The organism is Faecalibacterium sp. PGM34 (assembly GCF_054456555.1).
In genome coordinates this window covers 2,510,802-2,733,360 of the sequence record NZ_CM136898.1, presented here as the reverse complement: position 1 = coordinate 2,733,360, position 222,559 = coordinate 2,510,802, and the positions used below count along the sequence as shown (strand labels likewise).

The 222,559-nt window shown below is 54.1% G+C and carries 238 protein-coding genes, 2 tRNA genes, 13 pseudogenes and 1 riboswitch (2 of these 254 only partly in view); of the genes and pseudogenes, 194 read left to right on the top strand and 59 right to left on the bottom strand.

The window, feature by feature from the left end:
• Nucleotides 1-816: the 5' portion of an RluA family pseudouridine synthase gene (locus ACXPUX_RS13385; protein WP_458828710.1), read on the bottom strand. Its footprint begins 135 nt before the window's first position; the window shows 816 of its 951 coding nt (coding positions 1-816); it begins with the start codon at nt 814-816; the stop codon falls past the left edge of the window.
• A 182-nt stretch (nt 817-998) separates the two neighbouring features.
• Here ACXPUX_RS13385 and ACXPUX_RS13380 point away from each other — a divergent pair, with 182 nt between their 5' ends.
• From ACXPUX_RS13380 to ACXPUX_RS13350, 7 genes are all read left to right on the top strand, one after another.
• Entirely contained in the window at nt 999-1,715 is a 717-nt protein-coding gene (locus tag ACXPUX_RS13380; protein ID WP_458828709.1) for a hypothetical protein, read from the top strand.
• A gap of 447 nt (nt 1,716-2,162) precedes the next feature.
• On the top strand, nt 2,163-4,823 hold the full coding sequence (gene alaS / locus ACXPUX_RS13375) for an alanine--tRNA ligase (RefSeq protein ID WP_458828708.1): 2,661 nt from the start codon (nt 2,163-2,165) through the stop codon (nt 4,821-4,823).
• 82 nt (nt 4,824-4,905) lie between these two features.
• On the top strand, nt 4,906-5,238 hold the full coding sequence (locus tag ACXPUX_RS13370; protein ID WP_458828707.1) for a histidine triad nucleotide-binding protein: 333 nt from the start codon (nt 4,906-4,908) through the stop codon (nt 5,236-5,238).
• A 28-nt stretch (nt 5,239-5,266) separates the two neighbouring features.
• Nucleotides 5,267-5,806 (top strand): phosphoribosyltransferase family protein, encoded by a 540-nt coding sequence (locus ACXPUX_RS13365; protein ID WP_005921321.1) that lies wholly within the window; start codon nt 5,267-5,269, stop codon nt 5,804-5,806.
• Between the two features lie 90 nt (nt 5,807-5,896).
• The gene (locus tag ACXPUX_RS13360; RefSeq protein WP_458828706.1) at nt 5,897-7,936 is read left to right on the top strand and encodes a ComEC/Rec2 family competence protein; all 2,040 of its coding nucleotides are present in this window, start codon (nt 5,897-5,899) and stop codon (nt 7,934-7,936) included.
• Nucleotides 7,937-8,004: 68 nt separating this feature from the next.
• Nucleotides 8,005-9,033 (top strand): DNA polymerase III subunit delta, encoded by a 1,029-nt coding sequence (gene holA / locus ACXPUX_RS13355; RefSeq protein ID WP_458828705.1) that lies wholly within the window; start codon nt 8,005-8,007, stop codon nt 9,031-9,033.
• On the top strand, nt 9,030-9,644 hold the full coding sequence (locus ACXPUX_RS13350) for a toprim domain-containing protein (RefSeq protein WP_458828704.1): 615 nt from the start codon (nt 9,030-9,032) through the stop codon (nt 9,642-9,644). The genes holA and ACXPUX_RS13350 overlap by 4 nt, the downstream gene beginning before the upstream one ends.
• 4 nt (nt 9,645-9,648) lie before the next feature.
• Here the strand turns inward: ACXPUX_RS13350 and ACXPUX_RS13345 are convergent, their stop codons facing one another.
• Nucleotides 9,649-10,332, bottom strand: a complete 684-nt coding sequence (locus ACXPUX_RS13345) for a sigma-70 family RNA polymerase sigma factor (RefSeq protein WP_458828703.1) — start codon at nt 10,330-10,332, stop codon at nt 9,649-9,651.
• Between the two features lie 146 nt (nt 10,333-10,478).
• Between ACXPUX_RS13345 and ACXPUX_RS13340 the strand changes: the two genes are divergently transcribed.
• Nucleotides 10,479-10,784, top strand: coding sequence for an alpha/beta fold hydrolase (locus tag ACXPUX_RS13340; RefSeq protein WP_458828702.1), 306 nt, complete (start codon nt 10,479-10,481; stop codon nt 10,782-10,784).
• A 240-nt stretch (nt 10,785-11,024) separates the two neighbouring features.
• On the opposite strand, the gene tnpC is transcribed toward ACXPUX_RS13340, so the two are convergent.
• The 3 genes from tnpC to tnpA all read right to left on the bottom strand — a co-directional run bounded on the left by tnpC (nt 11,025) and on the right by tnpA (nt 13,468).
• Complete coding sequence (gene tnpC, locus ACXPUX_RS13335; RefSeq protein ID WP_458828701.1) at nt 11,025-12,608, bottom strand: IS66 family transposase; 1,584 nt, start codon at nt 12,606-12,608, stop codon at nt 11,025-11,027.
• 162 nt (nt 12,609-12,770) lie between these two features.
• Nucleotides 12,771-13,127, bottom strand: a complete 357-nt coding sequence (gene tnpB, locus ACXPUX_RS13330; RefSeq protein WP_441915331.1) for an IS66 family insertion sequence element accessory protein TnpB — start codon at nt 13,125-13,127, stop codon at nt 12,771-12,773.
• Nucleotides 13,127-13,468, bottom strand: a complete 342-nt coding sequence (gene tnpA, locus ACXPUX_RS13325) for an IS66 family insertion sequence element accessory protein TnpA (protein ID WP_441915329.1) — start codon at nt 13,466-13,468, stop codon at nt 13,127-13,129. Before tnpA ends, tnpB begins: the two co-directional genes overlap by 1 nt.
• Before the next feature lie 183 nt (nt 13,469-13,651).
• Between tnpA and ACXPUX_RS13320 the strand changes: the two genes are divergently transcribed.
• From ACXPUX_RS13320 to ACXPUX_RS13230, 19 genes and pseudogenes are all read left to right on the top strand, one after another.
• Entirely contained in the window at nt 13,652-14,110 is a 459-nt protein-coding gene (locus tag ACXPUX_RS13320) for an alpha/beta fold hydrolase (protein ID WP_458828700.1), read from the top strand.
• A 223-nt stretch (nt 14,111-14,333) separates the two neighbouring features.
• Nucleotides 14,334-14,828: pseudogene (locus ACXPUX_RS13315) on the top strand (replication initiator protein A); the annotation flags it as partial.
• A pseudogene (locus ACXPUX_RS13310) lies at nt 14,816-15,373 on the top strand (ParB/RepB/Spo0J family partition protein); the annotation flags it as partial. The pseudogenes ACXPUX_RS13315 and ACXPUX_RS13310, both read left to right, overlap by 13 nt.
• A 707-nt stretch (nt 15,374-16,080) precedes the next feature.
• Nucleotides 16,081-18,000: a tetracycline resistance ribosomal protection protein Tet(W) gene (tet(W), locus tag ACXPUX_RS13305; protein WP_458828699.1), complete on the top strand. Its 1,920-nt coding sequence runs from the start codon at nt 16,081-16,083 to the stop codon at nt 17,998-18,000.
• A gap of 114 nt (nt 18,001-18,114) precedes the next feature.
• Nucleotides 18,115-18,819, top strand: coding sequence for a class I SAM-dependent methyltransferase (locus ACXPUX_RS13300; RefSeq protein WP_034551643.1), 705 nt, complete (start codon nt 18,115-18,117; stop codon nt 18,817-18,819).
• A gap of 171 nt (nt 18,820-18,990) precedes the next feature.
• Nucleotides 18,991-19,413 carry a sigma-70 RNA polymerase sigma factor region 4 domain-containing protein gene (locus ACXPUX_RS13295; RefSeq protein ID WP_002586616.1) on the top strand — a complete coding sequence of 141 codons (423 nt, stop codon included), beginning with the start codon at nt 18,991-18,993 and terminating at the stop codon, nt 19,411-19,413.
• Complete coding sequence (locus tag ACXPUX_RS13290) at nt 19,406-19,618, top strand: helix-turn-helix domain-containing protein (protein WP_002586615.1); 213 nt, start codon at nt 19,406-19,408, stop codon at nt 19,616-19,618. The genes ACXPUX_RS13295 and ACXPUX_RS13290 overlap by 8 nt, the downstream gene beginning before the upstream one ends.
• A 498-nt stretch (nt 19,619-20,116) precedes the next feature.
• A complete protein-coding gene (locus tag ACXPUX_RS13285) occupies nt 20,117-20,515 on the top strand; it encodes a plasmid mobilization protein (RefSeq protein ID WP_002596229.1) in 399 nt (132 codons plus the stop codon).
• Complete coding sequence (locus ACXPUX_RS13280) at nt 20,487-22,112, top strand: relaxase/mobilization nuclease domain-containing protein (RefSeq protein ID WP_002596230.1); 1,626 nt, start codon at nt 20,487-20,489, stop codon at nt 22,110-22,112. The genes ACXPUX_RS13285 and ACXPUX_RS13280 overlap by 29 nt, the downstream gene beginning before the upstream one ends.
• The gene (locus tag ACXPUX_RS13275) at nt 22,102-22,488 is read left to right on the top strand and encodes a cysteine-rich VLP domain-containing protein (protein ID WP_002596231.1); all 387 of its coding nucleotides are present in this window, start codon (nt 22,102-22,104) and stop codon (nt 22,486-22,488) included. The genes ACXPUX_RS13280 and ACXPUX_RS13275 overlap by 11 nt, the downstream gene beginning before the upstream one ends.
• A 72-nt stretch (nt 22,489-22,560) precedes the next feature.
• Complete coding sequence (locus ACXPUX_RS13270) at nt 22,561-23,355, top strand: replication initiator protein A (RefSeq protein WP_458828698.1); 795 nt, start codon at nt 22,561-22,563, stop codon at nt 23,353-23,355.
• On the top strand, nt 23,352-24,191 hold the full coding sequence (locus tag ACXPUX_RS13265) for an ATP-binding protein (RefSeq protein WP_000200031.1): 840 nt from the start codon (nt 23,352-23,354) through the stop codon (nt 24,189-24,191). The genes ACXPUX_RS13270 and ACXPUX_RS13265 overlap by 4 nt, the downstream gene beginning before the upstream one ends.
• 14 nt (nt 24,192-24,205) lie before the next feature.
• Nucleotides 24,206-24,394: a transposon-encoded TnpW family protein gene (locus ACXPUX_RS13260; protein ID WP_000427739.1), complete on the top strand. Its 189-nt coding sequence runs from the start codon at nt 24,206-24,208 to the stop codon at nt 24,392-24,394.
• Nucleotides 24,395-24,505: 111 nt separating this feature from the next.
• Nucleotides 24,506-26,122, top strand: a complete 1,617-nt coding sequence (locus tag ACXPUX_RS13255) for a recombinase family protein (protein ID WP_002596236.1) — start codon at nt 24,506-24,508, stop codon at nt 26,120-26,122.
• A 261-nt stretch (nt 26,123-26,383) separates the two neighbouring features.
• Nucleotides 26,384-26,653 (top strand): helix-turn-helix domain-containing protein, encoded by a 270-nt coding sequence (locus tag ACXPUX_RS13250; protein ID WP_458828697.1) that lies wholly within the window; start codon nt 26,384-26,386, stop codon nt 26,651-26,653.
• A pseudogene (locus tag ACXPUX_RS13245) lies at nt 26,613-26,990 on the top strand (TnpV protein). The gene ACXPUX_RS13250 and the pseudogene ACXPUX_RS13245 overlap by 41 nt, the downstream one beginning before the upstream one ends.
• A 54-nt stretch (nt 26,991-27,044) precedes the next feature.
• Nucleotides 27,045-27,464: a nuclear transport factor 2 family protein gene (locus tag ACXPUX_RS13240; RefSeq protein ID WP_458828696.1), complete on the top strand. Its 420-nt coding sequence runs from the start codon at nt 27,045-27,047 to the stop codon at nt 27,462-27,464.
• Nucleotides 27,465-27,500: 36 nt separating this feature from the next.
• A complete protein-coding gene (locus ACXPUX_RS13235) occupies nt 27,501-27,956 on the top strand; it encodes a GyrI-like domain-containing protein (protein ID WP_002595209.1) in 456 nt (151 codons plus the stop codon).
• A gap of 23 nt (nt 27,957-27,979) precedes the next feature.
• A pseudogene (locus ACXPUX_RS13230) lies at nt 27,980-28,117 on the top strand (TfoX/Sxy family protein); the annotation flags it as partial.
• A gap of 353 nt (nt 28,118-28,470) precedes the next feature.
• On the opposite strand, the gene ACXPUX_RS13225 reads toward ACXPUX_RS13230, so the two are convergent.
• The 3 genes from ACXPUX_RS13225 to ACXPUX_RS13215 all read right to left on the bottom strand — a co-directional run bounded on the left by ACXPUX_RS13225 (nt 28,471) and on the right by ACXPUX_RS13215 (nt 32,196).
• Complete coding sequence (locus tag ACXPUX_RS13225; RefSeq protein ID WP_458828267.1) at nt 28,471-29,709, bottom strand: IS256 family transposase; 1,239 nt, start codon at nt 29,707-29,709, stop codon at nt 28,471-28,473.
• Between the two features lie 398 nt (nt 29,710-30,107).
• Nucleotides 30,108-31,454, bottom strand: coding sequence for a carboxylesterase family protein (locus tag ACXPUX_RS13220; protein ID WP_458828695.1), 1,347 nt, complete (start codon nt 31,452-31,454; stop codon nt 30,108-30,110).
• A 244-nt stretch (nt 31,455-31,698) separates the two neighbouring features.
• Nucleotides 31,699-32,196 (bottom strand): Fic family protein, encoded by a 498-nt coding sequence (locus tag ACXPUX_RS13215; RefSeq protein WP_458828694.1) that lies wholly within the window; start codon nt 32,194-32,196, stop codon nt 31,699-31,701.
• Nucleotides 32,197-32,474: 278 nt separating this feature from the next.
• Between ACXPUX_RS13215 and ACXPUX_RS13210 the strand changes: the two genes are divergently transcribed.
• From ACXPUX_RS13210 to ACXPUX_RS13190, 5 genes and pseudogenes are all read left to right on the top strand, one after another.
• Entirely contained in the window at nt 32,475-33,341 is an 867-nt protein-coding gene (locus tag ACXPUX_RS13210) for a VirB6/TrbL-like conjugal transfer protein, CD1112 family (protein WP_458828693.1), read from the top strand.
• 12 nt (nt 33,342-33,353) lie between these two features.
• Nucleotides 33,354-33,566, top strand: a pseudogene (locus ACXPUX_RS13205) (PrgI family protein); the annotation flags it as partial.
• Nucleotides 33,565-34,047, top strand: coding sequence for a DNA topoisomerase (locus ACXPUX_RS13200; RefSeq protein ID WP_458831249.1), 483 nt, complete (start codon nt 33,565-33,567; stop codon nt 34,045-34,047). The pseudogene ACXPUX_RS13205 and the gene ACXPUX_RS13200, both read left to right, overlap by 2 nt.
• Nucleotides 33,962-34,378, top strand: coding sequence for a YodL domain-containing protein (locus ACXPUX_RS13195; protein WP_458831247.1), 417 nt, complete (start codon nt 33,962-33,964; stop codon nt 34,376-34,378). Before ACXPUX_RS13200 ends, ACXPUX_RS13195 begins: the two co-directional genes overlap by 86 nt.
• Complete coding sequence (locus ACXPUX_RS13190; RefSeq protein ID WP_458828692.1) at nt 34,368-34,571, top strand: transposon-transfer assisting family protein; 204 nt, start codon at nt 34,368-34,370, stop codon at nt 34,569-34,571. Before ACXPUX_RS13195 ends, ACXPUX_RS13190 begins: the two co-directional genes overlap by 11 nt.
• A gap of 202 nt (nt 34,572-34,773) precedes the next feature.
• On the opposite strand, the pseudogene ACXPUX_RS13185 reads toward ACXPUX_RS13190, so the two are convergent.
• Nucleotides 34,774-35,950 (bottom strand): annotated as a pseudogene (locus ACXPUX_RS13185) (IS110 family RNA-guided transposase).
• A gap of 657 nt (nt 35,951-36,607) precedes the next feature.
• Between ACXPUX_RS13185 and mobQ the strand changes: the two are divergent.
• The 10 genes and pseudogenes from mobQ to ACXPUX_RS13135 all read left to right on the top strand — a co-directional run.
• Nucleotides 36,608-38,314 (top strand): MobQ family relaxase, encoded by a 1,707-nt coding sequence (mobQ, locus tag ACXPUX_RS13180; protein ID WP_458828691.1) that lies wholly within the window; start codon nt 36,608-36,610, stop codon nt 38,312-38,314.
• Nucleotides 38,315-38,365: 51 nt separating this feature from the next.
• Nucleotides 38,366-38,983 (top strand): recombinase family protein, encoded by a 618-nt coding sequence (locus ACXPUX_RS13175; RefSeq protein ID WP_458828690.1) that lies wholly within the window; start codon nt 38,366-38,368, stop codon nt 38,981-38,983.
• A 302-nt stretch (nt 38,984-39,285) separates the two neighbouring features.
• A complete protein-coding gene (locus ACXPUX_RS13170) occupies nt 39,286-40,098 on the top strand; it encodes a glycoside hydrolase family 16 protein (protein ID WP_458828689.1) in 813 nt (270 codons plus the stop codon).
• A gap of 15 nt (nt 40,099-40,113) precedes the next feature.
• Nucleotides 40,114-40,803: a polyphosphate polymerase domain-containing protein gene (locus tag ACXPUX_RS13165; RefSeq protein ID WP_458828688.1), complete on the top strand. Its 690-nt coding sequence runs from the start codon at nt 40,114-40,116 to the stop codon at nt 40,801-40,803.
• 13 nt (nt 40,804-40,816) lie between these two features.
• A complete protein-coding gene (locus tag ACXPUX_RS13160) occupies nt 40,817-41,479 on the top strand; it encodes a DUF4956 domain-containing protein (protein WP_458828687.1) in 663 nt (220 codons plus the stop codon).
• Between the two features lie 15 nt (nt 41,480-41,494).
• On the top strand, nt 41,495-42,865 hold the full coding sequence (locus ACXPUX_RS13155) for a CotH kinase family protein (RefSeq protein ID WP_458828686.1): 1,371 nt from the start codon (nt 41,495-41,497) through the stop codon (nt 42,863-42,865).
• Nucleotides 42,866-42,871: 6 nt separating this feature from the next.
• The gene (locus tag ACXPUX_RS13150) at nt 42,872-45,034 is read left to right on the top strand and encodes a hypothetical protein (RefSeq protein WP_458828685.1); all 2,163 of its coding nucleotides are present in this window, start codon (nt 42,872-42,874) and stop codon (nt 45,032-45,034) included.
• A complete protein-coding gene (locus ACXPUX_RS13145) occupies nt 45,021-45,545 on the top strand; it encodes a hypothetical protein (RefSeq protein ID WP_458828684.1) in 525 nt (174 codons plus the stop codon). The genes ACXPUX_RS13150 and ACXPUX_RS13145 overlap by 14 nt, the downstream gene beginning before the upstream one ends.
• A 4-nt stretch (nt 45,546-45,549) precedes the next feature.
• Nucleotides 45,550-46,938, top strand: a complete 1,389-nt coding sequence (locus ACXPUX_RS13140) for a glycosyltransferase family 2 protein (RefSeq protein ID WP_458828683.1) — start codon at nt 45,550-45,552, stop codon at nt 46,936-46,938.
• A 194-nt stretch (nt 46,939-47,132) separates the two neighbouring features.
• Nucleotides 47,133-47,375 (top strand): annotated as a pseudogene (locus tag ACXPUX_RS13135) (recombinase family protein); the annotation flags it as partial.
• 160 nt (nt 47,376-47,535) lie between these two features.
• Here ACXPUX_RS13135 and ACXPUX_RS13130 read toward each other — a convergent pair.
• The 5 genes and pseudogenes from ACXPUX_RS13130 to ACXPUX_RS13110 all read right to left on the bottom strand — a co-directional run bounded on the left by ACXPUX_RS13130 (nt 47,536) and on the right by ACXPUX_RS13110 (nt 49,914).
• Nucleotides 47,536-47,742: a hypothetical protein gene (locus ACXPUX_RS13130; protein ID WP_458827912.1), complete on the bottom strand. Its 207-nt coding sequence runs from the start codon at nt 47,740-47,742 to the stop codon at nt 47,536-47,538.
• Nucleotides 47,735-48,508, bottom strand: coding sequence for an IS21-like element helper ATPase IstB (gene istB / locus ACXPUX_RS13125; RefSeq protein ID WP_458828682.1), 774 nt, complete (start codon nt 48,506-48,508; stop codon nt 47,735-47,737). Before istB ends, ACXPUX_RS13130 begins: the two co-directional genes overlap by 8 nt.
• Complete coding sequence (locus ACXPUX_RS13120) at nt 48,505-49,044, bottom strand: Mu transposase domain-containing protein (protein WP_458831204.1); 540 nt, start codon at nt 49,042-49,044, stop codon at nt 48,505-48,507. Before ACXPUX_RS13120 ends, istB begins: the two co-directional genes overlap by 4 nt.
• Nucleotides 49,018-49,668 (bottom strand): annotated as a pseudogene (istA, locus tag ACXPUX_RS13115) (IS21 family transposase); the annotation flags it as partial. The pseudogene istA and the gene ACXPUX_RS13120, both read right to left, overlap by 27 nt.
• A 12-nt stretch (nt 49,669-49,680) precedes the next feature.
• The gene (locus ACXPUX_RS13110; protein WP_458827910.1) at nt 49,681-49,914 is read right to left on the bottom strand and encodes an NUMOD1 domain-containing DNA-binding protein; all 234 of its coding nucleotides are present in this window, start codon (nt 49,912-49,914) and stop codon (nt 49,681-49,683) included.
• A gap of 179 nt (nt 49,915-50,093) precedes the next feature.
• Between ACXPUX_RS13110 and ACXPUX_RS13105 the strand changes: the two genes are divergently transcribed.
• From ACXPUX_RS13105 to ACXPUX_RS13080, 6 genes and pseudogenes are all read left to right on the top strand, one after another.
• Nucleotides 50,094-50,495: a transposase gene (locus ACXPUX_RS13105; protein WP_458831206.1), complete on the top strand. Its 402-nt coding sequence runs from the start codon at nt 50,094-50,096 to the stop codon at nt 50,493-50,495.
• A 5-nt stretch (nt 50,496-50,500) separates the two neighbouring features.
• Nucleotides 50,501-52,002, top strand: a pseudogene (locus tag ACXPUX_RS13100) (helicase-related protein); the annotation flags it as partial.
• Nucleotides 51,999-52,331 (top strand): plasmid mobilization protein, encoded by a 333-nt coding sequence (locus ACXPUX_RS13095; protein WP_458828681.1) that lies wholly within the window; start codon nt 51,999-52,001, stop codon nt 52,329-52,331. The pseudogene ACXPUX_RS13100 and the gene ACXPUX_RS13095, both read left to right, overlap by 4 nt.
• A 101-nt stretch (nt 52,332-52,432) precedes the next feature.
• The gene (locus ACXPUX_RS13090) at nt 52,433-52,708 is read left to right on the top strand and encodes a hypothetical protein (RefSeq protein WP_458828680.1); all 276 of its coding nucleotides are present in this window, start codon (nt 52,433-52,435) and stop codon (nt 52,706-52,708) included.
• Nucleotides 52,709-52,719: 11 nt separating this feature from the next.
• Nucleotides 52,720-52,983 (top strand): hypothetical protein, encoded by a 264-nt coding sequence (locus ACXPUX_RS13085; RefSeq protein ID WP_458828679.1) that lies wholly within the window; start codon nt 52,720-52,722, stop codon nt 52,981-52,983.
• Nucleotides 52,984-53,039: 56 nt separating this feature from the next.
• Nucleotides 53,040-54,421 (top strand): annotated as a pseudogene (locus ACXPUX_RS13080) (relaxase/mobilization nuclease domain-containing protein).
• A gap of 61 nt (nt 54,422-54,482) precedes the next feature.
• Here ACXPUX_RS13080 and ACXPUX_RS13075 read toward each other — a convergent pair.
• Nucleotides 54,483-54,677 (bottom strand): DUF3873 family protein, encoded by a 195-nt coding sequence (locus ACXPUX_RS13075; protein ID WP_097778304.1) that lies wholly within the window; start codon nt 54,675-54,677, stop codon nt 54,483-54,485.
• A gap of 229 nt (nt 54,678-54,906) precedes the next feature.
• Between ACXPUX_RS13075 and ACXPUX_RS13070 the strand changes: the two genes are divergently transcribed.
• From ACXPUX_RS13070 to ACXPUX_RS13000, 15 genes and pseudogenes are all read left to right on the top strand, one after another.
• Nucleotides 54,907-55,242 (top strand): helix-turn-helix domain-containing protein, encoded by a 336-nt coding sequence (locus ACXPUX_RS13070; RefSeq protein ID WP_097778303.1) that lies wholly within the window; start codon nt 54,907-54,909, stop codon nt 55,240-55,242.
• A gap of 493 nt (nt 55,243-55,735) precedes the next feature.
• The gene (locus ACXPUX_RS13065) at nt 55,736-57,991 is read left to right on the top strand and encodes a DEAD/DEAH box helicase (RefSeq protein WP_458828678.1); all 2,256 of its coding nucleotides are present in this window, start codon (nt 55,736-55,738) and stop codon (nt 57,989-57,991) included.
• A gap of 138 nt (nt 57,992-58,129) precedes the next feature.
• The gene (locus tag ACXPUX_RS13060; protein ID WP_458828677.1) at nt 58,130-60,091 is read left to right on the top strand and encodes a phospholipase D family protein; all 1,962 of its coding nucleotides are present in this window, start codon (nt 58,130-58,132) and stop codon (nt 60,089-60,091) included.
• An 89-nt stretch (nt 60,092-60,180) separates the two neighbouring features.
• Complete coding sequence (locus ACXPUX_RS13055) at nt 60,181-60,399, top strand: HFLK protein (RefSeq protein WP_458828676.1); 219 nt, start codon at nt 60,181-60,183, stop codon at nt 60,397-60,399.
• A 114-nt stretch (nt 60,400-60,513) separates the two neighbouring features.
• A complete protein-coding gene (locus tag ACXPUX_RS13050; RefSeq protein WP_458828675.1) occupies nt 60,514-61,041 on the top strand; it encodes a cysteine hydrolase family protein in 528 nt (175 codons plus the stop codon).
• Between the two features lie 10 nt (nt 61,042-61,051).
• Nucleotides 61,052-61,570: an O-acetyl-ADP-ribose deacetylase gene (locus ACXPUX_RS13045; protein ID WP_458828674.1), complete on the top strand. Its 519-nt coding sequence runs from the start codon at nt 61,052-61,054 to the stop codon at nt 61,568-61,570.
• A gap of 137 nt (nt 61,571-61,707) precedes the next feature.
• Entirely contained in the window at nt 61,708-62,373 is a 666-nt protein-coding gene (gene sfsA / locus ACXPUX_RS13040; protein WP_458828673.1) for a DNA/RNA nuclease SfsA, read from the top strand.
• A 78-nt stretch (nt 62,374-62,451) separates the two neighbouring features.
• A complete protein-coding gene (locus tag ACXPUX_RS13035) occupies nt 62,452-63,177 on the top strand; it encodes a MerR family transcriptional regulator (protein ID WP_015536930.1) in 726 nt (241 codons plus the stop codon).
• A 105-nt stretch (nt 63,178-63,282) separates the two neighbouring features.
• Nucleotides 63,283-63,660: a desulfoferrodoxin family protein gene (locus ACXPUX_RS13030; protein WP_149793754.1), complete on the top strand. Its 378-nt coding sequence runs from the start codon at nt 63,283-63,285 to the stop codon at nt 63,658-63,660.
• Between the two features lie 216 nt (nt 63,661-63,876).
• Nucleotides 63,877-64,104 (top strand): annotated as a pseudogene (locus ACXPUX_RS13025) (helix-turn-helix domain-containing protein); the annotation flags it as partial.
• Between the two features lie 86 nt (nt 64,105-64,190).
• Nucleotides 64,191-64,652: a 2-thiouracil desulfurase family protein gene (locus ACXPUX_RS13020; RefSeq protein ID WP_117535089.1), complete on the top strand. Its 462-nt coding sequence runs from the start codon at nt 64,191-64,193 to the stop codon at nt 64,650-64,652.
• Nucleotides 64,637-65,413 carry an HAD-IIB family hydrolase gene (locus ACXPUX_RS13015; protein WP_458828672.1) on the top strand — a complete coding sequence of 259 codons (777 nt, stop codon included), beginning with the start codon at nt 64,637-64,639 and terminating at the stop codon, nt 65,411-65,413. Before ACXPUX_RS13020 ends, ACXPUX_RS13015 begins: the two co-directional genes overlap by 16 nt.
• Nucleotides 65,414-65,470: 57 nt before the next feature.
• Nucleotides 65,471-65,920 (top strand): low molecular weight protein-tyrosine-phosphatase, encoded by a 450-nt coding sequence (locus ACXPUX_RS13010; RefSeq protein ID WP_149793751.1) that lies wholly within the window; start codon nt 65,471-65,473, stop codon nt 65,918-65,920.
• 12 nt (nt 65,921-65,932) lie between these two features.
• Nucleotides 65,933-66,520, top strand: a complete 588-nt coding sequence (locus tag ACXPUX_RS13005) for a pentapeptide repeat-containing protein (RefSeq protein ID WP_458828671.1) — start codon at nt 65,933-65,935, stop codon at nt 66,518-66,520.
• A gap of 12 nt (nt 66,521-66,532) precedes the next feature.
• Nucleotides 66,533-66,985, top strand: a complete 453-nt coding sequence (locus ACXPUX_RS13000; protein WP_458828670.1) for a peptidyl-tRNA hydrolase — start codon at nt 66,533-66,535, stop codon at nt 66,983-66,985.
• Nucleotides 66,986-67,236: 251 nt separating this feature from the next.
• Here ACXPUX_RS13000 and ACXPUX_RS12995 read toward each other — a convergent pair whose 3' ends face one another.
• The 3 genes from ACXPUX_RS12995 to ACXPUX_RS12985 all read right to left on the bottom strand — a co-directional run bounded on the left by ACXPUX_RS12995 (nt 67,237) and on the right by ACXPUX_RS12985 (nt 70,199).
• Nucleotides 67,237-68,475 (bottom strand): IS256 family transposase, encoded by a 1,239-nt coding sequence (locus ACXPUX_RS12995; RefSeq protein ID WP_458828669.1) that lies wholly within the window; start codon nt 68,473-68,475, stop codon nt 67,237-67,239.
• 86 nt (nt 68,476-68,561) lie between these two features.
• The gene (locus tag ACXPUX_RS12990; protein WP_458828668.1) at nt 68,562-69,245 is read right to left on the bottom strand and encodes an alpha/beta fold hydrolase; all 684 of its coding nucleotides are present in this window, start codon (nt 69,243-69,245) and stop codon (nt 68,562-68,564) included.
• Nucleotides 69,246-69,317: 72 nt separating this feature from the next.
• Nucleotides 69,318-70,199 carry a DUF5131 family protein gene (locus ACXPUX_RS12985; protein ID WP_458828667.1) on the bottom strand — a complete coding sequence of 294 codons (882 nt, stop codon included), beginning with the start codon at nt 70,197-70,199 and terminating at the stop codon, nt 69,318-69,320.
• Between the two features lie 115 nt (nt 70,200-70,314).
• Here ACXPUX_RS12985 and ACXPUX_RS12980 point away from each other — a divergent pair, with 115 nt between their 5' ends.
• The 13 genes from ACXPUX_RS12980 to ACXPUX_RS12920 all read left to right on the top strand — a co-directional run bounded on the left by ACXPUX_RS12980 (nt 70,315) and on the right by ACXPUX_RS12920 (nt 80,909).
• Entirely contained in the window at nt 70,315-71,346 is a 1,032-nt protein-coding gene (locus tag ACXPUX_RS12980; protein WP_458828666.1) for a macro domain-containing protein, read from the top strand.
• Nucleotides 71,347-71,436: 90 nt separating this feature from the next.
• Nucleotides 71,437-72,096 (top strand): vWA domain-containing protein, encoded by a 660-nt coding sequence (locus tag ACXPUX_RS12975; protein ID WP_458828665.1) that lies wholly within the window; start codon nt 71,437-71,439, stop codon nt 72,094-72,096.
• A gap of 14 nt (nt 72,097-72,110) precedes the next feature.
• The gene (locus tag ACXPUX_RS12970; protein WP_458828664.1) at nt 72,111-72,914 is read left to right on the top strand and encodes an ADP-ribosylglycohydrolase family protein; all 804 of its coding nucleotides are present in this window, start codon (nt 72,111-72,113) and stop codon (nt 72,912-72,914) included.
• Nucleotides 72,915-73,147: 233 nt separating this feature from the next.
• Nucleotides 73,148-73,612 (top strand): Hsp20/alpha crystallin family protein, encoded by a 465-nt coding sequence (locus ACXPUX_RS12965; RefSeq protein WP_458828663.1) that lies wholly within the window; start codon nt 73,148-73,150, stop codon nt 73,610-73,612.
• A gap of 230 nt (nt 73,613-73,842) precedes the next feature.
• The gene (ade, locus tag ACXPUX_RS12960) at nt 73,843-75,531 is read left to right on the top strand and encodes an adenine deaminase (protein ID WP_458828662.1); all 1,689 of its coding nucleotides are present in this window, start codon (nt 73,843-73,845) and stop codon (nt 75,529-75,531) included.
• Between the two features lie 154 nt (nt 75,532-75,685).
• Entirely contained in the window at nt 75,686-76,210 is a 525-nt protein-coding gene (locus tag ACXPUX_RS12955) for a GNAT family N-acetyltransferase (protein ID WP_458828661.1), read from the top strand.
• Nucleotides 76,211-76,306: 96 nt separating this feature from the next.
• Nucleotides 76,307-76,798: an HD domain-containing protein gene (locus tag ACXPUX_RS12950; protein ID WP_005922554.1), complete on the top strand. Its 492-nt coding sequence runs from the start codon at nt 76,307-76,309 to the stop codon at nt 76,796-76,798.
• 38 nt (nt 76,799-76,836) lie between these two features.
• Nucleotides 76,837-77,250 (top strand): NUDIX domain-containing protein, encoded by a 414-nt coding sequence (locus ACXPUX_RS12945; RefSeq protein WP_458828660.1) that lies wholly within the window; start codon nt 76,837-76,839, stop codon nt 77,248-77,250.
• Nucleotides 77,193-77,855 (top strand): Fic family protein, encoded by a 663-nt coding sequence (locus ACXPUX_RS12940; RefSeq protein WP_458828659.1) that lies wholly within the window; start codon nt 77,193-77,195, stop codon nt 77,853-77,855. The genes ACXPUX_RS12945 and ACXPUX_RS12940 overlap by 58 nt, the downstream gene beginning before the upstream one ends.
• A 21-nt stretch (nt 77,856-77,876) precedes the next feature.
• Nucleotides 77,877-78,332 carry a (deoxy)nucleoside triphosphate pyrophosphohydrolase gene (locus ACXPUX_RS12935; protein ID WP_458828658.1) on the top strand — a complete coding sequence of 152 codons (456 nt, stop codon included), beginning with the start codon at nt 77,877-77,879 and terminating at the stop codon, nt 78,330-78,332.
• A 381-nt stretch (nt 78,333-78,713) separates the two neighbouring features.
• On the top strand, nt 78,714-78,950 hold the full coding sequence (locus ACXPUX_RS12930; protein ID WP_005922522.1) for a hypothetical protein: 237 nt from the start codon (nt 78,714-78,716) through the stop codon (nt 78,948-78,950).
• Nucleotides 78,951-79,127: 177 nt separating this feature from the next.
• Entirely contained in the window at nt 79,128-79,661 is a 534-nt protein-coding gene (locus ACXPUX_RS12925; RefSeq protein ID WP_412620877.1) for an AbrB/MazE/SpoVT family DNA-binding domain-containing protein, read from the top strand.
• Nucleotides 79,662-79,823: 162 nt separating this feature from the next.
• Nucleotides 79,824-80,909, top strand: coding sequence for a hypothetical protein (locus ACXPUX_RS12920; protein ID WP_458828657.1), 1,086 nt, complete (start codon nt 79,824-79,826; stop codon nt 80,907-80,909).
• A gap of 122 nt (nt 80,910-81,031) precedes the next feature.
• On the opposite strand, the gene ACXPUX_RS12915 is transcribed toward ACXPUX_RS12920, so the two are convergent.
• Together ACXPUX_RS12915 and ACXPUX_RS12910 are read right to left on the bottom strand one after the other, a co-directional pair.
• Nucleotides 81,032-81,511: a helix-turn-helix domain-containing protein gene (locus ACXPUX_RS12915; RefSeq protein ID WP_458828656.1), complete on the bottom strand. Its 480-nt coding sequence runs from the start codon at nt 81,509-81,511 to the stop codon at nt 81,032-81,034.
• A 26-nt stretch (nt 81,512-81,537) separates the two neighbouring features.
• Nucleotides 81,538-82,017 carry a sigma-70 family RNA polymerase sigma factor gene (locus ACXPUX_RS12910; RefSeq protein WP_458828655.1) on the bottom strand — a complete coding sequence of 160 codons (480 nt, stop codon included), beginning with the start codon at nt 82,015-82,017 and terminating at the stop codon, nt 81,538-81,540.
• 156 nt (nt 82,018-82,173) lie between these two features.
• Here ACXPUX_RS12910 and ACXPUX_RS12905 point away from each other — a divergent pair, with 156 nt between their 5' ends.
• The gene (locus ACXPUX_RS12905) at nt 82,174-82,638 is read left to right on the top strand and encodes a GNAT family N-acetyltransferase (protein ID WP_458828654.1); all 465 of its coding nucleotides are present in this window, start codon (nt 82,174-82,176) and stop codon (nt 82,636-82,638) included.
• Between the two features lie 143 nt (nt 82,639-82,781).
• Here ACXPUX_RS12905 and ACXPUX_RS12900 read toward each other — a convergent pair whose 3' ends face one another.
• On the bottom strand, nt 82,782-83,447 hold the full coding sequence (locus tag ACXPUX_RS12900) for a Crp/Fnr family transcriptional regulator (RefSeq protein ID WP_458828653.1): 666 nt from the start codon (nt 83,445-83,447) through the stop codon (nt 82,782-82,784).
• A 99-nt stretch (nt 83,448-83,546) separates the two neighbouring features.
• On the opposite strand from ACXPUX_RS12900, the gene ACXPUX_RS12895 reads away from it, so the two are divergent.
• The 11 genes from ACXPUX_RS12895 to ACXPUX_RS12845 all read left to right on the top strand — a co-directional run bounded on the left by ACXPUX_RS12895 (nt 83,547) and on the right by ACXPUX_RS12845 (nt 93,954).
• Nucleotides 83,547-84,269: an ATP-binding protein gene (locus ACXPUX_RS12895; RefSeq protein WP_458828652.1), complete on the top strand. Its 723-nt coding sequence runs from the start codon at nt 83,547-83,549 to the stop codon at nt 84,267-84,269.
• Nucleotides 84,270-84,289: 20 nt separating this feature from the next.
• Nucleotides 84,290-85,885: a hydroxylamine reductase gene (gene hcp / locus ACXPUX_RS12890; protein WP_458828651.1), complete on the top strand. Its 1,596-nt coding sequence runs from the start codon at nt 84,290-84,292 to the stop codon at nt 85,883-85,885.
• Nucleotides 85,882-86,379 carry an HD domain-containing protein gene (locus ACXPUX_RS12885; protein ID WP_458828650.1) on the top strand — a complete coding sequence of 166 codons (498 nt, stop codon included), beginning with the start codon at nt 85,882-85,884 and terminating at the stop codon, nt 86,377-86,379. Before hcp ends, ACXPUX_RS12885 begins: the two co-directional genes overlap by 4 nt.
• Before the next feature lie 138 nt (nt 86,380-86,517).
• Nucleotides 86,518-86,739, top strand: a complete 222-nt coding sequence (locus ACXPUX_RS12880; RefSeq protein ID WP_458828649.1) for an IS3 family transposase — start codon at nt 86,518-86,520, stop codon at nt 86,737-86,739.
• A gap of 194 nt (nt 86,740-86,933) precedes the next feature.
• Nucleotides 86,934-87,821: a LysR family transcriptional regulator gene (locus ACXPUX_RS12875; protein ID WP_458828648.1), complete on the top strand. Its 888-nt coding sequence runs from the start codon at nt 86,934-86,936 to the stop codon at nt 87,819-87,821.
• 76 nt (nt 87,822-87,897) lie between these two features.
• Nucleotides 87,898-88,212, top strand: a complete 315-nt coding sequence (locus tag ACXPUX_RS12870) for a hypothetical protein (protein WP_458828647.1) — start codon at nt 87,898-87,900, stop codon at nt 88,210-88,212.
• A gap of 18 nt (nt 88,213-88,230) precedes the next feature.
• The gene (locus tag ACXPUX_RS12865) at nt 88,231-89,286 is read left to right on the top strand and encodes a hypothetical protein (RefSeq protein ID WP_458828646.1); all 1,056 of its coding nucleotides are present in this window, start codon (nt 88,231-88,233) and stop codon (nt 89,284-89,286) included.
• A gap of 151 nt (nt 89,287-89,437) precedes the next feature.
• Nucleotides 89,438-91,492 carry a TIM-barrel domain-containing protein gene (locus ACXPUX_RS12860; protein WP_458828645.1) on the top strand — a complete coding sequence of 685 codons (2,055 nt, stop codon included), beginning with the start codon at nt 89,438-89,440 and terminating at the stop codon, nt 91,490-91,492.
• Between the two features lie 171 nt (nt 91,493-91,663).
• Nucleotides 91,664-91,951: a hypothetical protein gene (locus ACXPUX_RS12855; protein ID WP_458828644.1), complete on the top strand. Its 288-nt coding sequence runs from the start codon at nt 91,664-91,666 to the stop codon at nt 91,949-91,951.
• Between the two features lie 19 nt (nt 91,952-91,970).
• Nucleotides 91,971-93,476 carry a Y-family DNA polymerase gene (locus tag ACXPUX_RS12850; RefSeq protein WP_458828643.1) on the top strand — a complete coding sequence of 502 codons (1,506 nt, stop codon included), beginning with the start codon at nt 91,971-91,973 and terminating at the stop codon, nt 93,474-93,476.
• Complete coding sequence (locus tag ACXPUX_RS12845; protein ID WP_458828642.1) at nt 93,457-93,954, top strand: YolD-like family protein; 498 nt, start codon at nt 93,457-93,459, stop codon at nt 93,952-93,954. The genes ACXPUX_RS12850 and ACXPUX_RS12845 overlap by 20 nt, the downstream gene beginning before the upstream one ends.
• 371 nt (nt 93,955-94,325) lie before the next feature.
• Here ACXPUX_RS12845 and ACXPUX_RS12840 read toward each other — a convergent pair whose 3' ends face one another.
• From ACXPUX_RS12840 to ACXPUX_RS12830, 3 genes are all read right to left on the bottom strand, one after another.
• Complete coding sequence (locus ACXPUX_RS12840; protein WP_458828641.1) at nt 94,326-94,700, bottom strand: desulfoferrodoxin family protein; 375 nt, start codon at nt 94,698-94,700, stop codon at nt 94,326-94,328.
• 21 nt (nt 94,701-94,721) lie between these two features.
• Complete coding sequence (rbr, locus tag ACXPUX_RS12835; protein ID WP_227145925.1) at nt 94,722-95,264, bottom strand: rubrerythrin; 543 nt, start codon at nt 95,262-95,264, stop codon at nt 94,722-94,724.
• 468 nt (nt 95,265-95,732) lie between these two features.
• Nucleotides 95,733-96,110, bottom strand: coding sequence for a helix-turn-helix domain-containing protein (locus ACXPUX_RS12830; RefSeq protein ID WP_458828640.1), 378 nt, complete (start codon nt 96,108-96,110; stop codon nt 95,733-95,735).
• Here ACXPUX_RS12830 and ACXPUX_RS12825 point away from each other — a divergent pair.
• The 9 genes from ACXPUX_RS12825 to ACXPUX_RS12785 all read left to right on the top strand — a co-directional run bounded on the left by ACXPUX_RS12825 (nt 95,993) and on the right by ACXPUX_RS12785 (nt 102,715).
• Nucleotides 95,993-96,703 carry a macro domain-containing protein gene (locus ACXPUX_RS12825; protein ID WP_458828639.1) on the top strand — a complete coding sequence of 237 codons (711 nt, stop codon included), beginning with the start codon at nt 95,993-95,995 and terminating at the stop codon, nt 96,701-96,703. The genes ACXPUX_RS12830 and ACXPUX_RS12825 overlap by 118 nt on opposite strands.
• A gap of 257 nt (nt 96,704-96,960) precedes the next feature.
• Complete coding sequence (locus ACXPUX_RS12820) at nt 96,961-97,521, top strand: ADP-ribosylglycohydrolase family protein (protein ID WP_458828638.1); 561 nt, start codon at nt 96,961-96,963, stop codon at nt 97,519-97,521.
• A 127-nt stretch (nt 97,522-97,648) separates the two neighbouring features.
• A complete protein-coding gene (locus tag ACXPUX_RS12815; protein WP_458828637.1) occupies nt 97,649-97,840 on the top strand; it encodes a hypothetical protein in 192 nt (63 codons plus the stop codon).
• A gap of 164 nt (nt 97,841-98,004) precedes the next feature.
• Nucleotides 98,005-98,772 carry an EFR1 family ferrodoxin gene (locus ACXPUX_RS12810; protein WP_458828636.1) on the top strand — a complete coding sequence of 256 codons (768 nt, stop codon included), beginning with the start codon at nt 98,005-98,007 and terminating at the stop codon, nt 98,770-98,772.
• Between the two features lie 69 nt (nt 98,773-98,841).
• Nucleotides 98,842-98,920: riboswitch (Fluoride riboswitch) on the top strand.
• Nucleotides 98,921-98,974: 54 nt separating this feature from the next.
• The gene (locus ACXPUX_RS12805) at nt 98,975-100,153 is read left to right on the top strand and encodes a cation:proton antiporter (protein ID WP_458828635.1); all 1,179 of its coding nucleotides are present in this window, start codon (nt 98,975-98,977) and stop codon (nt 100,151-100,153) included.
• Between the two features lie 18 nt (nt 100,154-100,171).
• The gene (locus ACXPUX_RS12800; protein WP_458828634.1) at nt 100,172-100,492 is read left to right on the top strand and encodes a cyclase family protein; all 321 of its coding nucleotides are present in this window, start codon (nt 100,172-100,174) and stop codon (nt 100,490-100,492) included.
• A gap of 18 nt (nt 100,493-100,510) precedes the next feature.
• Entirely contained in the window at nt 100,511-100,987 is a 477-nt protein-coding gene (locus ACXPUX_RS12795) for a YbaK/EbsC family protein (protein WP_458828633.1), read from the top strand.
• Between the two features lie 302 nt (nt 100,988-101,289).
• Nucleotides 101,290-102,072: a ZIP family metal transporter gene (locus ACXPUX_RS12790; protein WP_458828632.1), complete on the top strand. Its 783-nt coding sequence runs from the start codon at nt 101,290-101,292 to the stop codon at nt 102,070-102,072.
• 208 nt (nt 102,073-102,280) lie between these two features.
• Nucleotides 102,281-102,715 carry a class I SAM-dependent methyltransferase gene (locus ACXPUX_RS12785; protein ID WP_458828631.1) on the top strand — a complete coding sequence of 145 codons (435 nt, stop codon included), beginning with the start codon at nt 102,281-102,283 and terminating at the stop codon, nt 102,713-102,715.
• A 135-nt stretch (nt 102,716-102,850) separates the two neighbouring features.
• On the opposite strand, the gene ACXPUX_RS12780 is transcribed toward ACXPUX_RS12785, so the two are convergent.
• On the bottom strand, nt 102,851-103,981 hold the full coding sequence (locus ACXPUX_RS12780; RefSeq protein WP_458828630.1) for an SLC13 family permease: 1,131 nt from the start codon (nt 103,979-103,981) through the stop codon (nt 102,851-102,853).
• Between the two features lie 846 nt (nt 103,982-104,827).
• Here ACXPUX_RS12780 and ltrA point away from each other — a divergent pair.
• Nucleotides 104,828-106,519 (top strand): group II intron reverse transcriptase/maturase, encoded by a 1,692-nt coding sequence (gene ltrA / locus ACXPUX_RS12775; RefSeq protein WP_195638412.1) that lies wholly within the window; start codon nt 104,828-104,830, stop codon nt 106,517-106,519.
• Between the two features lie 181 nt (nt 106,520-106,700).
• On the opposite strand, the gene ACXPUX_RS12770 is transcribed toward ltrA, so the two are convergent.
• Nucleotides 106,701-108,092, bottom strand: a complete 1,392-nt coding sequence (locus ACXPUX_RS12770) for a sodium-dependent transporter (protein ID WP_458828629.1) — start codon at nt 108,090-108,092, stop codon at nt 106,701-106,703.
• Between the two features lie 208 nt (nt 108,093-108,300).
• Between ACXPUX_RS12770 and ACXPUX_RS12765 the strand changes: the two genes are divergently transcribed.
• Both ACXPUX_RS12765 and ACXPUX_RS12760 read left to right on the top strand, forming a co-directional pair.
• Nucleotides 108,301-109,197 carry a LysR family transcriptional regulator gene (locus ACXPUX_RS12765; protein WP_458828628.1) on the top strand — a complete coding sequence of 299 codons (897 nt, stop codon included), beginning with the start codon at nt 108,301-108,303 and terminating at the stop codon, nt 109,195-109,197.
• Complete coding sequence (locus ACXPUX_RS12760; protein WP_458831246.1) at nt 109,149-109,310, top strand: DUF6061 family protein; 162 nt, start codon at nt 109,149-109,151, stop codon at nt 109,308-109,310. Before ACXPUX_RS12765 ends, ACXPUX_RS12760 begins: the two co-directional genes overlap by 49 nt.
• Before the next feature lie 235 nt (nt 109,311-109,545).
• On the opposite strand, the gene ACXPUX_RS12755 is transcribed toward ACXPUX_RS12760, so the two are convergent.
• Nucleotides 109,546-109,689 (bottom strand): hypothetical protein, encoded by a 144-nt coding sequence (locus ACXPUX_RS12755; RefSeq protein WP_458828627.1) that lies wholly within the window; start codon nt 109,687-109,689, stop codon nt 109,546-109,548.
• Nucleotides 109,690-110,046: 357 nt separating this feature from the next.
• On the opposite strand from ACXPUX_RS12755, the gene ACXPUX_RS12750 reads away from it, so the two are divergent.
• The gene (locus ACXPUX_RS12750) at nt 110,047-110,205 is read left to right on the top strand and encodes a hypothetical protein (protein WP_320866050.1); all 159 of its coding nucleotides are present in this window, start codon (nt 110,047-110,049) and stop codon (nt 110,203-110,205) included.
• Between the two features lie 141 nt (nt 110,206-110,346).
• A complete protein-coding gene (locus ACXPUX_RS12745) occupies nt 110,347-111,162 on the top strand; it encodes an alpha/beta fold hydrolase (RefSeq protein WP_458828626.1) in 816 nt (271 codons plus the stop codon).
• 109 nt (nt 111,163-111,271) lie between these two features.
• Here the strand turns inward: ACXPUX_RS12745 and ACXPUX_RS12740 are convergent, their stop codons facing one another.
• The 9 genes from ACXPUX_RS12740 to ACXPUX_RS12700 form a co-directional block, all read right to left on the bottom strand.
• Nucleotides 111,272-111,445: a hypothetical protein gene (locus tag ACXPUX_RS12740; protein ID WP_458828625.1), complete on the bottom strand. Its 174-nt coding sequence runs from the start codon at nt 111,443-111,445 to the stop codon at nt 111,272-111,274.
• Between the two features lie 200 nt (nt 111,446-111,645).
• Nucleotides 111,646-112,446 carry an SDR family oxidoreductase gene (locus ACXPUX_RS12735; RefSeq protein WP_458828624.1) on the bottom strand — a complete coding sequence of 267 codons (801 nt, stop codon included), beginning with the start codon at nt 112,444-112,446 and terminating at the stop codon, nt 111,646-111,648.
• Nucleotides 112,447-112,551: 105 nt separating this feature from the next.
• Nucleotides 112,552-114,153, bottom strand: coding sequence for a glycoside hydrolase family 36 protein (locus tag ACXPUX_RS12730; protein ID WP_458828623.1), 1,602 nt, complete (start codon nt 114,151-114,153; stop codon nt 112,552-112,554).
• A complete protein-coding gene (locus tag ACXPUX_RS12725) occupies nt 114,146-115,531 on the bottom strand; it encodes a glycoside-pentoside-hexuronide (GPH):cation symporter (protein ID WP_458828622.1) in 1,386 nt (461 codons plus the stop codon). The genes ACXPUX_RS12730 and ACXPUX_RS12725 overlap by 8 nt, the downstream gene beginning before the upstream one ends.
• Nucleotides 115,522-115,680 (bottom strand): hypothetical protein, encoded by a 159-nt coding sequence (locus tag ACXPUX_RS12720; RefSeq protein ID WP_458828621.1) that lies wholly within the window; start codon nt 115,678-115,680, stop codon nt 115,522-115,524. Before ACXPUX_RS12720 ends, ACXPUX_RS12725 begins: the two co-directional genes overlap by 10 nt.
• Complete coding sequence (locus ACXPUX_RS12715) at nt 115,644-117,902, bottom strand: glycoside hydrolase family 2 protein (RefSeq protein WP_458828620.1); 2,259 nt, start codon at nt 117,900-117,902, stop codon at nt 115,644-115,646. Before ACXPUX_RS12715 ends, ACXPUX_RS12720 begins: the two co-directional genes overlap by 37 nt.
• Nucleotides 117,899-118,462 (bottom strand): TetR/AcrR family transcriptional regulator, encoded by a 564-nt coding sequence (locus ACXPUX_RS12710; RefSeq protein ID WP_249241656.1) that lies wholly within the window; start codon nt 118,460-118,462, stop codon nt 117,899-117,901. Before ACXPUX_RS12710 ends, ACXPUX_RS12715 begins: the two co-directional genes overlap by 4 nt.
• A gap of 250 nt (nt 118,463-118,712) precedes the next feature.
• Complete coding sequence (gene dctP, locus ACXPUX_RS12705; protein WP_458828619.1) at nt 118,713-119,387, bottom strand: TRAP transporter substrate-binding protein DctP; 675 nt, start codon at nt 119,385-119,387, stop codon at nt 118,713-118,715.
• A gap of 138 nt (nt 119,388-119,525) precedes the next feature.
• Nucleotides 119,526-120,788 (bottom strand): TRAP transporter large permease, encoded by a 1,263-nt coding sequence (locus ACXPUX_RS12700; RefSeq protein ID WP_458828618.1) that lies wholly within the window; start codon nt 120,786-120,788, stop codon nt 119,526-119,528.
• Here ACXPUX_RS12700 and ACXPUX_RS12695 point away from each other — a divergent pair.
• From ACXPUX_RS12695 to ACXPUX_RS12600, 20 genes and pseudogenes are all read left to right on the top strand, one after another.
• Complete coding sequence (locus ACXPUX_RS12695) at nt 120,723-123,494, top strand: response regulator (RefSeq protein ID WP_458828617.1); 2,772 nt, start codon at nt 120,723-120,725, stop codon at nt 123,492-123,494. The two genes, ACXPUX_RS12700 and ACXPUX_RS12695, sit on opposite strands and share 66 nt — an antisense overlap.
• 185 nt (nt 123,495-123,679) lie before the next feature.
• Nucleotides 123,680-124,309: a TetR/AcrR family transcriptional regulator gene (locus ACXPUX_RS12690; RefSeq protein WP_458828616.1), complete on the top strand. Its 630-nt coding sequence runs from the start codon at nt 123,680-123,682 to the stop codon at nt 124,307-124,309.
• 180 nt (nt 124,310-124,489) lie between these two features.
• Nucleotides 124,490-124,915 carry an RNHCP domain-containing protein gene (locus ACXPUX_RS12685; RefSeq protein ID WP_128117731.1) on the top strand — a complete coding sequence of 142 codons (426 nt, stop codon included), beginning with the start codon at nt 124,490-124,492 and terminating at the stop codon, nt 124,913-124,915.
• A 157-nt stretch (nt 124,916-125,072) separates the two neighbouring features.
• Complete coding sequence (locus tag ACXPUX_RS12680) at nt 125,073-125,510, top strand: LytTR family DNA-binding domain-containing protein (RefSeq protein ID WP_458828615.1); 438 nt, start codon at nt 125,073-125,075, stop codon at nt 125,508-125,510.
• Nucleotides 125,511-125,520: 10 nt separating this feature from the next.
• Nucleotides 125,521-125,970 carry a hypothetical protein gene (locus tag ACXPUX_RS12675; protein WP_458828614.1) on the top strand — a complete coding sequence of 150 codons (450 nt, stop codon included), beginning with the start codon at nt 125,521-125,523 and terminating at the stop codon, nt 125,968-125,970.
• The gene (locus ACXPUX_RS12670) at nt 125,963-126,136 is read left to right on the top strand and encodes a cysteine-rich KTR domain-containing protein (RefSeq protein ID WP_458828613.1); all 174 of its coding nucleotides are present in this window, start codon (nt 125,963-125,965) and stop codon (nt 126,134-126,136) included. Before ACXPUX_RS12675 ends, ACXPUX_RS12670 begins: the two co-directional genes overlap by 8 nt.
• Before the next feature lie 17 nt (nt 126,137-126,153).
• Nucleotides 126,154-126,900: a GNAT family N-acetyltransferase gene (locus ACXPUX_RS12665; protein ID WP_458828612.1), complete on the top strand. Its 747-nt coding sequence runs from the start codon at nt 126,154-126,156 to the stop codon at nt 126,898-126,900.
• Between the two features lie 15 nt (nt 126,901-126,915).
• Nucleotides 126,916-127,461 carry an N-acetyltransferase family protein gene (locus tag ACXPUX_RS12660; RefSeq protein ID WP_458828611.1) on the top strand — a complete coding sequence of 182 codons (546 nt, stop codon included), beginning with the start codon at nt 126,916-126,918 and terminating at the stop codon, nt 127,459-127,461.
• Nucleotides 127,462-127,551: 90 nt separating this feature from the next.
• Nucleotides 127,552-128,250: an alpha/beta hydrolase gene (locus ACXPUX_RS12655; RefSeq protein ID WP_458828610.1), complete on the top strand. Its 699-nt coding sequence runs from the start codon at nt 127,552-127,554 to the stop codon at nt 128,248-128,250.
• Nucleotides 128,216-128,548 (top strand): hypothetical protein, encoded by a 333-nt coding sequence (locus ACXPUX_RS12650; RefSeq protein WP_458828609.1) that lies wholly within the window; start codon nt 128,216-128,218, stop codon nt 128,546-128,548. Before ACXPUX_RS12655 ends, ACXPUX_RS12650 begins: the two co-directional genes overlap by 35 nt.
• Before the next feature lie 84 nt (nt 128,549-128,632).
• Entirely contained in the window at nt 128,633-129,346 is a 714-nt protein-coding gene (locus ACXPUX_RS12645; RefSeq protein ID WP_458828608.1) for an ABC transporter ATP-binding protein, read from the top strand.
• Nucleotides 129,340-130,941 carry a hypothetical protein gene (locus tag ACXPUX_RS12640; RefSeq protein WP_458828607.1) on the top strand — a complete coding sequence of 534 codons (1,602 nt, stop codon included), beginning with the start codon at nt 129,340-129,342 and terminating at the stop codon, nt 130,939-130,941. Before ACXPUX_RS12645 ends, ACXPUX_RS12640 begins: the two co-directional genes overlap by 7 nt.
• Before the next feature lie 176 nt (nt 130,942-131,117).
• Nucleotides 131,118-131,381 carry a hypothetical protein gene (locus tag ACXPUX_RS12635; protein ID WP_458828606.1) on the top strand — a complete coding sequence of 88 codons (264 nt, stop codon included), beginning with the start codon at nt 131,118-131,120 and terminating at the stop codon, nt 131,379-131,381.
• Nucleotide 131,382: 1 nt separating this feature from the next.
• On the top strand, nt 131,383-131,556 hold the full coding sequence (locus ACXPUX_RS12630; RefSeq protein ID WP_458828605.1) for a hypothetical protein: 174 nt from the start codon (nt 131,383-131,385) through the stop codon (nt 131,554-131,556).
• Nucleotides 131,557-131,660: 104 nt separating this feature from the next.
• On the top strand, nt 131,661-132,092 hold the full coding sequence (locus tag ACXPUX_RS12625) for a winged helix-turn-helix domain-containing protein (RefSeq protein ID WP_458828604.1): 432 nt from the start codon (nt 131,661-131,663) through the stop codon (nt 132,090-132,092).
• Nucleotides 132,093-132,133: 41 nt separating this feature from the next.
• Nucleotides 132,134-132,667, top strand: a pseudogene (locus tag ACXPUX_RS12620) (group II intron maturase-specific domain-containing protein); the annotation flags it as partial.
• A gap of 121 nt (nt 132,668-132,788) precedes the next feature.
• A complete protein-coding gene (locus ACXPUX_RS12615; protein WP_458828603.1) occupies nt 132,789-133,652 on the top strand; it encodes a hypothetical protein in 864 nt (287 codons plus the stop codon).
• Nucleotides 133,649-133,981, top strand: coding sequence for a plasmid mobilization protein (locus ACXPUX_RS12610; protein WP_458828602.1), 333 nt, complete (start codon nt 133,649-133,651; stop codon nt 133,979-133,981). The genes ACXPUX_RS12615 and ACXPUX_RS12610 overlap by 4 nt, the downstream gene beginning before the upstream one ends.
• Nucleotides 133,982-134,090: 109 nt before the next feature.
• Nucleotides 134,091-134,366, top strand: coding sequence for a hypothetical protein (locus ACXPUX_RS12605; protein ID WP_458828601.1), 276 nt, complete (start codon nt 134,091-134,093; stop codon nt 134,364-134,366).
• 83 nt (nt 134,367-134,449) lie between these two features.
• Complete coding sequence (locus ACXPUX_RS12600) at nt 134,450-135,808, top strand: relaxase/mobilization nuclease domain-containing protein (protein WP_458828600.1); 1,359 nt, start codon at nt 134,450-134,452, stop codon at nt 135,806-135,808.
• A 53-nt stretch (nt 135,809-135,861) separates the two neighbouring features.
• Here ACXPUX_RS12600 and ACXPUX_RS12595 read toward each other — a convergent pair whose 3' ends face one another.
• The 3 genes from ACXPUX_RS12595 to ACXPUX_RS12585 form a co-directional block, all read right to left on the bottom strand.
• The gene (locus ACXPUX_RS12595) at nt 135,862-136,056 is read right to left on the bottom strand and encodes a DUF3873 family protein (RefSeq protein ID WP_421794316.1); all 195 of its coding nucleotides are present in this window, start codon (nt 136,054-136,056) and stop codon (nt 135,862-135,864) included.
• 276 nt (nt 136,057-136,332) lie between these two features.
• A complete protein-coding gene (locus ACXPUX_RS12590) occupies nt 136,333-137,877 on the bottom strand; it encodes a helix-turn-helix transcriptional regulator (protein ID WP_458828599.1) in 1,545 nt (514 codons plus the stop codon).
• A gap of 32 nt (nt 137,878-137,909) precedes the next feature.
• Nucleotides 137,910-139,241 carry an ABC transporter substrate-binding protein gene (locus tag ACXPUX_RS12585; RefSeq protein WP_458828598.1) on the bottom strand — a complete coding sequence of 444 codons (1,332 nt, stop codon included), beginning with the start codon at nt 139,239-139,241 and terminating at the stop codon, nt 137,910-137,912.
• 406 nt (nt 139,242-139,647) lie between these two features.
• Here ACXPUX_RS12585 and ACXPUX_RS12580 point away from each other — a divergent pair, with 406 nt between their 5' ends.
• The 24 genes and pseudogenes from ACXPUX_RS12580 to ACXPUX_RS12465 all read left to right on the top strand — a co-directional run bounded on the left by ACXPUX_RS12580 (nt 139,648) and on the right by ACXPUX_RS12465 (nt 159,478).
• Nucleotides 139,648-140,223 carry a twin-arginine translocation signal domain-containing protein gene (locus ACXPUX_RS12580; protein WP_458828597.1) on the top strand — a complete coding sequence of 192 codons (576 nt, stop codon included), beginning with the start codon at nt 139,648-139,650 and terminating at the stop codon, nt 140,221-140,223.
• Between the two features lie 88 nt (nt 140,224-140,311).
• A complete protein-coding gene (locus tag ACXPUX_RS12575; protein WP_458828596.1) occupies nt 140,312-140,500 on the top strand; it encodes a twin-arginine translocation signal domain-containing protein in 189 nt (62 codons plus the stop codon).
• On the top strand, nt 140,437-140,844 hold the full coding sequence (locus ACXPUX_RS12570; RefSeq protein ID WP_458828595.1) for a spore germination YkwD domain-containing protein: 408 nt from the start codon (nt 140,437-140,439) through the stop codon (nt 140,842-140,844). The genes ACXPUX_RS12575 and ACXPUX_RS12570 overlap by 64 nt, the downstream gene beginning before the upstream one ends.
• A gap of 101 nt (nt 140,845-140,945) precedes the next feature.
• A complete protein-coding gene (locus ACXPUX_RS12565; protein WP_458828594.1) occupies nt 140,946-141,614 on the top strand; it encodes a twin-arginine translocation signal domain-containing protein in 669 nt (222 codons plus the stop codon).
• Nucleotides 141,615-141,640: 26 nt separating this feature from the next.
• Nucleotides 141,641-143,167: an acid-shock protein gene (locus ACXPUX_RS12560; RefSeq protein ID WP_458828593.1), complete on the top strand. Its 1,527-nt coding sequence runs from the start codon at nt 141,641-141,643 to the stop codon at nt 143,165-143,167.
• Between the two features lie 18 nt (nt 143,168-143,185).
• Nucleotides 143,186-144,736, top strand: a complete 1,551-nt coding sequence (locus ACXPUX_RS12555; RefSeq protein WP_458828592.1) for an acid-shock protein — start codon at nt 143,186-143,188, stop codon at nt 144,734-144,736.
• Between the two features lie 21 nt (nt 144,737-144,757).
• Complete coding sequence (locus ACXPUX_RS12550) at nt 144,758-145,270, top strand: hypothetical protein (protein WP_458828591.1); 513 nt, start codon at nt 144,758-144,760, stop codon at nt 145,268-145,270.
• Nucleotides 145,271-145,279: 9 nt separating this feature from the next.
• Nucleotides 145,280-145,714: a hypothetical protein gene (locus ACXPUX_RS12545; RefSeq protein ID WP_458828590.1), complete on the top strand. Its 435-nt coding sequence runs from the start codon at nt 145,280-145,282 to the stop codon at nt 145,712-145,714.
• 107 nt (nt 145,715-145,821) lie between these two features.
• Nucleotides 145,822-147,084, top strand: coding sequence for an SPFH domain-containing protein (locus tag ACXPUX_RS12540; RefSeq protein ID WP_458828589.1), 1,263 nt, complete (start codon nt 145,822-145,824; stop codon nt 147,082-147,084).
• Between the two features lie 28 nt (nt 147,085-147,112).
• Complete coding sequence (locus ACXPUX_RS12535; RefSeq protein WP_458828588.1) at nt 147,113-147,979, top strand: DUF4428 domain-containing protein; 867 nt, start codon at nt 147,113-147,115, stop codon at nt 147,977-147,979.
• 20 nt (nt 147,980-147,999) lie between these two features.
• A complete protein-coding gene (locus ACXPUX_RS12530; RefSeq protein ID WP_458828587.1) occupies nt 148,000-148,200 on the top strand; it encodes a twin-arginine translocation signal domain-containing protein in 201 nt (66 codons plus the stop codon).
• A complete protein-coding gene (locus tag ACXPUX_RS12525; RefSeq protein WP_458828586.1) occupies nt 148,197-149,090 on the top strand; it encodes a twin-arginine translocation signal domain-containing protein in 894 nt (297 codons plus the stop codon). The genes ACXPUX_RS12530 and ACXPUX_RS12525 overlap by 4 nt, the downstream gene beginning before the upstream one ends.
• Nucleotides 149,091-149,178: 88 nt before the next feature.
• A complete protein-coding gene (locus tag ACXPUX_RS12520; RefSeq protein WP_458828585.1) occupies nt 149,179-150,270 on the top strand; it encodes a TFIIB-type zinc ribbon-containing protein in 1,092 nt (363 codons plus the stop codon).
• Nucleotides 150,271-150,284: 14 nt separating this feature from the next.
• Nucleotides 150,285-151,133 (top strand): TPM domain-containing protein, encoded by an 849-nt coding sequence (locus ACXPUX_RS12515; protein ID WP_458828584.1) that lies wholly within the window; start codon nt 150,285-150,287, stop codon nt 151,131-151,133.
• A 13-nt stretch (nt 151,134-151,146) separates the two neighbouring features.
• Nucleotides 151,147-151,578 carry a hypothetical protein gene (locus ACXPUX_RS12510; protein ID WP_458828583.1) on the top strand — a complete coding sequence of 144 codons (432 nt, stop codon included), beginning with the start codon at nt 151,147-151,149 and terminating at the stop codon, nt 151,576-151,578.
• Between the two features lie 33 nt (nt 151,579-151,611).
• Nucleotides 151,612-152,156 (top strand): annotated as a pseudogene (locus ACXPUX_RS12505) (DUF6935 domain-containing protein).
• A gap of 24 nt (nt 152,157-152,180) precedes the next feature.
• Nucleotides 152,181-152,810: a gamma-glutamyltranspeptidase gene (locus ACXPUX_RS12500; RefSeq protein WP_458828582.1), complete on the top strand. Its 630-nt coding sequence runs from the start codon at nt 152,181-152,183 to the stop codon at nt 152,808-152,810.
• 35 nt (nt 152,811-152,845) lie between these two features.
• A complete protein-coding gene (locus ACXPUX_RS12495; protein ID WP_458828581.1) occupies nt 152,846-153,910 on the top strand; it encodes a hypothetical protein in 1,065 nt (354 codons plus the stop codon).
• Nucleotides 153,911-153,942: 32 nt separating this feature from the next.
• Complete coding sequence (locus tag ACXPUX_RS12490; protein ID WP_458828580.1) at nt 153,943-155,019, top strand: bifunctional metallophosphatase/5'-nucleotidase; 1,077 nt, start codon at nt 153,943-153,945, stop codon at nt 155,017-155,019.
• Nucleotides 154,928-155,437 (top strand): 5'-nucleotidase C-terminal domain-containing protein, encoded by a 510-nt coding sequence (locus ACXPUX_RS12485; protein ID WP_458828579.1) that lies wholly within the window; start codon nt 154,928-154,930, stop codon nt 155,435-155,437. The genes ACXPUX_RS12490 and ACXPUX_RS12485 overlap by 92 nt, the downstream gene beginning before the upstream one ends.
• A 30-nt stretch (nt 155,438-155,467) precedes the next feature.
• The gene (locus ACXPUX_RS12480) at nt 155,468-155,947 is read left to right on the top strand and encodes a hypothetical protein (RefSeq protein WP_458828578.1); all 480 of its coding nucleotides are present in this window, start codon (nt 155,468-155,470) and stop codon (nt 155,945-155,947) included.
• A 16-nt stretch (nt 155,948-155,963) separates the two neighbouring features.
• Complete coding sequence (locus tag ACXPUX_RS12475; protein ID WP_458828577.1) at nt 155,964-158,561, top strand: leucine-rich repeat domain-containing protein; 2,598 nt, start codon at nt 155,964-155,966, stop codon at nt 158,559-158,561.
• A 127-nt stretch (nt 158,562-158,688) separates the two neighbouring features.
• On the top strand, nt 158,689-159,114 hold the full coding sequence (locus ACXPUX_RS12470; protein WP_457999767.1) for a winged helix-turn-helix domain-containing protein: 426 nt from the start codon (nt 158,689-158,691) through the stop codon (nt 159,112-159,114).
• 142 nt (nt 159,115-159,256) lie between these two features.
• Complete coding sequence (locus tag ACXPUX_RS12465) at nt 159,257-159,478, top strand: hypothetical protein (RefSeq protein ID WP_005939505.1); 222 nt, start codon at nt 159,257-159,259, stop codon at nt 159,476-159,478.
• 123 nt (nt 159,479-159,601) lie between these two features.
• On the opposite strand, the gene ACXPUX_RS12460 is transcribed toward ACXPUX_RS12465, so the two are convergent.
• Nucleotides 159,602-159,958, bottom strand: coding sequence for a helix-turn-helix domain-containing protein (locus ACXPUX_RS12460; protein WP_458828576.1), 357 nt, complete (start codon nt 159,956-159,958; stop codon nt 159,602-159,604).
• A 426-nt stretch (nt 159,959-160,384) separates the two neighbouring features.
• Between ACXPUX_RS12460 and ACXPUX_RS12455 the strand changes: the two genes are divergently transcribed.
• From ACXPUX_RS12455 to ACXPUX_RS12420, 8 genes are all read left to right on the top strand, one after another.
• Nucleotides 160,385-160,609 (top strand): hypothetical protein, encoded by a 225-nt coding sequence (locus tag ACXPUX_RS12455; protein ID WP_005939514.1) that lies wholly within the window; start codon nt 160,385-160,387, stop codon nt 160,607-160,609.
• Nucleotides 160,599-160,925: a helix-turn-helix domain-containing protein gene (locus ACXPUX_RS12450; protein ID WP_049935196.1), complete on the top strand. Its 327-nt coding sequence runs from the start codon at nt 160,599-160,601 to the stop codon at nt 160,923-160,925. The genes ACXPUX_RS12455 and ACXPUX_RS12450 overlap by 11 nt, the downstream gene beginning before the upstream one ends.
• A 415-nt stretch (nt 160,926-161,340) precedes the next feature.
• Entirely contained in the window at nt 161,341-161,586 is a 246-nt protein-coding gene (locus tag ACXPUX_RS12445; protein ID WP_097783479.1) for a hypothetical protein, read from the top strand.
• Nucleotides 161,564-162,553, top strand: coding sequence for a ParB N-terminal domain-containing protein (locus tag ACXPUX_RS12440; RefSeq protein WP_458828575.1), 990 nt, complete (start codon nt 161,564-161,566; stop codon nt 162,551-162,553). The genes ACXPUX_RS12445 and ACXPUX_RS12440 overlap by 23 nt, the downstream gene beginning before the upstream one ends.
• Complete coding sequence (locus ACXPUX_RS12435) at nt 162,550-163,347, top strand: DUF6551 family protein (RefSeq protein ID WP_458828574.1); 798 nt, start codon at nt 162,550-162,552, stop codon at nt 163,345-163,347. The genes ACXPUX_RS12440 and ACXPUX_RS12435 overlap by 4 nt, the downstream gene beginning before the upstream one ends.
• Nucleotides 163,348-163,352: 5 nt before the next feature.
• Nucleotides 163,353-163,763, top strand: coding sequence for a type II toxin-antitoxin system PemK/MazF family toxin (locus ACXPUX_RS12430; protein ID WP_458828573.1), 411 nt, complete (start codon nt 163,353-163,355; stop codon nt 163,761-163,763).
• On the top strand, nt 163,735-163,896 hold the full coding sequence (locus tag ACXPUX_RS12425) for a hypothetical protein (RefSeq protein WP_236132200.1): 162 nt from the start codon (nt 163,735-163,737) through the stop codon (nt 163,894-163,896). Before ACXPUX_RS12430 ends, ACXPUX_RS12425 begins: the two co-directional genes overlap by 29 nt.
• Before the next feature lie 117 nt (nt 163,897-164,013).
• Nucleotides 164,014-165,627: a recombinase family protein gene (locus ACXPUX_RS12420; RefSeq protein ID WP_458828572.1), complete on the top strand. Its 1,614-nt coding sequence runs from the start codon at nt 164,014-164,016 to the stop codon at nt 165,625-165,627.
• A 188-nt stretch (nt 165,628-165,815) separates the two neighbouring features.
• Here the strand turns inward: ACXPUX_RS12420 and ACXPUX_RS12415 are convergent.
• The 3 genes from ACXPUX_RS12415 to ACXPUX_RS12405 all read right to left on the bottom strand — a co-directional run bounded on the left by ACXPUX_RS12415 (nt 165,816) and on the right by ACXPUX_RS12405 (nt 170,109).
• A tRNA-Ala gene (locus ACXPUX_RS12415) sits at nt 165,816-165,891 on the bottom strand.
• Between the two features lie 74 nt (nt 165,892-165,965).
• Entirely contained in the window at nt 165,966-166,793 is an 828-nt protein-coding gene (locus tag ACXPUX_RS12410) for a TrmH family RNA methyltransferase (RefSeq protein ID WP_249241727.1), read from the bottom strand.
• Between the two features lie 109 nt (nt 166,794-166,902).
• Nucleotides 166,903-170,109: an ABC transporter ATP-binding protein/permease gene (locus ACXPUX_RS12405; RefSeq protein WP_458828571.1), complete on the bottom strand. Its 3,207-nt coding sequence runs from the start codon at nt 170,107-170,109 to the stop codon at nt 166,903-166,905.
• Nucleotides 170,110-170,529: 420 nt separating this feature from the next.
• Here ACXPUX_RS12405 and ACXPUX_RS12400 point away from each other — a divergent pair, with 420 nt between their 5' ends.
• From ACXPUX_RS12400 to ACXPUX_RS12340, 13 genes are all read left to right on the top strand, one after another.
• Nucleotides 170,530-170,835 carry a hypothetical protein gene (locus ACXPUX_RS12400; protein WP_458828570.1) on the top strand — a complete coding sequence of 102 codons (306 nt, stop codon included), beginning with the start codon at nt 170,530-170,532 and terminating at the stop codon, nt 170,833-170,835.
• Nucleotides 170,825-171,553: a sporulation initiation factor Spo0A C-terminal domain-containing protein gene (locus ACXPUX_RS12395; protein ID WP_458828569.1), complete on the top strand. Its 729-nt coding sequence runs from the start codon at nt 170,825-170,827 to the stop codon at nt 171,551-171,553. Before ACXPUX_RS12400 ends, ACXPUX_RS12395 begins: the two co-directional genes overlap by 11 nt.
• A gap of 77 nt (nt 171,554-171,630) precedes the next feature.
• Nucleotides 171,631-172,470 carry a sensor histidine kinase gene (locus ACXPUX_RS12390; protein WP_458828568.1) on the top strand — a complete coding sequence of 280 codons (840 nt, stop codon included), beginning with the start codon at nt 171,631-171,633 and terminating at the stop codon, nt 172,468-172,470.
• Nucleotides 172,471-172,595: 125 nt separating this feature from the next.
• Nucleotides 172,596-173,453 (top strand): YitT family protein, encoded by an 858-nt coding sequence (locus tag ACXPUX_RS12385; RefSeq protein WP_458828567.1) that lies wholly within the window; start codon nt 172,596-172,598, stop codon nt 173,451-173,453.
• 94 nt (nt 173,454-173,547) lie between these two features.
• Nucleotides 173,548-174,327, top strand: a complete 780-nt coding sequence (locus ACXPUX_RS12380; RefSeq protein ID WP_458828566.1) for an HAD hydrolase family protein — start codon at nt 173,548-173,550, stop codon at nt 174,325-174,327.
• 13 nt (nt 174,328-174,340) lie between these two features.
• Entirely contained in the window at nt 174,341-174,718 is a 378-nt protein-coding gene (locus tag ACXPUX_RS12375; RefSeq protein ID WP_458828565.1) for an MmcQ/YjbR family DNA-binding protein, read from the top strand.
• A gap of 90 nt (nt 174,719-174,808) precedes the next feature.
• Entirely contained in the window at nt 174,809-175,156 is a 348-nt protein-coding gene (locus ACXPUX_RS12370) for a DUF6054 family protein (RefSeq protein ID WP_458828564.1), read from the top strand.
• Nucleotide 175,157: 1 nt separating this feature from the next.
• Nucleotides 175,158-175,544, top strand: coding sequence for a DUF2500 domain-containing protein (locus ACXPUX_RS12365; protein ID WP_458828563.1), 387 nt, complete (start codon nt 175,158-175,160; stop codon nt 175,542-175,544).
• Nucleotides 175,545-175,779: 235 nt separating this feature from the next.
• Entirely contained in the window at nt 175,780-176,244 is a 465-nt protein-coding gene (locus ACXPUX_RS12360; protein WP_458828562.1) for an Hsp20/alpha crystallin family protein, read from the top strand.
• A 267-nt stretch (nt 176,245-176,511) separates the two neighbouring features.
• Nucleotides 176,512-177,189, top strand: coding sequence for a GntR family transcriptional regulator (locus ACXPUX_RS12355; protein WP_458828560.1), 678 nt, complete (start codon nt 176,512-176,514; stop codon nt 177,187-177,189).
• Between the two features lie 204 nt (nt 177,190-177,393).
• A complete protein-coding gene (locus ACXPUX_RS12350; RefSeq protein WP_458828559.1) occupies nt 177,394-178,836 on the top strand; it encodes an APC family permease in 1,443 nt (480 codons plus the stop codon).
• A 71-nt stretch (nt 178,837-178,907) separates the two neighbouring features.
• Nucleotides 178,908-180,224, top strand: coding sequence for a M18 family aminopeptidase (locus ACXPUX_RS12345; protein ID WP_458828558.1), 1,317 nt, complete (start codon nt 178,908-178,910; stop codon nt 180,222-180,224).
• 180 nt (nt 180,225-180,404) lie between these two features.
• Nucleotides 180,405-180,875, top strand: coding sequence for a hypothetical protein (locus ACXPUX_RS12340; RefSeq protein ID WP_458828557.1), 471 nt, complete (start codon nt 180,405-180,407; stop codon nt 180,873-180,875).
• Between the two features lie 129 nt (nt 180,876-181,004).
• Here the strand turns inward: ACXPUX_RS12340 and ACXPUX_RS12335 are convergent, their stop codons facing one another.
• The 3 genes from ACXPUX_RS12335 to ACXPUX_RS12325 all read right to left on the bottom strand — a co-directional run bounded on the left by ACXPUX_RS12335 (nt 181,005) and on the right by ACXPUX_RS12325 (nt 182,647).
• A complete protein-coding gene (locus ACXPUX_RS12335; RefSeq protein ID WP_458828556.1) occupies nt 181,005-181,178 on the bottom strand; it encodes a hypothetical protein in 174 nt (57 codons plus the stop codon).
• Nucleotides 181,142-181,216: a twin-arginine translocation signal domain-containing protein gene (locus tag ACXPUX_RS12330; protein ID WP_458831244.1), complete on the bottom strand. Its 75-nt coding sequence runs from the start codon at nt 181,214-181,216 to the stop codon at nt 181,142-181,144. The genes ACXPUX_RS12335 and ACXPUX_RS12330 overlap by 37 nt, the downstream gene beginning before the upstream one ends.
• 309 nt (nt 181,217-181,525) lie before the next feature.
• Entirely contained in the window at nt 181,526-182,647 is a 1,122-nt protein-coding gene (locus ACXPUX_RS12325) for an AI-2E family transporter (RefSeq protein ID WP_458828555.1), read from the bottom strand.
• A gap of 241 nt (nt 182,648-182,888) precedes the next feature.
• On the opposite strand from ACXPUX_RS12325, the gene ACXPUX_RS12320 reads away from it, so the two are divergent.
• The 3 genes from ACXPUX_RS12320 to ACXPUX_RS12310 all read left to right on the top strand — a co-directional run bounded on the left by ACXPUX_RS12320 (nt 182,889) and on the right by ACXPUX_RS12310 (nt 186,108).
• Entirely contained in the window at nt 182,889-184,232 is a 1,344-nt protein-coding gene (locus ACXPUX_RS12320) for an MATE family efflux transporter (protein WP_458828554.1), read from the top strand.
• Nucleotides 184,233-184,351: 119 nt separating this feature from the next.
• Nucleotides 184,352-184,903, top strand: coding sequence for an FUSC family protein (locus ACXPUX_RS12315; RefSeq protein ID WP_458828553.1), 552 nt, complete (start codon nt 184,352-184,354; stop codon nt 184,901-184,903).
• 167 nt (nt 184,904-185,070) lie between these two features.
• Nucleotides 185,071-186,108 (top strand): P1 family peptidase, encoded by a 1,038-nt coding sequence (locus ACXPUX_RS12310; RefSeq protein ID WP_458828552.1) that lies wholly within the window; start codon nt 185,071-185,073, stop codon nt 186,106-186,108.
• A 53-nt stretch (nt 186,109-186,161) separates the two neighbouring features.
• On the opposite strand, the gene ACXPUX_RS12305 is transcribed toward ACXPUX_RS12310, so the two are convergent.
• A complete protein-coding gene (locus tag ACXPUX_RS12305; protein WP_458828551.1) occupies nt 186,162-187,505 on the bottom strand; it encodes a D-alanyl-D-alanine carboxypeptidase family protein in 1,344 nt (447 codons plus the stop codon).
• Nucleotides 187,506-187,685: 180 nt separating this feature from the next.
• Here ACXPUX_RS12305 and ACXPUX_RS12300 point away from each other — a divergent pair, with 180 nt between their 5' ends.
• From ACXPUX_RS12300 to ACXPUX_RS12285, 4 genes are read left to right on the top strand one after another with little or no spacing between them, the layout of a single operon-like run.
• Nucleotides 187,686-188,378 (top strand): metallophosphoesterase, encoded by a 693-nt coding sequence (locus ACXPUX_RS12300; RefSeq protein ID WP_458828550.1) that lies wholly within the window; start codon nt 187,686-187,688, stop codon nt 188,376-188,378.
• 8 nt (nt 188,379-188,386) lie between these two features.
• Nucleotides 188,387-188,509 carry a hypothetical protein gene (locus ACXPUX_RS12295; RefSeq protein ID WP_458828549.1) on the top strand — a complete coding sequence of 41 codons (123 nt, stop codon included), beginning with the start codon at nt 188,387-188,389 and terminating at the stop codon, nt 188,507-188,509.
• 27 nt (nt 188,510-188,536) lie between these two features.
• Nucleotides 188,537-188,980, top strand: a complete 444-nt coding sequence (locus ACXPUX_RS12290; protein WP_458828548.1) for a glycosyltransferase — start codon at nt 188,537-188,539, stop codon at nt 188,978-188,980.
• Between the two features lie 11 nt (nt 188,981-188,991).
• Nucleotides 188,992-189,576 carry a hypothetical protein gene (locus tag ACXPUX_RS12285; RefSeq protein WP_458828547.1) on the top strand — a complete coding sequence of 195 codons (585 nt, stop codon included), beginning with the start codon at nt 188,992-188,994 and terminating at the stop codon, nt 189,574-189,576.
• Nucleotides 189,577-189,619: 43 nt separating this feature from the next.
• On the opposite strand, the gene recG is transcribed toward ACXPUX_RS12285, so the two are convergent.
• The gene (recG, locus tag ACXPUX_RS12280; protein ID WP_458828546.1) at nt 189,620-191,680 is read right to left on the bottom strand and encodes an ATP-dependent DNA helicase RecG; all 2,061 of its coding nucleotides are present in this window, start codon (nt 191,678-191,680) and stop codon (nt 189,620-189,622) included.
• A 129-nt stretch (nt 191,681-191,809) separates the two neighbouring features.
• On the opposite strand from recG, the gene ACXPUX_RS12275 reads away from it, so the two are divergent.
• The 6 genes from ACXPUX_RS12275 to ACXPUX_RS12250 all read left to right on the top strand — a co-directional run bounded on the left by ACXPUX_RS12275 (nt 191,810) and on the right by ACXPUX_RS12250 (nt 194,489).
• Entirely contained in the window at nt 191,810-192,334 is a 525-nt protein-coding gene (locus ACXPUX_RS12275; protein ID WP_458828545.1) for a GNAT family N-acetyltransferase, read from the top strand.
• Between the two features lie 139 nt (nt 192,335-192,473).
• A complete protein-coding gene (locus ACXPUX_RS12270; protein ID WP_458828544.1) occupies nt 192,474-192,707 on the top strand; it encodes a hypothetical protein in 234 nt (77 codons plus the stop codon).
• Nucleotides 192,708-192,740: 33 nt separating this feature from the next.
• Nucleotides 192,741-192,929: a hypothetical protein gene (locus tag ACXPUX_RS12265; RefSeq protein ID WP_458828543.1), complete on the top strand. Its 189-nt coding sequence runs from the start codon at nt 192,741-192,743 to the stop codon at nt 192,927-192,929.
• 76 nt (nt 192,930-193,005) lie between these two features.
• The gene (locus ACXPUX_RS12260; RefSeq protein WP_458831242.1) at nt 193,006-193,443 is read left to right on the top strand and encodes an InlB B-repeat-containing protein; all 438 of its coding nucleotides are present in this window, start codon (nt 193,006-193,008) and stop codon (nt 193,441-193,443) included.
• Entirely contained in the window at nt 193,389-193,679 is a 291-nt protein-coding gene (locus ACXPUX_RS12255; RefSeq protein ID WP_458828542.1) for a hypothetical protein, read from the top strand. The genes ACXPUX_RS12260 and ACXPUX_RS12255 overlap by 55 nt, the downstream gene beginning before the upstream one ends.
• Nucleotides 193,680-193,691: 12 nt before the next feature.
• Complete coding sequence (locus ACXPUX_RS12250) at nt 193,692-194,489, top strand: hypothetical protein (protein WP_458828541.1); 798 nt, start codon at nt 193,692-193,694, stop codon at nt 194,487-194,489.
• 100 nt (nt 194,490-194,589) lie between these two features.
• On the opposite strand, the gene ACXPUX_RS12245 is transcribed toward ACXPUX_RS12250, so the two are convergent.
• Together ACXPUX_RS12245 and ACXPUX_RS12240 are read right to left on the bottom strand one after the other, a co-directional pair.
• Entirely contained in the window at nt 194,590-195,438 is an 849-nt protein-coding gene (locus ACXPUX_RS12245) for a sugar phosphate isomerase/epimerase family protein (protein WP_458828540.1), read from the bottom strand.
• Nucleotides 195,439-195,712: 274 nt separating this feature from the next.
• Nucleotides 195,713-195,787 (bottom strand) — tRNA-Thr (locus ACXPUX_RS12240).
• Between the two features lie 234 nt (nt 195,788-196,021).
• Here ACXPUX_RS12240 and fucO point away from each other — a divergent pair.
• The 3 genes from fucO (at nt 196,022) to ACXPUX_RS12225 (ending at nt 199,860) form a co-directional block, all read left to right on the top strand.
• The gene (gene fucO / locus ACXPUX_RS12235) at nt 196,022-197,170 is read left to right on the top strand and encodes a lactaldehyde reductase (RefSeq protein WP_458828539.1); all 1,149 of its coding nucleotides are present in this window, start codon (nt 196,022-196,024) and stop codon (nt 197,168-197,170) included.
• Nucleotides 197,171-197,350: 180 nt separating this feature from the next.
• Entirely contained in the window at nt 197,351-198,658 is a 1,308-nt protein-coding gene (locus tag ACXPUX_RS12230) for a putative ABC transporter permease (RefSeq protein WP_458828538.1), read from the top strand.
• Nucleotides 198,659-198,900: 242 nt separating this feature from the next.
• A complete protein-coding gene (locus tag ACXPUX_RS12225; RefSeq protein ID WP_270478245.1) occupies nt 198,901-199,860 on the top strand; it encodes a calcium/sodium antiporter in 960 nt (319 codons plus the stop codon).
• Nucleotides 199,861-200,312: 452 nt separating this feature from the next.
• Here ACXPUX_RS12225 and ACXPUX_RS12220 read toward each other — a convergent pair whose 3' ends face one another.
• The 4 genes from ACXPUX_RS12220 to ACXPUX_RS12205 all read right to left on the bottom strand — a co-directional run bounded on the left by ACXPUX_RS12220 (nt 200,313) and on the right by ACXPUX_RS12205 (nt 206,316).
• The gene (locus ACXPUX_RS12220; RefSeq protein WP_458828537.1) at nt 200,313-201,785 is read right to left on the bottom strand and encodes an alpha/beta hydrolase; all 1,473 of its coding nucleotides are present in this window, start codon (nt 201,783-201,785) and stop codon (nt 200,313-200,315) included.
• Between the two features lie 427 nt (nt 201,786-202,212).
• Nucleotides 202,213-204,138, bottom strand: coding sequence for a bilirubin reductase, long form (gene bilR / locus ACXPUX_RS12215; RefSeq protein ID WP_458828536.1), 1,926 nt, complete (start codon nt 204,136-204,138; stop codon nt 202,213-202,215).
• Nucleotides 204,139-204,168: 30 nt separating this feature from the next.
• On the bottom strand, nt 204,169-204,924 hold the full coding sequence (locus tag ACXPUX_RS12210; protein ID WP_458828535.1) for an alpha/beta hydrolase family protein: 756 nt from the start codon (nt 204,922-204,924) through the stop codon (nt 204,169-204,171).
• A gap of 3 nt (nt 204,925-204,927) precedes the next feature.
• Complete coding sequence (locus ACXPUX_RS12205) at nt 204,928-206,316, bottom strand: MFS transporter (RefSeq protein ID WP_458828534.1); 1,389 nt, start codon at nt 206,314-206,316, stop codon at nt 204,928-204,930.
• Between the two features lie 214 nt (nt 206,317-206,530).
• Between ACXPUX_RS12205 and ACXPUX_RS12200 the strand changes: the two genes are divergently transcribed.
• The gene (locus tag ACXPUX_RS12200; RefSeq protein ID WP_458828533.1) at nt 206,531-207,361 is read left to right on the top strand and encodes a helix-turn-helix domain-containing protein; all 831 of its coding nucleotides are present in this window, start codon (nt 206,531-206,533) and stop codon (nt 207,359-207,361) included.
• A 96-nt stretch (nt 207,362-207,457) separates the two neighbouring features.
• Here ACXPUX_RS12200 and ACXPUX_RS12195 read toward each other — a convergent pair whose 3' ends face one another.
• The 5 genes from ACXPUX_RS12195 to yfcE form a co-directional block, all read right to left on the bottom strand.
• Nucleotides 207,458-207,586, bottom strand: coding sequence for a hypothetical protein (locus ACXPUX_RS12195; RefSeq protein WP_015538181.1), 129 nt, complete (start codon nt 207,584-207,586; stop codon nt 207,458-207,460).
• Nucleotides 207,587-207,599: 13 nt separating this feature from the next.
• Nucleotides 207,600-208,730 (bottom strand): sodium ion-translocating decarboxylase subunit beta, encoded by a 1,131-nt coding sequence (locus ACXPUX_RS12190; protein WP_112090222.1) that lies wholly within the window; start codon nt 208,728-208,730, stop codon nt 207,600-207,602.
• Between the two features lie 270 nt (nt 208,731-209,000).
• Nucleotides 209,001-209,933, bottom strand: a complete 933-nt coding sequence (locus ACXPUX_RS12185; protein WP_249241766.1) for a carbohydrate kinase family protein — start codon at nt 209,931-209,933, stop codon at nt 209,001-209,003.
• A 221-nt stretch (nt 209,934-210,154) separates the two neighbouring features.
• Nucleotides 210,155-211,108 carry a pyruvate kinase gene (gene pyk / locus ACXPUX_RS12180; protein WP_458828532.1) on the bottom strand — a complete coding sequence of 318 codons (954 nt, stop codon included), beginning with the start codon at nt 211,106-211,108 and terminating at the stop codon, nt 210,155-210,157.
• A gap of 283 nt (nt 211,109-211,391) precedes the next feature.
• Entirely contained in the window at nt 211,392-211,937 is a 546-nt protein-coding gene (yfcE, locus tag ACXPUX_RS12175; protein WP_458828531.1) for a phosphodiesterase, read from the bottom strand.
• A gap of 345 nt (nt 211,938-212,282) precedes the next feature.
• On the opposite strand from yfcE, the gene ACXPUX_RS12170 reads away from it, so the two are divergent.
• The 10 genes from ACXPUX_RS12170 to ACXPUX_RS12125 form a co-directional block, all read left to right on the top strand.
• On the top strand, nt 212,283-213,617 hold the full coding sequence (locus tag ACXPUX_RS12170; RefSeq protein ID WP_458828530.1) for an MATE family efflux transporter: 1,335 nt from the start codon (nt 212,283-212,285) through the stop codon (nt 213,615-213,617).
• A 131-nt stretch (nt 213,618-213,748) separates the two neighbouring features.
• Nucleotides 213,749-215,140, top strand: coding sequence for an alanine/glycine:cation symporter family protein (locus ACXPUX_RS12165; protein WP_458828529.1), 1,392 nt, complete (start codon nt 213,749-213,751; stop codon nt 215,138-215,140).
• Nucleotides 215,141-215,230: 90 nt separating this feature from the next.
• A complete protein-coding gene (locus ACXPUX_RS12160; RefSeq protein WP_458828528.1) occupies nt 215,231-216,472 on the top strand; it encodes an aminopeptidase in 1,242 nt (413 codons plus the stop codon).
• Nucleotides 216,473-216,619: 147 nt separating this feature from the next.
• On the top strand, nt 216,620-217,105 hold the full coding sequence (locus tag ACXPUX_RS12155; protein ID WP_113621268.1) for a ribosome maturation factor RimP: 486 nt from the start codon (nt 216,620-216,622) through the stop codon (nt 217,103-217,105).
• 56 nt (nt 217,106-217,161) lie between these two features.
• On the top strand, nt 217,162-218,268 hold the full coding sequence (gene nusA, locus ACXPUX_RS12150) for a transcription termination factor NusA (protein ID WP_458828526.1): 1,107 nt from the start codon (nt 217,162-217,164) through the stop codon (nt 218,266-218,268).
• Nucleotides 218,269-218,301: 33 nt separating this feature from the next.
• The gene (gene rnpM / locus ACXPUX_RS12145) at nt 218,302-218,601 is read left to right on the top strand and encodes an RNase P modulator RnpM (protein WP_005922334.1); all 300 of its coding nucleotides are present in this window, start codon (nt 218,302-218,304) and stop codon (nt 218,599-218,601) included.
• Entirely contained in the window at nt 218,585-218,962 is a 378-nt protein-coding gene (locus ACXPUX_RS12140; protein ID WP_458828525.1) for a L7Ae/L30e/S12e/Gadd45 family ribosomal protein, read from the top strand. Before rnpM ends, ACXPUX_RS12140 begins: the two co-directional genes overlap by 17 nt.
• Complete coding sequence (gene infB, locus ACXPUX_RS12135) at nt 218,959-221,427, top strand: translation initiation factor IF-2 (protein WP_458828524.1); 2,469 nt, start codon at nt 218,959-218,961, stop codon at nt 221,425-221,427. Before ACXPUX_RS12140 ends, infB begins: the two co-directional genes overlap by 4 nt.
• 170 nt (nt 221,428-221,597) lie before the next feature.
• The gene (gene rbfA / locus ACXPUX_RS12130; RefSeq protein WP_458828523.1) at nt 221,598-221,990 is read left to right on the top strand and encodes a 30S ribosome-binding factor RbfA; all 393 of its coding nucleotides are present in this window, start codon (nt 221,598-221,600) and stop codon (nt 221,988-221,990) included.
• Nucleotides 221,991-222,007: 17 nt separating this feature from the next.
• Nucleotides 222,008-222,559: the 5' portion of a DHH family phosphoesterase gene (locus tag ACXPUX_RS12125; RefSeq protein ID WP_458828522.1), read on the top strand. Its footprint extends 438 nt past the window's final position; the window shows 552 of its 990 coding nt (coding positions 1-552); its start codon is at nt 222,008-222,010; the stop codon falls past the right edge of the window.

Here is a 222,559-nt window from a genome sequence, read left to right as displayed (position 1 = left end):
CTTGAGCTTCAGCTCGCGGTTGGCGGTGTTGTTGCCGTATTTGCTGTCGCCCAGAATGGGGCAGCCGATGCTGGCCATGTGGGCGCGGATCTGATGGGTGCGGCCGGTGATCAGCTGCACCTTCAGCAGGGCCAGACGGCCGGAGACGGCGATGGTCTCGTACCGGGTCTCCACTTCCTTGGCACCGGGCTGCTTGTCCTCCACGATCTTCACGATGCCGCGGTCCGCGTCCTTGAGCAGATAGCCGCCCAGAGTGGCATCCGGCGGCATCGGACGGCCGAAGGTGACGCAGAGGTAGGTCTTTTTCACTTCGCGGTTCTTGATGGCTGCAAGGAACAGCTCTTCGGCCTCCGGGGTCTTGGCAACGATGACAAGGCCGCTGGTGCCGGTGTCCAGCCGGTGGCACAGCGCCGGGGTGTACAGGTCGTTCTCCTTGTACTCGCCTTGCTTGTTCAGGTACAGCAGCGCCCGGTTCAGCAGGGTGTCGTCCTCCGGGCCATCCACCGCAACACCGGCGGGCTTGTTCACGATCAGGATCTGCGGGCAGTCGTACACCACTTGCGCCGGAGTGCGGGCGTTCTTCCATGCGGGGCCTTCCACCCGGCGGTCGGCGTCCAGCACATCGTCCAGAATGAACAGCTTGATCTCGTCGCCCGCCATCACGCGGGTGGAAAGCGGCTGCTTTTTGCCGTTCAGCTTGATCTTGTTCTCCCGCAGCGCCTTGTTCAGGCGCCCGGGGGTCAGGGCGGGGTATTGCTGGGTCAGATAATTGTCCAGCCGGGTGGGGGCAAGACATTTTACTTTTAAGATTTTCACGGAAATTTTCCTCTCTATCTTGAAATAGAATGTGTCTTTGAATCGTTTTTATTGTAGCGGAACAAAAACCGCGCGTCAAGCGCAGAGAAAAGGAAATGTTGACTTTTCCGCGCGGGTGACGTATGACACCGAGACAGGTGTGGAAAACACCGCCCCGACAACAACAGAAGAAGGTATAGAATATGAAACTGAACAAAAAGGTGCTGGCCGTTACGGCCATTCTGGCAGTGGGCATTCTGGCAGGCTGCGGCAGCAGCAACAGCACCGCAGGCAGCGCAGCAAGCGCACCGGCTTCCGGCGTGGAAAGCAGTGCGGCTTCGTCCGAAGCAGCCGGTGAGACGGGCGATGTGCTGCCCATCGCCGCCGGGGATCTGAACGAGATCAAGACGGGTTCCTACAAGTTTGCAGCCAGCATCACCAAGGTGGCCGACGGCCAGGCGACCCTGAGCGTATACGGCTACGACAGCTACCTGCCCAAGGACATCGACGCCTTGCAGAAGGGCAGCGTGCTTCGGATCCACGACCAGGGCGACACCACCGTGACCAAGCTGACTGTGACCAGCATCGACAGGGATGCCGACAACGGCTATGTGACCATCAACGGCGGCATCGAAGCGGGCGGCGTGGAGCTGACGCTGGACCACGATGTGTACCGCACCGTGACCTTTGACGATTACCCCGTCTACTATGAGATGGGCGAGGTGACCCTGCCTCTGGCCGGGGGCGTGACCCTGAGCGACAGCTCGGCCGACCCGCAGGCTTCCGCCGTGGAGACGGACGGTGCCGATGCCGTGGCCGAGGCCGTCAACGCCGAGCCGGACGGCTGGACGCCCAACAACACCCTGGTCTTTACCGAGGATGGCACCATCAGCAGCATCGTCCGCATCTGGGTGCCGTAACCTTGTTTCAGGTAAAGCGCGGTTTTTGTGGAAAACCCGTTGACAAACGCTTCCGGGATGCTATAATTTAAGTGTACGCAAGGGGCACTGTGCCTTTTTGCGGGATGTGAATTATGACAGATGGCAATGATGGGGTCAGAAATGCACACACCACCGTCCAGAGAGAGCGCCCATGGCTGTAAGGTGCTCCGGTCGGGTTCATTTCGCGCCACCCCGGAGCTTCCGGCGAATGTAAACCGGACGCTGCGCAGCGTTAATGCGCCGAAAGCGGCAGGGGACATGTGATCCTTTGCAATTTGGGTGGTACCACGGAGTTTGATGCACAAGCAGCCTTCGTCCCTTTTGGGATGAGGGCTGTTTTTTGTTTTTTCACCGTGCCGCCCCTCTGCCATAACAGCATAAAAAACGGCGTATAAGCGCCAAAGACGATTGAGGAGAGAAAGATCTATGCAATGGACCGGTTTGAATGAACTGCGCGAAAAGTACCTGAGCTTCTTTGAAAGCAAGGGTCATCTGCGTCTGGACAGCTTCCCCCTGGTACCCAAGAACGACCCCAGCCTGCTGCTGATCAACAGCGGTATGGCTCCCATGAAGAAGTGGTTCCTGGCACAGGAGGAGCCGCCTCGCCACCGCGTGACTACCTGCCAGAAGTGCATCCGCACCCCGGATATCGAGCGCGTGGGCATCACTGCCCGCCACGGCACCTTCTTTGAGATGCTGGGCAACTTCTCTTTCCAGGATTACTTCAAGGACGAGGTCATTCCTTGGGCTTGGGAGTTCCTGACCAGCGATGAGTGGATGGCCATCCCCAAGGATCGTCTGCACATCTCTGTGTACGAGGAGGATGACGAGGCCTACGATATCTGGACCAAGAAGGTCGGCATTGCCCCGGACCACATGGTGCGTCTGGGTAAGGAGGATAACTTCTGGGAGCACGGCTCCGGCCCGTGCGGCCCCTGCTCCGAGATCTACTTTGACCGCGGCCCTGAGTACGGCTGCGGCAAGCCGACCTGCGGCGTGGGCTGCGACTGCGACCGCTATATGGAGATCTGGAACCTCGTGTTCAGCCAGTTCGACGCCGACGGCAAGGGCCACTACGAGCGTCTGGCACGCCCCAACATTGATACCGGCATGGGCTTGGAGCGTCTGGCCTGCGTGATGCAGAACGTGGGCAACCTGTTCGAGGTGGACACCGTGCAGAGCGTGCTGCACCATGTGGAGCACATTGCAGGCAAGACCTACAAGCAGGACCCCAAGAACGATATTTCTATCCGCGTTATCACCGACCATATCCGCAGCTGCACCTTTATGGTGTCTGACGGCATCCTGCCCTCCAACGAGGGCCGTGGCTATGTGCTGCGCCGTCTGCTGCGCCGTGCCGCCCGCCATGGCCGTATGCTGGGCATCGACCACCCCTTCCTCGTGGATCTGGTGGAGACCGTCATCCAGTCCAGCGAGTCCGCTTACCCCGAACTGCGCGAGCATGACGCCTATATCAAGAAGGTCATCGGCACCGAGGAGGCAAACTTTGCCCGCACCATCGATGCCGGCATGAACATCCTGAACAACATGATCGACCGTCTGGAGAAGGCACACGAGAAGCTGCTGAGCGGCTTGGACGTGTTCAAGCTGAACGATACCTTCGGCTTCCCGCTGGATCTGACCAAGGAGATCGCCGCCGAGCAGGGTCTGGAGATCGACGAGGACGGTTTCCACGCAGAGATGAAGAAGCAGAAGGAGCGTGCCCGCGCCGAGCGTCTGAAGAAGAACATCTCCGGCTGGAGCGAGGATCTGTTCGGCGCACTGGAAGCCGAGCCCACCGTCTTTACCGGCTACGACACCCTGACCGACAAGGGCACCGTTGTGGCGCTGAGCGATGAAGAGACCCTGACCGATGCCATTGCCACCGATGAGGAGGCAAAGGACGGCGTGCTGGTGGTGCTGGACAAGACCCCCTTCTACGCTGAGATGGGCGGTCAGGCTGCCGACCACGGCGTGCTGAACGGTGCCGAGTGCAGCCTGCGCGTGCTGGACGTGAAAAAGACCCCCAAGGGCTACTACGTCCACACCTGCGTGCTGGAAAGCGGCATTGTGAAGGTGGGCGATGTGCTGACCGCACAGGTGGACAAGGGCTACCGCATGGCCATTGCCCGCAACCACACCGCTACCCACCTGCTGCAGGCTGCCCTGCGTGAGGTGCTGGGCGACCATGTGCATCAGGCGGGCTCCTATCAGGATGCCTCCATCACCCACTTCGACTTTACCCACTTCAGCGCCGTGACTCCCGAGGAGCTGGCACGGGTGCAGAAGATCGTCAACGATAAGATCTTTGATTCCATGAATGTCACCGTGCAGGAGATGCCGGTGGAAGAGGCCAAGAAGCTGGGCGCAATGGCTCTGTTTGGCGAAAAGTACGGCAAGGTGGTCCGCGTGGTGGATATCGAGGGCTGGTCTACCGAGTTCTGCGGCGGCACCCATGTCAAGAATACTGCCCAGATCGGCGGCTTCAAGATCGTCAGCGAGTCCTCTGTGGCTGCCGGCATCCGCCGTATCGAAGCCGTCACCGGCCGCAACCTGCTGATCCGTGCAAACCTGCAGGAGGCCATGCTGCATGAGGTGGCAAACACCCTCAAGGCCAACAATGTGGCTGCTCTGCCCGCCCGTGCCGAGGCTGTGATGGCTGAGAACAAGGCCATGAGCCGCGAGCTGGAGGAGATGAAGGCCAAGATCGCCGCCTCCAAGGTGGACAGCCTGTTCGACAATGCCGAGGAAGCAGACGGCGTGAAGATCGCCTCTGCATACTTTACCGGTACCACCGGCGACACCCTGCGCGGTATGTGCGACAGCATCCGCGACAAGGCCGTGAACCCCGTGGTGGCTGTTCTGGTGGGCAAGGCCGAGGATAAGATCACCATGGCCGTTACCGTGAATAAGCTGGCACAGGAAAAGGGCCTCAAGGCCGGTGTGCTGGTCAAGGAACTGTCCGCTATCGCAGGCGGCAAGGGCGGCGGCAAGCCGGACTTTGCAATGGCCGGTCTGAAGGACGAGACCAAGATCGACGAGGCACTGGCTGCTGTGAGCGCTATCGTCAAGAAGGCTCTGGGCTAAAAAGGATCTATGTCCCGTGCCCCGGTGCTGGTACAGCGCCGGGGCGGCGGGCTTTTGTAGAAGCAGGAAGGAGTGTTCCCCCATGGAAGATTGTCTGTTTTGCATGATCGCAGAGGGCAAGATCCCCTCTAAAAAGCTGTACGAGGATGACCAGGTAGTGGCATTCTACGACATCAACCCGCAGGCAAAGGTGCATTTCCTTGTGGTTCCCCGCAAGCACATCTCCTCTGCCGCTGTGCTGACCGAAGAGGATGGTGCTCTGCTGGGCCACATCTTCACCGTCATCGCAAAGCTGGCCAAGGAGCAGGGATTGGAAAACGGCTACCGCGTCATCTCCAACGTGGGCGAGGACGCAGGCCAGACCGTGAAGCATCTGCATTTCCATGTTCTGGGCGGCGAAAAACTGCCTGTCTGATTCCAATACGAAAGGGAGATTTTTGATTATGGCTGAAACTTATACCCTGCACGTTGCAGGCCTGACCCGTGAGCTGACCATCTGCAAGGTGAACGACCACATGGACATTGCCGCGTTCATTATGCTGGGTGATGCCGAGCTGACCGTGGCCGCTGCTGCGGAGCTGCTGAAGAAGTGCCCGGATTTTGATATCCTGCTCACCGCCGAGGCCAAGGGCATCCCGCTGGCGCACGAGATGAGCCGCCAGAGCGGCAAGCCCTATATCTGCGCCCGCAAGGGGGTCAAGCTGTATATGCCGGACCCCGTTGTGGTGGAGGACCAGTCCATTACCACTGCCGGTAAGCAGAAGCTGGTCATCGACCGCAAGGAGCTGGAAAAGATGAACGGCAAGCGGGTGCTGGTGGTGGACGATGTCATCTCCACCGGCGGCTCTCTGAAGGCGCTGGATGCGTTGGCTGAAAAGACCCAGTGCACCATCGTGGGTCAGGCCGCTGTTCTGGCCGAGGGCGACGCTTCCGAGCGCAAGGATATCATCTTCCTTGAGCCGCTGCCCCTGTTCTTCCACTAAGCTGGGATGCGCCGCCCACTCTGCGCGTTCTGCGCCGGAATGATGGGCCTTAGTTTCCTATGGACTTTTTTGCCGCAAACGGAGCTTTTTATGCCGTTTGCGGCATTTTTTGTCGCCTTTTTGCTGCTGCTCTGCATCCCGGATGGCAGCCGTAAGCTGGCGGTCTGCCTGCTGCTGGGCGCACTGGCGGGGCTTTGCGCGGTGCATACCACGAGCGCCCGGCTGGAGCGTGCCCGGTCAAATTACGCCGGGCGCACCGTGCTGCTGACTGCCGAGGTGGAACGCGCGGACAGCAGCTATTTTTCGGACACAGTAGACGCGACCCTGTGGGTGGAAAACGTGAATGGTAGTCCGGCGGGCTTCCGCATCACCTGTGCAGAGCTGCCCGCCTGCGCGGCAGGGCAGCGGGTGCAGGGCTGGTTCACGCTGCAACAACTGGACATGGAAGAGCGGACGGCACAGTATGCAGACGGCATCGCTTTGCAGGCAGAGCCTGTACCGGAAAAGCCGCAGCTTACCGTACTGGGCGAGAGCGGCAGCTTCCGTGCCCGCACCCACCGCTTGCAGCAAAAACTGAGCGAGAGCCTGCGCCGTGCCATGCACCGGGACACCGGCGGCGTGCTGGCAGCTATGACGGTGGGAGACCGCAGCGGGCTTTCGGCACAGCTGCGCAGCGCCTACCGGGGCGCAGGGCTTTCCCATGTGCTGGTGGTCAGCGGCATGCACGTTTCCATCCTGTGCGGGGATATCCTCAGCGTGCTGCTGCCCTATCGCTGGGAGCAGAACTACCGCAGCCGCAGACGGCGCACGGTCTGGAAAAGCCTGCTGGCGCTGGTGCTGATGGGTGTGACCGGCTTTACACCCTCGGTGCGCCGCGCTGCCGTGGCGGTGTGGGTCAGTGCCTTGGGTGTGTGGGTGTGGGGGCCGGCAGATGTCCTCACCTCGCTGGCGGCGGCAGGCATCCTGATGACTGCTGCCAACAGCTATGCGGTGTGGGATATCGGCTTTGAGCTTTCCTTTGCGGCAGTGGTGGGCACGGTGGCGGGCAAAGCCTGCATCCGCCGGATGCGGGACGCCCATGACAGGCGGTTTTGGATCAAAGCCGGGGAAAACCGGCAAAGGCCGGTCAGGCGCCCGTGGTTCAACAGGCTGCCGGAACGGCTTCAGGGTCTTGTAGAAAGTGCCTGTATTGCCGCCTGCGCCTCGGCGGCTACCTTCCCGGTACTGGTGCTGCGGGGCTTGAGTGTCAGCGCGTGGGCGGTGGTCTCCAGCATCGCGGTGCTATGGATGGTGCAGCCGCTGCTTCTGCTGGGGCTGGCAGTGGCTTTTGTGGGGCTGGTGCCGTGGCTGGCACCGGTGCACGGGGTGCTCTCCCGGGCGGCAGACCTGCTCACCGGGCTATTGAACGGTTGGGCGGTCTGGCTCAGCACAAAGCCCGGTGCGGCCATCTACTTTGATACCGCCTACGCGGCGCTGGTCTGTCTGCTGCTGTGCGGGCTTGGGGTGCTGGCCTTCCGCTGGCGGGTGCGTCTGCGGGTGGCGCTGCCGGGCATCCTGCTGGTAGCAGCGGTGGGCATCGGGCTGGGAAACGCCCTCAGCCGGGACGTGGTGCACATCGACCTTGTAGGCAGCGCACAGGCACCTGCGGTGGTGATTGCCCAGAACGACCGGGCGGTGGTGCTGTTCCGGGGCGGCAGCGCCGCCCAACGTGCGGTGGAAAACCAGCTGGCGCGGCGGGGCGTGCGCACCGTGGAACTGGTGGTAGACCTGCGCATGAACGCAAAAACTGCCTGTACTCTGCCCGCGCAGCAGGGCATCCGGGCAGAGCGTTTGCCGTTCTATACCAGCCGCAAGCTGCGCTGCACCTCGGCGGCGGTGGAGCTGCTGCGCACCCGGGAAGGATGCCTTGTGCGGTTGAGCATCGGCAACCGACAGTTTGTGACCTTGAGCGGCAAGGCAGAACTGGCGCAGCCGCTGCAAACGGAGTGGCTGATCGCCACGCCGAAAGAGCCGGAGGCGGTGCAGTACCAAAAACTGCTGGCGCTGCGCAGTTACAGCTGGATGCCACCGGAAACGCAGTACACAGTCTCCCTCAGCCTGCGCCGCACCGGCGGCGAAAAACTAGGGTAGCGCTTTGCAATCCGGGCCGAGTGTGGTACAATACAAGGAGCATTTTATAACAGGAAAGGGGCATTTGCATGGCCACGGAAGCAAAACTCCGGCAGCTGGCCGACAAGGGCTGCCCGGTCTACTATTTTTATTCCAGCGAGCGGTATCTGGTACGGCAGGCAGTGGCGGCAGCGGTGCGGGTGCTGTCGGCAGATAGTGACGAGGATGCCACCATCCTGGACGGCGCTGCCCCGGAGCTGGAGCAGCTCATCATGGCAGCGGGTACCATCTCCTTTTTCGGCACTAGGCGTGTGGTGGTGCTGCCGGAAATAGACCCTGCCGCCTACGGCAGCAAGGACTTGGACGAGCTGTGCAGCACCCTTTCCAGCCTGGAAAACGCCGTGGCGGTGCTGGGCAGCGTGTTCCCGCTGGAGCGCGGCAAGCTCAAGCTGGGCAAGCAGGCGCAAAAGCTGCAAGCCCAGTGCAAGGCCATCGGCTACACCGAGGAGATGGCAAAGCCCCGCCCCTTTGAACTGAAAAATCTGATGATGGAGCGGGCAAAGGTGCAGGGCGCAGCCCTGCCGGACGGCGCAGCCACCGCATTGCTGGAGCGCTGCGGCGAGGACCCCTTTCTGCTGGAAAACGAGGTGGATAAGCTCTGTGCGCTGTCCGGCTACCAGACCGTGAGCGCCTCCATGGTGGCAGAGATGGGCACGGTAAGTCTTGAAGCGGATGTGTTCGAGATGATCCGCATGATCACCGCCAAAAACGCCACCGGAGCCTGCAAAAAGCTGCAGACCCTGCTGCGATTGCAGCAGGAGCCCATTGCCATTACGGCGGCGATGATCGGCAGCTATGTGGATCTGTACCGGGTCAAGCTTGGGGCGGCAAAGCGAAAAAATTACAGTGCAGTGCACAAGGATTTTGGCTATAAGGGCAGCGACTACCGGCTGAAGCGCTCGGCAGAGACTGCTGCCCACTACACCCTGCCCCAGCTGGAAGCCTGCTTACAGGTGCTGCTGGAGTTGGACCAAAGCCTGAAAAGCCAGCCTGTGGCGGCGCAGACACTGCTGGAAACAGCACTGTGCCGTCTGGCGCTGGCGGGGAGCGAAAGATGATGCAAAGCGAGATGATCCATACCGACCGGGTGCTGATCGTGGAGGGCAAGTACGATGCCGTCCGTCTGGCGCACCTGACCGATGCCATGATCCTGCTGACGGACGGTTTTGGCATTTATAAAGACAAACAGCGCCAGCAGCTGTTCCGGGCGCTGGCGCAGAAAAACGGCCTGATCTTACTCACGGATTCGGACGCGGCAGGCTTCCGCATCCGCAATTACATCACTAATATGGTAGGTGCGCAGAACGTGGTGCAGGCCTATGTGCCCGCCATCCACGGCAAGGAAAAGCGCAAGGCGCAGCCCGGCAAGGAGGGTCTGCTGGGGGTAGAGGGCGTGGACGACGCCCTTGTGCGGCAGGCACTGCTGGACGCCTTGGGTGAGGAAGCCGGAGCCGTGCCGGTGCGCCCGGCGGGGCGGCAGACCACCTATACCGACCTGTACGAGTGGGGGCTTTCCGGCAAGCCCGGCAGCGCCGAGCGCAAGGCCAGACTCTTGAATGCGCTGGGGCTGCCGCCGCGCCTTTCCAAAAAGGAGCTGGTGGAGGCCTTCAACCGCCTGTACACTTTTGAACAACTGGACGAATTGCAGTTAAAAATTTTGCAGGAGTGAAAAACTAGCTGTGTTTGCCCCACGCCTGCCGCAGCAGTTCCAGCGCGTGAGTCTCCAGCCGGGAAACATAGCTGCGGCTGATGTCCAGCAGCCCGGCGGTCTCCAGCTGGGTCAGGGGCGGCTGCCCGGCCAGCCCATACCGCAGCAGTAAGATCTGCCGCTCCCGGGCGGGCAGGGTGTCCAGCAGCTGCCGCAGCCGCCGGACATCCTCCTGCCGCTCACAGCTGTCCTCCATGCAAAAGCCGTCCTGTATCACGTCCGCTAAGGTCAGCGCCGAGTCCCCGTCTGCCTCCAAGGATTCTTGCAGAGAGACGGTCTGCCCGCTCTTGCGCTCCCGCCGGAACTGCATGCGGATCTCGTTTTCAATGCAGCGGCTTGCATAAGTGGAAAACCGCGCCTTGCGTGTGGCATCAAAGGTATCTACCGCTTTCATCAGTCCGATGGTGCCGATGGAAACAAGATCCTCTTGATCACCCGGCAGAGCGTAATATTTTTTTACGATGTGCGCCACCAGCCGCAGATTGTGGCGGATCAGCTTTTCCCGGGCGGCAGCATCTCCGGTGTGCAGGGCGCTGAAAGCAGCGGCCTCCTCCCGGGCTGTGAGCGGACGCGGAAAGCAGCCGCTTTCCAGATGGAGCGCCAGAAACAGAAATTTTGTGGCGAAAAATTGCAGTAAAGTCAGCAGCACACGATATCCCTCCCGGTACATAGTTGTTAGATTGTATGAGCCGGGGCGCGGATAGTTGCCGGAGAAGCCTTTTGTGCGCAGCAGCTTTTCTGCGGGGGAAAAGCGTGGTATATTGAGGGGGATAACTCGGAATTTAGAGGTGTAAGATGGAATATAAAGAATATGGATCAAAGAATAATGATATTATAATTTTATTACACGGTGGAGGTCTTTCTTGGTGGAATTATATAGATGAAATATCCTTGCTTGAAAATGAATTTCACATAGTTATTCCTATATTAGATGGACATTCAGGAAGTGATACAAATTTTACTTCTATTGAAAGCAATGCTCTAGAAATAATAAATTTTATAAATAAAAATTATAATGGAAAAGTAAAACTAATTGGAGGGCTATCATTAGGCGGACAAATTTTATTAGAAATATTATCTAAAAATCCTGATATATGGTAAGCGGTCAATAATCACCCATCAAGGGCAAAAGAAAAAGCACCTCGGACAGGAGGTGCAGAAAATCAGGTAAGATGGCAATACTGCGGGATGGACTCAGACCACGGAAAAAGAGGTTTGAGCTGTTCCATTGCAGGCATTTCACCAAGTTTAGGAAGCTCCTGCAGCAGAAACAGCGTAAGCGGTCAATAATCACCCATCAAGGGCAAAAGAAAAAGCACCTCGGACAGGAGGTGCAGAAAATCAGGTAAGATGGCAATACTGCGGGATGGACTCAGACCACGGAAAAAGAGGTTTGAGCTGTTCCATTGCAGGCATTTCACCAAGTTTAGGAAGCTCCTGCAGCAGAAACAGCAGATACCCAAAAGGATCAAGACCATTTCGCCTTGCCGTTTCGATCATACTGAAGCACAGCGCACTTGCATCTGCACCCTTCGAGGTGTCACAAAACAGGAAGTTCCTTCGGGACATAACGAAAGGCTTCACGGTCCGCTCTGCAAGATTGTTGGTAAGCGTCAGACGGCCATCCAGCAGAACACTTTCCAGGGCTTCCCTCTGGTTCAATGAATAAGTCTGTGCCTTGCCAAGATTTGAATTTTTGTCAGATTCAAAGCTGTTCAGAAACTCCCAATACTCATCCATAACAGGTTTCAGTTCTGCCAGGCGATGTGACTTTCGGTCATCCGGCGGCAGATCCTTCCACGACGAATCCAGCGCAAAGATTTTCTCAACGTACTCAAACGCTTTTTGAGATTTGCTGCCCTCCACAGGCTTGTTATCCACGAAGCAGTCCACCCATTTACGCCGCGCATGCGCCCAGCAGCCAATATGAGTTACATTTTCTACCGCATTGTAACCCGAGTAGCCGTCGGTCTGCAGATAGCCTGAGAAGCCCTTGAGCATCTCTTTTGCTACCTGGCCCTTACGGCTGGGTTTGTACTGGTAAAGCGCAATGTTCTTTTCCGGTGAGCAGAACACCCACATCTTCGACATCTGTTTCGATTCGCGGCCATCCTCTTTCAGAACGTGGCAGTCCGTCTCGTCTGCATTGACAATGCCACTCTGGAGAAGTTCATCCCGGAAGGCATCCCATAAAGGGGCAAACCACCGGGAACTTCGAATGACCCAGTTTGCCATTGTGTTCCGTCGCAGGTCAACACCCTGGCTCTTCCAATATTCTTCCTGTCGGTAGAGAGGTACGCCTTTCTGGAACTTTTCCTGCATAACATAAGCGACTGTGGAAGCAGCAGCCATGCTTTTCTTCATGACCGGAACCGGGGCTTTCGCCTGCTCAATGTAGCATTCACCCGTTTCCTGCTCACAGTGAGCACACTTGTAGGTTGCTGTATAATAATCAATCACAGAGAGTTTTGCGGGGATAATGGTAAGCTCAGAGCGAATGTATTTTTCACCGATCCGAACCATCTCAGTGCCGCACCGGGCGCAGATCCGCTCATTCTCTGGCAGCTCGCATAAGACCTTCTGGTGTTCCAGGCCCTCGGTGAGCTCAGCCTTGGTACGCTTTGCTTTGCGTGAATGGGCTGCTACCGGAACAGTTTTCCCCGGCTCGGGAGCTGCGGCATCACAGCAGACTTCCGCTTCATTGAAAAAATCCAACTGCTTGCAGTCGACGTATTCGATCTTCTCGCTGGATTGCCCGAACATACGCTTGCGCAGGCAAACGAGCTGCTCGTTCAGAGACTGCAGCCGGACAAGCGCATCCTTCTGGGCGCGGTTTTCTTCTTCCAGCTTCTGGTTCTTCGCTTCAAGAGCGCGAATGTAGGCGGCAATCTCCGGGGTCAGAGTGCTCAAATCAATCTCCGTCATATTCTTTGCCGCCTTTCTTCTGCATTCTTCACAAGAAGATTATACAGGAGAAAAGAGCAGATTTCCAGCAAAATGAGGGAGATTGCCACGGAGAAAATTACGGTCAAAAAGGCGGTTCGTTTGGTCAGAATATTACGCGAAAAACGCAAGCACTGTTGAAAACTACACATAGAATTTTGGCTTGCCTGGACGGATCGCTTTGGGCTGCTCGATGCTCAGGCCCTGCATGAGCCAAGTGAACTGTTCCCATGTCAGCTCTTTGACTTCTTTTTCATTCCGGGGCCACTGGTATCTGCCGTTGTCCAGTACCTTATACAGAAGAACAAATCCATCCGGTTCCCAAAGCAGTGCCTTTATGCGGTCACACTTCTTGCCACAGAACAGAAACAGGCCGCTTTCATATGGATCCATTTTGAAATTCTGCATCACATAGGGCACCAGGCTTCGTATTCCTTTTCGCATATCTGTGTAGCCTGTAACGATGTACACATTCTTCGCCTGTCGGATATCCCCCAGCATCAGGAAAGACCTTTTATGATTTCCAGGATGTATGCGGCAGACACTGAATTCGGCAAAGAGATCGACAGTTCTCCTTTCCGGATCTCGACCTCCTGCCGGGATGAACGATCTGGAATACGAGTGCCAGATGCCGGTGGAGCAATTTTCACTGGTACGATCGCCTGCTGTTCCATGACCTGCTCTGCCACCTCATCCCGTAGCAAAGCCTGCCAACGCATGAATGTGGAATACTTGATTCCTTTTTCGGAACACCACTCGCGCTTGTTCTTTCCGCTGTGCGCACACTCTTTGATCAGATTCAGATACTGCTGCTTTTTCAGGCTATGATATTCACCGGCCATAGTTCACGCTCCATCCTTTGAGACTTTTTAGACTTCTGATACGTCTCGTTCGATATCTGAAACTTCCGAGACTTTTGCGTCTTTTAATAGTTCCTTGCTATTTGCCTTGGACTTTTTGGATTTCTGAGACTTCTTAGAGTCTATTATCTCATAAAGTGGAGTTGATTATAATACGGATGAAGATTGACCGCTTACGATATATGTGAATGTGCTATTGTTGAAAGCGCTTTGGTAATGCCAATGGACTTTACCTATAAAATGATAGAGCCAATATTTAATTTATCATATTGTTTGATAAGTAAAAAGTGGTTTTCAAAACTACAATTTAAAAGTTTGAAACTTAAAAAAAGCTTGTTTTCTCTATATTATGAAGATACTTGTAAAATTACAAAAGATAATTTAATTGCTTTTATGAAGTCAAATTCTAATTATGAAGTAAAAAATACTTTATCGCATACTAAAGCAAAGACCCTCGTATTAGTTGGAAGTAAAGAAAGACCTATTATGAAAAAATCAGCAACTAAAATTGTTCATTTAATACCAAATAGTGAACTTGAAGTATTACAAGGATATTATCACGGAGATATTAGCATAAATCATGCAGATGATTATGTTGAAAGAGTAAAGAGGTTAGTTCGTTAAATTTCCATTTATCGAGTGACGAAAACAATACATCCTTCTGCGGACAACCCCAAAACGGTTGTCCGCTTTTTTTATACGCTGAAATCTGAAAAAAGACAAAATGCCAAGCAAAACTGAAAAATATCTCATCCTTGCCCGTTACTTTTGGTAGCACAACATGCTTTTAAATATGTACGTTTTTCAATGAATGCAAAGTGAGCAATGATTTCCCACTCTAGTTGACCTGTCCACCGATGCCAAAACGCTGTACGGCATCCTGTTGGACCGCATGGGGCTGTCGGCGAAAAACGGATGGCTGGATGAGCAGGGAAGGGTGTATATCATTTTTCCTGTGCAGGAAGTGATGGATGCACTGGGCTGCGCAGACAACAAGGCAACCAAACTGTTCCGGGAATTGGAAAAGTTTGGTCTGATTGAGCGCAAACGGCGCGGGCTGGGAAAACCCAATCTGATTTACGTCAAAAACTTTGCAGACCCGCGTTTCCGGAATCGTGAAAAGAACGGTTCCGGTGCCGCGGATTCAGCGCAGCAGGAAACGGCAAAATCACGAGGAAATAAGACTGAGTGGAATAAAACCGAGGGGAGTGAACCTGATCCTTTCTCTTCCGACGCGGAGGACGAACCGGATGAGCGCACACGGCTGGAAGCGTATTTTATGCAGTCGTTGGAGGTGGACTTGCTGCTCCGGGTCTGCCCGGATGAGGAAGATACGGCGTACTGGCCCCGCTGATTGCGAGACCCCGCCCAGAAGGCGGGTATGAGATCATCTCCGGCCACCGCCGTCAGCACGCAGCCGAGCTTGCCGGGCTGGACACGCTGCCTGTTATCGTCCGGGAAATGACGGACGATGCCGCCATCCTGCTCATGGTGGACAGCAATCTCCAACGTGAACACATCCTGCCCAGCGAGAGGGCTTTTGCCTACGAAATGAAGCTGGAAGCTCTAAAAAATCAAGGTGCTAGGTCGGATTTAACTTCCCGACAAGTTGTCGGGAAGTTGGAAGCGGCTGATTTGGTCGGAAAAGGAAACGAGGAAAGTGGCAGACAAGTCCAGCGTTTTATCCGCCTGACCAACCTTGTTCCCGAATTGCTGGACATGGTAGATGAAAAGAAAATTGCCTTCAATCCCGCTGTGGAGTTGTCCTATCTGGAAGAAGCCCAACAGCGGGATTTTTTAGAAGCCATGCAGGACACCCAGAATGCGCCGTCCTTATCGCAGGCGCAGCAACTGAAAAAGATAGCACAGCAGGGAGATTTCAGCTATGGTAACGACAACCCCGGCTCCAATGCTCATGTACGGTAAAGAAGCAAGCAACCGAAAACAATAGATAGACCGCCAGCACTACACTATTCCGAACCAAAGACCAAAAGATAAGCATTTTGAGAAAATCTAAACTTTTGGATTTTCCTACAATGCCGACTACGGCGGAATCCCTCCCACTCCTTATATATTTCTTTCTGTATACATTGAATTTGTATTTAGTAAAATGCAGACAACACCACGGATCGGCTTTTGGCTGGACAATTCCAACCAAACACCGCAGCAGACAGTAGAAACCATTCTGAACGTTAGGAAGCCGGTATGATTGTTACATATAAGGGGAAGAAAAATTTCTTTTAGATACTTGTTTTCCTAAAACTGATGTGATATAATAATTCAAACTGATGTGATATAATAATTCAATTCCAGAAAAGGAGTAAAAAATATGCGGCAAGGTTTTCTTAAATAAAACTATAATCAAATAGTGGGAACAAAGGATTATGATAGTCCCTTTTGTAGGGGCTTAGTTTTTTGTACCCAATTTAAGAATACTTTTGCCTTATCAATTTTGACATATCCCCAAAAACAGCACTCACAAACAGGTGTATGCTGTATATGTGTATGTCCGCAAATTATCATCCCCAGTGGTAAAAGTATTTTACTGCTGGGGATTTTTATGCCCTTCGGGGCAGTAAAGGGAGGACAATCACATGAAAATAATCAATATTGGAATTCTTGCCCATGTAGACGCTGGAAAGACGACCTTGACGGAGAGCCTGCTATATGCCAGCGGAGCCATTTCAGAACCGGGGAGCGTCGAAAAAGGGACAACGAGGACGGACACCATGTTTTTGGAGCGGCAGCGTGGGATTACCATTCAAGCGGCAGTCACTTCCTTCCAGTGGCACAGATGTAAAGTCAACATTGTGGATACGCCCGGCCACATGGATTTTTTGGCGGAGGTGTACCGCTCTTTGGCTGTTTTAGATGGGGCCATCTTGGTGATCTCCGCTAAAGATGGCGTGCAGGCCCAGACCCGTATTCTGTTCCATGCCCTGCGGAAAATGAACATTCCCACCGTTATCTTTATCAACAAGATCGACCAGGCTGGCGTTGATTTGCAGAGCGTGGTTCAGTCTGTTCGGGATAAGCTCTCCGCCGATATTATCATCAAGCAGACGGTGTCGCTGTCCCCGGAAATAGTCCTGGAGGAAAATACCGACATAGAAGCATGGGATGCGGTCATCGAAAATAACGATAAATTATTGGAAAAGTATATCGCAGGAGAACCAATCAGCCGGGAAAAACTTGTGCGGGAGGAACAGCGGCGGGTTCAAGACGCCTCCCTGTTCCCGGTCTATTATGGCAGCGCCAAAAATGGCCTTGGCATTCAACCGTTGATGGATGCGGTGACAGGGCTGTTCCAACCGATTGGGGAACAGGGGAGCGCCACCCTATGCGGCAGCGTTTTCAAGGTGGAGTATACAGATTGCGGCCAGAGGCTTGTCTATCTGCGGCTATACAGCGGAACGCTGCGTCTGCGGGATACGGTGGCCCTGGCCGGGAGAGAAAAGCTGAAAATCACAGAGATGCGTATTCCATCCAAAGGGGAGATTGTTCGGACAGATACCGCCCATAAGGGCGAAATTGTCATCCTTCCCAGCGACAGTTTGAGATTAAACGATATATTGGGGGACAAAACCCAACTTCCTCGTGAAATGTGGAGTGATGCTCCCCTCCCCATGCTGCGGACGACGATTGCGCCGAAAACGGCAGCGCAAAGAGAACGGCTGCTGGACGCTCTTACGCAACTTGCGGATACTGACCCGCTTTTGCGCTGCGAGGTGGATTCCATCACCCATGAGATCATTCTTTCTTTTTTGGGCCGGGTGCAGTTGGAGGTCGTTTCCGCTTTGCTGTCGGAAAAATACAAGATTGAAACAGTGGTAAAGGAACCCACCGTCATTTATATGGAGCGGCCGCTCAAAGCAGCCAGCCACACCATCCATATCGAGGTGCCGCCCAACCCGTTTTGGGCATCTATCGGACTGTCTGTTACACCACTCCCGCTTGGCTCCGGCGTACAATACGAGAGCCGGGTTTCGCTGGGATACTTGAACCAGAGTTTTCAAAACGCTGTCAGGGATGGTATCCGTTACGGGCTGGAGCAGGGCTTGTTCGGCTGGAACGTAACGGACTGTAAGATTTGCTTTGAATACGGGCTTTATTACAGTCCAGTCAGCACGCCGGCGGACTTCCGCTCATTGGCCCCGATTGTATTGGAACAGGCATTGAAGGAATCGGGGACGCAGCTGCTGGAACCTTATCTCTCCTTCATCCTCTATGCGCCCCAGGAATACCTTTCCAGGGCTTATCATGATGCACCGAAATACTGTGCCACCATCGAAACGGCCCAGGTAAAAAAGGATGAAGTTGTCATTACTGGCGAGATTCCCGCCCGCTGTATACAGGCATACCGTACTGATCTGGCCTTTTACACCAACGGGCGGAGCGTATGCCTTACAGAGCTGAAAGGATATCAGGCCGCTGTCGGTCAGCCGGTCATCCAGCCCCGCCGTCCAAACAGCCGCCTGGACAAGGTGCGCCATATGTTTCAGAAGGTAATGTAAAGATACATAATCGTCAAGACGGCAACAATCAGAAGTTATGGAGGGTAACAATGGAATATAGTAAGGAAGATTTAATGGAAGCAAAAAAGCAAATTTTGGGGAGTGGGAGAGAACATGGGAACAGAGGAAAGTAAAAAAATCTGGGAGGAGAACGCACAATTTTGGGATAATGCAATGGGTGACGAATCTAATGAATTTCACAGAGAGGTAGTGCGTCCCAAAGTAACGGAACTTCTATCTCCTAATCCTGCGGATTACATTTTGGATATTGCGTGTGGCAATGGAAATTATTCTTCGTATCTTGCACAAAGAGGCGCTTCGGTTGTCGCTTTTGATTACAGCAAAAAAATGATAGAATTGGCTAAAAGACGGCAATCACAATATGCAAAACAAATTGAATTTTGTGTGGCGGATGCGACCGATAGAAAAAGTATATTAGAATTAAAAAGAAATCGAGCCTTTACGAAAGCAGTTTCTAATATGGCAATTATGGATATTACGGATATTGAACCACTTCTTATGGCTGTTTATGAACTGTTGCAGGAAAGCGGAATTTTTGTCTTTGCAACGCAACACCCTTGTTTTGTCACGTTGACTGAAAAATATATGACACCGCACAGTTACTATGATATAGCGATTGAAGGGCAACCGAAAGAGCAGATTTATTATCATCGTTCCATACAAGATATTTTTAACCTTTGTTTTAGAGCTGGATTTGTCATTGATGGATTTTATGAAGAATGTTTTAAAACCAACAAAGAAATTCCTATGGTAATGATAGTAAGGCTTAAGAAGGTAAAACGTGATAGCTTAAAATAAATTCAAGTTTGTCGGGTAAATAGCAAACCCAGCCGAGCCAGTCAACGGTCAAGATGAACGGCGCATATGCGCAGCCGTTGACAGCCCCGCCCGCCTTTGCTGGTAGGCAATCAAGGGGCGACAGCAAGAAGTGCCACCGCCCCGCACTATTATTCAGAAAGGGGAATTTCCATGACCGACCAGATAGCCTATCAAGAATATATCCAGCGCAGGTACAACGCCTTTTGCAAGACTGTTATCCGCTGTGCCGCCTTGGACAAGATTTTGAAGCTTAAACGGCAATGGGAACGGCAAGTTTCCCTTGACTATCTGATGAACGAGAAGTTTGTCCAGTTTGCCGCGTCGGAGCCGGACGAGGAATACCCATTTACCGTCTGCGGTCAGACCGTCCTGCTCTGCAACGCCGCCCTTGCCGACGCGATCTCTGTTTTGCCGGAGCAGACGCGGGAAGAAATCCTGCGCTATTACTTTCTGCGCCAGCCGCAGCGCGTGATCGGCGCGTGTATTGGCCGGTCACGCAGCACAGCGGGGCGGCATATCCAGCTTGCCTTGCAGCGGCTACGCGAAGAAATGGGGGTGAGCCGGTATGAGTAGACTTCTCCCCTATGAAACAATCCTCAAAGCCCGTGAGGGCGACCCAGAAGCCGTGAACGCTGTCCTGCTCCACTACGCCGGATATATCCGCTATTTCTCAAAAGTGAACGGGCAGGTCAACGCCGAGGTGGAGGACTATGTAAAGCAGCGGTTAATTGACTGTCAATTCAAGTTCCGGCTTGACGAACCACCGGACAAGTCATAAAAACTGAATACCAGCCGCCACCGACGCGGCCAGCGAAAGCAGTAAGTCTTGAAAAAGATTTACTGCTTTTTTTGTTGTCCGGCTCCGCTCCCGGCCATTTTGCCCCCTGCCGGTTGTAGTAGTAAGCGAGGAGGGAATTTTTCTGCCCTGGTGTTTGGCATTTGGAGCATTTACCCGTAGTAGAGGGCAAAGAGAAAGGATTTCTCCAACACCGGGTAGAAACCACTGCGTCCGGTGTCATTTTAGCGAAAGCGGGCAGGAATGCCCTTTACAGGATTAGTAGTAGCAGAAAAAGAGAAACAAACTTTTGTGGTTGCAGTTTTCCAAAAAAAGTGGCGGACGGAAGTGAGAGAAAGTTTGCAGTCACGGAGAGCAAGTTTCTACCACGGTGCCAAAATCCGCAATTCTGCAGTTTTGCCCCTCGCGGGAAACTTGTTGGGGAGTGCCTTCCCCAAACCCTGCTCATGCGCCCTTACGGGCGAGAAAGGAGGTCACACCATGCGAAAGAAATACAACACGCCCCACCGCAGCCGCGTTGTGAAAACCCGGCTGTCCGAAGATGAGTATGCCGACTTCACAGCGCGGCTTGCGCCCTATGGTATCAGCCAGTCCGAATTTCTCCGGCAGGCGATACGGCGGGCGACCATACGCCCGGTTGTCCATGTGTCGTCGGTCAATGACGAGTTGCTTTCCGCTGTCGGGAAGCTGACAGCCGAGTACGGCAGGATCGGCGGCAACCTCAATCAGATTGCCCGGTATCTGAACGAATACGGCGTACCCTACAACACCCTTTCCGGCGAGGTACGCGCCGCCATATCCGACCTTGCCGTCCTCAAGTATGAAGTCCTCAAGAAAGTAGGTGACGCGGTTGGCAACACTCAAGCATATCAACTCTAAAAACGCCGACTACGGAGCCGCCGAGCAATATCTTCTCTTTGAGCATGACGAGTTTACCATGAAGCCCGTCCTTGATGAAACCGGCAGGCTTATCCCCCGCGAGGACTACCGGCTGTCCACGCTGAACTGCGACGGGGAGGATTTTGCCGTTGCGTGTATGCGGGCCAATCTCCGCTATCAGAAAAACCAGCGGCGGGAAGATGTGAAAAGCCACCACTACATCATCAGCTTTGACCCGCGGGACGGGCCGGACAACGGCCTGACCGTAGACCGGGCGCAGGCGTTGGGGGAACAATTCTGTAAAGAGCATTTTCCCGGCCACCAGGCCCTTGTCTGCACCCACCCGGACGGGCATAACCACAGCGGCAACATTCATGTGCATATCGTCATAAACAGCCTGCGGATTGAGGAAGTGCCGTTCCTGCCCTACATGGACAGGCCGGCCGATACGAAAGTCGGCTGCAAGCACCGATGTACCGACGCTGCCCTGCGCTACTTCAAATCCGAAGTCATGGAGATGTGCCACCGGGAGGGGCTTTATCAAATCGACCTCTTGAACGGCAGCAAGAACCGCGTCACCGACCGGGAGTATTGGGCGCAGAAAAAGGGACAGGCCGCGCTGGACAAGCAGAACGCCCCCATGATTGCCGATAGTATCACGCCCCGGCAGACCAAGTTTGAAACGAACAAGGAGAAGCTGCGGCAGACCCTACGGAAAGCCCTTGCCACCGCCGCCAGCTTTGACGAGTTTTCCTCTCTGTTGCTGCAGGAGGGTGTGACCGTCAAGGAGAGCCGGGGGCGGCTTTCCTACCTCACGCCGGACAGGACAAAGCCAATTACCGCCCGGAAGCTGGGCGACGATTTTGACCGCGCCGCTGTCTTTGCCGTTTTAGAGCAAAACGCCGCCAGAGCAGCCGAAGCGCCAGCCAGATCCCCCGATCCCCCACGCACCATAAAAGACCGCTTGCAGGTTGCCAGAGCCGAGATAGCCGCCCCGAAACAGGACGGAGTGCAGCGGCTTGTGGACATTGAGCAGAAAATGGCCGAGGGCAAAGGCCGGGGCTATGAACGCTGGGCGAAGATACACAATCTGAAGCAGGCCGCCAAAACGCTGTCCGTCTACCAGCAATACGGCTTTACTTCCCCGGAGCAGTTAGAAGCCGCCGTTGACACCGCCTATCAGAAAATGCGCCAGACCAGCGGCGAACTGAAAGCACTGGAAACGAAGCTGCAAGGGAAAAAGAAGTTGCAGCGGCAGGTGTTGGCCTACGCCCAGACCAAGGCCGCCCGCGACGGGCTGCGGGCACAGAAATCCGAGAAAGCCCGCGCCGCATACCGGCAGGCCCATGAGAGCGATTTTATCATAGCCGACGCAGCAGCCCGGTATTTCAAGGCGCATGGCATTACCAAGCTGCCCGCCCGGAAAGCGTTGCAGGCCGAGATCGAGCAGCTTATCTCCGAGAAAGACGGCCTGTATAACACCTATCACGAACAGAAACAGCGGTTCAAGGAGTTGCAGACCGTCAAGCGGAACATCGACCAGATTTTGCGCCGGGACGAGCCGCACCGCAGAAAGGAGCAGAGCCATGAGCGATAACCTGCCCCACATGGACTACCGCCAGCACCGGCGGGCGCGGCGGCTGGTACATGAGTGCTGTAACTACGATGAGGGGAACTGCCTGCTATTGGACGACGGGGAGCCTTGCGTGTGCGTCCAGAGCATTTCCTTTTCCCTCATGTGCCACTGGTTCCGTGTGGCTGTCCTGCCCCTTGACGGGGAGCTGGCCGCAGCCCTCTTGTGCCGGGGAAGCCGGAAACGGTGTGCCGTCTGCGGGGCGGCCTTTGTCCCCAAATCCAACCGGGGAAAATACTGCCCCGACTGCGCCGGGCGCATGAAGAAAATCAAAGCCGCCGAGAGAAAGCGGAAACAAAGGCAGAGATGTCACGCTTTAGAGCCTTTCAAACCCGCATAAATCAAGGCTTTTTTCGTGGGTGTCAAAGGGTACGCGATACATTTATCCTTTTCCCCCGGAAACGGCGTTTTAATGCGTGACAATACGCCAAAATCAACCCGAACACAGGGAGGTGATCCTATCGCTGATTATATCAGGGCAGACACGCGGCTGCCCGCCTATCTGCCGTATCCCCGTTTCCTGCTGAAAATGGAGATTTCACAGACCGCCAAGCTGCTGTATTCGCTGCTGTTAGACCGTTCCACCCTGTCACAGAAGAACGGCTGGCAGGACGGCGAGGGCAGGATATTCATTGTCTACCCCGTTGCGGAGATAGCGGAAATGCTGGACAAGGGTTGTACCGCCATCAAGGGAGCCTTGAAAGAACTGGACGCAGCCGGGCTTTTAGAACGGGAACGGCGGGGCTTCTCCGCACCCAATCGGCTTTATGTGAAAGTGCCGCCTGTCCCAGTGGTACGGTTTTCCGACCAACTGATGGCCGGAAAAGCGACCCTCATACAGTCGGAAAAGCGACCTTATGACGGTCGGAAAACCGACCCTATGATGGTCGGAAAACCGACCCCTAACAAAACTAATATAAACAACTTAATAGAGAACCAAACAATGAGAGCGAGTGGGGAGCCGCCCACAGCTTATGGCCGATATGAGAATATTTTTCTGTCAAAGGACGAATATGACGAGTTACAGGCAGAATACCCGGACAGGCTGGAACGGCTGATTGAGGAAATGAGCCATTACCTTGCCGCCAGCGGGAAAGCCTACCAGAATTATGCCGCCGCCTTGCACAGATGGGCGGCCAATGACAAAAAGGGAGCCGTAAAACAGGGCATCCCCGACTATACCTGTATGGAGGGAGAAAGCTTATGACAAGTGAAATCAAAGATATTTTGGAGAACATGACAACCGCCGCCCCGGAGATGGAGGACTATATCGGCGAGGACGGACTGCTTTACTGCGGAAAGTGCCATACGCCGAAAGAAGCCTACTTCCCGGAGGGTAAGGAGCTGTTTGGCCGTGACCGCCACCCGGCAGAGTGCGACTGCCAGAGAGCCGCCCGTGAGCAGCGGCAGGCCGCCGAGGAACACCGCCGCCATGTGGAAGCCGTGGAAAATCTGAAACAGAGGGCTTTTGCCGACTCAGCCATGCAGCAATGGACATTCGAGAACGACAACGGCAGAAACCCGCAGACCGGGATTGCCCGGCGGTATGCGGAGCATTGGGAAGAAATGCAGGCCGAAAACATCGGCTGCCTGTTCTGGGGGAACGTCGGCAACGGGAAAAGCTACCTTGCGGGCTGTATCGCAAACGCCCTCATGGAGAAAGAAGTCCCCGTATATATGACGAACTTCGCCGTTATCCTGGGCGACCTCTCTCCCGGCTTTACAGGCCGGAATGAGTATATTTCCCGCCTTTGCCGCTATCCGCTGCTTATCATTGACGACTTCGGCATGGAGCGTGGCACCGACTATGGACTGGAACAGGTATTCCATGTGATTGATACCCGATACCGCAGCAACAAGCCGCTGATCGCCACCACCAACCGCCCGCTGGACGAGTTGAAAAAGCCGACAGACACGGCCCATTCCCGGATTTATGACCGACTGCTGTCCATGTGCGTCCCGATACGCTTTACTGGCGTCAACTTCCGGCAGGAAACCGCAAAGCGGAAAATGGAAACCATGAAGAAACTGCTGGCTGAATGAAAGGAGTATTGCCTATGGAGAATATCAAGCAGCACGACCACCGTACCACCCGCCGCCCCGACTGCGTGACGGAAATCCGCATGGGGAATACCGTTCTTGTCGTGTCCGGCTTTTTCAAGAAAGACACCACCAGCACCGCCGCCGACAAGATGGCGAGGGTACTGGAAGCGGAAGCCGCTGCTACACAAAAAAAGGCGATTTGACAAGCTGTAAAGAAGCAGATTTATCACTTTTACCGCTGTACAGCCGCCCCTGTTCCGTGGTACAATGAAACCACGGAATAGTGGGGCTGGCTGTCGGAAACGGAGGATTTTATGTTAAGACAAGCCACCCAAAACCTCATTACCGCCCTTTATCCGAGATTGTCCCACGAGGATGAATTGCAAGGCGAGAGTAATTCCATATCGAACCAAAAAAGGATACTCGAAACCTACGCAAAACAGAACGGCTTTACCAATCTGCGCTGGTACACCGACGACGGTTTTTCCGGCGCGAACTTCCAGCGGCCCGGATTTCAAGCCATGCTTGCGGACATTGAAGCCGGGAAAGTGGGTACGGTCATCGTCAAGGACATGAGCCGGTTAGGGCGAAACTACTTGCAGGTAGGGTTTTACACGGAAATGCTGTTCCCTCAAAAGGGTGTGCGTTTTATCGCTGTCAACGATAATGTGGACAGTGCCAGCGAGGGCATGGACAACGATTTTACCCCGCTGCGAAATCTGTTCAATGAATGGCTGGTGAGAGATACGAGCAAGAAAATCAAGGCAGTGAAAAAGTCAAAAGGCATGAGCGGCAAGCCTGTTACCAGCAAGCCGGTTTACGGCTATGTGATGGACGAGGACGAGAATTTTATTATAGACGAGGAAGCCGCCCCGGTGGTGCAGCAGATTTACCAGCTTTGCCTTGCCGGGAACGGCCCGACCAAGATTGCCCGTATGCTGACGGAGCAGCAAATCCCCACGCCGGGGACGCTGGAATATCAGCGGACAGGCAGCACCCGCCGTTATCACCCAGGCTATGAGTGCAAATGGGCGACCAACACCGTCGTTCATATCCTCGAAAACCGAGAGTACACCGGATGTCTGGTGAACTTCAAAACGGAAAAGCCTTCTTATAAGGTCAAGCACAGCATAGAGAACCCCGTCGAGAAGCAGGCCATTTTCGAGAACCACCATGAGCCGATCATCGACAAGGAAACATGGGAACGGGTGCAGGAGTTACGCAAACAGCGCAAACGCCCGAACCGCTACGATGAAGTGGGGCTGTTCTCCGGGATTTTGTTCTGCGCCGACTGCGGCCATGTGCTGTATCAGCAGCGGTATCAGAACAAAGACCGCAAACAGGACTGCTACATCTGCGGCAGCTACAAGAAGCGCACCCGCAACTGTACGGCGCACTTTATCCGCACCGATCTGTTGACCGCTGGTGTCCTGGCAAATCTCCGGCAAGTGACCGAATACGCAGCCAAGCATGAGAGCCGGTTTGTGAAACTACTTGTCCAGCAGAACGAGATCGGCGGCAAGCGAAAGACCGCCGCAGCCATCAAGCAGCTTGAACAGGCGCAGGAACGCATTTCTGAAATCAGCCGCATTATCAAGCGGCTGTATGAGGACAATGTAAACGGCAAAATCAGCGATGAGCGTTTCATGGAACTGTCGGCTGACTACGAAGCCGAGCAAGCGGAGCTGAAAAAGAGAGCCGCCGCCCTGCAAGCCGAACTGGACAAGTCACAGGCAGCTACCGTCAACGCCGAGAAATTTATGGGCATTGTCCGCAAGCACCTTGCCTTTGAAGAACTGACCCCCACTCTCTTGCGGGAAATGATCGAGAAAATTGTGGTGCATGAGTGCAGCTATGATGAGAACGGCACCCGCAGGCAGGACATTGAGATTTATTACAGCTTTGTCGGCAAGATTGACTTGCCCGAATAACCGCCCGACCTATCCGACACAATGGCCAAGTGTCGGATAGGAACGGCAAAATTTTTTGCACTTCTATTGCTTCTTTATCACACATAAGCAAAGTCTCAGGGCATGAAGCAGGTAATGGCTAATTAGATGTAAATAAAAGCGGAAAGGAAAAGCACAATCCAGACGGAACCGGCGAGCCGTCAAGAAATATTGTGGATTCGCAAGAATTTTGATATAATGTGAAGCAGGAACCCCGGAACAGGGAGAAAGGCAGGGCGATAAATGCACATAAGCTACCAGCCACTTTGGAATACATTGAAAGAACGAAAAATGAGAAAAGAGGACTTACGGCTTGCTGCCGGTCTTACCACAAATATGATTGCCAATATGGGAAAGGGAAAGCATATCAGCATGGAAACATTAGCCCGTATCTGCGAAACGCTGAATTGTGAAATTACCGATGTGATTGAGTTAGTACCAGACGAGCCTGCTTCCACAGGAGGTAAGGAACATGAGCGAATTGAAACCAAGAATAACGGAAAACGGAATTGATTATATCCTTGTTGGAGATTATTACATCCCGGACTTGAAGCTGCCGAAGGAACACCGCCCTATCGGAAGGTATGGACGGATGCACCGGGAATATTTAAGAGAAGTTCACCCAGCCAGATTGAACACATAGATACTGACCGGAGAATTGTGGACATATCTTGCAGACCTGAACGAACAGGCACAGAATCGGTTAGATACCATCATGGAGCAGATGAAAGCCGCCGAGGGTATGACAGAGGAATTGAAGCGAACCCAACAAATGGAATGGGTGCAGCGCTGCAATAACATTCACAACCGGGCAGAAGAAATTGTTTTGCATGAGATGATTTATGCATAACGGTATGGATAGAGTGATTTTTTATTCAATCGGAAGTTAGTCAGGTGTTGAATCATGAATGAAAGAGAAAAAATTATTCAATTGTGGTTTGAAATGTGGCTTACAAAACAGGATTTAGGTATTGATAATATTTTTACGGAAGATGTAATTTATACTGAAAGTTGGAGTCCTCAATATAATAATCGTCAAATCGTAAAACACTGGTTTCAGGAATGGAATACCCGTGGCAAAGTCGTTGTTTGGGAAATTAAACAATTCTTCCACAAGGAAAATACGACGATTGTAGAATGGTATTTCAAAAATGAAATGAACAATGGGAATATAGAGGAATTTGATGGGATTTCTCTGGTTGAATGGACAAAGGATGATAAAATAAAGTCATTGAAAGAGTTTGGTTGTAATTTGAATAATTATAATCCTTATGAGCAAAGCGACCAATCCGAATTTAGGGAAGAAAGAGCAAGTTGGTTTTAATATTAGGAATGAATAGTTTATTTGAGGTGGTATGGAATGGTTAAAGTGATAAAGAAAAGTTTTGTCGTCATTGGAAAAGAGGGTTCAACATTAGACGGCGAAGGATTTATTCAGAAATTGTGGGATGATGCGAATAGTCATTTTGGTGAAGTTGCACATCTGGCAAAGAAAGACGCAAACGGTGGCATTGTGGGAATATGGGGTGCTATGTCTGATATTTCTCGCTCATTTAAACCGTGGGAAGATGGCTTTAGCAAAGGCTTGTATCTGGCAGGAGTGGAATGTGTTGATAATGCAGAAGCACCTGATGGATGGACAAAATGGATAATACCAGATTATGAGTATATAGTTGTTGAAAACCATAAGGGAGTGTTTGAAGAAACCATTGGACAAATGAATGAGGATGGTATTTCTCTGGTCGGAGCAGTTCATGATTATACCGATCCGGCAACAGGAAAGGGCTATCTGTACTTCCCGATAAGAGAAGTTTAATAAATCAGAATTGAGGTGAAGTCATGGCGTCCAGTAAAGAATATTTAGAATTTATTTTGGGACAGTTATCCGATTTAGAAGAAATTACTTATCGAGCTATGATGGGAGAGTTTATCATTTATTATCGTGGCAAGATTGTAGGCGGTATTTATGATGATAAAACAAATGCTACAACAAGAGAGATGGCTAACTGTCTTTGCAGCGGGCGTAGACGCCCAGTGAGGTGAACGTTAGCCGATTACTCTCTTATTGTAGCTTAGGTACGAGTTGGAATGGAATATGGTTGGCTACCACATCCGGTTCCAAATATATTGTAATAGAAAGGTAAAAGTTCGTTGGGTCTTTCCCAAATTTTGTGTAAAGTCCAGACAGCTATAAAACAAGAGCAATTTTAATATAAAGCGGCAGACGGCGAAACCGGCTGTCGCCTTAACAACAACATAACGCCGGCAAGGGGGAATGTCAAGGGCGGCGAAGCCGTTCATATACCCTTGACATTCCTCCGCAGCAGGTGTTAATCCGGCATACGCTCAGCGAAATAGATGGACAACTGTGCATGGATTCGGCTCCAGTCCTGCCGCCGACCCGTCCACTTTTTCGTAATATCCATCATCGCCAGATACAGCATTTTCAGCAGACTGTCGTCTGTCGGGAAAACGCTCTTGGATTTTGTGACCTTCCGCAGCTGCCGATTAAAGCCTTCGATCGTGTTCGTGGTATAGATCAGACGGCGGACTTCCTGAGGATATTTGAAGTAGGTGCTGAGGTTAGCCCAGTTTTCCCGCCACGACTTTGCGATCTTGGGATATTTGTTGTCCCAGTTCTGCGCGAAAGTCTCCAAAGCGTCCAGAGCAGCCTGCTCGTCCACTGCTGCATACACGGCTTTCAGATCGGACATGAGAGCCTTCAGGTCTTTGTAAGAAACGTATTTGCTGGAATTCCGCAGCTGGTGAATCATGCAGTTCTGAATCTCCGTTTCCGGGAACACTGCATGGATGGCTGTATCGAAACCAGTCAAATTGTCTGTACATGCGATAAAAATATCCTCTACGCCCCGATTCCTCAGACCATTCAGTACGGTCGCCCAGAACTTTGCGCTCTCATTCTCGCCGACCCACATCCCCAGAACATCTTTGCGGCCATCCAGATCAAGGCCGATGGCAATGTATACTGCTTTCTTTACGATCTGCCCTTCGCTGCGGACATGGTAGTGGATCGCATCCAGAAAAACTACGGCATAGATCGATTCCAGAGGCCGCTGCTGCCATTCTTTCGCCACAGGCAGAATCTTATCCGTGATCCGGCTTACCGTAGTGTCTGACACAGACAGCCCGTAGATATCCTGAATATGCGCCTCGATGTCGCCGGTCGTCATGCCTTTCGCATACATGGACAGGATCTTCTCTTCGATATCCTGACTGATGCTGGTCTGGTTCTTTTTCAGAAGCTGCGGTTCAAACTCACCTTTCCGGTCACGGGGAACAGAAACCTCGACTTCACCGAAACTGGTCCGCAGATTTTTGCTGCTGTGGCCGTTCCGGCTGTTGTCCGTAGCTTTGTTCTTGTAGTCGTATTTGCTGTAGCCAAGATCCTCATCCAGTTCGGCCTCTAAACCATTCTCCATGAATTCGGCAATGGTTTCCTTGAACAAGTCCTGGATGTCATCCATGCTGTCGATATTTGCCATCTGCAGCAGTTCACGGATTTTTGCTCTACGGGCTTTTTCTTCCGGACTTCGATTCTTTCGGGACATATCTTTTTCCTCCATCCTGATGCTTCTATTTTACACCTCTCCGGAGGTTTACACAATTATTGGGATGGTCTCAGTTCGTTTGTCGGAGAAGCTGCCAGATGCTGTTTGGGCTGCTTTCAAAACGATTTCCTCTCATGACTGTTCTGGCTGGTTTCGTTTTTGTGGCTATTCGCGCTAATTTCTTGTCTTGCGATAGAATGTCAAATCGTAAAATTTCATAGTTTTCTCAACGCTGTCCCAACAGCGATGCACCGGAGCACCCAATAGCCGAACGACAAAGCAGCCGGGTCCATTCCGCCTGCGTGGCACCTGTGTGGACGCAAGCTTCACAGTTGGAAACGGCGTTTGCCCTTTTCCATAGAGAAAATTGCCCTTCCGGAAAGGAAAAGCTATGTTCCTCAGCGCTTTTGCTGTCCCAGCCACTGCCAAAGGTGCTCTCCTGTGGCGTCATCCACGCACTGGTCGTTGAAGAAATAGATCCAGCTCCAATCGCCCTCGTGGCAGTAAATTGTGCCAAGGCGATTGCGGTAAAAAACATTCACGGCCTGCTCCGGTGCCTGCTCCCACGCGGTCTGTCGGACCGGCGCATTGAGCCGCTGCAACCGGCGAACGGTTGCAGCGGTGTACTGGCCGGGGTCGGCGGGGAGCCAGTCTTTTGCATAGGTGAACCAGAGCGGCGTTTTGGACAGTGCGGTGATCTGTGCTTCCGAAAGGGCCGCGTCCGGGCAAGTCTCGCTGATGGGGAATGCCGCCGCGAAAAAGTCCGGGGTCTGTAACAGCATTTTTAGCGTCATCGCACCGCCTGCGCCGCTGCCGCCAAGGTAAATGCGCGTTCTGTCCAGGTTCGGATGCTCTGCTGCAAACTGCTCGATGAGTTCCCGCAGCGTGAGCACCTGCGCGTCGTCCCAGACCTCGCTGGTCTGCGGCACCAGAACAAAAGCCGAACCGCCCAATGCATCCTGAAACGCCTTTCCCGCCAGCGCAGAAACCTTTTCGGCCAGCAGCGGGATGCGGACATCGCTGCCGCACTCTTCCCCGCTGTGCAGCCAGACCACAAGCGGTACCTCCACCGCACCGGAAGGCTCATAAGACGCATACAAAAGCGTGCGTCCGTCGCTTCCGGTAAATTTTCCGTCCAATCGGAACGGATCCAGCGCCGGGATGCGCGCCCGCGAGAAGTCGATGGCAGGGTTCACCTCAACCTTTGTGACCGGAAGGCCGAACAGCGTAGCCGAGAGCGAGGCATCCTTGGAGAGCTGGATGGAAAGCGTATAATCGCTGCACCAGCTGGTGGTGTGCTGTACCGGGTCGAACCGAAAGACGCTGCCCACCACATTTGCGTCCTGCTTCACCGGCGAAAATTCCAGCCGGAGCATCCGGGCGCTGGCGGCGCGGAAGCCATCGCTGTTGCAGGGGCAGGCGTCCACCACAGGGAGTGTACCGGATGCTGTTGCGGGCCCGGCGGAGGTCTGATACCAGTCGTAGCTGTCTTTGGTCTCGTAAGCACTCTGGAAGTCGCTTGCCTGAACGCTCTCCGCCCGGACGGACTGCCGCAATTTGAACTGGGTGCTGCTGACGCACGGTCCCCAATCGTAAGCCCCAATCGTGATTTGCTGCGGGTAGCCCGCCGCGGGCGGCGGATCGATGCAGGCTCCTGCCGGAACTGCCCCGGCGGAAGCGGCTGCTCCGAGAGCGCCGACTGCCGCAGTCGTTTTCAAAAATTGACGGCGTGTGATTTTTTTCATCTGGTGGTCCTCCTTCTGGTACCTTTTGTGCATTCTTGCACAGAACGCGGCACGTCCCACATTTCTGTGGGCTTGCTTTTCTTCATTCTACCTTGTTTTCCGCGGAGAATCAAGGACCGGATTTTAGATTCAGGGGGTATGAGGCGAACCACAGTAGGCCAGAAAATCAACTAACAGATATAAAGAAAACGATGCCCCATCCTATGGCTCTGATTCGGGAGATTTCCGGGAACATCTGGGAAAATTAAAGCGGGAAGGGACTGTTTTCTGTCCACTGAATTAGTTCCTCCATCAAAGAGGAAACGTACTGCGGCAGGGTGCCAAAATGGAGGACATTACCCTTGCTGTCTACTACGTCGACAGGACGGGAGCGAAACTCGCCAGCCTCCCGGACAAGACCCTGCATCATCGTCCGATGTGCAAGCAGGAGATCATTCATCGAATATGGATTCAACTCTGCGAGATGGTCGTAGATTTCGTAGGCGTTTTTTACTTCTGCAATGTCTTTTGGAGGGGCAAGCATACGTTTTCCAGACAGAACAGCCGTCACCTGCTCCAAAGAGAGTGTGTTCTGCTCGATAGCCAGAGAAGAATAAATCGTTCGGATGCGATTCTGGCGGCGCAGAATCGGACTTGTGGAAAGATTCTGGGTGGAACTGATTTTGCCTACCAGTTCGCTGATCTCCATAACATCTGAAAGAGCTGCTTCTGTGATTTCAAACGGCGGTTTCTTGTTTCGCACGGCGTATACCTCCCATATCATTTCATCTATCATTCATCAATCAAATTTTTGAAAAAATGATAGATGAAACGAGGCCATTGTTTCATACGGCGGCTTGAACAGCAACGGAAAGCCCTCTTCAGCTTGCAGTTTTATTGAATGTCCGTACTCCAAGCCGTGTTTTTTATCCACCCATCAACGAAAGAAAGTGTTTTTTATGCAGTTTTTGACCCACCTTATTTTTCTCCTCAACCTGCTCAAGACCCTGATCAACCATTTCAGCTAAGGACGGTGACTGAATGGAAACCGTTCTCAAAGCGATTTCGGATTGGATCAAATCTTTGCTGACAGCGGCAATCATGTCCAATCTCAACGGCCTGTTTGACGATGTCAACACGCAGGTGGGCAGCATCGCACAGCAGGTAGGCACAAAGCCATCAGCCTTTGAGCCGCGAGTGTTCGCAATGATTGAAGCGCTGTCCAGAAATGTGGTGCTGCCCATTGCAGGTATTATCTTGACCTTCATTGCCTGTTACGAACTGATTCAGATGATCACAGAACACAACAATATGGCGCAGTTTGAACCGGCACTGCTGATGAAGTGGATCTTCAAAACGGCGGTTTCGGTCTGGCTCATCAGTAACACATTCGAGATCATTATGGCAGTGTTCGATGTGACGCAGCAGGTCGTGGCAAATTCCAGCGGCATCATCTCCGGCAACACACGGGTCAACGACATCGGGCTTTCCATGCTGCAATCCAGCATGATGCAGATGGACGTAGGCCCCCTGTTCGGGCTGTTCTTGCAGTCCTTCTTCATTGGAATCTCCATGCGGATTCTCAGCATCATCATTTTTGTGCTGGTATATGGGCGCATGATCGAGATTTATATGATGGTCAGTCTGGCACCGGTGCCTATGGCAACCTGGGGCAACCATGAGCAGAGCCACATCGGGCAGAACTATCTGAAATCTCTGTTTGCGCTGGGTTTTCAGGGCTTTCTGATCCTGATCTGTGTGGCCGTCTACGCGGTATTGATTCAGAACGTTGCCATTTCCGGCGATGCAATCAACTCGATTTGGAGCATTGTGGGCTACACCGTTCTGCTCTGCTTCACCCTGTTCAAGACAAGCTCGGTAGCCAAAAGCATTCTGGGCGCACATTAAAAAGGAGGCGTTATGGCAGCTTATATTTCCGTGCCGCGTGATCTGGCAAACGTCAAAACGAAGGTGGCGTTCAACCTGACCAAGCGGCAGCTTATCTGTTTCGGTGCAGCGGCTCTCGTGGGAGTGCCGCTGTTTTTTGTTCTCCGGGATGTCGGCGGCAACACCGCGGCGACGCTTGGCATGATGATCGTCATGCTTCCGGCATTTTTTCTGGGCATGTACGATTGAAAAACTGGTACAGAAAGGCTTTCTGGAGCGCAAAGGCGACCGAAAAAGCAAGATTTTGCTGCCTACGGAAAAGGGCAGGGCCCTTGTTACTGTCATGCCGGAACAGATTCAGTCGCCGGAAATGACTGCTGACTGGGAAAACAAGCTGCTGCGCATCGAACGCGGTGAAATGGAGCCGGAAGAATTTATGACTGAGATCAAAGAAATGATTTCCTCGCTGGTGAATACCACCGAGGCAGTGAAAGGAGCAAATGCGCTTACAATGAGCTGTTCCGGATGCCGGACGGCAGCATGGTGCAGAGGAATTTGCGCAAAAACTTGCGGACCGAGAAGAAATACAGTCATATCGGATGAAGCAGTTCCAGCAAAGCGGGCAGGATTGCTATCTGCTTATGCAGCTGAAGCAGGATGCAGACCCTGCGCTCCGCTTTGCATCCATGCGTTATCTGGAAAAGCAGAACATTGCTCCGGCTATTGAAAATTATGAGATTCTCTACCGTGGCAATCTTCCGACCGGAAAGCGCAGCGTTCCTCAACCGGAACTGTTGGAGCAGCTGTATCAGAAATTCAACTGTGCTCAGCCCATGGATTATCATGGCCACAGCCTGTCTGTCAGCGATGTTATCCTGCTGAATCAGGCCGGAAAAATATCGGCACATTACGTTGACAGCATCGGCTTCCGGGAATTATCTGGTTTTCAGGATAAGCAGGAACGATCTTCGGTGCTGAGCCAACTCAAGGCGAAATGCGATATGCCGGAATGCAATCCCACAAAGTGCCGGAAGGGGAGGAATGACCATGCAATTTAACCATGATGAGCTGATGCTGATGATGCTCTACAATACCAGCACCCGGCAGGGGCTGGTGCGGGAGCTGCGGCTGATGCAGTGCTACCTGATGCCGGATGAAACTGCTTTGTGGGAACTGTCAGAGCAGGTCATTGAAAAGCTGAAACGGCTGACGGATGCCGAGTTTGCAGGACTGGAATTTCCAATGAACTGATTTTTGCCGCCTGCGGGCGGCGTACATAAGAGCTTTCGCATCCTGCAAAGGTATGATATACTGAAGCTGACAGCTTTCAGGTCGCAGATAAAAGATAAGAGAAAAGTCAAGCCCCAAAATGAAAAAATCCGTCAACGATTCGCTGCCCCTGACAAACAGCATTCAAATGCTGAAATCAGAGCAGCGAGGGCGATGGAGAGAATCAGGCAGCTGTAAGATATGCTTTTCCAGACTTCTGCAAAGCGTAGATCAGCCGCACGAGTTTCTTTGTAGCATGAGACAGGGCAACATTATAGTGCTTACCTTCAGCACGTTTTTTGGCAAGGTATTTGGCAAAGACAGGATTCCAATGACAAACGTACTTGGTTGCGTTGTAAAGGGCATATCGCAAATAACGTGAACCACGCTTTTCCATATGAGCGTAACAGTTTGTAAGTTTTCCTGACTGGTATGTAGATGGAGAGCAACCAGCGTAAGCAAGGATTTTGTCAGGAGATTTAAAGTTGGAAAAATCACCGATTTCAGCAAGGATCATGGCTGCTGACTGGATACCGACACCGGGAATAGAAAGAATCGGTGGATGCAATTCATCCATGATTTGCTGAATCGAATCTTCAATTTCGTCGATCTCGGAGGTGAGTTCCTTAATTGAGTTTAATAGTGTGCTTCAATTCCAGAGATTTGGCAGGCATGACAGATCCAATAGACGATTTGGCTGCCTCTCGAATCTGGATGGCCTTCTCTTTTCCGTAGAGCCCCTTGGACGCTATTGAAAGAAGGTTTGTCAGCTTGGTAAGATGGGCTTCTGAAATTTGCTTTGCACCGGGATATTCGCTGAGAAGAGCATAGACCGAAACACCGTGGAGAGAGGGAACGAGCTTTTCCAATTCCGGGAACAGGATCGTGACCAGTCTGGACACTGACTGCTTCAGCTTGGCTCTTTCACGAACCTTATCGAATCGGTATCTTGTTAGTGACTTTAACTCTTCGTTGTGGTATGCTGTATCCGTGTAGGACTTGAGGGCTACATCGGACAATAGCATAGTTGCAATCGTTCTTGCATCCACACGATCGGTTTTGGTTTTGCGAAGGCTGAGACTTTTTCGGTACAGGTTGGTGTGCAAAGGATTCATGACATAGACGGCCAGGTCATTGTCAAGAAGAAATCCAAGAATGTTGTAGCTGTAATGTCCGGTAGCCTCAAGTCCTACTTTTATTTTGTCTGACTTTTTGGTACAGTTTCGAATCGTTTGAAGCGGCTGCTTAAATCCATCCATGTTGTTGGGGATGGTAAAGCAGTCAGCACGAACCATTCCGTCTGAATCAAGAATACAGCAGTCATGCTTATCCTTGGCAACATCAATTCCAACACAAACCATTTTGATACCTCCGGCGTATTTATTTCGATGCTGTTCAGGACCACAGACTTCTTTGCTCTTGTAACCTCGTTCTAAATAAACCGTCTGGCGGTATCTAACTGATTAACATTTCAACAAAGAAGCTGTGGTTGGAGCCTCCAATAAACCGTCTTTACGGTAGGGATTTTTCACCAATCCACAGCACCCTGAAACTATTGTAGCATTCCGCTGGAGAGCGGTCTATAAATACTACTCTTTTATGATACGAGGGATTTTTGTGCGAGGTATCCAAGGCAATACGATGATTTTTATGCGCTCCGGGCAACCGGGGCGCTTCTCTTTTATCCCGAAGGGCGCACTTACTCACCACCCCGAAGGGGCGGTGGTATTGCCTGCGGCAACCGTGCGCTCTGCGAGGTGGATGCGGCTCCTGCGGGAGCCTTATGGACAATGCCACAGCTCTGGGGCGCTGCTGTCATTGTCCACGCAGTTATCGCAAACACACCCGCTTTTGCGTCTGTGAGAAGGGGTACAGATTGTACCCCACTTTGCGCCAACTGCCCGCACAAACCTGCCACCGGCAGCTTTGTCTGCGGTTATGACTATCAGCCCAACTGATAGTCATTTTCTCTTTCACAAAGAGAAACAGAAACTTTACGAAAGGACTGGGACGGACGAATGGCAATTTACCATCTGGAAGCAAAGGTGGTCAGCCGTGAAAAAGGCCGATCCGCTGTCGCTGCTTCCGCATATCTGAGCTGCTCCAAAATTTTGAATGACTATGATGGAGTGCAGCATGACTATACCCGCAAGAAAGGACTTGTCTGGCAGGAGGTATTTTTGCCCGAAAACGCTCCTACTGAGTGGCAAGACCGCAGCGTATTGTGGAATGCCGTAGAAGAAAGTGAAAAGACCAAGGACAGCCGCCTTGCCCGTGAATTTGTGGTTGCACTTCCCATCGAGCTGAACAAATCCGAATGGCAGAAGCTGCTGACCGAATTTATACAGGAGCAATTTGTATCGGACGGAATGTGTGCAGATGTATCGATCCACGATCCCCACCCGCCCGGTCACAATCCCCATGCCCACATTATGCTGACAGTGCGCCCGCTGGATGAACAGGGCAAGTGGCAGTACAAGACAGAGAAAAAGTATCTCTGTGTCCGCAACGGAGAGGAAAAAGGTTTTATCGCCACTGAGTTCAAGACGGCACAGGTTGACGGGTGGGAAAAGCAGTACCATTACAAGGTCGGGAGAAAGAAAGTGTATATGCCGCCTTCCGAAGCTGAGAAGCACGGCTATGAACGAGCCAACAAGCATCCCAAAAGCACCAAATACGGCAGGCAGAATCCCATTGCCGAGCGCTGGAACAGCGACGAGCAGCTTTTGGTCTGGCGTGAAAAATGGGCAGATGTGACCAACAAATATCTGGCGCAGTATCCGTGGATCGACGCACGGATTGACCACCGCAGCCATGCCGCAAGAGGGCTGGACGAGCAGCCTACCATCCATGAGGGTGTGACTGCCCGTGCGTTGGAGAAAAAGGGTATCATCTCTGACCGCTGCGAGCTTAACCGTCAGATCAAGGCAGACAACGCTTTGCTGCGGGAATTGAAATCCGCCGTGCGCAAGCTGATGGAAGCGGTGGAAAATACCATTCCTGCTTTTTCAGAAGCAATGGAAAAGCTGCGTGAGAATATGTTTTTTTTTCGGTATCAGCTTAACCATATCGCCAAGGGCAAGCGCAGCATGAGAAAGTATATTAAGTCTGTCAGCCCGGAACTGGAACGCTATACCGGGTTGGTACAACAGCTCAAGGACAAGACTAAGGAACGGAAGAACCTGCTTGCGGAGAAAAAGGAAACACCGTTTTATCAGCTACCCAAGCTGCATGACCTGTCCCGCCGCATTGCGGAACTGACAGAGGAATTGGAAGAACTGAAATCTGAGAAAGCTGCCCTGCTGAATACACTGGACTGCGCCGATGACGCAAGAATTTCCGAAGTGAAGAAGCAAATCGTCACCATGGAGACGGCACTGAAAAAGCTGGAAGAACAGGAATCCAAATATGCTGCCGAGCTGGAGGATGCGCTGAAACAGTATGCCGATCTGAAAGCGCAGGCCGCAGATGTGGATGCCGTGGAGCTGATGGACGCAAGGCTGGATATTCGTCCCGACAGGGAACGCTCTGCCGCTGAGCAGGTAAAAGCCGCCTACGGCGAAAAATACGATCCGCTGATGATGTATGACAGCAAGCGGGATGTTGCCGACCTGCTGAATGAAGAAGCGGAAACACGGTCTATCCGTGATTTTCTGCGGCAGAAGCAGAAGGCGCAGCAGACACAACAGCAGAGAAAACCCAAACGCCACGAACAGGAACGGTAATACGCCGTTCTTGTTCTTTTTGTATTTTAGACGAATGGAGGGAGAAACGATATGAACATTTATGGATATGTGCAGGTATCCAGCACCGACCAGAATGAGGATCGGCAGATGATCGCTCTGCGGGAAGTGGGTGTACCCGAAAAGAATATTTTTATGGACAAGCAATCCGGCAAGGATTTTGACCGTCCCAATTACAAGAAACTGGTGCGGAAGCTGAAAGCCGGGGAGCTGCTTTATATTCTCAGCATTGATCGTTTAGGGCGTAATTACGAAGAAATTCAGAAGCAATGGCGTGTTCTTACGAAAGAAATCGGCATTGATATATGCGTAATTGATATGCCGCTGCTGGACACCCGGAACGGGAAAGACCTGATGGGGACTTTTATTGCAGACCTTGTACCGCAAATCCTATCCTTTGTTGCACAGAGCGAGCGTGAGAATATCAAGAAACGGCAAGCCGAATGGATCGCAGCGGCAAAGGCAAAGGGTGTCATATTCGGCAGACCCGAAAAGGCTGTACCCGATGATTTTGGGAAAATCGTGAAAGCATGGGAGCAAAAGAAACTGCCGCTGGCAGAGGTTTTGCGGCAATGTAATATGAGCGAAGCTACTTTTTACCGCAGATTGCGGGAGTACAGACTGCTCCGGGACAGCAAAAAGGCCGGATAATAGGAATGTGGCTATCAGAATGTGTACCTTTTGACAATTATTCCCTCAAATACATAATGGCCTCAGAGCGGGTGGAGATGGAACCATAAATCCAAGCAGTTTGCAGCAAAATGCTTGATTCTCTTGACTTATTTCCGCTTTGTGCGTATAATAACTATGGGTTTTTCTGGCTATCAGAAGGTACACCTTTTGATTATTGTTACAGACTATTATGCACCGCCATATCAATATTTCTTGCTCTTCAAAATGTTATAGATTAACAGCATAAAGAAGCAAATTTTACCAAAAAAGAGGGGGTAAGGATGAATAAAATAATTTTAATATTCGGAGTTTTATTTATCGTGATTGCCGGTTGCTTAATTGGAACCAGTTTATCCCACTTAGAGGATGAAGATGTCATTGTGATGGATGAAAATGCAGAAACAGTTGAAATGGAACAGCCGTCCAACACAGAATCTTCTGAGGTTTCTACAGATGCTGTGGAAACCTCAGAAGACAATGCGAGATTTGTTGCCGTTGATGCTTTAAGTGCACCTAATAATGAGCTTCAGAAATATATTTCTTCACAGGTACAAATTGACGAGACGCATATTCGCATGACTGCTGATAAAATGGGAGAGGTATATCTCTCCGGAAAAGCAGAATCCGTATCTGCTTTTCGTTACGGAAGATTTTCTTTTTGTATCAATACTATGAAAGGCGTAGGATTGTTTCCTGCAATTTGGATGTTGCCATCCGATACCACTTCCGATTTTCCGGAAGTAGATATTTATGAACTGATTGGGAATGAACCCAACATATTTTATGGAGTGCTACATTACATGGAGGAAAGTGAAAAATCAAGAGATTTTTTTAGACATACCTTTCCAATTGATAAAATACCGGAAACATACCGTATTACATTTGAATGGACGCAGGAAGAAATGGTTTGGTATCTGGGAGATGAAATAATCTATACAATTCAGGATAATGTTCCGGATGAACCTTTATATTTCATTTTTAATCTTGCAGTAGGAGGAGACTGGCCTGGAAGTCCGGATGCTGATACTGAATTTCCGGCAATGTTTGAGGTGGAGATTTTGGAATTTATGCCGCAGGAAATTTATTCGAGATGAGGAAGGAAGAATATCGTGCAGGTAAAAAGAACCGAGATAAAATTTATATTAAACAGTCAAGAGCGTGTTCTTGCGCAAAAGAGTATTGGCGCAGTTATGCCGAAAGACCGCTATTGCGTTTCGGCAGACGGCTATGAGGTCCGATCGCTTTATTTTGATACCTTTTCTGATCGAGCTTGCGCTGAAAAAGAAGAAGGCCTGCAAGAGCATGAAAAAATTCGGGCAAGGATTTACGGGACGGATGACTGTATCATAAAATTGGAAAGTAAAAGAAAAAATGGAGAATTGCAAACTAAGGACAGTATGCTGATCGATCGGAACACATTGGAAAATTTATGTGTTGGGAACTACAATGTCCTTTTGCAAAATAATGATTCAATGGCTATATATTTTTACATAAAGCTTTCTCAGGGAATGGCACCGAAAGCAATTATACAATACAAACGGATTTCATACTGCGTTGCCGGTAATAATACAAGGATTACATTTGATTCTGATATACGAGCCACAGAGAGTAATTTCGACTTGTTTCAAGAGAAGCTGCTGACTTATCCAATTCTTTCGTCAGATCAGACGATTATGGAAGTAAAATATAATAACTTCCTTTTTGGATATATAAAAGAGGCGTTAGCCGGAGTAAAAAAATCCGCCACCTCTTTCAGTAAATATTATAACGGAAGAATGTTTTATAAATACATGATATAGGGAGAGAGTAGAAATGAAGGAATTTATTATTGAAAATCTTTTAGCGGGAAGTACTGTGTCTTTTTTTGATGTTGCCATTAAGCTTTTTATGGCACTTGCGATTGGGGCTACTATCTATATTGCATACTATTTTACATCAAGCAAGGTTTCCTATAACAGTAACTTTAACCTTTCGCTGGTTGCTATGGCGATCATCACTACAGCGATTATGGCAGTTATCACGAATAATATTGCTTTATCTTTGGGTATGGTTGGTGCGTTGTCAATCATTCGTTTTCGTACAGCTATCAAAGACCCACGTGATGCCATGTTCATCTTTTGGAGTATTATGGTTGGCATCTGCTGCGGAGTTGCACAGTATGTGATTGCGATTGCCAGCACGATGGTTCTCTTTTTATTCTTTATTCTTGCAAAAGCTGTCAAAGAGGAAAGAAGATACATTTTAATTATTCGCTGTGAAGTTGATGCAATGGAATATGTGAAATCGGTTACCTACCACCATTTCAAAAACAGCCGAATCTCAGTTCAAAATACAACCAGTGAATATGCAGAATTTATCTATGAATTGAAACAATTTGAAAAGACCAAAACAGATGATTTTCTCAAAGAATTGTATGCTTGCAAAAAAATTGAGTGTGCAAACTTTGTTTTACAGGAAGATAAAGCAAGTGTATAAGGAAGAGATTCTGTTATGAGAAGAAAATGGCTTATGCTTGGTGTGTTGCTTACTTCATGTGTGATAGTTGCGCTCCTGCCCCTTTATCCTAAAGTAGATACCTTGGTTGTTCATCAGCATCAAAGTTATCCAGCGGAAAATAAAGAAATCACCGGTTTTGATGACAACGGTGTTCTGACTTCCCATCTGCCGCTGATTGTTTTAAAGTCAGACGGTAATGTGATTCCGGGTGCAGATAGGCCTACCGATCAGGAATTATACTGTGAATTTGCTGTGATTGACAATAACAATCACTTAAACCGTTCAGACGATGCCCCAACGCAAACCGGCAGAATGGCGATTAACGTTCGTGGAAATTCTTCACGTTATTTTCCCAAAAAACAATATGCAATCCGAACGGTAGATGATGCCGGCATTCCGCAGGAAACAACTTTTTTCGGTATGCCGGCAGAAACCACTTGGGTACTAAACGGAAGCTATATAGACTATTCCCAAATTCGCAACTACATGATGTATAATATTTCTTCTGAAATTATGGATTATGCACCTCAATGCCGACTTTGCGAGGTGTTTCTGACAAATGCAGACGGTGAGTTGGAATATCAGGGGCTGTATACCATGATAGAAAAACCAAAGGTGTCGAAGGAACGATTGGACTTGACACCCTACAATCCGAAATATACGGAAACCTCTTTTGTTGTGCAGCTGAATAAACGGATTGATGATGCAAGGATCGATCATCTGAAACCGGATGATGTTGATGTGTATTCTGCCAATTTGGAATATCCTGATGTGGAAAAGATTACGGATTCCTCATTGCAATATATACAAAAAGAGATACTCCAATTTGAAAAAACACTTTATGATGCGGAGTATTCCGATAATTGGGAAAAGGTGAATCAACGCACCGATTTGGACAGCTTTGTAGATTATTATATTATCAATGAATTTTTTCAAAACTATGATGCCGGAAGACGTTCCACCTATCTTTATAAAAATGTCGGCGGCAAATTTTGTATGGGACCAGTATGGGATTTTGACAGTGCATTTAATAATTTTACGGGGATGAAAATTTCTCCGTATATATTAGATATGCAATCTACATTTTATTACTTCTACCTTTGCCACGATGCTGAATTTGTGAAACGATGCTGTGGACGCTACGAAGAACTTCGCAAGACGGTTTTATCGGAAGAATATCTGCTTAAATATATAGACGAGAGCAGTATGTACTTAGGCAGCGCAGGGATTAGAAATTGTGATAAATGGTATGATGGAGATTATTCTCTCTATTATGGTGATATAGAAAAGATGAAAATATTCGTTATAGAAAGAGGTAAATGGATGGATGAGCATTTTAAAGAATATATAGCGATTGTAAGGTAAGCGAAGATGAAGAACATGAAAAAAGGATTTGCAATCAGCGTCATGACAGCTGTTTTGTGTATTATTTGTATATGCTTGATATTTCATTGTTTTGATGGAAATAAAAGTGAAAAAGATAATATATTCAGAACCAATCAGAAAAAAATAGAAATTCTGCAAGATGGAAGCTGGACGGATTTTGAGATAAAAGGCGTCAATATGGGAACCGGTTATCCGGGAGTGTTTCCAAATGAATTCGGTATCAGTGAGGAAACCTATGCTCGATGGTTCAACCTGATCGGGGAAATGAATGCCAATACGATCCGGGTTTATAAAATACAATCGCCATGGTTTTATAAAGCCTTTGCCCAATATAATGAAACGCACGAAAATAAAATTTATCTCGTTCAAGGTGTAGATTTTGGTGAGGATTTGATGTTTTCGGAAGAAAATTTGCTGAATCCGAAGCAGAAAAACAAAGTCTTTCAAGAAACCAAAAAGACAGTTGATGCATTACATGGGGAAAATATAACGTTTGATACAGACACAGGAAAAATGTGTTACTATAGTAATGATGTTTCCGACTATGTATTAGGATATGTTTTAGGCGTGGAATGGGACGAAATGTTTGTAGATTATGTATGTCGTTTTAATGAAAGGATTGCGCCTTATCAAGGAGCCTATATATCCAGTAGGCAGGAGGCAGATGCCGTCGAGATTTTCTTCTCTCAGTGGGGAGATTATCTTTTAAAATATGAAGATGAAACTTACGGAACCCAGAAACTTCTCTCCTTTGCCAACTGGCCGGAAACAGATCCACTGGTAAATGAGGTATCCCCCAAACTATCGGTTGCATCAGCTGCAGAAAATACAGAAGCCTTTATTGACCTTGAAAATCTACAACTTTCCGATAAGGTGGAGAGTGGGATGTTCGCTTCTTATAATGTCTATCCCTACTTTCCTGCCAGTCTTCAGTATGGAAAATATACGGAGTATATTGATGACGAAGGCAATCGAAATCCCTATCGGAAATATCTGATGGAGCTTGTTAATCATCATTCCTGTCCGGTTATTATCACCGAATACGGAGTTCCTGCTTCCAGAAGCCCAGCATATAAAGATGTGTGGAGAAATTTATCGCAGGGTGGAAATAACGAAAACGAACAAGGCATTGCATTGCTGGAGATGTATGAGGATATTCAGAAAGCGGGCTGCGCTGGAGGGCTGGTATTCACATGGCAGGACGAATGGTTTAAGCGTTCATGGAATGAAAAAAAATTATCCAATCCGGATGGCAGAGCAAACTGGAGTAATGCACAGAGTGTAGAGCAGTTTTACGGATTACTTGCATTTGAGCCGGGAGATGGCAAGGCTGAAAACTATCCGGATGGAAAAATTTCAGAATGGTCGGAAGAAGATGTTGTATTAGAAAATAATGATACGAAACTCAGTATGAAATCGGATGAAAAATATATTTATTTTATGGTGCAAGGGTTATCTGACATTAAAAGCGGCAATTCTATTAATCTTGCACTGGATGTTCTGCCAAACGCAGGAACAACCCATACAAAAAACTTAGACTTTGCCATCCCGGTGGATTTTTTGATTCAAATCAATGTAGAAAAAGGCAGTAAGCTATTGGTTCATGACAATTCGGATTTAGCTGTTTATTCGATTGCGATCAAAAACAAAAGTGCGGCAGTTACCGATATTTATAAAAAAGCTGAGGAATTGATGCTGCCGTTGAAAAATAATACCGATACATTTCATGTTGCTTCCAGAGCAAGTGGCAGTGTAAATAACTTCCTTTTGAATGAAAAGCCCCTTGAAAGTGTTGGGATGTTAAAGCATGGGAACGCTAATCCGAACAGTGAGAATTATGATTCCAACGCAGATTACTGCATCAGCGGTGATATCGTAGAAGTTAGAATCCCGTGGTCGCTTCTGAATTTTTATGACCCTTCTAAATGTATGATAATTGATGATTATCACAAAAACGATTTTAATATCAAGGGTTTGAAAATCGAAGAGATTTATGCGGCTGCCTACTATGACAATCAGGAAAGCGTGACTGATTTCGGTACATATAAATTAAAAGGCTGGAAAAAACCGCAGTTTCATGAACGGTTAAAGGAATCATACTATATGCTTCAAAAAGCGTTTGGAGGTGACAGATATGGTGATTCATAATTTTTATATGATTATATTGTATACTCTGTGTGGATATAGTTTACTTTGTTTATGTGTTAAATTGCTTTTGGATAGGAACAGAGAAAAAAAGACAGAGAAAAAGAAAAAAATAATTTATGATTTTTTCCTTTTTCGTTCCAAAAAAGAACCTGCAGAAGCATCCCTTGTTATGAGGTTAGCACAGGACGATTTCCTGTTCGCTTATATCTGTGAATGTTACATAAAACTCAGTCCACAATATACATTATACGAACGACAAAAAATGTCAGAATTTATGCAGTCTCTTATGGAAAGTAAAATTGCCTCTCTGACAAAAGAGGATGTGCAGACACGCTGCTTGATCCTGAGATACCTGTTTCAAACGGGTATTCATTCGGACACAATTAACCAGTTCGTCAATGGATGCAGGAAGCAATCTAAGCTGGAACAGACATGGGTAAAAGTAATTGGATTAAGCGAAGACAACGTTTCCGAAGAGATTTCTGTAAAGACTGTGTATAAGCTGGGATAAAAAGATGATGCTGATTTATATGATACGTGTTTTATTTGTCTTTTTTTTTGGATATACAGCAATCTATCTTTTCCAAATGGGAATCAGTCTCTGTATCTCGATTTATCGCCTTGAAAAATATAAGACAAATAAAACGCTTAATCGAAAACTATTCCCCACCGCATTTGCCAAACGGATTCCGGTTAGCGTTATTATTCCCGCATACAACGAGGCGGCTTGTATAACAGAAACAATCGAAGCTTTATTTGAGGAAGATTATCTGAATCTGGAAATTATTGTAGTAGATGATGGCTCAAATGATAACACCGAATCTCTTGTAGTAAAGAGATTCGGACTGATAGAAGAACCTGTTTTGTCTGAATCTGAATTGAAGGCAAAACCGATTCTTCGTCAATATCGAAAAGTATTTGATGAAAAAACGCTTATTTTTATACATAAGGAAAACGGTGGAAAATCAGATGCGCTTAACTGCGGACTAAATATTTGTCATAGCCCATACTGCGTTATGCTGGACGCTGATACAAAAGTTCAACGAGGCTCCATCCGCATAATGATGAGTTGCTTTTTGATGAATCCCAAAACCATTGTTTGTGCAGGTGCTGTTGGCAGTGAAAATTTGAAAAATTATCCAAAACTTACTTTTTTGAAGAAAGCACTGGTTGTTTTCCAAATATTAGAATATTATCGGACATTTTATATGCAAAGAATAATGTTCGATCATATCAATGCGAATATTATTGTCTCCGGTGCGTTTGCTATGTTTGATACTGATTTAGTGAAACGGGTTGGTGGCTACCAAGTAAATACAATTGGAGAGGACATGGAACTGACCATGCGTCTCCATGCGTTTTGTGCTTCACAGGGAAAAGAATATCACATCGCATATGCTCCGGAAGCAAAGTGCATGACGCAGCTGCCGTTTACATATAAAGACTACTATCATCAAAGGCGGCGTTGGCATATCGGGCTGCTGCAAAGTATGAAATTTCATAAATATATGCTTGGAAATAAAAATTATGGATGGGCTGGAATCACGTCCGGTACATTTTTCATTTTGTATGAACTTCTTGCACCGTTTTTGGAGATCATTGGGGTGGCTACTTTAATCGCAGCCAATTTACTGGATATTTTGAATCTTCAATTCACCATACAGGCAACGATCCTATATACGTTGATTGTTATATGGATACAGGCAATTCTTGTAAGTGCTGTTAATCGGTATAAAGTGGAACCGATTAACGGCAAACAGCGATGGATTTTGTTTCTGATTTCTATATTTGAGATAGTATTTTTTCATCCGCTCAATATTGTAATAAAAATAATAGCGACAGCTATGAACTATTGGCACAGAAAAAGCTGGGAACATATTCAGCGTATTGAAACGAACCGGTAAAGACTTTTTGATTCTTTATCACATCCGCTCAGAGATTTCGAAGATAAGCTAAATAAAATAGCTATAAAAAATCCATCAGATTTCATTTTTCCTATTAGGATGAAGTCTTATGGATTATTTTATTTTTGGAGAATGTATGAGCTGTTTCATCGATTTTATAGATATAAATTTGTGGGAGAAATACACCTTGACAAATCTCGTCTCAAAAGAAATATCTGGAAGATTACGCCCAAAAGAACGGCTTCAAGAACATCCGCCATTTTACAGATGATGGCTTTTCAGGTGTGAATTTCAATCGTCCCGGCTTTCAATCTCTAATAAAAGAGGTAGAAGCAGGAAATGTCGAAACGCTGATTATTAAGGACATGAGCCGCTTAGGACGAAATTATCTGCAAGTCGGTTTTTATACGGAAGTTCTGTTCCCACAGAAAAACGTCTGTGAATGTCAATGAATATTTGAGCCACGTGACAGCCAATATTTGAGCCACTTTTGCTAACGAATACTTGAGCCATTTGTAGCATTTGTGACATCGAATATTTGAGCCACTGCTCGTCTGTTAATACCAGGGCCAGTAAATAGCCCTGGTGGATATGTCTTTATTCAAGTGGAGTGTCCAGTTGAATCCGTTCCTGAATGTGAACCGGAACCTCAATGGAATGCTTGCGCAAAATATCAATCAGTTCGTTTACATCGCTTTTTAGGACTCGAATCTGCTCAAGAGCGTCATCGTAATCAGCACGAAGGAAGCTAATCAGGGCTTTGTTTTCTTCCTCAACTGTAAAATTGGGCTGCATGTTAGTCATTTTCATTCTCCTTGTCAGTGTCAACTTTACTCTGAGAACTAAGCAGTCTGTAAGACGGACCATTCATATCCAGCACGGCAGATTTGTATGTCAATCGATCCACCAGAGCCGAAACCATTGTTGTGTTCTCGAATAATTCGGTCCATCTTGCAAAAGGAAGATTGGTTGTCACAATAGTGCTGGACTGCTCACTGCGGTCAGAAATGACCTTGAATAGCAAATCGGATTCGTAACGGTTAAAACTCAAATAACTGAGCTCGTCTAAAATCAGAAGATCAGCTTTTGCCAGCTGCCGTTCCAATTTGCCAAGCTGGTATGTATCTCGTGCCTCAGTAAGTTCAGTCGAGAGAGTAGATGCATTTTTAAATAGAACATGGTAGCCTTGCAGGCAGGCTTTAATTCCAAGAGCAATTGCAATATGCGTCTTTCCGCGTCCCGGGTTTCCAATCATAACAATGTTTTTCTTCTGTTCAATGAACTGGCAGGATGCAAGTTCATTAAGGAACACCGGAGATACAGAGGGATTCAGCTGGCTGGTATCGAAATCGTCCAGTGATTTTTGTACAGGAAATCCGGCAGCTTTCAATCTTCTTCTGGTTTGGTTTTCCTGTCTGGCCGCTGTTTCAGATGCCATAAGCGTCAGAAGTAAATCACTAAAATCCATATCCGGCGCGCAATCGCTGAGAACATTTTTGTATTCAGCAAAAGTGGGGATCTTCAGCTGTTTTGCAAGAAGTCGAATCTGTTCTTCTTTTACGTCAATCATGAGGCCGCCCCTTTCCGCTCGTACAGCTTGTCATACTGGCTCAGATCAACGGACAAAACCGGAACATCGTTTTTTGCAATCGACGTATCCGGGTTCGGCAGATCACGTTGCATAACAGCCAAGTAGCCATCTGTCAAACACTGCTCCAGCAATTCAACCATCTGCTTGGAGTTCAAATGCTGCTTTTCCATCCAATTCAGGAATTCAGCAGGCACTGCATTCAAAACCGGACGAGCGTAACGAATTGCACGCCCTTTCCTCTCTAAGATTGGCAAATAGTGCCGTAAATCCAGAGATTCTTGCTTTCGACCCATGCAGCGGTCATGGGTGGCCACCAGAAGGCCATTGATCCAAATCTCAACTCTATTGGGATAGGCCTTTACAGTGGTGCCTTTTCCCCTGTATTTGCAAGGAACAGAATAGTAATTGGTATCAAAGAGAACCGTTGAATAGCGATTGACTTTCGGGTAGGCTTTCTTTGAAATATCGAGAACATATTTGGGAAGCGGGTGGAGATGCGCCTGGTCTTCGGCCAGCATCTGTCCCACTTTCTGAGAACGTCCGTCGATTTTGTGGTTCATGTATTTGGCGCATTGCTCTAACAGCTTTGTATTGAGATCTTCCAAAGAATCCACTTGAGGCAGCGGCACACATACATTGCGCCGGATATATCCTACCAGATTCTCTACAAGACCCTTTTCATTTCCGGATGCCGGATTACAAAATACAGGCTGGAATCCGTAGTGTGCGGCCAGTTTGGAATAATCGTCCTGTGCTGCTGCATGGACACCAAAACCACTCTTTACAGCCACACGAGCGTTGTCAAAAATCATGGATCGAGGAACGCCGCCAAAATAATTAAGCGTATGGATAATGGCATCGAGAAAGCTTTCCAAGTTTTGCCGCCAGTAAGCAATAACATAGGGCGCGCAGCTATAACTCATACGCGCACAAAACAGATTTACCTTTACTTTCTTGCCGGCCAGTTTTACCGTAGCTTCTCCCCAGTCGATTTGGAGTGCCTGACCAGGAGCAAACCTCAATGGAATAAAAACTTCATTTTCCTTGCGCTCTGCCTTGGCTTCATGAACTGCCGCTCGGATGGCAGACTCGCTGCCCGTGTAACCAAATTCTTCTACGAGCCGGTTGTAAATCCGCCGTGCTGTGTGACGCTACTTCTTTACACCCTCCGCAGCATCTGTATCGAGGCAGTGCTCAATGAACTGCTTTACTTCTGGCGTTATGACAGAGGCTTCTCGCTGGTAGGCTTTCCGATCCCATGGAACTGCGTCGCCCATCCAATATTTCTTGACTGTGTTTCTGGAAATTCCCAGAATTTTAGCTGCTGCACGCTGACTGGTTACTCCTTCAAGTTGCAGCGCGCGGATTGATTTGTAGACATCCACCGATGTGACCACCTTTCTATCGCCTCCCGCATAGTAGTCTACATCTATTATACGGGAAGCCATTAGGTGGCTCAAATATTCGCTGTCATTTTGCTGGAAAGTGGCTCAAGTATATATTAGCATTCACAATTCCCAAAGTGTAAAAACAACTGGTCCGGCTCAGGAGCGTGGAATTGACGGTGGAAAAAACGAAAGGACGAAAAAGACACATTGTAGTTGATACAATGGGCAACCTGCTCGCTGTCGTAGTACATGCTGCCAATATTCATGATACGAAAGCCGGGATTCTTGCTGCAAAACGGGCGGTCGAGAAATATCCCTCCATCCGGCGCTTTTGCGCAGATGCCGGTTACCGCAAGACTTTTGAGAAGGATGTCAAAGAGACTCTGGGGCTGGAGGTTGACATTTCTGCGAGAATCAAGCCCGAGTGGACGATCCTTCCGAAGAGATGGATCGTAGAACGTACCCTGGCATGGATCAACTATTCCAGACGCCTTTCCAAAGACTATGAGATTACAGTTGTATCAGCTCAGGCTATGTGCATGATCGCCGCTCTACGAACTCTTATTGCTCGGTTTTGAACTTATTGGTACGGGTTCTGAGTGAGCGTGCAGCCAAGGTGCATTCCGGTACTGTGGATGCGTCCGAGGACAACATGCTCTGCATCACGAATGACGGCCGGAAAATCGGCCTTGACCAGAGGCTGATGAATCCGCTGCTGCCCGATGACCCTGCCAGCAAACTGAACGCCTGTGTGCGGAATGTGCTGCAAATATGGGAGGACGGCAGTGAGCAGAAACTGACGCAGCTGCTGTTCTGTGATCTTTCTACCCCGAAAAACGATGGGCAGTTCAATGTTTATGATGATATCAAAACAAAGCTGCTGGCCGCAGGCGTGCCGGAAAGTGAGGTGGCCTTTATCCATTCGGCGGACACTGAAGCGAAAAAGGCGGCACTGTTCTCCAAAGTACGCTCTGGCGATGTGCGGATTCTGCTGGGCAGCACTGCAAAAATGGGTGCAGGCACCAATGTGCAGGACCGGCTTGTGGCGGTTCATCATCTGGATGTCGGTTGGAAACCCAGTGATATGACTCAGCGCAACGGCCGTATCATCCGGCAGGGCAACCGCAACAAAGAGGTGAAGGTGTTCAACTACGTCACGGAAGGAACTTTTGACGCGTACCTTTGGCAAACACTGGAAAATAAACAGCGATTTATCTCGCAGATTATGACCAGCAAATCCCCGGTGCGTTCCTGCGATGATGTGGATGAGCAGGCGCTCTCTTACGCCGAAGTCAAGGCGCTATGTGCCGGAAACCCGCTGATTAAGGAAAAGATGGACCTTGATGTGCAGGTGGCTAAGCTGAAAGTTCTGAAAGCTGACCATCAGAGCCAGAAATATCGTCTGGAAGACAAATTGCTGACGCAGTTCCCGGCAGATATTCAGCAGCAGAGAGCGCATATTTCCGCACTGAAAACCGATGCGGAAACGGCTGCGGCCCATCCGCAGGACAAGGAAAACTTCTGCGGGATGACCATCAAGGCATGATGTTCGATGACAAAAAGACTGCCGGCGAACGGTTGATTCTGGCGACAAAAGAACTTCCCGACACAGAGCCTGTTGTGCTGGGCGAGTAACGCGGCTTTGAGCTTTCAGTGCGCTATGAGCCGGTCCGAAACGAGCAGCAGGCGGTGCTGAAAGGCAAGGCGATTTATCCAGTGGCACTTGGTGCCGACCCGCACGGCAATATCACCCGACTGGACAACCTGCTGGCCGGTTTTGATGAGCGCATTGCCAATGCAGAAAACCGACTGGAAAATCTGCTGCAGCAACAGACGGCGGCACAGGCAGAAGTGGAAAAGCCCTTTCCGCAGGAAGAAGAGCTGGCACAAAAATCTGCACGGCTGGCTGAACTGAATGCACAGCTGGATGTGGACGAAAAACATCACGAGCCGGAGATGGAAGAAACGCCGGATGAGGAATCTGCGCGCCCTTCCGTGCTGGCCGCCCTGAATGAAAAGTCGGATAAGGAGGAACCGGTCAAGCCGTTCCGCAGCTACTCGGACCGCGATGGTGATGCCCGATGAGAGAAAAGAGGGACGAGATTCTGATCCTGCGCATCACAAAAACCGAAAAGAATCGGATTTACGAAAAGATGTATGGCATGGGCATCCGCAGTCTGAGTGCCTATATCCGAAAAATGGCTCTGGATGGCTACTGCTTGAACCTTGACCTGCCACAACTGCGGCGGATGGCATATCTCTTGCAGATGTGCAGCAACAATCTGAATCAGGTGGCAAAACGTGTGAAGGAAAGCAATCAGCTTTATGCTGCAGACATTGAAGATTTGCGGCATCGGCTGGACGAGCTGATTGGTATCGGAAAACAGATTCTTTCCAAACTGTCTGAACTTTAACTTTTTTCCGCAGAGAGGAGCTGCGGATTACATATCGATTGACATCCTTGCAATGGATGCGGAGATACCTTTATAATAAGGGCGAAAGGCAGGTGCTCGATATGAGGTTCATTTTTAAGATGGTCATTCTTCCGTTTTCGCTGCTTACGGCTTTCCTTGCGCTGATGCTGAAATTGACATTGAATCTGTCGGCATTTGTGCTTGCGCTGCCGATGCTGTATATTTTTGGCTGCGGACTTTATACTCTTTATTGTAGGGAATGGACGCAGTTCCTGATCCTTTTTGTGGCAGAGTTCGGGTGCTTTTTGCTCATCGTGGCAGGAACGGCGCTTGTGGAAGCCGTCGAGCGATTCAGCAAATGGCTTACGGAACTGTAATGGAGGAAACGATGGATAAAGATAAAATGCTGGATTATTTCAATGACCGTGAGGCAACGCTTTTTCGGGATGAATTGGGAAGCAATGCACGGTATCACGAACTCCTGCAGAAAAAACTGGCAGCGGAAGACGCACACCGGAACATGGTGGGCGAAGCAGCATGGAAGCAGTATCTTCAGCTGGATGAGATCTGCAATGAGCTGGAAAGCGTACGATATCAGGCAATGTATCTGGCCGGTGCCGCTGATTTTGAAAAGTTGTTCCGTCAATCCTGATGGATGATGTGCCGCCTTCGGGCGGCATTTTTTCTTTGCAATAGGGGGTGATGATGCTGGCAGCAACACGGCTGATTGCGCTGCATAAAAACAAGGGAAAGTCTGTTGCGGCTTGCTTGAAAAGCCGCACCGACTATGCACGAAACCCGGATAAAACGGAGCAGGGGCAGCTTGTAAGCAGTTATAAATGCAGCCCCTTGACTGTAGATGAAGAATTTATGCTGTCCAAGCGGCAGTACGAACTTGTTACAGGGCGCAGACAGAAAAATGACGTGATTGCATATCAGATTCGGCAGTCCTTCAAACCCGGAGAAATCACCGCTGAAGAAGCCAACAAAGTAGGTTATGAGTTGGCGATGCGCTTTACAAAAGGCAAGTATGCTTTTCTGGTTGCTACGCACACCGACCGGGAGCATATTCACAATCACATTATCTATAACTCTACGGCTCTGGACTGCAGCCGTAAATTCCGGGACTTTTTGCTGTCGGGGTTGGCTGTGCAGCGGCTGAGTGACCTGATTTGCCTGGAACACAGCCTGTCTGTGATTGAAATAAAGCCGTACCGGGAGCGGCAGAAGCGTGTACTTTACCCGCCAAAAGAAAGCAACCGCGATCAATTGTGCGGTGTGATTGACAGCATCCTTGCGGACAAGCCGGGCAGTTACGAAGAATTTTTGAAAAAACTGGAACAGCAGGGATATGAGGTCAAGCGCGGAAAATTCACATCGGTGAAAGGTGTACGGCAAAAACGATTCATCCGGTTTCGGACTTTGGGGGCGGGATACAGTGAGGAAGAATTAAAAGCGGTCCTCGCCGGAGAAGCAGAGCATTGCCCGCGGAAAAACATCCGGTGCAGGAACAGAAATTTCAGATGTTGGTGGATATTCAGGCAAAATTGGCTGAAGGAAAGGGAAACGGCTATGCGCGATGGGCGAAGCGGTACAACCTGAAGGAGATGTCCAAGACGATGATTTTTCTGCAGGAAAACAAAATCGGGAGTAAGAATGAAATGGAAGAACAGGTGCGTGCTGCAACGATGCGCTATCACGAACTGGGCGACTCCATCAAAGCTGCGGAAGCGCGGATGGCAGAAATTGCGGTAATGAAAACGCACATTATCAACTATGCTAAAACAAGGTCCATCTATGAGGCCTATCGGAAAGCAGGATACAGCAAGCGATTCTTGGAAGCAAATCGGGAGAGCATTGCGTTGCACAAGGCGGCCAAAGCGGCTTTCGATGAGGCTGGGCTGAAAAAACTTCCGAAGGTAAAAGAACTGAGCATCGAATATGTTGAGCTTCTGAAAAAGAAAAAAGCAGAATATCCGAGCTATCGGAAAGCACGAGAGAGGATGCAGGAACTGATGAAGGCGCAGAAAAACGTAGAAATGTTTTTTGCAGACAACAGGAGCGAACAGGAACAGCAGCAGACCCGATAAAACAAAAGTCACCGAGGATTCGACCCCAATCCGTTTTGGGAAAGAATCCTCGGTGGCTTTTTTAGTTTATATAGCAGCGGTCCTGCGTGACGAGCCAATCCTCACATAACCGCTGCGCTTCGTCCTTTGAGCGGCAGGTGCAGTTGAAAAGTCTGCCGTGCAAAGAACAATATGTGTAGTGTACCTTTGGGATGCCATCGGAATCTCTGAAATTGACACAGCGTTCTTCACCGGGCAGCAGGTAGATTGAATCCACGTTCGGCAGATCCTTTTATTCTTGTTTGATGTGCATTGCACAACATTGCTATTGTAGCATGCCCGGTTCAAAAAGGCCATTGATGATTTGAACAAAGAAATGCTCTAAAATTTTCTGTCCGAAATAAACGCTATTAGAGTTAAACAAACGCCAACTGATTATGTATAAAGAAATGCACGGCCTTTATTCTAGTGGTGTGTAACTAACGCCAATAGAATGCGAGGATGTTATGAAAACACTTTTAGGCCAACGAATCAGAGAACAACGCAGGAAAAAAGGCTGGACAATGGATAAACTGGCCGAGAAAGCAGATTTGTCTGTAAACTATGTGGGTGATTTGGAACGTGGGGTGAAGACGCCAAGTCTGGACACTTTCATCCGGATCGTTGAAGCATTGGATGTTCCCGCAGATGTGCTGATCCGGGACTCCGCAGCCCCAGCATCTTATGTGGCAGATGATGAGCTGAACCGGAAGTTGAGCCGTCTTACACCGGGGCAGAAGAAAGCCGCAACCGATATTTTGAACGCATATATCGATAACATACCGTACATCAAAGAGAAGTAAATAGGTTACAGTGGGTGCTGATAAAATCATTGTCGGCACTTTTTTTAAGTGGGGCTGTGCCCAGCGGATATACCACTGAATCATGAACTCCATCAAAAAAGCATTCGGCAGGAACGCGCAGCCTGCAGCGGTATGATGCAGATCACAAAGGGTTTGGGAATTCCCAACAAGCATTTTGCGAAGCAAAAATGGCGTTTGTATAGACAGACGCCCTGCTTGCGCAAGCTGTTACAATCCACAAAGATAATGGAAATTTTTTGTTTAAAGGTACGGAAAACAACTTGAAATGTTGGAATTTTCACAAAAACATTGCCTGAAAATTAAGCAAAGAGTATACTTTGATATAGTAAATTAAAAATTGTCAATTACTGCTTTATTTTGGTAGAAAGAAGATGGAATCATGGCAAGACTGAAAGAAAACAAACCAACTGCGAATGTTCGCGGGCGATGGGGTACTCGTTTGAAGCAGCTATGATATGACTGGGAGGCCATCATGGAACCATCAAAAGCAACCAGTGTTAACAGCCGTGCGGAAGAACTGTTTGTTCAGTTGTTCTGTGAGGCGTTTGGCCCGGAAAAGACGGAAAATCTACAAGTGCAATATCCTTGTGTGGATATTTACGGTCGGCACCGTTATATCGATTTTGCGCTGGAATCTCCTGAATCCAAAATTGCGATTGAGATAGATGGCGAAACCTACCATAACCCAAGCAAGGTGTCTGAAAACAAGTATGCGGATGACCTCCTGAAGCAGAATAGCTTGATTTACGACAACTGGAAAGTATACCGATGGATTTATAGCCAGCTTGAAAAACAACCGGAAAAGGTTAAGGATAAGCTGATTACCTTTTTGGGCAGCAGTCCCATGTTCAAGGCTTTTGAAGCAGATCTTCCAGTTCAGATGGGGCAGACGATAGAGCTGCGGGATTACCAGCAGGAAGCCATCAACAATCTAAAGAGAATGCGCGAGGATGGTAAAACAATCGCACTGCTGTACCACGCAACTGGTGTCAGAAAAACAATCACAGCCGCCACAGATGCAAAATCTGTGGGCGGACGAACGCTCTTTCTGGTCAATGCCCTGAAGCTGGCTTCACAGGCTGAGGACACTTTTGCAAAAGTGTGGCCGGAGGCTACACTGGGGGAATATACCGGAAGCCAGAAAGATGTTTCGCAGACTGTTATTTTTGCTACGGTGCAGAGCATCTCCAAGGATTTGGAAAAATTCTCCCCGACAGATTTTGATTATTTGATCGTGGATGAATGCCACCATGCAGCGGCTAATACTTATCAAAAAATCTTTACCTACTTCCATCCGAAGTTTATTCTGGGCTTGACTGCAACACCGGAGCGCAGCGATGGCGAGGATATGCTGGAGCTGTTCCAGAACGTTGCCCACAAAATGGATCTCAAAACTGCTGTAGAGCGTGGCGTACTGGTGCCGATTCGCTGCATCCGGGTCAAAACCAACATTGATCTAACCGATGTGCGGATCAATGGTATCAAATACAACTCGCAGGATCTGGAAAGTAAGCTATTCATTCCGGAGCGCAATCAGTTGATTGTTGATACCTATCTGAAGTACGTGAATGGCAAGAAGACTGTGATTTTTTGCGCAAGTGTAGATCATGCGGCGGAGATTGCGAAGCTGCTGCGCGACAATGGGGTGAAAGCAGAGGCTGTTTCCGGGCGTGACCGGGTAGAAATCCGGGATAAGATCCTGAAAGATTACGAAACCGGTTCTACGAATGTTCTTTGTGCCTGTGACTTGCTGAATGAGGGCTGGGATAGTCCTCATACCACAGTGCTGTTCATGGCACGGCCCACAATGTCTAAAACAATCTATATGCAGCAGCTTGGGCGAGGCACCCGCCGCTGTCCGGGAAAAGATGACCTGCTGGTGATTGATTTTGTAGACAACGCCAATATGTTCAATATGCCCTACAGTCTGCATCGGGTGCTGGATATTTCAAAATATCAGCCCATGGCTTATGTGCTGGCCCCGGAGAACAAGCGGAAGCTGGATCAGGACATGCTGTTCAAGGGAGAAAAGCCGGAAGCGTGGCTGGATGTGCCGATTGATGTAGACGACTACGAAATCATCGACTTGTTCAATTGGCAGAACAGCGTCAAGGATATGATCTCGCAGATTGAGTTTGTTCGGATGGTAGATGTGCAATCCGAAACGGTAGATCGTTATATCAAGGATGGAAAAATCAAGCCGGATCTTTCTGTCCCGTTTGGCGACAAGCGGATGTTCCACTATTTCCGCGAGGAAAGTGTCCGAAACATTGCCAAGCAGTACGGCTGGGATCTCATCACGCCGCAGAATATGGCAGATAAGTTCATGAAATTCATTGAAACAATGGATATGAGCTTTTCCTATAAGCCGGTCCTGCTCAAAGCGATTTATGAGTATATGGACAGCAATGGCAGAGTTGCCCTGCCGGATGTGGTAGATTACTTCATTGACTTCTATGAAGACCGTAAGGCGCATGGGATGATTGCGGAAAAGCCCAACAGTATCTACCAAAAGGGTGGCTATACTAAGAAGGATGTGGAGAAGAACATTCTGTCCAATCCTTTCAAGCGTTTTGAAGACATGCGTTTTTTGATGCGTTGCAAAGATGTAGAGACCGTTGAAGTGAATCCCATCATCTTCCGCAAACTGACACGGGAAGATTGGCTGCATATTGTGGATGTCTGCGACAAGAGCCTTGAAAAATATTATGCACGATTCCAAAAGTGACTAAAAAGGGAAGATTATAGTACACATATAGGTGTAAAATGTGAATAAGAGCAGCATTCAAACTGAATTGTGCTGAAAAACCAATGAAAGGAATGAATCTGAATGGAGAATTTGTCCTTTTTCGATGAGCAGCAAACTATGGAAAACTTGAACGGTGTAAAAGACTCAAAGCACTTGGATGTTGTTAAACTGAATTATGAGTCATGCGAGTCTCTGACATGGCAGGAGCTTTTTTTCGGATATAATAATCTTTGCGCAATTACCTATTCTTCCGGTATTGGTTTTGTGTGTGAACTTTTGGATCGGTTTGAACAGGCAGAGATTATTTTCGGTTGCGAAGATGTTATGGATTACTCCATGCAAAGTGTGATGGCGTACCAGTGCAAGCTGATTGAACGAATGAGAAATAAAGCGTATAAAAAGCTTGCCGAGCGTGTGGAAAATGGAACGTTGCATCTTTTCGTTGCAAGGGATATTCTTTCTCATGAAAAGATCTATTTGCTTTCAGCCAAGGATGGTAGAAAACGCGTGATAATGGGTTCGGCAAATATGTCAGCAGCCGCATTTGAAGGAAGGCAGCGCGAGAATATCTGCTATATGGATGGAGATGAAGCATTTGACTGGTATATGGAGTGTTACCAGACGTTAAAAGAAAAAAGCACGGACGAAATTGGAAAAGATTCGCTTTTGTGTGCCGATGACGGTGAAAATCTGGAAGAACTTCCGATTGCAAAGACGATTCGAGTAAAAAAGGCTGTTGTGATTCAGCCTGTCTCAGAAAATCAGAAAGAGGAAGTGCGCTTTGCGCTTGATGTAAAGGGACTTGCAGCAAAATTCAAACCATGCGTCCCGAAACCGGATAAAAAAGGAAAAATTCTGCTGTCGCCAGATAAAATCAAAATCATCCGAAAGCATGTGGTTGAGGCAAAAACATTGGAAAAAGAACAACGCAGTGAGTACCCGCAGCTTGATGTTGAGCCGGATGAAAAGTACGTGACGTTAAATGAACAAAAACTCGATTTGAATCCTCCGAAAGCCGAAGTTGAGAAAGATGTGGAATTGTTCCTGCGTTATATGGATGGATATGAAAAATTCCATGGAGATCATGTTGGAATGCAGTTCCGATACTACGAATTTGCAAACTGGTTCTTCTGCTCTCCATTTATGGCCTGTATGAGGGATATGGCAGTTCGATATAATCAGAACACATTACCTTATCCGGTGTTCGGGCTTGTTTATGGACAAAGCAAAGCAGGAAAAACAAGTTTTCTGGAAACGCTTCTAAAAATGATGATCGGCCAAAAGACAAAGATTTCTGCACCTGATTTTACGCGATCAAGCATTGATAGCCTTAAACAAACGGTGCATGGAGCACCGATTATTGTGGACGATCTGACAAATACAAGATTCAGTCAACATGCGATCGAAACAATCAAGAATGATGATTTTGGGATTGCAGAGCATTTGGTAAACTATCCGGCTGTTGTGATCAGTGCAAATGAAGATGTCAAAGCTGTTGCACCGGAAGTGATTCGCCGGACAGTGATCTGTCGTGTTCAGGCAGGACTGACCAACACAGAAGTGATGAGCAGCAATATTGTGCGTACGGTTCAGCGGGAGGTTGGGACGGCACTTTATCGGGAATATCTGCGACAGATGCTTGAAATTGTTCCGGAATTGCTGGAATTGATGAAAGATGATGAACAGGATGAAGCGCCTGATATTCTGAAAGTATCGTCACAGGTCCTTATGAATATTTTCAAAGAGTATGGGCCGGAAACGCTGCCAGAATATATTCGAGTTTTGAGTCTTGAGGATTATTTCAGCGAGAAAGTAACGGGAAGCTACGCAATAAAAACAATTCAAAATGCATGGAAAACCAGCAAGGATTCATTTGAAATTTATCCCCGAACAAATGAACTCTGCTATAATGCGGGTGCGACATATGAGGCCGACAGAATTTTGAAAGAATTGCCAGAGACATTGGAAGTACGTAAGTCCAGAGACTGCCTGATGATGAATCTGGAGGAGGCGCAGAAGTTCTTTGGTATCACTTTTAAGAAACCGTTATTTCCATGGCTTTCAAAGATTTTTGCATAAAATGCTTTGAAAGAGATGCTTGTTGGACATCACTTTCGATAAAATGAACCTCAGAAGGGAAAAAATATATTTCTGAGGAGGACAAAACAATGTCAAACGGTGATTATGGCTACTTCGGCAAAGGCGATACGGGCTATGCCCAGTACATGACGGCGTTCAACCGCAACTTCGGCGGTTCGTCCGGCGGCGGTGGTGGCGGCGGAAACCACAACAACAATGGCGGTGGCGGCGGGGACGGCAGCGGATGCGGCTGCCTGATCGCCGTTGCAGTGGTCGTGGTGCTGATCCTGATCATCTTGGGTGGCTGAATCAATCCCTGTAGGTGAAACACAGGTTTTCCCTGTGGGGATTTTTCGAATCTGCTTGTAGAAAACGGCGGTCTATGGTAGCATGAAATCAAAGAAAAACAGGAGGGCTTACACATGGTTTTACTAGTTGTGGATACACAGAAAGGTATCGTGGATGAACGCCTGTATGCGTTTGAAAAGTTTGTCAGCAACATCAAGGAGCTGATCCGGACTGCCCGCGAACAGGGAATCGAGGTCGTCTATGTCCAGCATGACGATGGGCCCGGCACCGGTTTCTCCATCGGGGACGATGAATTTGAGGTCTATTCCGAATTTGCACCGCTGCTGACTGAAAAACGGTTCGTCAAAACCGTATGCAGCGCGTTCAAAAAAGAAAGCGGTCTGCTGGAATATCTGACGGAAAAGGGCGAAAAAGATGTGATGGTCTGCGGCATCATGACCGACTTTTGCATCAATGCAACGGTGGAGGCAGGCTTTGAGCATGGCCTGCATATGATCGTTCCTGCCTATGCAAATTCCACGCAGGACAACGAGTACATGACAGGGGAGCAGAGCTACCGCTATTATAATGAGTTCCTCTGGCCGGACCGCTATGCTGACTGCGTGCCCATGGACAAGGCGCTGGAACTGCTCAAAAAGTGAGATGTTTACAATGATTTCTGAAAAAGTAAAAAATCAGATTCAAGTGGTGCAGGGGGATATTACCAAACTGGACTGTGACTGCATCGTGAATGCGGCCAATCGGAGTCTGCTGGGTGGCGGCGGTGTGGATGGTGCCATCCACCGGGCAGCAGGGCCGGAACTGTTGGCGGAGTGCCGCACGCTGCACGGCTGCCGCACCGGAGAAGCAAAAATCACTAAGGGCTACCGGTTGAAAGCAAAGTATATCATTCATACGGTAGGCCCGATATATTCCGGCACAGCAGAGGATGCTGCGCAGCTGGCGGACTGCTACCGCAATTCGCTGGACCTTGCCAAAGAGCATGATGTCCATAGCATTGCGTTCCCGGCAATTTCGACCGGTGTGTATGGCTACCCGCTGGAAGATGCCACGGAGATTGCGGTCAAAACAGTGGCGCAGTGGCTGGAAGCACATGCGGATTACGCAATGCAGGTGATTTTCTGCTGCTTCGATGCCCGGACGGAGCGGGTGTATCAGGCAAGGCTGTAACCGGAAGAGGTGTGAGAGATGGGCTTTTTCAAAAAGCTGTTTACAGGGATCGGGTTTGCGGCAGGTTTTCTGTTCTTCGGATGCTTGTCAGTGATTGTGTATGGCTCCCGAATCCTGTACTGAAAATGGAGAAAAACTTGAAATACAGAGAAATTGTGGACGGCATTTTTGTTGACCGTCCCAACCGCTTTATTGCCTATGTGGAAATGAATGGAGCAGTGGAAACCGTCCATGTCAAGAACACCGGGCGGTGCAAAGAGCTATTGCTGCCCGGCACGGCGGTTCGGCTGGAAGTGTCAGATAACCCGAAACGCAAAACAAAATACGACCTTGTGGCGGTACACAAGCAAGGTCTTGGCTGGGTCAATATGGACAGTCAGGCACCCAATAAGGTGGTAGGGGAGTGGCTTGCAAAACAGGGCTACGACTATATCAAGCCGGAATTCACCTATGGGAAGTCCCGCATCGACTTTTATATGGAAAAGGGCGAGCAAAAGTATCTGATGGAAGTCAAGGGCTGCACACTGGAAGTGGACGGTATCGGCTACTTCCCGGATGCACCTACCGAGCGCGGCGTGAAGCACCTGCACGAGCTGGCGCAGGCACAGCAGGCAGGGTATCGGTGCGCAGTGGCTTTCGTGATTCAGATGGAAGGCATCACCGAGGTGCGGCCAAATGTCAGCACACAGCCGGAGTTTGGTACGGCACTGGCCGAAGCAAAGGCCGCAGGTGTGCGGGTGCTGTTTCTGCTCTGCCGTGTGGGGCGTGACAGCTTGGAAATCGTGGAGCAGAGGGAAGGCTGAAAAATTTTTCAGAAAACCTCTTGACCCTGACGCAGCGTCATAGCGTATACTGTGGCTGTCGCAAGGGAGGACAGCAAGATGATGACAGTGAACGAAGTGAGCAAGCGGACCGGAGTGAGCATCCGGACCCTGCAATATTACGATAAAATCGGTCTGCTGCGCGCGGCGGGCCGTACCGAAGCAGGCTATCGGCTGTATGACGATGCCGCGCTGGAACGTTTGCAGCAGATCTTATTGTTCCGGGAACTGGAATTTCCGCTGAAGGACATCCAGAAAATCGTGGAGAATCCTGCTTTTGACCGGCAGAAAGCACTGGAACAGCAGATCACACTTCTGACATTGAAAAAGCAGCATCTTGAAGATCTGATCGGCCTTGCGCAGAAAATTCGATCCACAGGAGGAATGGTTATGGACTTTACCGCATTTGATACGCAGAAGATCAAGAAGTATACCGAGCAGGCCAAAAAGGAATGGGGCGAAACGCCGGAATACAAAGAGTTTGAGGAAAAAACTGCCCATAAGACCGAGAAAGAGGTTAAGGACATGAGCAGTCAACTGATGGACATCGTGGCGGCATTCGGCGGAATGCAGAGCAAAGACCCGGCGGACTCTGAAGTGCAGGCACAGGTGAAGAAGCTGCAGGAGTTTATCACAGAGCACTACTATAACTGTTCCAAGGTGATCCTGAATCAGCTGGGGCAGATGTATGGGGCAGGCGGAGCATTTACGGAAAACATCAATGCTGCCGGCGGTGCCGGTGCCGCAGAATTTGCGCAGAAAGCCATTGAGATTTATTGCAAGTGAGCCCAAAAACGCTTTGCGTGATTCAGTTACAGAAATCATAAATAGGAAATGTTATCATATAGATACAAGAAACACACCGATAACATTCCAATGGAGGATTTCGATATGAAGGCAAAGTTTTACATCTGCAATCACTGTGGCAACCTCGTCACTACCATCCATAACGCAGGCGTTCCGCTGGTCTGCTGCGGGGAGAAAATGAAAGAGCTGGTTCCCAATACGGTGGAAGCCAGCGGCGAGAAGCATCTGCCGGTGGCAGAGCTTTCCGGCAGTCGTCTCACGGTCACAGTGGGCGCGGTGGAGCACCCCATGGCGGATGTTCACTATATTCAGTGGATTTTTGTGGAGACTGAGAACGGCGGGCAGATCCGCTATCTGAATCCGGGGCAGGCTCCCAGCACTGTTTTTGAACTGGGCAGTGAAAAACCGGTGGCCGTTTACGCATACTGCAATCTGCATGGGCTCTGGATGACGAAACTCTAATACAATCAATGCAAACAGGGAGTGATTTGATGTCACTCCCTGTTTTTTGATGAGAATTTAATGTTGGCTGAAGCGTCTTTTCTTTTGACGGTTACAATGAAGCAGCAGACCAGAGTGGTATTTGTAAGAATAGGAGACTTGCAACGAAACTTAAAACTAACTTGCAACAAACTTGCAATCTACGGATAAGCTGCGTGTAAGAGCTTTACACAGGAACAGTTGAGTATAATGCTGAACGTTAGTGCGAACCATCTTGCAAAAGTTGAAACGGGAAGCCGCTGCTGCTCGATTGAGTTGCTGCAGGATCTTCCGTCCTGCCTGAATGTCAGAACGGACTATCTGCTGAACGGAGATGCACCGCATAACAACCATCTGAGGGAAAGGCTGACGTTTCTTGCACAGGAATTAGAAAAGATTACGGCGGACCTCCCGGTATGGGGATAGGAAAAAGCAGAATCCTCTTTTTCAATGCCCAAAAGCGTGGTAGAATAGGTAAAAGATTCAGTATCTGAAAAACGGAGCGCGCAACAATGAAGATTCTGGTCAGCGCCTGCCTGCTGGGCGAAAACTGCAAATACAGCGGCGGAAACAATTACAATCAGGCGGTCTGTGATTTTGCGCGGGGGCATCAGGTGGTTCCGGTCTGCCCGGAGGTTTTGGGCGGCCTGCCCACACCGCGGTGCCCGGCGGAAATCGTGCAGGGCGTTGTCACGAACAAAGAGGGCATCAATGTGGACCGGGAGTTCCGAGCGGGCGCAGCCAAGGCCCTTGCCATCGCAAAAGAAAATGGGGTGGAGCTTGCCATCCTGCAATCCCGCAGTCCCAGCTGCGGCGTGAAGGAAATTTACGATGGAACGTTTTCCGGGACAAAGATTCCCGGACAGGGCGTTTTTGCCAAGATGCTGATGGACGAAGGCGTCCGTGTTCTGGATGCCGGGGAATTGCCTAAAATTATCTTGAAAAATGAGGACGGAAAATGTCAATCAGACTGATTTGCAGCGATATTGACGGTACGCTGCTGCAATACGGCAAAAAGGAACTGGAAGACGAGATCTTTGAGCAGATACGGGAGCTGCATCGGCGCGGCATTCTGTTTTGCCCGGCATCCGGTCGGCAGTATACCAGCCTGCGCAAGCTCTTTGCACCGGTGGCGGACTGCTGTGTGTTTCTCTGCGAAAACGGCGGCGTGATCTATAAGGACGAACAGTGCATCGCCAAGAATCCGATGCCGCGTGCATTGGCCGAAGAAATCGCCAACGACCTGTGGACCCGCAGCGACGGGCAGGGCGAAGTGATGCTCTCCGGCCAGAATACTGCCTACCTGATGGAGCGGGGTCTGGGAATGCTCCAGCGCATCCAGTTCATCGGGAACAATTATCAAATCATCCATGACCCTTCCGAGGTGCCGGAGGAGATCACAAAAGTATCGGTGTATCTGCACGAAGGCGTAGAATCTTACACGGAACGGTTTGTCCCACGATGGAAAGAGGCGAACTGCGCTGTGGCAGGGCCGTACTGGATCGACACCACCTTTGCCAACAAGGGCATCGGTGTGCGCAGCATCTGCAAGACTCTGGACATCGCCCTTGCCGATGTGATGGCTTTTGGCGACAATTATAACGATGTGTCGATGCTGGACATTGTGGGTGTGCCCTACATTATGGATGGTGCCGCCGCACCGCTGCGGGAAAAGTACCCGAACCATACACCCCGCCCAGAGGATGTGCTGCGGGAGTTCTTGAAGCAGAACTGAATTTTGCACGCATGTGTGCAAAATTCAAAATGATACGGTATAAGGAAATATTTTGACATGACGAAAGTGCTTTTCATCTGCCACGGGAACATTTGCCGCAGCCCAATGGCCGAATTTGTAATGAAAGACTTGGTGGCCAAAGCCGGGCTTTCTGATAAATTTGAAATCGCATCCGCCGCCACCAGCACCGAGGAGATCGGCAACCCGGTCTATCCGCCCGCCCGGCGGAAGCTGGCCGAGCACGGCATCTCCTGCGCGGGCAAGACGGCCCGGCAGATGACCCGGAGGGATTACGAAACCTACGATTATCTGATCGCCATGGATCACAACAACCTACGCAATATGGCGCGCTTTGTGGGCGGCGACCCGGAGCATAAAGTGTCTCTGCTGATGGATCATACCCGCCGCCCCGGCGATGTGGCCGACCCATGGTATACCGGGGACTTTGAGGCCACTTGGCAGGACGTGCTGGAGGGCTGCACGGCTCTGCTGGAAGAACTGCGCTGACAGGAGAATTTCATGACAGAGCGTTATTGTGAGAGTGAACGGTTTGCTGACCTGTCGTTCACCGAGGAGACTTTTGAGGACTGCGACTTTACCGACTGCATGTTTGTGGATTGCTCCTTTACCAAATGCGAACTGGATCATACCACGCTGAATGAGTGCAAATTCGTGCGGTGTGAGATCACAGGTCTGCGCAGTACCCATTCTTCGGTGCAGTCGCTGGATTTTGAGGACTGCCGCCTGAATGAAATTGAGTGGGCACCGCTGATGTCCAACGGTGCCTTCCCGGACCCTATCCACACGCTGAAAGAGTGCAGTCTGAAATATAACACCTTCACCGAAATGAACTTTAACCGCTTCAACTTTTCAGACGGAAACGAAATTGTCGGCTCTATGTTTGCCAAATGCGAGATGCAGCTGGCGAATTTCAAGGGCGTGGAACTTCACGAAACGGAATTCTACCAGTGTGACCTGCGCAAGGCGGATTTCCGGGATGCTACAGGCTATAAGGTGGACATTCTGGGCAGCCGCCTGAAGGATGCGAAATTTTCCCTGCCGGAAGCGGTGAATCTGCTGGCAGATTTGAAGATCAAGCTGTCGTAAGAAGGAGAGAAAATGCGTCAACTCATCATTGCCCGAAAAGACCTGCAGATGTCTCCCGGTAAGCTGGCGGCGCAGTGCTGCCATGCTTCGCTGGCGTTCCTCACCGACCCCATCGGCATGGGACAGGGCGTGGAACCCATCGAGAAAGACGGAGAAATTACCGGCTATCGGGCAGAAATCATGTTGGAGAAAGCAACCTATGAAGAATGGTTCGATGGCTCTTTTACCAAAACTATCTGCGGGGCAAAGAACCGCAATCAGCTGTTGAAAGCAAAGACCATTGCCGAGGAATTGGGCCTTGTGGAAAACAAAGACTACTTCCTTATCCGGGATGCCTGCCACACCGAGCTGGAGCCGGAAGAATTTGATGAAAACGGAGAAGGCATGACCCTGACCTGCATCGGTTTCCGTCCGCTGCCGGATGAAATTGCACATCAGATCAGCCATAAATTTCATTTGTATTGATTCCTGATTTACGGAATACGAAAGAAAGTCCCGGCCATTCTCCTGTGATTTGCAGGAAAATGGTCGGGATAGTTGGGTCTTTCCCAAATTTTGTGTAAAGTCCAGACAGCTATAAAACAAGAGCAATTTTAATATAAGGCGGCAGACGGCGAAACCGGCTGTCGCCTTAACAACAACATAACGCCGGCAAGGGGGAATGTCAAGGGCGGCGAAGCCGTTCATATACCCTTGACATTCCTCCGCAGCAGGTGTTAATCCGGCATACGCTCAGCGAAATAGATGGACAACTGTGCATGGATTCGGCTCCAGTCCTGCCGCCGACCTGTCCACTTTTTCGTAATATCCATCATCGCCAGATACAGCATTTTCAGCAGACTGTCGTCTGTCGGGAAAACGCTCTTGGATTTTGTGACCTTCCGCAGCTGCCGATTAAAGCCTTCGATCGTGTTCGTGGTATAGATCAGACGGCGGACTTCCTGAGGATATTTGAAGTAGGTGCTGAGGTTAGCCCAGTTTTCCCGCCACGACTTTGCGATCTTGGGATATTTGTTGTCCCAGTTCTGCGCGAAAGTCTCCAAAGCGTCCAGAGCAGCCTGCTCGTCCACTGCTGCATACACGGCTTTCAGATCGGACATGAGAGCCTTCAGGTCTTTGTAAGAAACGTATTTGCTGGAATTCCGCAGCTGGTGAATCATGCAGTTCTGAATCTCCGTTTCCGGGAACACTGCATGGATGGCTGTATCGAAACCAGTCAAATTGTCTGTACATGCGATAAAAATATCCTCTACGCCCCGATTCCTCAGACCATTCCGTACGGTCGCCCAGAACTTTGCACTCTCATTCTCGCCGACCCACATCCCCAGAACATCTTTGCGGCCACCCAGATCAAGGCCGATGGCAATGTATACTGCTTTCTTTACGATCTGCCCTTCGCTACGGACATGGTAGTGGATCGCATCCAGAAAAACTACGGCATAGATCGATTCCAGAGGCCGCTGCTGCCATTCTTTCGCCACAGGCAGAATCTTATCCGTGATCCGGCTTACCGTAGTGTCTGACACAGACAGCCCGTAGATATCCTGAATATGCGCCTCGATATCGCCGGTCGTCATGCCTTTCGCATACATGGACAGGATCTTCTCTTCGATATCCTGACTGATGCTGGTCTGGTTCTTTTTCAGAAGCTGCGGTTCAAACTCACCTTTCCGGTCACGGGGAACAGAAACCTCGACTTCACCGAAACTGGTCCGCAGATTTTTGCTGCTGTGGCCGTTCCCGCTGTTGTCCGTAGCTTTGTTCTTGTAGTCGTATTTGCTGTAGCCAAGATCCTCATCCAGTTCGGCCTCTAAACCATTCTCCATGAATTCGGCAATGGTTTCCTTGAACAAGTCCTGGATGTCATCCATGCTGTCGATATTTGCCATCTGCAGCAGTTCACGGATCTTTGCTCTACGGGCTTTTTCTTCCGGACTTCGATTCTTTCGGGACATATCTTTTTCCTCCATCCTGATGCTTCTATTTTACACCTCTCCGGAGGTTTACACAATTATTGGGATGGTCTCGGATAGTTTGCTTTTTATTGAAGATTCATCCACGCCGCCAGCGCGTCCGCCGTCTGCCGCTGTTGTTCCTCGGCAGAGATGGTGGGTGTGCCATCGCCCTTCTGGGCACCGTAACTGCCGAATCCGGCATGACAGCCGCCGTCAATGACCGTTTCGGTAGTGTCCTGCGGAAGATTTATGCGGTCGGCTTCGTACTTTTCGCGGTTCAGTACGCCGTCCTCGCTGCCGTAGGCGGCATAGACCCGCAGGCCGCTGTCGGTCAGGTCGGCGGTGGAGTAGGCCGCCAGCAGCACCAGACCGTCCAGTTCATCGGTGTGCTTGGCCGCATAGCTTGCCGCCATGGCCCCGCCCAGCGAGTGCCCACCGATGTACCAGTCTGTGACCTCGGAAAAGCGTTCCGGGATGCTGTCCGCCGCGTTCCTATCCAGTACGGCCAGATTGCAGGGCATCTTTACCAGCACGCACAGAATGCCATCCTCGGCAAGGTCGTGCAGGAGGGGAGCATAGGCGGTGTTTTCCACCTTGCCGCCCGGATAGAAGATCAGCCCGGCGGTGGGAGATTCCGGCGCAAAGACCCAGTTACCGTTCTGCTTGGTGACGCTCACCACGTCATCCGATACCAGCGCATCCTCGGCGGCGGGGTCTGCGTGGTAGTAGTCGCTGACGTAAACGCCGAACGCAATGCAAACGGCCAGCAAAATGGCCAGCAGGCAGAGAAAAACTCTGCGGGGAAACGATTTCTTCTTCTGTTTCCATAGAACTCCTTTATTTTATAAGCATTTTCCGCAATCGCTGCAGCCGTTGCAGATCAGTTTGCTGCCACAGGTCTCGCAGTTTGTACGGAAATGTGGCACATAGAGATCTTCCTGCGGGATGGGGTAGCCCCAGTCGTCCACGAGGTCAAAACGGATGGGCCTTCCCTGAAAATTCATACCGGATTTATAAGCCATCCGGCTTTGCAGCTGCTTGCTGGGCAGGTGGTAGCGTTTACCGTCTTTGATGAACACGGTGCCGGTCTCGATAAAGCAGAAGGTCACGTTGGCATCCACGCATTCCTGCCGGAGAGACTTGACCCAATCAAAATTGCAGGGGCGGGCACCATCATAGTTTTCGCCGCCGCAGATGACCTGCTCGATTTGCCCGGCGGTAAGGTACTGCCGGATGCTCACCGGTCCGATGAAGGGCGCGCACATGATGCCCTTGTGCTTGAAGGGCAGGTCAAACAGAATGGGAATGCGTTCATCGGCGCGGCGCTGATTTTCACAGGTGACGTTGAAAAAGATGTTGTCCCAACCGCTACCCCAGTCCGGCGGCAGGCACTCCCGTACCCGCTGCGGCCGTTTGGTGAGCAGAAAAAACACCACATCGCTGCGCTGGCGCATGATGTCCCACGCCTCAGCCCGCCACGGGTCGGCTTCTTCCAAGAAGAAATCCGAGGTCATGCAGACCCGGATCTGCTCACCACTCTGGATTTTGTAGTGTCCGGTGCGGTCTTTCTGGAGCGGATAGGAAAAGCCGCTTTTCGTTTTGTAGATCTCGACTCCGTTCTGGTCCCGCATCCGGTCGAGAAAATACATGTAGCAGTTCTGGCAGCCCTCGCTGCACTTGACGCAGCCGTGCCATGGATTCCAGATGTCGTGCAGGAAGCTCACCTTCTTTCGGTACCTATTATTATAATAGCTGCGCGGACAGGAAACAAGAGCACCCCCTTGCACCGCCCCGCCGGATGTGATAGGATGAAGAAAACCACATGAGGGAGGAACTACCATGCCGTTTCTGATGATCCGCAACGACATCACCAAAGTGGCGGCGGATGCCATTGTCAACCCGGCCAACCGGAACCTTTTGCAGGGCAGCGGCACCAGCCGTGCCATCTATCAGGCGGCAGGGGAGCAGGAGCTGACCGCTTCCTGTGAAGCCATCGGCCGCTGCGATTTGGGCAGAGCCGTGTGTACCCCGGCGTTCGGTTTGCCCGCAAAATATATTTTCCATGCAGTCTGCCCGGCGTGGCACGGCGGCGGGTTCGGTGAAGCAGAACAATTAGCCAGTGCCTACCACTCCGCATTGGAATTAGCCGCAAAGTACCACTGCGAGAGCGTGGCCTTTCCGCTGCTGTCCAGCGGGAACTACGGCTACCCCAAGGAACAAGCCTTCCGCATTGCGGTGGACACCATCACGCAGTACGTTATGGAGCACGACCTGACCGTGTATTTGGTGCTTTACGACCGGGACTCGCTGGCCGTGAGCCGGAAGCTGTTCGCCTCGGTGGAGGAGTACATTGACGACCACTATGTAGCACAGAACGACGAAAGCTACGGATTTGGCCGTCGGCGCAGGGAATTGTCAGAGCGGCGGAGGCTTCTGGAAGAAGATGCTGCCCTGCCGATGCTAGGTGCAGTTCCGGCACCCGCCGCGGCACCCAGGACAGCCCGCAGTCTGGAAAGCCTGATGGATAATCTCGGTGAAAGCTTCACCACCCGGCTGCTGCGGCTCATTGACGAGCGGGGGCTGAAAGACTCCACCGTGTACAAGCAGTCCAACATCTCCCGGCAGCATTTCTCCAAAATTCAGTGCAACCGCGAGTATAACCCTAAAAAGAAAACCGTGCTGGCCTTTGCGGTGGGGCTGCACCTGTCCGAAGATGAAACCATCGACCTGCTCAAGAGCGCGGGCTATGCCTTTTCGGATGGCTCCAAGCGGGACTGGATCGTGCGGTACTGTCTGGAACACAAAATCTATAACATCAATCAGGTCAATACGCTGCTGTTTGAATACGATCAGGAGCAGCTGGGTGCGTGATTTGTCGCCTGCCCGTTGACCTTTTGCCCGCCGGTTTGTGGTATCCTCTTGTCAGAAAGACGGAACACCACAAAACGGAGGGCATTTATTATGAAGAAAAATCTCACCGAGCTTGTTTTTATCCTTGACCGCAGCGGCTCCATGGGCGGACTGGAACCGGACACCATAGACGGGTTCAACGCCATGCTGACCCGGCAGAAGGAGCAGGAGGGCGAGGCCAACGTGACCACCATCCTGTTCGACCATGAGGTGCAGCTGCTGCACGACCGTTTTCCGCTGAAGGCTGTTGCGCCGCTGACCGAAAAGGACTACTACGTCCGGGGCTGCACGGCGCTGCTGGATGCCATCGGTTACGGCGTGGAGAAGATGACGAACATTCAGCGCCATCTGCCGGAGAGCGAGCGCGCCGAAAAGGTCATCTTTGTCATCACCACGGACGGCTTGGAAAACGCCAGCAAACGGTTTAGCTATGAGAAGATCCGCCGGATGATCGAGCGGGAAAAAGAGCAGTACGGCTGGGAGTTCCTGTTCCTCGGTGCCAACATGGACGCCGTGAAGGAAGCTGCCCGCTTCGGCATCGGGGCAGACCGGGCGGTGCGGTTCGAGAATGATGCGCAGGGCGTGGCAATCAATTACCATGTGGTCAGCGAAACGGTCTGCCAAATGCGGCAGGCAGCCTGCCCGGCATCTGTCGGCGCAGAGTGGAAAGAGGAAATCGAAGCCGACTTCCAGAAGCGGCATCAGGAGTAAAGGAGAAAACAGCCATGTTGGGAGCAATTTTGGGTGACATCGTGGGCAGTCCCTATGAATTTGACCACAACAATTACAAGCACAAGGATTTCCCCCTGCTGAGCGAAAAATCGCACTTCACCGATGATACGGTCATGGCCGTTGCGGTGGCACGGGGATTGATTGCAGGTAAAGGCATCCCGGAGAGAACATTTGAAGAAACAAAGAGCGAGATGCGCATTTGGGGAGAAACATACCCTCATGCCGGTTACGGCGGGATGTTCCGCCGGTGGCTGCACGCAGAAAATCCGAAGCCCTATGGTAGTTTCGGCAACGGCTCGGCTATGCGGGTGTCAGCAGCGGGCTGGCTGTTCGATACGCTAGACAAAACGCTGGAAATGGCAAAAGTGACCGCTGAAGTCACCCACAACCACCCGGAGGGCATCAAAGGCGCACAGGCCACGGCGGCAGCGATTTTTCTGGCACGCACCGGCCACAGCAAGCAGGAGATCCGGCAGTATGTGGAGCAGACCTTTGGCTACGATTTGAGCCGCACCTGTGATGAAATTCGCCCGGGCTATCGCCATGTGGAGACCTGTCAGGAAACTGTGCCGGAAGCCATCATTGCTTTTCTGGAAAGTGTCAGTTTTGAGGATGCACTTCGCAATGCGGTCTCTCTGGGCGGCGACAGCGACACCCTTGCCTGCATCACCGGCGGCATTGCCGAAGCTTTTTACGGGATGCCGCAGGAACTGCGGGACGAGACTTTGAAACGTCTGCCGGAGGATATCCGGGAAGCATATGAACTGTTGTGCTTCATGATTGCCAAGATGATATAAAATACGATGATGCGGCTGAATCTCGAAAAGATTGCATAGGATTTTATAAAAGTATTATTCTTTCATGAATTTTAGCACTCTTCTATTGACACTGCTAATGAACGGCGCTATAACAGTAGCGTGCTCAGGAGGAAGGGCAAAAGGAGAGCCGCTAGGCTCCCCGGAAAGCCCTTCTGAATGGACGCTTCAGATTTTTTGCCCCGACCCGAACGCCGGGATTGGAGGAATGATTTATGCTTATGCCGACTGTTTTCCATGAAAATCTGTTCGATGATTTCTTCGATCCGTTCTGGAATGACGCTGCACTGGAACGTGCTATGAACCGTGAGGCTCGTGGCGCCTTTGGTAAGCGTGGTGCAAACATGATGAAGACCGATGTCAAACAGACGGACAATGGCTACGAAGTAGCTGTTGACCTGCCGGGCTGCAAGAAGGAAGACGTCCAGATGGAACTGGACGATGGCTACCTGACCATTCAGGCAGTGCGCAGCCACAGCAACGATGAAAAGGATAAGAAAGGCCGCTATCTGCGGCGCGAATCCTTCTCCGGCACCTGCGCGCGCAGTTTCTACGTGGGCGATGTGAAGAAGGAAGACATCCACGCAAAGTTCGAGGATGGTGTCCTGCACATCGAGCTGCCTGCTCCTCAGCAGACGAAGGCTTTGCCTGAGAACCCGAAGCTGATTGCAATCGAGTAAAACGCCGGTCATGTGCGCCAAGGCACAACGCACATAAAGTGGCCCCGGAGAGCTGTAACAAGCCCTCCGGGGCCATTTTTGTTCCTGGCATCTTTTCCGCAGCGGCAAGGCGTGGTAGAATAAGGGCAGAACCAATCCACAGGTGAGAAAATCGAACTTCAGAGAGAGGAGATGTTTCTATGCGGTCTGATGAGCTGAAACACCGGATATCGGCAGGCAGAGGAGATACTTTGGCTGATCTGGTTTTGAAAAATGCCAGAATCATCAATGTGTTTACCGATGAGATCGACACCGCTGACATTGCCATCAGCGGAAATTCGATCGTGGGTGTGGGTGCGTATCACGGCCGGAAAGAAGTTGATCTGCACGGCAAATATGTCTGCCCGGGCCTGATCGATGGGCATATCCACATCGAAAGCTCCATGCTCTGTGGTCCGGCTTTCGAGCAGGCAGTGCTGCCCCACGGTACCACTGCGGTGGTCACAGACCCACACGAGATCTCGAACGTTGCGGGGCTGGAAGGCTTGGATTTTATGCTGGAAACGACAAAAAATCTGACCCTTTCGATTTATTTCATGCTGCCCTCCTGTGTGCCGGCCACGGATCTGGATGAATCCGGTGCGGTGCTGAACGCAGAACAGCTCCGGCCTTACTACGGCAATCCCCGCGTGCTGGGGCTTGCGGAACTGATGAATGCCTATGGAACGGTGCGCTGTGACCCGAAAATTCTGCAGAAGATCCGCGACTGTACCGAAGCGGGAAAGATCGTGGATGGACACGCACCGCTCTTGAGCGATAAGGAACTGAATGCTTATATTGCGGCAGGCGTTCAGTCCGATCACGAGTGCTCCAACATTGAGGAAGCCATGGAAAAACTCCGGCTCGGACAATATATCATGATCCGGGAAGGAACGGCTGCCAAAAATATGGAGGCCCTGATGCCGCTGTTCCGGGAGCCTTATTGCAGCCGCTGCATGTTGGTGACGGATGATAAGCACCCCGGTGACCTGCTGGACGGCGGACACATCGATTCCAACATCCGTAAAGCGATCCGGTTGGGGGCGGATCCGGCAGTGGCCGTCAAAATGGCGACGCTGGTCCCGGCACAGTATTTTGGATTCAAGCAGCACGGTGCCGTAGCACCGGGGTACCGGGCAGATCTGGTTGTGGTTCCTGATCTGGAATCCTTTACGGTCGAACAGGTTTACAAGAATGGCACGCTGGTGGCCGAGCACGGAAAAATGCTGAAACCCGCACCGCTTGACATCGACCGTGTGAGATTTTCCCACGTTATGGATTCCTTTGATCTGGATGAGATCACACTGCAGGACCTGGAACTTCGGGAAAGCGGGGAGCAGGAGCGTGTCATCTGCCTGAACCGGGGCGAGCTGCTTACAGAGGAAAAAATTATCCCGTTCCAACGGCATCCGGGCAAAGCTCCCGGTGTGGACCCGGAACACAACGTCGTAAAACTGGCCGTTTTTGAGCGGCATCATCACTCCGGCCATGTGGGCATTGGCTTTTTAGGAAACTTCAGCCTGAAATGCGGAGCCGTTGCATCGAGCATCGCACATGATTCCCATAACCTGATTGTGGCAGGGGACAACGATACCGATATGATGCTGGCCGGCAACACTGTGCGGAAAAACAAAGGCGGACTTGCGTTTGTGGCAGATGGACAGGTCGTGGCAGAACTTGCGCTTCCGGTGGCCGGATTGATGAGCACCGAAAGCGCAGAGAGCGTTGCGGCGAAAATGCAGGCGCTGAACGATGCCCTCAAGGCACATGGTGTAGCGGAAGATATCAGCATCTTTATGACCCTCGCCTTCGTCAGCCTTCCGGTCATTCCAAAACTCAGACTGAATACATACGGCATCATCGATGTAGCGCAGCAGAAAGTTGTTCCGGCTGTTTTTTAATAGGCGATAACAAAAATACTGCCGGAGATCGACCTGAATGGTCCGTCTCCGGCAACAGGACAGTTCGTTCCTACTCTTAGAAGCGAGCCACATCAAGAGAAAAATTGACGAAAATTCTTATTTGATAAATCGTAAGTTGGAGGGATAGATTTCTATGATTATCAGATATGCAGAAGAGAAAAATTTTATAGAATTGCGACAGTTTTATGACGATATGTGTAAAGTTTTGAGCGGAAAAGATTTTCTGCCGGAGGGAGATAAAGGTGGTTTCCCTCCAGATGAAATGATCAAAGATGCAATCAAAGAGAGAAATCAGTTTATCGGTATTGAAGATGGTCGAATTGTTGCGGCGTATATTATGAATCATGATCGTGATGAGGCGTATCACGCAGTTAAATGGCTTATTGATGCAAATGATAACGAGACAGTAGTTCTTCATGCCTTGCGTGTCCTTCCGGAATATGGAGGTCATGGATACTCGAAGCAGTTAGTTCAACACGCAATAGACACAGCAAGGGAAAGAAACCTTAAATCAATTCGTCTTGATTGCATAGAGGGAAATGATATTCCACAGAAAATGTATATGTCGTTTGGATTTAAGTATGTGGATAAGGTTGAAATCACATATGTTGATATTGGAGTACCGAGGAAGTTCCTCTTATATGAGTTTGTACTCTAATCAAGACATAATAACAGTTATATCTTGAACATTGTACAAACAAATTCGCGTTTATCAAGGTGAACATTTAAGTATTAAAAACGGGAGTGAAAACAAATGATGACCATTGCACAGATCATGGAAAAGATGATCGCCTTTTCCGAAGGGAATATCCATGACATCACGCACCTGAGCTGCGTGTGGACCTATGCCAAAACCATTGGTGAGCTGGAGGGGCTGGACGCAGACACGCAGTTTATTCTGGAGGTGGCGGCCATCACCCACGATATCGCCTGCCCGCTCTGCCGCAAAAAGTACGGTAACACCAATGGTAAATATCAGGAGCAGGAGGGTGCCCCGCTGGTGCGGGAGTTCTTGGCGGATACCGGCATGACAGCAGAACAGATCGACCGTGTGGCCTATCTGGTAGGGCACCACCATAGTCCGGCGCAGATCGACGGCATTGACTATCAGATTCTGATTGAGGCAGATTATATCGTCAATGCGTCCGAAAGCGGGTACGACCAGCAGGCAATCCGAACCTTTATGGAACATACGATGAAGACGGCAGCAGGTATCCGGCTGACGAAAACAGTGTTTGGAGTGTAAAAATGATTCAGAAGCATTGCTTTGAATGCGGTACGGCATTGATTGAAAAAGAACTGGAAGAAGAGGGCATTGTGCCTTATTGCCCGAAATGCCAGCAATACCGGTTCCCGATGTACAATGTGGCAGTCAGCATGATTGTTGTGGATGAGGAAACCGGGAAAATTCTGCTCATCCAGCAGTACGGCAAGCCTTCTTATATTCTGGTGGCTGGATATGTGAACCGCGGTGAGGCAGAAGAACACGCCGTGGTGCGGGAAGTCCGGGAAGAAACCGGGTTGGAAGTAGAGCACCTCCGGTTCAACCGTACCTATATCAGATCAGCACAGGGGATTATCTCCCGGATGAAGATCGATTACTGCCAAACCACTTTTATCGGCATGGCGATGTTTTTATTGTGGGCGGTGAAGAACCAAGACCGGGACTTCCGGCAGAGCGACTTCCCGGTGCTATGAAATGTCTTGTCGATTTTGCGAATGCCAATGACGGCATCAATGAGCTGCATAAGGCTGCCATTCTGCACTTTGCCTTTGCGTACTACCACCCCTATTTTGACGGGGATGGACGCACTGCACGGCTATTCCACCTCTGGTATCTTGTTCAGCAGGGCTATCCTGCGGCACTGTTCACGCCGTTTTCCCGATACATCGCTGAAAACAAGGGCGCATATTACAAAGCCTACGAACGCGTGGAGAGAAATGCTCTGATTTCCGGCTATACGGATGTGACTCCCTTTCTGTTCTACTTCTGCAATGAGGTCTATAACCGCCTGCAGGTGGATGCAGTCCCGCCGAAAACTGATCTTGAGGTATATCAAACTGCTCTTGCGGAAGGAAAAATCACAGAAAAAGAACGGCTGCTCTGGGAGTATGTTCTGTCTGCTTATGGTGCAGAGGAGTTTACCACAAAGCAGCTGGAAAAGGATTTCCGAAACGCTGCGTATGCAACCATTCGGACGTTTGTGATGAAATTCCATGAGATGGGGCTGCTTACTGCAAGAAAAGCAGGAAACAGGGTGTTCTATCGTGTCGGTGGGACTTCTGACGGTCGGCCATTATAATGAATCCAGAAGGAGAACGTTATGAAAACGATTCGTGTTGTGGCCGCTGTGATCTGCGATTCCATGCAGGCAAAACGCAAAATCTACGCTACCGCCCGCGGCTATGGTGACTACAAAGGTCAATGGGAGTTTCCGGGCGGCAAAATCGAGCCGGGTGAAACCCCGCAGCAGGCTCTGAAGCGGGAAATCGAAGAAGAACTGGACACGGAAATCGCCGTGGAGGATTTAATTGGTACAATCGAGTACGATTATCCGGTGTTTCATCTTTCCATGGACTGCTTCTGGTGTGAAGTGGTTTCCGGCGATCTTGTTCTGAAAGAAGCGGAAGCTGCACGATGGCTGACAAAAGATGACATTGATTCCGTTCCGTGGCTTCCGGCGGATCAGACCATTTTGGATGCCATTAGAAGCTCAATGCAGCCAGTGAAACTACTCCATACCAGCGAATATGACAACGAATCTCTGCAGAGATGCTGAGGATTCCCGGAATGAAAGATGAACTGCGCCGTCCTATGATGCTGCTGGTGAAAGCCGCTATTCCGAAAAAATCGTAAAACAGAGGCCTCCGAATCTTTTCCTAATAAGAAAGAGATTCGGAGGCTTTTATTGGTTGATTTAGCTAACAGTCGTGTCGAAAGACATCCCGTCTGAGGGCAAAGCGAAGGTTTTGCTCTTCAGGCGGGATTTTTTTGCTTTTTGGGACTGTTGTATGCCAGCAAGGCTGAAATGCTCCGCATTGATATGGCTTTGCTGGTCAGTCTGGCTCTGAACGTTCTGAGCGGAAACCGCAGCGAATAGCGGACAACCAGTAACCCGTAAAAATGAGGTGATAGCGATGTAATCGGAGGTGAGTGAGCCATGCGAAAGAGCGCCCCCATTGAAGTGGTGGTACATTACCCCAAAACGAAAGAGGGATGGGACGAACTCGGAAAACGGGTCGCAACCGCCCACGCCAACTATGTGATCGAAAAAATCGACCGTCTGAACTGCCCCACATGGCAGAAGCTCGAATTGCTGCAGGCGGTGATCGATACTACCAAAGGAACTTACAAACCCAAGGAACACCAAAAGCCCGGCTGGCAGCCGAGCCGATAAACAAAGCCCCACGCTCAACATATGCTTTTCTGCTCTGACCAGAGATGGTCAGATTCAGAGGCAGTGTTGAGCGTGGGGCTTTTTGTGTTACATAAGTTTTTGGAATTTTGCGGACAAAAAAATCATTGATTGTTGGCGGCCAATATGGTATTCTTCTTGTGAGGGAAGGTGAAGTGCATGAATCGTCGCAGCGTGAAAATTATGAGAAGAAAAGCAGGGGGAACAGCAGGAAAGAATGCAGAAAAGTATTCGGTCAATCTCCCGGCAGTGTGGCTTCGTGCGATGGGAATCCAGAAAGATAACCGGGTAGAACTTTCTTTTGACGGTGAAAAAATCACCGTCCGACCGCTTGCATCAACAGACTCGGAACTGTTCCGCAGAAATGCAGAACAGAAAGGACATCAGCTGAAAGAATATCGGTATTATGACGGAGATACGTTGTGTACCGTGATTTTGGCAGATTTTACAGCAGAGCAGATCTGCATCGAAAACAAAGTTGACGAAATACTGGATACTGCGTTTGGTGTGAACGAAACGCCCTCATGGGAAGACTTCCTGGCCTTTCTGGCAGACCGATGCATTCCGAAAACACGAAAGGGCTTGGATTACTATCTGGATGCTGTTGGCGTTCCGGAATATGACCCGGTTCTGCTTGTTGAAAAGACGCAGGGAAGAATGGCGGAGGATCACAAATGGCTGGAAATTATTTGACGCTGCATATTACCCCAAACAGTTCCGCTTTTTGCTGAAAGAGCGTATCGAAACCGTCCTGATGGAGCAGCAGAAAAAGCTTTTTGAAAAGTAAAAGCTCTTGCGTCCCGTGAAAAAAGAAGGTAATATAAATACAGAGCAAGACGCAGAACGCAGGGAGGGATGAAAACCATGTTTTACGAGATCATGCACCGGGAAAGCTGTGTGGCACAACTCAGCACGACAGGGGAATGCAGGGTCTGCCTCGAGGACTTCATGCCCTATGATCTGGTTCTGGTGGAATCGGATGATTTTGACGAGCGCATCAATAATGTAACGAACTTTTACTATTGGTGCGCCTCCCGGATGTTGACGTTGGATCGCACCTACGCCAAGGAAATCCTGAACAGTATCGGTGCATCTCAGAGTGTTACGGACAGGGAACGAGCACAGATTGCATTATCCTACCATTGTCTGTCTTTGCTGGATGTGTTCTGGGTGAAAGAAGAAAACGAGAAGATTCGATTCGAGGATATCAACCTTTTTGCACACTCCTTAAGCAATGCGCTTGTGGATATTGCGCTGCGGGGGCACCAAATGACGGTGACAAACGCCCATCTTCTGGCAAATGACCTGTCTACGGGCGGCTTGTACCCCAAGGCGTGGGTGCGCAAAGAGGATGGCTTCTATCTTTACAAGGATGGCGGCAGGGATGCGGTGGAACGTGAAGTGCTGGCAAGCAAAATCTGCCGGTGCTTTGACTGCCATCAGGTACTGTATGAGCAGGGGATGTTTGAAAATGAGCCGGTTTCTATCAGCAAAATCATGACATCTCAGCGATACAGTCTTGTGACCTATGCAGCCTATGACGTCTACTGCACGAACCGTGATTGGAACACGCTGGATAAGATCTTAGAGCTGGATGCTCCCAGCTACTATATGATGAACATTCTGGATTATCTGGTGGGCAATACTGACCGTCATTGGGAAAACTGGGGTCTGTTGGTAGACAACGAAACCAATCAGCCCATCCGTCTGCATGACCTGATGGACTTCAACCGGGCGTTTCAGCAGTACGACACGCCAGAAGGCGCAAACTGTCTGACCGTGGGAAAACGCCATCTGAGCCAAAAAGATGCTGCAGTGGAAGCGGTGCGGAACATCGGACTGAACCAAGTCCGTCAGGTGGAGCACACCGTATTCTCCGGGCATCCGGCATGGAAAGCAACGTTTGAAGAACGACTGTGTGTTTTACGGAACGCCATGTAAGTCAGAGCGAATATCAGAATAATTGAAACAGAATGATTCCATAACGAAAGCCCGTCTGCGCTGCCACATATCGTGGCTTGCAGACGAGCTTTTTCGTTTGACCGGAGAAAAATTGCCATACCTCACATGCGAAGCATAGATGGAAAATCGGAACCAAGGTTTTCCACCAGATGGCAAAAGCACTTCTGACTGACGGTCTTTTGTCCGTTTTCCCAGCAGCGGATGCTTGTCCGGCTGACCTTTGCATGGTCGGCAAGCTGCTGACGGCTCCAGCCTTTTGCCTCCCGGTATCTGCGGAGGAAGGCTCCTCCGCCCCGGTGCAGAAACAGGGTGTAGTCGTCCAGAATGTCCTCCACCGGGATGCCGTAAAGGGCGGCGAGCTTGTCCGCAAGTTCCGGCGTAAAGCTGCGGTGAAATGTGCCGCTTTCCAGATCCCGATAGAGCCATTCCTCCATGCCAACCATGGCAGCAACCTCTTTTTGCAGCAGGTCAAGACCATAGCGGCACCAACGCAGACGGTCCCATGGGTTCGGGATGTCGGCGTAAGAGTGGTACATACGGTAGAACGCCCGCGCCTCTACGGTGGTGCGGGGGCCTGCCAAACTTACCTGCAAGATGTATAGAGGGGTTAGATCACAACCCTCACATGACACCCTCTGAAGCAGAAAAAAGGAACCGCTCTCTCGGCTCCAAAAAAACCATTTTGACGTAGATGCGTCATTGTGTGAAAGAGGTGGATTCTCTTTTCCATCCCAAAGTGCGCTGGGGAGAGGATAGCATTTTCAATGCAGCGGCTTGCATAAGTGGAAAACCGCGCCTTGCGTGTGGCATCAAAGGTATCTACCGCTTTCATCAGCCCGATGGTGCCGATGGAAACAAGATCCTCCTGATCGCCCGGCAGGGCGTAATATTTTTTTACGATGTGCGCCACCAGCCGCAGATTGTGGCGGATCAGCTTTTCCCGGGCGGCGGCATCCCCGGCGCGCAGGGCGCTGAAGGCGGCGGCTTCCTCCCGGGCTGTGAGCGGACGCGGAAAGCAGCCGCTTTCCAGATGAAGCGCCAGAAACAGAAATTTTGTGGCGAAAAATTGCAGTAAGGTCAGCAGCACACGATATCCCTCCCGGTACATAGTTGTTAGATTGTATGAGCCGGGGCGCGGATAGTTGCCGGAGAAGCCTTTTGTGCGCGGTATCTTTTCCGCAGGGAAAAAGCGTGGTATACTGAGGGGGATAACTCGGAATTTGCGGGGGAGAGAGAATACGATATGAATTTAAAATATAAGAGAGCAACGCTTGAAGATATCGATATATTGACAGAAACAAGAATAGAGGTGTTAAGAGCGGCTAATAAACTTTCTGCTGATACTGATATGAGTGAAGTTGAAAGACGAACCTATAATTATTATCAAAAAGCTCTTTGTGACGGCTCTCATATTGCATATTTGATTTTTGATGAAAATCGTTTTGTAGGGGCTGGTGGTGTTAGTTTTTTTCAAGTAATGCCAACTTACCACAATCCAAATGGAAACAAGGCTTATATCATGAATATGTATACTGATCCTGAATATCGAAGACTGGGAATTGCTTATAAAACATTAGATATGCTGATTAGAGACACTAAAAGCAAGGGGATTACAGCTATTTCATTAGAAGCAACTGAGATGGGGCGTCCATTGTATGAAAAATATGGGTTTGTGAAAATGAACGATGAGATGGAATTACCAGAGTGACAACTTCCCATTTATCGAGTGACGAAAACAATACATCCTTCTGCGGGCAACCCCAAAACGGTTGTCCGCTCTTTTTATGCCAGCGCATCTTGTCGGGGGGAAAACTGCCCAGCGGAACCGTCTGCGGGTAGCGTATGGAGAAATCAATGGGTCAACAGCTCAAAATGATTCCGTTTGGTGACCAGCAGCCCTTCCTTTTGCAGCTTGGAAAGCTCCACCGACATGGCGGCACGCTCCACGCAGAGAAAATCCGCCAGCTGCTGACGGTCAAAGGGAATGTCAAAGGAGAGGGACGACTGCCGGATGGACTCGGCGGACAGGTAGGACAGCAGCTTTTCCCGGGTGGTGCGCTTGCTGACATGGGTGATCTTCTCGTTGAAGAGCAATATTTTGTTTGCCAGAACGCTGACCAGATTGCGGATGAGCTTCTGGTGATGGTCGCAGGCGGTGGGGCAGGCGGTGAGCAGCCGCTTCACGTTCAGCAGCAGAATTTCGCAATCCTCCTCTGCCACCACGCTGATGTTCAGGATGGCACCGGGGGTGGCGGCGTAAGGCTCGCCGAAAAAGTCCCCGGTATTGCACTTGGACAGGATGTTGCGGTGTCCCCAAAGATCCTCCTGGATCACAAGGGTGGAACCGGACAACATAAGCCCCATGACCTCCGTGGAATCTCCGGCACGGAAAATGTAGGAGCCCCGGGGGCGGGTGATTTTCACTGCACTGACACAGTGCAGGATGGACAAAATCTCATCGTCGGTAAGCCCGGTAAAAAAGGGGCAGTTCCGCAGAACAGGCAGATATTTTTGCATAAATGCTCTCCTTGTTGGAATTCAAACATACAAGATGGCTTTAGTATACTATAATAAACCTGCAAATGCAAAAAACACCCACAACAGGAGAGTATAGATATGATTCGGAAGATCATCCATATTGACGAAGAAAAATGCAACGGCTGCGGCTTGTGCGCAACCGCCTGCCATGAGGGAGCCATTGATATTATCAACGGCAAGGCAAAGCTGGTGCGGGAAAATTTCTGCGATGGCTTTGGAGACTGCCTGCCGGGTTGCCCTACCGGTGCTATCACCTTTGAGGAGCGGGAAGCCCCCGCTTACGATGAGGCGGCGGTGCAGGAGAACAAAAAGAAAAAGGAATTGCAGGAGAAGATGAAGCACCTGCACGAGGGCGGCTGCCCCGGCTCCCGGATGCGGATGCTGGAACAGCCGGAGACCGCTGCCGAAAGCGCAGCTTCTGCCCCCGTGCAGCCGGTCTCCCGCCTGCGCAACTGGCCGGTGCAGATCAAGCTGGCACCTGTCCATGCGCCCTACTTTGCAGGCGCAAAGCTCCTGATCGCAGCGGACTGCACGGCATACGCCTACGCAAATTTCCATCAGGAGTTTATGCGGGGCAAGGTGACTCTCATCGGCTGCCCGAAGCTGGATGCTGTGGATTACAGCGAAAAGCTCACCGAGATTATTCGCAATAACGACATCCAGAGCGTGACCATCCTCCGCATGGAGGTGCCCTGCTGCGGCGGCTTGGAAATGGCAGCAAAAAAGGCACTGCAGACCAGCGGAAAGTTCATTCCGTGGCAGGTGGTAACCATCTCCATTGACGGAAAAATTCTGGATTAAACGAAAGAGAGAACCTCAAGATGGAACGTAAAATGTTTTGCTTTCAATGCGAGCAGACGGCAGCCTGCTCCGGCTGCACCGGAAAAGCGGGGGTGTGCGGCAAGACTGCCAATGTTGCACAGCTTCAGGATGAACTGACTGGCGCTCTGGTTGGACTGTCCAGAGCCACGGACGGCGGGATGCAGGCAACGCCGGAGGTCTGGCATCTGATGATCGAAGGACTTTTCACCACGGTCACCAATGTGAACTTCAACGAAAAAACGATTCAGGAACTGATCGGCCGGGTACATGCCGAAAAGGCGCGGCTGGCACCCGACTGCGCAGGCTGCGCTGCCCCCTGCGGACGCACCAGCGACTATGATATGAATCTGCTTTGGAGCGCCGATGAGGATATCCGAAGCCTGAAGTCTCTTATTCTGTTTGGCGTGCGCGGCATGGCAGCGTATGCACATCACGCCTTGGTCTTGGGGTATACCGATGACGAGGTGAACCGCTTCTTTGCAAAGGCGCTCTTCGCCATTGGCGAGGACTGGGGCATGGAGGAACTGCTGCCTATCGTGATGGAGGTTGGCGAGAAAAACCTCAAGTGCATGGCGCTTCTGGATAAGGCCAACACCGAAAGCTACGGAATGCCCGTGCCTGTTACCGTTCCGCTGACCGTGGAAAAGGGACCGTTCATCGTCGTCTCCGGCCATGACCTCCACGACCTGAAGCTGCTGCTGGAGCAGACTGAGGGGAAAGGCATCAACATCTACACCCATGGCGAAATGCTCCCCGCTCACGGCTATCCTGAATTGAAAAAGTATTCCCACCTCAAGGGCAATTTCGGCACGGCTTGGCAGAACCAGCAAAAGGAGTTTGCGGAGCTTCCCGCACCGGTGCTGTTCACCACCAACTGTCTGATGCCGCCCAAAGCAAGCTATGCCGACAGGGTGTTCACCACGTCGGTGGTATCTTACCCCGAAATGACGCACATCGGAGCAGACAAGGACTTTACCCCGGTGATTGAAAAGGCTTTGGAGCTGGGCGGTTATTCCGAGGATAGATCCTTCACCGGCATCAACGGCGGCAGCACCGTCACGACTGGCTTTGCCCGTGGCACGGTACTTGGCGTGGCAGATCAGGTCATCGAGGCGGTCAAGTCCGGCGCGATCCGGCACTTCTTTCTGGTTGCCGGCTGCGACGGCGCACGCCCCGGCCGAAACTACTACACAGAGTTTGTAAAGCAGACACCTGCCGACACCGTAGTGCTGACCCTTGCCTGCGGCAAATACCGCTTCAACGACCTTGACCTCGGCACCATCGGCGGTCTGCCCCGCCTGATGGATGTCGGACAGTGCAACGATGCTTACAGCGCCATCCAGATCGCTGTTGCCCTTGCGGATGCTTTCGGCTGCGGTGTGAATGACCTGCCGCTGTCCATGGTGCTTTCCTGGTACGAGCAGAAGGCTGTGTGCATTCTGCTGACGCTGCTGTATCTGGGTATTAAGAATATCCGCCTTGGCCCCACGCTGCCGGCATTCATTTCGCCGAACATCCTTAACTTTCTGGTAGAAAACTATGGCATCGCGCCGATCACAACGCCGGAAGAAGATTTGAAAGCATTGTTGAAATGATAATGATGACCATTGCACAGATCATGGAAAAGATGATCGCCTTTTCCGAGGGAAACATTCACGATATCACACACCTGAGCTGCGTGTGGACCTATGCCAAAACCATCGGTGAGTTGGAAGGGCTGGATGCAGAAACCCAGTTTATTCTGGAGGTGGCGGCAATCACCCACGACATCGCCTGTCCGCTCTGCCGCAAGAAATACGGCAACACCAACGGCAGCTATCAGGAGCAGGAGGGCGACCCGCTGGTGCGGGCGTTTCTGGCGGATACCGGCATGACGGCGGCACAAATTGATAGGGTGGCTTATCTGGTGGGGCACCACCACAGCCCGGAGCAGATCGACGGCATCGACTACCAGATCCTGATCGAAGCGGATTATATCGTCAATGCATCCGAAAGCGGGTACAGCCAGCAGGCGATCCGATCTTTTATGGAACATACCATGAAAACGGCGGCAGGCATCCGGCTGACAAAAACGGTGTTTGGAGTATAACGGAAAAGCTTGCTGTAAAACACGAAAAAATAGATTCCATAGCGAGTGACCTGAAAAAGGCCGCTCGCTTTTTTGTTTACAACTGTTTTTACACAGCCAACGTCTGGCAGGACTTGAAATAACAATGCAGGAGGGTATATGTCCCGTGTTGGCCGCTGTATTGACAACGGCTCGATGGAAGGCTTCTGGGGAATCCTGAAGCGTGAGTGCTATTATGGGCATACTTTTACAAGCCGAGAACAGCTCATTTCCACGATTGAAAACTATATTGACTACTACAACAACCGCCGTTACCAGCACAGACTGTTCATCCAGACTCCCATGCAGGCTCATGTCAGTGCCATGAATCGGGTAGCTTAACTGGCTGGTTATACAAAAAATTCGCCGTTCCTTTGGTGAAACGGCGAATAAAATCTTATATTATTTTTATTGTCTACTTGACAGAGTGCACCTCAGAAACAAAAGATTTTTGCAAGTGCGATAAAAAACGTTTATAACTCCGGCGTTCTATGTTATACTGGTGCTATACACCGCAGAAAGGGAAATCCTTCGCCATGAACGACCATCAATTGCTGTGCTTTTTAACGGTGCAGCGCACGCTGAACTTTACTGCCGCCGCAAAGGAGCTGTACTGCACCCAGCCTGCACTCAGCTACCAGATCCGAAGTCTGGAAAAAGAGCTGGGCTTGCCCCTGTTCGAGCGCAGCACCACCCGGGTGGTGCTGACGGCGGCAGGCCGCGCCTTTGTGCCCCACGCAGAGCAGCTGTACCGAGGCATTCTGAATGCCCGCACCGCGCTGAAGGGCTTTTCTGACGGCCGCACCCTTACCCTGCGCCTGCCGCCGGTGCTGCTGCAGCGGGATCCCATCTACCCGGTGCTGATGGAGCGGCTGCATACTGCGCTGCCGGGATACGAGTTCCAGGTGGACACCACCCCGCCGCTGCTGAACGCCCATCTGATGCTCTGCACGGAGGCAGATGCAGCTGTGCTTCTGCCCTTCAGCCCGGCGCAACCGGAGGTGGAGCGCACCCCCATCATGCACAACACCTTTTATCTGGCGCTTGCGCCGGAGCATCCGCTTTACCCCCGCGACAGCCTGCAGCTGGCCGGCCTTGCAGGGCAGCGGGTGTACTACGAGCCGCTGTATCAGGAGATCGTGGAATATGCAAGTGTCCAGCCCGGAATGCCGTTTTCTACCATGGAATGGTGCAGCGTGGAAAACTACGCCCATGTCTACACCGAGCTGCTGGCCGGGCGGGGGATGTTCTTGTTCCCTGTGCGCTACCCTTCCTACCCGGCAGCGTGGTACCGGCAGGTATGGTTGCCTCTGCCAGACACAGTTCTGCTGACCTTGCGGGATGATCCCCGTCCGGAGATCCTCACCCTGCGTCAGGTGTTCACCGAGGTTTACGGGGAGAGGATAAAAGCATTACTTCCATAGAACAGATGGAAAATGTACACATCTTTCTGTAAAATGACCTCAGACGAAGCAAAACACACCTCGGGAGGAAAACTCTATGTCTGATACACGAAAAAAGGCAACCATGCCGCAGGTGCTGGCTGACATAAAGCCCTATCTCACAAAAAGATTCCTCTCAGAGCCGATCATCGACGATAAGAACCTTCCGGTGATCTGTCAGACGCTTCTGTGCCGATACAGCAACGTAAAGCTTGTGCAGGGCGTGACCAACAATAAGCCGAATCTGCGGCTCCGGGTGGAGGGGGTGCTTTCCACGAAAGAGCGCAGCTTTGAGGTGGTGCACACCGGAGGCAAGAAGAAGGACGACCTGCGTTGGATCGACCGGTTGGAAGAAATGGATGCGGCGCTGTAAGCGGACGAGGTGCGAGGAATGAACTTCTGGAAAAAGCTGTTTGCCGGCATGGGCTTTGTGTGCGGCTTTCTGGTCTTTGAGACCATGTCGCTGGCGTACCACAACTCCAGCCGCCGCCATAAAAACCGCAAGGGGCGCTGCCGACGCAACAGTTTTTGGGACACGCTTACCCGGTACATGATCTTTGCGTGGCTCTACGATGGTGTGAAGAAAAGCCGGGAACAGGTGGGCAGACGGTACTACCGCCGCACCGGGAACGAGTTCCGACCGTCCTACGATTCCGGCACAAGAAGCAATCCCTCTGAACCTGCAAAAGCCGCCCCGAAAACCGCAGATGCAGCACAGCCCAAAAAGCAGCGGTCGCCTCCATCTGCGCCGAAAACGACAGCAAAGACCGCATCGGCATCCACGGCAGATAGGCTGAAAGCCCCGGCTGCGGAGGCAAAACCGCCCTGCGAAACAACGGTGAAAGCTGCCGCTGCACCGAAAAAGCCTTTGCCGGACGCTGTACCGGATACCGAAAACCTACCTGTCCCAGAGCCAAAAACACCGCAGGAGGTGGAGGCGGAGCGTCAGCAGATGCTTGCCCGGCTGCGCACCGAGCTGCGGGAGCAGGTCTGTGCCATCCATGCAGACGTGACCCTGCCGCCTGACAGGGAGCAGGGAAGCGAGGCAACGGAGCAGAAGCTGCACATTCTGCTGTACCAGACCGATGTACCAGAGGCGGAGCTGAGCGCCGCCCTGTCCGACCTGCGCACCCAGCGCAGGCGGGAAAAAGCCCAGTATCAGGGCGCACCCTTTGCGGATGTGTTTCAGGTGGAGCTGATTTTATCAGAGGAGGACAGCGACCGGGCCTGCATCGTGGATGTAGGGGACACCGGCATGAGCTATGTGATTCCGTGGAGCAGCATCCCGCAGGAACTTCAACAGCCGCTGCGCCGCTATGTGGCACAGGCAGACGGAAAGCTCTGCGGCTATTGCAGAGAGAACCTCTGCAATACCGAAAACGGACGGATGATCGTGGAGCTGTATCTGGGCAAGCAGGAACATCACGTTTCAAGGATCTTGTATTGAAATAGCTGCACAACCGCAGCTATTGGGTTGAAAATAAGGCTGAAGCCCCAATTGCTCCAGCCAACGTCAGAGTTTCTTAATTGTCCATCAAAAATACGTTGGTACGTTTTACAATGTGACAATTCAAAAAACAAAGGAGAGGTGTTTTGCTATGATTTACAAAAAGCAATACGGTCAACCGTTTGATACCGAAAGTGTAGTGGGTTCTTTTTTGCCCATGATGGAAACGATACCCTATCTGACCAAGGAGCCGGATGGTTTCTCCTATGCCATGGAGCCGCAGGATGTCTTGTATGGTCTTGGCGAAAACGTCCGTGGTATCAACAAGCGCGGGTGGGTGTACGAAAGCAAATGCTCCGATGACGGCAACCATACCGAGGGCAAATCCTCGCTGTACGGTGCTTATAATTTTATGATCGTGTCCGGCAAGGATACATTTGGCTTTTTTATCGACTACCCGGGCAAGGTCACCTTTGACTGCGGCTACACCGACCTGGATACCTTACGGGTCACGGTGGCCGAGGAAAATTACGATTTTTACATCATTGAGGGCGAGAGCCTGACCGATATTGTGCACCAGTTCCGCCAGTTGGTGGGGCGCAGTTATATTCCGCCCAAATGGGCTTTTGGCAACGCCCAGAGCCGCTGGAGCTACATGAACGAGGACGAGGTCCGTGAGGTGGTGGCAAATTACCGTGCCAATCATATGCCGCTGGACGCTGTGGTTCTGGATATTGATTACATGGAGCGTTACAAGGACTTTACGGTGGATGCGCAGCGCTTCCCGCGTTTTGCAGACTTTGCCGCCGAGATGAAAGCACAGGGCATCCATCTTGTCCCCATCATCGATGCAGGAGTCAAAATCGAAGATGGATATGATGTGTACGAGGAGGGCGTGAAAAACGGCTACTTCTGCACGAATCAGGATGGCACCCCCTTTGTAGCCGGTGTGTGGCCGGGACGGGTACACTTCCCCGATATGCTCAACCCGGAAGCCCGTGCTTGGTTTGGCAGTCAATATAAAGTTCTGCTGGATCAGGGAATCGAGGGCTTCTGGAATGATATGAACGAGCCTGCTATCTTCTACGCAGAGGAAAGACTGAAAAAGACCTTTGCTCAAATTGAGAAATACAGCAAGCAAAACCTGGATATTTCCAGCTTTGGTGCTTTTACCGGCATGGTGGCAGAGCTTTCCAACAACGAAAACGATTATAAGCTGTTCTACCACAACACCAAACAGGGGCGTATGCGGCACGACAAGGTACATAATCTTTTTGGTTATAACATGACCCGTGCGGCAGGCGAGGCTTTCGAGCGGCTGGAGCCGGACAAGCGCATTTTGATATACTCCCGTTCTGCCTGCATCGGGATGCACCGGTATGGCGGCATCTGGACTGGCGACAACCATTCTTGGTGGAGCCACATTCTGCTTGCGCTGCACATGATGCCCTCCCTGAATATGTGCGGCTTCCTGTACGAAGGCCCCGACATTGGCGGCTTTGGCAGCAATACCACGGAGGATCTGGTGCTGCGCTGGTACGGCTTGGGCATCTTCTCTCCGCTGCTGCGGAACCACTCTGCCAAGGATACCCGCCGGCAGGAGCCCTACCGCTTTAAGAACAAGGCCGCCTTTGCCGGTATTTTACAGCTGCGCTACCTGCTGCTGCCCTACATTTACAGCGAGTACATGAAGGCTGCTCTGCACGACGAGATGTACTGTATGCCGTTGGCGTTCGCCTTCCCGGAGGACGACTTTGCCCGCCGGGTGGAGGATGAGGTGATGATCGGTGAAAGCCTGTTGATCGCCCCGGTATATGAGCAAAACGCCCGGGGGCGTTATGTTTACCTGCCGGAGGAGATGCTGCAAGTGCGGGTGAAGTGCAGCGAAAGCAACCGCATCGAAACCAGCGTGCTGCCGGCAGGCCATCATTACATTCCGGTGGAGCTGGATGAAGTGGTGTTCTTTATGCGCAAGGGACACCTTCTGCCCCTTGCCAAGGACGGCAAAAAGATCCAGAGCGTTGCCGATGTGGATTTTGCAGATCTGCGCCTGCTTGCCTATGCTCCCGATGGTGCCTCCTATGAATACTATACCGATGACGGCGAGACAAAGGATTACGACAAGTCGGAGCATTTTGTGCATATCACGCTGGATGCGGATGGAAACGCAAAGAGCGATCGTGCTACGGTCAAAGTAGAAGGATAATCGTCAGTCATTACGCAGTTTTTACAGAGTGACAGCGTTTCAGCTTGAAATGCTGCCACTCTTTTTTGTTGTCTATATCACAGATAAAATAGCCATTCCATCTTGAAAACAGCGTAAAGATTTATTATAATAAGATAAATAGTTGTAAGTCTTGCAAAGGAGCTGTGAGGAATGAATCGGAACTGCCGCCGTAAAACAGAAAAGGTCTATGTGAAAGTGACTTCTGATTTTGACGCAACCGGCTATATGCAGCCCCGGCAGATCACATGGGGCGATGGTCGGGCGTATCCCATCGAGCAGGTGCGGGACTTTCGCCCTGCAAATACCATTGCCGATATGCCCGGCGACTGTTATACTGTAATGGTAAAGGGGCAGGAACGGCACCTGTTTTTCGAGCGTTCCGACCCACGGTTTCCGTCTCGGTTCGGCAGATGGTTCGTAGAGGTGGAAACTCAATAACACAAAGGAGGGCTGAATCATGGCAGCGCAGCGCACCTATCTGGCAATCGACCTGAAAAGCTTCTATGCCTCGGTGGAGTGCGTAGACCGCCATCTGGACCCCCTGACCACCAATCTGGTGGTGGCGGATGCCGCCCGCACCGAGAAAACCATCTGCCTTGCGGTGTCGCCCTCCCTGAAAGCCTACAAGATACCCGGCAGAGCACGGCTGTTTGAAGCCGTTCAGCGGGTGAAAGAGGTCAACGCTCAGCGGCTGCAAACTGCCATCCGGCAGCACAAGGCAGTCCGGGGAGAGGATGGCAAGTACCACTTTGCCAGCACCTCTTTTGATGCCAATGCCCTGAACGCAGACCCGGCGCTGGGGCTGAGCTACATCGTTGCGCCGCCCCGGATGCAGCGGTATCTGGATGTGTCCACCCAAATCTACAAGACCTACCTCAAATATGTGTCCCCGGCAGATATTTACCCCTACTCCATCGACGAGGTTTTTATTGATGTGACGGGCTATCTGCCCTATTACCACATGAGCGCCCATGAACTTGCCATGACCATGGTGCGGGAGGTGCTGTACAACACCGGCATCACCGCAACGGCAGGCATCGGCACCAACCTCTACCTTGCAAAGCTGGCCATGGACATTGTGGCAAAGCACATCCCGGCAGACAAAGATGGTGTCCGCATTGCAGAGCTGGACGAGCAGTCCTATCGGTATCTGCTGTGGAACCACCGCCCTTTGACGGATTTCTGGATGACCGGTCCCGGCACCGTCAAGCGGCTGGAAGCCCACGGCATTTATACGATGGGGGACTTGGCGCGGTTTTCTATCCATGGAGAAGATCGGCTGTATGAGATTTTCGGCGTGGATGCGGAAATCCTCATCGACCACGCATGGGGCTATGAGCCATGCGGCATGGAACAAATCAAAAGCTACAAGCCCAGCACCAACAGCATCAGTGAGGGACAGGTGCTGACCTGTCCCTACCCCAACGATAAGGCAAAGCTCATCGTCCGGGAGATGGCGGAGATTCTGATGTTCCGGCTCACGGAAAAGAAGCTGGTGGCGGAATCCATCACCTTGGAGGTGGGCTACGACCGGGAGAACGTGGATAAGGGCGGCTACCGTGGTCTGACCCAGACCGACCGCTATGGCAGAACCATCCCCAAGGCAGCTCACGGCACTATCCGGTTTGATGCGCCCACCAATCTGGGCAGCACCCTTATCAACGAAAGCGCAAAGCTGTTTGAGCGCATCACCGACCCGGCGCTGACGGTGCGACGCATTACCCTCAATGCCAACAAGGTCACGCCGGACGAGGGCATCTATCAGGTGGACTTTTTTACCGACACCAAGAAGCTGGAAAAGGAGAAAAAACTCCAGCAAGCCATGCTGGGCATCAAGAACAAGTACGGCAAAAATGCTGTACTGAAAGCCAGCAGCTACGAAGAAGGTGCCACCATGCGCCAGCGCAATGCACAGATCGGTGGTCACAGCGCAGGAGGTTCGGATGGAAAACTGCAAAAATAGCAAGATCGGACAAGAGACCGCCCAAAAGTACGGGGACATCATAGAGATGGAACGCCCCCAGACCGAAGAATCCCTCCGCAAGCACCCCCGCATGACTTTACAGAACCGGGCAAAGATTTTCTCTCCCTTTGCAGCCTTGCGTGGTTATGATGAGCAGCTTGCCGCAGAAAAACAGCGCACCGAGCGGGTGACCAAGCGCATTTTGACCGAGGAAGAAATGTCGGCTCTATCCGATCGGCTGATGCAGGTCACCAAGGGCATGACCATCACGGTGCGGTACTTCAAGGAGGACACCGCCCACCCGGAGGTTCCAGCAGTGGGTAACTACATCACACTGACCGGAAAAGCAGACCGCATCGACCCGGTGTTCCGCACCTTGCAGGTGGGCGACACCGTGGTGCCCTTTGAAGATCTGGTGGAAATCAGCGGGGAGGGCATCATGGAGATCGACCAATATCTCGGCATCTCAGAGGATTGAATGCAAAAAGACCATCAGCCGGAAACGGCTGATGGTCTTGCTTACTTATGGTGTATCGTTGGTAACTGCTTGACTTTGTTTCCGACTTTTTTGCGTTCCAGTGAGAACACCATGTCTGGAGTGCGTTCAAAGAATCCTATATCACGCCGCCAGCTTGTGCCGCATTTGCAATGGAACAGACCAATGAACCGCTGCTTCATTTTACGTCCGCAGTTCGGACAGATCCGTTTGCTGGCATCCATAAAAATTTACTGGAGTTTGGCAATAATTTCATCAGCGGACATACCGCAGGACAAAGTCTTTTTCTGTGACGAGGTTACATTGATAAAAAAATCCGGTGCTTTTGGAGCACCGGATTTTAAGAAGGTGGATTACGCTTTCCACAGACTGTGGAGGTTGCAGTAGGCGTAGACCGCCTCGACCTCATCGCCCTCGCAGAGAGCGAAGCAGACCTCCGGTTTTTCGCCGGGATGCAGTTTCTTACGCTGATTGCCCTGCTTGGTCTGGAGAGATACCCATTCGATGTAGTGCTCCGGCAGCATGGGGTGCTCCACGGAGCCGACCTTGACATGGACGATGCCGTTTTCCACTGTCCAGACAGGGACGTGCTTCTCCACGGCGGCGTCGGTGGTGCCGGGAACGATCTCGCTCATCGGCTCGCCGCAGCAGACGACAGGGACGCCTGCGTCCTTAACTTTGGCAATGATGTTACCGCAATGCTTGCAAATGTAAAACTTCTGCTCCATGATAATTCTCTTTTTCTTTCTTTAATAGTTTTCTGCGTGAATTTCAAAATAGCTCTGGGGATGGTTGCAGGTGGGGCAAACCTCCGGGGCCTTCTCGCCCACAACGATGTGACCGCAGTTGCGGCACTCCCACACTTTGACCTCGCTCTTGGCGAAGACCTCCGCCATCTCCACATTGTGCAGCAGGGCACGGTAGCGCTCCTCGTGGTGCTTTTCAATGGCAGCGACCAGGCGGAAACGCTGAGCCAGCTCATGGAAACCTTCCTCATCGGCTGTTTTGGCAAAGCCGTCGTACATATCCGTCCACTCGTAGTTCTCGCCCTCAGCGGCAGCGAGAAGATTTTCGGCAGTGTCGCCAATGCCGTTCAGCTCTTTGAACCACAGCTTGGCGTGTTCCTTCTCATTATCAGCGGTTTTGAGGAACAGCGCCGCGATCTGCTCGTAGCCTTCCTTCTTGGCCTTGGATGCAAAATAGGTGTACTTGTTGCGCGCCTCGGACTCACCGGCAAAGGCAGCCATCAGGTTTTTTTCGGTTTGAGTTCCTGCGTATTTCGTTTCTTTCATGGTGGATACTCCTTCCTGTTTTTCTACTTTTATTGTAGCAAATCTATGATTTTCTTCTGTGACGAAGTCACATTCCTTGTATGGGAGCTTTCCTACCTTTATATTCGGTATATTCCGATTATAGCACTTTGAGCAGAAAAAAACAAGTTTTTCAAAAGCTGCTACATTTTCCGTCCTCATATGTGTGCCGGCTGATATTCGGAGTCGAATGCTATATGTGAGCCTTGTTCGTAATTACAGATTATCTAAATTTGAAAGAACTTCGCAGGGCGTAACAAATTTTCTTGGATTCACTATGAGTTTAGTTTACACGCGAGTCGTTCGCGGGCGGTCGTCCACCTATGAACGGCTTGTAAATTCTCAAATTTTCCTTACTTGACACAAGAAGATCTCAGTCGCCTCGTTAGAGATTACATCGAAGCGGGCAAGTAGTATCTCTATTTTGTCATTTCCAAACGCAGAGCACGATTAGAGTTTCTTCGCAATCCTAGACAGCTCCGAAATAATGCTCAGAAGATCATTTTTGACTTCCTCTTTACTTGGCTCACTGCCCATCAGAAGATAATCCGTGCTGACATGGAGGATGCAGGACAGTTCGATCAGCAAGTCAATGGAGCAGCTGCGCTTTCCGTTCTCCATGCGGCTGACATGCTGCTTGCTTGCCAGTCCCAGGCGAACCGCCAGTTCCTCCTGCGTAATGCCACGGGAAGTGCGATTTGGGCAGAGCCGTGTGTACTCCGGCGTTCGGGCTGCCTGCAACGTATATTTTCCATGCAGTCTGCCCTGCGTGGCACGGCGGCGGGTTCGGCGAAGCAGAACAATTAGCCGGTGCCTACCACTCCGCATTGGAATTAGCCGCAGAATACTACTGCGAGAGCGTGGCCTTTCCGCTGCTGTCCAGCGGGAACTACGGCTACCCCAAGGAACAGGCCTTCCGCATTGCGGTGGACACCATCACGCAGTACGTTATGGAGCACGACCTGACCGTGTATCTGGTGATCTACGACCGGGGCTGCACGGCGCTGCTGGATGCCATTGGTTATGGCATGGAAAAGATGGTGAACATCCAGCGCCATCTGCCGGAGGACGAGCGTGCCGAAAAGGTCATCTTTGTCATCACCACCGATGGACTGGAAAACGCTAGCAAACGGTTTAGCTATGAGAAGATCCGCCGGATGATCGAGCGGGAAAAAGAGCAGTACGGCTGGGAGTTCCTGTTCCTCGGTGCCAACATGGATGCTGTGAAGGAAGCTGCCCGCTTCGGCATCTCGTCCGACCGGGCGGTGCGGTTTGAGAACGATGCGCAGGGCGTGGAGGTCAACTACCATGTGGTCAGCGAAACGGTCTGCCAAATGCGGCAGGCAGCCTGCCCGGCATCTGTCGGCGCAGAGTGGAAAGAGGAAATCGAAGCCGACTTCCAGAAGCGGCATCAGGAGTAAAGGAGAAAACAGCCATGTTGGGAGCAATTTTGGGCGATATCGTGGGCAGTCCCTTTGAATTTGACCACAACAATTACAAGCACAAGGATTTTCCTCTTGCTGAGCGAAAAATCGCACTTCACCGATGATACCGTCATGACCGCTGCGGTGGCAGTTGGTCTGATTGAAGGAAAGGGTCTGCCGGAGAGAACATTTTGTGCAGTGCAGCATGAAATGCGGTTCTAGGGCCGTGAATATCCCATGCTGGTTACGGCGGAATGTTCCGCCGGTGGCTGCGTGCGGAGCATCCGCAGCCCTACGGCAGCTTTGGCAACGGCTCGGCTATGCGGGTGTCGGCAGCGGGCTGGCTGTTCGATACGCTGGACAAAACGCTGGAAATGGCAAAAGTGACCGCTGAAGTCACCCACAACCACCCGGAGGGCATCAAAGGCGCACAGGCCACGGCGGCAGCGATTTTTCTGGCACGCACCGGCCACAGCAAGCAGGAGATCCGGCAGTATGTGGAGCAGACCTTTGGCTACGATTTGAGCCGCACCTGTGATGAAATTCGCCCGGGCTATCGCCATGTGGAGACCTGTCAGGAAACTGTGCCGGAAGCCATCATTGCTTTTCTGGAAAGCGTCAGTTTTGAGGATGCACTTCGCAATGCGGTCTCTCTGGGCGGCGACAGCGACACCCTTGCCTGCATCACCGGCGGCATTGCCGAAGCCTTTTACGGGATGCCGCCTGAGTTGCAGCAGGAAACCTTGAAGCGTCTGCCGGAGGAGATGCAGGAGACGTATGAGTTGTTCCGGCAGAACCTTGAGCGAAAGATGTGACACCATCGGTGCTGAGAGCCGCCGCACAGTGATTTGTGCGGCGGCTCTTTTTCGTGCAGGTACTTTTCTGCAAGGGGAAAGCGTGGTATACTGAGAGCGGCAAATCGGAATTTGTGGAGGAACACGAATGGAACGAATTGAAGCCTTTGAACAAATGCTTTGCGATATTCAGAAACAAGCTGCCTATGAGGAAGAACAGATGCAAAAACTGAAGGCCGCCGGAAAAGAAAAATCCGCCACATATCGGCAGTTCTTCGGGAATCGTTTCTTCTATAAGCAAATGCTTGACACCTACAAAAAGTACGGCTTGATTGAATGATAAATTCGCGTTTGTGGAGCGAAACGGAACAATGAAAGCCCCAGTGGGGCTTTTAAGCGACCGAACGGTCTTGCGTAGCAAGATGGAGGGGCCTCGCCCCGACAAGTTCCCGTTTGCTGGGCAGACTGGTATCTGAAAAACACACAAAAAATGAGGGAGTAGCCATGGTACTTTATTTTACGGGAACCGGAAACAGCCGGTATCTGGCACGGCGCATTGCCGAAGGGCTGGGAATGCCGCTTTACGACCTGAACGCCTGCATCAAGGCAGGGGATACCGCCCCGGTGCAGACCGGGCGGGATGTGGTGCTGGTCACGCCTACCTACGCATGGCGCATCCCCCGGGTGGTGTCCGAGTGGCTGGGCAAGACCGCGCTGACCGGGGCAGAGCGCATCTGGTTTGTGATGGATTGCGGCAGCGAAATTGGCAATGCGGCAGGCTACAACCGGCAGCTTGCAGCGCAAAAGCAGCTGCAGTACATGGGTACAGCCCAGATCATCATGCCGGAAAACTACATTGCCATGTTCAATGCACCCCAGAAGGAGCAGGCCCGGAGCATTGTGGAGCAGGCAGAGCCTGCACTTCAGAAGGTGCTGACCCAGCTCAAAGCCGGGCAGGAATTTCCCCCACCGAGAGAGAGCCTCTACGACCGCTTTATGAGCGGCCCGGTGAACCCGGTGTTCTATCGCTTTTTTGTAAAAGCCGATGCCTTCCGGGCAACGGATGCCTGCATCAGCTGCGGCAAGTGCGTGGAACTGTGCCCCTTGAACAATATCCGTCTGGAAAACGGCAAACCGGTCTGGGGCAAAAACTGCACCCACTGCATGGCCTGCATCTGCTACTGCCCCAAAGAAGCCATCGAGTACGGCAAAAAGAGCAAGGGCAAGCCCCGGTATCGCTTTGAAGCACTGGAAAAGAAGCAGGACGTATGAGGCAGAGTAACCCCCGGCGCTGCACAGGCCGGAGTTGCTTTTGAGAGACAGGTGTGCTATACTGCCAGCAGAATAAACGGGAATGAAGTTCTCCCGAAGTAACCAGATTACTTGAACCGCTTTGAAAGCTGATGACTTCTGCGACGAAAATCACGCAGAAGGTGTCAGCTTTTTTGCGTGTTGTGGGTAAGGAGGAATTTTTATGTTGCTGAGTATTTCGCTGATTTTGATCGTTGGGATGTTCATGGGGTGGCTTTGTCAGAAGTGCAGGCTGCCGAGCCTGCTGGGGATGCTGGCAACCGGCATGGTTCTGGGACCCTACGTCCTGAACCTGCTGGACGGCAGCATTCTGGGTATCTCCCCAGAGCTGCGAAAGATCGCCCTGATCATCATTCTCACCCGTGCAGGGCTGGGGCTGGATACTTCCGGGCTGAAAAAGCTGGGGAGGCCTGCCGTTCTGATGTGCTTTGTTCCGGCGTCTTTTGAGCTGATGGGGGTGCTTTTGCTGGCACCGAAGTTCATGGGGCTGACGGTTTTGGAGGCGGCGATCCTGGGTGCTGTGCTGGCGGCAGTTTCCCCGGCGGTGGTGGTGCCGCGGATGGTCCGGCTCATGGATGAGGGCTACAGCGTAAAGCAGGGCATTCCGCAGCTGATCCTTGCAGGGGCATCGGTAGATGACGTGTACGTCATTGTGCTGTTTTCCACCTTTGTGGGTATGATGCAGGGCGAAAGTGCCTCTCTGCTCAGTTTTGTCAACATCCCGGTGTCCATCCTGCTGGGCATGGCAGTAGGTCTGGCGGTCGGATTCCTGTTGGCGTTCTTCTTTGCAAAGGTCCATATCCGGGATACCGCAAAGGTGCTGATCATTTTGAGCATCTCCTTCCTGCTGGTGGCAGCGGAGGACGCTTTGACCACCGCTATCACCTTCTCGGCGTTGATCGCCATTATGTTTATCGGCATCGGTCTGCAGAAAAAGAGAGAGGTAGTGGCAAAAAGGCTCTCGGTAAAATACGGCAAGCTCTGGGTGGCTGCGGAGGTCTTCCTGTTCGTACTGGTGGGCGCAACGGTGAATATCGGCTATCTGGGTAAGGTGGGCGCAAAGGCGCTGCTTTTGATCGTTGGTGCGCTGGTATTTCGGATGCTGGGCGTTTTTGTGTGCCTTCTGGGCACGAGCCTGAGCAAAAAGGAGCGGCTCTTCGCTATGATGGCGTACACCCCCAAGGCAACCGTGCAGGCGGCCATTGGCGGCATTCCGCTGGCACTGGGCTTTGCCTGCGGCGATACCGTGCTTACCGTGGCAGTGCTGGCCATCGTGCTGACGGCTCCCCTTGGTGCCTTTGCCATGGATCTGAGCTATAAAAGGCTGCTAAAGAAAGGGTGAAGCGGCGGTCAATGAGGAATGGATGCCCTGTCTGGCATCGACGCAGAGGGCAAAGAAAATGCCCCCGGCTGGTCGCTGGAAGCATTGGAGTATATCTACAAGGTGCGCAACGCCGCCGCCAACGGCCACGAAACGCTGGATACCGATTCCTCTGCGGTGGCGGAGGAAAAGGGCGACCTTGCCTGCGAGCGCTATGTTCTGGACAACGACAAGCTGCAGGTGGAGGTGCTTGCAAATCTGGATAAAGTTCAGCCTGCCGGTGCGGTGGTCATTGTTTCTTATCCCCGCATTGAAGGTGCAACTGGTCTGCCCGCACGGGTCTGGGCCATTACCGAATAAGAGCGGAGAAGTGGGAAGATGTCCTTTGAAAAAGCAAAAGCAGATCTGGAAGAAAAAGGTCTGGGAGACCATGTTATTGTGCTGAACGAGTCCTCGGCAACCGTGGCAGAGGCGGCTCACGCACTGGGCGTGGAGCCTGCCAGCATCGCCAAAACGCTGTCGGTTCTGCAAGGCGAAAAGCCGGTGCTTATCGTTACCGAGGGCACGGCAAAGCTGGACAACCACAAGTACAAGAGCCTGTTCCACATGAAGGCCAAAATGATCCCCTACGATGAGGTGGAAGCCTATGTGGGTCATGCCCCCGGCGGCGTGTGCCCCTTTGGGGTGAACGAGGGCGTGGCGGTCTATCTGGACGAGAGCCTGCGCAAGTTCGATACCGTCTACCCGGCAGCCGGCAACGGTCACACCGCCGTCAAGCTGACCTTGCAGGAGCTGGAAGCAGCCGCCGGAGCCGAGGGCTGGGTGGATGTCTGCAAAGAACCGGAAGACGAGTAAAAATACGATAAACGCAAAGGGAGTTCTGCCCGGACCTTTGTCCGTGACGGAACTCCCTTTTTGTTTCGCAGAGTAATTCACAACACGCTTCTATCTTTATTTCTATCGTAAGTCAAGAAATTAGTGCAACATTCAAACAGCATATTTGCGATATGCAATTCAACGCTGTTGCTGTTGCATTAAAAAAGTTGAATTGCTATAAAAGCATATAGTTAGCTTCTCCTAAAAGCCCTTGACCTTTTTGCCAGAGCGCAGTATACTTTTTATGTAGTTGGTTGTGAATAACCGCAAGGAGGTACTACATGATACAAGACGCATTCTGGGGGATCCTGATCCCCTTTCTGGGCACAAGCCTTGGGGCAGGCTGTGTATTCTTTTTGAAAAATGCTTTGCGTGACGGCATCCAGCGTGCCCTTACCGGCTTTGCCGCCGGGGTCATGGTGGCGGCATCGGTATGGAGCTTGCTGATCCCGGCTATGGAGCAGGCCGCAGATCTGGGCAGGCTGGCATTTTTCCCCGCGGCGGTGGGGTTCTGGCTGGGTATCCTGTTTTTACTGCTGCTGGACCATCTCATCCCACATCTGCATCAGAACAGCTTGCAGGCCGAAGGGCCAAAAAGCCAGCTCCAGCGCACCACCATGATGGTTCTGGCGGTAACGCTGCACAACATCCCGGAGGGCATGGCAGTGGGCGTAGTCTATGCCGGATACCTTTCCGGAACGGCTCAGATCACTGCCGCCGGGACGCTGGCGCTTTCCCTTGGCATTGCCATCCAGAACTTCCCGGAGGGTGCCATCATCTCCATGCCCCTGCGGGCAGAAGGAATGAAAAAAGGCCGGGCGTTCTGGGGCGGCGTGCTGTCCGGCATTGTAGAGCCCATCGGGGCAGTGCTGACGATTCTGGCGGCAGGCATCGTGCTGCCTGCGTTGCCCTATCTGCTCAGCTTTGCAGCCGGTGCCATGCTGTATGTGGTGGTGGAGGAACTGATCCCGGAAATGTCGCAGGGACAGCACTCCAACCTTGGCACAATGTTTTTTGCGGTAGGCTTCAGCGTGATGATGGTGCTGGATGTGGCACTGGGGTGACGGTTGGAGATTCCGAAAGCGAAATCTCTTTCGTAATCCCCGAAAAAGCCTAAACTCCTTGACAGAGGCAGCAGCAGGGCGTATTATTTTGGCAGAGGGACCGCTGTGAAACGGCTTTTTACAGAGCAGAAAGTTAGCTTTATCTAACTATTCAGCGTCCGTATCCCGGAGGACGTCTGGAAAAGGCAGAGCGTAAGGAGGACGGAACATGGAACGAAAAGAAGCGATTCGCAGCGTCTATCGGCTGACAGGCGGCAACAACTTTTATGACGGCATGATCACCTGCTCCACCCTGAGTGGGAAAGCGGTGTGCCGCTTGGTGTGGGATATGAACAAAGCGGAAAACGATGCCTATCTGGAAAAGGCACTGTCCGGCATCCCGGAACATTTTTCCGGCAAGCTGCTGGAGGTGCCGGTGGGCACCGGTATTCTGACCATGCCGCTTTACAGGACACTGCCCAAAGCGGACATCACCTGTCTGGATTACTCGGCAGATATGATGGGACAGGCGCAGGAAAAGGCAGACCGCCTGCACCTGAAAAATGTGACCTTCCGGCAGGGAGATGTGGGGGCACTTCCGTATGCGGACGGCGTCTTTACTTTGCAAAATTTTTATTCTTTACTTGATAACTGCATACGATAAAACCAAAGGGAGTTCTGCCCGGACCTTCGTCCGTGACAGAACTCCCTTTTTTGCTTCATAAACCTCAGTGCGAAGTGGGTGGCGTTTGCCGGGCAGCAGGAAAATAGATATTCATAGCGCTGCCTGATGCCGCGCTCAGCGGAGCAAGAACCACACGCCCAGCAGAATCGCAAGAAAGATCAGGTTGGACAGGGTGAACAGCCCGAAATACTGCTTCTTCCCCTGTGGCAGCTCCCGTGCGATCTGCCGGTAGGAAATAAGACTGGCCATGGATGCGATCAGAGTGCCAAGACCTCCCAGATTGGTGCCGATGATGAGGGCTTGCGTCTCTGCCGTGAACCCGGACAGCAGCAGGGCGGCGGGAACATTACTGGTGACCTGCGAAGCAAGAACCGCCACCAGCACTTCCCGGCCGGTCAGAAACTCCTGCAGCCAGCCGGAGAAAGCGGGAATGCGGCCAAGATTGCCAATGAAGATGAAAAAAGCCACAAAGGTCAGAAGCAGGGAATAGTCCACCGCCCGTAAGGTGTGCGGGTCTGCAAAAAGGGCGCAGACGAGCACAGCGGCAAAGGCGATGCCATAGGGCAGCACCCGGATCACGGACAGCAGGCAAACGGCAAACAAAACCAGATACAGCAGGATGATCTTCTGATCCCCCTGAGATGCAGAGGAAGAAACAAGCTCGTCCACGGAGAGGGCGGCAGAGGCTTTCCGGCAGACCATTGCTGCCCAAGCCAGCAGCAGGAGCAGAGAGACCAGTGTGTAGGGCAGCATAAGAAGCACAAAGCCCCCGATGCTCATGCCGCTTTTTCCATAAAGATAGAGGTTCTGCGGGTTGCCGATGGGGGTCAGCATGCTGCCAAGGTTTGCCGCAACGGTCTGCATACAGACCACCGGGATCAGAAGAGCGCGGCGGACACCTGCTCCCAGACGGCTCAGGACTACGAACGTAAAGGGAACGAAGGTCAGCAGGGAAACATCGTTGGTGATGAACATGCTTCCAAAAAAGCACAGCCCAACCAGTACCAGCGTTAGCTGAAAGGTGCTATGGGTGCGGGACAGCAATGCCCGGCCCAGTCCATCAAAAAAGCCCTGCCGCCGCAGCCCGGCCATGACCGTCATCAGGGAAAACAGGATCGCCAGTGTGCGCAGGTCGATGTAGCCGATATACTGCACATCCGGCGGAACAAAGAAGGCGGAGACAACGGCCAGCACAGCGGCTGCGGTGAGGACCGTTTCCTGCTGAATGAATTGTTTGAGTTTCATAGAGACACATCCTTATAGTTGGTTGCAAAGGCAGCCCTGCTGCGATGCCGGGCGGCCTTTTTTCGTATTTCAGAGCAACAGCTTTTGCAATTTTTTTGCAGCACCATCCTACTCCATTAGAGCGGCATCGTCAAGAGAAAACAGAAAAAACGCGATTCGAGCAAGAAAAAACGGATGGCTCCGCAGAACCATCCGCTAAAACTGGTATCATCAGTCTTTCCGATACTTATATGCACGTGCGACACGAAGTCGCTTAATTCAACTGTCTGGCAATGACCAGACCTGTTATTCCATTAGCAGTAGTCTACTGTCAACAAAGCAGCTGGTAACGGCTGTGAGGAAGCGTGACAGGACAAGGGTAGCCCCACCCGAAAGGGTTCAAGCAGAAACCGCAAGGCGAAAGCAATAGACTGCAAGCAACGATGCGGTCGGGGAGCCTGACTTGTATGGTATGGTTAATGTAATGTGAATCGCTGATAAACGTCGTTAAAGCTGAACAGGCTAAAGTTGCTGACAAGCCTGAACCAAAATGGTAACGCAGCTGGCTATCCCCCTGTACAGTGGGGATACATGGACACAAAGCTGTCGGCGGAGAGGCGAAGCCTAACCCATACTGTTGAATAAGTGGAACGTGGTAAGCCCGTATTTCTCCGAGCAATCGGACGGAAACCGTAAGGGGACTTTATGAAATGCGGGTAGAAGAAAGATGGAAAAAGCGAATGCCGACACTGTAATGGGAACGGATAGAGGTTGCAACATCACCTCGTGCGAAAGCAGGCAGACTTCCATCTATGGTCTTTCTTTACGAGAGAATTTACAGAACTTTTCAAAAAGGAGGAATTGCAAATGAACGAGAAATCGTGTGCACCGACTTGCAGAGCGGGGAATTGGGACAGCATCGACTGGAACAAGGCTCGTGCTTATGTTAAAAAGCTGCAAATGCGTATCGTAAAGGCTCAACAAGAAGGTCATTACAGCAAGGTAAAAACACTGCAATGGCTGTTAACTCACTCGTTTTACGCCAAAGCCTTGGCAGTGAAGCGGGTAACAAGCAATCGTGGTAAAAATACGGCTGGAGTTGACCATGAATTGTGGCTAACTCCTGAGGCAAAATTCAAGGCAATCAGTAAACTGAAACGGAGAGGATACCGTCCTCAGCCCCTGAAACGTGTTTATATTCCGAAGAAAAACGGCAAACTGCGGCCTCTGAGCATTCCGACAATGACAGACCGTGCCATGCAGACCCTACACAAGTTTGCATTGGAACCGCTTGCTGAAACCTACGGTGACCTCAACTCCTACGGATTCCGAATCGGAAGAAGCACACACGATGCAATCGAGCAGTGTTTCACCGACCTGAACAAGGGCAAGTCTCCTCAGTGGATTCTTGAAGGTGACATCAAGGGATGCTTCGACCACATCAGCCATGAATGGCTCATGGAGAATATCCCGATGGATACGCAGGTTTTACAGAAGTGGTTAAAGTGTGGATACGTTGATACAAAGCAACTTTTCCCCACTGAGGAAGGCACACCGCAAGGTGGAGCCATCTCGCCTACTCTGATGAATATGACGCTGGATGGACTGGAACGGCTCTTAAAGGAACGACTGCCGACCCGCAAAAAGGTCAATGGTAAAACTCATTTTAATAAGATGAACTTCGTGCGCTATGCTGACGACTTTATCGTAACCGGAGAAAGCCCGGAATTTCTGCGTGAAGAAGTGCTCCCTATTATCAGAGATTTCATGACGGAACGTGGGTTGCAGTTATCTGAAGAAAAGACGGTCATCACTCACATTGATGATGGATTTGACTTCTTGGGCAAGAACATCCGTAAGTATAACGGAAAACTTCTAATCAAGCCCTCGAAGCAGTCGGTCGGCTCTCTGCTGAAAAAGGTGCGTGAAATCGTCAAGAGCAACAAATCGGCAAAGCAGGATTTCCTGATTCGCCAGCTCAACCCGGTTATCCGTGGATGGGTCAATAACCAGCGATTTGTTGTATCCGCTGAAACATTCAGCAAAATCGACTATCAGATTTACAATTGTCTTTGGCAGTGGGCAAAGCGCAGGCATAAGAACAAAGGCAGACGGTGGATAGCAGCGAAATACTGGCATCGCATCGGAACCCGAAACTGGACTTTTGCCGCAGAGGAACGCACCAAGAAGAACGGTGAGCAATCCTACTTTGCTCTTGAATATGCAACGGACACCAAAATCATCCGCTTTAAGAAAATCGTCTCTAACGCAAATCCCTTCGATGAGCGATGGAACGGTTATTATGAAGAGCGCGATGGTGAGAAAATGTTGAACAGCACTAACGGACGCGAAAAACTCCTGAAAGTATGGAGAAATCAACACCGCTGTTGCCCAGTATGCAATGAGCCTATTACCTCGGAAACGAGTTTCAAGGTTCATAAGGTGTTCCGAAGCGGGAAGTCGCCATGGCTGGAAATGGTGCATCCCGAATGCCATGCCGTATTGCACAAAAACGATTCTTGTTTTGTTGAGCCGGGTTCCCTGATGGGAGCTTTATGAAAGGCTTGAGCCGTATGAGGGAAAACTCTCACGTACGGTTCTTAGGGGAGGGGCTGGCAGTAATGCCATCCTCTTACCCGATCCTCAATGGCGTGGACCAGATGATAACGGAACTGGGCGTGTCGGGGCGAGTCCCTTTCTGCTCGTCCGGCTTCCAAAAAGCCCGCGGGGGCTTTACGGCTTAAGCAAGGATCCCGGTGGACTGCAAAAACAGCACCAGCATCATCACCGGGGCAACATAGCGGATCATCACCCGGTAGAGCTTTTTGCGGCGGAAGGTCTCGCCGTTGCGCTGCATCTCGTCAATGACGTAATCCGGCGTCATGACCCAGCCGATCAGGATGGTGGACAGCAGGGCAATGAAGGGCATCATGACGCTGTTGCTGACGTAGTCCATGATATCCAGCAGCTGAGCCGCAGAGCCGTTGGGCAGCTGTACCTCAAAATAGAAGACGCTGTAACCCAGAGCAATGATGGCGGAAGCGGCCAGATAAATGACCGCCAGCACAAGCACCGTCTTTTTGCGGCCCGAGTGGAAGATCTCCATGCAGTTGGCGGTGATGGATTCCAGCACCGAGATGCAGGAGGTCAGGGTGGCAAAAATGGCGGTGACGAAGAACAGGATGCCCACAAATGTGCCGGCCTTGCCCATAGCGGCAAACACCTTGGGCAGCGAGACGAACATCAGGCTGGGGCCTGCGCTCATGCCCTCGGTGCCGGAGAACACATACACGGCGGGGATGATCATGGCACCGGCCAGCAGCGCTACGCCGGTATCGAAGATCTCGATCTGATTCACCGCCTTGTTCAGGTCTACGTCCGGTTTGACGTAGGAACCGTAGGTGATCATAATGCCCATGGACACGCTGAGGGAGAAGAACAGCTGACTCATGGCGTCCAGCAAGATCTGCAAAAAGCGGCTGACGGTCAGCTCTTCCATGTGCGGGGTCAGGTAGTAGCGCAGCCCTTCCAGACCGGTGCGCATCTGGCCGGAAGCGTCCTCGTGGCGCAGGGTGAGGGCGTAACCCGCAATCACCACCACCAGCACCAGCAGAATGGGCATCATGTAGCGGGACACCCGCTCAATGCCGCCCTCCACGCCGTTGTACACGATGAAAGCCGTCACGCCCATGAACAGCAGAGCGAACACCACAGGCGACACCGGCGAGGTAATGAAGCTGGTAAAATAGCCGTCCTCAGCAGCGGCGGCAGACTGCCCGGTGAGGTAGACCACCGCATATTTCGTGATCCACCCGCCGATGACGGCATAGTAGGTCATGATCAGAACTGGCACCAGAAAGGTCAGGATGCCGAGGAATTTCCACTTGGGACGCATGGTCTCGTAGGCACGGATGGCACTCTGCTTGGTGCGGCGTCCGATGGCAATATCCGAGGTGAGCAGGGTAAAACCGAAGGTCAGCACCAGCACCAGATACACCAGCAAAAATAAACCGCCGCCATCCTTTGCGGCAAGGTACGGGAACCGCCACAGGTTGCCGACACCCACCGCACTTCCGGCGGCAGCAAGGACAAATCCGATTTGCCCAGAGAAACTGCTTGCTTTCTTTTCCATGATTCTCAAACTCCTATCCTAACTGCAATCCAGCATTTTGATTCGTTGGCAACAACGGCTGGATTGCATGTCGCAAAGATGCTGCTTGGAGCAGGTATCTTGTTTATCTTGCGACGAACTATTGTAATATAGGATAACATGAAGTATCATATCAGTAAACCAAATAAAATTACTGCGACCTATAAATTTTACTTATGGAGCGTTTGTGATGCGGGAACAGAAAGACCGATACGAGATATTCTTGAAAGTATGCGAAACGGGCAGCTTTTCCAAAGCAGCGGAGGCGCTGAACTATACCCAATCCGGCATCAGCCAGATGATGGCGGGGTTGGAAGAGGAATTGGGCGTGCAGCTGTTCGCCCGCATCAACCGGGGCGTGACCCTGACCGATAACGGGACACGTCTTTTGCCCTATATCCGGGAACTTGCCAACCAGAAGATCCGGCTGCGGCAGGCGGCGTTCAACATCAACCACAAGGTGGAGGGCAAGCTGCGGGTGGGCAGCTTTTCCAGCATCACCACCCTCTGGATGCCGGAAGTCGTGCATTATTTCAAGGAAAACTACCCGAAGGTGAAGATTGAAATTCTGGACGGCAACTATGATGAGATCCGGGAATGGATCATCCGTGGACAGGTGGACTGCGGTTTTCTCTCGTCCATTGTGGCAGACGACCTGAAATTCTACCCGCTCCGGGACGACCCGTTGTGTGCCGTGTTCCCGGAGGGGCATCCGCTGGCTGCACAGCCCAGTGTGACCCTGCCGCAGCTGTTTCAGTGCCCGCTCATCATCGAAACGCCCGGCTGCGACAATGATATCCAGCACCTGATGCTCAAATGCCCGGTGAAGCCGAATATCGTATATAGCTTCCGGGACGATACCCTCATCATGGCCTTCGTGCGCAGCGGGCTGGGCGTGACCATCTCGCAGGAACTGGTGATACAGGCGTTCGGCTGCCCCGGTGTGGTGTCCCGCCCGCTGAAACCTGCCTGCTGCCGGACGCTGGGGCTGGCGTTTTCCAAGACGGCAAACTCGGTGGTGAGCCAGACACTGCTGGAATATCTGAAATCCACCCGGCAGCGAAAGGATACACCGCAAATAAAATAAGAACAAAGAGCGGAGGACGGTACAATGATCCGATTGGATATGCAGACCTTGTTTTGAACGGAAACCCCGAAACCTATTTAAAAACTGTGACGGAATATAAATCCTTAGATTAAAACTCAGCCCTCTGCCTTTTCATTGGCAGAGGGCCGTTTTTTGGTTTAACAGTTATTGAGCATCCCTTAATTGCTCTACAACGCTGCATTTCGCTGCGTTAACCCTGTTTTCACTGCCTGCGCTTTGATATCATCTGCGTAATCACGGCTGATGTTAAGGGCAAAGCCGCCTGCATTCAGGAGACCTTGCCCTTTTTTGCTATATTTTGGCCGAATCAGTCGTTTTTCCGCGAACTCACAGCGCCATGTTGACCGGCAGGACATACACGCCATCGGCGGCGTAGAAGGTGATCTGAGTAACAGTCTTACCGATGATGGATGCAAAGTAGGGACCATCGGCATTGAAGCCCAACTTGGTACCATGCCAGATGTTGGTCACATGATGCCCTACGTTGCAGAATACTGTGCGGCGCGTTCAGAGCACCGCAGTTCCCTGCACCCTCAGCGGTCCATTTTGGGAAAAAGCAACGCAACACCGCCTTTTCCTTGACGAACTGCTTCCGGTCTGCTTCTCAGCTGCGCAGGCTCTCTGTACAGGCATGGTTCGCCGTTATCTACGCTTCAACGGTTTAGTGTATTGAATTTGCCTATATTAAAGCACGGATTTTGGATTTGTCGATACCAAATTTTGCTTTTGGAAAAATTTTACCTACATTTGCAGTTGGTTTTGGCTTGCGGGGGCTGAATCGCAAGCATTGACACAAAGAAAATCATAGCATTCCCCACGAGCCAAGGAATGATTTTCGCCGACGCCCTTGCCTGCATCACCGGCGGCATTGCCGAAGCCTTTTACGGGATGCCGCCCAAATTGCAGCAGGAAACCTTGAAGCGTCTGCCGGAGAAAATGCGGGCGGCGTATGAGCTGTTCCGGCGGAACCTCAAGCGTAAAATGTGAGACTGCCGGTGCATAGAATCTGTCCCCTGGAGAGAGGTAACAAGCCCTCCGGGGTTATTTTTTGTCTTTCAAAACCTTTTCTGTAGGAAAAAAGCGTGGTATACTGAGAACGACAACTCGGAATTTATGGAGGAAAGCCCGATGAAAGAAAAAACGTATCACACTCGTTGCGGAATGATTCACTATTGGGCAAGCGTGTCAAACCCGGATGCACTTACTCTTGTTTTTCTGCCGGGTTTGACTGCGGATCATCGATTGTTTGATAAGCAGATTCAGCATTTTGAGAACAGGCAGAATGTTATCGTCTGGGATGCACCGGCACACGCCTCCTCATGGCCGTTTCGGTTCGATTTTGATCTGTTCGATAAGGCAAAATGGCTGGACGATATCTTAAACCAAGAAGGAATTACAAAGCCTGTTATGATCGGGCAGTCTATGGGCGGATATGTGGGACAGGCTTATGCGCAGCTTTATCCTGACAAAATGAAAGGTTTTGTCTCCATTGACTCTGCACCGCTGCAACGAAGCTATGTGACGGCAGTTGAAATTTGGCTTTTGAAACGGATGGAACCGGTATATGCTCACTATCCGTGGAAATGGCTCCTGAAATCGGGGTCGGAAGGCGTTGCTACGTCTGATTACGGTAGAAATCTCATGCGTGAAATAATGCTGACTTATGACGGCAATCAGAAACGCTATGCACAAATTGCCGGACATGGTTTTCGTATTCTGGCAGCGGCCATGGAAAAGGATCTGCCGTATGAGATCAAGTGTCCAGCTTTATTGATATGCGGCACACAAGATCACGCTGGTTCATGTATACGCTACAACAAGGCATGGCATCGCAATACAAAAATTCCTTTGACGTGGATTGAAGGAGCGGGACATAATTCCAATACAGACAAACCTGAACAGGTGAATCGTTTGATAGAAGAATTTATTGCAAATATTTTATAACAGGCGACTTCCCGCTGATCAGGTGACGAATGCAATCCATCCCTCTGCGGACGACCCTAAAGCGGTTGTCCGCTTTTTTATGCCCTACCGCAGCTTTACAAAGCTTGATTTACTCTGCGTTTTCCGGTTCCTGCTCTGCAGGCTTTATGGTCTTGACCCGCAGGGCGAAGTACAGCAAATGACAGGCCCACACCACTGCAATGCAGACCCTGCCGATGGGCGCGTTTTTCATGCAAAGAAAGCCCAGTACGATCCAAAATGCTTTTAAGAGTTTTTTCATCATCTTCTCCTGTTGATTTTTTGTGTTGCTGTACGGCAGTGCAGGGCGAGCGTCTCCGTCATAGTTTCAAAACAGAAACTCTGAACGTTAGCTTTAACTAACTTCTTGTCTTGTGAAAAGCCGCCCGTTGGCGACTTTTCTGGAGAGATAATACGATATTCCGGAAGCTTTATCAAGATGCACTTTGCGGAGCGGTGCGCCTGTTACCCGTATATTTTCCCTACGATCTTTCCGCGCGCTGCGGCGGGCAGAAGCTTGCACAAAAGGCTCAGGAATTTATACTGTGCACCGGCAACATAAACGACTGCCGGTTTCTTTTTCTTCACAATACCGGCGATGTACCGTCCAATGCGTGCCGGGTCCATGCCGTTTTGCTCGTCATGCTCCATCTGACTGACGCTCCGGGAGATGCGCCCGCCGTATTCATCATCGCCGAGAATGCTTTTCTGACGTGCTTTTGTAAACCCGGTGCAGATGTCACCCAATTCTACGACGGTAACATGGATGCCGTAGGGTTTGACTTCATTTGCCAGCGCATAAGAGTAAGAGGAAACAGCAGCTTTGCTTGCAGAGTAGAAGGTCTGGAACGGAATGTGTGCTACGGCAGCAACAGAGCTGATGTTCACAATATGCCCCTTCCCCTGACGGCGCAGGAAGGGGAGGACTGCTTTATTCACATTGACCATTCCGAAGAAATTTACTTCAAACTGTGCTTTGGCTTGCTCCATGGACGTAAACTCCACCGCACCGGAAATGCCAAAACCTGCACAGTTGACTACCGCATCAATTTTGGTCTCTTTTTGGATGACCTGCTGCACGGCAGCGTTGACGGTATCTTCATCGGTCACATCGACAGACAGATGGGTGACACCCTCCATGGGGATATTTCTGCGGCTGAACTCGTAGACAATGCAGCCGTTCTCTTTCAGAGCGGATGCCGTGCACCGCCCGATGCCGGAGCTTCCGCCGGTAACAATGACGACCTTGTTGTTTTCTACTGCCATGATTTTCCCCCTGAAAATGTTGATTTGGTTAGAGTATAACGCATTGCACGGCGGCTGTCTATACACGGGCGGGTGTTGTTGTTTTGTTGTGGTTCGGTTACTCCGTCAGAAGGGGGAAAAAATTAGTTTTTGCGGTGTTCCGTCCAGCAGATACCGGATGCTGAGGCGGCCGTTTTCCACTTCTGCCTGCACCTGCGTGGCATGTTCAAAGAGAGTGCGCAGGCGGCGGTACTCGTCCCGCTGCGCATCCGTGTAGTGAGACGGCATATCCGAGGTAAGGAACACATTGCCCAGCAGGGCATTGACCGTGGCAAGGGTGTGCTTTTGCTCTGCGGTAAGCTTGCAGTTTTCCTCTCGGAGAAAGAACACATCCGGGTCGCTGCCGTAGGCGCGGCCATTGAGCTGCCGCCGGAATACCGTGTTGTTGATGGCCTGTTTTGTGGACACCCGCTCCCGGTGGAACAGGCGCATATACCACACATCGTCCCAGTCCAGTCCTACGTCACAGCTGACACGGCAGTAATCCACCAGCCCGAAGGCGGGCATCACCGGTACGCCGCAGCCGAGGATCTGCTTTTGCCCGCACCAGCTGCGCAGCAGTTCCATAGCACGGTACATCCGGGCTGCCCGGCTCTCGCGGACGTTGCCAAAGGGAGCGGCGCCGTACAGAAAATCCAGCTTGACAAGGTCGAAGCCCCAGTCGTTCAGCACCCGGTCAAACACCCAGCGCAGATAGTCCAGCACGGCTGGGTTGTCGATATCCAGCGCATAAAAACTGCTCCAGTTGCTGCCGCAGCACCACGGTTTGCCGTCCACCTTCAGCAGCCAGTCCGGGTGCTGCCGGAAAAGGGCAGAGTCCTTTTCACACACAAAGGGTGCAAGCCACAGCCCAGCCTGAAATCCGGCGGTGTGGATCTCCTGCACCATGCCTTTCAGCCCGTGGGGGAATTTTTGTGCATTCGTTTCCAGCCAGTCGCCCACCTTCGGCTCCCAGCCGTCGTCGATCTGGAACAGGTCTCCCGGGCAAAGCAGGCTGCGGCAGCCGGTCAGGTCCTCCCGGATGGTATCCTCGGTGATGTCCTGATAGCGGTTGTACCAACTGGAATAGCCTGCCAGTTTCTTTTCGGTCCGGGGCTTGATGCCCATAGCCTGAAACCAGCCGTCGAACACCTCGGTCTCGCTGCCCTCGGCAAAAAACAGGTCAAAGAGCGGGAAACTGCCGCCGGGATGCTCCACGCCCGCACAGTCCCGCTCCAGCGTCAGCAGGGCTTTGCCGCTGTCGTAGCGGAGGATGGTGTAGCCCGGGGTCTCGTCCAGTGATGCCACCAGCCGGAACTGCCCGCCCTTGCGGAAATAGCAGTAGGAAAAGCCATGGCTCTGTCCTTTTTGATGCCCGTAAGGCGCAAAATGATAATCGCCGTAGCGGTCAAAGGCGTATTTCTTGCGCAGAAAGCCGGGGATATGGTCGGTGCCGCGCAGTTTTCCGTTCCGGTCCAGCTCCGGGCTGTACGTCCATGTCTGGTAGCCGTTCATGAACAGACGCTCGTCTGCTTCCATCCTCCACGGCAGTTCGGCACGCACCGTTTTCAGCGTCCCGGCGGGCAGGTCGGCGGAAAGACGCACCGCACCGCAGCCTGGGTGCACCGGGGCATCGCCCTGCCGCACGCCGCCGGAAGTTTCTGCGTACCAGTGCAGCATTTCAGTCATGGTGCGTTTCCTCCCCGTGGAGCTGTGCGCTGATCTCGGCAGCGCGGGCATCGGTCAGAACAAATTTGCGGCGGAACAGCACCAGCGCACCTGCCAGCACCAGCATGGGCAGAACGGTCATCATCAGACGCAGACCCAGCAGCGTTCCGGCGCTCTGCACTGCTACGGGGCCGGTCTCCTCCGTGTTGCCCACAAGACCGATGATGTCCAGCCCGATGCCGGTCAGAAATACCGCCACGCCGGAGGCAGCCTTGACCACAAAGGTCTGCATGGAAAAGATGACGCTCTCCTCCCGGCGTCCGGTCTTGAGCTGGCCGTAATCCACACTGTTGGAAAGGAACAGGGTGGTCAGCACGGTCAGCATACCGTTGCAGGCGAACACGACAACGCCCGGGATGCACAGCAGGGCAAGGCTATGGGAAAGCCCGGTCAGGCAGAACACCAGCAGCGTGCCGTAGCCGCACAGCGCCAGCACAAGGCTTAGATGGAACACCTGTGTGCTGCTGAACTTTTTGCGCAGCAAGGGGTAAAGCACCATCATGCCAAGGATCTGTGCCGCACCGCCCACGGTGGAAAACAGGGTGTAGGTGGCTTTCCAGCCTGCACCGCCAAGGTCGTATTTGAAGAAATAGATGATGAAGTTGGAGGTAAGGTACAGCGCCGAGTTGATCAGCACGATGCTGCCCACCACTACCATAGCCTGATCGTTGCGGAACAGGGCGGAGAACATCTCCTTTACGGTGGCGGTCTTCATCTCACTGGGGGTGGTTTCTTTCATGGAAATGCAGCACACCAGCTCTGTCACTGCAAAAATTACCGCTACGATCAGCGCCACCCAGCGGAAGCCGGCGCGCTCGCTGTCGCCGCCGAGTGCTCCCACCAGCAGCATGGTGAACATGGCGATGAGGGCAGAGCCAACGCCTGCACAGGTACGGCCCACCATGGAAAGATTCTCCCGGTCTTTGGGCGTGCGGGTCACGGCGGGGATCATGGACCAGTAAGGAATATCCATCATGGTATAGGTGACGCCCCACAGGATGTATACCACGCTGAAGTAGACCATCAGTGCCGCTTCGTCCAGCACAGGGGCGGCAAACAGGGCGTAGAGCACCAGCGCATTGAGCAGCGTGCCGGAAAAGATCCACGGACGGAAACGCCCCCAGCGGGTGCGGGTCTTTGCCACCAGAACGCCCATAAAGGGGTCGTTGAAGGCATCAAAGAACCGGGCTGCCATAAGCACCAGTCCCACAAAGCTGGCCGAGAGCCCCAGCACATCCTGATAATAATACATGACGTAAGAAGCCGACAGGGCATACACCATATCCTTGCCCACGGCACCAATGCCGAATGCGGTTTTCTGTTTCAGGGTCAGTTCCATACAGCGTCCTCCTTTTCAATGGTGAACCGCAGCACAACGGGCTGCGTCTGCGGTGCAGAAACGGTCAGCAGGGCTTCTCCGGCAGTGCCCACGGTGCGCAGATAGGTTCCGGTCATGCCGCCCTCGGCAACGGCGGTCTGCGGGCCCACAAGGGCGGCGTTGCCCTCCACCGTAAACTGCACTGGGAACTGTGCGTAGGGGCCGGGGTGCCGTTCTCGTCCAGAATCCGCACCCGGACGGCGGCCATATCGTAAGTGTCTTTTTCCCGAAGAGCCGTCCGGCTGGCCTTGACCTCCAAGTGCAGCTTTGCACTGGGGCAAAGGGTCACGCTGCGCACCACATTGCCGTCCTGCACGGCATCGAACCGCCAGCGGGTGGCTTCGCCGCCCCAGTTGCCCACATATTTGCCGTAAAGCGCCACGCCATCTTCAAAGCTCATTTTGTAGCGCAGCATACACCAGCCGAATTTGACCTTGTAGGCCAGCGGCAGTCCTGCCAAGCCGTATTTCCCGGCAGCCAGCAGGCAATCCCGCACAACGGCTGCCTTGGCGGGAGAAAAGTGCTCCTGCGTTTCCAGCAGCTCGCCAATGGTATCGTCCATCACAAAGGGCGGGTGGGGCAGCGCCGTCCACTCGCTTTGGCGCAGGGCGGTAACGAACACATCGTTTTTGTAGAGTTTGACCTGCTGGGCATTGCTGAAAACATAGGCCGTGCCCAGCTGCCCGGCAGGGTTATCGCCGATGTCCATGGAAGAGCTGACTGCCAGCACCGGGTCAGTATCGCCCTGACTGGCATAGACCGCCGCCGCCAATTTGGGGTTGCGGAAGCTGTCCAGCACGCCGTGGTAGCAGATGCGGTCCCCGGAGCCGAAGTCCTTGTGGGTCTGGTAGTCGAACATACACCAGCCAAAGCACCCGGCGTGCTCTCCGCTGGCATAGGCGGCGTTCTGTACCCGGACGTGCCGCAGGGCGTGTTCCTGCCGGTGCGGGCCGTCGTCAAAGTCTTTGGTGGGGTACATGTGGCCGTTGCACTCCGAGATAAGCAGCGCCTTGCCCATATCCGGGGTCACGTCCTTTTTGGGCTTTGCACCGGGCGTTATGCCGTTGTGGGAAAAATCGTTGTAGGCATAGACATCCTCCAGCAGATGGCTTTTTTCCAGATATCGCACGCCGGAGGTGGCGCGGCTTGGGTCCAGCTGATGGGCAATTTGATTGGTGCGGGTGTAAAAGGCATCGTCGTCCACGCTCTCGTTGATGCGCACGCCCCACAGGATGATGCTGGGGTGATTGCGGTTCTGCAAGATCATCTCCCGCAGCATCTCGCAGGCGGCGTCTTTCCATGCAGCATCTCCGATGTGCTGCCAGCCCGGCAGTTCGGTGAACACCAGCAGACCCCGCCGGTCGCACTCGTCCAGAAAATACTGGCTTTGGGGGTAGTGGCTGGTGCGCACGGCGGTGCAATGCAGCTCCTCCTGCAAAATGCGGGCATCCTCCCGCTGCAGACTTTCCGGGGCGGCATAGCCGATGTAAGGATAACTCTGGTGTCGGTTCAGACCCCGCAAAAAGGTCTTTTTGCCGTTGAGGTAGAAGCCATCCGCCCGGAATTTTGCCGTGCGGAAGCCAAAAATCACCTGTTTGCGGTCGATGGGCTGTCCGGCTGCATTCAAAAGCTCTGCCACGGCATGATGCAAAACCGGGTGCTCGGTATCCCACGGTTGTGCGTCCGGGACAGAAAGCTGCACTTTCCCGGTTTCTGCCGCCGGTGCGGTCTGCTCTGCCAGCAGGGTGCCGTCTGCGGTCTCCAGCCGGATGCGTACTGCCACGGCTGCGGGCATAAGCTCTGCTGTCCACTGCACCACAGCCTCTTGCAGGGTGGGCGTGTAGACGAACAGGTCGGTCAGGCGGCTTTCTGCCGTGGCTTCCAGCCAGACCTCCCGATACAGTCCGCCGTAGGTCAGGTAATCGATGACAAAGCCAAAGGGTGGGATGGCCGGGTCTTCCCGGGTGTCCAGCTGCACGGTCAGCAGGTTTTCGCCCTCCCGGTCCACAAGGTCGGTGATCTCCACCGTAAAGCCGGTATAGCCGCCCCGGTGCTGTCCGGCAACCCTGCCGTTGACCCGCACCACCGCCTGATGGGCGGCTCCGTCAAAGCGGACAAACAGCCGGGGTGCAGCCTGTACCGGCGGCACCCGGAACCGTTTTCGGTAGCCGCAGACCATCTCGTAATCGGCAGGCGAGGCATAGTGCAGCGGCACCTCCCGGCAGGTATGGGGCAGGCGGACGGCTTGCTGTTTTGGTACAGGCAGCCCCTTGCCAAAAGCTTCCGTCCAGTGTCGCGTAAACTCCCAATCCTCGCAAAAGCTGTGTCTCATCGCGGCAGCACTCCTTCCAGTAAAATCGAGATCATTTCTTCTAGTACAGCCACATACTGCACCCCGCTTTCTGCCAGACTGCGGTCTGCCAGAAAACTCTCGATGGATGCAGTGATCATCTGCCGCAGCACCGGCAGGGACACCGGACGCATGACCCCTTCAGCCACAGCCTGCTCCAGCAGCGCCATGGTGGGCTCCCACCCGTTTTCCAGCTGACTGCGCACCCGTGCCGCTACCACCGGGTATTTCTCGTCCAGTTCCTTCATCTGCCGCAGGTCCAGCGCGGCGTATTCCGTCGGCATGGCTATGATGACTGCCCGCAGCTTTTCCTGCAAAGTACCGCCGCCCGCCAGAATTTCCTGCTTGCAGCGGTGAATGTCCGCAAAGGCATGGTCTACCATGTCCAGCAGAAGCGCCTCCTTGGAAGGGTAAACGGTGTAGATGGTCTTTTTGCTGATGTGCAGCGGCTCTGCCACCTGTTGCATGGTGAAATGCAGCCCCTGTTGACGGAACAGCTGCATGGCCTGCGTGCGCACCAGCGCATCGAGCTTTTCCTGCATGAGCGTCCTCCTTGTGGAAACTGTATTTGTCTTTCTGGTTTCCATTCTAGTGCGGAAACCAAGCTAAATCAAGCGGTTTCCGCATTTTCTGCGTTCTGCTGAGAAAGTGCAGATGTTTTGCAGCAGAATGACAAAAAGAACCCCGGCGTGGCTTGCGTGCCCGCCGGGGAATATGTATTAAACGGTACCCTTTGTCAGGGACGACCGCAAAGCTATGGGCCTGTTTATTTGAATCGTTCCTTTTTTGCTGTCACTCTGCCTGTATCTCTTCCACCAGCGGCAGATAGTCGGCACAGTATTTCCGGTACAGCGGCAGCTCAAAGCAGCCGCCTGCAATGGCTTCCTTGCGGGCGGCTGTTTCCTCCTGTGCCCAGCGCTGGCGCTCGTACTGCGCCGATGCCCGGGCGCACGCTTGCAGGATCTGCCGGTATTCCTCCGGCAGTGCGTCCCATGTGCGGCCGGAAGCCAGCTGCACCTCCGGTACGCGGCTGTGCTCATCGGTCATATAGTACCGCGCAACCTTGTAGTGCTCCATGGAATAGTAGGCCGGCCAGTTGTTCTCAGCGGCATCGACCTGCCCGGTCTCAAGCGCCGAGTACACGTCGCTGTACGCCGTGGTCTCCGGCACTGCACCCAGCAGGCGGATCATGTCGATCACGATCTGCGAATCCTGCACGCGGATGGTCTTGCCCTGCTCTTCCGAGCCGTACTCGCCGTTCGCCTTGACCTGAATGACCACCTTGCCCCCGGTCTGCTGCTGCACAAGATCCGCAAAATACTGTGCGCCCTGCGTGGTGGGGTACCCGGCGGGCTGGTTGTCGGCATAGGTCAGCACATAGTCCGGTGTGATCTGCGGCTTTGCGGCACAGCCTGCCAGCTGCAAAGCCGCAAAACCCAGCCCGGCTAAAAAAGTCCGTCTGCGCATGATGTCTCCCTCCCTTTGCAGATAGTATAGCGCACAAGGCTGCCTTTGTGCAAGAGACAGGAAAAGGCGGTGCCTGCCGCAAAGCAGGTACCGCCTTTTTAGGAGAAGAAGAATAAGAATAAGAAGGAGATGTCTCAGTTACATCAGGCCCATTGCCTGCGGCAGTGCGGTAGACACTGCCGGGATAAAGGTGACCAGCAGCAGGCCGGCGATGATGGCCACATAGTACATAAGCATGTACGGCATGACCTTGGAAAGCGAGGTGTGCCCCACCTTGATACCCACGAACAGGGCGTTGCCCACGGGCGGGGTGATGTTGCCGATGCAAAGGTTATACACGAGGATCAGACCGAACTGGATGGTGCTCATGCCAAAGCTCTGGCAGATGGGCAGAAACAGCGGGGTGAAGATGAGGATGGCCGGGGTCACATCCATGAAGGTGCCGGACACCAGCAGGATCACGTTCATGATGAGCAGAATGATGTACTTATTGCTGGTCAGGCTCAGCAGGGCTGCCGCCACAGCATCCGGGATCTGCAAAAAGGCCATGACCCAGCCCAGAATGTTGGAAACACCCACAAGGAACACCACCATGCCGGACATCTTGACAGAATCCACGATGATCTTCCACAGGCTTTTCAGGTTGATAGAGCGGTAGCAGAAAGCCAGCACCAGCGCATAGACAACCGCAATGGCAGAGCCCTCGGTGGCAGAGAACACACCGCCGATGACTACGATGATCAGGGACAGAGAAGGCAGGGCGCGCAGGGTGCAGACGCCGAGATTTTTCCAGTCAAATTTGCCGGGTGTGCCCTTGTACCCCAGCTTGACAGCCAGCAGCACGCCCACCACGCAGCAGCACAGCGCCCAGATGATGCCGGGGATGTAACCCGCCATGAACAGCGCAGCCACAGAGGTGCCACCGGATGCCAGCGAGTAGGTGATCAGGGCGTTGGACGGCGGGATCAGCAGGCCGGAGCAGGAGGATGCGGCGTTGGTGGCAGCGGTCACGGCGGGGTCGTAGCCCTGCTTGTCGGCACCGTCGCGGATCATGGAGCCAACAGCAGCAGCCGCAGCAGATGCAGAGCCGGAGATTGCACCGAACAGAGCGTTGGTGCCGATATTGGTCACCAGCAGTGCGCCGGGCAGCTTGCCCAGAATGACCATGACGAAATCCACCAGACGCTTGGCGATGCCGCCCTGATTCATGATGTTGCCCGCCAGAATAAAGAACGGGATGGCGGTCAGGCTGAACTTGCTCATGCCCACAAAGGTGCGCTGGGCAGCAGTCAGCACGGCAACATTCAGATCAATGAAAGAAAGAATGGCAGTCAGATGGGAACGGAGCCGGAAGTGATGCTGACCGAGTGGGAAGAAAAATACGGCCTGGAAACGGAACACGTCAACATCTCCAACAACGAGGATGTGAAGCAAAAGCTGGCAAACCACGAGATCGACTGCTTTGTTTCGCTGGAAGAATCCTTCTGGGCAGAGCGTGGCATCTCGACCATAACCCGTGTGGGAGAATCCGGCATCTACTATGCGATCAACAAAAACCGGCCTGATCTCAAGGAAGAACTTGACGATGCGATGCGCACATTGGACGAAGCTGTGCCTTTTTATACGGCGGATCTGTACAAAAGATATTTCTCAATGGATTATACGCCCATCCTTATAGGGGAGGAAAAGGCGTGGCTCAGAAAGCACGGTGCGATCAGGATGGGCTTTCTGGCGAGCGACAGCGGCGTCAGCACCTACGACCCTGCCACCGGGGAGCTTACCGAGGCAATCACGGACTATATTCAGTTTGCCGTAGGCTGTCTGGGCAATCAGGAGCTGGAATTCCAGCTGGTCGGCTATGACAGCAGGAAAGCGGAACTGGATGCGCTGAGATCCGGCGAGATCGACATGATCTTCCATTTCGACCAGAACCCAAATCTGGCGGAAGAGTATCATGTTGCCTGTACCAGCACAACGTGGACCACCAACCTGATGGCGGTCACGAACAAACAGCACTTTAACGAAAGCAAGGCAAACCGCATTGCCGTTCCCCAAAACAAACTCTCCCTGAAAAAGTACCTTGCGTTTTATTACCCGCAGTGGGAGATCGTGGACTGCGATACACAGGAGGATGCGGCAAGGCTGATCGAAACCGGACAGGCAGATTGCTTTGTTACCGGGATCAGCAGTGAGAAAAATTACAGTAAGAAATACGGGTTTTACAGCGTTCCGCTGTTGAACCCTGTAAGATCCTGCTTTGCAGTCAATAGCGGAAACCGCAGCCTGTTGTCCATCCTGAACAAAACGATCAAGGTAATATGCTTGCCGGCGCTTGCGATGTATAAAAGCTCCGCGCGGAAGGTTACCCTGAGCGATTTTATAAAGGATAACTTCTTTATGGTTATGCTGATCAGCAGCATTGCTGTTGCAGTTGTTCTGCTCACGAATTTGAAGCTGCTCCAGAAGGCGCGTAAAGCCGAAGCTGCTGCAAGGAAAGCCGCAAACGAAACGCAGGAACTGAATGCAAAATTGCAGGTCGCCGTGGAAAAAGCAGAGAGTGCTAACCGCGCCAAGAGCGCCTTCCTTTCCAATATGTCCCACGATATCCGCACCCCCATGAACGCCATCATCGGCTTTACCACGCTGGCGCTCAGCAATATTGACGATACCGAGCGGGTGAAGGATTATCTTGGCAAGACCCTTGCATCCAGCAACCATCTGCTCTCCCTCATCAACGATGTGCTGGATATGAGCCGCATTGAAAGCGGAAAAATCCATCTGGAAGAGGTGGAGGTCAACCTTTCGGATGTGCTGCACGATTTAAAAACCATCGTCAGCGGGCAAATTTATGCAAAGCAGCTGGAGCTTTACATGGACGTCATGGACGTGACCGACGAGGACGTCTACTGCGACAGGACCCGGCTGAATCAGATTTTGCTGAACCTGCTGTCCAACGCCATCAAGTTCACCCCGGCGGGCGGCACGGTCTCGGTGCGGGTGCGGCAGCTTGCCGGTAAGGTGCGCGGCTGCGGACAGTACGAATTCCGCATCAAGGATAACGGCATCGGCATGAGCCCGGAGTTTGCCCAAAGGATCTTTGAGCCCTTCGAGCGGGAACGCACCTCCACGGTAAGCAGAATTCAGGGCACCGGCCTTGGTATGGCCATTACCAAAAACATCGTGGATATGATGGGCGGCACCATCGAGGTGCAGACAGCGCAGGGCAAGGGCACCGAGTTTACCGTCTGCGTGCCCATGCGCGCACAGACCGAGCAGCGTCCGGTGGAAAAGATCACCGAGCTGGAAGGCCTGAAAGCACTGGTGGTGGACGACGACTTCAACACCTGTGACAGCGTGACAAAGATGCTGGTCAAGGTGGGTATGCGCGCCGAGTGGACCCTTTCCGGCAAGGAAGCGGTGCTGCGTGCACGGCAGTCCATCGAGATGAGCGATGCCTACCACGCCTATATCATCGACTGGCGTCTGCCGGATATGAACGGCATCGAGGTTACCCGCCGCATCCGCAGCCTGAACGATGACACGCCTATTATCATCCTGACCGCCTACGACTGGTCGGATATTGAGGTGGAGGCAAAAGCTGCCGGTGTGACCGCCTTCTGCTCCAAGCCCATGTTCATGTCCGACCTGCGCGAGACCCTGATGAGCGCCCTCGGGCAGAAGCAGACGGATGCGGCGCAGGGGCTTTTGCCGGATAAGAACGCCGACTTCAAAGGCAAGAACATTCTGCTGGTGGAGGATAACGAGCTGAACCGCGAGATCGCACAGGAAATTTTGCGGGAGTACGGCTTCCGGGTCGACACGGCCGAAAACGGCGCCGTTGCGGTGGAAAAGGTGAGCACTGCTGCGCCGGGCAGCTATGATCTGGTGCTGATGGATGTGCAGATGCCGATCATGGATGGCTATACCGCCACCCGGAAAATTCGCGCACTGGACGACCCTGCCCGGGCAAAGCTGCCGATCCTTGCCATGACCGCCAACGCCTTTGACGAGGACCGCCGCAACGCACTGGAAAGCGGCATGAACGGCTTTTTGTCCAAGCCCATCGTGATCGGCGACCTTGTGCAGGAATTGCACAAAATTTTGTGAACCAAACGCCGGTCAGGTGAATAAAAAAGAATGCACCCGCAGCATTTGCGCCCGGAGGCCAAAACCTCTGAAAAGCCTGCTGCGGGTGCTTTTTGTTTCCATTGTCTTTAAAAACCTCTTGACAATGGGAACTTTTTTGATTATAGTGGAACTAACAAATATTAGTTAGTAAAGGGCAAAGAAAAATGGAAGATACCAAGCAGCGCATTCTGGAAAAATCTCTGGAACTGTTTTCGACCAAGGGATACGACGCCGTCAGTGTGGGGGAAATCGCAAAAGCGGTGGGCATCAAGGCACCCTCGCTGTACAACCATTTCCCCAGCAAGCAGGCGATTTTTGATGCCATCGTAGAATCAACAGCTGCCCACTACGAAAGAGATACGGGCAGGATCGACATTCATGTGCAGAATGTAAAGCAGGACTGCCTTACGTTTTCTCATATCCCGGAGCAGGCTCTTGCGGACAAAGTCCGGCAGATCTTCCTGTATTCTTTGCACGATAAGCAGGTCAGTCAGTTCCGCCGGATGATGACACTGGAGCAGTTCCGTTCCCCCAAATTTGCCGAACTGCTTTCCAAACGCTATGTGGATTGGATGATCTCCTACCATGCAGGTATCTTCCGTGCGCTGGTCGCAAACGGCGAACTGCGAAACGAAGACCCTGATACGCTGGCGTGGATGTATGTTTCACCGATCATCGTCCTACTGAGCGTCTGCGACCGCCAGCCGGAACGGGAAGCCGAAAGTCTTGCAAAGCTGGACGCCCATGTAAGGCTGTTCTTCCGTACTTTTAACATCGAGGGAGGTGAAAAATAAAGGGATTTTTGAATTTTATATTGAAGTAGAAAAACGACATAAATGCTATAATCAAAGGAGAGCTTTTTGAAACATACAACATTTGCACTGGGACTTGTGGGCTGACCGGGAGGTCTGGCAAATACCACAAGCCACGCCTCCCGAGGACGAACAGACACAACTCTTCAGGAGGACGATACCATGAACCGTGAAAACAAACGCAAGACCTTTGAAAAAGGTTACTATAAGACCCACGCCTGCAACGACACCTTTACCTGCAAAGTCTGCGGACGGGTCTGCACCCCGCAAAATGCCGGGAGCGACCACCGCAACCATTGCCCCAACTGCCTGTCCAGCCTTCATGTGGACGAAGAACCCGGCGACCGTGCCTCCGACTGCGGCGGCATCATGGAGCCGGTGGCCGTCTGGGTACGCAAGGGCGGCGAGTGGGCCATCATCCACCGCTGCAAACGCTGCGGAAAACTCAGCTCCAACCGGGTGGCGGCAGACGACAACCCCATGAAACTCATGAGCATTGCCATGAAGCCCCTGTGCTCTCCGCCGTTCCCGCTGGACTATCTTGAGGAAATGACCGCCCTGATGGGCGGCGATGGACGGATGCGGTAAACCGCAGCCAAAAATAAAAAGGCCGCTGTATCGGAGAAGCGCTCTGCGGTACAGCGGCCTTTTGCAACTTGCCCCCTGATTTTTACAACTTACTGCACCCATCATGGAACAATCGGGCGTTCTGTGCTATATTCTTTACAGGGAAAGGAGTGAGGACATGAAGGTAACGGTGGAACAGATTACCCCAGAGCGAGCGGAAGAAGTTTTGCTGCGGTGTCACGACCCAAAAGAGCCTTGGGTGGAGGAAATCCAAAGCATTGCTGCCGGGCAGATCACCGTCAACGGCATGGCAGACGGGAAGCTGTGTCGGCTGAAACTTGCCGACATCTATTATTTTGAAGTGGTGGACGGAAGCGCTTTTTTCTACTGCCAGAAAGAGGTGTTCTCCAGCAAACAAAAGCTCTACGAATTTGAAGCTTTGTGTGTTGGCACCATGCTGTTCCGGTGCAGCAAGTCCATGATCCTGAATGCCGGGAAAATAGATTATGTCCTGCCCTCTCTTTCCGGCCGCTTTGAGGCGGTTCTGGACAATGGCGAAAAAGTGATCATATCCCGGCAGTATGTCAGCACGCTCAAACGGCTGCTGGGACGATAAGGAGGAGCGTATGAAAAAAATCGAATTCTGGCTGCATCGGTTTGTTTTTGTGTATGGACTTATCATGCTCAGCACCTTTTTCATGTGTCTGCTGTTCAACCCTACCAGCGAACTTCCTGTCATTACGTTTTTTGGACGCTGCATCCTGCTGACGCTGGTCAGTATGATGACCCTTCTCATCTATACCTCCGGCGAAGAATTGAGCAATCGTGCATGGTGGATCCGCACCCTCCTGCACGCAATTTTGCTGGAAGTGGTGCTGCTCCCCCTCGCCCATAACTGGGGTTTTTGGTACAACACGCTGGATGGGCTGATTTACGGCACATTTATTCTGGCGGCAAAGGTAATGTGGCATCTCATCGACTTCGGACAGAGCTTTTACATGGCAGCAGCGTTGAACGAGCAGATTCGGAAGCGCAAGCGGGAGGAGATCCAGAAAGAAGGGTCGAACAATGGATAAAATGGATTGGATACGCTGCCCGAAGTGCGGCAGCAAAACACGCACCATGATCCGGGAGCATACGGTACTGGAAGATTTTCCGCTGTTCTGCCCCAAGTGCAGGTATGCCTGCGTGATCCGCTTCAAAGACGGAAAAATGGAAGAAACTGTGCCGGAAAAGGCATAATGAAGGGGGATGCTTCGATGGAGTATATCCGAATCACAAAAGAAAACATCGACAAGGAACACATCTGTTGTGCCATGTCCGGTAAACAGAGCCTTGCCAAGAAGGAATGGCTTAAGCAGCGATTTGAGGAGGGGCTTGTTTTTTACCGCAGTGCGGAGCGGGGCAAATGCTTTATCGAGTACATCCCAGCAGAAAACGCATGGGTGCCCATGGATGCGGCAGGCTGGCTTTATATCAACTGTCTGTGGGTCTCCGGCTCCTTGAAAGGACACGGCTATTCCAGTGAGCTGCTGGAAGAATGCCTTCGGGATGCCAAGGCGCAGGGCAAAAACGGCATTTGTATTCTGTGTGCCGAGGGGCGCAAACGGGAGTTTCTCGCTGACCCAAAGTTTTTGACCCATAAGGGCTTCAAGGTTTCGGATCTCTCCGATTGCGGGATCAACCTCATGTATCTGCCCCTTGCAGAGAATGCCCAGCCGCCAAGATTCAAAGACTGTGCCAAGCATCCCAAGGTGGAGGAAAACGGATTTGTCCTCTACTATACCGATCAGTGCCCCTACACCTATTATTGGGTGCCAAGGGTGCAGGAGGCTGCAAAGGAACATGGGATCCCGTTCAAAGCCATCCACATCACCGAGAAAGAGACGGCACAGAATGTGCCTGCACCGGTCACAACATACGCATTGTTCCGGGATGGGAAGTTTGTGACCCAGAGCATCCAGTCGGACAAGAAATTTTTGAAATTAGCAGGCGCAGCGGATTGAGAGATTCAGGAAAAAATGCAATACGATCAAACGATTATAACCCCAAAAGGACTGGCAGTCCACATCCGAAACGGCGTGGCATCCGATGGAAGTGCCGTGCTTGAAAACTTTAATCTGACACACGCAGAAACAGATTATCTGCTGAGTTATCCTGATGAAAATCACTTTGATGCGGAACAGGAAAGCCGCTACTTAGAGAAAAAAGAAACCAGCCCGAATGAGATCGAACTGATCGCCTTTGTGGATGGTAAAGTGGCAGGAACTGCCGGGATCGATGCGATCGGAACGCAGTATAAAGTGACGCATCGTGCTGAATTTGGCATCAGTATCCTAAAAGAGTATTGGGGCCTGGGGATCGGGCGAGCCTTGATGGAAGCCTGTATCCATTGCGCTAAAACCGCCGGATACGCTCAGTTAGAGCTGGAGGTAGTGGCGGAAAACGCAAGAGCGATCTCCATGTACCAGACGGCAGGATTTGTGGAATATGGCAGAAACCCAAAAGGTTTTCGCTCTCGGAACGCAGGATATCAGAAACTGATCTCCATGCGGCTGGAATTATAAATCTTATCATCAATCAAGACGCCAGACGCTCAGACGCAGTGCAACCCATAGAATTGGGGTGCGCTGCGTTTTTATTTTGGAGGATTTTATATGGAAGAAATTGTTGTATATGTTCACGGAAAGGGTGGTTCGGCACAAGAGGCCGAGCATTATAAAGCCCTATTCCCTGACTGTGAAGTAATTGGTTTCGACTACCACGCACAATCTCCATGGGAAGCTACGGAGGAATTTTCCGGATTTTTTGCGGCAGTTCGGAAACGCTGCAAGAAGCTCGCACTGGTGGCAAATAGCATTGGTGCGTTCTTTTCGCTCGCATCATTGAATGAAAAATTGGTGGATGCCAGTTATTTTATTTCTCCGGTAGTTGATATGGAGCAGTTGATCTGCAATATGATGCGGTGGGCTGGCGTCTCCGAAGCAGAACTTGCAGAGAAGCAGGAAATCTCCACAACATTTGGCGAAACGCTGTCGTGGAAATATCTCTGCTATGTCCGAGAGCATCCGATTTCATGGAAAATCCCTACCCGCATTTTGTATGGGGAAAAGGATGCTCTGACCTCCATGGAAACCATAAAAGCCTTTGCGGAAAAGAACAACGCAGAGCTGACCGTTATGCCGGGCGGAGAGCACTGGTTTCATACGAAGGAGCAGATGCAATTTCTGGATCACTGGATAAAGAATAGGAGAGCCTGCAATGAAACAGAAAATAAGGACGGCTTCGATTCTCCTGCTTATGATTCTGGGAACCGGGCTGGTGCTGATGGCTTGCGGTTCCAAAAGCCTTGCTGACAGCCGCACAGCAGGCTCGGATTCTTATGGCCTGAATGTTGAAAGCATGACAGGAACAGACAGCTACCAGATGAAACTGCAGGAGAGCGAAGTACTTGCGGTCTATTTTGAAACTGTAAGAGGCTCCATGTGCATGGAGATCCAAGCGCCGGATGGAAGCCTTTTGTATCAAGGCAACGGAAAAGGCGTGACTAAGTTTACGGTAAATATTCCCGAAAGCGGTACATACTCCATTTTCGTGGAGGCGCACCGCGCAAAGGGAATCATCCAAGTTCAGCGAAAAGAGGAAAGAAATTGAAAAAACTCTACGAGAACAACGAGCTGACCTTTTATAAAGAAAATCATAAAGAGACCGTAATGAATTACGGCAAAGGAGAATAGTATGCTGAAAATCGAACATTTGTCAAAAACGTATGGGAACAAAAAGGCGGTAGACGATCTGAACCTGCACATTGCTCCCGGTGAAATTTATGGCTTTATCGGTCATAACGGCGCGGGCAAGACGACTACCCTGAAATCTGTGGCAGGTATTTTGCAATTTGACACCGGAGAGATCTATATTGACGGAAAATCCATCCGGACACAGCCGCTGGAATGCAAACGCAGCTTTGCCTACATCCCCGATAATCCCGATTGGTACGATTACATGACGGGAATCAAATACCTGAATTTTATTGCGGATATTTTTCATATCAGCGCCGCAGATCGCCAGATGCGTATCCGTAAATATGGAGACCTTTTTGAACTGACGGACGATCTGGCGCAGCCCATTGCCGCCTATTCCCACGGCATGAAACAGAAGCTGGCGATCATTTCTGCATGGCTGCATCAGCCGAAGCTGATCCTTATGGATGAGCCGTTTGTGGGCCTTGACCCCAAGGCATCCCATCTGCTCAAAGGAATGATGCGGGAGGTCTGTGATGCAGGCGGTGCCATTTTCTTTTCCACCCATGTGCTGGAGGTGGCGGAAAAGCTCTGCGACAAGGTGGCCATCATCAAGGGCGGAAAGCTGATTCGCTCCGGCACCATGGAGGCAGTCAAGGGCGATGATTCTCTGGAGGATGTGTTTCTGGAACTGGAGGGAGAATCATGCTGAAACTTTTGCTGAAGAAACAGCTGCTTGAGATCTTTCAAGTCTATTATTACGATGCCAAAAAGAACAAGGCTCGTTCCAAAGTTTCGACGATACTGCATTTTCTTCTGTTCGCCTTACTGGTTTTTGGACTTTTGGGCGGCATCTTTACCTTCCTCGCCGTAAAGCTATGCCCACCGCTGCTAGCAGCGGACATGGACTGGCTATATTTTGCGCTGATGGGACTGATCTCCGTGCTGTTGGGTGCTTTCGGCAGCGTGTTCAACACCTATGCCGGGGTCTATTTGCCCAAGGATAATGATCTGCTTTTATCTATGCCGATCCCGGTTTCGGCGTTGGTGGGTGCACGTCTGGCCGGAGTCTACCTGATGGGGCTTCTGTATTCTGCCGTTGTCATTCTTCCGGCGGTCCTTGTCTACTGGGTCACGGTAGGCGTTACGCTTCCGGCGGTTCTGGGCGGGTTGCTGCTGACGCTGTTGATCTCCATTTTTGTGCTGACCATCTCCTGTATGCTGGGATGGATGGTGGCAAGGATCAGCCAGAAGCTGAAACACAAGAGCCTGATCACGGTGCTGGTCTCGTTGGCAGTGATTGGTGTATACTATTTTGTCTATTTCAGGGCACAGACCATGATCCAGCAGTTGCTGGCCAATGCCGCAGTGTATGGTGCCCAGATCAAAGGCACCGCCTATCCTGTGTACCTGTTTGGCAGCGTTGGCGTTGGCGATGTCAGGGCATCCATAATCATTTCAGCGGCGGTTGCGGCGCTGTTTTCACTGATGTGGGTACTGCTTTCCCACAGCTTTTTGCAAATCGCAACCGCTACGGGCAAAGTGACACACAGAGAATATCGGGAGACACGCAGCCGACAGCGAAGCACTAACACAGCACTGCTGTGCCGGGAGTTTTCCCGTTTTGCCGCAAGTCCCAGCTATATGCTCAACTGCGGTCTTGGCACCTTTCTGATGCCAGTCTGCGGTGGTGCGCTGCTGTGGAAGGGCGGCGAGCTGCTTGCCGTGCTGGATGCCATCTTTGCTGAAACGCCCGACAGCGTACCCTTCCTATTGTGCGTGGTGCTTTGCAGTCTTGCCTCCATGAACTTTATGACCGCACCTTCGGTATCTTTGGAGGGAAAAAGCCTCTGGCTGCTGCAATCTCTCCCGGTAGAGTCATGGAGGATCTTTCAGGCAAAAATCAGGATGCAGCTCATTTTGACCGGTTTGCCGCTGCTGTTGTGCATCGGGTGTACGGCAGCAGTTTACCCCTTGCACCCGATGCAGATACTGATGCTTCTTCTTTTTGCCAGCTCCTATACGCTGCTTATGGCACTGGTCGGTCTGTTCTTTGGCGTTAAGATGCCCACATTGACATGGACCAACGAAATTATGCCCATCAAGCAGGGGGCACCGGTCATGATCACATTATTCTGCGGTTTCGGCTACATGGCGTTGCTGTTCGTTGGATTTATGCTTCTGCCGGGGTGGACCTTGGGCTTTCTTGGGTACATGAGCTGCTTTGTAGGGGCGAATCTGCTGCTATCCGTGCCCATCTACCTGTGGCTGCGAAAGCAAGGCGTTGCCCGGTTTTCGGCTCTGTAATGGCAACGTTATAAGAGCTTCCTTCAGGGGTGGATGGAGAAAGGCAGCATTGACGGAATGTCTGCGCAATAAACGAGAATATCGGATCACAATATCAGTGCCAGACGCAAAGACGCAGAGCAGAACTTGTAAAAACAAGCTGCTCTGCGTCTTTTTGACACTGGAAAGGAACTTCTATGAATTTTTTGAAATCTATTTTAGAGAGAAAAGAGCAATGGGTCGAATTTGACACGCTGTACTCCACCCAGAGGCTGGAACTGCTGCGGACCTTTATGGCGGAAAACAATATTCCCTACAAGGTGCGGGCGGCACTGCTTCCGGTTCCGCTGAATACACCAATGCCTACTGGAGCAATGACTCAGTCCTTGTGGTACATTGCAGTTCGTTCCGGGGATGTCCAACGGGTGCAGCACTATCTTCGTACAGAAAGGGATAACTAAGATGGAGCAGTTATCGGTACGTCTGCTGTTAACGGCCGGCATCCTGCTGCTGATCGCAGGGGTGATTTTTGCCATTCTCCAAGGATGGCTCTATACCGGCCTTCTCTGGGCGGGTGCGTTTGGATGCCTGATGGCAGCTCTGAACTTTCGGGGTTCCAAAAACGACGGCGGCTAAAGCACACGGCATCGTAGTGCACGGTCAATGCGGAAATGCGAGCTACACCCGATTTTCCATATCGAGTGATATAGATTTGGCTTTGGGGGAGGATTGTCTATTGTATGCAAAAAAATGAAGTTGTTGTTCGCATCACGAAGGATCACTGCCCACCGCAAGAGCAGACGATTTTTGAATGGTTCGATTTGATGCGAAATCCCACAGACGCTCTGAGCCGTCCCGATCTGGAAATCAACTTGGAACACCACCGTGTTTTCAAACACGGAACAGAGGTGTACATGAGTCGTTATGAATACGGTGTTTTGAGTTTGATGGCACAGCATCCGGGCAAACTGTTTACAAAGGAGCAGATCTTTGAAGCAGTCTGGCATAAGGACAGCGAAAGCTATTTGAGAGCCGTCACCAGCATGATCGGTCGAATCCGCCAGAAAATAGAGGATGACAAAGATCACCCCCGTTATATTAAAACGGTTTCCAACATTGGATATCAATTTGTCCCATCATCGGAATCGGTGCGATCGAATCGTAATCTGTAATAAAAGCCATACCGTGAGATCCTAACCAGCGATTTGTTGTATCCGCTGAAACATTCAGCAAAATCGACTATCAGATTTACAATTGTCTTTGGCAGTGGGCAAAGCGCAGGCATAAGAACAAAGGCAGACGGTGGATAGCAGCGAAATACTGGCATCGCATCGGAACCCGAAACTGGACTTTTGCCGCAGAGGAACGCACCAAGAAGAACGGTGAGCAATCCTACTTTGCTCTTGAATATGCAACGGACACCAAAATCATCCGCTTTAAGAAAATCGTCTCTAACGCAAATCCCTTCGATGAGCGATGGAACGGCTATTATGAAGAGCGCGATGGTGAGAAAATGTTGAACAGCACTAACGGACGCGAAAAACTCCTGAAAGTATGGAGAAATCAACACCGCTGTTGCCCAGTATGCAATGAGCCTATTACCTCGGAAACGAGTTTCAAGGTTCATAAGGTGTTCCGAAGCGGGAAGTCGCCATGGCTGGAAATGGTGCATCCCGAATGCCGTGCCGTATTGCACAAAAACGATTCTTGTTTTGTTGAGCCGGGTTCCCTGATGGGAGCTTTATGAAAGGCTTGAGCCGTATGAGGGGAAACTCTCACGTACGGTTCTTAGGGGAGGGGCTGGCAGTAATGCCATCCTCTTACCCGATCAAACTTTGGAAAATAAACAGCGATTTATCAGCCAAATCATGACTTCTAAATCTCCAGTGCGTTCCTGCGAGGATGTGGACGAGCAGGCGCTTTCCTATGCGGAAATCAAGGCATTGTGTGCCGGAAATCCGCTCATCAAGGAGAAGATGGACTTGGATGTACAGGTCGCCAAGCTGAAGGTACTGAAAGCCGACCACCAGAGCCAGAAATTCCGCTTGCAAGACAAGCTGCTGACCAAATTCCCGGCAGACATTCAGGAAACGAACGCCTATATTGCTGGGGTGAAAGCGGACGCCGAACTTGCCGCCACCCACCCGCAGGGCAAGGAGGAGTTTTGCGGCATGACCATCAAGGGCGTTGCCTACGACGAGAAAAAGACCGCCGGTGAACGTCTGGTCCTTGCCTGCTCCGAACTGCCCAACGCCGAAGAAAAAGTCATCGGCAGCTACCGAGGCTTTGAGTTGTCGCTGCGGTTCGACACCTACCGCAGCGAGTATCAGGCACTTTTGAAGGGGCAGCGGAAGTACACGGTGCCCTTGGGCACTGACCCTCTGGGCAACATCATTCGTCTGGATAATTCGCTGAACAGCTTCCCGGAGCGTATCACCGCCGCAGAGAACGAACTGGATACCCTGCATCAGCAGCAGGCGGCAGCGCAGATCGAGGTGGAAAAGCCCTTCCCACAGGAGGAAGAACTGGCAGAGAAGTCCGCTCGTCTTGTAGAACTGAACGCCCAGTTGGATGTGGATAAAAAACGCCACGACCCGGAACAGGACGAGGAAGAACAGGAGGATTCACCTCGCCGCCCTTCGGTGCTGGCGGCACTGGAAGAGAAAACGGACAAGCCGGAGTCGGTGAAGCCCTTCCGCAGTTATTACGACAAGGATGGTGATGCCCGGTGAGGGAAAAGCGGGACGAGATCATTATCCTGAGGACCACAAAAGCCGAGAAGAACCGCATTTATGAAAAGATGCTGGGCATGGGCATCCGCAGCCTGAGTGCCTATATCCGCAAGATGGCACTGGACGGCTACTGCCTGAACCTTGACCTGCCGCAACTGCGGCGCATAGCATATCTTTTGCAGATGTGCAGCAACAACTTGAACCAGTACGCCAAAGCCGCCAATGAAAACGGTCGGGTCTATGCCGCCGACATGGAGGACCTGCGGCAGCGGCTGGACGAGCTGATCGACATTGGTCGGCAGATCCTTTCCTGGCTGGCAGAACTCTAAGATTTTTCCCCGCAGTTGGAGGGCTGCGGGGGTACATAAGGGTTGACATCCTTGCAAAGTAATCGTTGACACCTTTATAATAGGGGTAAAAGAAAGGCAGGTGCTGGATATGAGGTTCGTTTTTAAGATGATCGTTTTCCCGTTTTGGCTGCTTACGGCTTTCCTTGCGCTGATGCTGAAATGGACGCTGAACCTGTCGGCGTTTGTGCTGGCTCTGCCCATGCTGTATATCTTCGGCTGCGGCCTTTATACGCTATACTGCCGGGAGTGGCTGCAGTTTTTGATCTTGCTGGTGGCAGAGTTTGGCTGCTTTGTGTTGATTTTCATGGGCACTTTGATTGCAGATGCAGCAGAGCGTTTTAGTGGCTGGGTTGCCGGATTGTGATATTTTTTATCTTGATGCCGCCGATGTGCGGCATTTTCTTTTTGTAGGGGGTGATGGCACTGGCAGCAACACGGCTGATTCCCATGCGAAAAAACAAAGGCAAGTCCATCGGGGCTTGTCTGCACAACCATACCAGCTATATCCAGAACCCGGACAAGACCGAGCAGGGCGAACTGGTCAGCAGCTATCAGTGCAGCCCTCTGACCGTAGACGAGGAATTTCTGTTGACGAAACGGCTGTATGAGCAGACCACCGGGCGCAGCCAGAAAAGCGATGTAATCGCTTATCAGGTGCGGCAGTCCTTCAAGCCGGGGGAGGTCACGCCGGAGGAAGCCAACCGCATCGGCTACGAGTTCGCCGAGCGTTTTTTGAAGGGCAAACACGCTTTTATCGTTGCTACCCACACCGACCGGGCGCACATCCACAACCACATTATTTATAATTCTACCGCCTTGGATGGAACTCGGAAATTCAAAAATTTCTGGCTTTCCACCTTTGCGGTGCAGCGGTTGAGCGACCTGATTTGTCTGGAACATCAGCTTTCTACCATCGAGTACAAACCCTACCGGGAGCGGCAAAAGCGCATTGTCTACCCGCCCAAGGAGAGCAATCGTGACCGCCTATGCGGAATCATTGACACCATCCTTGCAGAAAAGCCGGGAGATTACGAAACGTTTCTGCAAAAGCTGGAGCAGCAGGGCTATGAGGTGAAGCGTGGTAAGCACACGGCAGTGAAGGGTAAGGGGCAGAAACGATTTATCCGTTTCCGCACACTGGGCACCGGCTATGGCGAGGACGAGATCAAGGCGGTGCTGGAGGGAAAGGCGAAGCACCAGCCGCACCAGAATCAGCCGCTCAAAGAACAATCGTTCCAGCTTCTGGTGGATATTCCGCAGAAAATGGCGGCAGGTAAAAGTGCCGGCTACAAAAAGTGGGCAACGAAGTTCAACCTGAAAGAAATGTCCAAGACGCTGCTGTTTTTACAGGAGCAGAAAATCGGCAGTGCCGAGGAACTGCGACAACGTGCAGCGGCGGCAACCGAACGCTATCATACTATGGGCGATTCCATCAAGGCGGCGGAAGCAAGGCTGACGGAAATTGCCATGCTGAAAACCCACATCATCAACTATGCCAAGACCCGTGAGGTGTACGCCGCTTATCGGAAAGCTGGGTACAGTAAGGCATTTCTGGAAGCCCACCGGGAGGAAATCACCCTGCACAAGGCGGCGAAAGCTGCCTTTGACGAGGCCGGGCTGCAAAAACTGCCGAGGATCAAGGAACTGGATGCGGAGTTCGCAGAACTGCTGACCAAAAAGAAAGCCGCTTACCCGGACTACCGCAAGGCACGAAACGAGATGCAAGAACTGGTTCGGGCACAGAAAAACGTGGAACGATTTTTTGCAGAGGAAAAGGACACCATCGAAAAAACGCAGACCCGATAAACGAATACCGCCGAGGAGCTTTCCCAGTTGGGAGGTATCCTCGGCGGCATTTTTTAGTTTATGTAGCAGCGGTCCTGTTTTACAAGCCAATCTTCACACAGCCGCTGAGCTTCGGCCTTTGTGCAGCAGGTGCAGTTGAAAAGTTTGCCACGGATAGAGCAGTAAGTGTAGTGTACCTTCGGGACACCATTAGCATCTCGAAAATCAACGCAGCGTTCCTCACCGGGCAGTAGATGGATCGTATCCACGTTCAACAGCTCCTTTTCACTATGTTCGTGTGCAAACCGCACAACACGCAACGTCTGCTATTGTACCATGAACCATCAAATTCTTCTATTGACCCTTACGCCAAAAAGGAACCGGATTTTTCGTGGGATGTGCCGATTGACATCCTCAAAAGCATCCTGCAGGGAGGCGCAGCCTGCATTGGAAAATGCAGATCAAAGGGGTTTGGGGCACTTCCCCAGCAAGCATTTTGCAACGCAAAAAGTGTTTTTGTATAGACGAAAACATTGCTTGCTGGGTCACTTTTCGTCCGGGGAGGAGTCGGGGGCGCTGCCGCTGCCGGAATTCAGGATCGCCACGAACTGCTGCAGCTGCTTGAGGGAGCTGACACCCAGTTTGTCGTAGATGTTCTTGTTGTGGAAGCGCAGGGTGCTGTCCTTGATGTCCAGTTGCTGCGCGATCTCCCGGGTGCGCAGCCCGGCGGCGTAGCCGTCAAAGATGCGGCGTTCGGTCTTGGTCAGGGTGGGAATGCCCGCCACAAAGGTCTGGAAGGCATCGGGCACCGACTCGTTGCGGCACACGTCCGCCAGCCGGGACAGCTCAGTCTGCATCTGCTGGCGTTCCAGCTGCAGCTCCTCCATCCGCCGCCGAGATTCCCGCCGGTCCTCCTCGAACTGCCGGAACGCCGGCGAGAGGATGTGCCGGTGGAAGGACAGGCTGCAGAATACCACGAAAAAGGCGATGAACAGGCCGATCAGCAGCATCTGCAGATTGCCGGAAAAGACCAGTCTTTGGTAGTCTGCCATGGGGATGCACACCGCCAGCCGGTAGGACTGGCTCTCGCTCAGGCGGCACAGCTGGGAGATGCCCGCATAGGCGCTGTCGGGGCCGGTCAACTGGGTCAGCCCGCCGCCCATGCTGCGCAGCGCCAGCGTGCCCCGGGGGGCATGGTAGTAGCCGCCGGTGGTGCCGCTGCTGAGGGCGGCATCGGCGGCAAGGCCGTCCCCCGCCGGGGCCAGCAGGCAGCTCAGCCGGTCAAAGCCGGTGGGCTGGGCAAAGTTCTGCTTGAAGTAGCTCTCGCTGATCTCAAAGCCGCACAGCCCGTACATCGTGCCGTCCCGCCCCCGCAGGGGCAGCAAAAACAACTGCACCTCCTCTGAGGTGCCGGGCAGCTCGAACCGCTCGGTCAGCGTGTAAGACTGGTACAGCGGGGCGCTGCCGGGGGTCATCCAGCGGTCGTAGTCCGGGAACTGGTCGGTCTGGAACTCCATGCGCCACTTGCGGTGGGGCATCACGCTGTGGGTCTTGCCCACCTCCGCACTGCCCCGGTACAGCAGCAGGGGCACGGTGGGGGTGTCGGCCCCGCTTTTCTGCACATACAGCCCGGCGCGGGAATGCTCGGCTCCCTCCATGCGGGTGTTGACGGTGGCATCCAGCAGCACAAAAGCGCCGGAACAGCCGGTCTGGCGCAGGTAGCGGCACAGCGGCTCGATCATTTCCTCCTCCAGCGCGTTCAGCACCTCGGGAGAGTCGTTCAGCTGTGCAAAGGACATCTGCCGCAGGGCAAGCTCCTGGTCCACCTCTGCGCTCATATCCTCGGACAGGTTCACGCCCATGACCGCCAGCTGGTCAAAATAGCGCTCCATATCGTTCTGGAACACCGAAAACTGGATCTGCAGACTGCGGCTGATGTCCTTTTTGGTGTTGTGCAGGCTGGCAAACAGGAACAGCGCCGCGCCAAAGGTCAACACCAGCAGCACCACCAGCAGCAGGCAGGCCCACAGCAGCCGACTGCTCATGGGGCTTTGGCGGATCTTTTCACGGTGCCGGTCAATAAAGTGCATCAAAGTCCCTCCTTTCCGGCTGAGCGGCAGGCTCAGGCATTGTCACACAGCAGCTGCCATGTTTCCTCAGCAAGGGCTTCCAGCGTTTCGCCGTCCGCAAGGCGCTGGGGGTAGTCCTTCTGGCGCTGGCGCAGGCTGTCGTACAAGGCTTTGGCCTTGGCGTGGTACCCCACGATGCCCGGTTCGGACAGGGGGGTGTTCTGGATGCGCATTTCGTTGTAGACGTCGTACAGCCGCTGATAGCTCTGCTGCTCAAAGGGATAGTCCGCAATGGCATCAAAGGCGGCGCTGGACACCGGCATGTAGCCGGTATCGGCGGCAAATTCCAGATTGCGCTGCTGTTCGGTGAGCCAGCGCAGGAACACGGCGGCGGCTTCGGCTTTCTGGTCGGTGGTCTTGAAGGCGCACAGGCCCACACCGGCCTGCGGCATCAGGGGCGTGGCGGTGCCTGCGGCGTGGGGCAGGGGAGCCAGCAGCAGGTCGGTAGGCTCGGTGGTGTTGTCCGGGTAGGTGACGAAATCATTGTAGTAAAGGATGGCCGCAGAGCTGCCAAGGCCCGCCAGCGTTTCGCCGGTCATCACCTGCGTGTTGGAGTACAGGTCCGAGATCAGAATATCGCCCTGCACCAGCGCCCGGGCAAACTCCATCCACGAAGCGCGGAAGGTCTCGTTGGTCAGATCGTACCAGCTGCCCTTGTACAGCTTGCCGCTGCCCTGCTCCAGCGCGTTCAGCTCCACCAGACGCAGGGGGTAGTCCAGCGCGCAGAAGGGCTTGCCCTGCGACCACTGCCGGTAGGCACCCGCCATTTCAAAAAAGCCGTCCCATGTGGCAAGGGTGGAAAGCTGCGCCCCGGTGTCCGCCGCAAAGCGGGCGTACTGGGAGCCGTTCAAAAAGATGAGCTGGGTGGATTTGGACACCGGGAACACCACCTGCCGCCCGTCAATGATGCCGTCCTGCACAAAGCCGGGCACATAGGCCGCCATGTCCTCGGCGGTGAACCAGTCGTTCCAGTCCACAAGGTTCTCAATGCCCAGACCGCTGGCGTCCGAGGAATGGGCCGAGAACAGGTCCGGCAGGTCCAGCGCGCCGGGCTTGCCAGCCTTGGCGTCCTGCAGCTGGCCGCCGATGGCGGCACTGTTGGTCATGTTGGTCACGTTGAGCAGGATGCCCTTCTCTCTGCCCACCGTGTCGTTGAACTCGGTCAGCAGGCGGTTCATGGGCGAGTCGGACTGTTCGCCGTACACATGCCAGATGCTGAGCATGGTGGGGTCCTTGGGAGAAAGCAGGGTCTTGCTGCCGCCGCAGCCCGCAAGTGCCAGACCGGGGACGAGCGCCGCAAACTTTAAAAATGTCCTTCGTTCCATTTTTCATGATTCCTTTCCGCACATTGCAGCCAGAGGGGGAAAACCGGCACAGGCAGGGCTGCAGCTGCCTGTTTTGGTGGGAAACTCCCCCAAAATCCCCCCAATTTGGGGCTTTTTGGGGGGATTTTTTGAGGGGGAAGCCCCAAACCCCCAAAAATTTTTTTGGAATTGCCCCCCAAAAACGGCTTTTCTGAGGGGGCAATTTTTTCCCGGGTATGGTACAGTACAACCAGAAAAAGTCCTGCGCCAGTGCAGAAAGCCTGTCGCTGTGCACAAAACGTGTCAACAGGCATCTGCGGATTCTATTCATAAGGATAGCATAAGATGGAGCGGACTGCAAGTGCAGAGAATACCAAAACCAGAGCCCCTTAAAAAGCAGAGGGGACCAACAGAAAGGAGCACCCCCATGAAAGAGATGAACCGACGCGAATTCCTCACCCTCTCCGGCGCAGCCGTTGTGGCGCTCTCGCTGGCAGGCTGCGGCGGCTCTTCCGCACCTCCCGCAGCACCCACCGGCAAGGAAGCCGAGCTGCTGGCAGCTATCAACAGGGTCTGGAAGAAAAAGTACGAAGAAAAGGCGGTTGTCAATGAGCAGCTGACCCTCAATCAGGATGCGGTGGACGCCATAAGGCCTGCCGGGCGTATTTTTGAAAAGTTCAACGAGACACCGCATAAGATGACAACCGAGGACCAAGGAAGCATTATGACGGAAAGCGCTGGGCTTGCGAAGAAACTGGAAAAGTATGGCGGCGAGGACAGTCTTGCAGGTGTTGCCGGCATCTCCGAACCGGATCTCAAGGATATGGTGACTCTGGAGTATAAGTATTCTTGCGAGGATCCTGCCGTTCGGGCTTTTGTAGAGAAACTTCTGACCAGCGATCCTAAGCATAGCCCCAAGGCAGAGTTCATCAGCATCTACTGCCCGGTGGTTAAGAATGAGACCTACATGACCGCTGTTGTGTTCTGGAACAAAACGGCATAAGATAACAAGACATCAAAACATCCCCCTGTTTGCCCCGGGTACGGAAGCCTCACGACGTGCCCGGGGCTTTATAGAAAGGAGCACCCCCATGAAAGAGATGAACCGACGCGAATTTCTCACCCTTACCGGCGCATCGGCCGCCCTGCTGGCCCTGGCCGCCTGCGGCGGCGGCTCTCCGCCCCCGCCGCCCCCGCTACACCCAAGGACGCTAAAGTGCTGGAAGCACTCAACCTCTACCGTGGAGAGCTGTCCCCGCTTACGCTGGATAGCGGCCTGAACAAAGCAGCAGAAGAAGTGGCGAAGATGATTCTGTTGAACAAACCACTTGATGACATGAATTCCTATGCTGAATTTGACAAGGCAATAGCTGGATACAAAAAAGCGGAAGCGTATCAGCCGATTGGCCTGTCTATGAACGTGGAAACAAATAAGGCTGCCCCGAGATACGTATGCCAGGACGATGCAAAGCTGATGGGAGAACAGTTGATGGCCCAAACGGGCGATATTGCTCTGAAACAGCTGAAATCGCCTAAGCTCACGCTGGTGGGCATCCATGTGTTCGAGTACGGCAGTGCAACCTACTGGGTCGCAGTCGTTGCCGAGGGAGGGAAGACCGCCTGAGCACAGCGGCCCCGCTGATACGGACACCCCCTTTTTGCCCCGGGTACGGAAGCCTCACGACGTGCCCGGGGCGTTTTTCTCAAAACGAAAGGAGCACCCCCATGAAAGAGATGAACCGACGGACTTTCCTGAAGCTCTCCGGCGCATCGGCGGTGATGCTGGCGTTGGCAGCCTGTGACGATAGCTGCGCCTCCGGCTCCACAAGTTCCGGCTCTGCCACAGAAACGCCTCCCTCGCCGCCGATCCCTGTGATCCGGGACGGGCAGAAGATCCTGACCATCTTCAACGCAGAGCTGGCCCGGCGAAAGGTGGAGAACATCAAGTTCGAGTACAGTAAGGGTCTGGAACACGCCATTCAGGCAGATGTGCAGATGTTTGTGGATAACGGCAGCCCGGAGTTCCCGTCGGACGAAGGGCTCAGGCTGCGGATGGAGGGCGACTATTCCGCAAAGATGTGGGAAGGTCTGAACGAAGCCGGTTACAGTGCCGGCTCCACGGCTATCTTCGGTATGCTCAATCAGTACCGGGTAGGCGTGGATTTTGACCACGAAGGAAAGCATCTTTACAGCATGGATCGCCTTTACCCCGCCACAGAGGCCCAGTTCCAACAGTTGGTGGATGAACTGATCAAGGACTACGGCGGTGTGCCGGGGCTTCATGAGGACGACCCGGTGGTGAATAAGGTAGGCATCACTGTGGTGGATATCAACGACAAGACCTATTGGGCCGCCTACATCATCGACAAGTGGCAAGGCATCGGAGACGGCTGAGCCATACCATAGAAAAGGAGCCTACTATGAGATACCAACGCTTTGCGGCCCTTGTGCTGGCTGCGGCCCTGCTGCTGGCGGGGTGCGGCGGCACCCAGAGCAGCCCCAGCGCCGCTGCCGACCAAAGCTCCGACAGCAGCCGAAGCACCCCCGGCGCGGTGGCGCAGGCCGCCCAGACAGACCGCATCACCGACCAGTACACGCTGGAAAAGAACGTTTCGGGCGTGTGGGGGGAGGAAGCGGTGCAGTGCATTTCCGTCCATGTGCCGCAGCTGGAATGCGACAGCCCGGATGCCGCCTACATCAACGATGAGCTGAACGCCATCTATGCGGCGGATTTCCGGGAGTTCGAGAACAGCGAGGAGGCCGGGCAGCCGGGCGGCGAGTACCCGCAGATCGGTGTGGGCTGGGATGACTGGTGGTACGGCGACTGCGTCAGTCTGGTGGTACGCAGCCGCTACGGCGGCACCGCCCCGTGGCGTTACAGCGGCTGGTGCTTCGATTTTGCCACCGGCAGGCAGCTCACCGTGGCCGAGATGCTGCAGCGCATGGGGCTGGACCCGGACACCGTGCAGCAGCAGGTGCAGCGGCAGGCCATGCAGGCCTTTGACCGGGAGATGGCGCAGGGCGCGTATTACGAGGGCCTGCGTCTCGGCGGAGAGCTTTCGCAAATGCGAATGGATACGCTGGAATACAATGAGCTGGAAAACCTGTGCCTGCTTTTGCCGGAGCAGGATCAACTGGTGCTCCGGGGTAAGTACAGCTGCGAAGAAGGCTGGCAGCAGCTGGATATGGAGCTCTCGCTGCCCCCCGCTGACACCCCGGTGCTGACCGACACCTACGATGGTGTGCAGGTGCAGCTGGAGGGAACGCAGGCCACCATCACCCTGAGCCCCGCGCCAAAGACCGACCAATGGGGAGACATTGGCATCCGGGTGGAACAGGAGCACAGCTACCCCATCCTTGGCGCTTATAACGAGTATGTGGACGTGTGCATCGGGGAGCAGGAGGACGGATTCTTCCACCCGGTGGTCTATCTGCTGACCAAAGACGGCGTGGTGGAGTATGTGGACGTGCTGCGCTGCCTCATGTTCGGCAATGCCATGATCTGTCAGGATCCCATCTACTTTGCCAACAACGGTGTGGCGCTGGAACTCTGCGGCAGCGAGGTGAACCTGCGCCGGGCGGATGGCTCTGTGCTGGAACTGGCTCCCCTGTCGGCAGAGTGGAGCGCGCAGGAGATCCCCTATTCCGTCATCGGCTCCTACAACTACACCTCTGAAACCGGCTGGAACTGGATGAACCTGACCAGCGACGGCAGCGTTCAGCTGGGCGTGCAGGACAACAGCCGCATTGATCGGGGCGATGCCGCGTATCTGGGCGTTGTGCCCGAGGGCGTGGTGCTGGGCATCTCTGCCGATGAGGAGCTCGAATTTGTGGCGGCGTTCAAGAACGACCAGTACAACGAGAACCTGACCCTGACCATGATCGCCGGGCAAAACCCCTTTGCCGAGGGCGAGACCCAGCTGCAGATGACCCGCAGCTACGGCTGAGATCACAGGAGAACGACCATGAAATACAAACGCCTTGCCGCTGCGGTGCTGGCGGCGGCTCTCTGGCTGAACGGCTGCGGCGGCGCGGCGGCTCCCGCTGCCCCCGCAGGCTCCGGCGCAGCTTCCCAAAGCGCCGCAGATACGGCGGTGCAGACGGCACAAAAAGACCGCATTACCGAGCAGTTCACGCTGGAAAAGACCGTCCGGGACGAGTACGGCATCACCCAGAAGCTGACCATCCATGTGCCGCAGCTTGTGTGCGACAGCCCGGATGCTGAATATATCAATGATGAACTTGCCGCCATGTATGCGGCGGAATATCGGGATTATGAAAGCTACCCGCAGGCTGAGGTGTCGCAGGACGAATGGTGCCCGCAGATCTACATCGACTGGGACGCCTACTGGTACGGCGACTGCGTAAGCCTTGTGGTGCGCAGCTACTACGGCGGTACCGACCCCATCTATTCTCAGGGCTGGTGTTTCGATTTTGCCGCTGGGCACAAGCTTTCGGTCACTGAGCTGCTCATGCGCATGGGACTGGACCCGGACGAGACGCAGCTTGCGGTGTACCGCGCTGCCATACAGACTTTTGACCGCAACATGGTGCAGCAGGAATATTACGACTCCCTGCGGGAAAACGGCATGCTCTCCGGGATGCGCGCAGACACCCTGCGGGACAACGGGCTGGAAAACCTGACCGTTCTGCTGAAAAACGAAAATACCGTCACCCTTGTTGCCGGATACCACACTACCGCCGGTAGCGGCTGGCGGCCGCTGGAGGTGGAGCTTCCGCTGACCCCCGCCGCCCCTGCCAAAACGCCGGTGCTTACCGATACCTACGGAAGCGTTTCGGTGCTGCTGGATGGCGACACCCGCACCGTTACCATCAAACGCACCCCCGAGACCATCGCATGGGCAGAGGATTATGATATCCGTCTGGACGGCGATGTCACCCTGCCCATCCGCAACGCCTATAATAATTATGTAGATGTGTGCATCGGTGAGCTGGGCGCGTCCTTCCACCCCGTAGTCTACCTGCTTACCGAGGACGGTTTTGTGGAGTACGTGGATGTGCTGCGCTGCCTGCTGTATGGGCAGATCCTGCTCTGTGCCGACCCCATCTATATTGCCAACAACGGCACTGCGCTGGCGCTGCGGGACGCCGAGGTCAGCCTGCTGTGTGCAGACGGTACAGAAACAGAGCTTGCCCCTCTGACCGCCGAGTGGAACAGCCCGCAGCAGGTAGATTCCACCGGCAGCTTCAGCCTTGGGGAAGGGGAGGACTGGTGCTGGCTGGACCTGGATTCAGGCGGCAGCTGCCAGCTGGCTACCCACAACAACCGCTATTTCTATCAGGGTGCTGTCACCTATCTGGGCGCTACCCCGGACGGCACCGCGCTGGGCTTCTCTCTTATCCGCGACACCGAAAACGACCCGGAATGGGTTGCGTTCAGCGCTGCATTGAAGCTTGATTATAGCATTGATTGCCTGATCCTTACCCCCCTGAGCGGGCAGAACCCCTTGACGAACGAAACGGTCCCGCTGGTGCTGACCCACAGCTACGGCTGATAAACAAGCAGGAGGTGCAAGATGAAACACATCCCCTTGCGGTGTATACCGGCCGCTTTGCTGGCCGCAGCGCTGCTGGCGGGCTGCGGAGCAGAGACTGCCACCCCGGCAAGCGCCGCCGCCCCGGCCTCTGTCTCCGCCGCTGCTTCCACCCCGGAAGACCGCCCGGCGCAAAAAAAGCCCGGGGCAGACGGGCGGCGCACCGAACAGACTGTGGCAGAACCTCCAGCCCTGCCGGAAGACTGGGAGCAGCAGGTGCTGGCCGAGTGGATGGCAGTCACGGCGGTGACGCAGGGTGAAAGCTATGTCCCCGCCGACCGCAACGAAAGCTTTACCCTGCGGCTGGAAAAGGCCGAGATCACCGGCACGGTGACCGTCTCCTTCATCCGGGAAACATACGTCAGCCCGCAGATCCAGTCCGCTGCCGAGACCCGCACCGGAGAGCTGAATGCCGGCGCTGTGACCGGCTGGGACGGGGAAAAAAGTCAGGGCTGGAACCTGAAATGTCTCAACGAGGACAGCAGAAGTCGCTGAACCATCTCCATGATGGAGGACGGCTCGCTGCGGATGCAGTCCACCGGCCCCAAAAAGGGCAGTGAGGTCTGGTACGTTTTTCAGCGCACCGAGGCGTGGGACGATATCGGCTACACCGCCATCCCCCGCAAGCTGTGGGGCACTTACCGCGCCGGAGACGAGTCCGCAAAGGGCATCCGCTGGATGACCTTCCTGCCGGACGGCAGCTGCTGCATGAGCGTGGAATGGGGCGGGTGGAACGGTATTCTGACCGGCACCGCAGAGGGAACACAGGGCCGCACCGAGGACGGCACCGAGCTGTATTTTACATTGACCGATCAGAACGGCAAGCCGTGCGAGTTCTGGGCCATTCTGCTGAACGATGACGGCAGCCCCAGCGGCTGCAGCCTGAAATACCGCGCCGGAGAAGTGCTGTTTGACCGGGACACGCGTCCCATTTACTGAAAAAACGACTCTCCGGATCTAACCCTTGTACCGTGACCAAAACCGGAAACCGTGCGATAACAGAAAGTTATCGTTTGCACAAATAAAACATACGGGAGGAAATTACTATGGGTCTTATCAAAGCAGGTATGGGCGCACTGGGCGGAACCCTTGCAGACCAGTGGAAGGAATTTTTCTACTGCGATTCTCTGGACAAGGATGTGCTGATGGTCAAGGGCCAGAAGCGCACCTCCCGCCGCAGCTCCAACAACGGCGAGGACAACATCATCACCAACGGCAGCGGCATCGCCGTGGCAGACGGACAGTGCATGCTCATCGTGGAGCAGGGCCGCGTGGTGGAGGTGTGTGCCGAACCGGGCGAATTCACCTTTGACGCATCCACCGAGCCCAGCGTGTTCACCGGCAACTTCGGCGATAGTCTGGCTGCTACCTTCCAGACCGTAGCCAAGCGCTTTACCTACGGCGGCGACACCGGCAAGGATCAGCGCGTGTACTACATCAACACCAAGGAGCTGGGCGAGATCTTGTACGGCACCGCCACCCCCATTCCGTTCCGTGTGGTAGTCAGCGAGGAGCGGGGCTACAAGCTCTCGGTGAACCTGCGGTGCAACGGCAGCTTCACCTGCCGCATCTGCGACCCGCTGCTGTTCTACACCAACGTGTGCAGCAACGTCTCCACCCAGTATGACGCATCTGAGATCGCACCCCGGCTGAAGAGTGAACTGATGAACGCCCTGCAGCCTGCGCTGGCTACTCTTTCTGCCAACAAGGTGCAGTATTACGAGATCCCTGCCCACACGCTGGAGATCTCGGACGCCCTCAACGAGCAGCTGTCCAATGTCTGGCGCAAAAAGCGCGGTATTGAAGTGTTCTCCTTCAACATCAACTCCCTGTCCATCCCGGAGGAGCAGCAGAAGAAGATCACCGAATGGGAAGAAAACGCCATGACCACCGACCCCACCACCGCCGCAGCTCGTCTGGTGGGCGGCCAGATCGACGCCATGAAGACCGCCGCCGGCAACACCGCCGGTGCCATGACCGGCTTTATGGGCATGGGCATGGCAGCCGGTGCAGGCGGCATGGGCGGCATGAGCGCCCAGAACCTGTTCGCTATGGGCCAGCAGGCTCGTCCGGACAGCGTGGACGCTCCCCAGCAGGTGAGCCGCCCCGCCGCTCCGGCTGCCCCGGCAGACAGCTGGAAGTGCAGCTGCGGTGCCACCGTGACGGGCAAATTCTGCCCGGAATGCGGCAGCAAGAAGCCAGAGCCGAAGCCCGCTGCGGACAGCTGGACCTGCAGCTGCGGTGCTACCGTCACCGGCAAGTTCTGCCCGGAGTGCGGCGACCCCTTTGACGACAGTGACCGGACCTGACAATACAGAGCAATGAAAGGAGCATACCATGATGGGATTCTTTTCCAACCTGTTCGCAAAACAGAACTGCGCCGTCTGCGGCAAGGAGTGCGGCACCCTGCACCGCTCCAAGCTGCGGGACGGACAATTCCTCTGCGATGACTGCGGCAACAAGTGCTCCAAATATATCCGGCTCAGCGAGCTGACGCTGGACGAGGCCAAGGAGCACATGGCGTACATGGCCCGGATGAAGCGGGTGTTCGACGAGGTGTTCAACAAGACCGAGTTCCGGGTCAACGCATACCCCTCCACCCCGACGCAAATGGGGCTGGTGTTCTGCGATGAGCTGGGAATGCTGTACATCGACGACCGCACCGGCAGCCGGGGCAAGATGCCGGAGCTGATCCGCTACGACCAGATCGCCAGCTATGAGGAGTATCTGGACGAGACCCCCGCCAAGGAGCCGGGCCAGGAACCCACCCTCAACGGCGGCGGCCTGAAGCTGAAGCTGGTGCAGCCCCGCAGCATCACCGAGGCCCAGACCCAGCGGGGCATGCATCCCCACCCCTACATCAAGCAGGAGCTGGTCATCTGCTTCAGCAAGCGGGACCGGCGGGAGATCGGCTATGCCCACATCGCACGGCAGCATCTGGACCACATCTTCGGGGTCCACGATAATGAGACCAGCCTGTTCGGCCGCCGGATGTCCAAGGCCGAGGAACGGGAGCTGAAGGGCCAGATGGGCATGATCGGTGCCATGGGTGCCGTGGCATCTGCCGCCATGAAGGGCGGGCAGCTCTCTGAGCAGGAAAAGGCCCGCTTTGTGGAGAACATCAATCTGGCAAACGATGCCCAGACCGGCGGCATGGCAGTGTACAGCCGCCGTGCTGACGAAGCTTTTGCAAAGGTGCAGTGACTGAAAAAGGAGGAACGGATATGAAAAAGATCCAGCGCAGAGATTTCCTCAAGGCCATGGGCCTTGCCACCGCCGCCCTCGGCCTGACCGCCTGCGGCGGCTCCGGTGCTGCCAGCGCTTCCAGCGTTTCCAGTGCACCGGCTTCCAGCAACAGTGCCCCGTCCGCTTCGGCACAGCCGGAATCAGCAGAGGACAAAGCCGCCCCCGCAGGCCCCCTGTGACCCAGTTCCAGACCGGGGAGCTGACCATCGGCGACTATACCTTCAAGGCGCAGTACATCCCCTTTGACGTCCGCCGCGAGGTAGGCGGTGCCTATCATGTGATCCACGCGGATACCTACCGGGGCAATTACTTCTTCAGCTTCTACAACGAGGACGATGAAGAGCAGTCTGCTAAAATCTTCGAGTATGCCATCAAGGACGACCGGATGACCCCGGTGGCAGAGTACAACATTGACGGAAGCAACGCCCTCAGCATCGACCGCAATGGCATCCTGTACGCCATGGATCCCTTTGATGTCTACTGCTACGATCTGAACAGCAGCGACCCGGAAGAGCCCGGCGACGCGCTGGACTACATGGGCAGCTGCTATTCCTCCAAGGACCGGGACCTGACCGTGATCTACTGGACCGACTCCGCACCGGTGCTGGTGCAGGACGGCGAGTACACCGAGCTGACGCTGGAGGGCGACAACGAGATCGGCCCCTTCTGCAGCATGCCCTCCCTGAACCTCAGCGGAGACGAGCTGCTGACGGTGGGCGAGCCGGACTCCAGCGGAGACTACTACTTTGCCGCCTTTGATCTGGACGGCAATGAGCTTGCCCGCAGCACGCAGCCGGTGGGCAGCTTTGACGCCGTGATGATGAAGCGCCCCAACGGCTATCTGCTGGACACGGGCTATGTATGGGAGCTGTACGGGCCGGACGGTACCTTCTTGGAAAAGTCCCTTCCCGTGGGTGAGCGCGAGACCCTGTGCCAGCTGTGCGGCGACTTCTGCACCTTTGATGTTTTCCTGCCGCTGGAAGAAAACGCTTTCCTGGCAGTGGGCCACCACGGCAAAGCCACCGAGCCGGACGAACCGGTGGTGTTCCGCATCACTACGGATTTCTGAGCCGACCGCTTCGGCGGGAAGACCAACGCAAAAACAGCGGGGCCGGGGAAGAGCCCCCGGCCCCTTTGGAACAACAGGAGGAAACGCTATGGCAGGAATGCTGGAATACAAGTGCCCCTGCTGCGATGGCGCCATCCAGTTTGACAGCGCCACCCAGAAGATGAAATGCCCCTACTGCGACACCGAGTTCGATGTGGATACCCTCAAGGGCTATGATGAGGAACTGAAGGACGAAAAGCCCAGCGAGATGGAGTGGGCGACCCCCGGCGGCAGCTGGGCAGAAGGAGAGACCGCCGGTCTGCATACTTACAGCTGCAAGAGCTGCGGCGGTGAGATCGTGGGCGATGACACCATGGCGGCGTCCGCCTGCCCCTTCTGCGGCAACCCCATCGTCCTCACCGGACAGTTTGCCGGGACGCTGCGGCCCGACCTCATCATCCCCTTCAAGCTGGACAAAAAGGCCGCCAAGGCAAAGCTGCAGGAGCACCTCAAGGGCAAGACCCTGCTGCCCCGGGTGTTCCGCAGCCAGAACCACATCGACGAGATCAAGGGCGTGTATGTACCTTTCTGGCTCTTCGACAGCGACGCCGACGCTCAGCTGCGGTTCACCGCCACCCGGACCCGCTGCTGGTCGGACAGCAAATACGACTATACCGAGACCAACTACTACTCCGTCCGGCGGGACGGCACCTTGGGTTTTGATGCCGTGCCGGTGGACGGCTCGTCCAAGATCGAGGACGACCTGATGGAGTCCATCGAGCCCTTTGCCATGCAGGACGCCATCCCCTTCCAGACGGCCTATCTGGCGGGCTATGTGGCGGATAAATACGATGTGAGCGCCGAGGACAGCATCGAGCGGGCCAACAAGCGCATCCGCCGCTCCACTGAGGAGACATTCCAGCAGACCGTTACCGGCTACGATTCGGTCAAGGTGGATAACAGCAGCATCCAGCTGCACGGCGGCAAGGCAAAGTACGCTCTGTTCCCGGTCTGGCTGCTGAGCACCAGCTGGCGGGGCGAGAACTACCTGTTTGCCATGAACGGCCAGAGCGGCAAATTTGTGGGCGACCTGCCCGTAGATAAGGGTGCTGCCCGCAAGTGGATGCTGGGCCTTACGGCTGCCCTTTCCGCCGCGTCCTACGGCGTGATGTGGCTGCTGTGGCTGGCACGGATCCTGTAAAGGAGGGACGAACGATGAAAAAGACTTCCAACCGACTGCACTCCCTCTTTGCGGCGCTGGCAGCACTGATTCTTGCGGCGGCGCTGGCTGTTCCGGTCTTTGCGGTGGAGGGCGGCTTTGCCGACCTGTACTACCGCATGAACGACAGCGCAGGGGTCCTGACCGAGGACGAGGACAACGAGCTGGAGGACGCACTGGAAGAGTTGAGCCTGCGCCAGAGCTTTGATGTGGTCATTGCCACCATCGAGTCGCTGGAAAGCGTGGACTACGACAACATGGAGGCCTATGCTGATGACCTCTATGATTACTGTCAGTTCGGCTACGGCTCCGATATGGACGGCGTGCTTCTGCTGGTGAGCGTGGGCGACCGCAAATGGCACATCTCCACCTGCGGCTACGGCATCACCGCCTTTACGGATGCCGGCATCCAGTACCTTGGCGAGCAGATGACCCCCTTCATGGCCGATGGAGATTACGCCGGTGCCTTCCGCACCTTTGTCCAATGGTCGGATACCTACATTGACGCTGCCCGGGCGGGCCACCCCTACGATGTGAATAACCTGCCCCGGGAGCCGCTGTCTCTCATGTACCTGTTCCTTGCGCTGGGCATCGGCCTTGTGCTGGCATGGGTCGTCGTCAGCGTAATGAAAAGCCAGCTGCGCAGCGTGGCGTTCCAGGAGAACGCCGCCAGCTATGTGCGGGAGGGCAGCATGAACCTGACCAACAGCCGGGAGCTGTTCCTGTACCGGGATGTGCAGCGCACCGAGCATGTGGAGGCAAAGGACTCCGACAGCTCCGGCGGCAGCTCCACCCACACCTCTTCCAGCGGCACCACCCACGGCGGTGGAGGCGGCTCGTTCTGAAAGGAGCATGTTTATGAACCCTTATCTTTCGGAAAAAGCCCGCGGCGAGATCCCCCGTTTCCTCAAATGGCTGCGGAACGCGGGGCTTGCCTTCTGCGTGTTCTGCTCTGTCGGCGGGCTGTATACCCTCTGCCTGGACCTGCAGGTCAAGGACACCTCCCACGTGGGAGGCTATGTGCTCTGGATCGTGGTGGGGGCCGTGCCCCTGGCGCGGTTTGCCCGCGGGGAGGCCCGCCGCTACCACGCAAGAACCATCGCCCGCAGGGTGGAGAGCTACTCCGGGCCGGAGGTGCCTCTGCGGTGGCTGTGCAACAGCGTTGGCATGGACACCAAAGACCTTGCATGGTATTTTGAAAACGGTTATTTTGTAAACCTCAGTCTGGATCTGAACCAGAAGATCGTTCGCAGGCGGACTGTGCCCCGCCATGACCCGAACCGGAGCTGAACCCTCACAGCTGAAACAGAAAGGAGTATTTTCATGGGACTTTTTGATAAGATGAAGCAGGCCGCCGCAAATGTTTCCGGCAACCAGACCGTCACCTTTACCTTTCAGGCTCTGCCGGAAAGCCTTGCCCAGATGCAGGCACTGCCGGAGGCCAGTCTGGACACCCCCTTTAAGAGCGCAGCTCTCACCGTCTGCGCACTGTGCGCCTACGGTGCCGATAAAAACATCGGGCTGGAGATGCTCAACTGGCTGCGGGGCCCCGCCCGCTGAACGGGCAGGAGATCTCCTTCCTGAACGACCGCTTTCGGGACGGCAAGAGCTATATCCCGTTCTCCTACTTTGTGGGTGCGTCGCCGGAAAACGGCTATACCCCCCGCCAGCCCTTCACCTTGCTGGTGGGCAGCAACCACACCTCCAACACCGAGGAGGGCTACTGCAAGCTGTTCATCCCCTGCGGCGGCGCCGACAGCCCCCGCCCCATCAAGCTGCGCCGCAAGGGCGACGGGCAGTGGTTCTTGTGGGAGCAGTACCTGATGACCGGCATCCGCGTCCCCACGTCTGCCGACCCGTGGGCATAAAACAAAGGGGCTGACATGAAAGCCATGAAAACTTTTGCAGCACTGCTTGCACTGGCTTTCAGTCTGGCAGGGTGCGGTGCGGTGGACGGCGACCCCGTCCGCCCCGCCCCCGGCAGCGCCGGGCAGGGCAGCAGCACAGCGGCTTCCAGTGCCGATTCCGCTGAGCCGGAGCAGCTTGCCGCAATGCGGCAGCTGGCCGGGGAAAACGGAGACCTTGCCGGGGTGCTCTATCTGGGCAGCGTTCCGGAGCGCACCACCGATGTGCACGCCGTGCTGGACAGCTTACCGGAACAGCCGTGGCAGTTTGTTGCGGACATCCCGGCAGACCGCTGGGTCGCAGCGCCGGGCGGCGGGCGGGAGCTGTACTGCCTCTTCGCCGTCAGCAGCCGGGACACCCTGTTCCTCTACGAAAAGCAGGACCCCCAGTACCCGCACCAGACAGGCAAAGAGCTGTATTGCGGGCGGGATGGTCAACCCGTGCTGCTGCTGTGCAACGGCAGCCCGGACACCCCCGACATCACGGCGGTGGTCTACTGCACCACCGGCCGCGCGCTGGACTGGTCGCCCCAGCTTTCCGCCTCCACCGGCAGCCCTGTGCCGGTGGAGGGCGTAGACGATTTTTCCAATCACCCAACGCCCGGCGCTGCCTCCTGAGGCGCGCCCCGGCAGGGCATGAGAAAGGAGAGCCCATGAAAAACCTGAAACTTCTGGCCGCCCTGCTGGCGCTGGCCATCGGTCTGGCGGGCTGCGGCAATGGCAGCAGCACCCCCAGCTCCAAGCCCGAAAACAGGCTGGACGGAGACAACATGATCGCCTCCAACACCCAAAAGCAGGAATATGAGGAGCCGGAGGACGTGACCTACATGCGCCTTCTGGCAGGGGAGGACGAATACCGCGCCTGTGTGCTGTATCTGGGCGGCTCTTACGAGATCACCACCGATGTGCAGAAGGTGCTGGACAGCCAGACCGACCTGCGGGAGCTGTGGGGCTTCGTCTACGACATCCCGCAGGATCACTGGGTCGTGGCACCGGATGGCGGGTGCGACCTGTACTGCATCTTCCCGCAGGACCCGGATTCTACCCTCTTCGTCTACGAGGCGACCCTGACAGACGATGCCGAAAACCCGCTCCAGCGCGGCAAACAGCTCTATTACAGTGAGGACGGCCAGCCCATCCTGCTGCTGTGCAACATCAGCGATATCGCCCCCAACACCGAGGTGGAACTGTACCCCAGCACCGGCGAAGAGCTGGTATTCAGCCCCTTCCTTTCCGGCGAGAACGGCCATGTGGTGGAAGCCGAGGGCGTGTGCGATTTTACCATCTACCCGGAAGGGGACGACTGGATCTCCGTTGCCGATCCGTGGTCGCTGGAGGGCAACTGGCTGGAGTTCGCCCGCGACACCGACGAGGGCTATTTTGAGACCGCCCCGGCGGACGCCGACGCCATGTGCTTTTTGCCCACCGACGGCGAGACCGAGGGCGACCAGCTGCCCCTGACTGCCAGCTACATCACCCCCTACCCGGAGCTGAACGTGGAGGAAGCGGACCTGTTCTACCACGAAGGCACCCCGGAGGTGCCCTTCCAGACGAATCAGGAGTGGTACGCCACCTTTACCGGGGAGGACGGCTCCCGCTACGCCGTCACGCTGGAGGACGAGAACACCCTTGCCCTGAAGTTCTATCTGGAGGGCGAAGAAAGCTACATGAGCCTTGTCAGCACCGTCTATTTTGCGCGGCAGGAGGCCATGGGGTGACCGCCGCCGACCCACACCGGGAGGAATGCACCATGAAACACACCAAAAAGATCACCATCCTCCACTCCAACGACCTGCACGGAGACTTTCTGGCAGAGCAGGTGGACGAAAAACTGGTGGGCGGCGTTTCCATGCTGTCCGGCTACATCGAAAAGGTGAGGGCAGAGGAGCCCAACACCCTCTACGCCATCGCGGGGGATATGTTCCGGGGCTCGGTCATCGATTCGGAGTACAAGGGCCTTTCCACCATCGAGATCATGAACGCCCTTGCCCCGGACATCGTCACCATCGGCAACCACGAGGTGGATTACGGCATCGCCCACCTGCTGTTCATCGAAAAATGCGCCCGGTTCCCCATCATCAACGCTAACCTCTACATCAAAAACACCCCCACCCGGCTGTTCACCCCCTACAAGATCCTGCGGGTGGACGGCATGAACATCCTGTTCATCGGCATCATCACGCAGGATGTCATCAACCAGACCAAATCCGAATCGCTGGTGGGCTCCTTTGTGGACACCGCCGCCGCTGCCGCCGAGGTGGGCAAAATCTGCAACGCCCACAACAGCATCGACATTGATTTCACCGTGCTGCTGACCCATATCGGCTTTGAGGAAGACCGCCATCTGGCCCGCCAGCTGGACCCGGCCTGGGGGGTGGACCTGATCATCGGCGGGCACAGCCACACCTACCTGGAACACGAGGTGGAGGAAAACGGCGTGATCATTGCACAGGCGGGCACCGGCACCGACCAGATCGGGCGCTTTGATATCATCGTGGACACGGACAACAACTGCATCGATTCCTACACATGGCGCACCGTGCCCATCTGCGCCGAGACCTGCCCCCGTAACCCTGCCATGGAGCAGGTGCTGCAGCGCTTCACCAGCCAGGTGGATGAAAAATACAGCCACATCGTAGGGCGCTTCCGCCGGGAGCTCACCCACCCCCAGCGCACGCAGGAGACTGAGCTTGGCAACCTGTTTGCGGACATCTTCACCCGCAGCCTTGGCATTGATGTCATGCTCATCGGCTCCGGCAGCATCCGGGCCGAAGCTGGCGCCGATTGTCACCTACGGCGACCTCATCGAGGGTTTCCCCTACGATGACGGCGTATTCATGTTCAAGGTGACCGGCCAGCAGCTGCGCCAGATGCTCCATTACATGCTGCGGGAGGAAGCCTACACCGGCCATACGGAGTTCTACCAGCTGCCCTCCACCCTGCGCCTGCGGTACGACCGCCGCAAGGGCGATTTTGATTACTTTACCTACTGCGGCAAGGAGGTGGGCAAGGAGATCAGCGACGATGCCCTGTTCACCGTGGGGCTGCAGAACTACCACTTTAAAAACATCGAAAGCTTTTTCAACATCTCCTACGACACCCTTTGCAAGCTCCAGAAGCCCCGCAGCGTGGCAACCTCCTGTCAGGATATCCTGATGGAATACTTCCGGGAGCACGAGATGCTGGACGCGGTGGTGGACGGCAGAATGACCATCCTGCCCCCGGCGGCAGGAGAGGGAGACTGACCCATGGGCACAGAAAGGAGGAAACGAACCATGCGCACCTTCTCGCTGGTGCTGCTGGGGCTGGCGGTGGGGGCGGCACTGTTTAGCCGCAGCCCCCGCAGCCCTGCCCCGACGCTGGCTGACCTTGAAACGTTGGAGTTCTGGGAGCAGGGCAGCTATATCCAGCCCATCTCCCGCACCTGCCTCACCCGCACCCCCGAGGGCACCCGGGTGGAACTGGAACTGTACCACGAAGAAGTGTATCAGGAGCAGGCCGGGCCGGAACTTCTGGAACAGGCCAAGGCCATTCTGGAAGAGTACGGCGTGGGCGGCTGGGCAGGCTTCTCCGGCCACGACCCCAACGTGCTGGACGGCAGCAGCTTCCGGCTGGAAGCCGTCCTTGCCGACGGCACCCGCATCGAAGCCCACGGGGAAAACAAGTTTCCCCCAAACTACCGGGACGTGATGAGCGCTCTGGACGACCTTACCGCCGCCGCTCAGAAAAACGCCCTGCAGCAATACACCCCATAACAGAAAGGAGCACACCATGAAACAACGATTCTCAAAACGAACGCGCCTTGTCAGTGCCCTTTTGACGCTGGCCATGGTATTCGCCTTCCTGCCCTTCAGCGCCTTTGCGGCGAGCACGGCGAACCCAGAGATCGATTTTAATTCGCCGGATTTTAAGCTTAATTTCCCGGATGAGGAATTTCAGCGCTTTCTCAAAGAATGCTGTGACAAAAACGGCGATGGCAAGCTCGATGTGGATATCAAGAATATGACGATTCCAACCAGTTATGCAATCAAAAGTCTTGAAGGAATCCGTTTCTTTGAAGATCTCGAAAAGCTGGATTGCCACGGTATCGGCTTGACAACACTTAATGTTGGCAAAAATTTCAAACTGAAGGAGCTGGATTGTTCCCAGAATCAACTGAAAAAGTCGGTTGATATTCTTTCAAGCGGACTGAAAAAACTGAATTGCTCCAATAATAAACTGACCTACATGAATCTGGGCATTCTCTCTGGGCTGAATCTTGAAGAGGTGGATTGCTCCAATAATGAAATAACGAATATCGTAATGGATAGCGTGGGGGAACTGGTCAAATTTGATTGTTCCAACAACGACCTGATGACGTTGGATGTCAGCCAATGCTCCAAGCTGCAACAGTTGAATTGCGCTGGAAATCAATTGATGGAGTTGGATGTCAGCAGCCAGACTCAGCTGACAGAGCTGGATTGTCACAATAATAAATTGACAGAACTGAACGTGGAACAGAATGGCAGCTTGACATCTCTGATATGCAATGATAATCAACTGAAAACGCTGGACCTGAGCCAAAATTACAGTTTGAGTAATCTGAATTGTGCAAAGAATCGGTTGGCTTGTGTGGACTTTTCCCATATGGTCGGAAGCAATATAAATGCTGATGAAAACAGGCACCCTATCGCAGTCCTTACAGACGGAACATTTAACCTGAACACTCTGCCCGGCTTTGACGTGGGAAAGGCAACCAACTGGTACGGCGGCACTGTTTCTGGCATGATTCTGACAGTGAAAGATGGCAAGGATGAGGTGAGCTACCAATACAATTGCGGCAATGGAGTAAACCCCACATTCATCTTTGAAACCAGTCTGCCCATCAATGAGGATAATTTCCCCGATGATAACTTTAGAAGTTACATCAAAACCTATATAGCAGGTAGCAGTAATGTCCTCACGGTGGAAGAACGAAGCAAAGTCGAAACAATCGAAGTCGAAGGAAAGAACATCAGCAGGTTAGAAGGCATTGAGGCGTTCCCCAACCTGAAAGTGTTGAAGTGCGGAAACAATTCTATCCAGAAATTGGACCTGAGACAGAATCCAAAGCTGGAAACGTTGAAATGCAATAAGAATCAACTGACCCAGCTGGAACTGAGCAAGAACCCGGGTATCAACTATCTGTATTGTTCCGAGAACCAGTTGGAACAGCTGGACGTGTCGCATCTGAAGTTGGAGTATCTCTATTGCTCGCACAATGATCTGAAGCAACTGGATGTCATAAATAGTAAGTGGCTGAAAGAACTCGACTGTTCCTGGAATCGGTTGACAGGGCTGGACTTAGATGTGGCTCATAAACCCAATCTGGTAAGGGTAGAATGCCAAAACAACAAGCTGACATCGCTGATTCTGGGCGAGAACCAAATGCTGGAGAAACTGAATTGCGCCAACAACCAGCTGCCCCAGCTGAATTTGAACAATATGAGTGCCTTAAAGGAACTGAATTGCGCCAACAACCAGCTGACCCAGCTGAATTTGAACAATATGATTTCCTTGAAGGAGCTGAAGTGCCAAAAAAACCAGCTGACCGCGTTGGACGTCAGCAGCAGTCCAAACTTGACTACATTGGTGCTTAAGAATAACCATCTCACCAGCCTGAATTTGGACAACAATCCGAATCTCAATTTCACTATTACGGATGTTTACCATTCCGATTTTAATAATGTTTACACCGTTACCCTGAACCCTGACCGTACGTTTGACCTGAGCACTCTGCCCGAGGGCTTTGATATAAAACGGGTTACAGAATGGTTCAATGGTACAGTCAAAGGGAACATTCTGACGGTCAATGAAGGCACAAAAGTAGTGTACTATGGTTATCAGTGCATAACTGGTGGTATAATGGATGCAAGTTTCACACTGGATGTGACTGGCACCGGCGGCGGCTCTACGGGCGGCGGCACGGTAACACCTCCGGAACCCCCGGTAACACCTCCGGAACCCCCGGTGACGCCTCCCTCCGGCGGCGGTGACGGCGGCGCAGGCATCGCGGTGCTGGCGGTTGGCGGCGCAGCGGTGGCGGGCCTTGTGGGCTACGGCGTGTACAACTACGCTGCCGCCCAGAAACTGCAGGCCCTGCTGCCGGAAGGCGCAGCCATGCCCGAGAACCGCGCCCAGACCGCGCTGCTGCTGTGGAACACCGCAGGCCGCCCTGAGCCTGCAGCCCAGCCCGCTTTCCCCGATGTAGCGGACCCGGATACCGCCAAGGCAGCCCAGTGGTGCGTGGAGCAGGGGCTGATGAAGCGCCGCCTGAGCGGCAAATTTGCCCCGGGCAGCAGCATCCCGGCCTATCAGGTGCTGAACGCCTACCGCAAGCTGGCAGGCTAAAACCTCTCCGCTTTTTCAGGCAAAACCATTGCGGAGCACCACCATACAGAACCCATCTGGCAGATCTGCGGTGATTTGTGGGAAAACGTGCAAAACAATCACTGAATTTCCTTGGAGTATCCCTAATATGGAAAGAATTGAAGTAATCGTTCGTATTACAAAAGATCATTGTCCCCCGCAAGAGCAAAAACTGTTTGAATGGGATGAAAGGGAACAGGAGCCAGCAGGTACATTAAGCTACCCCGGCCTTGAGATCAATTTGGAACAACGTCGTGTTTTCAAAAATGGACAGGAAGTGTGCATGAGCCGTTATGAATATGGCGTTTTAAGCTTTATGGCACAGCATCCGGGGCAGCTGTTTACAAAGGAGCAGATCTTTGAAGCCGTTTGGCAGCAGGATAGCGAGAGCTGTCTGACCGCTGTTACAAATACGATTGGGCGTATTCGACAAAAAATCGAGGATGATAGATCCGCTCCTGTTTATATCCGAACGATTTCTAACCTCGGCTACCAATTTATGCCGAATGTTCTGGTGGGAAAAGACTCCTTATAATGATAAAAGCCATACTCAATGGGCAATTTAGACCTTGAGTATGGCTTTTGTCATTATCTGGAAAGACAAAAATTGACATCCTTGCAATCGAAAACAATCTTTTCTAAAATAATATAGAAAAAAGATTTTAGGGGGCAGTAAGATGTTATCCTTTGAAGATGTTCTAAAAGAGTTTGATATTTTTTTGCAAACGGCATCCTATTTAGAAGTTCTTCCTTGCCGCTGGGGGTATGTTCGGCTTTTTAATGAGGGCGACCCTATCAACTTCTATGCAGTCTTGTGCCGTACTCCGCAAGAGCTATATGACACACTAGAAAATGATCTTGCCATTGAAAAAGAGGTTCAAAATCCACAACGAGACTGATTACGAGAAAATTATTGTGTAATTCGTTTGTTTTTCGTGTGCTTTTATTGAATGGCCTGCTAAAATATTGTGTATTCAGACAAAAAGAACGCCAGAAAGGTTTACAACGTCCTCGCTGGCGGCTCAAGTGTTTTTATTCTGATTTGAGAATTCTGTCAAATGGATCGCAAGCGATCTTGTGGCATCCAGCAATGTCTTTCGCATTTCTGGAGGACAAGCAAGATAAATCGATTCCAACTCTCGACATTCGCGTTCTGCTTCTGATAGGTTCGGGTTGATAACCGAATCCAGGGAAAGTGGTAGGACATGGAGAATGGCACTTAAAATGTCAAAAGAAGGATTCTGCTTTCCGTTTTCAATATTGGCGATATACTTCACCGAAACATTACTTTTCAGTGCCAGTTGATCTTGTGTCATTTTCATCGCTTTTCGGACAGCTTTTATCTGCTTTCCCAGAGCGATTGCATCTGCATTCGGCATTATCATCACCTCAATAGTATTGTATCGTTCTTACAGAAAGGACGGTATAACATCATCGTTCGGGTAATTTTGTCCTATTGTGCTGATTTACGCCTTTTCCCGGTCGAGTTATAAAAAAACGGTAACTCGTCCGGGTGATTCTACGCGCCATCCGATCACAGTTGCCGTTTGTGGAGGTAACTGTGATTTTTTATTGGGGTAACGCATCAAAAAAAGCCTGTCTGCTGCCGTAGACCAGAATGTCAACAAACCGGCACAATCGTTCCGTTTCACCACCTATAATCATGCCGATGTGCAATATTGCGCCAGCTTCCCACTGTGGGAGGCTGGCGTTTTTGCGCTTTTAAGGGCAAGGTGTCGTGGGCCACCACGATCCTTTTTGTCCGAATGTTCACATTCCGTAAAATAACTGGAGGATTATTGATAATGAAATCGACCTATTTGCTTCCGTGGTTCAAGATGACCACATGGTACTTCCGACTGTCTCGATTGCTGGAAGTTTCCAACGTCAAAAAGCGCACCAAAAATCATAGTGCTGATGCCGACCGTATTTTCATGTTGGTGAAAAATCATGTGCTGGCCGTATCCGGCATGGGAGATGAAGCTCCGCCCACTCCCGGCGGAAGAAACGGAGGGAGTGATGTTTTATGATCCTGCTGCAACGGGTGAACGAATCCAGAACCTCCGAAAAGACCGTGAAGTGACACAAGAACAGCTTGCCATCGACCTGAACATCAGTGACCGCTACATGAGAAATCTGGAGAAGGGTGAGAAAGTTCCGTCTGTCGACCTCTTTGTGGAGCTGCGGGAGCGATTTGGCTCCTCGCTGGACTACATCGTCTTAGGTGTGTCTGCGTCCCAGCGGGAGCAGGAGCTGCAAGATCAGCTGCAAATGCTCCGCAAAGAACTGAAAGAAATGCAGCGGCGGATTCTTGTTATGCTGGAAATGCTGGGCGAATCTGCTTGATCAAACGCTTTACTGTTGTAAACCGGAACGATTGGTTCCGGTGAAAATGGCAAAACCGGAACTACTGGTTCCTAACGAGAACTTCGGTTTTCAAGTACACTATGGTCACAGCAAGGGCAACACCCCAGACAGGGGACGACAAACCCGAAACTGTACCGTGTACCTTAAAAATTGAAGAAGCAGCTTTTCGGTACTTCCAGACAATGATACTTCCGTAATTCGCGGCCCGGTCAGAAAGCAGACGGGGTGGCTGAGATGCCAATGGAGCGGTGCAAATCCGCCGCCGGAAAGTTCCCACCTCCGGGGTGTCGAGGACAAATAGGAGAAAAACAGTATTTTTCAAACCACCAGTTGAGGATTTCTCGGCTGGTGGTTTTACATTTCCCATCAAAATACCGATATGGAGGAAATCTATATGAGTCGATTTTATAACAACTGCGTAGACGAAGCCAGCTTGACTACCCTCTGCCCGATTTGTCTGGATTCCTTTCAGGGGGCAAAGGGCGTTCGCGTCCGGCGCGCAGACCCTAAGCAGAAGATCAAGGATGTCTGCACCTACTGCCAGATTCGCTATGGTTTCGATTATTATGTACAGCCCGATAAGAACGCTGGGCAGTATGTGAAGCGAGGCCATTTCGATGATGAATCTGAATGCGCTTAAAATCGACCCGGAGTTTCAGGGCAAGATCCCGCCCCTGAATTTTGAAGAAGAACAACAGCTTGAGCAGAACATCCTCCACGAAGGGCGGCTGCTGAATCCCATTATCATCTGGAATGGCTTTATTCTGGACGGGCATACCCGCTACCGCATCCTGCGGAAGCATCCGTTGATCGCCTACCAGATACAGGAGATCGAACTGGATAACCGTTACGCGGCTCTTTCATGGATCTGCCAGAACCAACTCGGACGCAGAAATCTTGACCCGGAACGAAAGAAGTTTCTGATGGGCAAGCTGTATGAATCCGAAAAGCTGGCACGGGGCGGCTCCAAAGAGCGGGCACACGATGAGAACGGACGGTTCACCTCAATGGTTCAAAATGATCCATTGAGGGCAAAGCAGCTCTCCACCTGTGAGCGCATTGCCGCACAAAACGGCGTTGGGGCGGCTACCGTAAAGAGAGCAGAGAAGTATGCCAAAGGCGTAGACGCTGCGGAAGATGCGGTCCCCGGTGCAAGAGAGGAAATCCTGACCGGGCGCATCAAGGCAACGGATGCAGAAATCACCGCCTTGGCAAAAACGCCAAAGGCAGAAATTCCTGCTGCTCTTGCAGAATTGCGGAAGCCAAAGCAGGAACGTCAGTCCCGAAAAGCCGAAACCGCTTCTTCAAAACAAACACTTTCTGAAATCAGCAAAAGCATCCAAGGGCATCAACGCCAGCTTACTACCGAAGAAAGAACCTCTCTGAAAGCATCCATCGACAACCGCTATCAGGAACGAGCCGTTGCAAACGGTTCCCTGATGATGTGCGAAGTGCAGGGTGCGAAAGAGGACTTCATTCGCCGCTGGAATAGCATTTTCAAAGAATACCCGGATGTTTTTGAAGATTCGGACTGCCGCAAGATTATTCACGACTTGACCGAAGATGCCGTACAGTATCTTCTGAAAATAAAGGAGAAAACGCTATGATGCTTTCTAACCTGAACCTTTCCAGCCTGCCGGAGTGCAACTTTGAGGTGCGGTACGTTGACAGCATTCTGCTGAATCCCTGCGCCGAATATCAGCGGCTGCTCCGCATGGGCAAGGTTGCACGAATCGCAGCAAACTTTTCGGAGTACATCGCCAATGAGCCGAAGGTCAGCTACCGGGATGGCCGCTACTTCGTCTTTGATGGTCAGAACACCATTGAGGCACGGAAAACGTGCAACGGTGGGCGTGACCTCCCGATTCGCTGCAAGGTATTCTACGGCCTTTCTAAAGAGCATGAAGCCCTGCTGTTTGCTGTGCAGACAGGCATTTCCAGCGAACTGACCGCTGGTGAACAGCTTCGTGCCAAACTGATGGCACACGAAGAAAACGCCTGCGATTTTGTTTCGGTAACGGAGGACACAGGCGTTCGGTTTGCACTGGATGGGATTCGCGCTCCATGGAAAATCTACTGCATCCGCTCGGCTTACTACATCTACAAGAGCTACGGCACAGCCCTTTACCATGAAATGCTGAGTGTTCTCGTAGATGCGTGGGGCGGCGATTCTGATTCCTTTCTGTCGGGCATCCTGCATGGCATGGCTCGTTTTCTGGCTCTGTATCAGGGCGAATACAGCCGGGAACGGCTGATTCTCCGGCTGCGCACAGTGCATCCCAAGACCATCACCCGGTTGGCACAAAACGACACTGGCAATGTGGCAGACCGCCACATGAAACAGATCCTGTCCATCTACAACGGTGCTGGCCGTACCCACAATTTGCTCTGCAAGCGGTGATGAGCATGATTCCAGTCAACCGAAAATTTTTGCGCGGTGATATTTACTACGCCAATCTGGAGCCGCACCTTGGCTCCGAGCAGGGCGGTATCCGCCCTGTGGTCGTGGTGCAGAACAACACCGCAAACTGCTATTCGCCCAACCTCATTGTTGCGCCTGTCACATCCAATACTGCAAAGAGGCCCGATCACCAAGCCCACGTTCTTGTGGACGGTAATCGGGCTTTTTTGCAGCCCTCTATGATCTTGGCAGAATCTGTCCAGACCATCAGCAAGGGACGGCTGATCCGCCCGATGGGGCGGTTGAGCATCCCGGAACTCATTCGGCTTAATTATGCGCTGCTGTATCAGCTCGATCTGAACGAATGGGTATGGAGAAAGGAGGCCTATGAACGCTATCTGCGATACCACCGCTAAATCGGAAACTATTTCCGTCAAAGGCTGCAAGGTCAAGATTACTTATGCGCCTGCGGATACGGACTGTCTAGATGCGATCCAGAAGCTGCTGCAAACCACCATCCTGCGCACGGCAGGGCACACCGCTGCCTGACATCCTTGTGTTCCTTGAATGCGTGAGATAAGATAAAATCGAACTGAACCTTGAAAACAAAATATGGACGAAACACGTTTGATTTTTCCTTTCTCACTCAAAGAAAGAGAGATTGAAATGAAAAAACGTGTCTATACCTTATACCGTGTTTCGACAAAGGGACAGGTCGAGAAAGACGACATCCCCATGCAGAAAGAAGCCTGCCGCAACTTTGCAGAAAGTCAGGGCTGGGAGATCGTCAAGGAGTTTTCCGAGAAAGGCGTTTCCGGCTTCAAGAAGTCTGCCAAAGAACGTGACGAACTTCAGAAAATCCAACAGGCCGCAATGGAAGGCAAGTTCGACATCCTGCTGGTGTTCATGTTTGACCGTCTCGGTCGCCGTGACGATGAAACGCCCTTTATTGTGGAGTGGTTCACCAAGCAGGGCATCGAGGTCTGGAGCGTGAACGAGGGACAGCAACGGTTCGACACCCATGTGGACAAGCTGATGAACTACATCCGCTACTGGCAGGCATCCGGCGAGAGCCTGAAAACCTCTGTCCGTACCCGGACAAGGCTGGAACAGCTCACCGGGGAAGGCCACTACACGGGCGGCACCGTGCCTTACGGCTACAAGCGTGTCCGTCTTGGCCGGGTGAACAAGAAAAATCAAGAGGTCTGTGACCTTGTGATCGACGAAGCGGAAGCTGAGATCGTTCGGCTGATTTTCCACAAGTACGTTTACGAGGGCTACGGCGCACAGAAGTTGAGCCACTATCTTTATGAACAGGGAGTCGTAGGACGGAACAACAAAAACATTCCCAACACCAGCATCGTTCGGATGATCAAGAACAAAGGATACACGGGATACCTCATCAACGGTGCGGTGGAGACGGAGTGCCCACAGCTCCGCATCATCGAACCAGAGCTGTTCGAGCGGGCACAGGAACTGCGGCAGGCACGCACTTGTGAGCGTGGTGGTACTTCACTGGGCACCAGCTCCAAAGCCCTGTTGACCGGGCTGGTTTACTGCGGTCACTGCGGCAACCGCTTGAGCCTGACCAGCAGCGGACGGACACACACCTACGCCGATGGGCATACGGTGAAAGAAGTCCGGCCGCGGTATAGCTGCTTTTATAAGATTCGGCATCCGGGTGACTGCGATGGGCAGTCCGGCTATGGTGTTTCTAAGCTGGATTCCATTGTGGAAGAAGTTGTCCGGCAGATCTTCGCACAGTTCCGCGAGGTTTCCCGGAAGAAGCTGCTGGAATCGGTCAAGACTAACGATGCCGCCCGCATCCAGAAGAAAATCAAGAAAATCCAGAAAGACTTGGAAGCCAAGCAGAAAGAGCTGGACGACCTGAAAGCCGAAACCATCCTCGTCATCCGGGGCGTAAGTGCCTTGGACAAAGAACTGCTGGGCACACTGGTGGCCGAAGCAAAAGATGCACTGGAAACCCTGGAAAAGCAGCTCGTGCAGGCGCAGGAAGAATACGAAGAAGCCACCAAAACAGCAAAGCGTAGCAACTACATCTGCAACGAGCTGTTTACATGGGCGGATGTTTACGACACCGCCAACCACGATGAACGCCGCGCCATCTTGCAGCAGTTCATTACGGAGATTCGTGTCCGAAAAGACTACGAAATCTCGATCACCCTGAACGCCAGCTTCAACCAAGTGGAACAGCTCAAGGCTGTGTCAACCTACGATGGTGCGGAAATTTTTGAAGGAATTTCCGAGAAGGGGGCATAAAAGCGATGCACTTGCCCGCAGAACTCTGCAAAATGCAAAGAAGGAAGCGTGAAACCGATGGATTTTCAAAAAGTACATGGATGACCCCACCCGGTTCGCATCCGACTTCAGGGTTCGGAGCCCGGCACGGTCTGCCAAAGTTTTTTAGGCATAAAAAACGCCGCATCGTACAAAACGATGCGGCAAATTGGTGAGCCTAGAGGGATTCGAACCCTTGACCTCTCGGATGCGAACCGAACGCTCTCCCAGCTGAGCTATAGGCCCATATTGATGACGCTGATAGTGTACCGCGTTTTGGGGCGTTTGTCAAGCGATTTTAGAGAGCGCAAGCGGGGGACTTACAAGCGGCCGAGCTGCCAGAAGGCCACGGCGCTGGCGGCGGCTACGTTGAGGGAATCCACCCCGTGGGACATGGGGATCTTTACGGTGTAATCGCAGGCGGCAATGGTGCTGTTAGCAAGCCCGTCACCCTCAGTGCCCAGCACGATGGCAAGCTTCGGCTCGGCGGCAAGGGCGGGGTCGTCAATGCTGACCGAGCGGTCGCTCAGTGCCATGGCAGCGGTCTTGAAGCCCAGTGCGTGGAGCTGGGCGCTGCCGTTTTCCGGCCAGTCGGCGGGGCAGGCGCCGATCTGCGCCCATGGTACCTGAAATACGGTGCCCATGCTCACCCGCACCGCGCGGCGGCACAGCGGATCGCAGCAGGAGGGGGTAATGAGCACGGCGTCCATGTTCAGCGCGGCAGCGCTGCGGAAGATAGCGCCCACATTGGTGGAATCCACGATGCCTTCCAACACAGCCACCCGGCGGGCGTGAGCGCATACCTGCTCCACCGTGCGGGGCGCAGGGCGGCGGAAGGCGCACAGCACGCCCCGGGTCAGTGCAAAGCCGGTGAGCTGTGCCAGCAGCTCCCGGTCGGCGGTGTACACCGGCACATCGCCGCAGCGGGTCAGGATCTCCTGTGCCGGGCCGGTGATCTGCTTGCGCTCCATCAGCAGGGAAAGGGGCTGGTACCCGGCGTCCAGCGCCCGGGCGATCACCTTGGGGCTTTCGGCGATAAAAATGCCCTTTTCCGGCTCCAGCCGGTTGCGCAGCTGCGCCTGCGTGAGCCGGGCGTAGATGTCCAACTCCGGGGCGGTAAGGTCGGTGATCTCGTGAATGACAGGCATGGAAACGCTCCTTTGAAATGAAGTTTTTTCTATTGTAGCACAAGCCGGGGCAGAATGCAAAAATCCCTGCTGCACACAGGGCACAGCAGGGATTGGAATGCGGAATAGTTTACTCAGAGCGCAGCGCCTTGACGGGGTTGCTCTTTGCGGCGCTGCGGGCGGGGATCACGCCGCCCAGCATGGTAAGCAGGGTGGCCAGAACGATCAGGATCAGTGCGGCCTGCGGCGGCAGAGATGCCACCACGTTCACATCGCCCGCGATGTGGTGGATGAGCATATTACCGGGGATGAGCAGCAGCAGGCAGAGCACTACGCCCATCACGCCGGAGCACAGGCCGATGATGAAGGTCTCGGCATTGAACACCTGCGAGACGTTGTGCTTGGAAGCACCGATGGCACGCAGGATTCCGATCTCCTTGCGGCGCTCCAGCACGCTGATATAGGTGATGACGCCGATCATGATGGAGGACACCACCAGCGAGATGGCCACAAAAGCCACCAGCACATTGCTGACCATGCCCACGATCTCGGTAACCGAGTTCATCAGAGTACCCACCATGTCGGTATAGTGGATCACCTTGTCCTCTTCGCCCTGCTGCCGCATGGCGGCGTTGTAGGCGTCCAGCTCGCTTACCACCTGCGCCTTGGTGTCAAAGCTGTTGGGGTAGATATAGATGCCATCGGGCTTTGCGTAGTCCACATAACCGATGTCGCTCAAAATCTTTTCGTAGCTGGAAGCGGAGGAGAGCAGGGTGTTTTTGATCATCTCGGTCAGGTCGGAGCCGGTCATGTTGATCTGAATGGCCTGCTGGAACACGGCGGGGTCGATCTTGAGTACGCTTTCCACCTGCGTGCTCAGCTGCGCAATGTTGCTCTGGATGGCCTGCGCGATCTTCTGTTCCAGCTGCCCCGCCAGCTTCTGGATGGCGGGCCCCATCTGCTCCTGCAAAGCGGCGGTGAGCTGGACCTGCAGCGCCTCGCTCAGCTGGACAGAGTAGGTCTCCATCACGGTCTGCAGATTCTGCTGGAGGGTATCGGCAAACTGTTCCTCCAGCCCGGAGGTGTCCAGCAAATCGCCCATGGATTCGTTCAGCAGCGTCTGGAAGGCCTCGGTTTTCATATAGGAGGAAAAGCCGATCTTGTCCAGATTCAGCAGACCGTTGCTGATGATATAGCGCTTATAGCCGTTCAGGATCTTTTTCATCAGCGCCTGCAAGCCGTCCTGAGAGATGTTCAGCTCTACGCCGTCAAACAGCTCGCTCATGTCCATCTCCATGTCCGGCAGCGGCAGTCCGCTGAGATCCAGCTTGAAGCTGGAGGGGTCGATGAGGGTGGCAAGGTCGAAAGAGCCATCAGTCAGGTCGAATGCGCCGTCCAGATCAAAGTGCAGGGCACTGGTATCGAACTGGAAAGCGTCCTTGAGAGCGTCCGTGTCCACCGAGAACAGGGAGGCGATATCCAGCATGCTGTTGCCGGCAGCATCGAAGGGCTCACCGGTCAGCACGTTGATGTCCGGGTCTGCCAGCTGCTGGCGCACGATCTCGCTGTTGGCTGCCTGATCGATGACATGATAGGTCAGATCGTGCAGGTAGTCCAGGCCGCTGTGCAGGATGGTGGAGGTGGCGTCTGCCTTGGGCTGCACGATGCCGACAATGGTCAGCTCCTCGCTGTCAGCCACCAGCTGCTGCATATAGGCTTCATCGTTCAGCTTGCTCAGCCAGACCTTGTGCTCAGTGTCGTAGACATAGCAATCGGTCTTGTTGACAAGCTTGAAGGTCATGCCAAGAAAATCGTCATAGGTATAGGTGCCGTAGTCCGTGGGCAGATCGATCTTCTGGTTCTTTGCATACTGCTGTAATATTTTGTCCAGCTCGGCCTGATCCCGCAGACCCATGGCGTACAGCGTGTAGTCCGAAATGCTGCCGTCCGCGTTCAGGGTCAGCACCAGTTCGTTGTACTTTTCCGGCCAGCGACCGGCCTTGATGTCATACTGATCCTCGTACAGGGCGGGGGTCTCGGCCATTTCGCAGAACACATAGGGGCTGGACATGGAGGTCATGATGTTGGTCACCGAGGCGCTCTCACTGGCAATATCGGAGAAGGTGGTGTCCGGGTTCAGCTTCTGCACGGTGCCGTCCGGGTTCTGACGGTAGATCAGGGGAGAAGCGGCGTAGGCGTATTCCACCGTGGCGTTGTCCCGGATGGTGCAGGCATCGCTGTCCAGGTATTCTTTCAGTGACTGCAGATCGTTGCTGGTGGCACCGATGTTCAGCTGAGCTAGCAGCTGGTTCACCGTGACCATGCCATCCGGCGCAGGCTCAGCGCTGGACGAAACGCTGGTGTAGGTGTCCGGGTCCATCATGCTGGTCAGATCCACGCCGGTGCTGCTGATCTGCAGCGGGTAGGCCGCCAGCGTGGATTTTTCCATGTTGCTGATGTAGCGGCTCACACCGTTGGAAAGGGAAAGGATCAGCGCAATGCCGATGATGCCGATAGAACCGGCAAAGGCGGTGAGCAGGGTACGCGCCTTTTTGGTGAGCAGATTGTTGAAGCTGAGGGAGAGGGAGGTGAGCAGGGACATGGAGGAGTGCCCCATGTTCCGGTGCACGGGGGCTGCGGCGGCTGCCTCGTCCTCGGGCTCGTAGGGCATGGTGTCGGAGCGGATCACACCGTCCTTCAGCTTTACGATGCGGGTGGCGTAGCGTTCGGCCAACTCCGGGTTGTGGGTGACCATGACCACCAGCCGGTCCCGCGCTACTTCCTTGAGCAGCTCCATGACCTGAATGCTGGTCTCGCTGTCCAGTGCGCCGGTGGGCTCGTCTGCCAGCAGGATATCGGGGTTGTTCACCAGTGCGCGGGCAATGGCTACGCGCTGCATCTGCCCGCCGGACATCTCGCCGGGGTGCTTGTGCAGCTGGTTGCCCAGCCCCACCTGCTCCAGCGCAGCGGCGGCACGGCGGCGGCGCTCGGCTTTAGAAACGCCCGAGATGGTCAGCGCCAGCTCCACATTGCCCAGCACGGTCTGGTGGGGGATCAGGTTATAGCTCTGGAACACGAAACCGATGGTGTGGTTCCGGTAGGAGTCCCAGTCGCGGTCGGTATATTTTTTGGTGGAGATGCCGTTGATGACAAGATCACCGCTGTCGTAGCGGTCCAGACCGCCGATGATGTTCAGCAGGGTGGTCTTGCCGGAGCCGCTGGGGCCCAGAATGGCCACGAATTCGTTGTCCCGCAGGTTCAGACTGACGTTGTTCAGTGCGTGCTGCACCAGCTCGCCGGTCTTATATTCTTTGTTGATCTGTTTGAGCTTGAGCATAAATGTGCCTTTCCGGTACTGCGCCGCCGGGCGCTGCTGCCTGTGGTTTGAAAGTGGGGAACGTTTGCAGACAATATCCTATTTATTTTAGCAAAAGAATGTGAAAAAATCGTGAAATCATATTGCGGAAATGTTGAAGCTGCGGCGCTTTTGCGTCCGGGCAGCGGTCTTGCCGGGAAGGACGGGGCAAAAAGGAAAAGTGGGAAAAGATACCGGTTGAATTTGCAGACGGAACGTGCTATTCTAAAGCTGACAGCGGCGCGTAGAGCATGCCGGAGGCAAAACGCCCGAAAATGCTCTGTTCAGACACTTCTTTAGGATTGTAACGGTTTCTCCTACCTTATAAAATATACTTCGTAAAATAGCAAAAGGATAAACAAGGCAGAAAAGAATTGGCCCTTGTAGTAAGGAGGAACTGAAATGGAACGTACATTTTCACCCATGATCCGGCAGTATTCTGCCATTGATGGTTTGCAGCAGGCGTATACGCTGGTGTATGCCATGGAGGTAGAGGGCACACAAGGTTGTCGGCTGACCCTGTGCCGGATCGGCAGCCGACAGCAGATCGTCAGTCAGCATGTTGCGGCAGCGCCGGAGTTCTGTTACCGGCTCCTGCGCTACTTGTGTGAAAATGGAGTTCAGCCGGAGCTCTGGCAGGATGCGGTCACAGACCTGACAGCTGCCGGGCTGGCAGGCGAGAAAGGCGGCGCATGGCGTGAACAGTGAGCGAACAGCCCAACTGCAAGTCGCCCTTGCAAGCTATGACCTGAGGGAGCTGCGTGTTCAGAAGCGTTATTTGCAGGAGCAGGGAACCGCCATCGTATGCACCTGCTTTTGCAGCGGCGAAAAGCTGCTGGCACAGCTGCGGCAGGGCGTCCGTTACGATGCCGTGGTGCTTTGCAGCGAGCTGACGGACTTGTCCGCAGAGCAATTTGTCCGGCAGCTGTACCAGTTGAAGGAGCGGCCGACGCTGTTGGTGCAGAGCCATGGCCGCAGCAGCGGCACGGCGCTGCAAAAGCTCCGCGAAGGGTACTACTGCGTAGAGGGCACCGAGCTGAAAAAGCTGCTGTGGCAGCTTTACCGGATGCCCGAGCGGCAGAACCGGCAGCTGGAGCAGCGGTGCAGTCAATTGTATGCAGCGTGGGGCATCCCGCAGGGGGATGTCAACGCCGGATACCTTTCCGGCGCGGTCGGCATCGCATGCAGCACCAGCCAGAAGCTGGCGATCCGCAAGGAGATCTTGCAGGCTGTGAGCGAGCAGTTTGATACATCGGTCGCTGCCGTGGAAAGCGGCATCCGCCGGATGGTGGATCAGCTGGAGGAAAAGCCGACCCCTGCGTGGCTGGCGTTTAAAGCTGATACAAGGCTGGGCAACGGTAAGCCCACCACCGGCAAGCTGATCTACGCGGTCAGGGATGTTGTGCTGCGGCAAAAGTCCCCGTAAGGCTTGCGCACGGCTGCGGCAGTTGGAACACTGTGGTGTTCCGTTGAAAAAATGGCATCGCTCGGGGAGGCAGAGCAATGGAGCAGCAAAGGACAGAAATGCGGTCTATTACAGCAGAGCAGCAGAAGCGGGTCGAGGAGGTCTGCTTCCGTTCGCTGGCGCTGATCGGGCGCAACTGTGAATATCTGGAGCAGCATTTTGACCGCACCGGTGCAGACGAGTCTACCCGGCAGGCGGTGGCGGATATCAACACCGCCGCCTTGCAGCTGGACCGCACCCTCAGCGAGGCGATCACCCTGCTGGAATTTCTGCACGAGGAAGCAAAACCGCAGCTGTACCCCATTGATCTGTGTGAGCTTTTGCAGCAGGTGGCGGCACAGTCTGATATGATCCGGGCACAGCTTGGGGTGGATATCCGGCTGGATTACGGCGGGTGCACCGCTTGCTGCGTAATGGCAGACCGCAGAGATGCGGAGCTGCTGTGTCTGCATCTTCTCTCCAATGCCCTGCGCGCCAGCCGGGAGGGCGGCTGCGTCTGCATTGCGCTGCGCCGCACCGAAAGCGGCTGGCAGCTGACGGTCACCGATGATGGCTGTGGGCTGCCCGGTGAGGATGCGCAGGCAGCGCTGGAAAACCGCCGCAGCTTTCTGGGCGGGGCACAGCTGGGGCTGCTGCTCTGCCGGGAGTGCTGCCGCCGGATGGGCTGGAGCTTACAGCTGGAGCCTGCGCCCGAAAAAGGCACACAGGCTGTGGTGAGCATCCCGTTGTACGCAGGCGAAAGCCGCCCCGATGGCACGGTGGAGCTGCGCACCGACTCGGAGACCGAGCGGGAACAGCGCAAGTATCATCTGCGCGCCATGCTGGTGCGGGAGATGCGCACCATGCCGGAGCGTGGTGACCCGGAAGAAGAGCTTTAATAAAGTGGCAAGGCCGCTGCACAGTGTTTTGTGCGGCGGCCTTGCTTATTTTGTGCCCGGTGCTTTCCTGCAAGCGCAAAGCATGGTATACTGAAAGCTGAAAACAAAAGCTTGGAGGAGCAACAATGACAAACAAGAAGCTGAACTACCCCGCCCTTGCCAAGGAGGCGGCCATCCTGACCGGAGCCGTTGCCATTATTGCGGCGGCGGTCTATTTTTTTCTGGTGCCCAGCCATACATCCGTCAGCAGTATTTCCGGCCTTGGCATTGTGCTTTCTAATTTTGTGCCGCTGCCGCTTTCGGCCATTACCATGGTGCTGAATACCGTGCTGCTCATTATCGGTTTTTTCACCTGCGGCAGGGAGTTTGGTGCAAAAACCGTGTATACCAGCGTGATGCTGCCGGTGTTTCTGAGGCTTTTCGAGCGCCTGTTCCCGGATTTCGGTTCCCTGACAGACAGTCAGGAACTGGATGTGCTGTGCTATATTCTGGTGGTCAGCGTGGGTCTGAGCATCCTGTTCAACCGCAACGCATCCTCCGGCGGGCTGGATATCGTGGCAAAGATCATGAATAAGTACCTGCACATGGAGCTGGGCAAGGCGATGTCCCTTTCGGGCATGTGCGTGGCGCTCTCTGCTGCCCTTGTCTACGATAAAAAGACCGTAGTACTGAGCATTCTTGGCACCTACTTCAACGGCATCGTGCTGGATCATTTCATCTTCGATAACAGCATCAAGCGCCGGGTGTGCATCATTACCGAGAAGGAGGAAGCGCTGCGGCAGTTCATCATCAACGACCTGCACAGCGGTGCCACCATGTACGAGGCTATCGGCGCATACAACTTTGAAAAGCACAACGAGATCATTACCATCGTGGACAAAAGCGAGTATCAGAAGCTGATGAACTTCATCAACCGCGAGGACCCCAAGGCCTTTGTTACGATTTATAATGTGTCCAGTGTGCACTATCAGCCCAAGCGCTGAGCGGCACAGGGAAGAGAAGCAAAAGCCGTGCCCGGGGCTTTTCCGCAGCGGAAAACCGTGGTAGAATAAGAAAAAACGGAAAGGAACAACAGCCATGGACATCAGACTGGTTTGCAGCGATATTGACGGTACGCTGCTGCAATATGGCAAAAAGGAACTGGAGGGCGAGATCTTTGACCAGATCCGGGCGCTGCATCAGCGGGGCATCTGGTTCTGCCCGGCCTCCGGGCGGCAGTATACCAGCCTGCGCAAGCTTTTTGCACCGGTGGCAGACTGCTGCGTGTTTATCTGCGAAAACGGCGGCACTATCTTTAAAGAAGAACAGTGCATCGCCAAAAATCCCATGCCGCGGGCGCTGGCAGAGGAGATCGCCAACGATATGTGGACGCGCAGCGAGGGACAGGGCGAGGTGATGCTCTCCGGCCAGAACACCGCCTACCTGATGGAGCGCGGCCTTGGGATGCTGCAGCGGGTGCAGTTCGTGGGCAACCACTACCAGATCATCCACAGCCCCGCCGAGGTGCCGGAGGACATCACCAAGGTGTCGGTGTACCTGCACGAGGGCGTGGAGAACTATGTGGAGCGCTTTGTGCCCCGCTGGAAGCAGGCGAACTGCGCCGTGGCGGGGCCGCTCTGGATCGATACCACCTTTGCCAACAAGGGCATCGGGGTGCAGTGTGTGTGCCGCACCCTTGGCATCGACCCCGCACAGGTCATGGCCTTTGGCGACAACTACAACGACGAGACCATGCTGGACGTGGTGGGCGTGCCCTACATTATGGATAACGCCGCCGCTCCGCTGCGGGCAAAATACAAAAACCACACCCCACGCCCGGAGGATGTGCTGGCGCAGCTGCTGGCACAGCAGCCGTAAAGGGGGCGAGCCAATGAACCGCAAGGGACTGGAACAGCTCATTTTTGATACTTACAGTGTAGAGCCGGACTACCCGTGGATGGACACCCCGGAGTCGGCGGTGTTCCGTCACGCGGCAAACCGCAAGTGGTTTGCGCTGGTCACTACCGTACCCAAAAGCAAGCTGGGGTTGCCCGGGCAGCAGCCGGTGGATATCGTGAACCTGAAATGTGACCCCATCCTCATAGGCTCTCTGCGGGCAGAGCCGGGCTTTTACCCGGCCTACCACATGAACAAGGAAAATTGGATCACCGCTGCGCTGGACGGCAGCGCCCCGGAGGATAAGCTCCGTCTGGTGCTGGACATGAGCTACACCGCCACTGCACCCAAGCTGCGAAAAAAGAACGCTTGACCGCAGCAAAATAAGAGCGGGCGCTGCAATTGATGCCCGCTCTCATTCGTATTCAGGGTAAAGGACTGCATTTTGCAAAAGGAGGAAGCTATGGCTATTTTTGAAAAGACCATCCGCAACCAGAACTTCGACACCCTGCTCCGCAAGCTGGAACACGCCATCCCGGACAGCAGCTGGTCGGCAGAGCTGGAAGCCGGCAGCGACTTCAAGGACGGCAGCGCCCGGTGCAGCGTGCGGGTGTTTGAGCGGTACAGCGTGGTGGGCGGTAACCGTCTCAGCCTGACGCTGACCTTGTTCCAGAACGGGGACGAGCCTATCCGACTGTCGGCCATTGCAGCGGGCGGCAGTCAGGCGGTGTTCTTTAAAATGAACACCCTCGGCGAGGACGCTTTTCTGGAGGATGTAAAGCAGCTGCTGGAAGAAATTTTGGAGGGGTAAAATGTTTTATAGTGGGTTTGACGCGCTTTTCAGCATCCTGTTCCCGCTGGTGTTTCTGTTTGTGCTGGGCATGATGCTGTTTACCGTGGTGGGCAATTTGCGCACATGGCGCAAAAATAATGCGTCCCCGCGCCTTACCGTCCCGGCTACTGTGGTGGCCAAGCGGATGAACGTTTCCCGCCATCACACCGCCAATGCAGGGGACATGACCGGCGCCCACGGCTATACCAGCACGAGCGCTACTACCTATTATGTGACCTTTCAGGTGGAAAGCGGCGACCGCATGGAGCTGCGGCTGAGCGGCACAGAATACGGCCAGCTGGCAGAAGGCGACACCGGAAGGCTGAGCTTTCAGGGTACGCGCTATCTGGGGTTTGAACGAAATTAAACACGCTGTTGCGCAGTATTTTTAAAGAAATCGCAGAAGCTGTGACAAAAGTATTATTCTTTTATGAATTTTAGCACTCTGCGCTTGACAGTGCTAAAAAATCGTGTTATAACAGTGGCGTGCTCAGGAGGAAGGGCAAAAGGAGAGCCGCAAGGCTCCCCGGAAAGCCCCTTGCAATGAGCTTCAAAATATAATTTTATACCCGACCCGAACGCCGGGATTGGAGGTATGTTTTATGTTTATGCCGACTGTTTTTCATGAGAACCTGTTTGATGATCTCTTTGATCCGTTCTGGAACGAGGGTGCACTGGAACGTATGATGAACCGTGAGGCTCGTGATACCTTTGGTAAGCGCGGTGCAAACATGATGAAGACCGATGTCAAGCAGACGGACAACGGCTACGAAGTGGACGTTGATCTGCCGGGCTGCAAGAAAGAGGACGTTCAGATGGACCTGAACGACGGCTACCTGACCATTCAGGCCGTGCGCAGCCACTCTAACGATGAAAAGGATAACAAGGGCCGCTATGTGCGGCGCGAGACCTTCTCCGGCAGCTGCGCCCGCAGCTTCTATGTGGGCGAAGTGAAGAAGGAGGACATCCACGCAAAGTTCGAGGATGGCGTCCTGCACATCCAGCTGCCCGCCCCGCAGCAGACGAAGGCTCTGCCTGAGAACCCGAATCTGATCGAGATCGAGTAAATGCCGACCGTGTGCGCCAAGGCATAACGTATATAGAATGCCCCCGGAGAGCTGCAAGAAGCCCTCCGGGGGCATTTTTGGTGTACAGGCTTTCGATGACGGAGAGGGGAGAAAGTACCTGTTTTTGCCAGAAAACTTTATTTTTCCACCGTTTCGTGGTATCCTTATAAGGCACACGCAATACAGGCCTGCGGCTGCACTGGCAGCGGCTGCGGACTGCGTGCGGCAAAAAAAGAACGTATAGAAGGAAAAAGGGGGATAAAAGTCATGGGCGAATTTGCCTTTCAGACTTTACGGGAAAGTATCACCTCTGCCATCAGGAGCAAGATCCTTACCGGGGAGCTGCAGCCGGGCACAAAGCTGGCAGAGCAGCGGCTGGCCGAGGAGTTCGGCTCCAGCCGGGCACCCATCCGGGAGGCGCTGCGGCAGCTGGAGCAGGAGGGCATGGTCGAGTATTCACGCAATGTGGGCTGCTCGGTGCGCCGGGTAAAGCCGGAGGATGCCTACGAGATCTATCTGCTGCGGGCAAATCTGGAAATGACGGCGCTGCGCTATTTTGACTGCAAATTCCCGGAGGAGGATCTGCGCACCCTGCGCGGTATCTTAGAGGAGATGCGCAATGTCCGGCCGGGGGAGCTTTCACAGATCGTGGAGAACGACAACCGCTTCCATGCGGTCATCGTGCAGCGGGCAGGGCTGCCCAGGCTGCTGAAATTCTGGGACGACCTGAACTACGGCAACCTGCTTGTTGGGGCGAACAGCGGCTCTAACCACGAGACGCTGGCGCAGCGGCAGAACGGCATCCACACCAAACTGTACGAGGCGCTGGCAAGCGGCGACACCGAGGCTGCCTGCCGCGCCGTCTACGCCCACTACATGGAGCCCATGGAACGGATGCGCAGCGCAAACAGCGCCGTTCAGGCAGCGGACGAAACAGCAAAATAAAGGGGAATTTGGCTGACCGGCTAAATTTTGACCAATCATTTTATGGAAATTGCAGATTGTCTACAATCTGCAATTATGCTATACTATCAAAGTGATTGGTCGAGTACTGCTGTATTTTAGTAAAATTGCGAAGTATATGCGGAACCTCGGCCTTCTTACAGGAACTTCCGCCCTGTGTGGAGAAGAAAGAGAGGAATTGTCCGTATGTCTAACAAAGAAAAAGCCACAAAGATCTCGTGGCTTACCCTTGCCTTCATGGCCTTTTCTACGGTCTGGGGCTTCGGCAACATCACCAACGGCTTTGTGTACTTTAACGGTCCGCAGGTCATCTTCAGCTGGATCTTCATGTTTGCCCTGTACTTCATCCCCTATGCCTTGATGGTGGGTGAGTTGGGCTCTGCCTTTAAAAACGAGGGCGGCGGCGTCAGCTCCTGGCTGCACCAGACCACCAACGCCAAGCTGGCTTACTACGCCGGTTGGACCTACTGGGCCTGCCACATCACCTACATTGCCAGCAAGGGCAGCGGCTTTTTGAAAGCGCTGAGCTGGGCGGTTTTCCGCAACGCGGAGACCTACGACTCCTTCCCCACCCGCTACATCCAGCTGGCTACCTTCGGCATCCTGCTGCTGGGCTGCTACATTGCAAGCCTGGGTCTGAACCCCCTGAAAAAGCTGCTGACTGCCGCAGGCACCTGCACCTTCGTCATGTCCCTGCTGTACATCCTGATGATGTTCGTTGCCCCGGTCATCAACCCCACGGCAGAGTACGTCCATGCCAACCTGAGCTTCAGCAGCCTCATCCCCAACTTCAACGTCACCTACTTCACGTCTCTGTCCATTCTGGTGTTCGCTGTGGGCGGCTGCGAGAAGATCTCTCCCTACGTCAATAAGGTCGAAAACCCCAGCAAGGGCTTCCCCCGCGGCATGATCACGCTGGCCGTCATGGTGGTCACCTGCGCCATTCTGGGCACGCTGGCTATGAGCCGTATGTTTGACCCCGCCATCATCAATGCTAGCGCCGAAAGCTTCAACGCCTACGCTGCCAACAGCTCCTACTGGGCTTTCCAGAAGCTGGGTCAGTACTACCATGTGGGCGATCTGTTCATGATCATCTACGCCCTGTGCAACGTCATCAGCCAGCTCGCCGTGCTGATTTTGAGCATCGACGCACCGCTGCGTATGCTGCTGGATAACGAGCACACCAAGCAGTTCATCCCGCAGGCTCTGCACAAGGTCAACGCCCACGGTGTGCACAGCAACGGCATCAAGATGGTGGCTGTGCTGTCCGGCTCCATCATTCTGGCACAGTCCTTCGTGCCCGGTGCTGCTGCCGTTCTGCGCCAGCTGACCAAGCTGAACTCTGTGTGCATGCCCATGCGCTACCTGTGGGTGTTTGCTGCCTACATCGCCCTGCGCAACGCCTACGATACCATCCCCGCCGAGTACCGCTTTGTCAAGAATCAGGCCGTGGCCAAGTTCTTCGGCGGCTGGTGCTTTGCCGTTACCGCCGTGTGCTGCGTGCTGGGTATGTATGATAAGGACCCCTTCACCTTTGCACTGAACGTCATCACCCCCGTGGTGCTGACTGTGCTGGGATTCATTCTGCCTGCCCTTGCAAAGCGCGAGCAGACCGCTGCCAAAAAGTAACCTGAATATGCTTAAAAAGGGCCGGTCAGCATTGACCGGCTCTTTTCTCAGGAAATTAGGAGGTTTATTTTATGATCGCATCCGAAGTCCGCGAAATGCTGTCCTTCATCGACGGCAACCCCACCGCATACCACACCACCGCCGCAGTGCGGGAGATTCTGTTGAAAGCAGGCTTTGCAGAACTGCTGGAAAGCCGCAAGTGGGCGCTGGAACCCGGCAAGGACTACTTTGTCTGCCGCAATGGATCCAGCATCATCGCCTTCCGCATGGGCGACCAGCTGGAAAATTACAGCTTCAACGTTGCCGCCGCCCATACGGATTCTCCCTGCTTCCGCATCAAGGAGAACGCCGAGATCCACATGGGGCAGAACTACACCAAGCTGAACACCGAGGGCTACGGCGGCATGATCTGCGCCACATGGATGGACCGTCCGCTGTCTGTGGCGGGGCGTGTGCTGGTGCAGGAGAATGGCGCCATCGTATCCCGTCTGGTGGCGCTGGATCGCGACCTGCTGATGATCCCCAGTGTAGCCATCCACATGAACCGCGAGGTCAACGACAAGGCTTCCTTCAACAAGCAGGTGGATATGCTGCCCGTGCTGGGCGGTGCCTGCGAGGAGGGCGCGCTGAAAAAGCTGATCGCAGAGGAGCTGAAGGTGTCCGAGGAGCAGATCCTTGGCAGCGACCTGTTCCTCTATGTGCGGGAAAAGGCCACCGTCTGGGGCTGCAACGAGGAGTTCATCTCCTGCGGCCGTCTGGACGACCAGCAGTGCGTCTACGGCATCCTGAAAGGTCTGCTGACCGCAAAGAACGCCCGCTCCATCGGCGTGGCGGCCTTCTTTGATAACGAGGAAGTCGGCTCCGGCACCAAGCAGGGCGCAGCCTCCACCTTCCTGTACGATGTGCTGCACCGCATTGCCCAGAGCCTTGGCGGCAACGACGAGGACTTCCACCGTGCGGTGGCTTCCAGCTTTATGGTCAGCGCCGACAACGCCCACGCCGTGCACCCCAACCACCCGGAGCACACCGATGTGAACAACTGCACCTACATGAACAAGGGCGTGGTCATCAAGACCCACGCAGGCCAGAAGTACACCAGCGATGGCATGAGCGTTGCCGCCGCCCGGGAGCTGGCTGCCCGCGCCGGTGTGCCGCTGCAATACTTTGCAAACCGTTCCGATAAGGTAGGCGGCAGCACGCTGGGCAATCTGGCCATGGCACAGGTGTCCATGAACTGTGTGGACATCGGCCTGCCGCAGCTGGCGATGCACTCCTGCTACGAGACCGCCGGTGCAGAGGACACCCTCTCGCTCATCAAGCTGATGCAGGAGCTGTACAGCAGCCACTTTGAAGAGACTGCCTTTGGCACCCTTTCCATCAGCAAGTAAACCGGTAAAAGCATAAAAAGGACTGCTGTGCGCTGCTATGCACGGCAGTCCTTTTTGCATAAAAGCTGATTTTCCGTGGCCGGTTAAGCCTGGATATAGAAATCCGACGGTAGTTGTGGTAAAATAAGGCATCCGGGAGCGCCGGGCGCTCCGCTGCAACATAAAAAATGGAGGTTTTCTATGAAAAAGACCTATCGCTCACTCTTTTGCCTGCTTGCAGTGCTGATGCTCAGCGTCAGCGTGCTGCCCTCTGCTTCGGCGCTGTTTTCCAAGAAGCTCTACTATTATGGTGTAGTAGAGGGCGTCAGCCGCACCGTGGAGGGCAAGGTGGAGTCCATTCTGGTGACTGCGGAAGAGCAGGAGACCTATCAGATGATCGTTACCGACAGCACCGTCTGGCAGGACCATGACGAAAAAACCACCTCCGACCCCGCTACCCTTGCGGTAGGCGAGCAGATCTGCGTGGTGCACGACCCGGCTGTGATGATGTCGCTGCCGCCGCAGTCGGTGGCGTACACCGTCATCCGCAACTTCCCCGCAGGCACGGATCTGGAACAGGAAGCTCGGGATGCCGCCTGCCCGGTGAAGAAGTTCTTCGCCGACACCCGCAAGGCCATTTCGGACTGGTTCTACCAGACCATGCCCATCTGAGGGTAAAGCTCCTTCCATAACGCAAAAGATCTGCTGCCCCATACCGGATGCAAGAATATCCGGGCAAAGGGGCAGCAGATTTTTTATGCAAACTCGTGCGGCTTTTTGCGGCAAAAGCACTGTATACCGCTATTTATTTTCGGGGGGGATAACGCGGAAGCGCTTTACCACCTGTTCCAGTGCGCTGATATCCACAGGCTTGGACAGATGCTCGTCCATGCCGGCTTCCTTGCTCTTTTGCATATCCTCAAGGAAGGCGTTGGCGGTCATGGCAAGGATGCCGTTGCCGCAGTAATGCCGCAAACCTGCAAAAACGAGCGGCGGGAGATCTTTTTTATCATACAGATACCTTCTTCACATTATCGGAAGGCAGTACTGCGCAGGTGCAGTAGCGCAGTGCTGCCGTAGCGATTCTTACACACCCCACGGGAACCCCCTACGCTCGCGGCCTGTCCGCACTGGGCATACGCCGATTTTCCCATAAAATGACGATCTTATTGTACCCTTGCAACAAAAGTGTTTCAAACGGTTTTTGAATGTTTTGGCATAGCAAGGGCAGAAAACCGCGTGCTTTGCAGGCATGCGGCATAAAAAAGCCCCTGATGCCGGAGAGCCCGGGATCAGGGGAGATAGTATTCTGGCACGCTGCTTTATTGCAACGGCTCTTTTGCGCGCAGACGCCGACAAGCATCCTCTTTTACAAGCTCGATGACCACCGCCGTCAGGGGGATAAAGAAGATGATGCCGATGATGCCGAAAAGCTCTCCGCCGATCATGGCAGCAACAAGGGTGTACAGCGGCGAAAGCCCCACGGACTTGCCCACCACACGGGGATAGATGAACTGATTTTCAATAAACTGCACGGCAAGGTAGACAATCAGGCAGCGCACCGCCAGCACAGGGTCTACCAACAGCACAAGGAACACGCTGACCACGCAGGAGATCAGCGCACCCACATAGGGGATGATGGCGCAGATGGCGGTAAGTACGCCGACCAGACTGCCGTAGGGGATCTTGAAAACAGAAAATGCAAGAGCCATCAGAACGCCAAGAATCACCGCCTCGCTGCATTGCCCCGTTAAAAAGTTTGCAAAGGACTGCCGGAACAGCCGGCAGAATTTCAGCACCCCGGCGGCGTGGGAGGGCTTCAGGTAGGCGCACACCAGCGTGCGGGCTTGGTGGCCAAGGCTCTCCGTCCCAAGGGACATATAGACGGAGATGATCAGCGCAAAGGAGGCGGTGACTACGATGTTCACCGTGGCAGAGACTGCGCCTACCGCGTTGACCAGCACCGTGTCGATGCTTGCGGTGACCTTGTGCAGCAGCTGCTCCCAGTTGATGCCCTCCAGCCAGCTCATCAGCCAGCTCATATCGGTGCTCTGTGCGCTGAGATAGGCGGTCCAGCGGGGGATATTGGCCTCGATCTGCACATACAGGCTGTGGAAGGACTGCACCAGTTCCGGGATCAGCAGGGTGAGCGCCAGCACCAGCACCAGCACAACACCCAGCAGGGTGATGAAAAAGCTGAGAAGGCGGATGGCTTTCGCCGAGGGCTGCTTTTTGGCCTTGCCGAACAGGCGGTTCAGCCGCTTTTCCAGCCCGGTCATGGGCACGTTGATAAAAAACGCCAGAATGCCGCCTGCCAGAATGGGCAAAACCAGATCTATCAGCTTTACGGCAAAGGCCAGAACGTCAGAAAGCCGCAGCAGCGCTACAAAAAGCGTTACCCCTACAACGGTAACGAGCAGGGATTGTTTTGTTTTTGGTTCCATGAAAAAGTTCCTTTCCCGGAAGATTGTGGCAACAGGCAGCAAAAATACCGCCTGCGGGCTCTTTTTGGTATTGTAATCGGAAGAAAAGGGCTTGTCAAGACGAGGGAAAAGGGAAACGGAACTTTATAAAAGCAGTTTGCGGTAATGTTAGCGGAAGCTTTTCAGCAGGGGAAAAGCGTGGTATACTTGTGCAGAGCAAATTAAAAAATTGAGAGAAACACAGCTCGGAAGGAAAGAGATCATGTCGAAAGATGAATATCTGATCACAGATGCGCCGCTGAAAGCGCTGACGGTTTTTGCAATGCCAATGATCCTTGGCAGCTTTTTTCAGCAGGTCTATAATATGGCAGACTCCATCATAGTCGGCCAGTTTGTCGGCTCCTCGGCACTGGCGGCTGTTGGTGCCTGTGCTGCATTGACCAATGTTTTTATCTGTGTGGCGCTGGGCGCCGGTGTGGGTGCCGGTGTGCTGGTAAGCCGCTATTTTGGTGCCAAAAACTATGGCAAAATGAAAACCATCGTGTCAACGTCCCTGCTCAGCTTTCTGGTTTTGAGCGTTGTCCTTGGCGTTTTTGGCTTTAGCTTTTCCCGTGCTATGATGAGCGGCTTGCAGACCCCCGCCGATATTCTGGAGGACGCGGTGCTGTATCTGCGGGTCTATTTTGTGGGCTTTCCGTTTTTGTTCATGTACAACATTCTTTCCACCATGTTTACCTCCATTGGGGAATCCCGGATCCCGCTGGGTCTGCTGATCTTTTCCTCCGTCCTGAATATTTTTATGGATCTCTGGATGGTGGCGGGGCTTGGCTTGGGGGTGTTTGGCGCAGCTCTTGCCACGTTGATCGCACAGGGCATTTCTGCCGTCTTTTCGTTTTTGATCTTCCTGTACCGGATGCGGCAGTATAAAAGCCCCTTTAAAAGGTTCGACCGGCAGGAGCTGGCTTCCATGCTCCGCATTGCGGTGCCGTCGGTCTTGCAGCAGTCCACCGTGTCCATCGGTATGATGATCGTGCAGGCGGTGGTAAACCCCTTCGGCACACAGGCGCTTGCCGGGTATGCAGCAACGATGCGGGTAGAAAATGTTTTCTCGCTGATCTTTGTCTCCATCGGCAATGCGGTCTCGCCCTATATCTCCCAGAATCTTGGCGCAAAGAAGATCGACCGCCTCAAAAAAGGCTACCACGCTGCGCTGGTGCTGGACCTGTGCTTTGCGGTCATTGCCTTTGCGGTCATTGAAACCCTGCACACCCAGATCTCCTCGCTGTTTCTGGGCAAGGACGGAACGGCGCTGGCCTATCAGGTGTCCGGTGATTATATGCGGTGGCTGGGTTACTTCTTCATCTTCATGGGCATCAAGATGGCGACTGATGGTGTGCTGCGCGGGCTTGGCATCATGCGTCCGTTCCTCATTGCCAATATGGTAAACCTTGCCATTCGACTGTCCGTTGCTCTGATTTGTGCACCGCGCTTTGGCATTGCCTTTGTCTGGCTTGCTGTCCCGGCAGGCTGGCTTGCAAACTTTCTGGTCTCCTATGCGGCGCTCAGAAGATCGTGGCCAACGGAAAATGCAGCGGCACCTCAATAATTTTGTGCAGCGCGGGAGCAGCTGCCTTGTTAAATAATCTACTTATGTTGAAAGCCTTGTATCCAACATTGTCCTGTGGTATGCTGGAGTGGTAATGCAAAAAGAGGAGGATCTTGAAGATGTTACAGTTCCCGCACGAAGATTTCCGGCTGCATGTGGGCTGGCGCACCATCAAAACGGCGATAACGGCTATGCTGGTGGCGGTCGTCTACTGCCTGCTGGAGCGCAACCCGGCGTTTGCCTGCATCGGTGTCATTTTCGGCATTGGCACCGATATGCCGGACTCGATCAAAAACGGCGGCAACCGTATGTTCGGCACCCTCATCGGCGGCTTGCTGGCCATTGCGGTGTTCTGGGTGTATCTGCGGTTTTACCCGCAGGGCGGGCACAGCATGTTATTAGCGCTGCTGCTGGGTGCGGCCATCGTGGTGCTGATTTTGCTGTGCCAGTATTTCTGGCCGGGCGGCGTGCAGCCCGGCGGTGTGGTGCTTTGCATCGTGCTGTTCAGCACGCCGGTGGAGACCTACGTTACCTACTCCCTTAACCGCATCTTTGATACGGCTGTGGGCGTTATTGTAGCGCTTCTGGTCAATTATTTTCTGCCGCGGGAGCGGGTGGTGGCCTGCTGGGAAAAGTTCAAGGGGTTTTTCCGTCCGGTGGAGCATTCCTGATGGAATATCCCGCACTGCGGCGTTTTTACAAAATAGCAAAGGGGCTGCTGCACAGAATCTCACTGTGCGGCAGCCCTTTTCCTGTGCGTGCCCCGGTCTGTTGCAGCGGTTTACTTTTGACAGCAGAAATGCTATGATACCCTTAGAAATGGCAAGGAGGAACTACAATGGGCATTGCAGGGAACGAATGGGGGTTTCAGGTGGGCACACTGCCCAAAGGTGCGCGGGATAAGATCAGCGATGTGCCGGGGGTGACGGTAGGGCACTGCACCTTGGCAGACGGTGCAGTGCAGACCGGCGTAACGGCACTGCTGCCCCACCAAGGGGACGTTTTCCACGAAAAGGTGCTGGCGGCCAGCTATGTCATCAACGGCTTTGGCAAGACCACCGGTCTTGTGCAGATCGACGAGCTGGGCACGCTGGAAACGCCCATCCTGTTTACCAACACCCTCAGCGTGGGCACGGCGCAGACCGCTCTGGTGAAGTATATGCTGGAGAGAAACCCCGACATCTGCGAGACCACCGGCAGCGTGAACCCGGTGGTCTGCGAGTGCAACGACTGCGGCCTGAACGACATCCGGGGGCTTCATGTCACCGAAGAGCACGTCTTTGCCGCGCTGGCAGACTGCAAGGCAGACTTTGCCGAGGGTGCCGTAGGTGCCGGGCGGGGAATGCGCTGCCATGGGCTCAAGGGCGGCATCGGCTCTGCCTCCCGGGTGGTGGAGCTGGACGGCAAGCCCTATACCATAGGTGCACTGGTGCTTTCCAACCACGCGCTGTTCGATGACCTCATCGTGGCGGGCACGCCTATCCATACCCTGCTGAGCGACAGCATCCCGCCCCACGAGGATAAGGGCTCTATCATCACGGTGCTGGCCACGGATATCCCCCTGAGCGAGCGGCAGCTGCGGCGGCTGTGCCGCCGGGCGCTGGTGGGGCTTTCCCGCACCGGGTCTTACTGCGGCAACGGCAGCGGCGAGATCGTCATCGCCTTCACTACCGCTAACCGAATGCCGCATTATTCGGAAAAAGCCCTGCTGCCCATGACCATGCTCCACGATGACGCCATCAACCCCCTGTTCCGGGCGGTGGCAGAGTGCGTGGAGGAAAGCGTGCTCAGCAGCCTGCTCCACGCCGAGACGGTTACCGGCAACCACGGACGGACTTTCCGCAGCCTGACGGAGCTCCTGAAACAAAAAGGCTGAGACCCTGCAATACAGAAAAAAGCCCTGCATCCGGTGCGGGGCTTTTGCTTTGCTCAATAGCGGCGGTGGATCTTTTTGGTGGGCTTGCGGCGGTTCCAGTTGGCGCACAGCAGCCACAAGCCGTAGATCAGGGCGGCGATCAGGCTGAGCACCAGCACCACCTTCAGGTACAGGCTGGTGAAGAACTCCTTCACCTTGTCCACCCCGAACAGCAGCGGGTTGCGGGCTACGTCCTGCCCGGCGATCAGTTCCACCACGCCGATGGTCTCGCCCGCCAGCTTCAGCTCCACCGTGCCCACCACATCGCCCTGCTGGATGGGGGCGCAGACGTAGTCCGGCAGGTGGAAGTATTTCTGGGTCACGGTGCCGTCGCTGGTGGAGGGCAGCAGGGTCATCATGCTGTCGTTGGGGTACAGCTGCAAAGTGTCGGTGTCGGAGGAATACTTTACCGGGATCTCTGCAATGGTCAGGTCGGTGTCCAGCGCAGCCTGAATGGAAAAGCTGTCGAACACCCAGTCCATCAGCTCGACTGTCTCGAACAGGGCAGGGCGGCGGTTGGCGTAGCCAAGGGTATCGCAGCTGTCGGGGCTTTCCATCACGCAGAAGATATAGGTGGCACCGTCCTTGTTGCCCCACGAAACATAGCTCTGGGTGCCGGTATCGTTTTTAAAGGCGGTCACGCTGCACATACCGCCCTGCATGGCGCTGCGGTAGTAGCCGCCGCCGCTGGCTTTGCTCAGCGCGGCGTTCTGGCTGACCAGCACCGAGGAGGAGCGGTGCTTCTCCTTGGCGGGCATGGTAAAGCTGGGCGCACCGGATACCTCCACAAAGGCGTCAAAGCTCATCAGGTAGCGCAAGATCAGGTACATATCCACGGCGCAGGTGGTGTTGCCGCTGTCGATGCCGCAGGCGTCCGTCCAGCTGCTGGCGGTGGTGCCGATACGCTGGGACAAGGTGTTCATCTGCGCCACCCAGCCGTCCAGATCTCCGCCGGAAAGGGTGTACGCCAGACCCATGGCCGCTTCGTTTGCGTTGCGGGTAAGCATGGCGTACATGGCCTCGCGGTAGGTAAAAGTCTCGTTGGAGCGCATATCCGCGTTATTGGTGTTATAAACATAGTCCGAGATGGCAAAGGGCATCTGGAAGGTGTTGTCCAGCTGGTCGGCGTAGTTGGTCAGCAGCACGGCAAGGGTCATATATTTGGTCAGACCGCCGGCCGACACCTGTTTTGTGCTGTCCTTATCATAGACGATGATGTTGGTATCCGTGTTCACGATATAGGCGCTTGCAGCCTGCACCTGATACACCGGGCTGGGGTCGAACATGGCCCCGGCGGGCAGCACAAGGCAGCTGAGCAGGAATACAAGCGAGAGAACCAGTGCAAAAATACGTTTCATGTGGACAATTCCTTTAAAAAGCGATAAAATATACGAGACACGGCTGCGCAGTGCGGCGCGCCGGAAGATCAATTTTGCAGCAAGTGTGCTGTGTTCTATAATAATAACAGGTTTGCCGGGGTGTTACAAGAGCCTTGCGGTGTTTTACACCGTTCTTTCGCTCCGGCAGGGAGGGCAGGAATGGTATATCTAACAGGGGACACCCACGGCGATATCCAGCGCTTCAAGCAGGGCAAACTGCGCTGGCTGGGCAAAAAGGACACCGTGGTGGTGCTGGGGGATTTTGGTTTTGTGTGGGACGGCAGCGCCGCAGAGCGCAAGCGGCTGGACTGGCTGCGCAAGCGCCCCTACACGGTGCTGTTTCTGGACGGCAGCCATGAAAACTACGACCTGCTGGCACAGTACCCGGAGACGGAGCTGTTCGGCGGCAGGGTGCAGAGCCTTGGCGGCAACGTGTACCATGTGTGCCGGGGCAGCGTGCTGGAGCTGGAGGGCAAAAGCTATCTCTGCTTCGGCGGCGCGGAAAGTCAGGATAAGGACGACCGGGAGCCGGGCGTGAACTGGTGGAAGCAGGAGATGCCCAGTGACGCGGAATACGACACCTGCCGCCGCAACTTAGAGGCGGTAGACTACAAGGTAGATTATGTGCTGACCCACGATGCACCAAGCAGATTTTTGGATTTTACCGCCCTTGCCCTTGGCGAGAACAACCGTCTGCACCTGTTTCTGGATGAAATACTGCTCAAACTGACCTACGAAAAATGGTTTTTCGGCTGCTATCACAAGGATGTGCAGCTTTCGACCAAGAGCCGGTGTGTGTTCTGCGATGTCATCCCCATGGGTGAGCGGCGCACCGGGCTGTTCCACCGATAGGAGGGAATATGCAGGTCACGGTAAAACTTGCCACCCGGGAGGGTGCGGCGCACATCAGCGGCATTCTGGCGGGCTTTACCCTGCTGGCAAAGCGCGGGGAGCTGACCCTGCGGGTGCAGGACGTGCGGTAGGGCAATCCCCTTGCCCGGGAAGCGCTGTTGGAAACAGAAATTGACGGCCGCACGGTGGTGTTCGACCTGATGGACGGCTACTTCTACAACGACCCGGCGGCGGTGCTGGCGCTGATTTTGCCGGACAAGCTGACCGGAAAGCGGGCGTATCTGCACCGGATGCAGCACACGGAAATTTGTGTAGCATCTACCGGACTGCACGGCTCTACCGGCTGGAAGCTGGCCGAGTATGTGGCGGCGGGACGCGCTATCGTCACCGAGCCGCTGCGGTACACCCTGCCGGGCGGCTTTGAAGAAGGCAAAAACTATAAAACGTATACCTCCCCGGCAGAGTGCGAGGAGAAGCTGCGGCAGCTGCTGGCAGACCCGGCGGCGATACTGGCTATGGCACAGCACAATGCGGCGTATTATCAGGCATGGCTGCGGCCGGAGCAGCAGGTGCGGCAGGCTTTGCGGCAGCTGGAGAGATAAGGGGGCGGGGTATGGAAAAACAAAAACGGCATAGCGGCTTTGAGGCGATGCGCATTCTCAGTATGGTGATGATCGTTCTGATGCACGGCATCGGGCATGGCGGGCTGTGTTTGCTGGCATATCTGGCAGCTTCGGCGGCGGGGCTGTTCAACCGGATGCTGGCGCTGCGGCTGGAAACCGCCCTGCACCTGAACGGTTTTGTGAATACCGTCAACGGCTATCAGGCACTGGCTACGGTCATCGCCTCGGCAGCAATGTTTTTGTTGTTCCAGAATATCCATATCCGCTCGGACTACTGGCGGCGCTGGGTCTTTCGGCTGGCACCGCTGTCTTTCGGGGTGTATCTGCTGCACGACAGCGATTTTACCCGGGCGCTGCTGTGGCAGTGGGTAGACCTGCCCCGGTTCGGCGGGGCGCTGCTGCCCTCGCTGGCGTACCTGACCGGTGCGGTGCTGCTGGTTGCCGTTGCGGGCTACGCGGCGGATGCCGTGTATCAGCGGCTCTACCGCCTGCTGCACCTGCCCGCACTGGAAACAAAGCTGGAGGCCCTGACCGCCCGCATCCTGCAAAACATTGTTGGGAGCAAAGAAGTGTAAAGAAAAGCGCCGTCGCACGAGTTTTTTGTGCGACAGCGCTTTTTTAGTTCATCGGCCCGGCCTTGTCGAACATCTGCTGCACCTGCGCGGCCAGCAAAGCGTGGGTAGGGCTTTCCAGCAGCGGGTCGGCAGCAAGCAATGCGGCGGCTTCGCTCTGAGCGGCGTGCAGGGTACGGGTGTCGTTCATCAAATCGGCGATCTGTAAGGTGGGCAGGCCGTGCTGACGGCTGCCGAAAAAGTCGCCGGGGCCGCGGGTCTCCAAGTCGTACTGCGCCACAGCAAAGCCGTCGGTGGTGGAGCAGAGGAATTTCAGCCGCTTCTGCACGGCCTCGCTGGTGTTGTCGCTGACAAGGAAGCACCAGCTCTCGGCAGCGCCGCGTCCCACACGCCCGCGCAGCTGGTGCAGGGCGCTCAGGCCGTAGCGCTCGGCGTTTTCGATCACCATCACGCTGGCGTTGGGCACGTCCACGCCCACCTCAATGACGGTGGTGGACACCAGTGCGTCCAGCCGCCCGGCCTTGAAATCCTCCATGACGGCAGCTTTTTCCTTGGGCTTCAGCTTGCCGTGCATCAGCCCCACCCGGCGGTCGGGCAGCAGCGCCTTGGCGATGTCCTCGTAGTAGGTCTTGACGGCGTTCAGCCCGCCGTCCGGCACATCCTCAATGGCGGGGCAGACCAGATACACCTGCCGCCCTTTGTCGATCTCGCTGTCCAGAAAGCGGTACAGGTCTCGTCGCCGCTTGCCGGTGATGCACCGGGTCTTGACCGGCGTGCGTCCGGGGGGCAGCTCGTCCAGAATGGAGATGTCCAGATCGCCATAAATCAGCAGCCCCAGCGTGCGGGGGATGGGGGTGGCGCTCATGACCAGCAGGTGCGGGTTCGCAGCCTTTTCCGCCAGTGCGCCGCGCTGACGCACCCCAAAGCGGTGCTGTTCGTCAATGACGGCCAGCCCCAGCCGGGCAAACTCCACCCCTTCGCTCATCAGGGCGTGGGTGCCCACCACAAGGTCGGCTTCGTCATTGCGGATGGCGGCCAGCGTGGTGCGGCGGGCGGCGGCCTTCATGCCGCCGGTCAGCAGGGCAACCCGCATCCCGAAGGGGGCAAGCAGCCGGTTGAGCCCTTCGGCGTGCTGCGCGGCCAGAATTTCGGTAGGCGCCAGCAGCGCGGCCTGATATCCCGCCCGGATGCACGCCCAGATGGCGGCAGCAGCCACCAGCGTTTTGCCGCTGCCCACATCGCCCTGCAACAGGCGGTTCATGGCGGTATCGCCCGCCATATCGTTTAAAATCTCCTCCACTGCGCGGCGCTGCGCCCCGGTGGGGGCAAAGGGCAGGCTCTGCCAGAAAGGAGCAGGGTCGGCGCGGCGCATGGGTGCCCCGGTGGCGGCAGCGCCCCGGCTGCGCATCCGTCCAATGCCCAATTGCAGCACCAAAAGCTCCTCATAGATGAGCCGCCGCCGCGCCGCTGCGGCCTGTTCCTCGGTGGAAGGGCAGTGGATGGCGCGCACCGCCTCGGCTTTGGGGAGCAGACGGTATTTTTGCAGCATCTCCGGGGGCAGCGGGTCGGGCAGCAGCTCCGCATGGGGCAAAAGCTGCCGGATGCAGCGGGAGATGACGCTGCTGGACAGTCCCTCGGTCTGGGGGTAAACGGCTTCAAAGGGTGCGGCTTGAATCTGCTCGGCGGTGCGCACCTGCGGGTTGACCATCTGGCGGCGCAGCATCCCGCCGGTAACGATGCCCTGAAAATAGTATTCCTGCCCCAGCTGCAATTTTTGGGTGGCGTAGGGGTTATTGAACCATGTGATCTCCAGACTGGCTACATCGTCTCCGGCAGTGATGCGCTCCATGCGCCGCCCACCCGGCAGAATGCGCCCGCCGGGCTTTGCAAATACCTCGGCTTTTACCACACATTCAGTGTCGGCGGGGGCTTCTGCAATGGAGTAGGGCTTGGAAAAGTCGATGTACCGCCGGGGGTAGTGGCACAGCAGGTCTGCCAGCGTCACGATGCCCAGTTTTTCAAACCGCTCTGCGGTCTTGGGGCCGACCCCTTTCAGGTAGCGCACCGGGGTGTCCGGGGTCAGGGTAGTGCGGTTTTCGGTGGGCATGGCGTTTCAGCTCCCTTCTAAGCGTAGTATAGCCATTGTAACACGGACGGGGAACAGATGCAAACACTTTGCCTTTGTGCGGCAGCTGTGGTACACTGGCAGCACAGAAAAAAGAGAGGAGAGAATCGTATGGAAATACGCAATGCGACTATGGACGATCTACACGCCATTGACGCCGTGGAGGCAGCGTGCTTTCCGGCAGCGGAGGCTGCCACGGCAGAAGAATTTGCCGGGCGGCTGGCACACTATGCCGGCCATTTCTGGCTGCTGTTTGAGCAGGGGGAACTGGTAGCCTTTGTGGACGGCTTTTGCACCGACACGCCCGACCTGACCGATGCAATGTACGCAGACGCTGCCCTGCATGATGAAAACGGCGCATGGCAGATGATCTTTGGGGTGAACACCCTCCCGCGCTGCCGCCGCCGGGGCTATGCAGGGCTGCTGCTGCAAAGAGCCATTGCAGATGCCCGCGCGCAGGGGCGCAAGGGGTTGGTGCTGACCTGCAAGGAGAAGCTTTTGCACTATTACGCAAAATTCGGCTTTGTGAACGAGGGCGTTTCCACTTCCACCCACGGCGGGGTGGTGTGGTACCAGATGCGGCTGCGCATCTCATACGGGAACACCCTGCCCACGGAGTTTTGCCGCATGGTGTGAGGGAGAGCGCTTGTGCCGGAGCGTGCGTTTTTCATTATTTTTTGCGGCGCGGAAGAGCCTGTTGCAGCGTCGAATTTTGTTGAAAGGGGCAAAGCAGGGGGTATAATAAAAGGGAGACAAAACAATAGGAGGCATCTGTATGAAACAGTCCACAAGACTTGTGCCCTTGGTGATGTTGCTGCTGTGGATGTTGTTGGCTCTGCCGGCAGCGGCAGCGGCTCCCGAGACTACCGTGCAGCAAAACGGCATCTACACCATCTATTTTGAGACCGGCGGCGGTGTGGGGATCCCGGTGATCGCCAGCACTACCTCTACGGGCAGGCTGAACTCTCTGCCCACCCCCACCATGTCCGGCTATACCTTCGAAGGCTGATATACCGATCAGTTGGAAGGGAACAAGATCACTGTGAACACAGAGTTCGGCGCGGACACCACGATCTATGCGCATTGGGTGCCCAATGCCTCCGACAAGACCCCGGCAGTCACAAAGCCGGGCACTGCATCGACAGACGGCTTTGCGTGGAAGGCGCATGTTGGCACGATGCTGGTGGCAGGTACGATCCTGCTGACCATGGCCGTGCTGTATCTGCGCTGAGACGTTTCGTTCAGAAAAGAGGTTTCTTATGATGAAGTATTCTGCCCAGACGATCCGGCTTCCGGCATAGTACGCCCTGCTGGCACCCGAGGAACAGGCTGCTGCGGGCGCAGTGGTCACCATCACTGCACCGGCAGAGCAGGACGGAAAGCCCTTTGCCCGCTGGAAGGTGGAAGCCGGTGACATCACGCTGGCCGAGGAGACCGCCCGCCAGACCACCTTTGTAATGGGCAGTCTGGATGTTGAGGTGACGGCGTGCTACGACACGAAGGACTCCCCCACCCCCGCCCCCGGCGGCGATGGAGACGGCGGCGGAGCGATCATTGCGTTGGCCGCAGGTGCGGCCGCTGTGGCGGTGGCAGTCGGTGTAGTGACTACTGTGGCACCGGTGGCTGTGCGGGGCAGGATAGAGCTGGCAGATCATACCGTACCGGCCAACGCACGCATCTCGCTGCTGCAATGGCGCAGCAGCAGACCGGCAAGCTTTCTCAGTCCACGACCAGCGACCAGCTGAGCATGACCGCCACCGACAGCCTGAGCGCCCTGCTGCTGGCGGGAATGCCGGACGCAGACCCGGACGCAGAAAACGGCGGCAGCGATGCCCAGAACTACCGGGTGATCGATGCAGGCGTAACGGGACAGACCGCCACAGTGCGTTATTTTGCCGCCGGTACGGCAGACCTTGTGGTGGGCATTTACAGCACCGACAGCAAGCAGCTGCTGGCCAGCGGCACCATACAGGTGGAGTAGACGGAAGAGACCATGGCAGAGATCCCGCTCACCGGCACGCTGCCCCAGTATTTTGTGCTCAAGGTATTTCTGCTGGACACGGAAGAGCACAGCGCCCTGAGCGATACTTATGTCAGCACTTTGTTTACCGAGGAAATGTCTGACCTGAAGGAAGCCAAGGCCAGCGACTTTGACCCGGAACTGGTGGTCAATCTGGACGAGCGGGATGACACGAACTTTGGTGTGGTAAAGGCCGATGTCGCAGTGCTGGACAATGACACGGTGGCACCCGATGAAAACGTCATCACGCAGGACGCCGACAGCTATGTGTATACCGTTGAAAACCCCACCGAGGAGTTCCGGGACCTGCAGGCAGGCGATACCTTTGTTTACCACAGCCCGGAAGGACTGCTGGTGGCCCGTGTGCAGGACATTCAGGAGGAAGGCGGCAAACTTGTCATTACTGGTGACGAGGAACTGGACATCCGGGATGTGTTCGACCTGTTGAAGATCGACAGCGATCAGGACAGCAGCGAATTCCACTATGTGGAGGGCAGTGCAGAGAGCGGCGCGGATGGCAGTGTGACCAGCAACGTGACCGTGCAGGAGTCTGCGATGGTGGATTTCTCGCCCGAGGCGCTGGAGTATACCGGTGAAGGAGCCGATGCCATCCATGCGGCTGCGGACGATGCAGAGGCGGACAACGGCTTTGTGGATGATCTGACGGAAGAAATCGGCAACATATTTGAGACCAAAAAGGACAACAAATCAAAGGGAAATGTCTTTGCGGGTCCTGATGGACAAGGAGTACAAGAAGAAGTATACGGATGATCTGGAATACTCCGTTATGCTGCATGTTGATTCCAGCGTTGCAGTGAATACCATAAAATCACAGACTGCTGCGGACAGCAGGGTGCGGTTTCATTTACTGTCAGCACTCGTCGTACTGTTTTTGCAGATATTGCAGGCACTGGACGGCGTTTTCCGGGGTGGTGTTCTCCAAGGTGGCGAACACATAGGGCTTCTGCTCTTTGGCAAACCGCAGAATGGTGCGGTAATCGCCCATGCCGCCCTGCCCGGCACCGGTGGCAGCCAGCTGCCCGCCGGCATCCTGCCGCAAAAAGTCCTTGAAGTGGATCATGGCCACGTCCTTGCCCAGCAGTTCGATGGCCTCGGCGAACACTTCCTCCCGGCGGTCTACGTTTTCCATGTTCAAAAGGTTCACCGGATCCAGCAGAATTTGCAGATTGGGGCTGCCGATCTCGTCCAGTACAGTGCGGGCGCGGCGGGCGTCATACACGATATGCTTGACCACCGGCTCAATGGCAATGGTCACGCCGTACTGCTCGGCGCAGCGCACCACCGGCTTGAAGTTTTTGATAAAGGTGGCAAGGGCAGCATCGCTGCGGCACGCCGGGCAGAACTTGTACTCTGCGTTGGGTGCACCGGTCTCGGTGCCCACCATGCCGCAGCCCAGCAGGCTGGCAAAACGGATATGCGCGTAGTACTTTTCCTGAATGGCGTGCAGAGCATCCGCATCCGGGTGCGCCAGATTCAGGTAGTTGCCCAGTACCGCGATGTCCAGCTCGTTTTTGGCAAACAGGCGACGCAGATAGGCCGCGTAGCCGGGGGTGAGGGCAGAGGGGGTGTTGGGCACCTCCTTCAGGGATTTGCTTAGTGCCAGATGCACGCAGGAAAAGCCCTTCTGGTGCACCAGCGGCAGCACCTGCTCAATGGGCAGCTTTTCCGCGTCGTGCAGACGCAGACCGAATTGGATCATGCTTGGTTCCTCCTTTGGTTTGGGTGCTTTTTTCCATTATACACCCAAAACGCCCGCGGGGGAACACCTTAGATGTCTTTTGGCAGGTGCTGTTTGTTCCCCCGGGTGGTACCCGACGGCGCAGGTACTACAGAAGTGTGTTATGCAGAGGATGAAATGCTGATTTGTTGGCTTCTTTGTTAGATTATGCCATGATTTCAGGTGATTTTAGGCTGTTTTTGACAAAAAATAAAACGCACAGGCGAGTTCAATACATCGTCTGTGCGTTGCTTTATGGAGCTGGTGACAGGAGTTGAACCTGCAACCCACTGATTACAAATCAGTTGCGCTGCCATTGCGCCACACCAGCAAAGGTTACTAGGATAGTATAACACAGGCACGGCCATTTGGCAAGGATTGTTTTTTGCGGGGGATGATAATCCTTGAAAACAGACAAAAATAACAGAAAACAATACACAAGTATAAAAATATGCTACAATTTTAAACAATTTTACATTGCAAATTTTTTGACGATGTGCTATGCTGAAACGTAGAGAAACGCCGCCGGAAAGGCGGCTGCAAACAGATTTGGAGGATTTGTATTATGGCTGACCGCATTGTTCTGAATACCATCTCCTACCACGGCCACGGTGCTATCGAGAACATCGTTCCCGAGCTGACCGCCCGCGGCTACAAGAAGGCTTTCGTCTGCTCCGACCCCGACCTGATCAAGTTCGGCGTTACCAAAAAGGTCACCGACCTGCTGGATGCCGCAAACTTTGCCTACGCTGTTTACAGCGAGATCAAGCCCAACCCCACCATCGCCAACGTACAGGACGGCGTGGCTGCCTTCAAGGCCGCCGAGGCTGACTGCATCGTGACCATCGGCGGCGGCTCCTCCATGGATACCGCAAAGGCCATCGGCGTCATCATCAATAATCCTGAGTTTGCGGACGTCCGCTCTCTGGAAGGCGTTGCTCCCACCAAGAAGCACGCCGTGTTCACCATCGCAGTGCCCACCACCGCCGGTACTGCTGCTGAGGTCACCATCAACTACGTCATCACCGATGTGGAGAAGAAGCGCAAGTTCGTCTGCGTCGACACCAACGATATCCCCGAGATCGCTGTGGTCGACCCCGATATGATGTCCTCCATGCCTAAGGGCCTGACTGCTGCTACCGGTATGGACGCTCTGACCCACGCCATCGAGGGCTACATCACCAAGGGCCACTGCGTTATCTCCGATATGTTCCATCTGGAAGCCATCAAGCTCATCAGCCAGAGCCTGCGCGGCGCTGTGCAGAACTCCCCGGAGGGCCGCGAGGGCATGGCTCTGGGTCAGTATATTGCCGGTATGGGCTTCTCCAACGTGGGTCTGGGCATCGTGCACTCCATGGCACACGGCCTGTCTGCCCTGTATGACACCCCCCATGGTGTGGCCTGCGCTATCCTGCTGCCGGTGGGTCTGGAGTACAACAAGAGCGTTGCCGGCGAGCGCTACCGCGCCGTGGGCAAGGCGATGGGCGTTATGGGCATCGACGAGATGAACGATGTGGAAGCCGCTGATGCCACCATCGCTGCCGTCAAGCAGCTGAGCGCAGACGTGGGCATCCCCGCAAACCTGCACGGCATCCTGAAGGAAGAGGACATCCAGTTCCTCGCCGAGTCCGCTTTTGCAGACGCCTGCCGTCCCGGCAACCCCCGCGACACCAGCGTGGAGGAGATCGTGGAGCTGTACAAGAGCCAGCTGTAAGCTGTAAAAAATAAACTCCGAGAGCCGCTGCACCGTGTTTGTGCAGCGGCTTTTTTAGCGGAATGATGCGTTCGTAAAATGAAATCCCGTACCAATTGTAACATTTTCAGCCGTCCTCTTGTATAAACCGGCGCAAGCGAGTACAATCAGAGCATAAAATTTGAAGGCGAGGAAAGCGCGATGACACTGAATTTCTACACGCTGGGCGTGCTGTATCTGGTCTATTCCTTCCTTGGGTGGGTAGGGGAGACCGTGGTGGCTACCTTCCGGGGCAAGCGGTTTGCAAACCGCGGCATGGCGGCGGGGCCGTTCTGCTTTGTGTACGGCACTACGGCCATCCTGATGGCAGTGGGCTTTGCAGATATGCGCACAAAGCCGGTGGCGTTGTTTGTGGCCTGTATGCTCACGGCTACCGTGGTGGAGTGGCTCACGGCAAAGCTGCTGGAACGGCTGCACAACCGCAAATGGTGGGATTACTCCGATAAAAAGTTCAACCTGAACGGCTACGTCTGCCTGCAATACTCGGTGCTGTGGGGCGCGCTGGGCATGGTGACCGTGCTTTGGGGCAACGGGCTGCTGCTGCGGCTGTGTGCCCTTGTGCCGGGCTGGCTGCTGCATCCGCTGGTGTGGGCGGCGCTGGGCATCGCGGCGCTGGACCAGCTGGGCTCGGCGGTGCTGGTGGGGCGGTATGCAGCGCAGCACCCGGTGCTGGAACAGCTGAACCAGAAACTAGAGGCGCGCTCCGATACCCTGCGCCGCCGCATTGCCGTGTATGTGGAAAAGCGCATCCAGCGCGCCTACCCGGAGGCCGCCCGGCAGCAGCCCACAGCGGTGCAGAAGGGGCAGGCCGACTTCCTCAGCGTGGGCGACCTGCTGTGGCTGTTCGTCATTGGGGCGTTTCTGGGCGATATGGTGGAGACCGTGTTCTGCCGCCTGACCGCCGGGGTATGGATGAGCCGTTCCAGCTTGGTGTGGGGGCCTTTCAGCGTGGTGTGGGGTCTGGCGCTGGCTATGGCTACCGTGCTGCTGCGGCAGAATCAGGATAAAAGCGACCGCTATCTCTTTGCCTTCGGCACGGTGCTGGGCGGCGTATATGAATATGTGTGCAGCGCCGTCACAGAGCTATTGTTCGGTACCGTGTTCTGGGATTACAGCAAGTTCAAGTTCAATCTGGGCGGGCGCATCAACCTGCTGTACTGCTTTTTCTGGGGCATTGCGGCGGTGCTGTGGATGCGCTACGGCTACCCGCTGGTGCTGAAGCTGATAAAAAAGGTGCGCGGCCATATCCGTCCGTGGATGACGGCGGCGCTGGCGGTGTTCATGGCGGTGAATATGCTTACCAGCGCGCTGGCACTGGCGCGGTACAATGCCCGCACCAGCGGCGAAGCGCCCAACGGACAGCTGGAAGTGTTCCTTGACGCGCATTTCGACAACGCCCGCATGGAGCGCATTTACCCCAACGCCAAAAAAGTGACCAAGGCAGAGTAAAACCCATATTTCCCCTTGCGTTTTTGCCGGAAAACCGGTATAATATTCTTTGGATAAAAGGGAGTAAGGGGCGTACCTTGGTTAAAAACGGTGCGCTGTACTGTGGCGACAAACCCGGCAGAAATGCCCGATGCAGTACCGGATGCTTGAGACTTTTATCACATTTTCCCGTTCCGGGCAGGATGTGATAAAGGTCTTTTTTTGTGCCTCTGCTGCCATCATTTAAAAAAAGGAGAGATATTATGCTGATCCCTGTTCTGTTGTTTATCGTGGGTCTGCTGTGCCTGATCAAGGGCGGCGACTGGTTTGTGGACGGTGCCACCGGCATCGCCCGCCGCTTCCATGTGCCGGAGCTGCTCATCGGTGCCACGGTGGTGTCCATTGGCACCACCCTGCCGGAGGTCATGGTGTCCACCACCTCTGCCCTGACCGGTCACGGCGAGATCGCCTACGGCAACGCCATCGGCTCGGTCATTTGCAACGCTGCACTGATCGCCGCCATCACCATTGCGGTGCGCCCGGGCAAGGTTGACCCCAAGAGCCTGCGCACCCCGGTAGCCTTCTTCTTTGTGGCTGCCGCTTTCTATGCCGGTGTGGCCTACACCACCGGCTCCTTCACCCGCCCGGTGGGTCTGATCCTGCTGGCCATATTCGTGGCTTACATCGTGTGCAACGTGCTGGCTATGAAGAACGCCCCCGCCCCGGAAGAGGAGGAGCAGGCAGAGGAAGGCTCCTTTGCCAAGGAACTGGGTCTGCTCGCCATTGGCGCAGTGCTCATTGCTGTGGGCGCTGACCTGCTGGTGGACAACGGCACCCTCATCGCACAGGCACTGGGCGTGCCGGAGTCGGTCATTGCGCTGACCTTTGTGGCACTGGGCACCTCGCTGCCGGAGCTGGTCACCGCCATTACCTCGCTGGCCAAGGGTCACGGTGCGCTGTCGCTGGGCAATGTCATCGGTGCAAACGTGTTCAATCTGGTACTGGTCAGCGGCGTGTCCGTCACGCTGGCACCCTTCAGCATCCCGCAGAACTCCACCATCGCAGGCATGAACGCCTCGCTGGTGATGGATATCCCGGTCATGTTTGCCGTGATGCTGCTGCTCACCCTGCCCGCACTGATCAAGGGCAAGCTGAGCCGCCCGCAGGGCATTGCACTGCTGTGCATCTATGCCGCCTTCTGCGCCGTGCAGTTCAGCATCTGATCCGCAAGTTAATAGTTAAGGCTGCTGCACAGGGTTTTGTGCAGCAGCCTTTTTATGTGGGACGACTTGGAATGCGCTCCGCGTTCGCTTTGCGCATCATCATCGGAAAAGATATTTTTTGTTTTGGAGTTCTGAAAAACCTGCGGACTTTTCAGAACTCCTTTTTCACAGGAGGGATATAGAGGTAAAGGACAGCCGCGCGGCGGGGACGCTGCGGCACGAAAGTCAACTTTTGAAGATCGACCCGGAGCAAGAGCCTTCACCCCTTCCGGGGAAGGGAATGGCTTTTGTGGAAAAGGAGTTTCCCTGTTGACGGGGGATATTGCAAAAGGCCGCAAAACCCGGAACTTTTCTGCAGCACTATGGCTCAAAAAGTTCCGGGTTTTATACAATATATATCAGAGTATCGTTTGGCGACGGTTCTGCATTTATTTATGCGAACTGCACACAGTTTACTTCCACAGGAAGTTTTCAGCGGCGTTTGCAAAGACCAGCTGCCAGCACTCCCAGTCGTGGGCTGCGGGTACCTGCAGGTAGCTGTAATCCAGACCCAGCTCGCTCAGGTTCTCACCGAAGGTCTTGACGGGTGCCAGACCAAAGTCCCAGTTACCTGCAGCCAGCATGATCTTAGGCTTCACGGTCAGAGAGGACAGATGGTTGCGCACGCTCTGGCTGGTGATGCCCTCGACACCGCCGAAAGCGCCATCCACATTTGCATAACTCCAGATGCCGTAATAGCCAAACAGCTCGGTGTGGTGCATCAGCATATTGCTGGTGGTAGAGCCGCCCATGGACAGGCCCGCATATGCACGGCCCTCGGCGGTGGTGCTGACGTTGTAGTGGCTCTCAACGTAGGGCATGATGTAATCGATCTGGTCGGTCTCGATCTCGGAATACTTCCAGTTGGCGCCGGAGTGACCTGCGCCCTGACCGTACTGCTGATTGTTCATGGTAACAACAATAAACGGCTCGGTCTTGCCTTCTGCGATCAGGTTATCCAGAATGTTGGCCACAGCGCCCTCATTCATCCAGCGCAGCTCATCGCCATAGATATCGCCGGAAGTACCATGGGACAGGTACAGCACCTTATAAGGCTCGGCGCGGTTTGCATCGTAGCCAGCCGGCAGGTACACTGCCAGACCATGCTCGGTGGCGTCTGCACCCGTGTAAGATACGGTCTGCACTGTACCACGCTTGTTTGCATCGGCCTGCGGCAGTTCCACAGAGCGGTCTGCCCAGGTGCTGGTGCCCTGCTTGTCGGCATCATACGGGACATAGACCATGCTGGACAGGCTGCGGATGCCGGTAGCTTCGTTGATCATCGTCGGATTGCTGGGGTCGTCCAGACGGGCAATCTGGTCGCCGTTTTCAGCGGTCACGCGGAAGTTATAAACGAATGCACCACTGGACAGCGGCATCTGTACACCCCAACGGCCATCGGCAAACTTTTCCATCTCCACATAGTAGGTGGTATCGCCGTTGCCGCCTGCGGGAGCCAGACCCGCCGTGTAGTTATACGGCGTAGCAGCCAGCGAAGCATCAATAACGCCCGCCTTGCCACCGGCCGGGTCAAACAACATAAAGCAGTCGCTGTACAGTTCTACCTTGGTCAGCGGGTTCTCTGCCGTGTTGATGGTCAGACCGGCTTTTGAGGTGTAACTCTTCTGCTCCTTGTAAACAAACGTGACAGTGTAGCCTGTGGGCGAGTTTTCGTCCTTCTCGACCGTAACACCCGGGGCGTACTTGGCATAGATACTCTTGTTGAAGAGCTTGATTTTGACATTCTCTGCCCAATCTGCAACAGCAGAGGCTGAGATGCAGTTTTCTTCCGCTGCCGGAGTTGCAGCCACAGCGGCGGTTGCTCCGCTCAGTGCCATGGACAGCACCAGTGCGGAGGTAATGGTGGTTTTGAGGATACGTTTCATGGTTTTTCTCCTTCCCAGATTTAACGATGCTCTTTTAGGCTTCTGACATGGTTTGCGGCATTCTCCTCTCTGTCTGAAATGATATCGGTTCAAGATCTTGAATGTTCCGAAATTTTTCTGTTTTTTACCTGCACCCGTCCAAAAGTGCAAAAGCATAATGTACAATTCTACTCGTCATTATGAATGTATTTTGTTCATTTTTTGTCTTATCGTGGAACTAATATATCACATTTTATCTGCCGTTTACGTTGCCTTTTGTGATTTGATTCTTGCAAATTGTGACATGCTGTCTTTGTCGTAACCAAAAACAAAACAATATCTGCTTGTTGCCATTGTAGGAGCAACACTGGCTCCCCGAGGGGTAAAAAAAGTGGGTCAGAAGCGCCCACAGGCGTTTCTGACCCACAAATAGAGCTATATTTTTGTTTTACAGCTGGCAGGCGGTATCGTAACCGGTGCGGATGGCGTTGGAGATATCCGCAGCCTTACCGGCGGCATCGCCGATGGAATACACCGGAATACCGGCAGCTTCCAGCGCAGCAGCATCAAATTCGTTGGAGCGTGCGCCCATGGCCAGCACGATGTAATCGCAGGGGATGGTCACCTCTGCGCCGTCCTTGTTCTCGCAGACGACGGCGTCCATGCGGAACTCCTTGACCTTGTGGCTGGGGTACTGCTCCACGCCGTAGGTCTTATAGTTTTCCAGCAGGGTGGGCAGAATGGTGGTGCTCTCGCCTGCGGCGATCTTGTCCATCATCTCGATAACGGACACCTTGCAGCCGCGGGCAGCCAGATACTCTGCGGTCTCGCAGCCCACCATGCCGCCGCCGATGACGGCAACCGTGCCGTACACTTGCTGCTCACCGGCCAGAACCTTCCATGCATCGGCCACGTTCACGCTGTCGATGCCGGGAATGCGGGGTGCGGCGCTGTGTGCGCCCACAGCGTTGATGACAGCCTCGAAACCGGCGTCCTTCAGCTGCTCGGCGGTGCGGGTCTGACCCATGCACAGGTGCACACCGGCGTTGCAGACCGCGTGGATCAGATCCTGTGCGGCGCGGCGCATCTCCTCCTTGCGGGGAGGTACGCAGGCAATGTTCAGCTGACCGCCCAGAGAGGTGGTCTTTTCAAACAGGGTCACGTCATGGCCGCGCAGCGCTGCCACACGGGCGGCTTCCAGGCCGGCAGGGCCGCCGCCGAGGACGGCGATCTTCTTTTTCTGCGCTGCGGGCTGGATGCTGCGGGTGTTCTCGTAGCCGTTCTCCGCGTTCAGCACACAGGAGAGGAACTGACGGTTCTGGATGGCATCGGTGCAGCCCTTGTTGCAGCTGATGCAGCGGCGGATATCGCAGGCCTTCCCGGCAGCGATCTTGGTGCCCCAGTCGGGGTCTGCCAGCAGCGGACGGCCCATGGCAACCATATCTGCCATGCCGCTCTCGATGACACGCGCAGCCATATCGGCATCCACGATACGACCCACGGCGCTGACCGGCACATTGACGGCCTTTTTGATGTCCCCGGCGATCTTGACAAAGAAGCCGTAGGGCTGCACGCCCATGGGAGGAATGGTGTCGGCCATGTTGCCGGTGTGGTTAGCCTGTGCAACGTGGAACATATCCACGCCGTCCTCCACCAGCCACTGGGCAAACTGCACGGCGTCGGCCTCGTCGATGCCGCCCTTGCCGCGCTGCGGGGTGACGATGGACAGCTTGTAGTCGATGACCATATCCGGCACAGCCTTGCGGATAGCGCGGGTCAGCATCCGGGCAAAGCGGACGCGGTTCTCCAGACTGCCGCCGAACTTATCGGTGCGGTGGTTCATGCGGGTGGAGCACAGGCAGCCGTTCAGGCGGTCGCCGTGGATCTGGATCACGTCCACACCGGCCTTCTGGGCACGCACTGCGCAGGCGCACATCTTATCGATGATGGCCATCAGCATCTCCTCGCTGACCTCATCGGTGAAGAACATCATGTCGTGGTGCAGGCGCTGACGCATCTCGTCAAACTTTTTCTGCATGAACAGGCTGTTGATGGCGTCCACATCGTACTCCGGGTGGAAGAGCTGGATGCCCAGCTTGGTGCCGTAGGCGTGTACGCTGTCGGCCAGTGCCTTGAAGGCAGGGATCTGGCTGTCGTCAAACAGCTTGGGGGTGGGAGAAAAGCTGTTGATGGGTGCCACATCGCCCAGAACGATGTAGCCCACGCCGCCCTTTGCCAGACGGGTGTAGAAGCCCATGTCCTGCTCGCTGATCATGCCGTTTTTCTCGTAGCCGGTGGTCAGCGGGGGGAACATGATGCGGTTTTTAAAGGTCTGTCCGCCCACCTCAATGGGCTGCAGAATCACGTTTTGCATACGAAAGCCTCCTTGCAGATACGCTTTGCTTTACAGATTTGCTTTGATGAATGCTGCGGTCTTTTCCTCCACGGCGGCACGGGCTGCCAGCGTGGCAAAGTTGTGGCCGCCGCCTGCAATGGTGTCCACCTCGGGTGCGGTGTACACCTGTGCGTAACGGTTGCAGGTGCCCTCGTCCACCAGACGGTCATCGTCGGCGCGCAGCAGCAGCACCGGGCCGTTGTAGCCCTTGGCCTCGGTAAAGGGATCGGGGTGCTTGGCCATCTCGTAGTTAAAGGCCATCTTGTAGCACAGGCCCTCCATGTCGGCGTAGTCCTTGCCGGTCTGCACAACGCCGTCGGCGCGCTGTGCGCAGCCGAACCACATCCCGGCGCCCGGGCACAGCAAAATCAGGCCGTGGGGCTGGATGACCGGTGCGCACGAGGCCGCAATGTAGCCGCCCATGCTCTGGCCGGAGAGGAACAGCTTCTCGCTGTCCACATAGGGCTGCTCAGCTGCCCATGCAAAGATATCCTGTGCATCGGTGTGCAGGCCGTCGAAGCTCATATCCTCGAACTCGCCGTCGCTCTCGCCGTTGCCGTAGAAATCGAACCGGGCGCTGCCGATGCCCTGCGCTGCCAGAGCGCGGGACAGGTGGGTGTACATGGACTTGTAGCCGCTGCAGCTGCCGGCAAAGCCGTGCAGGTGCACCACAAAGGGTACCTTACTCTCGGTATCGGGCAGGGTCACGATGCCGCGCAGGGTGTGACCATTGCGGTTTTTAAACTGAACCTGTAAGATCTTCATGGTTTACTTGCACTCCTTTGCGGCGCGGCGGGCCTTCAGCTCGGTCAACATCTCAGCAGTCTTCTGCTTGGTCAGGGGGTAGACGAAGAACAGGATGGCAACTGCAATGCCGTAGCCCAGGAAGTAGATGCCGGTGTAGCTCTTCCAGATGGCGTTCACAACGCCTGCGGTCTGCACAGCGCCTGCGGTAACGTTGTAGCCGATGGCACCCAGCACAAAGCTGGACAGGCTGCCGGAAATGGCGCTTGCAAGCTTGCGGAAGAAGGAGTAGGTGGAGTAAACGATGCCCTCGTTGCGCTCGCCGGTCTGCAGCTCGTGGTAGTCGATGGCGTCGTTGACCATGGCCCAGATCAGCACCTGCATGCCGGAAGCGCCCAGATAGCAGATACCGTTGATGACGATGAAGGTCACGGGGTTATGGACGGGGAAGAAGAACAGGATGCCGAACACGATGGCGGCAAAGCCTGCGCCCATGCAGCACCACTCCTTCTTGCCGAACTTGTTGGCCAGAGGCTGGGTGATGGCAAAGGACAGCACAGCGTACAGCACGCTCAGCATACCGGAGACAGCCTGAATTTTAACGTTGCCGAAGAAGTCCTTATACAGGTAGGTGTTCAGACCGTTGACCACGGAAGCACCGATCATGCCGGTCAGGCTGAAGAACATAACGCCCAGCAGAGCCTTATTGTGAGAGATCTCCTTGAGCACATGCAGGTAGTTCAGCTTTTCGCCCTGCGGACGCTCGGGCACTTCCACGCGCTCCTTGCACCATACGCAGGTGATCTGCAGGCACAGCAGACCCAGCATAGCGCAGATGCAGGCCAGCATCAGGAAGCGGCCAGCCACGGGCTGGTTGTCCACATACAGGAACAGGGGGCCGACCATGACCATAACGGTCATGAAGATGGTGCCGCCAAGGCTGCGGTAGCGGGACAGTGCGGTGCGCTGGCTGACATCATCGGTCATCACGCTGGACAGGGTGCCGAAGGGCACGTTAACGCAGGTGTACAGTGCCTCGTACAGGACGTAGGTGACGAACATGTAGGCCAGACGCAGGCCGTAGTTGATGTTGCCCACATTGACAAAGCCAAGTATGCACAGCACTGCCATGGGGAAGGAGAAGGCGCGGATCCACGGGATGAACTTGCCGCCCTTGGTGGCCTTGCGGGAGTCCACGATGGCACCGATGATGGGGTCGTTCACGGCGTCCCAGATCTTGGTGATCAGCAGCAGGATACCCACATGGAAGGGGTTGACCTGCAGGATCAGGGTGTAGAAGATCGACAGATACATGGCGCGGTACTGCTCGGTGAAGCAGCAGCCCAGATCGCCCAGCGTATAGCCGATCTTGTCCTTCATGGAGAAGGGTCGGACGGTCTTTTTCTGGTCCATTGTGTTTTATCCTCCTTAAAAACAGTGAAACCACGAGACTTTTCGCACAAGTCTCTTTTCTACGCTTGCATTATACGTTAAATTTCCATCAATACATATCCCAAAAATGATTGAAAACTATCGTAAATTGATGTATTATGCAATTATAACAGATGTACTTTTCTGTTGTGTACAACAAACTGTTACACATGACAGTTTTGCGGAGGAATTTTTGGTGAACTATACAGCCAATCGTTATCTTTTTGAGCAGAGCGACGTCCGGGAATTTTACTCCGGCGCATATTACGACCTGTTTCTGGTCATACGGGGCAGCGGGGTATTCCGGTGCCCCGAGGTGGTGCTGCCCGCCCAGCAGCAGAACCTCATCATCTTCAAGCCCGGTCAGGGCGGCAGGCTGGAATACGCCGGTGCTTATGACCCGCTGGAACTTATCCGGGTGCAGCTGTCCCCCCAGACACTGGCGCAGCTTTCGGACGCGGACACCGACCTTGAAAAAAGCTTCAACGTGGTGCCCTTCCGGCAGGTGGCTGTGCGCCCGGACAGCCAGATCTATATGCTGCTGAAAAACCTTGCCCGGAAGCTGCTGATCCTCCCGCAGGAGCGCACCCAGTTCGGCGCAGCGTTGTTCGAGCATGGCATTCTGCAGATGTTCGTGGTGCTGGCGCTGCGTGCCTGCATCCATGCGGAGTTCCACACCGCATCGGTCAGCCGCCACCACCTGATGCTGGACGAGGTGTTTTTGTTTATTCAGGCGCACCTTACCGAGGAGCTGACGCTGGAGCGGCTGGAGAAGGAGTTTTTCGTTTCCCGGGAACATATTGCCCGGGAATTCAAGCGCCAGACCGGGCAGACGGTGCACCGCTATATCGTGAAAGCACGGTTGGACCGCTGCTGCAACCTCATCGAGCAGGGGCTGCCCATTACCGAGGTGTACAAGACCGGCGGCTTTGGCGGCTACAACCACTTTTTCCGCGCCTTTAAAAAGGAGTACGGCATGACCCCCAAGGAGTACTTCCACACCACCCGGCAGGACGCCCGGGGATGAATCCGGCAAAAGCAGCACCGTCCGCACCTGTGAAAAAAGCCGCCCGGAAAGATCCGCAGATCCTCCCGGGCGGCTTGCTTATTCTATTATTTGCCCTTACTTGCGGCGGGTGAGGCAGTTCAGCGCCATCACCACCAGCACGAGAAAGCCGATGACCAGCAGGATGCCGGTCATGCCGATGAGCATCATGGGCAGGGTGGTCATCCAAGAAGAAAGATGAAGCATAAAGGCACCTCCGTTAAGCCATCAGGGAAAGGATCAGTCCGCCGGCAAGGACGGATGCGATCTGCCCGGAAACGTTGACGCTGATGGAGTACATCAGCAGGAAATTCTGGCTGTCCTCGGCCAGACCCATCTTGTTGACCACACGTCCGCTCATGGGGAAGGCCGAAATGCCTGCCGCGCCGATCATGGGGTTCAGCTTTTTGCCCTCGGGCAGGAAGAGATTCAGTAGCTTGGCGAACAGCACGCCGCCAGCGGTATCAAAGATAAAGGCCACAAGACCAAGCGCCATGATGAGCAGGGTGTCCGGCCGGACGAACTTGTCGGCGGTCATCTGCCCGGCTACGGTCAGACCCAGCAGCAGGGTGATGAGGTTTGCCAGTACGTTCTGAGCGGTCTCGCTCAGGGAGTTCAGCACCCCGCACTCCCGCAGCAGGTTGCCGAACATCAAAAAGCCTACCAGCGCCACGCTGGCCGGAGCCACCAGACCGGCGACCACCGTGACCACAACGGGGAACAGGATCTTGGTCAGCTGGGTGACGTTGCCTTTTTCGTAGGGCATACGGATGCGGCGCTCCTTCTGGGTGGTCAGCAGCCGGATGACCGGCGGCTGCACGATGGGCACCAGCGCCATGTAGCTGTAAGCCGCCACCATAATAGCGCCCAGATACTGGGATTTCAGGGTGTTTGCCACAAAAATGGCGGTGGGGCCGTCCGCAGCGCCAATGACCGCAATGGACGCGGCGTCCTTCATATCAAAGAAGAACCCGGCCAGAAACAGGGTGAAAAAGATGCCAAACTGTGCCGCTGCGCCAAACAGCATGAGCCACGGCTTTTCCAGCAGCGGGCCAAAATCGATCATGGCACCAATGCCGATGAACAGCAGCAGCGGGAACAACTCGTTGGACATGCCTGCCTCAAACAGGGCAGAGATGGGACCAACGGTGTCGCCCTGCGTGATGGCGCCGGATGCGGGAAGGTTGACCAGAATGGCACCAAACCCCATGGGCAGCAGCAGACTGGGCTCCATTTTTTTGACGATGGCAAGGTAAATGAGCAGGGCACCGATGCCCCACATGACCACCATCTGCCATGTCAGCGCCCCGAAGTTTGAAAAGAGCGCGGCGAATGTGTTCCAGAAATTCATAATGCTTTCCTGCCTCCTTTTGTTCTGATGCTGCGGCAAGAAAAAAGAGACCCTTGCCACAGCGTACGATCTGTGACAAAAGTCTCAAGCGAACACATGACATCGGGCATTGCTGCCGTGATGACGCTGCCATGCAGCGGCCTGCCGGAAAAAGCCTTGACCGGCGGGCTGCCCTTTACTCCCCTTTATCGTTTTTATTGATACCAGAAACTGCCGCTTCTGTCAAGGGGGAAACTGCGGTTTTGCGCAAAAATCCAACCGTTTAAATCGTCAGTCCACCACCGGTACATCCAGCCCGAACTCCTGCGGGCGGAAGCGGGGACAGACGTTCTCGGTGATGCAGATGACCGAGGCGGCAAGACGGCTGCCGATCTCACAGGATTCTGCCAGCGTTTTGCCGTAGGTCAGGCCGATGACCGTACCGGCAAAGAAGGCGTCGCCCGCGCCGGTGGTGTCCATGACATCCACCTTTTTGGCGGGCACGATGCCGCAGCTGCCGTCCGCACAGGCGTATACCGCGCCCTGCCCGCCCATGGTCACCACCATGCTGGGAATGTTGGCGCTGCGCACGTTGCTGCTGAGCACCCGGCACATCTCGTCCGGGGAAAGGTGGTCGTAGTCGTCCGAGAACAGCAGCCCGGCTTCCTGCTGGTTGCAGACGAAACAATCGATCTGCTGCAAGAAATCCCGTCGCTCCATGGCGATGCTCATGTTGGAGACTACGGCAAACACCTTTTTGCCGTACTTTTTGGCGTAGCGCAGGGTCTGCTTTACCGTCTCTTTTTCAAGATCCAGTTCCAGCGCAATGGAATCGCAATCCGCAAAAATGGCATCGCCCTGCTCCTGTAACAGGCCGGTCAGCGGGGTGGTGTCCGGTCGCTTGGAGATGGCGGCGTGCACATCGCCGTCGTTGTCAAAAATGGCCAGCCATGTGCCCATGCCGTCCGGTTTTTTCTGGATAAAGCGGGTGTTCACCTTGTGCTTTGCCAGTTTGTCGATGACGTCCTGTCCCATGCCGGTGTCGTCCACCAGACCCACAAAGGTGGGGCGCAGCTCCACGTTGGCGATATCCTCCACCACATTGCGGCTCACGCCGCCGTGTACCTGCTCGATGCGTCCGGCGTTGCGCCCGCCGGGGATATAGGTGGAAAGGGGATAGCCCTTGATATCCACAAAAACAGCTCCGATGACTACGATGCCCATAAACGATAAACCTTTCTGACTTCAGTTGATTTTAACTGTATTATACAGGAAGCAGACAAAAGATGCTATCCTTTTGCGGAAAAATATCTCTCGGTCACGACCCCTTTCCGTGAAAAAGGGCTTCCGAAAAGTCCGCAGACTTTTCGGAAGCCCAAATAAAAAATAATTCTTCCGCTGATGATGCCCAAAGCGCAGCGGAGGGCATTATAAATCGTTACTTATCACATCGCCGTGCGGGCGGTGCGCACCAGATACTCCATGGCCTGCACCGGGTACTGCCCGGCGGCGGTTTCGCCGGTGAGCATCAGGCTGGATGCGCCGTCCAGTACGGCGTTGTAGATGTCGCTCACCTCGGCGCGGGTGGGCACAGCCCGGGTGTGCATGCTGTCCAGCATCTGGGTCACCACCATAAAGGGCACTCCGGCTGCGCGGCAGGAGGCAGAAAGCTGCTTCTGGCAGCGGGGCAGCTCCCACAGGGGCATGGCGTTGCCAAGGTCGCCCCGGGCAATGACTACCTCATCCACCAGCGGCAAAAACTCCGGCAGTGCCTGTACGCCCGCAAGGTTTTCGATTTTGGCAAGGATTTTCAGCTGCGGCGCACCGGCTTCTGCCAGCGCCTGCCGCAGACTGCGGATATCCGCAGCGCCGCGCACAAAGGGCAGCATGACCCCGGTGACGCCGCAACCGGCGGCGATGGCAAGGTTTTCCTTGTCCTCAGCGGTCAGGGTGGGCATCTGGATGTCTGCCCCCGGTGCTGCCAGACTTTTGCGGCTTTGCAGCACCCCACCCCGCACTACGGTGCACACGAGCGCGTCCGGCTCTGCGGTGTCCACTCGTGCCAGCAGCTTGCCGTCATCCAGCAGCAACTCCTGCCCGGGCTGTACGCCCTGCACCAGCGCAGCAGGGCAGGGGATGCCCTGCGCGCCCAGACGCACCGTCTGCCCAGCGGTCAGGGACAGCGGCTGCGGCAGACGGCCGATGCGCAGTTCCGGCCCTTGCAGGTCGATGAGCAGCTTTTTTACCCCGGCTTTGCGCAGCAGCGCCAGCCAGTCCTTGTGCGCTGCCAGCGGCCCGTGAGAAAGATTCATGCGGATGCCGGTCATACCGGCTTCCACCATCTGCTGCAAAAGCTTTACATCGGCACAGGCAGGGCCGATGGTTCCGTAAAAATCCATAATTCCTCCTGCAATTCGCGTTTTCTTTCTATTGTAGCATGACCGCGCAGCAAAAGATAGCCCGGCGGCGCATAAAAAAACACCGGAAGCTGATGCAAAGCCTCCGGTGTCTTTTTATGATGCCTTATGGGGTTTACTGCTACACTTTGCACCGCCTGCGTTCAGTACAAAGCTTACAGCTCCCTCTATTTTTAAAGGTTGTATTTAGTTTACAGCAGTTCGGGCGGTTCGTCAAGGGCTTTTTCCAGCTTTTGCCGGAAAAAACTGGAATATCACAACATTATCACAACTGCAACTGGTGGTAGCACGCGCCCTCCATGGTTTTCCAACAGGCGGTGTTTCCCTCCAAGGTCATGTAGCTGTGGGCGGTGTTTTCCTTGGGGATGCTCACAGAGCCGGGGTTCAGGTAAAGATTCCCCTGCCCGAAGTCCGTCCATGCGGGCACATGGGTGTGGCCGTGGAGCAGAATGTCCCCCGGGGCAAGGGGCGGCAGATGGTTCAGGTTGAACATATGGCCGTGGGTGACGTAGACCAGCCGCTGTCCCACCGGAAGCACAGCATAATCTGCCAGCACCGGGAAGGCGAGTACCATCTGGTCCACCTCAGCATCGCAGTTGCCCCGCACGCACAGCAGCTTGGGCGCAAGACTGTTCAGCAGCGGGATGACCTGCTTGGGGGCGTAGTCCCGGGGCAGGTCGTTGCGGGGGCCGTGGTAGAGCAGGTCTCCCAGAAAGAGCAGGCGGTCAGCCTGCTCCCGTTCAAAGGCCTGCTGCAGCTGCTGCGCATAATAATAGGAGCCGTGCAGGTCTGATGCGATCATCCATTTCATATACAGTGTCCTCCCTCAGAGCCGGTTTGCCTTATTGTAGCGCCTGCTGAAAAAATGGTCAATTGATTACAAAAGTCGTACTTTTGTACGAAACCCCTTGACATACCGCCGGGGATGTGGTATTCTGCTGGAGTTGCAGTCGGCAAATATGCAGGGTGCATATCGCGGGCAGCTGCCGCGATCATAAAAACCGTGTGGATTTTTACAGCAACATTGCTACTTTTCGCCACACAATGATCTTTAAAGGGTCATTGTGTGGCTTTTTTGTGCGCCGGAAACCGGCTGCAAGCCGATGCTGTGCCCGCCACATTTTTACTTTTTACAGATAGCAGGTGAAATTTTTCAATGAACGAAACTTTTATGAAGGAGAAGCCGGTGCTGCCGCTGCTGCTCTCGATGGCGCTGCCCAACGTGATCTCCATGCTGGTGAACAGCCTCTACAACATCGTGGACAGCCTGTTTGTGGCGCGCATCAGCGAGGACGCCATGACCGCGTTAAGTCTGGTGTTCCCCATCCAGAACTTTTCCAACGCCATTGCCATCGGCTTTGGCATCGGCATCAATGCCATGATCGCGCTGTATCTGGGCGCGGGCGACCGCGAAAAGGCCGAGACGGCCGCCACCCATGGCTTTGCGCTCAGCCTTGTGCACGGCGTGGTGATGATGGCGGTCAGCATCGCCATCATGCCCGGCTTTCTGCGTCGCTTTACGCAGGACGAGGGGCTGATCGCTGCCGGTATCACCTATTCCACCATCGTGTTCCTGTTTTTGGTCGTGAACATGGTCTCGCTGGCCTTCGAAAAGATCTTTCAGGCGGTGGGCCGCATGAAGGTGTCCATGATCGCCCTGATCACCGGCTGCGTGTGCAATATTCTGCTGGACCCGGTACTCATCTTCGGGCTGGGGCCGGTGCCTGCCATGGGCATTGCAGGCGCGGCACTGGCTACCGGCATCGGTCAGATGCTCAGCGTGGCGGTCTACCTTGTAGTCTACCTGCGCACCGACCTGCCGGTGCGGCTGCGCCGCAGCTGCCTGCGCCCGGACGCGGCGCTGGACGGCAGACTGTACGCCATCGGTATTCCGGCGATCCTGAATCTGGCGCTGCCCTCGCTGCTGGTCACCTTCCTCAACGGGCTGCTGGCAGCCTTCTCCCAGAGCTATGTGGTGGTGCTGGGTATCTATTATAAATTGCAGACCTTTTTGTATCTGCCCGCCAACGGCTTCGTGCAGGGCATGCGCCCTCTTATTGGCTACAACTACGGTGCGCGGGAGTACGCCCGGGTGAAAAAACTGTTCCAGCTGACCCTGTTCATGAGCGCTGCCATCATGGCGGCGGGCACGGTCATCTGTCAGTTTGCCTCCGGGCAGCTGATGGGGCTGTTCACCCCAAACCCCGAAACCATCGCCGCCGGGCAGACCGCTTTGCGCATCATCAGCATAGGCTTTGTCATCTCGGCGGTCTCAACAACCGCTTCCGGTGCGCTGGAGGGTCTTGGCAAGGGCGCGGAATCTCTGGTCATCGCGCTGTGCCGGTACGTTGTTTTCATCATGCCGCTGGCTGCACTGCTGTGCAATTGGCTGGGCGCAGACGGCGTGTGGCACGCCTTCTGGCTTACCGAGGTGCTGGCGGCGGTGGTCTCCGGCATCGTTTACCGCCGGGCGGTCACACATAAAAAATAAGAATTTCTGATAGGGGCGTTTCATAACGTCCCTATTTTTCATTGACACTACGGGAAAAGTACGGTAAAATAATTTTCGTGTTTTGACAAAAACTGTCAGTGCGCAAGATATTACAGAGGATGTGGAAGTATATGATCGAGACCATTGCCGCCGTCAATCAGGCGGTGAACAGCTTTATCTGGGGCATCCCCGCCATGGTGTGCATCATTGGCGTGGGGCTGCTGCTCAGTGTCCGCACGGGCTTTTTGCAGATCCGCAAATTTCCTTACGCCATCCGCACCACCGTGGGACGGATGTTCCGCAGGCGGGACGCCTCGGACGGTGCCATGACCCCTTTTCAGGCGGTGTGCACCGCGCTGGCGGGCACGGTGGGCACTGGCAACATTGCCGGTGTGGCGGGTGCTATCGCCATCGGCGGCCCGGGTGCTGTGTTCTGGATGTGGTGCTCTGCGCTGCTGGGCATGTGCACCAAGTTTGCCGAGGTGACGCTGGCTGTGCATTTCCGGGAGCGCAGCGATACCGGCGAGTGGGTGGGCGGCCCGATGTACTATATTAAAAACGGCCTTGGCCGCCGCTGGCAGTTTCTGGCCGTGCTGTACGCGCTGTTCGGCGTGCTGACCGTGTTCGGCACCGGCAACGCAACGCAGGTAAATACCATCGTGGCGGCAGTGGATACCGCCCTGCTGGAATACGGGCTTGTGGGCAATGGCTTTCTGCCCACCCTCAACCTCATCGTGGGTATCCTTGTGGCGGTGCTGGTGGCGCTGGTGCTGCTGGGCGGCATCAAGCGCATTGGCAGCGTAAGCGAGAAGCTGGTGCCCTTTATGGCACTGTTCTACATTGTGCTGTCGGTGGGCGTGGTGGTGCTCAACTTCTTCCGCCTGCCCTACGTGCTGGAATCCATCGTGGCGGGTGCGTTCAACCCCGCTGCCTTTACCGGCGGCACCATCGGCAGCCTGTTCGTCAGTATGCAAAAGGGCGTTTCCCGCGGCATCTTTTCCAACGAGGCCGGTCTTGGCACCGGTTCTATCGCCCATGCCTGCGCCGACACCAAAAAGCCGGTCAAGCAGGGTATGTTCGGCATTTTTGAGGTGTTTGCCGATACCATTGTCATCTGCACCCTGACCGCGCTGGTCATCCTGTGCAGCGGCACCCAGGTCAGCTACGGCGCAGCGGCCGGTGCAGAGCTGACCATCTCCGGCTTTACTATTACCTACGGCGGCTGGGCTTCCATTTTTACCGCTGTGGCGCTGTGCTGCTTTGCTTTTTCCACCATCATCGGCTGGGGGCTGTACGGCTCCCGCTTTCTGGTGTTCCTGTGCAAGAGCAACAAGGTGGCGCGCCCCTTCTTTGTGGTGTATGCTCTGGTAGCCATTCTGGGCGCTACCATGGATCTTGGCCTGCTGTGGAGCATCGCCGATACCTTCAACGGCCTGATGAGCATCCCCAACCTCATTGCATTGCTGCTGCTTTCCGGCACGGTGGTGCAGCTGACCCGCGCCTTTTTTGAATCGGAAGGGTGAGCGGCAGCGCTGCCCATAGTGGACAGAAACGCCGGAACGCGGTATACTGAAAAAAAACAACGGTGGCTATGCACCACAGGAGGTTCTAACGTGGAAAACTTTAACGAACTGCTGCAAAAGTATGCAGATTTTATCGTCCGGGTGGGTGTGAACCCGCAGCCGGGACAGACCCTGATCATCAACTGCCCGCTGGAGGGTGCCCCGCTGGCACGGCTGTGCGTGCGCAGCGCCTACGAGGCCGGTGCGCGGGACGTGCAGGTGAACTGGCAGGATGACGCCGTTACCCGCATCCGCATGGAGCTGGGCAGCGAGGACGCCCTGACCGACCACAAGGGCTGGCAGCTGCGCCGCTATCTGGACTACGCCGAGAGCGAGGGCGGTGTGTGTGTGCTGCATCTCATCGCGGACGACCCGGAACTGTTTGCCGGGCTGGATGGTGCCAAGATCAGCCGGGTGAACAGCGCGAACCGCAGCTTTATGCAGCCGTGGCGGGAGTACACCATGAACGACCGTGTGCAGTGGTCCATCGCTGCTCTGCCCGCAGAGCCGTGGGCAAAGAAGATGTTCCCGGAGCTGGACACTGCCGCCGCCATTGAAGCACAGTGGAAGCTGATCTTTGATACCTGCCGTGTGACCGGCGGCGACCCGGTAGGGGAGTGGCAGAAGCATCTGGACCGTCTGAACGAGCTGGGCGCAAAGATGAATGCCCTGGATCTGGAAAGCGTGCATTTTGAAAGCGCCAACGGCACCGACCTGACCGTGGGTCTGGCAGAGCAGGCCGTGTGGGAGAGTGCCGGCAGCAAAAACGAGAAGGGCGTGCCCTTCCTGCCCAACATCCCCACCGAGGAGGTGTTCACCGCACCCCATAAGGATAAGGTGGACGGCATCGTTTACGGCACAAAGCCCTACGTCTTTAACGGACAGCTGATTAAGAACTTCCACGTCACCTTCAAGGACGGCAAGGTGGTGGAGCACGGCGCAGCTGAGGGCGCAGACCTGCTGGGGCAGCTGCTGGACACCGACGAGGGCGCACGCCACATCGGCGAGGTGGCGCTGGTGCCTGCTTCCAGCCCCATCAACCGCAGCGGCAAGCTGTTCTACAACACCCTGTTTGACGAGAACGCCGCCTGCCACATCGCCTTTGGCGACAGCTACCCCGGCACCACCGTGGGCGGCACCGGCCTTTCCAAGGAGGAGCTGGCAGCCCGCGGCATGAACCACTCCTCCCTGCACGAGGACGTGATGATCGGTGCAGAGGACAGCCGTATCACCGGAAAATGCCGCGATGGCCGCACCGTGCAGCTGTTTGAAAACGGCGTCTGGGTGCTGTAAAAAGCCCAAAAGGGTGTTCAACTGCAAAAAAATTGCGAAAATGCTTGCATAAATCGCAAGAGTATGCTATATTCTAGTAGTACGATATAGTTTAACCTGAAACGTGGGCCGCAAGGTCCGCGTTTCTTGTTTGTTTGGAGGTTTTTTATGGCGAAGCAGTCTGGCGGCAACACCGCGCAGAGAGTGGAAGCGCTTGTCCGTCCCACGGTGGAAGGCATGGGTCTGCGCCTGTGGGATGTGGTTTTTGAGAAGGAAGGGCCGGACTGGTATCTTCGCATCCTCATCGACCGGGACGGCACCATGGATACCGACACCTGTGCAGAGGTGTCCCACGCACTGGACCCCATTCTGGATGAGGCAGACCCCATCGACCAGAGCTATTATCTGGAAGTGGGCAGCCCCGGCCTTGGCCGCAAGCTGACCCGCCCGGAGCACTACGAGGCGCTGAAGGGTCAGAAGGTGCGGGCAAAGCTCATCCGCCCCAACGCTGACGGCGTGCGGGAGCTGTCCGGCATTCTGACCGGCCGCGAGGGCAGCACCGTGACGCTGGAAAGCGAGAACGGCCCCGTGACCTTTGAGGTGAACGCAGCCTCCGGCGTGCAGCTGTGCGACGACGAGGATCTGTTCAACTGAGAAGTACCGTCTCTGATGGAGAAAAGAGAACAAAATATATAGGAGGAACCCGAAAAATGACAGCAGCGAATAAGGACTTTTTTGAAGCGCTCTCCATGCTGGAGCATGAGCGCGGCATCACCGCAGAATACCTGATCGAAAAGATCAAGGCGGCTATCATCATTGCCGTCAAGAAGAACTACGAGGTCGAGGAGGATCACATCCGGGTGGATATCGACCCCGACACCGGCCGCTTTGACGTGGCGCTGATCCAGGACATCGTGGCAGACGAGGACTGGTACGACGAGCACGCCGAGATCGGTGTGACCGAAGCGCGCAAGATCCGCAGCAGCTACGAGGTGGGCGACCGCATCATCACCCCGCTCAAGACCCGCGATTTTGGCCGCATTGCCGCCCAGACCGCAAAGCACGTCATCCGTCAGGGCATCCGCGAGGCCGAGCGCAACCAGCAGCTCAGCGAGATCCAGTCCCGCGCACATGACATCGTGCAGGCCACTGTTACCCGCGTGGATACCGAGAAGGGCATCGTAGCGCTGGATCTGGGCAAGGGCGGCGAGGCAGTTCTGCCCCGCAACGAGCAGGTGCCCGGCGAGGTGTACACCGAGGGCGAGACCCTGCAGGTCTACATCGTGGACGTGGTCAGCACCGAGCGCGGCCCCCGCGTGATGATCAGCCGCACCCATCCCGGCCTTGTCAAGCGCCTGTTTGAGCTGGAAGTGCCCGAGATCTTTGACGGCACTGTGGAGGTAAAGGCCATCAGCCGCGAGGCCGGTGCCCGCACCAAGATGGCTGTCTGGTTCAAGAACCCCAACGTCAACCCTGTTTCTGCCTGCATCGGCGAGCACGGCGCCCGTGTGGCCGCTGTTGTGGAAAAGCTGGGCGGCGAGAAGATCGACATCGTCAAGTGGAGCGAGGATATCTCTGAGTTCATCTCCGCAGCCCTGAGCCCCGCCAAGGTGGTCAAGGTGGAGCTGCTGCCCGGCGAGACCCGCTCCTGCCGCGTCACCGTGCCCGACCAGCAGCTGAGCCTTGCCATTGGCAACAAGGGTCAGAACGCCCGCCTGTGCGCACGCCTGACCGGCTACAACATTGATATCCGTCCCGAGAGCGGCTACTACGGCGAGGACGAGGAGCCCAAGAAGGACGCAGCAGACGCTGAATAAGCCCGGCACCATCTGCCGAAGGAGGGAAACCGGATGGCACAAAAAAAGATCCCTGCCCGCCAGTGCATCGGCTGCATGACCAGCCGCCCCAAAAAGGAGCTGGTGCGCGTGGTGCGCGCACCCAGCGGGGAGATCAGCATCGATCTGGTAGGCAAAAAGCCGGGGCGCGGCGCATATCTCTGCCCGGACCCGGACTGCCTGACCAAGGCAAAGAAGAAAAAGGCGCTGGAGCGCTGCTTTGAGCAGCCGGTCCCCGCCGAGGTATACGACGCGCTGGCTGTACAGCTGGCCGCAGCCGCAAAGGAGGCCGCAGCCGATGGCAAAAAAGAATAACGCCCCCGCAAAACCCAAGCTGCCCCCGGAGGAGGCGCTGTATCAGGCCGTGAGCCTGTGCCGCAAGGCCGGTGCGCTGACCATGGGCTTTGACGCCGTGGAGGAAGCCTGCGTCAAAAGCAAGGCATGGCTGGTGATGACCGCATCGGACATCAGCCCAAAGACTTTGCAGCGCCTGAACTATGCCGTGGGCGACTTGGTGGATGTGTTCACCATGCCGCTGACGCAGGATAAGCTGGCCGATATCAGCCACAAGCCCGTGGCTGTTTACGCGGTGACCGACCGCAACCTCGCAAAGCTCTGCTTCGACCGCCTGTCGGACTGCGGAGTAATCAAAAATGAGGAGGATATGAGCGAATGATCGTAAAATATAAAGTGAGTGACTTTGCAAAGGATCTGAACCTTTCTGCAAAGAAGGTGCTGGACGAGCTGGCCGCTATGGGCAGCACCGGCAAGAAGAACAGCTCCAATCTGGAGGAGAACGAGCTGAACTATCTGCTGGAGAAGTTCAGCAAGGATAACAGCGTGGCAAATCTGGACGAGTTTTTGAACAGTGCCAAGGCTCCCAAGGAGGAGCCCAAGGCTGACCAGAAGGCCGAAAAGAAGGCTGAAAAGAAGCCCGAGGCTCCCAAGGCTGACAAAAAAAACCAGCAGACCGCCGCAAAGGCCGAGCAGCCCAAGGCAAACAACAATAACAACAACGGCAAGCACGGCGATAAGAAGCCCGAGCAGCACAAGAAGCGTGAGGAAAAGACCGTTTCCTTCAGCGAGCTGGCACGCGAGACCGGCGCAAAGGCTACCGCTGCCCCCGCACAGGCAGTCTCTGTCCGCCGTGAGGACAATCAGGTCACCGTGGATACCCGCACTGTGGATATGAACGTGGATCGCTTTGATGCCCGTTACGATGATCTGGCCTCTACCAAGAACACCGAGAACCGCCGCAAGCCCACCCCGCAGGGTAACAAGCAGAAGTTCACCCAGCGCGGCCAGCGCCAGCGCCAGCAGTTCCAGAAGGGCAAGCGTGAGACCGAGTTCGAGCGTCTGCAGCGCATCCAGCTGGAGAAGGCGCGCAACGCCCAGCTGAAGGTGCTGATCCCCGACGAGATCACCGTGGGCGAGCTGGCTGCCCGCCTGAAGCAGCAGGCCGGTAAGGTCATTGCCAAGTTCATGCAGATGGGCGAGATGCACGCCATCAACGATGTGATCGATTTCGACACTGCAGCTCTGCTGGCAGAGGAGTTCCACGCAAAGGTCGAGCACGAGGTGCACGTTACCATCGAGGAGCGCCTGTTCACCCAGGAAGAGGATGCACAGGAGGATCTGGTGGAGCGTCCCCCGGTCGTCTGTGTCATGGGTCACGTTGACCACGGCAAGACCAGTATTCTGGATGCCATCCGCAAGACCAACGTCACCGCAGGCGAGGCAGGCGGCATCACGCAGGCCATCGGTGCCTATCAGGTGCGCATCAACGACAGCAAGATCACCTTCCTCGACACCCCGGGTCACGAGGCGTTCACCTCCATGCGTGCCCGCGGTGCCAACATGACCGATATCGCCATTCTGGTCGTGGCTGCCGATGACGGCATCATGCCTCAGACCATCGAGTCCATCAACCACGCCAAGGCTGCTGAGGTCAAGGTGATCGTAGCCATCAACAAGATGGATAAGCCCACCGCCAACCCCGAGCGCGTGAAGGAGGATCTGACCAAGTACGGTCTGATCCCCGAGGACTGGGGCGGAGATGTGGCCTGCATCCCCGTGTCTGCAATGACCGGTATGGGCATCAATGACCTGCTGGAGCGCGTTGTGCTGGAGGCTGAGGTCATGGAACTGAAGGCTAACCCCAACCGCCGCGCCAAGGGTGCTGTGGTCGAGGCACGTCTGGACAAGGGTCAGGGCCCCATCGCCACCATTCTGGTGCAGAACGGCACTCTGCACGCCGGTGATGTCATCATTGCCGGTACCGCTGTGGGCCGTGTGCGTACCATGCGCAACGATAAAGGTCAGCTGCTCACCGATGCCGGCCCCTCCACCCCTGTGGAGATCACCGGCCTGACCGCCGTGCCCGAGGCGGGCGACCTGTTCGAGGCTGTTGAGGACGAGCGTCTGGCCCGTGAGCTGGCCGAGCAGCGCATTGCTGCCGCCAAGGAGAAGCAGTTCTCCTCCTTCCAGAAGGTCACGCTGGATAACCTGTTCAGCCAGATGGCACAGAACGACATGAAGGAGCTGGCCATCGTGGTCAAGGCCGACGTGCAGGGCTCTGCCGAGGCTGTGAAGCAGAGCTTGGAGAAGATCTCCAACGACGAGGTGCGTGTGCGCGTCATCCACGCCGGTGTCGGCGCTATCAGCAAGTCCGACGTGGATCTGGCCGATGCCTCCAACGCCATCATCATCGGCTTCAACGTCCGCCCGGATAACGTGGCCAAGGAAGAAGCCGCTGCCACCAAGGTGGAAATGCGTATGTACCGCGTCATCTACGATGCCATCAACGATGTCACCGACGCTATGAAGGGTATGCTGGCACCCAAGTTCCGCGAGGTCGCTCTGGGCGAGCTGCAGGTGCGTCAGGTGTACAAGATCTCCAACGTGGGCACCGTTGCAGGCTGCCGCGTGACCAGCGGCAAGATCACCCGCGACAGCAAGGTGCGCGTGGTGCGTGACGGCATCGTCATTGCCGAGGACGAGATCGCATCCCTGAAGCGCTTCAAGGATGACGCCAAGGAAGTGGCCGAGGGCTACGAATGCGGCGTGACTCTGGAGAAGTTTGCGGACGTCAAGGAAGGCGACGTGTACGAAGCTTTCAAGATGGAAGAATACCGCGACTAAGATTTAAAATAACCCTCTCCGTCATTGCTGACGCAATGCCGCCTCTCCCGAGGCAGGAGGCTTGCAGAGAAACGGAAAAGCATCCCGTATCCACGCAAAAAGCTCGCCCATCGGGAGAGCTGCCAAGCGAAGCGAGGCTGAGAGGGTTTTCTTTTTAAAGGAGAAACGGAATGTCTCAGAAAAATATGGGCCGTCTTGCGCAGGATATGAAGCGCGAGGTCATTGCCATCATCGGCCGGCTGAAGGACCCGCGGCTGGAGGGCGGTCTGCTGACCGTCACCCGTCTGGACGTGACGCCGGATCTGGATGTGGCAAAAGTGTATGTAAGCGTGATGGGCCGTGCGGACGGCCCCAAGCCCGCAATCGAAGCGCTGAACCGTGCCGCAGGCCATGTGCGCACCGAGGTCAGCAAAAAAATGCACATCCGCAAGGCACCCCGCTTCATCTTTGTGGAGGACGACGGTGCAGCCTACGCCGCCCACATCAACGAGCTGCTGCGCAGCCTGAACGTGAACGGCGAGGAGGAAGCACGGCCTGCCGATACCGAACAGACCGAGGACTGACTGCCTTTGCGGAAAGGATGGATCATTGGATGACAGAACAACTGAATGTGCAGCAGATGGCGCAGCGCCTGCTGGCTGCGGACAACATTTTGATTCTGTGCCACAAAAACCCGGACGGTGACACCATCGGCTGCGGCAGTGCCCTGTACTATGCGCTCAAAGCGCTGGAAAAAACAACAGCGGTGCTCTGCTCCGATGACATTCCGTCCCGCTACGCCTTTACGAACCCACGGCTGTTCAAGGGCGAGTTCGAGCCCCGCACCGTGATCGCGGTGGACGTGGCCGGTTTGCAGCTGTTTGGCGAAAATAACGGTGTGCCGCAGTATGCACGCCATGTAGACCTGTGCATCGACCACCACGCAGGCAACAACGGCTATGCCGATTTTACTCTTCTGGATGCCGGTGCCGCTGCGGCAGCGGAGCTGCTGTATCAGGTCATCGTGGAGATGGGCGTGACCATCACCCCCCACATTGCCGACTGCCTGTACACCGGTGTTGCCACCGATACCGGCTGCTTCAAGTTTTCCTCCACCACGGCCAACACCCACACAGTGGCGGCAAAGCTGATT

What these genes read in the sequence shown, in the direction of transcription:
- ACXPUX_RS13380 (WP_458828709.1), top strand. Translation starts at nt 999, where the DNA reads ATGAAACTGAACAAAAAGGTGCTGGCCGTTACGGCCATTCTGGCAGTG.
- alaS (WP_458828708.1), top strand. Translation starts at nt 2,163, where the DNA reads ATGCAATGGACCGGTTTGAATGAACTGCGCGAAAAGTACCTGAGCTTC.
- ACXPUX_RS13370 (WP_458828707.1), top strand. Translation starts at nt 4,906, where the DNA reads ATGGAAGATTGTCTGTTTTGCATGATCGCAGAGGGCAAGATCCCCTCT.
- ACXPUX_RS13365 (WP_005921321.1), top strand. Translation starts at nt 5,267, where the DNA reads ATGGCTGAAACTTATACCCTGCACGTTGCAGGCCTGACCCGTGAGCTG.
- ACXPUX_RS13360 (WP_458828706.1), top strand. Translation starts at nt 5,897, where the DNA reads ATGCCGTTTGCGGCATTTTTTGTCGCCTTTTTGCTGCTGCTCTGCATC.
- holA (WP_458828705.1), top strand. Translation starts at nt 8,005, where the DNA reads ATGGCCACGGAAGCAAAACTCCGGCAGCTGGCCGACAAGGGCTGCCCG.
- ACXPUX_RS13350 (WP_458828704.1), top strand. Translation starts at nt 9,030, where the DNA reads ATGATGCAAAGCGAGATGATCCATACCGACCGGGTGCTGATCGTGGAG.
- ACXPUX_RS13340 (WP_458828702.1), top strand. Translation starts at nt 10,479, where the DNA reads ATGGAATATAAAGAATATGGATCAAAGAATAATGATATTATAATTTTA.
- tnpC (WP_458828701.1), bottom strand. Translation starts at nt 12,608, where the DNA reads ATGACGGAGATTGATTTGAGCACTCTGACCCCGGAGATTGCCGCCTAC.
- tnpB (WP_441915331.1), bottom strand. Translation starts at nt 13,127, where the DNA reads ATGCTGGGGGATATCCGACAGGCGAAGAATGTGTACATCGTTACAGGC.
- tnpA (WP_441915329.1), bottom strand. Translation starts at nt 13,468, where the DNA reads ATGGCCGGTGAATATCATAGCCTGAAAAAGCAGCAGTATCTGAATCTG.
- ACXPUX_RS13300 (WP_034551643.1), top strand. Translation starts at nt 18,115, where the DNA reads ATGGGAACAGAGGAAAGTAAAAAAATCTGGGAGGAGAACGCACAATTT.
- ACXPUX_RS13295 (WP_002586616.1), top strand. Translation starts at nt 18,991, where the DNA reads ATGACCGACCAGATAGCCTATCAAGAATATATCCAGCGCAGGTACAAC.
- ACXPUX_RS13290 (WP_002586615.1), top strand. Translation starts at nt 19,406, where the DNA reads ATGAGTAGACTTCTCCCCTATGAAACAATCCTCAAAGCCCGTGAGGGC.
- ACXPUX_RS13285 (WP_002596229.1), top strand. Translation starts at nt 20,117, where the DNA reads ATGCGAAAGAAATACAACACGCCCCACCGCAGCCGCGTTGTGAAAACC.
- ACXPUX_RS13275 (WP_002596231.1), top strand. Translation starts at nt 22,102, where the DNA reads ATGAGCGATAACCTGCCCCACATGGACTACCGCCAGCACCGGCGGGCG.
- ACXPUX_RS13270 (WP_458828698.1), top strand. Translation starts at nt 22,561, where the DNA reads ATGCGTGACAATACGCCAAAATCAACCCGAACACAGGGAGGTGATCCT.
- ACXPUX_RS13265 (WP_000200031.1), top strand. Translation starts at nt 23,352, where the DNA reads ATGACAAGTGAAATCAAAGATATTTTGGAGAACATGACAACCGCCGCC.
- ACXPUX_RS13260 (WP_000427739.1), top strand. Translation starts at nt 24,206, where the DNA reads ATGGAGAATATCAAGCAGCACGACCACCGTACCACCCGCCGCCCCGAC.
- ACXPUX_RS13255 (WP_002596236.1), top strand. Translation starts at nt 24,506, where the DNA reads ATGTTAAGACAAGCCACCCAAAACCTCATTACCGCCCTTTATCCGAGA.
- ACXPUX_RS13250 (WP_458828697.1), top strand. Translation starts at nt 26,384, where the DNA reads ATGCACATAAGCTACCAGCCACTTTGGAATACATTGAAAGAACGAAAA.
- ACXPUX_RS13240 (WP_458828696.1), top strand. Translation starts at nt 27,045, where the DNA reads ATGAATGAAAGAGAAAAAATTATTCAATTGTGGTTTGAAATGTGGCTT.
- ACXPUX_RS13235 (WP_002595209.1), top strand. Translation starts at nt 27,501, where the DNA reads ATGGTTAAAGTGATAAAGAAAAGTTTTGTCGTCATTGGAAAAGAGGGT.
- ACXPUX_RS13225 (WP_458828267.1), bottom strand. Translation starts at nt 29,709, where the DNA reads ATGTCCCGAAAGAATCGAAGTCCGGAAGAAAAAGCCCGTAGAGCAAAA.
- ACXPUX_RS13220 (WP_458828695.1), bottom strand. Translation starts at nt 31,454, where the DNA reads ATGAAAAAAATCACACGCCGTCAATTTTTGAAAACGACTGCGGCAGTC.
- ACXPUX_RS13210 (WP_458828693.1), top strand. Translation starts at nt 32,475, where the DNA reads ATGGAAACCGTTCTCAAAGCGATTTCGGATTGGATCAAATCTTTGCTG.
- ACXPUX_RS13195 (WP_458831247.1), top strand. Translation starts at nt 33,962, where the DNA reads ATGCAGCTGAAGCAGGATGCAGACCCTGCGCTCCGCTTTGCATCCATG.
- ACXPUX_RS13190 (WP_458828692.1), top strand. Translation starts at nt 34,368, where the DNA reads ATGCAATTTAACCATGATGAGCTGATGCTGATGATGCTCTACAATACC.
- mobQ (WP_458828691.1), top strand. Translation starts at nt 36,608, where the DNA reads ATGGCAATTTACCATCTGGAAGCAAAGGTGGTCAGCCGTGAAAAAGGC.
- ACXPUX_RS13175 (WP_458828690.1), top strand. Translation starts at nt 38,366, where the DNA reads ATGAACATTTATGGATATGTGCAGGTATCCAGCACCGACCAGAATGAG.
- ACXPUX_RS13170 (WP_458828689.1), top strand. Translation starts at nt 39,286, where the DNA reads ATGAATAAAATAATTTTAATATTCGGAGTTTTATTTATCGTGATTGCC.
- ACXPUX_RS13160 (WP_458828687.1), top strand. Translation starts at nt 40,817, where the DNA reads ATGAAGGAATTTATTATTGAAAATCTTTTAGCGGGAAGTACTGTGTCT.
- ACXPUX_RS13155 (WP_458828686.1), top strand. Translation starts at nt 41,495, where the DNA reads ATGAGAAGAAAATGGCTTATGCTTGGTGTGTTGCTTACTTCATGTGTG.
- ACXPUX_RS13150 (WP_458828685.1), top strand. Translation starts at nt 42,872, where the DNA reads ATGAAGAACATGAAAAAAGGATTTGCAATCAGCGTCATGACAGCTGTT.
- ACXPUX_RS13145 (WP_458828684.1), top strand. Translation starts at nt 45,021, where the DNA reads ATGGTGATTCATAATTTTTATATGATTATATTGTATACTCTGTGTGGA.
- ACXPUX_RS13140 (WP_458828683.1), top strand. Translation starts at nt 45,550, where the DNA reads ATGATGCTGATTTATATGATACGTGTTTTATTTGTCTTTTTTTTTGGA.
- ACXPUX_RS13130 (WP_458827912.1), bottom strand. Translation starts at nt 47,742, where the DNA reads ATGACTAACATGCAGCCCAATTTTACAGTTGAGGAAGAAAACAAAGCC.
- istB (WP_458828682.1), bottom strand. Translation starts at nt 48,508, where the DNA reads ATGATTGACGTAAAAGAAGAACAGATTCGACTTCTTGCAAAACAGCTG.
- ACXPUX_RS13095 (WP_458828681.1), top strand. Translation starts at nt 51,999, where the DNA reads ATGAGAGAAAAGAGGGACGAGATTCTGATCCTGCGCATCACAAAAACC.
- ACXPUX_RS13090 (WP_458828680.1), top strand. Translation starts at nt 52,433, where the DNA reads ATGAGGTTCATTTTTAAGATGGTCATTCTTCCGTTTTCGCTGCTTACG.
- ACXPUX_RS13085 (WP_458828679.1), top strand. Translation starts at nt 52,720, where the DNA reads ATGGATAAAGATAAAATGCTGGATTATTTCAATGACCGTGAGGCAACG.
- ACXPUX_RS13070 (WP_097778303.1), top strand. Translation starts at nt 54,907, where the DNA reads ATGAAAACACTTTTAGGCCAACGAATCAGAGAACAACGCAGGAAAAAA.
- ACXPUX_RS13065 (WP_458828678.1), top strand. Translation starts at nt 55,736, where the DNA reads ATGGAACCATCAAAAGCAACCAGTGTTAACAGCCGTGCGGAAGAACTG.
- ACXPUX_RS13060 (WP_458828677.1), top strand. Translation starts at nt 58,130, where the DNA reads ATGGAAAACTTGAACGGTGTAAAAGACTCAAAGCACTTGGATGTTGTT.
- ACXPUX_RS13055 (WP_458828676.1), top strand. Translation starts at nt 60,181, where the DNA reads ATGTCAAACGGTGATTATGGCTACTTCGGCAAAGGCGATACGGGCTAT.
- ACXPUX_RS13050 (WP_458828675.1), top strand. Translation starts at nt 60,514, where the DNA reads ATGGTTTTACTAGTTGTGGATACACAGAAAGGTATCGTGGATGAACGC.
- ACXPUX_RS13045 (WP_458828674.1), top strand. Translation starts at nt 61,052, where the DNA reads ATGATTTCTGAAAAAGTAAAAAATCAGATTCAAGTGGTGCAGGGGGAT.
- ACXPUX_RS13035 (WP_015536930.1), top strand. Translation starts at nt 62,452, where the DNA reads ATGATGACAGTGAACGAAGTGAGCAAGCGGACCGGAGTGAGCATCCGG.
- ACXPUX_RS13030 (WP_149793754.1), top strand. Translation starts at nt 63,283, where the DNA reads ATGAAGGCAAAGTTTTACATCTGCAATCACTGTGGCAACCTCGTCACT.
- ACXPUX_RS13020 (WP_117535089.1), top strand. Translation starts at nt 64,191, where the DNA reads ATGAAGATTCTGGTCAGCGCCTGCCTGCTGGGCGAAAACTGCAAATAC.
- ACXPUX_RS13015 (WP_458828672.1), top strand. Translation starts at nt 64,637, where the DNA reads ATGTCAATCAGACTGATTTGCAGCGATATTGACGGTACGCTGCTGCAA.
- ACXPUX_RS13010 (WP_149793751.1), top strand. Translation starts at nt 65,471, where the DNA reads ATGACGAAAGTGCTTTTCATCTGCCACGGGAACATTTGCCGCAGCCCA.
- ACXPUX_RS13005 (WP_458828671.1), top strand. Translation starts at nt 65,933, where the DNA reads ATGACAGAGCGTTATTGTGAGAGTGAACGGTTTGCTGACCTGTCGTTC.
- ACXPUX_RS13000 (WP_458828670.1), top strand. Translation starts at nt 66,533, where the DNA reads ATGCGTCAACTCATCATTGCCCGAAAAGACCTGCAGATGTCTCCCGGT.
- ACXPUX_RS12995 (WP_458828669.1), bottom strand. Translation starts at nt 68,475, where the DNA reads ATGTCCCGAAAGAATCGAAGTCCGGAAGAAAAAGCCCGTAGAGCAAAG.
- ACXPUX_RS12980 (WP_458828666.1), top strand. Translation starts at nt 70,315, where the DNA reads ATGCCGTTTCTGATGATCCGCAACGACATCACCAAAGTGGCGGCGGAT.
- ACXPUX_RS12975 (WP_458828665.1), top strand. Translation starts at nt 71,437, where the DNA reads ATGAAGAAAAATCTCACCGAGCTTGTTTTTATCCTTGACCGCAGCGGC.
- ACXPUX_RS12970 (WP_458828664.1), top strand. Translation starts at nt 72,111, where the DNA reads ATGTTGGGAGCAATTTTGGGTGACATCGTGGGCAGTCCCTATGAATTT.
- ACXPUX_RS12965 (WP_458828663.1), top strand. Translation starts at nt 73,148, where the DNA reads ATGCTTATGCCGACTGTTTTCCATGAAAATCTGTTCGATGATTTCTTC.
- ACXPUX_RS12955 (WP_458828661.1), top strand. Translation starts at nt 75,686, where the DNA reads ATGATTATCAGATATGCAGAAGAGAAAAATTTTATAGAATTGCGACAG.
- ACXPUX_RS12950 (WP_005922554.1), top strand. Translation starts at nt 76,307, where the DNA reads ATGATGACCATTGCACAGATCATGGAAAAGATGATCGCCTTTTCCGAA.
- ACXPUX_RS12935 (WP_458828658.1), top strand. Translation starts at nt 77,877, where the DNA reads ATGAAAACGATTCGTGTTGTGGCCGCTGTGATCTGCGATTCCATGCAG.
- ACXPUX_RS12930 (WP_005922522.1), top strand. Translation starts at nt 78,714, where the DNA reads ATGCGAAAGAGCGCCCCCATTGAAGTGGTGGTACATTACCCCAAAACG.
- ACXPUX_RS12925 (WP_412620877.1), top strand. Translation starts at nt 79,128, where the DNA reads ATGAATCGTCGCAGCGTGAAAATTATGAGAAGAAAAGCAGGGGGAACA.
- ACXPUX_RS12920 (WP_458828657.1), top strand. Translation starts at nt 79,824, where the DNA reads ATGAAAACCATGTTTTACGAGATCATGCACCGGGAAAGCTGTGTGGCA.
- ACXPUX_RS12905 (WP_458828654.1), top strand. Translation starts at nt 82,174, where the DNA reads ATGAATTTAAAATATAAGAGAGCAACGCTTGAAGATATCGATATATTG.
- ACXPUX_RS12900 (WP_458828653.1), bottom strand. Translation starts at nt 83,447, where the DNA reads ATGCAAAAATATCTGCCTGTTCTGCGGAACTGCCCCTTTTTTACCGGG.
- ACXPUX_RS12895 (WP_458828652.1), top strand. Translation starts at nt 83,547, where the DNA reads ATGATTCGGAAGATCATCCATATTGACGAAGAAAAATGCAACGGCTGC.
- hcp (WP_458828651.1), top strand. Translation starts at nt 84,290, where the DNA reads ATGGAACGTAAAATGTTTTGCTTTCAATGCGAGCAGACGGCAGCCTGC.
- ACXPUX_RS12885 (WP_458828650.1), top strand. Translation starts at nt 85,882, where the DNA reads ATGATAATGATGACCATTGCACAGATCATGGAAAAGATGATCGCCTTT.
- ACXPUX_RS12880 (WP_458828649.1), top strand. Translation starts at nt 86,518, where the DNA reads ATGTCCCGTGTTGGCCGCTGTATTGACAACGGCTCGATGGAAGGCTTC.
- ACXPUX_RS12875 (WP_458828648.1), top strand. Translation starts at nt 86,934, where the DNA reads ATGAACGACCATCAATTGCTGTGCTTTTTAACGGTGCAGCGCACGCTG.
- ACXPUX_RS12870 (WP_458828647.1), top strand. Translation starts at nt 87,898, where the DNA reads ATGTCTGATACACGAAAAAAGGCAACCATGCCGCAGGTGCTGGCTGAC.
- ACXPUX_RS12865 (WP_458828646.1), top strand. Translation starts at nt 88,231, where the DNA reads ATGAACTTCTGGAAAAAGCTGTTTGCCGGCATGGGCTTTGTGTGCGGC.
- ACXPUX_RS12860 (WP_458828645.1), top strand. Translation starts at nt 89,438, where the DNA reads ATGATTTACAAAAAGCAATACGGTCAACCGTTTGATACCGAAAGTGTA.
- ACXPUX_RS12855 (WP_458828644.1), top strand. Translation starts at nt 91,664, where the DNA reads ATGAATCGGAACTGCCGCCGTAAAACAGAAAAGGTCTATGTGAAAGTG.
- ACXPUX_RS12850 (WP_458828643.1), top strand. Translation starts at nt 91,971, where the DNA reads ATGGCAGCGCAGCGCACCTATCTGGCAATCGACCTGAAAAGCTTCTAT.
- ACXPUX_RS12845 (WP_458828642.1), top strand. Translation starts at nt 93,457, where the DNA reads ATGGAAAACTGCAAAAATAGCAAGATCGGACAAGAGACCGCCCAAAAG.
- ACXPUX_RS12840 (WP_458828641.1), bottom strand. Translation starts at nt 94,700, where the DNA reads ATGGAGCAGAAGTTTTACATTTGCAAGCATTGCGGTAACATCATTGCC.
- rbr (WP_227145925.1), bottom strand. Translation starts at nt 95,264, where the DNA reads ATGAAAGAAACGAAATACGCAGGAACTCAAACCGAAAAAAACCTGATG.
- ACXPUX_RS12830 (WP_458828640.1), bottom strand. Translation starts at nt 96,110, where the DNA reads ATGCGGAGTGGTAGGCACCGGCTAATTGTTCTGCTTCGCCGAACCCGC.
- ACXPUX_RS12820 (WP_458828638.1), top strand. Translation starts at nt 96,961, where the DNA reads ATGTTCCGCCGGTGGCTGCGTGCGGAGCATCCGCAGCCCTACGGCAGC.
- ACXPUX_RS12815 (WP_458828637.1), top strand. Translation starts at nt 97,649, where the DNA reads ATGGAACGAATTGAAGCCTTTGAACAAATGCTTTGCGATATTCAGAAA.
- ACXPUX_RS12810 (WP_458828636.1), top strand. Translation starts at nt 98,005, where the DNA reads ATGGTACTTTATTTTACGGGAACCGGAAACAGCCGGTATCTGGCACGG.
- ACXPUX_RS12805 (WP_458828635.1), top strand. Translation starts at nt 98,975, where the DNA reads ATGTTGCTGAGTATTTCGCTGATTTTGATCGTTGGGATGTTCATGGGG.
- ACXPUX_RS12800 (WP_458828634.1), top strand. Translation starts at nt 100,172, where the DNA reads ATGGATGCCCTGTCTGGCATCGACGCAGAGGGCAAAGAAAATGCCCCC.
- ACXPUX_RS12795 (WP_458828633.1), top strand. Translation starts at nt 100,511, where the DNA reads ATGTCCTTTGAAAAAGCAAAAGCAGATCTGGAAGAAAAAGGTCTGGGA.
- ACXPUX_RS12790 (WP_458828632.1), top strand. Translation starts at nt 101,290, where the DNA reads ATGATACAAGACGCATTCTGGGGGATCCTGATCCCCTTTCTGGGCACA.
- ACXPUX_RS12785 (WP_458828631.1), top strand. Translation starts at nt 102,281, where the DNA reads ATGGAACGAAAAGAAGCGATTCGCAGCGTCTATCGGCTGACAGGCGGC.
- ACXPUX_RS12780 (WP_458828630.1), bottom strand. Translation starts at nt 103,981, where the DNA reads ATGAAACTCAAACAATTCATTCAGCAGGAAACGGTCCTCACCGCAGCC.
- ltrA (WP_195638412.1), top strand. Translation starts at nt 104,828, where the DNA reads ATGAACGAGAAATCGTGTGCACCGACTTGCAGAGCGGGGAATTGGGAC.
- ACXPUX_RS12770 (WP_458828629.1), bottom strand. Translation starts at nt 108,092, where the DNA reads ATGGAAAAGAAAGCAAGCAGTTTCTCTGGGCAAATCGGATTTGTCCTT.
- ACXPUX_RS12765 (WP_458828628.1), top strand. Translation starts at nt 108,301, where the DNA reads ATGCGGGAACAGAAAGACCGATACGAGATATTCTTGAAAGTATGCGAA.
- ACXPUX_RS12750 (WP_320866050.1), top strand. Translation starts at nt 110,047, where the DNA reads ATGATTTTCGCCGACGCCCTTGCCTGCATCACCGGCGGCATTGCCGAA.
- ACXPUX_RS12745 (WP_458828626.1), top strand. Translation starts at nt 110,347, where the DNA reads ATGAAAGAAAAAACGTATCACACTCGTTGCGGAATGATTCACTATTGG.
- ACXPUX_RS12740 (WP_458828625.1), bottom strand. Translation starts at nt 111,445, where the DNA reads ATGATGAAAAAACTCTTAAAAGCATTTTGGATCGTACTGGGCTTTCTT.
- ACXPUX_RS12735 (WP_458828624.1), bottom strand. Translation starts at nt 112,446, where the DNA reads ATGGCAGTAGAAAACAACAAGGTCGTCATTGTTACCGGCGGAAGCTCC.
- ACXPUX_RS12730 (WP_458828623.1), bottom strand. Translation starts at nt 114,153, where the DNA reads ATGACTGAAATGCTGCACTGGTACGCAGAAACTTCCGGCGGCGTGCGG.
- ACXPUX_RS12725 (WP_458828622.1), bottom strand. Translation starts at nt 115,531, where the DNA reads ATGGAACTGACCCTGAAACAGAAAACCGCATTCGGCATTGGTGCCGTG.
- ACXPUX_RS12715 (WP_458828620.1), bottom strand. Translation starts at nt 117,902, where the DNA reads ATGAGACACAGCTTTTGCGAGGATTGGGAGTTTACGCGACACTGGACG.
- ACXPUX_RS12710 (WP_249241656.1), bottom strand. Translation starts at nt 118,462, where the DNA reads ATGCAGGAAAAGCTCGATGCGCTGGTGCGCACGCAGGCCATGCAGCTG.
- dctP (WP_458828619.1), bottom strand. Translation starts at nt 119,387, where the DNA reads ATGCGCAGACGGACTTTTTTAGCCGGGCTGGGTTTTGCGGCTTTGCAG.
- ACXPUX_RS12695 (WP_458828617.1), top strand. Translation starts at nt 120,723, where the DNA reads ATGGGAACGGAGCCGGAAGTGATGCTGACCGAGTGGGAAGAAAAATAC.
- ACXPUX_RS12690 (WP_458828616.1), top strand. Translation starts at nt 123,680, where the DNA reads ATGGAAGATACCAAGCAGCGCATTCTGGAAAAATCTCTGGAACTGTTT.
- ACXPUX_RS12685 (WP_128117731.1), top strand. Translation starts at nt 124,490, where the DNA reads ATGAACCGTGAAAACAAACGCAAGACCTTTGAAAAAGGTTACTATAAG.
- ACXPUX_RS12680 (WP_458828615.1), top strand. Translation starts at nt 125,073, where the DNA reads ATGAAGGTAACGGTGGAACAGATTACCCCAGAGCGAGCGGAAGAAGTT.
- ACXPUX_RS12675 (WP_458828614.1), top strand. Translation starts at nt 125,521, where the DNA reads ATGAAAAAAATCGAATTCTGGCTGCATCGGTTTGTTTTTGTGTATGGA.
- ACXPUX_RS12670 (WP_458828613.1), top strand. Translation starts at nt 125,963, where the DNA reads ATGGATAAAATGGATTGGATACGCTGCCCGAAGTGCGGCAGCAAAACA.
- ACXPUX_RS12665 (WP_458828612.1), top strand. Translation starts at nt 126,154, where the DNA reads ATGGAGTATATCCGAATCACAAAAGAAAACATCGACAAGGAACACATC.
- ACXPUX_RS12660 (WP_458828611.1), top strand. Translation starts at nt 126,916, where the DNA reads ATGCAATACGATCAAACGATTATAACCCCAAAAGGACTGGCAGTCCAC.
- ACXPUX_RS12655 (WP_458828610.1), top strand. Translation starts at nt 127,552, where the DNA reads ATGGAAGAAATTGTTGTATATGTTCACGGAAAGGGTGGTTCGGCACAA.
- ACXPUX_RS12645 (WP_458828608.1), top strand. Translation starts at nt 128,633, where the DNA reads ATGCTGAAAATCGAACATTTGTCAAAAACGTATGGGAACAAAAAGGCG.
- ACXPUX_RS12640 (WP_458828607.1), top strand. Translation starts at nt 129,340, where the DNA reads ATGCTGAAACTTTTGCTGAAGAAACAGCTGCTTGAGATCTTTCAAGTC.
- ACXPUX_RS12635 (WP_458828606.1), top strand. Translation starts at nt 131,118, where the DNA reads ATGAATTTTTTGAAATCTATTTTAGAGAGAAAAGAGCAATGGGTCGAA.
- ACXPUX_RS12630 (WP_458828605.1), top strand. Translation starts at nt 131,383, where the DNA reads ATGGAGCAGTTATCGGTACGTCTGCTGTTAACGGCCGGCATCCTGCTG.
- ACXPUX_RS12625 (WP_458828604.1), top strand. Translation starts at nt 131,661, where the DNA reads ATGCAAAAAAATGAAGTTGTTGTTCGCATCACGAAGGATCACTGCCCA.
- ACXPUX_RS12615 (WP_458828603.1), top strand. Translation starts at nt 132,789, where the DNA reads ATGACTTCTAAATCTCCAGTGCGTTCCTGCGAGGATGTGGACGAGCAG.
- ACXPUX_RS12605 (WP_458828601.1), top strand. Translation starts at nt 134,091, where the DNA reads ATGAGGTTCGTTTTTAAGATGATCGTTTTCCCGTTTTGGCTGCTTACG.
- ACXPUX_RS12600 (WP_458828600.1), top strand. Translation starts at nt 134,450, where the DNA reads ATGCGAAAAAACAAAGGCAAGTCCATCGGGGCTTGTCTGCACAACCAT.
- ACXPUX_RS12590 (WP_458828599.1), bottom strand. Translation starts at nt 137,877, where the DNA reads ATGCACTTTATTGACCGGCACCGTGAAAAGATCCGCCAAAGCCCCATG.
- ACXPUX_RS12585 (WP_458828598.1), bottom strand. Translation starts at nt 139,241, where the DNA reads ATGGAACGAAGGACATTTTTAAAGTTTGCGGCGCTCGTCCCCGGTCTG.
- ACXPUX_RS12580 (WP_458828597.1), top strand. Translation starts at nt 139,648, where the DNA reads ATGAAAGAGATGAACCGACGCGAATTCCTCACCCTCTCCGGCGCAGCC.
- ACXPUX_RS12575 (WP_458828596.1), top strand. Translation starts at nt 140,312, where the DNA reads ATGAAAGAGATGAACCGACGCGAATTTCTCACCCTTACCGGCGCATCG.
- ACXPUX_RS12565 (WP_458828594.1), top strand. Translation starts at nt 140,946, where the DNA reads ATGAAAGAGATGAACCGACGGACTTTCCTGAAGCTCTCCGGCGCATCG.
- ACXPUX_RS12560 (WP_458828593.1), top strand. Translation starts at nt 141,641, where the DNA reads ATGAGATACCAACGCTTTGCGGCCCTTGTGCTGGCTGCGGCCCTGCTG.
- ACXPUX_RS12555 (WP_458828592.1), top strand. Translation starts at nt 143,186, where the DNA reads ATGAAATACAAACGCCTTGCCGCTGCGGTGCTGGCGGCGGCTCTCTGG.
- ACXPUX_RS12550 (WP_458828591.1), top strand. Translation starts at nt 144,758, where the DNA reads ATGAAACACATCCCCTTGCGGTGTATACCGGCCGCTTTGCTGGCCGCA.
- ACXPUX_RS12545 (WP_458828590.1), top strand. Translation starts at nt 145,280, where the DNA reads ATGATGGAGGACGGCTCGCTGCGGATGCAGTCCACCGGCCCCAAAAAG.
- ACXPUX_RS12540 (WP_458828589.1), top strand. Translation starts at nt 145,822, where the DNA reads ATGGGTCTTATCAAAGCAGGTATGGGCGCACTGGGCGGAACCCTTGCA.
- ACXPUX_RS12535 (WP_458828588.1), top strand. Translation starts at nt 147,113, where the DNA reads ATGATGGGATTCTTTTCCAACCTGTTCGCAAAACAGAACTGCGCCGTC.
- ACXPUX_RS12530 (WP_458828587.1), top strand. Translation starts at nt 148,000, where the DNA reads ATGAAAAAGATCCAGCGCAGAGATTTCCTCAAGGCCATGGGCCTTGCC.
- ACXPUX_RS12520 (WP_458828585.1), top strand. Translation starts at nt 149,179, where the DNA reads ATGGCAGGAATGCTGGAATACAAGTGCCCCTGCTGCGATGGCGCCATC.
- ACXPUX_RS12515 (WP_458828584.1), top strand. Translation starts at nt 150,285, where the DNA reads ATGAAAAAGACTTCCAACCGACTGCACTCCCTCTTTGCGGCGCTGGCA.
- ACXPUX_RS12510 (WP_458828583.1), top strand. Translation starts at nt 151,147, where the DNA reads ATGAACCCTTATCTTTCGGAAAAAGCCCGCGGCGAGATCCCCCGTTTC.
- ACXPUX_RS12500 (WP_458828582.1), top strand. Translation starts at nt 152,181, where the DNA reads ATGAAAACTTTTGCAGCACTGCTTGCACTGGCTTTCAGTCTGGCAGGG.
- ACXPUX_RS12495 (WP_458828581.1), top strand. Translation starts at nt 152,846, where the DNA reads ATGAAAAACCTGAAACTTCTGGCCGCCCTGCTGGCGCTGGCCATCGGT.
- ACXPUX_RS12490 (WP_458828580.1), top strand. Translation starts at nt 153,943, where the DNA reads ATGAAACACACCAAAAAGATCACCATCCTCCACTCCAACGACCTGCAC.
- ACXPUX_RS12485 (WP_458828579.1), top strand. Translation starts at nt 154,928, where the DNA reads ATGTCATGCTCATCGGCTCCGGCAGCATCCGGGCCGAAGCTGGCGCCG.
- ACXPUX_RS12480 (WP_458828578.1), top strand. Translation starts at nt 155,468, where the DNA reads ATGCGCACCTTCTCGCTGGTGCTGCTGGGGCTGGCGGTGGGGGCGGCA.
- ACXPUX_RS12475 (WP_458828577.1), top strand. Translation starts at nt 155,964, where the DNA reads ATGAAACAACGATTCTCAAAACGAACGCGCCTTGTCAGTGCCCTTTTG.
- ACXPUX_RS12470 (WP_457999767.1), top strand. Translation starts at nt 158,689, where the DNA reads ATGGAAAGAATTGAAGTAATCGTTCGTATTACAAAAGATCATTGTCCC.
- ACXPUX_RS12465 (WP_005939505.1), top strand. Translation starts at nt 159,257, where the DNA reads ATGTTATCCTTTGAAGATGTTCTAAAAGAGTTTGATATTTTTTTGCAA.
- ACXPUX_RS12460 (WP_458828576.1), bottom strand. Translation starts at nt 159,958, where the DNA reads ATGCCGAATGCAGATGCAATCGCTCTGGGAAAGCAGATAAAAGCTGTC.
- ACXPUX_RS12455 (WP_005939514.1), top strand. Translation starts at nt 160,385, where the DNA reads ATGAAATCGACCTATTTGCTTCCGTGGTTCAAGATGACCACATGGTAC.
- ACXPUX_RS12450 (WP_049935196.1), top strand. Translation starts at nt 160,599, where the DNA reads ATGTTTTATGATCCTGCTGCAACGGGTGAACGAATCCAGAACCTCCGA.
- ACXPUX_RS12445 (WP_097783479.1), top strand. Translation starts at nt 161,341, where the DNA reads ATGAGTCGATTTTATAACAACTGCGTAGACGAAGCCAGCTTGACTACC.
- ACXPUX_RS12440 (WP_458828575.1), top strand. Translation starts at nt 161,564, where the DNA reads ATGATGAATCTGAATGCGCTTAAAATCGACCCGGAGTTTCAGGGCAAG.
- ACXPUX_RS12435 (WP_458828574.1), top strand. Translation starts at nt 162,550, where the DNA reads ATGATGCTTTCTAACCTGAACCTTTCCAGCCTGCCGGAGTGCAACTTT.
- ACXPUX_RS12430 (WP_458828573.1), top strand. Translation starts at nt 163,353, where the DNA reads ATGATTCCAGTCAACCGAAAATTTTTGCGCGGTGATATTTACTACGCC.
- ACXPUX_RS12425 (WP_236132200.1), top strand. Translation starts at nt 163,735, where the DNA reads ATGAACGCTATCTGCGATACCACCGCTAAATCGGAAACTATTTCCGTC.
- ACXPUX_RS12420 (WP_458828572.1), top strand. Translation starts at nt 164,014, where the DNA reads ATGAAAAAACGTGTCTATACCTTATACCGTGTTTCGACAAAGGGACAG.
- ACXPUX_RS12410 (WP_249241727.1), bottom strand. Translation starts at nt 166,793, where the DNA reads ATGCCTGTCATTCACGAGATCACCGACCTTACCGCCCCGGAGTTGGAC.
- ACXPUX_RS12405 (WP_458828571.1), bottom strand. Translation starts at nt 170,109, where the DNA reads ATGCTCAAGCTCAAACAGATCAACAAAGAATATAAGACCGGCGAGCTG.
- ACXPUX_RS12400 (WP_458828570.1), top strand. Translation starts at nt 170,530, where the DNA reads ATGGAACGTACATTTTCACCCATGATCCGGCAGTATTCTGCCATTGAT.
- ACXPUX_RS12390 (WP_458828568.1), top strand. Translation starts at nt 171,631, where the DNA reads ATGGAGCAGCAAAGGACAGAAATGCGGTCTATTACAGCAGAGCAGCAG.
- ACXPUX_RS12385 (WP_458828567.1), top strand. Translation starts at nt 172,596, where the DNA reads ATGACAAACAAGAAGCTGAACTACCCCGCCCTTGCCAAGGAGGCGGCC.
- ACXPUX_RS12380 (WP_458828566.1), top strand. Translation starts at nt 173,548, where the DNA reads ATGGACATCAGACTGGTTTGCAGCGATATTGACGGTACGCTGCTGCAA.
- ACXPUX_RS12375 (WP_458828565.1), top strand. Translation starts at nt 174,341, where the DNA reads ATGAACCGCAAGGGACTGGAACAGCTCATTTTTGATACTTACAGTGTA.
- ACXPUX_RS12370 (WP_458828564.1), top strand. Translation starts at nt 174,809, where the DNA reads ATGGCTATTTTTGAAAAGACCATCCGCAACCAGAACTTCGACACCCTG.
- ACXPUX_RS12365 (WP_458828563.1), top strand. Translation starts at nt 175,158, where the DNA reads ATGTTTTATAGTGGGTTTGACGCGCTTTTCAGCATCCTGTTCCCGCTG.
- ACXPUX_RS12360 (WP_458828562.1), top strand. Translation starts at nt 175,780, where the DNA reads ATGTTTATGCCGACTGTTTTTCATGAGAACCTGTTTGATGATCTCTTT.
- ACXPUX_RS12355 (WP_458828560.1), top strand. Translation starts at nt 176,512, where the DNA reads ATGGGCGAATTTGCCTTTCAGACTTTACGGGAAAGTATCACCTCTGCC.
- ACXPUX_RS12350 (WP_458828559.1), top strand. Translation starts at nt 177,394, where the DNA reads ATGTCTAACAAAGAAAAAGCCACAAAGATCTCGTGGCTTACCCTTGCC.
- ACXPUX_RS12345 (WP_458828558.1), top strand. Translation starts at nt 178,908, where the DNA reads ATGATCGCATCCGAAGTCCGCGAAATGCTGTCCTTCATCGACGGCAAC.
- ACXPUX_RS12340 (WP_458828557.1), top strand. Translation starts at nt 180,405, where the DNA reads ATGAAAAAGACCTATCGCTCACTCTTTTGCCTGCTTGCAGTGCTGATG.
- ACXPUX_RS12325 (WP_458828555.1), bottom strand. Translation starts at nt 182,647, where the DNA reads ATGGAACCAAAAACAAAACAATCCCTGCTCGTTACCGTTGTAGGGGTA.
- ACXPUX_RS12320 (WP_458828554.1), top strand. Translation starts at nt 182,889, where the DNA reads ATGTCGAAAGATGAATATCTGATCACAGATGCGCCGCTGAAAGCGCTG.
- ACXPUX_RS12315 (WP_458828553.1), top strand. Translation starts at nt 184,352, where the DNA reads ATGTTACAGTTCCCGCACGAAGATTTCCGGCTGCATGTGGGCTGGCGC.
- ACXPUX_RS12310 (WP_458828552.1), top strand. Translation starts at nt 185,071, where the DNA reads ATGGGCATTGCAGGGAACGAATGGGGGTTTCAGGTGGGCACACTGCCC.
- ACXPUX_RS12305 (WP_458828551.1), bottom strand. Translation starts at nt 187,505, where the DNA reads ATGAAACGTATTTTTGCACTGGTTCTCTCGCTTGTATTCCTGCTCAGC.
- ACXPUX_RS12300 (WP_458828550.1), top strand. Translation starts at nt 187,686, where the DNA reads ATGGTATATCTAACAGGGGACACCCACGGCGATATCCAGCGCTTCAAG.
- ACXPUX_RS12295 (WP_458828549.1), top strand. Translation starts at nt 188,387, where the DNA reads ATGCAGGTCACGGTAAAACTTGCCACCCGGGAGGGTGCGGCGCACATC.
- ACXPUX_RS12285 (WP_458828547.1), top strand. Translation starts at nt 188,992, where the DNA reads ATGGAAAAACAAAAACGGCATAGCGGCTTTGAGGCGATGCGCATTCTC.
- recG (WP_458828546.1), bottom strand. Translation starts at nt 191,680, where the DNA reads ATGCCCACCGAAAACCGCACTACCCTGACCCCGGACACCCCGGTGCGC.
- ACXPUX_RS12275 (WP_458828545.1), top strand. Translation starts at nt 191,810, where the DNA reads ATGGAAATACGCAATGCGACTATGGACGATCTACACGCCATTGACGCC.
- ACXPUX_RS12270 (WP_458828544.1), top strand. Translation starts at nt 192,474, where the DNA reads ATGAAACAGTCCACAAGACTTGTGCCCTTGGTGATGTTGCTGCTGTGG.
- ACXPUX_RS12255 (WP_458828542.1), top strand. Translation starts at nt 193,389, where the DNA reads ATGGCGCAGCAGCAGACCGGCAAGCTTTCTCAGTCCACGACCAGCGAC.
- ACXPUX_RS12250 (WP_458828541.1), top strand. Translation starts at nt 193,692, where the DNA reads ATGGCAGAGATCCCGCTCACCGGCACGCTGCCCCAGTATTTTGTGCTC.
- ACXPUX_RS12245 (WP_458828540.1), bottom strand. Translation starts at nt 195,438, where the DNA reads ATGATCCAATTCGGTCTGCGTCTGCACGACGCGGAAAAGCTGCCCATT.
- fucO (WP_458828539.1), top strand. Translation starts at nt 196,022, where the DNA reads ATGGCTGACCGCATTGTTCTGAATACCATCTCCTACCACGGCCACGGT.
- ACXPUX_RS12230 (WP_458828538.1), top strand. Translation starts at nt 197,351, where the DNA reads ATGACACTGAATTTCTACACGCTGGGCGTGCTGTATCTGGTCTATTCC.
- ACXPUX_RS12225 (WP_270478245.1), top strand. Translation starts at nt 198,901, where the DNA reads ATGCTGATCCCTGTTCTGTTGTTTATCGTGGGTCTGCTGTGCCTGATC.
- ACXPUX_RS12220 (WP_458828537.1), bottom strand. Translation starts at nt 201,785, where the DNA reads ATGAAACGTATCCTCAAAACCACCATTACCTCCGCACTGGTGCTGTCC.
- bilR (WP_458828536.1), bottom strand. Translation starts at nt 204,138, where the DNA reads ATGCAAAACGTGATTCTGCAGCCCATTGAGGTGGGCGGACAGACCTTT.
- ACXPUX_RS12210 (WP_458828535.1), bottom strand. Translation starts at nt 204,924, where the DNA reads ATGAAGATCTTACAGGTTCAGTTTAAAAACCGCAATGGTCACACCCTG.
- ACXPUX_RS12205 (WP_458828534.1), bottom strand. Translation starts at nt 206,316, where the DNA reads ATGGACCAGAAAAAGACCGTCCGACCCTTCTCCATGAAGGACAAGATC.
- ACXPUX_RS12195 (WP_015538181.1), bottom strand. Translation starts at nt 207,586, where the DNA reads ATGCTTCATCTTTCTTCTTGGATGACCACCCTGCCCATGATGCTCATC.
- ACXPUX_RS12190 (WP_112090222.1), bottom strand. Translation starts at nt 208,730, where the DNA reads ATGAATTTCTGGAACACATTCGCCGCGCTCTTTTCAAACTTCGGGGCG.
- ACXPUX_RS12185 (WP_249241766.1), bottom strand. Translation starts at nt 209,933, where the DNA reads ATGGGCATCGTAGTCATCGGAGCTGTTTTTGTGGATATCAAGGGCTAT.
- pyk (WP_458828532.1), bottom strand. Translation starts at nt 211,108, where the DNA reads ATGGATTTTTACGGAACCATCGGCCCTGCCTGTGCCGATGTAAAGCTT.
- yfcE (WP_458828531.1), bottom strand. Translation starts at nt 211,937, where the DNA reads ATGAAATGGATGATCGCATCAGACCTGCACGGCTCCTATTATTATGCG.
- ACXPUX_RS12170 (WP_458828530.1), top strand. Translation starts at nt 212,283, where the DNA reads ATGAACGAAACTTTTATGAAGGAGAAGCCGGTGCTGCCGCTGCTGCTC.
- ACXPUX_RS12165 (WP_458828529.1), top strand. Translation starts at nt 213,749, where the DNA reads ATGATCGAGACCATTGCCGCCGTCAATCAGGCGGTGAACAGCTTTATC.
- ACXPUX_RS12155 (WP_113621268.1), top strand. Translation starts at nt 216,620, where the DNA reads ATGGCGAAGCAGTCTGGCGGCAACACCGCGCAGAGAGTGGAAGCGCTT.
- nusA (WP_458828526.1), top strand. Translation starts at nt 217,162, where the DNA reads ATGACAGCAGCGAATAAGGACTTTTTTGAAGCGCTCTCCATGCTGGAG.
- rnpM (WP_005922334.1), top strand. Translation starts at nt 218,302, where the DNA reads ATGGCACAAAAAAAGATCCCTGCCCGCCAGTGCATCGGCTGCATGACC.
- ACXPUX_RS12140 (WP_458828525.1), top strand. Translation starts at nt 218,585, where the DNA reads ATGGCAAAAAAGAATAACGCCCCCGCAAAACCCAAGCTGCCCCCGGAG.
- infB (WP_458828524.1), top strand. Translation starts at nt 218,959, where the DNA reads ATGATCGTAAAATATAAAGTGAGTGACTTTGCAAAGGATCTGAACCTT.
- rbfA (WP_458828523.1), top strand. Translation starts at nt 221,598, where the DNA reads ATGTCTCAGAAAAATATGGGCCGTCTTGCGCAGGATATGAAGCGCGAG.